Source organism: Haladaptatus sp. AB643, assembly GCF_024136975.1.
Taxonomy (GTDB): Archaea; Halobacteriota; Halobacteria; order Halobacteriales; family Haladaptataceae; genus Haladaptatus.
The window spans coordinates 115,344-337,255 of record NZ_JAMYJW010000005.1; the positions used below are offsets into that span (position 1 = coordinate 115,344).

A 221,912-nucleotide genomic window follows, 5' to 3' on the forward strand; every position below is an offset into this window, starting at 1 on the left:
CCGCGAGTTCGTTGAGCATCACCTCCGCGCTCCGAACGTACGCCCGAGCGACGTCCTTTACGTGTACGTAGTTGCGTGACTGGGTACCTGGTTCGTAGACGGTCAGCTGTTGGTCCGAGAACACCCAATTGACGAAGAGGTTGATCACGGTCCCCTTCGATATAGTCCGTCCATCGATCTCGTGTTCCCCGTACAGGTTGGACTTGAGGAAGAGATGGGCGGGGAACGCATCGGACGCCATGTCTTCGATCGTGTGCTCGCCGATGAGTTTCGTTCGTCCGTACCAATTCATCGGGTCGCGTGGAAGATCGGCGGTGATCGGGAACGATTCGGGGTCGCCGAGGACGGCCATGCTGAACGGGAAGATAAGCCCCGTACCGTTCTTCCGGCAGAACCACGCGACGTTTGCCGTCCCCCGGGTGTTGACGTCGTATGCGAGATCCCGGTCAGAATCACAGTCGTCGACGCCGCTGATCGCCGCGAGATGCATGACGATGTCTGCACCCTCAAGCGTCGATTCCAATCGGTTGCGATTCCGAATGTCGACGTGTTGTACGTCAACGTTACCGATCGTGTGGACGGTGCCCAGGTAGAAGTTGTCCAATGCGATGACGTTCCACTCGGGATGCGTCGCTTGAATTCGATTCACAACACGGCTACCGATGAATCCGGCAGCGCCAGTGACGGCAATCGTTGGAACGTCGGTCGTTTGTTCGCTTTGTCTCATTTTTGTCTTTTTACCGTTGTATTCGTCTCTCGAATTACTTCGGGATGGTCGAAACGTGCGTATCCGTGAACTGCCGCATGAGATCTCTGACGCCGTCTCGAACGGTCCATTCGGGTTCGAAGCCGGTACGGGAAACACGATCGAAGTTCACGTGATACGACGGACCGGGATGTTCGTCTTCGAGATAGGTGATATCGAACGCACCGTCGATCTCGTTGGAGATTATTTCGGCTATTTCGGATATTCGATAGTTCTCCTCATTCGCCCCGACGTTGTACACCACTTCCGACCAGTCGTCGGGGTTACAGGCAGCCTGTTTGAACGCCCGTGCGGCGTCGTTGACGTGGATAAACGGCCGCCAGTTCGTTCCATCACCGTACACGGTGAGGGGGCGGTCCGTCACGGCCCGAAAGACGAACCGATTGATGACGAGATTGAATCGAATCCCGGGTGCATACCCGTAATTGGTACTCATCCGGAGTGCCGTCCCTCGAAAATGTCCGTTCTCGACGTGATCGATGAGCAATTGTTCGCCCTTGTGTTTCGTCTCGGCGTACGGATTCAGGGGATTCGATTCGGTTTCCTCGGTGATTTCCGTATTGGTCGCCCGGCCGTAGTTATTACACGAAGAGGCGAACACGACGTTGCCGACGCCGAATTTTTCGGCCGCAGTCAGCACGTTCGTCGTTCCATCGAGGTTGACGGCGTACGTTTCGTCTCTGCGGTCGTGAGTGCTCGCTGCACCGGTGATTCCGGCCAGATGGATGACGGCATCGACGCCTCGCATTGCGTTTTCGACGTCACCGTACTTGCGGACGTCACCCCGACGAAAGACGATGTTAGTACCGTTATCGACGTAGGTTCCGAGGAGGCTTCTCGGCGACCCTGTAGAGAGGTCATCGAGGATGGAAACGGTGGTGACTGACGTATCTGCTTGGAGCATTGGGACGAGAACGCTGCCGATATATCCACAGCCACCTGTGACGAGAACGTGCATAGTGTCCTCAGTCTAGTTCGGCTGCAACTTTCCCTTCTTTCTCCATCCGTTCTTCGAGGACGCCAGGCAGGAACCGATCTTCGTGCGTCGAGATCACCTCTTCGTATTGACTGAGCGTTTCGAAGATGTCTCGGACACCCTCCTCGAACGATTGATCCTGCTCGTCGATGAGACCCAGATACCGTTCGTTTTCCATCTCCATCTTGTGGGTTTCGTCCTCGTCACGCGGGTTTTCGAAGTGTTCGACCGCAACGTCGTAATCGAACTCCTTGGCGACGTCCGCGATGGTGTTCGCGACTTCGACGATGCTGATCGGCCGCGTCATCTGATTGTACACGACATAGTCGTCCTCCCGGTCGGCGGGATTCATCAAGGCGAGTCGTGCGAGGCCCTCGACGGCGTCTTCGAGGCTGATGAACGGTTTTCTCTGTTCGCCTTTTCCGTAAACCGTCACGGGATAACCGGCGACTGCTTGAGCGGCAAAACGATGCGTAACCGTTCCGAAGTAGTAGTCGAAGTCGAATCGTGTTTTGAGATGGGTATCATCGACACGCGTCTCCTCGGTTTCGGTGCCATAGACGATCGACGTTCGGACGTCACTGATCGGGATTCCGAACTGCTTGTGTGCCAGACGCATGTTGGCTGCGTCGTGAGATTTAGTCAGGTGATACCAACTTCCGGCCATCGCAGGGAACGGAACGTCGTCGCGCTCTCCCTGATTTTCCATCGTGGCACCACCTTCGGGGATGGGGAATTCGGGGGAACCGTACACACCGGTCGTGGTCGTTTCGATGAAGTGGGTGTCGGTGAGTTCGTTTTCTTCCAGACCCCACAGTAAATTGCGTGTCGCCTGTAAGTTGTTGTGCTGCGTGTAATTCGCACGTTCGCCATTGATTTGCGAGTAGGGTGCAGAGGGTTGTGCGGCAGTGTGAACGATAGTATCCGGTTGGTGAACGGTCAGGAGTTGGTCGACGAAGGTTTTGTCCGTCAGGTCCCCTTCGACAAACGAGAGATTTTGGAGACCGAGGCGGGACTCTGCAGCACTTATTCGTTCGTCCACGGCTCGAACGGGAACCGCACTGGTACTACCGATTTCGTTGACCCATTCTCGTCGGCCGAAGTTATCGACGAGGACAACGCGGTCGTGAGTTCTGTCGGCGATTCGTAGTGCAGTCGGCCAACCGATGTATCCATCAGCACCAGTTATTAGTATCACCATGGTGTTCGATTAGATATTACCCACATAGTTAAAGTATTTTTTCCTAATTCTATGATCAATAACAAAATAAAACAGACAAATAATAATTGGTAACTGTCATAAGTTCACTACATTACAGCGGTATCTCGGCGCGGGCATTGGTCGATTAGATGATATAACAAACATCGACGGGCGTATTTAAAAGAGTATCGAGGCGGAAAATTCACTCGCTTTGCTTACTATCGTCTTCACGCTGGTCGGATAGATGTTCCCAAATTTCGACACAACCGATCCCATCCCCGATATCTTCGAGATGGTCATCATCACCATCATCTGTTTCTGTTTCGTTCTGGCTTCCCATTTATTGTTAACCATATACTGAATCTATTATAAGTATTCCGGGTAGAATCAAAGTATGTCGCAAGGCTCCGGCGGGAAACCATTATCCGGTGGCCGCGAGACCTGCCTGGTATGGGACTCTTCCAGGACGTACTATGCATCACGGGCATCAGACACGACTACGGCGACGTGCACGGAGGGATGAAGCGCTGTCGGAACTGCGGCAACGTCGAGGAGACCGAGTAGCCTGCAGAACGGCCAAGGCGACCATACACGTGACGCCATCGTGATCGTAGTCAACGTCGTCACCTCCTCGCGGTCGTCTGTCTCGTCGGCGAAAAGGGACGCGTTATTCGGTTGGAACTCATCCCGCTCGTCTACTACGCTGTCTTTACCGGCATCCTGAGTTTACTGTTCGTCTACCTCCTCTTCCCGGGAGTGTTCTGACACGGCCATTATATCATCGCACGTCCATATTTCATATATTCTAATTTGATACTTCGAAAAATATTTCAGTAGCTTTAATTTTATGATGTAGTCGCCGCGTTGGTTCCTTACGGTGGCAAACTGTCGTCCCAGTACGATATCAGACACGTAGCGGCAGTCATACTGGTCGTCTTTGGTGTCGGAACCCTGTTAACGACCATCAACTGGGAGAGAATCATCCCCCCTCGTCGGCTGATCGTTCGTCGAAGGAATCGTAGTCGTCGGATCCATCGTCGGTAGATCGAAGACGACCTCCGCCAGTTGGCGGTAGGCTTCGCGCTCCAGATCGGTATCGTGGCGGTGACTCACTTCTTCGTCCGGTTCGTCGGCGTCGCCATTCTCGAGAGGGTCGAGTTGATCGGTTCGATCCACGATCGTCTTCAGGTAGAACAGTTCGGTTCCGACGCGATAGACAACCACGTCCCCCCAGTTGCCGCTGCCGAAAATGAGACGATCCTCGCATCGATCTCGACATCGAAAACGTCGCAGTATTTTCGACGGGTGTGACGGACCGGGAAATGACAGCATTAAAACGTCTGATCACGTTCTGGTATCCAATTCACGGAGGGGAGAACGTGAGTTTGGAGGAGAGGATGTCACGGATTGGTGATAAGCGTGGGATGCAGTTATTGGGTGGCGGTTCGACTCAGTGGGATCGTTCACAAACCATGTGATGTGTTACTAATTGTCCCCCAAAGCCTATTAGCACACCCTTCATGTCCAGAGGACATGGAAAACTCGTCGTCGTTGCAACCGGAGCCATCGATACGAACGACAATCGCGGACACGGGGTCGATCACCGCTGCCGTGATAACGGCAGTTACTGAAGCGAACGGGAGGAAGCCTGCGACACCCCTCTACGAGGCGATCGACACCGATGCGCTCGAAGATCTGTATCAACATGGCTCACCGGAGGTGAGTTTCGAGTACATCGGCCAGCGCGTTACGATTCATTCCGATCGCACGGTTTCCGTTTCCGATTTGAGTACGTAAATCGGCCCAGTTACTGCAGACACGAGAAGCGGTACGTAGCTGCTGTTTTCCGACAAGCGAATGCAGACACACAGTCGGTACTAAAACACGATAGGATGTTCCCGTACCGGATTTTGTCTACACCCAGTCAATTGAATCAAACTGGCACATTCGACATGACACCGATTCCCTGACCATATGAGAAGAAGTAAATGTGATCAGTTCACCGCTTTCGATGGGTCATCCTCCTCGGCCTCGTCGTGTTCGGGTACATCGTCATCAGTCGTATTCTCGAAATTCTTCCCAAAGGGATGTTCTAAGTGGACTCGTGGTAGAACGTTCCGATGGTCGTGGTCACCGGTTTCGCTGCTATCGTCGTTCACCATCCCGTTGAGCGGGCACCCCTCCCATCATCGTCGGGTCGTGAATCGTGGACTTTCCCTCGAATGCACCCGGGGATAACGAGACGGATTATGGACCACAATACCGTCTTACGACGCCAAGGAAATCGATAGCGAGAGGTACTGTTTCGTGGAATTTCCCTTATACCACGGTCGACTCTCCGACAATAACATTACACAATTAGGACTGTAACACTATATCGGGACCTCCGATATCGAGTTGACGATGATGCAAATGACAGACAGTATTGTATAAATTTCTTCACACACACATATTTAGACAAATAACAGACATCTAATCCCCCAGACCTGAATTTCCAAGAATATGGCCGTAAAACACAAGATATCGGTCAGAGGTGAAAGGAATAAATCGTCACAATCGCGGTTCGAATGAGACATACAAATTATACATTTCGTTTAATGTATAATTTCCGTCTTATGACGTCTGTCCCCCGTTAACCCTGACTTCTATCTGTTGGGAGGTGATGCCGGATGACTAAATTAATATAATAAAGCTACCGCTATGAAGTATAGAAATATCTTATTACTATTAGTTCTTTCGGTCGATGTCCGGGAGCGTGTTGGACACCGAACACGTGTCACGAGCACATGACCCATTTCAGCTACGTGTTACATCCCGATATCGTTCCGACCTCCTCTCGGTAGAGAGGGCGATACCGGCCCTGTTCGATGCCGAACGAGATTTCGTTGCCTCACCAACTCGTCGTACGTACGGGGTTCCATCGAAATCGGACCGGACGGGAACAACTGTATCCCTACCGTCGTCCACGACCGTTTGGAGACGATGGAACATTCGGGAACTGGGCCAGAGGTGCCAACCAGTGTAGACGGGATCAGATCCCGACTGAAGATGGTTTTCGTGAACACCACGTTCGGGAAGACGATACGGACGGGACGTTTCGAGTGGCCGCCCTATCATACCCCGAGTCCCTTCGACTGACTCGATAAGGGAAAAACGGAGCGCGGTACAGACGGGACGATTTCGACTCTCCCGCCATAATCGGAGGCGTTTTAAATAGGGGAGAGTGACCTCTCAATGGACCTTTGAGATACGATGAGTGATCGAATTCACAGCATAGATACGCTGCGAGCAGTCGCTATATTTTTTATCGTCATCGCACACGTTCAGCCGTTTCGAGGCTTTGGAACGTACGGAAATTACGTTTACTTCGTGATGGACACGATCGGTCAGTTCGACGTTCCGTTCTTTTTCGTAACGTCCGGATACTTCTTCGCGGAGACGGTGAGCATCGACAACGTCAAATCTACCGTGAGTAGCTCCGTCCGGAAACTCGGTTCGATCTATCTGTTCGGGAGGCTACTCTCCGTAGCGGCGGTGATCGGTCTCGCGTTGTTCCGAGGCGTTCCCGTAGCGAACGCCCTCATCGCTCGCGGCATCGACGAGATTTCCACGGTCGATCTACTGTACTACGGAAACGCACTTTCCATTCCGCTCTGGTTTCTGACGGCACTGATCTTCTCCCTCGTACTCGTCGGTTGCTTCGTCGAGTTCGGAAAAACCCGCTATCTGCTGCCCGTCGCTGCGCTCGTTCACATCGTCGGTCTCGTCGGAACGAATTACCAAATGATCGTGGACGTACCGTTTCGAACACGGGATGCCCTCTTCTTCGGATTCTTCTACGTCGCTCTCGGATATCAAATCAGTTCGATCGACTGGACGCCGGACGAGAATCGTCGTCACATCTATCTCGGAATCGTCGCCCTCCTCGCCGGAGTCCAACTCATCGAGCAGTACGCTATCGGCTACGTCATTCGTGACAACGTTCTTCGCCAAGAGATATACTCCACGGAGTACACCCTTTCGACGATATTCTTCGTCCTCGCGCTCTTTGCATACGTACTCTCGAACCCACAGTGGGGGAAGAACACGATTCTCCCGAGAGTGGGGCGGCATGCCCTCGGGATATATCTCCTTCACGTTCCACTGCTCCGTCTCTTCCGGACCATGAACAGGGTTTGGGGTCCGATGATCGAGGTCAACCTCACGTCGACGCTTCTATGGCATCTGGCGATACCACTGGTGGTATACGTTCTTTCGCTGGTGATCTATCTCCTCATGGCGAAGATGCACGTCATAGAACTCGGGGGAAGCCATACTCCGTGGCTAAACCGTATCCTCTCACGTGGCCGAATTTCGGTGCGAAATAGGAGTCCGGACGACAATTGACGCCATGTCGGCGAACCAAGGAAACTCATTTCGTTCGGCAGTTCCTTCCGGCCTGTCTTATGCGTAACCAGCACGGGAACCACCGAGTCCGTCAGCGTCGTTCTATACCACATCTTCAGTCCCAGACGCTACCGATATGGCGGGATAGAACCGGATTCGAACAGATACAGGGAACTCGGTAGCAGTGGACACCAAATATAGACGGTATGCTGTTTATACAACTTACTACAAACTATCTTTCCGTACCCCACCATGAGTAATGACACACCGCTGGACCACGAGAATGGGGAGATGGTGACCACAGACACCTACTCTACGGAGTTCGACCCCATTACGGATCGCGCCAGTGAGGAACTGATCAGGGCTGTCGCAACACTCAACGACGTAGACCCTATCGAACTACCGTGCCTCGCGAATTATATCGATCCAGAAGCGCTCGATACACTGTTTAGGCCGCTATTGGACGGCACATCGCGTGGAACCAGCGGTAAGATGGAGTTCTCCTACGACTCGTATCACGTCACGGTTGAGAGCCGTGGGGTAATCAATCTCTCTTCCCACGGGACGGAGACGAACAGCTAAACCCGGTGACACGAGTGTGGTACAGAAGGGCGGAGTAGTTACACGTCGGTTGCGACCCTATCAGCGTCATAGTTCCCATCAATCGGCAAAATTCCGTGAGCGGTGCTTCGGAGCACGGTAGTCGAGACAGGGACGGTTCACTTCGAAGGGGTCGATAGGTCGGGGGACGAAAGATGGGCGTGATAAGAGCGTCACGGTTCGAGGTCATTCGACTATAATCTGTTCTACCAATCATCGAATCGACATTGTGTGTCCGGGGAAAATTGCCGAAAATTATTCGACACGCAATTAAACCTTCACTGAGCGTGTTATTAGTATGGCCCGCCCACGACTTCGATTTAACCGACGCACCCTCGTCGCGCTCTTGATTCTCGGCATCCTGCTTCCCATGGTCCTCTGGGCCGCAGGGGGAACGATAGGGAACGGTAACGGGAACGGGAACCCCTCGGTCGACGCCAACGTGACCGAGCGCTACAACTCCATCGACGCGTTAACCGGAACGCAAACGGTCGCTATACGGACCAACGGGACCGTCACATCCCGGAACTTCGCCACCGTCACGCTCGTCCCGGGAACCAACCGGAAACGGATCCGCTTCCGGAACGCATCGGATCGACGGTACGAACTGGAGGTCTCGAACGGATCGACGCTCTGGCTCCACGATACCGACCAAAACATGGTGACCACGATCAACTTGACTGGACCACCGACCGGTTCGCAAACGGCTATCCGACTCCAACAGCTCGTTGCGGCCGCGGGACTGACCGACGGCGAAGGTCGTCCGCAATCCGTCGGAGTGTCGCCGTTACCCGTCTTGCCGCGACGCACCGGCACTGCCCCCAAAATGGACGCGAACCGTAGTTACACCGTCGAGTTCGTCGAGACCGATACCGTTGGCGGGCAAGACGCGTACGTACTCGACATCACCCCGGAAACCAATTCGAGCGTGGCTCACTACCGACAACGGCTGTGGGTCGACACCGAACGGTTCTACCCCCTGCGCAAGCAAACCGCATGGACCGCTAACGGCACCCGGCGGTCGGTGACGACGACGTACACGAACGTGACGTTCAACCCACAGATACCGGCGGACACGTTCCGGCCCGACTTGGGTACCAACACGACAGTAGAGCGGAAGGACACCCCACAGACGGAGTGGTACCAAAGCAGGGCCGACTTGGAGGCGCGAAGTTCGATTTCGGTGCCGGATCCGACCGTACCGCCCGCGTTCGAACTGGTCTACGCGACACGGACAAGCGGGCGCATCGACGGGGTTGGACTCCGCTACGCCGCCGAGGGGCGCGAACTCACGGTTGCGAAGTTCAACTTCACCCTCGGTATCGACCCCGACGAGCGCGACTTGACGATCGGCGGTCGACCGGCGAGTCTCGATCACGGGCCAACCAACTCGCTCTCGTGGGACTGTAACGGCTACGGTTACACCGTCCGCGGAACCAATGTCGAAACGAAGCGCATGATCGAAGTCGCCCGATCGGTGGGCTGTCACGCCTGAGAGCGCACGAATTTCTGGGTCAGAAACTCGCCCCCCTTTTATAATATCCGACGGCACGTCCATCAAAATGCGATGGGATCAGACGAACTAACAACGTGCACTCTCGCCTGTAGTAAGGTGAGTTGGCCTCTGACAGCACGATGCTCCCCATCGCGGTCACCGTTGACGCAACAGCCCCTCCACAGTAGCTGTACTGCTTCAACAGCCCCGCCATACTCCTGGAACCGGTCGCCGCGACTGTCCGGGGCCAAAACCCATGGGCCTATTAATCCGAGAGACAGTCATTCGACCGAAACGTGAGTGAGGATCCTGCGCTGGGTGAGCTTCTCGACGTCCTCAGCGACGAGTACGCCCGGAAAATCCTCGCAGCGACGAGTATCAAACCAATGTCCGCACAAGAGCTTGCTGACGAATGCGATATGTCCAAACCGACGGTTTACCGTCGAGTGGAACGATTACAAGTCCACGGGCTCCTCGAAGAGCAGACCAAGATTCGGACCAGCAACAACCACTACAGCGTCTATACGGCTACGCTATCTGAGGTCTCCATCGAGTTGGACACGGGGTCCTTCGAGGCGGCCGTGACGCGCACCGACGAATCGTTCCCCGGAGAACGGGAGAGCGACACAGCCGACCGCTTCAAGAAGATGTGGGAGGACCTCTGAGATGACTTCCGTGGCCGCCATCATCGACTGGATCATCGTCGCGCTTGCCCTCGGGTCGACGCTCGTCGGTAGCTACGTGGGATACCAGGCCTATCGCGGGTATCGTCGCCACGACAGCCGAACGATGCAAGCGCTCTCGATGGGCCTGTTTTTCCTCACGGCCGTCGCGTTCGGCATCGCCTTCGTCGGTTCGCTGTTACTCCGGCAAGGCTATCTCGGTCTGCAGTATCAGCAACCGCTAACGCTCATCACACGGGTGTTTCAGTTCCTCGGAGTCCTGTTGATCGCCTACTCGTTGCATTCGCGGGGGTAGTACCGAGCCGATGGTCCGATTCGATTACTTCCATTTCCATTACTTTCATTCCCGGTAGTATTTTCAACGGCCGTGAATAACTGGGAAGTATGGCGACACGTACTGAGTCTCGGATCGACCGACCCAATGGCGAGCGTCCCGACACACTCTACGCGTTCGTCGCCGGTCTCTACGTCGCCATCCTCCTCACGCCGATACCCGTTCTGGGTGTTTCGACCGTTACTGCGGATGGTGGAATCCTGTACGTCAGTTATCTCTGTTCCATTACCGTCTTCGCGGCGATTGCTGGGTGGCTTATTTCCCACACTGACGGACTTGCAGTTCGGCTTGGGCGCCACGACATGATTTGGTTACTTGGGACCGTTCCATTTCTCCCATTCCTCGGCGTCTTCGCAGTGGCGGCAGGAATCGGTGCTACACCACCGGGTATCGCGGTCGTGCTCGCGATAGTTACGATGGCCGGTGGGATATTTACGGGCCTCCCGCTGGTCACGATGAGCCGGAACAGATACTCCACAGCCGCGCTCGCGGATTCCACTGAAATCATCGAGTGGGAAGCACGATGGCCAAAACGGTGGCGATGGTTCTCGGTCGGCGCGATGGGTATCGCGATAATCGGCGGTACCGCTGGTATCATCGCGCAAGTCGTGTTCGGCGTCGATTGGGGCGGTGATCTATATTTGCTACTGGCGGTATGGGCACCGCTTGCGGGTATGACGAATCCGCGGACGTTCCGAATCACCGACGTCGGTCTCGCCGTCGAGCGACCGTTACAGCACCGTGTCCGGCCGTGGACGGCGTACGCTAGCTACACGATTACCGACGAGGCGTTGGTGATACATCCGACTACATGGTGGCGTTCGAAGCTCCGTTGTGATCGATCCGATATCGACGATATCAATGGAGCCATCGCAGCGCTCGACGCCGTGTTGGCCGACCGCGCCGGTTCTGTATCTGAGAACTCATAATCATCTTATTGTCGAAATGACTCGAACGGACCGAACAGTCTCCCTCGTCATTCGCGAGTATCGTCGTTCATCCGTTCGTCGTCGTTCATCCGTCGTATAATATTGAGGTGCATGATGTGAAGATGGGTCCCGATTCCAAACAGGAGCAGACCGAGTCCGACGAAGAGGGCTGGCATAGTGAGCACCCCGATAGCTGGAACGGTCTCGTCGATAGTCGGAATCAACACGGCACCGACCAGGACGGCAAACGTGAGTACGATAACCCCGAGTCCCGCCTGCAAGTATCGGTAACAGGTTTTCGTATTCGGTAGCAGGTCGAAGCGGTACTTCTCGATCATACTGAAACGTTCTTTTGCGACGATATTGAACCCCGTCCTCGACGGACGTTCTCGGGTGCTATCGTGTGGGATCGATCACTCAAGAAACCATTTCATCCAATTTTCTGTCACTTTTGAACCCAATGGATTTATCTTCTTTTAGGCTAGCCTAAAAACTGATGCGCGATAGTAACTCGCGGGATCCACCGGCAAACCACCCTCCCGAAACCAGCGATGTTCGCTGGAAACCCTCGGATGGGGTCTTTCACGGTCCCACAGTCGACCGACTCACCGAACACGCTCCCGGCGCTCGTTTCGACCACCGGGACGAGACGACCACGATACTCGAACACGACCGATGATAATCGAAGATTTCGATCGTCCGACGGATGAACAGGTGAACGCACTCGGCGACGTCGATCCGAACGAACTCGGCCATTACAGGCATTTCGGGCACTCGTCACCCCAGATAGAATTCATGGGGACGGCTGCGTCCGCGAAAATCGTCGGGTCGGCATTGACCGTCCGAATTCCACCGGAAGACGGAACGATGGTGCACAAAGCGACGGAACTGGCACGGCCGGGCGACGTGATCGTTATCGACATGGGTGGACACACGACGAACGCGCCGTGGGGGGATATCACCACACACGCAGCAGTCGCGAGTGGTGTCGAGGGAGTCGTCATCGACGGATCCGTGACCGATACTGCGGAGATCAGGGAGATCGACTTCCCGGTCTTTGCCCGGTCCCGATGCAACAGAACGGTACAACGGTTGTCCGAGAGTTTAGGTGGCGATGTCAACGTCCCAGTCCAGGTGGGCGGTGCAGTCGTGCGGCCCGGAGACGTAGCGATCGGGAACGAAGACGGTGTGATCTTCGTCCCGCAGGACGAGATCGAACGGACGATCGAACGCAATACGGGTGACGAGGGAAGCGAGGAGGAACTGATCGAACTGCTTTACGACGGCGAATCGCTGGCCGAAATTTCGGGCGCTAACGATCGTATCGCCGATCTCGAAGACGGATAAGTCGAGGTAGCGACACGGAAGTCCCTAATTTGGAGGAACTATTCGCCGATTTCGTGGAGTGGATTCGGAACCGTTCCGTGGCCCTGGACCTTCGGACGGGTACTGTAGTCCTCGTATCCGTGGTCCAAGATGCGGTTTCGATTGAGACAGTGTTTCGCAAATTCGGGTTTGAACAAGTCGAACAGTTCGAATCGATCCTCGAGTTCGGGGTGCTGGCGGTGATATCCTTCGATAGTATCCCCGACCCGCCGCCAAAATTCGGCCTCGTCGAGATACTGATCACGTTCTAGCAGGTCGCTGACGTATCGGAAGACTCCGACGAATAGCGTCCCGAAGATGTGTTGACAGAGCGGTTCCGGCGGGAGTTGATGAAGGATGTGATGTTTGTATCGTTCGTCGTCACGGAGTTCGTCGGGAAGTGCGGTGTTCAATTCGGGCAGTTGCCGATCTGTAATCGCGACTTCGTCCACGAAGTCCTTGATAGCAACACGGACGGGTACCCCATCTTCGTGAACGAGAATCACGTTCGTTCCGTGCGGCATGAACACGGTACCGTACTTGTAAAGGAAGTGGAGCAGCGGTTCGAGCAACGTTTCGAGGAATCGATCGAGCCACGCCTCCAGTTCCATCCCCGACCGTTCGACGAGGCTCGTGATGACCGGCGTCCCGTCGAAATCCTCGTGCAGAAGCGCGGCGAGCGTGAGTGGCTCTTCCCCCTCGTCTATCAACGAGAGGACGCTCTCACGCCAGACGCATCCGAGTAGTTCGTGATACTGATACGGAGCATCGTCGATCTGTGACAGCTTCGGGTGTTCGTAGTTGACGCTCGCTATCTCACCGGGCAGGAGCAGTTCGTGCTCGTCTCGGAGGAACGGGTCGTCGTCCCGTACCGATTTGATGAACGACGTCACTCGCGGTGCGGCCTCCGCCTGTTCGCCGAGGAGTCCCCTGTAGACGTTCGTATTGAGTACACGAATCGGGAGTTTGACGTGGTGCTTTTCGGGATTCGATACGTTCGAAAACGTACGGATCGACTGTTGAGCGAGATATTCGTCGGGACCCTCCCCGAGCGGGACGATTCTGTCGGTCGCTATCTCCTCCGCAAACACCTGGACGATGCTGTCGTTCCACTGCCACTCGTGGACCGGCATGAAAAAGTAGTCGTCCGGGTCGAGTCCGTCAGCGGCGAGTTTCTCCCGAAACGTCCCGTAGCTTCCGTTTAATTCGTCGGAGAGGAGCGTCGTGTGGTCGATACCTTCGATCGCCGAAAAGACGCTTCGTTCCCCGTGGACGGCGATCCACGACAGGTGTTGTGGTTCCTTCGCTTCGGGCGTAAATTCGAGATAATCGTCGTACCCAAATCCGACTCGACCTTTGTTGTACGTGAACCACGGATGGCCCTCCATTTCGCCTTCTATTTCGGCGTAGGGAAGGTCGAGTATCGATTCGTTCTCACGGTTTCGTTTCCAGGTCCGCTGATGGGAGTCCGCGACGAGCGTGTTGTTGAATTCCCGTATGAGGTGTGCCGTCGTCGTCGGATCGATGCCGACGTGCTCTCGCACATCGATGATGAACTGCACGGGGTCGGTAGCAGGGGACCACGAGCCATCATCGGTGCATCGCTGAACGGTCCCCGACCGTACTCGATAGCTGTCGAGTAGTCGGCTCTGCCCATCGAACCGGTACGCTACGCCGTCACTCAGTTCCAATCGATATCGGTTCCACGTATCGCCCGGTTCGCTCCCGTCGGCAGGGACCGTCCCTTCCCGAGTCGGCACGAGAATATCCTCGTACAGAAACTCCTGTAGGATCTTCTGGAGCAACTCGGCGTTGACGTCTTCCCACGTTTCTTCCCGGAGTGCCGACCGGAGGGTATCGAGGTTTTCCATTATCGATCACCAGTAGTTGAGGGGAGACTGGTAGTTCGAACGATCACGGCCGTCTGTGTCGAATCGACTTTCATCGAGAATTTTTAGGTCCACCTAAAACAAAAACCTTTCCTCTCTCAGGGCTTTTATTGTTGTGACATTACAGATAGTATCTTGTTATCTCGAAGGACAAAACTTTTAGGTTGGCCTAAACACGATGAGTGGTAGAGACCGATGACAGGCGATTCGACGATTTCCGAGCGGTGTCGAGAAGAAAATGTCGACCTGATTCGATTGTTGTTCGTCACACAAAGTGGTGCGATTCGTTCGCACGCGGTCGACGTGTCGAAAGTCGAGACGGCCGTCGAAAACGGCGTGACGCTTTCACAGCTCGTCCAGACGTACAACGCCCTCGGGGTACGGGATAAGAGCGGCCGGTTCGATGCTGCGGGGGAAGTACGTCTTCGCCCTGATATCGATACGTTTCGCGTACTTCCATACGCCGACCGAACCGGAGCGATGCTTTGTGATATCGAGACGTTGACGGGAGAGCGGTGGTCGATCGACCCCCGTTCGTCGTTGCTCGAATTCACATCGAAGATGGACACGGCAGGATTCGAAATAGAATCCGCGTTCGAGAGCGAATTTCACTTGTTCGAACGGACGGACGACGGGATACGACGAGTCGATGAGCGCGGTGCGTATTCGACCGAAAGCACGCGGGAAACGCACGGAACGATACTCGACATCATCGATGCACTCAAAGCCCAGGATATCGACGTGGAGAAGTACTACCCCGAATACGCGGCCGGTAAACACGAAATCGTTACGGGTCACAAATCGGGCGTACGAGCGGTCGACGAATTCGTTCTCCTCAGAGAGACGGTCAACAGCGTCGTCCGAGACCACGGATATCGGGCCACGTTTCTGCCGAAGCCGTTCGATCACTCGACGAACGGTTGTCACATAAACCTCTCCCTTTGGAACGGTAAAAACGCCTTCTACGACGAGGAATCTGGCGAGTTAAGCCAAATCGGACGTCAGTTCGTCGCGGGAATCATCGACCACGCTCCAGCGCTCACCGCACTCGCCGCGCCAACCGCGAATTCCTACTGCAGGTTGCAACCGCAGATCGGGGCGGCCGCCTACGTCTGCTGGGGGCGGGGGAATCGTGAAGCACTCGTCCGCGTGCCCGCGCCCGAACCGGGAGATAACGGGACGTCGACCCGTATCGAGTTTCGCGCAGCCGATAACACTGCGAACCCATATCTCGCCTTGCTCGGCCTCCTCGCTTCGGGAATGGACGGTATCGAACGTGAACTCACGCCACCCGCGCCGATATCCGTCGATCCCGGAAACCTCTCCGAGGCGGAATTGGCCGAGAGGGGGATCGAACGGCTTCCACGGACGCTCGGACAAGCCCTCGACGCGTTGGAGGAGGATTCGATGATGAGGGAAGCGCTCGGTGCGGAACTGTTCGAGACGTACGTGGAGGTAAAGCGGAGTCACTGGAAGGCGTTTACGGACAGTGCCGTATCGTGGGAGCGCGACCGTCTACGAACGGTTTACTGACCAGCCATGTACGGCAATCCGCTCAAAGTACGGGTTCCATCCTCCGCAGTTCTGGCGGTCGTGGTCAGCACGTTCTTCCTCGGATTTGGAGGTGGGGTCGTCTTTCCGATATTACCCGATCTCGGCACGATTATCGGGATTACTCCCCTCGTCGTCGGTCTCATCCTCAGCGTCAACCGCATCGTCCGGCTAATCGCGAACGCTCCAGCAGGAGTACTGGTGGATCGGATCGGAACGAGAAAACCGTTCATCGCCGGGGTCGTGCTCGAAACGGCCGCGACGTTCGGCTACGTAATCGCCATGTATGCGCCGACACCGGCCGCGTGGTTTTTCGGCACCCGCGTACTGTGGGGACTCGGGAGCGCGTTCGTGCTGGCAACCGCGTATACGATCGCAGCGAACGTTAGCGAACACGAATCGCGCGGTAGTACGATGGGTCTCGTGCGCGGAGCGACTTCACTCGGATTTCCGGCGGGGATGGCGCTCGGTGGGGTCGTCAGTGAGTTTTACGGAACCGTTATCGCGTTCGAGGCCGCCGCTGGGCTCTCGGTAGCCGCGACGCTCATAGCAATCGTGGCGATTCCGGAGACGCACGCTGACCATCGTTCGGAGCGAGCGAGCATCTTGGACATCAACGTGACGACTTCGACCCTGGTCATCGGAGGCACCAATTTCGGCTTACTGTTCACCTACAGCGGTGTCGTGTTCGCGACGCTCGTTTCCTTTCTAAAGACGACCGATGCCGCAGCGGTCGTCGTCGGCCCACAGGGGACCTACGGTGTGTTGATCGGAATGAGTGTCCTCATCGGCTCCATCTGCTCGATTGCGGGCGGAAAACTGAGCGATACGCTATCTCGCCGTATGCCGGTCATCGTTAGCTGTTTGATCGTGCTCGCGCTCGGCGTGCTCGTCCTGGCGTCCGCGAACACGTTCCTTTCGTTGTTTCTCGCGATGGCGCTACTCGGCGTCGGTCAGGGTGGGGTGGGCGGTCCTTTACTCTCGCTCTTAGGGGACCAGACGAACCGGGAACAGTTGGGACGCGCCACTGGAACCTACAACGTCCTCGGCGACTTGGGAGCGGCCGTTGGACTTCTGGTGTCCCCCTCGGTCGCAGAGTTGATCGGATTCCGATCGCTGTATGCAGTGACGGTTTCAGTCCCGCTGATCGCAGTGGGATTGATACTCGTGTATCTGCTGTCCGAGCGAGAGAGCGTTCAGAAAGGGCATCTTGCGGAGTAAGGTTCGAACGGGAGAACGACGTCTCACCGGTCACCGAACGATCACCTAACGGCCGAGAAGTGGACGGGGACATCCGACGACCCTTAGTCGGATTTCGGAGCGACGATTTCCTTCGATACGAGCCAGTCACGTACCTCGGGAATGACGACGGGACTGCCGACAAGGCGAGTCATGTCTTGCTCGTCGACCACGGTAATCATAAATTGGCGTTCGAGCTCGTCGCGGTACCCATCCAGCACACCGTTCGGCAACACGATTTCTGTCGCATCACGAAACCAACTGGCATCGGACACACTCCGAGCAACGAGAATCACAAAGAAAACGCTGCCGTTTCATACTTCGATACAGGAGCAACTGCGTCCCGAACAGACCATTCACTCCAAAAGTCCGCGTTTCGGAGAGCACGATACATGTCTGTCAGAAATGCGTCGAAACATGTGATGCCGAAATCCCACTATGAGACGTCGAAGACGACGATTTCGGTCGACCCACAGATCGGGCAACGTTGATCGGTAGCCTCCAGTGTCGTTCCACAGTTACGGCATTCATAGACGAGGCCATCCTCGTCAGTTAACCACCGCCGCACTGCAGCGGAAATTGACATGACCTCTGTCCTTAGCCATCCAACATAATAAGAGTTTGGCCGTCTACCCGCCCCGGTATAAATGACGGTGCCACGAAAACGCAAGTAGAGCACTCAGATTTGCAAGGTTTTCAAACAGTACAACGGCAGTCCACCGTCACCATGGGAAAATCCTCCACGTCCTCACCATTTCGGTTCGGATTTTCGAAGTCGATCACTGGTAAGACGAAGCATTGAACGAAGTTACGTCACCATATTTCCGATGAAACAGAAGATCAATGATCGGTAAATCGGAGTTTCCCTTCGACTTCGTAGAGATGACCCTTGTTATACAGTTGTTCGACGATATCTTCGGCAGCAGGTCGCTCAAGATCCGCTTCCTCCGCGAGTACCGCATACGCACGCTCGTAGGGGAATTCTTCTCGAAGTGGGATTGCAGTCGTGAGTGCATCGAGGGCCTCTTGCTCAAGTGGTGTGTGTGGGGTCTTCTCGTTTGAGACCATTCGTACTATCAAAATAGGGGACACGACAGGTAAATCCTCGGACAAGGTTCGTTTGTGACACTATTACAGTCGCAAGGAGAGGAATAGGAGAACGTTTCATCACTTTAACTACACCGGGAACCGGACTGATGAGGTGAACACTCAGGAGTTAGCGGATACGAAACCACACTTTCCCTCGAATGAACGGGGAAATGTCCAGTTCTTAGACTTCGGTTGCGGTTCAGGACGGTTTTTACTAGTCCGCAATTAGAGTTAGTAAACTAGCTTTCTTCGAGTAGATAGACTTCGAGATAGGTAATATTTTTATGCGTCCTCTTATTGGCATTGGACATGGTAGATGATGGCAAGGAGATCCCCGATGACTCGCTCTCGGATATCTCCGAGGAGACGGCGACCGATCCACCGGTAGACGGCGGATCAAATCAGAAAACGATCCGTGAACTGCTCGAAGAGGATTCCGGAAAATCGGTCTTCGTGAACCGGAACCTCGTCGAACCGGATACCATCATCGACGAGGAACGCATCGTTGGCCGTGACGACCAACTCCAAGCGGTCGTTGCCTATCTCAAACCCGCCCTTCGTGATGAACGGCCGCCCAATATGCTCCTCTACGGTCCGTCCGGGACTGGAAAATCCCTGATCGTCAACGCCGTCTGTGGGCAAATCGTCGAACTCTGTGAGTCACAGGATATCAACTTCGGTGTCGTCAGCCTCAATTGCCAGCCGATCACCACCCTCGACCGTGCGGTGTACAAACTCGTCGAAACAGTCGCAAAAGACGTCGGTGTCGAAACCGGCGTTCCAGCAACGGGAGTCTCTACCGAGCAAAAGTACGAGCGACTGTACGACCTGATCAACACGTACTACGACTCGGTTATTTTCATCCTCGACGAAATCGACCTCCTGGTCGGTCGCGAGGACGAGCCCGCGTACTCGAAACTCCTGTATCAACTCTCACGGGCCGGGAAGACCGACACTATCCACGGGACGGTCTCGGTCGCTGCCCTGACGAACGACCCGAAATTCATGGAGAACGTCGACGGGCGCTCGGAAAGTTCGTTCAACCCCGAAGATATCCCTTTCTCCGACTACGACGCGAATCAACTCCGAGAAATCCTCGAACATCGTCGCGACGCATTCCGGGCCGGAGCTCTTAGCGACGATGTCATCCCGTTGGTCGCCGCATTCGCTGCTCAGAGTCACGGCGATGCTCGCAAAGGAATCGACCTCTTCCGGAAAGCAGGCGACCTCGCCGACCGGCAAAACAACGACATCGTTACGGAAACACACGTCCGGAATTCACAAGAAGAGGTCGACAAGGATCGAATGTTGACCCAAATCGAAGGGCTCTCGACACAAAAGAAAATCTCACTCTACGCGACGGCCGCCGTCGCAGTTCATACCGCACACGCCACCATCGCCGTGCCGAGTCCCGTCGGCTACCAGGTCTACAAGTGGATCACCGAACTGCTAGACGCCGACCAGATGACGCGTGAAACCTACATCAAATACGTCAAGGAGCTCAACACCTATGGAATCGTAAATGCCGAACGAAAGAGCCGTGGGCGCGGTCAGGGAATGCACATGGAGTTTTCCTTCTCGGATAACCCGAGACCGATTCTGGATCTGCTCGCGGAGGATTCCCGACTCACTGCGATCGCCGACGAGACGGAACATCTCAAGACCATCGCACAGACGAGGATGAAGAAATTCGAGAGTTCATAAAAATCGGACGCTCGTGGAAATCGGACGCTCGTGGAAATCGGACATCAAGTCGAAAGCATCCTCCGATGACCGCTAGAATTGCTCGTCGCATCCTTACCCTCACCGAAAAGAGATCGGTCGAGAACCCCGTTATCGAAGTGTATCGTCGGAAGTATCGAGGAAGCTGAGGTCACGACCCCGTTATCGAAGTGTATCGTCGGAAGTATCGAGGAAGTTGAGGTCACAACCCCGTCATCGAAGTGTATCGTCGAAAGTAACGAGGAAGTTGAGGTCACAACCCCGTCATCGAAGTGTAAATCAGGACTGAAATCGATAGCAGTCGTCTACTTTTGATCTGAATAGGACCCCCTTGTCGAAGTGTATTTCAGTACTTGTGAATTCACTGTTGCACATTCTGTTCATGCATTTAACGATGATATAGATCGGTTTGGGACACGGTTGCATAGTCACCCCGTCATCGAAGTGTAAAAGCCCATTTTCGGGTCAGTTACGATGAAAGACGCTCGATCGGTCCCGAAAACAACTCGCGTGCCGTTGAACTGTTCACGTAACCTTCCCTGTCGACCGTTACAGTCGGAAAAGTAGTGAACGAGAACCGAGATACGTTTCGGATCGACGTGAAGAGTGAGGAATTAGTGTCGGTTGATGACACCCCCACCCCGTTGTCGAAGTGTAACTCGGTACTGGAGTGGAAGGGGATGTAGTGGACTGGAGTGGACTTTTATTTCCCCTTTGCTCTCCCTCTTTTAATCACATAGAACTGCAGTACGGGTATTATTGAATGCGTATTGACTTATAGATTTCGATAATAGTAAACAATCGTCTACTACGCCGATTTCGGTAGGTTGAGGTGCTAAAACCTTCGATTTGTATCATCTGCCGACTTTCCCGCGCTTCTATGACTTCGTCACTCGCGAGTTTACACTTCGATAACGGGGGGAGGGGGTTCACTAAGAAACGGACAACTGGATAACATTTTCACGAACACGTTTTCACGAGAGCGAACTTCTCACGAGAGCGGACCATCGTACGCCCAACTAGCCGATTCGTTCCGACGACACCGTCGAAACAGATGTACCCTGCCGAGGCGGCTGATGGAGTGAGTATGCCATAGAGTACCCCCGTGGAGTAAGGAGCGTCCGAGGATGGGAGTATGTGTGAGTATTATTATCTCACTCCGTGTAGTCGGGACTCGTGACCAACTCCCGATATCCTGACCGGTGGACACGACGACTGTTCCAGAACCACGATCGCCGACATACATATACGGGACAGACATCGGCAGCGTTGTGTTCGTGGCGCGATGAATTTCGGACCGACCTACGGTCACTGTTCGGTTTTCCCGTTATCGAGAATAACGGCCTCTCCGACCGGAGACCATTCTGCCTTGGCACGACGAAGGAAGGAAACCACGAACGGCAGGATTGGCGAATCCGTACGGAAGTCGGCTTTCAACTACCGTTCTATTTATTACTTCCTGACGAACCGAACCCACCGTACCCGGTTGCGGTCACACTTCACGGGCATGGAGCAGGCGGTCGCGATGTGTGTGTCGGTCGGCCGGAAACTACGGAGCAGCGTACTCAAATCACGGACGAACGGCGTGATATCGCACTCCAGGCCGTCGAACGAGGCTATGCGGTCGTCGTCCCCGCCATGCGTGGGCTAGCCGAACTAGCGAACCACTCAGACGAGACGCTCGGCTACCGACCCTGTCACACGCTCCAACTACATGCACAACTCTTCGGCCGGTCGCTCATGGGTGACAGGGTTTGGGATGTCGCTCGTCTGCTCGATTTCATCGAAGATCGGTCGGATTTCGACGATGAGCGTATCCTCGTCACTGGACACTCTAGCGGTGGAGCAGTTGCACTGTTCACTGCAGCTATCGACGAGCGAATCGACGTGGCCGCGGTATCATCATATTTCTGTACGTTCGAAGAGTCGATAGCCGCGGTCGATCACTGCGAATGTAATTACGTTCCGGGTATTACGAAGTTGGGTGAACAGTACGACATCGCCGGACTCATTGCACCACGTCCGTTCGTCGCCGTCAATGGCGTCGAAGACGATATCTTTCCGATCGAAGGTACGAAAAGCGCCTTCGAACGCTTGAAACCGATATACACAGCAGCCGATGCGCCGGAGCAATGTACGTTATCTATCGGCGATGGCGGTCACCGGTATCATCCGGATGGCGTCTGGCCATTCGTCGATGACCGTCTGTAATCGATGAGCGGATACGTTCCACGGAGACGATCCGTTCCCTCGTCCACGGAGACGATTCGTTCCCCCGTCCACCGAGCACCGGAACGATACTCGCCCAAAACTTATTATCATATTCCATCTAATATTCGGTATGAGCTACTTCTGTATTTTGCTAATTATGATAGTGGGCACTTTAGCGAGGGGGTGACGTCCCCGAAACCCGATCGGAACTATATTATCACACTCAGAGTAATTATATTTATGGTGCCTCGGAGGATTTTATTACCTGACGATGAGAGATGTTATCACTCGCCGTCAGCTAGTGGCAATGACAGGAACGGGAATCACGGGATCGATCATGGGTTCTTCCGACGTCAGTGGAATCCTGAACTCGACCGACGTAACCGATTCCGAAACAAACAGTGATACGATGACCACAACACCCGACAGAAAACGGAACGAGGCCGATATCGTCGTCGCAAAGGATGGGAGCGGAGAGTATGAGAAAGTCCAGGACGCCATCGACGCGATTCCGACGGGAGTTCGGTCGGAGACGCGCGTCTACATCAAAAACGGACGATACAAGGAGAAGTTGAGACTGCCTCCCGACAAGACGAACGTCACTTTCGTCGGTGAGAGCGCTCAAGACACGGTACTCACGTACGACGACAATGCGGATACGAAAGATGAGTCCGGGGAGCCGATCGGAACGTCGGGTTCATCGAGTTTCTTCGTCAACGGGGACGATTTTACGGCGAGAAATATCACGTTCGCGAACGGCTCGGAACCGGTCGCGCAGGCGGTTGCTATCCGTATCAATGGGGATCGAGCGGTTTTCGAGAACTGCCTCTTCCTCGGAAATCAGGACACACTCTATACCCACGGCCACGACAGTCGGCAGTACTACAAGGAGTGTTACATCGAGGGCGACGTGGACTTCATATTCGGTTGGGCGACGTGTTTGTTCGAGAATTGCCACATTCGTTGTAAATCCGACGGCGGCTACGTGACCGCTGCCTCGACCGAAGCGGAGAAAGATTTCGGCTACGTCTTCAAGGAATGCGATATTACGAGCGACGCGCCCGAAAATTCCTACTACCTGGGCCGACCGTGGCGTCCGTACGCGCAAGTCGTGTTCATGCACACCTTCCTCGGCGATCACATCAGACCCGTCGGCTGGAAGCACTGGAACGACGAGCGGAATCCCGAGAGCGCGTTCTACGCGGAATACGACAATTCGGGCCCCGGTTTCACGCCGGAACGTCGAGCCGATTGGTCACACCAGTTGACCCGAGCGCAGGCACGGCGATACACGGCCGAAAACATCTTCGATGGCTGGAACCCGAGGCGACGGCTCTGTAACGGGCACCACTGACCTCCACAACTTGTACTGACCTCCACAACTTGTACTGACCCGTCGAATTACGACTGGAATTATCCGCCGATCTCCTTATTTTGGGCCGCCTCGTCCGTTCGTCGTCCTATTGTCGTATTCGAGTCGGGAAATCACGTGCGATGGCCAGTGACGAGTAATCGGCCGTGCTCGTCCAAAAAATCGATTCCGTTTGGAGTGTTGATGACCCCACTCGTTACAGCGGTACGACTGTTCATCCGCTCGTCGGGAATCCACACTACCTGTCTCACATCGAAGTCGTTTCACCGCCCGTGGCGGACGAATTCACGGTGGACTCTCGTCCGGGTCCTCGACGGCGAGTGCCCACTGTTCGAGCCAGTCCCGCAGTCCACTGCTCGGGACGTCCAGGGTGTGGGTGTTTTCCGGCAGGCTTGGATAGCCGCCGACATCGTCCAGATCCGCGATCCAATAGTCGTACGGCGAATCGAGGCTGTCATTTCCGGCCCGATTTCGAATTTCGTTCACGATACGCTGATCGTTGCCCACTCGCTCGGCCGGGCGTGCACCGGCGTTCGAAAGGTTGTGAGACTCGACTTCACTCGACGACATGGCCGACAGACCACGCGGCCACAGCGGTTTTTCGTCTACCGTGCTCGGTTCGACGAAGGAGACGTCCGAATCGAGTTGCGGGTCCGCCGTCGTGTTGTCCTCGGAATACACGGTTCCACTCCCCTCCACGATGGATTCACCGGGGGCCATGAGACCGGTGTATCGGTTCCCGACCCACGTCGTCTCGGCGGAACTATCCGTGGTCGAGGCTTCGTCGAAGAAGTACGTGAAGTTGTTGACGACGACCGACCGTGTCTCGCTTTTGAGTCTCGGGATCCGGTTTCGGGCCTTGGACCAGACGTTGCCGAGTAACGCGACGTGGTCCGCCCCATCGCCGACGAGCGTGCAGTAGTTGTGGTCCGATCCATCGCCGTAGGGATCGTACAATCCTTCGTAGATCAGGTTGTTCGTGTAGGTCGTGTTGTCCGTGTCGTATCCGACCGACATGCACTCGTCGACGCCCCACGAGGCGCTCACGTGGTCGACGACGTTGTTGGTCGTCCCGTCTTGTGTGTTCAGCGAGTCGTTGCCCTGGATGTCGCCGTCGGGACCGGGTCCGACGCGCGAGCGAACGTGTTGAACGACACAGTTGTCGGCGTCGATCTGTACCGCGCCTTTGATGAACGTAATGCCGGGTGACGGGGCAGTCTGCCCCGCGACCCAACAGTGGTCGTTCGTGATTTTCAGCGTCTCCCCGCCGAGATCGATGGTCCCGCTCGTCTCGAAGACGACCACGCGTGGCCCACTCGCGGTGAACGCGCTCTCGACGGCGCTTCGGGTCGCCTCCGTGACCGTGATGACCTGTGCGTCGTCATCGAACCAGTCGGTCGAGGCGAACCCGTCGTCGAGGTCGAACGCCGGCCCGTCGCTAGCCCTCGCCCTCACGTCGGTTGTCGTTGCTGTGACAGCGTTCGTTGCAATCGCTGCCGTACCGATACTACCCGCTCCGAGCGCACGGAGGAACGTGCGCCTGTCTGGCGTCATTGTTGTAACACCAGATCTGTATTCACAATATGACTTAATAAAATTTTTCTAGAAAATAATCTAATTTATCTATGCTACACATGTAATTCGAGTTGCCCTAAGAGGTTCGACGCCCCGCACCCGACGCGTCTTTCAGCTGATGACTCACCATCGAGTTCGGGCTACTCCCGTCGAATTGGGCGACCCAAGATCGTTATTCCGCTTCGAGGTTCCCCTTCGTGTCCCAGATTCGCATCATCATGTCGGCGAACACGGACGTTCGAAGCGGATAGCCGTCGTCGTCCGTCTCGTCGAGTGGGACGGAACTGACGTTCGCGACGAACTCCTTGTCGTAACTCAACTCGGACAGCGTTTCCGGGACGTCGAACGTGAACGTCCCATCCTCGTCGGCACCGGACCAATCCGCCGCTCGCTGGCGTTCGTCGTACTCGATACTGTACATCTCTCCGCCGACGAGTTCGCAAATGTCGTCCATCGACCCGACTTCCATCCAACCGTCGCCGGTTTCGATGTGGAGCGTGCGATTTCGAACGTCCGTCTGATATCGCTTCATGGTAGCACCTTCCGAGGCTATTGTCTTAATCGCTACGGGAGTCGAAGGGTCTTCGTTCAATCGATTACCAGTTAGAATGCGACGACGGCCGACTGCGGCCACGACTACGACCGTCTTTACCGTCTCATCGCCAATGCTGAACGAAAACTCGTTCGCGAGAAGGGAACGTTTTCCCGATGAGATCTATCTGCGCCCCGAGTAAACCCTCGGGATCTCACCGACGAGTGGAGAACTCGAACGATACGATTACCGACGTAGGCTCACGCTTAGCGTCTCTTACACGAAAGATTGACCCTCTCATCGGGAAGAATCGATCCGAAGTATCGTCACCGTCGATTTGCCATTACACAACTATCTATGTAACAGCAATAGCGTTCCACGGCTCGTTTGCCTTTAGAGAACGGTAGACATCCGTGTGACAACGAGGATAATTGTTCATTCTCCCGTTTGAATCCCTCATTAACTGAAGAACATAATGACGTGTGGGGACGATACGAAAAGACACGTTCGTTTTCGACCGCATCTCCGTTCCCCTCTGGGGAACGATAATCCGAAAATCGGTCCACTCATGGCGGTTCTATTCGGGTGAAAGGGTTCATCGTAATTCGATGGTCTCGGGTATAGGTTGGTACATAAATGGTATTCAACTGAAAAAATATTTATAAACTATTGTGATTAGAAATATTCGGCGTTCGAATAATGATGCCAAATAGAAGAACGTTTCTCCGCGTTATCGGAGCTGGTAGTATCGGTGCGACGACAACAATGCTAACGAGTGGGGTGGCAGCGGCGGCGACCACCATCACCATCGAAGGAGGTGGTGCAGACATTTGGGACACGGCGGACGCGTTCCATTTCTACTACGACTCGACGAACGGCGATTTCGACGTAACGGTTCACAACACAGAACTGGAATGGACCGACGCCAACGCGAAGACGGGTCTCATGGTCCGTCCGACGCTCGATCCGGACGCGAAAAACGTGATGCTCCGCCGGACACCAAACGGCGACGCGTCGTTGCAGTGGCGTCCGGAATCCGGTGTCGAAACCCTCAGTACGACCTCGGGCGGGGAGGACAAAAGCGAAGTCGACGGCGGAAGCATTTCGGCCGAGTGGTTGCGACTGACACGGACGGGTGAGACGATTTCGGCCTATGGATCCTCCGACGGCAGTGATTGGACACGTATCGCCCAACTTACCGCGGACGATGTCGATCTTCCCACGCAGGCGTACGTCGGGATTCCGGTGACGAGCCATAGCCCGGGAACGCTCTGTACTGCGCGGCTTCGGGATCTGTCGGGAATTTCTCCGGACGCTCATCGGGACGTGGGTTCCGTGGAGGTCTCGGGGAGCGTCTCGGTCGAGGAGGGCGTCCCCTACGTCTCGACCGAACCGGTAACTGACGTACGAGCGACGTCGGCGACCCTCAATGCTGAGCTAACTGACTTGGGTGGAGCGGAGTCGGCTACCTGTTACTTCGAGTATCGTGAGGTACCGACCGAACGGTGGAAACGGACCGACTCCCGACAGCTTTCTTCGTCCGGGTCGTTCAGTATCGAGTTGTCGCGACTCACGAGTCGCCGCTACTATCAGGTTCGCGCGGTCGTCAACACGAGCGACGGCGATTCGTTCACTTCCCCGCCGTTCACGTTCGGAACACCGAGCTTTTCCCGTGGCGATGGCGGCCAATGGGATGGTCCGAGAAGCAAATCCCACTTCGAACCGGACGACGGGTTCGCTGATCCCGCTCCATGGCTGAACGACGACACACCCATCATCAAGATAACGAAGCCGACGCGTCGACAGTTGGAGACCGCACTCAACGTGGACGGACCGCGCGTGGTCGTCTTCGAGACGAGTGGGACCATCGACCTACACGCCGAGCGACTGACAGTCTCCAACGACCAACTGTATCTCGCGGGACAGACTGCCCCGTCCCCTGGGGTCACGCTCATTCGTGGCGACCTTTGGGTCGTCGCGAACGATTGTGTGATTCAACATCTCCGCGTCCGCCCGGGGGACGCGGGACAGGACGTCGGCTGGGAGCCTGACGGCATCAACACCGGCGACGGCACCGAGAACAACGTGATAGACCACTGTACGACGACGTGGTCGGTGGACGAGAACCTCTCGGTGGGCTACGACACGAACGATACGACCATGTCCAACTGTCTGGTCGCGGAGGCGCTCCGCGACGCCACCCACCACAAGGGCGAACACAACTACGGCTCTTTGATCGGCAACGGGGCCGAGAACGTGGCGATGATGGGTAATCTCTGGGCGGACAACATCGACCGCAACCCTCGCCTGAAGGAGGGAACGAGAAGCGTGGTCGTGAACAACCTCGTCTTCCACTTCAAGGACGGCGCATGGCTCGATCCGGATACGAAAGCGAGTATCGAGGGGAACGTCTACCGACACCCCATCAACGACAAGCCGAAAATCTTCGGCGATGGGGAGGCGTACATCCACGACAACGACTTGAAATCCGATGCACCGGGCGAACTCGTCGGGGACGGTATCACGGTGCTCGACGAGCGACCCCTCTGGCCCGACGGCCTCGGCCCGTTATCGTCCGACGACACCGTTCGGCACAACTTCCGGAACGTCGGTGCGCGACCGGGTGACCGAACCGAACACGACGAGCGCATCCTCCGAAAGGTCGCTCGCGGCGAAGGGCAGTACATCGACAGCCAGGAGGAAGTCGGCGGCTATCCCGAGTTACCCGAGAACACGCATCACGTATGGGTTCCGCAGTGTAACACCCGTGCGTGGCTTCGAATGTGGGCATGGTTGGTCGAGTGACGGGTTGCACGCTAGCCGAACGGTAACCTAGCTTTCCACGGTTGACGGAAGACGACGGTCCGAATCGACGCAACGTTTATTCCCCTCGTCCGAATCCGTCCGAGTGATGCAAGACTTGGAATCCTCCCGCTTCGACGTTCGGGAGTACGATGCCGTCGGCGACGGAACCGAACTCGACACCGAACCGATCCAGACAGCGCTCGACGCGTGTGCCGAGACGGGCGGAACGGTACACGTGCCGCCGGGCGAGTATCGAACGGGACCGCTTCGAGTCGGTGACGACACCACGCTCCACATCGATGCCGGGGCGACGCTTCTATTCGTCCGCGATTACGAGGCGTTTCCCACCGTCGAAAGCCGATGGGAAGGGTGGAACCAGTTCGGATTCCACCCCTGCCTGCTCGTCCGGGACGCGCGGAACGTCGAAATCACGGGAAGAGGAACCATCGACGGGCAGGGTGACTATTGGTGGTCGTTCTACGACACCCCGGAATCGGAGTATCCGGACGGCCTACGGACGCGACTCGCCGAATTCGACGAGCGGAACGACAAGAAAGACGACGTCAGCAGTTTCACTTTACGCCCGCCGCTGTTCCAAGTCACCGAATCCGAGAACGTCTCCGTCTCCGGAGTTACCCTTCGGAATTCGCCGTTCTGGAACACCCACATCGTCTACTCGGAAAACGTCACCGTCCACGACGTGAACATCGAGAACCCCGCCGATGCTCCGAACGGCGACGGTATCGATATCGACTCCTCACGGCACGTGAGAATAAGCGACACCTACGTCAACGCTGGTGATGACGCCATCTGCATCAAGTCCGGCAAGGACGAGGAGGGGCGGACGGTCGGCGAACCGGCGTCACAGATCACGATCACCAACTGCACCGTCGAGGCTGGTCACGGCGGCGTCGTCATCGGAAGCGAGATGTCGGGTGACGTGCGCGATGTCACGGTCTCGAACTGCACGTTCACGGGAACCGACCGTGGCATCCGTATCAAGACCCAGCGCGGTCGCGGCGGCGTCGTGGAGGACCTGCGCTTCGACACCATCGTCATGCGCAGCGTCGTCTGCCCGTTCGTCATCAACGGCTACTACTTTACCGACATCGACAGCGACCCGATTTCGGTGGACGAATCGACGCCGATGGTCAGAAACGTCCATTTCCATAATGTGACCGCGCGTGACGTCTCCTTTGCCGGGTTCTTCGCAGGGATTCCCGAGCAACCCTTCGAAGGGATTTCGTTCTCGAACGTCCGCATCGACGCTACCCGTCCCCTCGACGCCACCGACATCTCCCCCGCGATGGCCGAGAATTACGAGGCCTCTCACACGTTCTTCTGCAAGTCGCTCGCGGACGTCTCCTTCTCCGACGTGGAAATCCGAACGGCCGGAGTCCCCGCGATGGAATTCGAGGAAACCGACCTCGTTTCGATAGACGGTCTTCGTTTCCGGGGAGATGTACCGTCACCGGCGGTTGCCGTCACGGACGTCGGCCGGACCCGAATCAGCGGTTGTGCCGCTCATCCGTCCGAACGGCCGTTCTTGGAAGTGAACGGACCTGGAACTCGAACCGTCTCGCTTCACGGAAATCACGGCCCGATATCCGATCGTGTCGATATCGACGAAACGGCGACGAACGTGACGGTCGATTCGTCGTAACATCACGGTATCGGCTGATGCCACAACGGTGGTTGCCGCGAGTCGTTCCTCGTAGGGGAACATACTCCGGAACCCACGGCGTGTCGAGGTGTGCGGAATCGGTAGAAACCCATCACGGACGTGGTTTGAGAAACCGGTGGACAACACTCTTATACTCGTTTCGCAAACGTCCACCAGTAGACGATGGTTGAATCAACGAATTCTGGAGATGTACTCCGTGTGGGGCTTGTCGGCCTCGGTAGTCTCGGCATTCGTCTCGGTCGTGAGTTTCACTCGCATCCGGACGCAGAACTCGTCGCACTCGCGGACGTGAACGAGGAGAACCTCGTCGCTGCGGGCCGCGAGCTCGACGTTCCGACGGAGGCACAGTACGCACGCTACCGAACGATGCTAACTCAGGAGTCCCTGGACGCGGTCGGAATCGCGACGCCAAACGGCCTTCACTTCGATCAGGCGACGACCGCCCTCGACCACGACCTGCACGTCCTCTGTGAAAAGCCGCTCGCGACGACGATAGAGGATGCACGCGACCTGTTGGAACGAGTCGAGGAGAGCAACCGAGTGACGATGCTCGGCTATCAACGTCACCTCAACCCGGCCTTCATCGCCGGACGGGAACGATGGGCGCTCGGTGACCTCGAACCCACGTTCATTACGGGTGAAATCACTCACGACTGGCGGGACTACTACGAGGAGATGACCGACTGGCGAATGGATCCCGAACTGAGCGGCGGTGGTCATCTGTTGAACGTCGGAACTCACATCATCGATGCCATCCTCTGGACGACGGGACTGACCCCGACGCACGTAACGGCGACCGTCGAGTTCCACGACGACGAACAACTGTTCGACAAGCAGTCGTCCATCATCGTCGAGTTCGAGGGCGGAGCGGTGGCGAACATCGCGGATACGGGAATCGTCCCCCGAACACGCGAACATATCCATATCTGGGACGACGATGGTGCGGTGTACTTCGAAGGACGCGAATGGGACGAACGGACGTCGTACACTATCGACGCGGAGGGAGTCGAACACGACCCGCGCCACAGCGACGGAAAGAGCAAAGCCGACGCGTTCATCGAATCGATCGTCGACGATACCGAACCCCCTTCGACCGCCCGTGATGCGTTCTGGGCGACCGTCGTCACGTTGGCGGCCTACGAATCCGGCCGTCGAAACGAACGACTCGCGCTCACTGATTTGTATCCGTTTCTCGCCGATATGCCGCGGTAGCGAGGACGGAATATCACTCTTGCTCGCTGGGCCGAAGGATAAAAGGACGTTTTCGTGAGGAATAAATATATATAGGTTGATTCATATGGTATTGCCATGCCAGACTCTAACAACTGGCGAAGAGGCATCAGTACGAGGCGAAACTTCATTAAATCGGGTGCAGTCGGTGGAGCGGCGTTGCTCGCCGGTTGTTCCGGTGGTGGAGACGAACCGACGCCGGGCACCGATGGTGGAAACGGTGGCAACGGTGGCAACACGAACGGAAAGCGATTCCGGGTATTCGATCCACTGACCAGCGGTGCCACGCCGTCGGAACGTCACTTCAACCCGTGGAACCCGACACAGACCGGCTGTTGGCACCCGGGAGCATGTATCTTCGATCGGCTCGCGGTGTACAGCCCGACGCAGAACGAGGCGTACCCGTTGATGGCCGAATCGTGGAAAATGCCGGACGACAAGACCCTCGAAGCCACCTTCAGCGACAAGTGGACGTGGCACAACGGGGATAAGTTCGTCGCCCAGGATTGGGTCATGCAACAGGAGATCGAACTGGCGCTCCAGAAAGCTTCGGACGAAGGTGGTAAACCGCTCGTCAAGTCGGTCAAAGCGGTCGACGACCACCACGTGCGGATCAATCTGAACGACCCGCTCTCCGAAATCTTCGCCGTCCAAAATACGATCGGAATTTACAACGGTAACTTGGCGCGTGGCGTCTTCACCAAACACGACGACCCGAAGTGGAGCAAATGGCACAAGAAGCTCACGACCGGCTCTGAAAGTGAGAAGAAAGCAGCCATCGAAGAGATCACGACGGCGAAATATCCGATGATCACCGACGACCCGATCGGTCACGGACCGTTCAAAATCAAGGACGTCGGCGACGATATCATCGTCATGGAGAAGTACGAGGATCACCCCAACGCCGACAACATCAACTTCGACGAGTTCGCGCTCAAACTGTTTTCGACCAATCAACCCATCCAGCCGTACTCGGCCGGGAAGATCGATGCAACACACAAGGGGTTCCCGGTTCAGGACGACCTCAAAAGCAAGCTTCCGAAGGAAAACAAATTGTTCCGGGAAGGTCGGTCAAGCAACAAACTGTTCTCGTTCAACTGCGGGCACGGCGTCGACTACGACTCGCCGGTCAACAACGTCAACGTTCGCAAAGCGGTTTGCCACGTCTACAGTCGGAAACAGACCGAATCGCTGCTCCAAGGCGTGAACCGGACGTTCGATTGGGCACCGTGCCGCGTCCCGGGAAAGGTGTTGAGCAGGGGCAAAGACGAGACCGCCGAGTGGGTCAAGGACTTCACGAAGTACGGCGAGAACGATACGAAGCGTGCTGCTGAACTCCTTCGCCAAGAGGGATACACGAAGAGCAACGGCAAATGGATGACCCCCGATGGAAAGCGGTTCAAACTCTCCATCATGAACGGATCCGACCGACAGGACATCCAAGTGCTCAAGCAGAACCTGAAAGACTTCGGCATCGACACGAAACAGGAGCAGGTCGACGACGCGACGTTCGACGACCGCCGCAACAAAGGGAAGTATGATATCATGCCCGACGGGTCGTCCTCGAACGGGATCACTGCGATGTGGGCGACCGATCTGGTCATCGATTGGCTCCAATCCATCCTTCACTTCGCCCCCGAGAGCGAGATTCCGATGCCGATCGGCGACCCCAAAGGTTCGAGCGGGACGAAGACCATCAACATCGAACAACACATTCGGAAGTGGCAGTCGACGGGCGACTCGAAATACCATCACGAACTGATGTGGTGGTGGAACCAAACGCTCCCCGAGGCGGAGATGTTGTACCAACCCGACGCCGGTGCGTACAACGGTGCACACTGGGGACTCGACGTCAAACCCGGCATCAAAAACGGTGTCGACGACGCGCTCTATATCGCACCCAAGATGGCCGACGGTACGCTGAAGTACAAAGGATAGCGGTGAGAGTTGGGCACCAACCAACCCGTTCCCATATCAACCCGGGTTCCCAACCCAACGGACGTTTCGGAACTCGTAGCGATGAGAACTGAATGTTTAATACAACGGATTCATACATACAGCTATGGGACTACTTCGAACGGCATCGAGAACGGTGCTCGGCATCGACATCCTCTTTCTCCTGTTGTTGGGGTTCTCGTTTCTCTATCTCGAACCGGGGACCGGACCATACGTGACTGCGACGGTGACGCTCATCCCCATCGTTTTCACGTTCGTCATGAGCGTGGTGGTACTCTACACCGGGTGGGAACCCTTCGAATGAACCGACCGCCGAGGGACCGTGCACGAAGCGACTCATTCATATATTAATATATACATAATTATAGTAACAATATGGGATAAATTGATTATGAAGCTCTCGAAACGGCTTGCATACGTGTAACATGGTAAAGATAGACTGGCGTGTACGAAGAGTAGGACAAGCGCTGTTCACGGCGTGGGCGGTCACTACCCTGTCGTTCGTCCTCGTGCGGCTATTGCCGGGGAACCCGATGGGAGCGATGGTGCGAAAGTTGCAGCGGCAAGGCGTCAACCCGGCTCGCGCTCGGGATATCGTCGAGCTTCGAATGAGCGTCAATCCGAGCGAACCGATACCGATCGCGTACGTCCACTACATGGCGAACATGATACAGGGCAATCTCGGCGTGTCGACGTACTATTCCGACCCCGTTGCCCAGATCATCGCGAACACGCTGCCGTGGACGCTGTTCGTCTTGAGTTGGTCGCTGTTCATCAGCTTCTTCATCGGCGTCATGGTGGGCGCATTGATGGCGTACTGGGAAGGCGGAAAGCTGGACGTCGGACTGACTTCGTGGGCAATCCTCATGGGTTCGGTTCCGTTCTACGTGTTGGCGTTTCTGCTCTTGATGGCGTTCTCGTATCGGCTCGGATGGTTCCCGACTGGTGGCAAGCAACCGACGGGCGTCCCGGTCGGGTTCAACTGGCTGTACATCAAAGGGATAATACGCCACGCCGCGTTGCCGGTTATGTCCATGCTCGTTGCCTCGGGCATCGCTTCGCTGGGAATGCGCGGGAACTCCATTCGCGTTCTCGGGTCCGACTACCTCCGTGTGGCCCGTCTTCGCGGACTCTCCGATATAACCATCTCGACGCAATACGTCGCGCGAAACGCCGTCCTCCCGATGTACACGACGCTGATGATCAGCATCGGGGAGATGTTCGGCGGTTCCGTCGTCCTGGAGAAGGTGTTCCAATACCGGGGCATCGGCTACTACACGCTGTCGGCGTTCTATCAGCGCGACTATCCGCTGATGATGGGCGGGTTCGTTCTCATCACGGTGGCGGTCGTACTCGCACTGCTGTTCGCCGATCTGACGTATTCGTTGATCGATCCGCGCGCGGGAGGGCAGAACAGTGAATCGTACTGAATATGACACACAAACGAACGATGAGAATCTACAAACGAAATTACCGACTGTACCGACAGAGGAGGGTCAACGATGACTGACCCGCTGAGAGAGGCAGTGTCGTCTAGTGACGACCAACGAAACGAGAGCGCCGTTCGCACGGACGGCGGGAACGTTAACTCTCCATTCGAGGTGGTCTCACAGTACGAGGAGACCCGACGCGACCGATATCGAAAGCTGTACGATGCCTACATTCACGCACCGTTCGAGATCATCAAGCGTGACCGCAGGGCACAGATCGGATTCACCATCCTGTTGGTCTACGTGCTGATGGGGACACTCGGAACGGTCTTTATCGAGCCGACGAAGGTGGCGGAGGGACCGGCGCTCGTCAAACCCTTCCAGAACTGGCAGTACCCTCTCGGGACCGACAAGATGGGACGCGACCTGCTCTCGCAAGTGGTCAACGCGACCCAGACGATGCTGAAGATGATTACGTCCGGAGCGCTCTTCACCGTCGTCGTCGGAACCGTCGTCGGCGGCATTGCGGGCTACAAGGGTGGCCGGGCCGACACGATTCTCAGTTCGATTACGGACATCTTCATCAACATCCCCGCGTTCCCGCTCGTGATGGCGCTGGCTCTCTTGCTCGACATCAGCGGTAACCCGTACGTGATCGGCATCCTGCTGTGTATCGCGTCCTGGGGCGGTCTCGCGCGTGCCATCAGGTCACAGGTACTCACGCTCCGAGGGGAAGCGTTCGTCGAGGCGGCGCGAGCGATGGGAATTTCGACGCCAACTATCGTCTTCAAGGAAATCATTCCACATCTGATGCCGTACGTCGTGATCAACCTGACCAACGCGGCGCGGCGGGTCATCTTCGAGGCGGTGGCGTTGTACTATCTCGGTGTCCTCCCGTACGAGGACTTGAACTGGGGGACTACGCTGAAACAGGCTTACGACGCGAAGGCCCACATCAGACCCGAGGCGCTGCACTGGTTCCTCGTGCCGATGGCGGCGATCGTGTTCATCTCCATCGGACTGATCCTTCTAGGGCAGTCGCTCGACAGGGTGTTCAATCCGCGCGTCCGTGCACGTCACGAGAAGACGACCGCTGAGGCGGAAGCGCACGTGGGCGAAGAAGACGAATCGGCTGGTAGCATGACCAACGGAGGACTATAGACGATGACCGTTTCACAATCGAGCTATGAACTCGACACGGCGGAAGAATCGATCCTAGAGGTACGAAACGCGTCCGTCACGTTCGACATGGAACGTGGCGATTCGAACGTCCTGGACTCGGTGGACCTCGACGTACAGCGGAACGAGGTCCTCGGGGTCGTCGGGGAGAGCGGAAGCGGAAAGTCGATGCTCGCCTCGGCGCTCCTCGACGCCGTCGTCGACCCCGGGGTGCTCACGGGCGATATCACGTACCAGCCGAAACAAGGCGAACCAGTCGAGGTCCTCGATCTCGAAGGGCGCGATCTGAAGGAGTTTCGTTGGGAGCAGGTGTCCATGGTGTTCCAGGGGGCGATGAGTTCGTTCAACCCCGTTCGCTCGATTCGAACCCACTTCGTCGAGACGTTGAACGCTCACGATTACGACATCGACGAGGGAATGCAACGTGCACACCAACTCCTCGAAGACCTCTATCTCGACCCCGACCGCGTGCTGGATTCCTATCCGCACGAACTGTCCGGTGGGATGAAACAGCGGGCGCTCATCGCGCTGTCGCTCATTCTCGAACCGGAAGTGTTGGTGATGGACGAACCGACCGCGGCGCTCGACCTGCTCATGCAGCGGTCGATCATTTCGCTGCTCCAGAACCTCAAGGACCAGTACGACCTCACGATCGTCTTCATCACCCACGACCTGCCGCTGATCGCGGACTTGGTCGACCGTATCGCGGTGATGTACGCGTTCGAAATCGTCGAACTGGGGCCGATGAAGGAGGTATTGGAGGAACCGACCCACCCGTACACGCGACTCCTGTTGAAATCGACGCCGAACCTCGAATCGTCCATCGACGAGATGCGACCGGTCGAAGGAAGCGCTCCCGACCCCGTGAACGTTCCTTCCGGATGTTCCTTCCACCCCCGCTGTCCGCTCGCGGACGAGTACTGTGAGAAGGACGACCCGGAGGCATATCGGGTCAACGGCGACCATCACGTCAACTGTCACCACTGGGAAGACGCCGCCGAAACCATCCCGATGACGGAGGATTCGTCGTCGCTCGCCGGATTCGGCGAAAGCTCCGTCAGCGCGAGCGCCGGAACGGTCAGTTCCGACGGCGAACCGGTGGTGTCGATGCGAGACGTCGAAGTCCACTTCGAGAAGGAAAAGGGGTTCTTCGACATCTTCTCCGATGCGGACACCGTCAAGGCGGTCGACGGCATCTCGCTCGACATCTACGAGAACGACGCCATCGTTCTCGTCGGCGAGTCCGGGTGCGGCAAGACGACGCTCGGGAAGACGGCCGTCGGACTGCAGCGACCGACCGGTGGGAGCATCGAATACCGCGGACACGATATCTGGGACGTACGGGATTCGGGCGGGAGCGCCACCATCGCCTGGGAGGACGTCCGACGCTCGCTTCAGATCGTTCACCAAGACCCCGGTAGCTCACTGAACCCACACCGCCGAGTCAAAGCGGCCCTCGAAATGCCCCTCAAGCGGTGGAACGATGATCTAGACGGAAACGACCGGAAACAACGTATTCTGGGGCTGCTGGAACACGTCGGGATGTCCCCCGCCGAGGACTACTTCGAACGCTATCCTCACCAACTGTCCGGCGGCGAACAGCAACGCGTCGCCATCATCCGGTCGATGCTGATGAACCCCGACCTCATTCTCGCCGACGAACCGGTGAGCGCGCTCGACGTCTCGCTGCGCGTCGAGATGATGGACCTGATGATACAGCTTCAGGACATGTTCGACACGTCGTATCTGTTCGTTTCGCACGACCTCTCGAACGCGCGATACATCGCGGAAAAAACGGGCGGCCGTATCGGGGTCGTCTACCTCGGCGAACTCGTCGAGATCGGTCCGCCGGAGCAGATCATCCACAACCCGCAACACCCCTACACGCAAGCCCTTCGATGGGCGACGCCCGAACTCACCCACAACGAGGAGGAGACGGTCATCGAGGAGTCGCCGATCAGGGAGATCGACATCCCGGATCCCACCAACCCGCCGAGCGGCTGTCACTACCACACCCGGTGTCCCGAGGCGCGCGAAGTGTGCCGGACGACGGTCCCGGACTCGTACGATTCGGAGGACGACGAACGCCACCAAACGGCGTGCTTCCGCGTGCAAGACGATCACGAGTACTGGCACAGCGACTCCATCGTCGACGGGGACGACTGACCGCCGATCGATGGCGGATTGACGACGACCCGCTCTTCTCGGCTTTCTTTCCCACCATAGCTGTGCCGCGATCGGTACCGAACGACCTCGAACCAACCGAACGCTTAACCGCGGTTCGTCCGTGTAGTTAGTACCTCGCGATGCAGATCCACGACATCGAAACGATCCGATTCACGTACCGTTCGAGAAAGAGTCACGACGAAAGGGGTCACGCCCATCCCGGTGATCCATCCAAGCGGACTGGGACCATCACGCGCATACTCGTGGACGGCGGCCCGGACGGCTACTGTCCCGGTGGGACCGAGGAGGCGAACGACCTCGCGAGCACGTATCTCGTCGGCGAGGACCCACTCGAACGGGAGCGAATTTGGCGACGGCTCAACCGATCACAACGGCTTCACCGAGGCACGCTCACGGATTCGAACGTCGCTCGAATCGATTGTGCGCTGTGGGACGTCGCCGGAAAGCACTTCGACGTCCCCGTCTATCGGCTACTGGGTGGCCACCGGGAGCGGATTCCGGCCTACGCCAGCACGATGGTCGGTGACGACGACCCGGACGGACTCGGAACGCCGCAGGCGTACGCCGATTTCGCCGTCGAACTGCTCGACCAGGGGTATCGTGCCGTCAAACTCCACACCTGGATGCCGCCGTACGACGCGGACCCGGACCGCGTCATCGAGGCGTGTCGTGCGGTTCGGGAGGCGGTCGGCCCCGACGTCGGTCTCATGCTCGATTCGCACCACTACTACAGTCGAACCGAGGCACAGCGGATCGGACGTGCCCTTTCGGACCTCGATTTCAAATGGTTCGAGGAACCGATGGACGAACACTCGATGTCCTCCTACGAGTGGCTGACGGAGACCGTCGACGTTCCCGTCGTCGGACCGGAGACCGCGGAAGGGCAGATGTACACTCGTGCGGAGTGGATAAAACGCGACGTCGCCGACATCAGCCGTGTCGGCGTCAACGACGTCGGTGGGCTTACGCCCGCGATAAAGGTCGTTCACCTCTGTCAGTCGTTCAACGTCGCCTGCGAAGTCCACGGCGGAAACGCTCCGAACTTACACCTCCTGGGAGCGATGACGACGCCGGGCGAGTACTACGAACGAGGGTTGTTACATCCGAAGTTCGACTACGAGGCGGCGACGCCGTGGTTGACCGATATCGTCGACCCGTTGGACGACGACGGACACGTTCCCGTGCCCGACGATCCCGGACTGGGATACTCCTTCGACTGGGAGTTTCTCGAAGCGAACCGCATCGACGATTGAATCCGCCTCCCGTTCGCGTTACGTCTGGCAGATCAATCGGTGGTCTCTTCGAAACCCGCGTCGCGCCACGCCAATCCCTTTCCGACCGCCCCGACGCCGCCATCGACGGGAAGGTTGGTTGCCGTGATGAACGACGACTCCTCGGACGCAAGAAAGAGGATGGCGTCGGCGATTTCGCGCGGTGTCGCCGCACGTTTGAGGACACCGGGACCGTCGGCGTGCGGCGTCGTCTTCTCCGCGAAGAACCGGCGTGCCTCCGCTTCGTCGTCGGGGAGATGGTACTCCGTGATGACCCACCCCGGAGAGACGGCATTTACCCGGATTCCGTCGGCGGAGTGGTCACAGGCCATGTCTCGAGTCATCGAAACGAGTGCCCCTTTCGTCGCATCGTACTGCGACCACTCGGGCCGAGCGACCGACGCGCCGTTCGACGCGACGTTGACTATCGACCCGCCCGTCTCCATCAACGGAATCACGTGCTTCGCGCAGAACGCGACGCCTTTGAGGTTCACCGCGAGGATGCGGTCCCAACTCGTTTCGTCGGCCGACGTTACCGGTCCCGGAGCGGCGCGGACCGCGGCGTTGTTCACCAGGACGTCGACGTGTCCGAACCGATTCGATACTGTCTCTGCCATCTCCATCACCTGTTCCTCGTCGCCGACGTCGGCCGTTATGCCGACCGCTTCCCGACCAGTTCGGTCCTTCACCTTCGATGCCGTCGCCTCGGCGGCATCCGAATCCCAGTCGACTGCGACAACCGACGCGCCCGCTTCGGCGAGTCGAACGCACGTTGCCGCACCGATTCCGTTTCCGCCGCCCGTGACGACGGCGACAGCCCCTGCTAATCGTTCGCACATGACTGTTCGTTGGCCGTCGCGCGCATAACTACTTCGGTCGTTCGACGCGAAGCTACCGACCCCCCAACACACGGAAGCATCTCGTGGAAACCCACATATCCGTGCGGCGTGACGGGGGAGTATGGTCGATTCACGATCGGTGATGCTCGTGTGTTCATCGCCGGGTGATGGGACGGACAGCGTCGTTAGCTATCGGTTCGATGCCTCAAATGGGTCGGTGACGAAATCGGGAAGTTCACCCGCCGAAAACCCATACTATCTCGCGATCCACCCGACTGGGGAGTACGTGTACACGGTCGACCGGACTGCTGGTGGCCTCGTTTCCGCGTATCGGATCGACGACCCGGATGCGACCCTGACGCGACTCAATAGACGGCCGAGCGGCGGAGCAGGTCCCTGCTACGTGTCCATCGACAGTTACGGAAACTACGTCTACGTCGCGAACTACGGCGGTGGGACCGTCTCCTCCTTCCCGGTCGGTTCCGACGGCCGACTGGGGGTCGGCACGACTCTCGAATTCGGGGCTGAAGGACAGGATACTGCTTCACATCCCCACTCCATCGCGCCGGGGCCGACCGGTGGCGTCGTCTACGTTCCCGACTTAGGGCGTGATCGCATCGCCACCCTCTTTCACCGATCTGATGGGAATCTGGATTCGGCGTCGATTCCCGACGTGACGCTTCCGCCGGGAACCGGTCCGCGACACTTCGAGCGTCACCCGAACGGGCGTCTCCTCTACGTCGTCAACGAGATCGAATCGACGCTGACCGTGTTCGACGTACGGCCGGGGACGGGAGCGCTCCGAAACGTCGAAACGGTGAGCACGCTGCCGTCGTCGTTCGACGGCGAAAACCGGGCCGCTGACCTCCGTGTTCACCCGTCGGGACGGTGGGTGTACGGATCCAATCGCGGCCACGACAGCATCGCGTTCTTCGAAGTCGATCCGACGTCTGGCCGACTCGATGTGCAGAGCCACGTCTCCTCGGGTGGACGGACGCCCCGCACCATCGCGCTCGACCCGACCGGTCGATACCTCTTCGCCGCAAACAAGGACGGTGGCGGGGTGGCGGTGTTCGAACTGCATCCGGAAACGGGGCGACCACAGCCGAGGGATTCCGTAGCGGTGCCGAAACCCATGTGCGTTCGTTTCGTCCCGATTCGAGGGTGAAGACTTATCCCACCGCTACACGCAGTCAGCACTGTAGGTCCATGGAAACGTTCGAATCCGACGGACACGTCATCGTCCGTCTCGACCGCGGTGACTTGGCACTCGAATCGATCATCGACGCCTGTGAAACACACGACGTGGACACGGGCGTCCTCGTCTCGGGTATCGGAACGTTCAGCAACCTGAACATCCACTACGTGAACCGAACCGACCTTCCGGAGGACAAGACCGACCGGAACGTACACCTCTCGCTCGACGGTTCGTGGGAGGTGACGAACGTCGGTGGCCTCATCGCGGATGGTGAACCTCACCTGCACGTCACGGCGTTCAACGGCGACAGAACGGTGGGCGGACACCTCGAATCGGGGTGTGAAGTGAACATTCTCGGCGAATTCACCATCAGAAAAGTAGCCGACCTCTCGTTACATCGGCGACCGGGAGAGAACGCCGTCTCGCAACTGAAGCGCCGATGACCACGGTTTCGAGGTAGTGGGAAGTCTCCCGGTAGCATGCGGGTAGCCGAATCGCGACGAGAAGTAGTTCGAAACGTTCCGGGAACGCGAAATAGTTCGAGACGTCCCGGAATCGCCGCCACGCGTGGGCGGATGGTTCGTCGGTCGCTTACCGACGTTGCCACCAAATGAACGTGTACCCAACTACGCCGACGAGGAAAAGCGCCGCCCCCCAGGTGGCGCACATCGCCGCCCAGATTCCGGTGTTGATGAGGAACCCGATGACGAAGATGATGATTCCCAGCGTCGCGAGGGAGAGCGTGACCGAGTTTCTGATCGTCGAAAACAATTCCATCGAACGGCTAGTTCCGTCGTTGGTCTCGCCAGTTTTCTGAACTGAACTCATTGGTAGCGTGGTACGTAGTAACAGTATAAATCGGTTGGGGTGGGTCTCTTCGCTTTTCATCTCGGTGGATATCCTCCTCATTTCGTTTGTCATCACCAAAACCTTAGTATAGTGTCCGTCCGTTGCTGTCTCTGAGGATGTCGACAGACTACGGTAATTATATCGACGGAGACTGGACAGAATCAGCGTCGGGTGACACGTTTGCGGTACGTAATCCGGCGAACGAAACCAAAATCGTGGCGACGTACCAACAATCGACGGGTGACGACGCAAGAAGCGCGGTCGAGGCAGCAGTTGCGGCGCAGGACGAATGGGCTTCGACGCCCGCACCGGAGCGCGGTCGTATCCTGAAACGGACGGCAGACGCACTCGATACGCGCAAGGACGAACTGACCGAGACGCTCACCACGGAAGAGGGAAAGACCCTCGCGGAGGCCGGTGGCGAAGTACAACGCGCCATCGATATCTTCGATTACTACGCGGAGAAGACCCGTGACCTCGGCGGTACGATGAAAGCGGCGAGCGCCGCGAACAAGCAACTGTACACGAAACGCGAACCGCTCGGAACCGTCTCGCTCATCACGCCGTGGAACTATCCCATCGCCATTCCGGCGTGGAAGCTCGCTCCGGCCCTCGCGGCGGGGAACACGGTCGTTCTCAAACCCGCGTCCGCCGCACCCGGCGTCTCGTTGAAACTCGTCGAATGCCTGGAGGAGGCCGGATTGCCCGCCGGGGTGGTCAACTACGTGACCGGGTCGGGTAGCGACGTCGGAGGCCCCCTTACGGAACACGGTGCGGTCGACGCCGTGTCGTTCACTGGGAGTACGGCCATCGGGACGATGGTCGCCCAGACCGCGACCGAGGACCTGAAACGCGTGCAGTGTGAGATGGGCGGAAAGAACCCGACCGCCGTGATGCCGAGTGCCGACCTCGACGAGGCCGTAGACATCGTCGGTTCGGGCGCGTTCGGGGTCACCGGACAGGCGTGTACCGCCTGTTCCCGCGCCATCGTCCACGAGGACGTGTACGACGAATTCGTCGCGGGCATCGTGGACTACGCCGAATCGATCGAAATCGGGGACGGAGCCACGGACGTCGACATGGGACCACACGTGACCGAGAGCGAACTCGAAGGCACGCTCGAATACGTCGATATCGGCCTCGAAGACGGTGCGACCCTCGAAACCGGCGGCGACCGTCTCACCGGTGACGAATACGACAACGGACACTTCGTCGAACCGACCGTCTTCTCCGACGTCCGCGCCGACATGCGAATCGCCCAGGAGGAGGTGTTCGGACCGGTACTCGCAGTCATCTCGGTGTCGGACTTCGAGGAGGCGGTGGCCGTCGCGAACGGCGTGGAGTTCGGCCTGTCGGCCAGTATCGTCACGGACGACCTCTCGGAGGGACATCAGTTCATCGAGGACGTCGAGGCGGGCGTCGCGAAGGTGAACGAGAAGACGACCGGCTTGGAACTTCACGTGCCGTTCGGCGGCTACAAAGGGTCGTCGACGAACACGTACCGGGAACAGGGTGACGCCGGTCTCGACTTCTTTAGTTCCATCAAGACGGCGTATCTGAACTACTGAGGTTCGAACGAGTACGGTCGGGGAACACGGAATCCTATTCCGGGGGCGCGTCCCACTCCTCGCCGTCGTCCTGTGGGTTGTATCCGATCTTCGCGCGCGCGTGTTCGAGGTCGTACCACCGTCGTCGATTGTCGCTCACGCCGCTGAAGATATCGAATTCGACGGACTCGTCCTGTAGACAACAGTCGATCTGATGGGCGAAATCCCGCCGCGACTGCCACGTCGCTTTCATTCGCGCCACCTGTTCGTCGTACTCGGCGCTGTTTCGTTCCCACTCGCCCTCCTCGACGCCGATTTCCGCGTCACCGTAGGGATGGTCGTACTCCGGCATCCGCACGCTACAGATGCGAAGCGCGTAGAATCGCTTCGGGTACTCGTAGTTCTCGACGTAGTAGCGGCCGAGGTCCTCGCCGAAACTCTTGGATGCTCCGTAGTACGAATCGGGACGGACCGGATCGGTGTCGTCGATGACGAGGTCGTACGTGGGGGCGTACAACTCGGGTTTGTGCGCCTGTTCGTACATCCCCATGACGTGGTTCGTCGATCCGAAGACGAACGATTCGACCTCCGCTTCTCTGGCGGCTTCGAGCGCGTTGTACATGCCGATGATGTTCGGTTCGAGGATCTCCCCCCAGTCGCCGTCGGTGTACGGGTAGGCGGCGAGGTGGACGACGGCGTCCTGTCCCTCGAAGGCGTCTCGAACTTTTTCGTACTCGGCGATGTCGCCGACGACCGTGTCGTACTCGCCGTACGGGTGGTCGCTCGGTCTATCGGACCGGTTGAAGTACGTGAAGTCGTATTCGGGTCGGTCGTGAAGGTTATCGATGATGGCGGTTCCACAGCGTCCGTAGACACCGGTCACTACAACGTCCATGCTGGTACGATTGCGTGTTTGGCTATTAAATCAACTGGAACCGGCGGTCGTTCCAGCGACCGCCGATTGGTCTCAATCTCCGCCGACGATCATTCCAGTGACCACTGACGGACCTCGACCACCGTTGACGATCATTCCATCGCGGTCGTCACGAACCCGTCGAAGTTGAGGATAACCCGTTGTGTGACGTCGCCGAACAGGGCTTTCCCCGTGGGAGACCGTTTCTGTCCGGCGACGAACGCGTGATCACAGCCGTGTTTCTCCGCCACTTCGAGTACCGTACTCCCGAGTTCGTCCTTCTCCGTCACTTCGCCGACGACGTCGTAGCTCACGTCCTCGGATAGCGTCCCCAGCGTTTCCTCGGCAAACCGACGGCCGAAGCGCACGGCGGCCTCCTGTGCCGTGAACTCGCGATAGTTCGTCCGTTCAGTCTCCTCCACCGATTCGAGCGCATCGAGTTGCTCTTCGAACTGCTCCGGCGTTATCCAGGAAAACAGTATCAACTCGGCGTCGGAGTTGGCTGCGAACCGACCGGCCTCTTCGAGCAAGCGTCTGTGCATCTCGGTGTCGTCTAAAACGACGAGTCCTCGTTGCATGCTCACTGATGGAGTGGCATCGTAAATAAAACTATGTAGGGCCGAAAGATGGCCGTCTTCACTCAGTTCGATAGCGCTCGACCGTGTCTCGGTCGACCGAGATACCCAGTCCGGGACCCTGCGGGACGTCGAGGACTCCGCCGGACGGATCGAACGGCGTTTCGAGAATCTCGCTCCGAAGCGGGTTCTCGCTCCTGTCGAACTCCACCATCATCGGTTCCGGGATGTTTCGGGTGTGCGGGTAGGACGAGACGCTCGCGGCGAACTGCACCGCCGCGGCCATTCCGACCCCGCTGTTCCAGATGTGCGGTCGAACGGCGACGTTCTCCGTCGTGGCCATGTCCGCGATCAGTCGCGCCTCAGAAAACCCACCACATCGTCCGAGGTTGGGTTGAACGATGTCGACGGCCCGGTCGTCGATGAGGCGCTTGAACGCGAATCGTCCGTAGTGGGCTTCGCCTGCCGCTATCGGCGTGTCGATCCGGGATTTCACCTCGCGGTATCCGGTCTGGTTCTCCGGCGGTACGGGTTCTTCGATCCACGTGATATCGTACTTCTCGATGGCCCTCGCCGTCTTGACGGCTTGTTGCGGGCGATAGTTCCCGTTCATATCGACCATCAAGCGCGCATCGTCGCCGAGGAGTTGTCGTGCGATGCGGACCCGTTCGACGTCGTTGTCGAACCCACTTCCGATCTTTATCTTCGCGGCGGTGAACCCTTCATCGACGGCTTCCTGAATGGGTCGTTCGAGTGGCCGGTCCGCTTCGGTAAAGTACATCGTCGACGCGTACGGCGTCAGTGTCCGACACTCCGTGCCGCCGAGAAGCCGATGAACGGGTCGTCCGACCGTTTTCCCGATGATGTCCCAGAGGGCAACGTCGATGGCGCTGACGCAACTCTGCACGAACACGCTTCCGCCGAAGTGGTACGGGTCCGTGTACGACCGGTCGGCGAGCGACTCGACGTCGAACGGGTCCATCCTGACGACTTGGTCCCGAAACAGTTCGTCGATCGTTGCCGCCACGATGGGACCCGGAGCGAACGCTTCGCCCCACCCGATCGTTCCTTCGTCCGTTTCGATCCGGAGTAACGTCGTCGCACGCGTTCGTCCGAAGCCGCGAGCATCACCCACTCCCTCCCCTTCGGGAAGGCTCGTAGAGATGGGAATCGTCTCGACGTTCGTAACTTCCATGTGCTACCCTCCGAGTCGGGTAAGTTATAATTTATGTCACGCAGCGGTCGACGGCGGAACTCGTGGGAGGGAACATCCCATACAGACGGAGAATCAGAGGTCCTCGTCGTACCGGAACTCGGTCCACGGACCGTCGATGAACGGATACTCCTCGATGACATCGAGATCGACTTCCACGCCAAGTCCGGGGCCATCGGGGACCGTCAGAACGCCGTCCGTAACCGATGGCGTTCCGGTGATGATGTCGAACGCGAGGTCGAACGGGTACATTCCGGGGTCGACGTCCCCCCCGAGCAACGGGTCGCGCTCGAAGACGGGATATTCGAGCAGGTCTACCTCCGGGGCGGCGGCGACGAGGTGCGCGTTGGCGACGAGACCGAGCCACGTGCCGAAGTTGTGTGGGACGAATTCGACATCGCGGCCGCGACAGAACTCGACAGCCGACACACAGCCCGTGTACCCCTCGTGATGCCGGACGTCCCCCTGGAGGAAATCGACGGCCTCGGTTCGCCCGAGTTCGATGAGCCCGGCCGATGTCTCCTCGCTCTCACCGCCCGCGAGCGGTGCACCCGTGGCCGAGAGCTCGATGTATCCCGCCCTGTCGTCCGGTTCGACGGGTTCCTCTATCCAGTACGCCCCGCGCTCGCTCGCGTACTCGACCAGTTCCGAAACCGCCGCTTCCCCATACGCGTCACGGAGCTTCCACCACGTATGCGTGTCGAGCATGAACTCCATGTCGTCGACCGTTTCGGCGAGGCGGTCGATCGTCTCCCGATCACCGTCGACTCCGATTCCCGGTCGGTACTTGTACCCCATGAACCCGGATGCTTCGAGGGCCCGTGCCTGCTCGGCATATCCGGCCGGGTCCATGTACATACCCGCGCTCGCGTACATCGGTATCTCCGTCGTAGGGTCGCTTCCGAACTCCTCGGCCAGGAGTTCGTAGATCGGTGCGCCCAGTTCTTTCCCACGGAGGTCGTACAGCGCCACGTCGATCGCTGAGATCGCCTCGTATCGAAGCCGATCCGGGAGTCCGGTTTCGTGCAACAGTTCGTGCGCATCGGTGACCGCCTCGATGGATTCGCCGACGAGTGACTCGGACACGGCACCGTTAACGACGTCGGCGAACGTCGCCTGTGAATCTCCTTCGAAGTACTCCCGCATCGCGGAACTGCTCGCACCGGCGGTCGCGACGCCCCGTTCTCCGGTCTCGGTTTCGAGGACGACGAGAACGACATCGCGTTTGCGCAAGCGTCTGACTCCGCCGGAAAAACGACGGTCTTGTGGCGGGTCTATCGGGGACGAGAGTGCGTAGCCGCTAACGTTCGTAAGCCGCATGTACACCACTGCCGACCGCAGGACGATAAACCTCGGGGAATTTCTCGTTCGCACGCATCGGGGGATGGATGCCGAGTCGAATTATGAATGTCGGGTAAATTCTATTTTCAATCCGGACAGTCTACCCACTCATATGTCAAATTTGATTTTCATAGACGAAGATTTTATGCTGACGCGCTTAGATTCTCGAGTATGCCACTTTCCAACGATGAGGTGCGTCAGCACCTGCGTGGTGTCGCCGCTGGACTCCTTACACCGTTCGACGACGACCTCGAGGTGGAACACGAAAAGCTCCAAGAGAACGCGAGAAGTCTCTATGACGGCGGGATTCGGACGTTTTTGGCGTCCGCTAATATCAGCGAGTACCACTCCCTCTCACGGGACGAGCGGGTCGAAGTAACACGATCCAGCGTGGACGCGCTCCCTTCGGACGCCTGCATTCTCGCCGGTGTCGGCGGGAGTACGGAGGAAGCGAAGGATACCATCCGTAGTTACGACCGCGTCGGAGTCGACGCGATGATGATAATGCCCCCGGATCACTCGTACATCCACGAACAGGGGCTCATCCGATACTACGAGAAACTCGATGCCGTCGCCGATGCCCCCTTGGTCCCGTACGTCAAGGGGTTCGACCCCTCGGTCGAATACCTGCGGGATCTGACGAACGTCGATGGTGTTGTCGGGATCAAGTACGCCCTTGAGGACGCAGTCAAACTCGGAAGGGGCGTCGAAGCGGGTGCCGACGACGTCGTCTGGGTGGACGGTCTCGCCGAGCCGTTTGCCCTACCGTTCTGGAACGAGGGTATCGAAGGGTTCTCGGCGGGCGTCAGCAACTTCCGCCCGGAAATCGGACTCGCGTTATTCGATGCGCTTACTGCGGGCGACTGGGAGCGCGCGAGACGCATCCGCAACATCTGTGTGCCCTATCAAAACTTCCGCGAAGAGACCGGGAAGAACAACACGATAGCCGGAGCGATCAGCGTTTCAGCGGTGAAGAAGGGACTCGACCTCGCCGGATTACATGGCGGGAAGGTTCGTGAGCCGATCGAACCGCTGTCGCCCGCGGACGAGCGGACGGCGGAGGAGCTGTACGGTCAACTCGAAGACGACATCGAACGCCTCATCGCGGAATGACGGTCCGGTCGCAGTCGGCGAGAGTCATCTCTAGAACGATCACCGACTTCGACACGCGGACCTCCCCGCTGGCGGGATATCGAAGCGATCCCGATAGTGAACACGTTGGTGCGGGCTCCCATGCTTTCGGACCTTTGGTCCCTCGGGAGCCTCGCCGCGGAGTTCAAATCCCCAAAAGAGAGCAGCGCGACTAGGAATATCTCGTATTGAGCTCGATGACGTTTGCCGCGCGGAGGACGTGATCCGCGAGTTCGTTGTGAAGTCGGTCGTCCGTGAACCGACTCGTCGGGCCGGAAATGCTGATGGCGCCCAGTATCGAATCCCCGCTTTGTATGGGCGCGGAAACGCACCGAAGCCCGTGGATGTTCTCCTCGTTGTCGATCCCGTATCCTTGTTCGATGATCGTCTCCAGTTCGTCGCGAAGTTCCTCGGAGCTCGTAATCGTTTTCTCCGTCTGCCGTTCGAAACTGCAGTCCGCGATTATCCGATCCTGTCGCTCGGCAGGCAAGTGTGCGAGGATCGTCTTTCCCAACGAAGTCGCGTACATCGGCTGTTGCGTTCCGACCCTCGACGCCGTCTCGACTGCCTTCGGCCCTCTCGATTTACAGAGGTACGATACCCGACCGTACTCCTCGATTCCGAACTGCGCGATTTCGTTCGTATTCATCGCCAACTCCTCGACTTCCTTCTCGATCACTTCGTAGTTCCCAACCTGGTCCCGAACGTGACTCGCGATGTCCAGAATTCGGAGACTCAGACGGTATCTGTCGTCTTTGGGAACCACGATTTCCCGGTCGACGAGCGTCTGCAGGTGGCTGTGAATGGTGCTCTTCGAATGTCCCAGTTCGTTCGATAACTCGGTCACACCGACGTTCTGACGCTCCTGGATTACGTCGATGATGTTGAACGCTATCTTCACCGATTGGATCGTTCGTCCGGTGTTTTCCTCGGCCTGTCTTGTCATACCACACAAACGGTACTCCCCTAATATAAATTTGTTCCCCTGTAGGGAACCAGCGGCTCCCGTACCGTTGACGACTTGCGATCCTTCGACCGTAGCGGTCACCGATGAGCGTTGAAACGCCACGCGGCGGAACTGCGACCGCCATCAGTATCTAACCGCTTCGCAGCGAACGCCGGTTGATCGATGGCCCGTTCGCCTCTTGGGAATCCTCGATCCCATCCGAAAACACCGCATCGCACCCGTTCGATCGGCACCATCGGCGATAGCAGTGACAGTTCTTTTTCCGGAATCCGCCTTTCCGGTCGTTTTCACTGAGGGCTGATCGGTCGTTGCCCGTCCGTAACTGGATACGTATGCTATCGTGCAACACTGCCCATTACATCTCTATCTCTGTAACGTTACTGTTCGGCAGAAGGGAACAATATGAGGGTTCTTCCTTCCTCATCCTCCGTCCGGATGGGCCGGGTCGTCACAATCGTTCCCCTGCTGACGCCTCGGCGTACGACACCGTCGAGTCGAACCGAACACTTATGGTTCGTTTTCGAGAGCACACAACGTATGACCGTTCGAGTAACCGTTTGGAACGAGAACGTCCACGAACGTGAAGAACCGTCAGTCGCGAAACGCTATCCGGAGGGTATCCACGGTGCCATCGCGTCGAGTCTGGAAGCCGACGGCCACTCCGTCGAAACGGCGACATTAGAGGAACCGGAGCACGGTCTCACCGAATCCGTCCTCGCCGAAACGGACGTTCTCGTCTGGTGGTCACACTGCGCGAACGACGAGGTACGCGACGATGTCGCGACCCGCGTCGTCGATGCGGTTCACGATGGGATGGGATTCGTCCCGTTGCACTCGGGGAAGAACTCGAAGCCGTTTACGCGCCTCATGGGAACGACCTGCAACATCAAGTATCGGCACGGCGGCGAAACCGAACGCGTCTGGGTGGCGGACCCCGGTCACCCCATCGCCGACGGCCTCGACGAGCACTTCGAGATTCCATCGACCGAGATGTACGGCGAACCGTACGACGTGCCCGAACCCGACCGAACCGTGTTCATCTCGTGGTTCGAGGGCGGCGAGGTGTTCCGCTCCGGCGTCTGCTATCGCCGTGGCCGAGGTCGAATCTTCGCGTTTCGTCCCGGCCACGAGGAGTATCCGATCTTCCATCAACCCGAGGTCCAACGGGTCATCGGCAACGCCGTCGTCTGGGCATCCCCGAACGAGGGGGCGACGGTCAACTGGGGGAACACCGACCCCATCGAATCGCTTGAGGAGCGATAAGGCGCGGTATCGAACGATCTTTATATACTCGATTTCCCGGACCCAAATATTGATTACGTGGGCGCTTCCCGTAGAAGCTATGGCCTCGTTCGAAGCGACGAAATCGTATACGAAGCCGCCCGCTTGGGCGACGAATCAACGACGACTGTTCGACGTAACCCGCGATGCGGTCGATTCGTTCATCGATCGATATCTCGATGACGAGGGCCGTCCGCTGTGGCCACCGGACGGCCACGTCGGCATCGATGGCTCCGACGACCTCGTCGAGGGATTCTACAACTGGCCGCTCGTGTACGCGATGGGCGGCGACCGTTTGTTCCTCGATGCGGCGACGGAGACGTATCGGGCCGTCATCGACCGCCTCTCCGAGGTGGAAACGCCCTACGGTCACCCGATGTACGTGGACGAGTTCGACCAGGGCCGCGACTGGTTCCACCTCGGCGAGGGGAACCTGTACACCTACAATATGGGCCTCGCGGACCCGACCGACGACGCTGTCGTCGACCGCGCGGAACGGTTCGCCGGGTTGTATCTCGGCGACTCGGAGACCGGGAACTACGACGCCGAAAAGCGACTCGTCCGAAGCCCCCAGACCGGTAGTATGGGTCCCGATCACGCGGACTTTTCGGAGTACGTTTCCCACGGCTACGGAGCAGACTATCGTTGGTGGCGTCACGGACTCCCGTGGCGCGACGTCCGCGAATTCGACGAGGCCGCCGACCTTCACGACCCCGAAAACGAGGAGCGACTGTTCGAAGTGCTCAACGAACGATGTACGAAGGGCGACATCCCGCTGAATCTCAACGTCACGAGTCTGATGACGAACGCGTACCTCCACACGGGCGACGACCGATACCGCGAATGGGTGTTCGACTATCTCGATGCCTGGCGCGAACGGACGGCGGAGAACGGCGGCATCATCCCCGACAACGTGGGACGATCGGGCGAGATCGGCGAGTACACGAACGGAAAGTGGTACGGCGGCTACTACGGATGGTCGTGGGGCGGGTGGCACTACGTCGGTATCGGCCCGACCGTCGCCGCCGAGAACGCCGTCCTCCTCGACGGTACCCGCGAACATCTGGACTTCCCTCGGTCGCAACTCGATCACCTGATGGACCGCGGCATCGAGGTGAGCGCCGACGCCGTCAACGATACCCTCTACATCCCCCACAAGTTCGGTGAACCGGGGAACTATCACTACAACGCCTCGGGCGTCCTCAAGGAGAACGACGGCGAAATTCGCTACGAGGACGGTTGGTTCGAGTTCAGACCGCACAAGGACGACCCGTACGCCGTCCACCTCTGGTACATGTCGATGCGGGACGACGACCGACAGCGCGTCCGTGATCTGCGCAACCACCACAAACAGGACTGGCGACGCGTCGATCCGCGCGCCAAGACGAAACACGCCGACGGTCACGAATACGCGTGGCTCTCCTACCTCGACGGCGAATTTCCCGACTACCCGAAACGCATCATGGAGGCCAACCACGCAAACGTTCTGGATCGCACGAAACTCATGCGAGAGGAGGGGTACAGTCCCGACGATATCGACGAGGATTACCTCCGAAATCGAAACCCCGTTTCGGAGAAGGGGTTGCTTCAGCTCACGATGGGTGCGCCACAACCCATCTACTACGGCGGCCTCGTCATGGCCCAGGTGCGTCACTTCGACCTCGGACGGGGAAGACCGGGACTCCCCGACGGCGTCGCGGCCCTCGTCGACGAAATCACCACGGACGGCATCGGCTTGACGCTCGCCAACGTGGGCGGTCAGGACCGTGAGATGCTCGTCCAGGCCGGTGCGTACGGCGAACACGAGTTCACGACTGTCAGCGCCGACGGACGGGAGCGGACCGCGGAATCGAACCGCATTCGGGTGGCGCTCCCCGGCGGCACGTCCCTCTCCCTCGAAGCAGGGATGAACCGGTTCGTCAACGACCCGACGTACGACCTTCCGGCGGAACTGGGCCGGTAAGGTCGCTCGGAACGGGAGACGGACCGACGAAAGGTTTTTGCGATGGGTACACGGCGGTAGAACCGTGACGTTTCGTATTGGAATCGTCGGCATCGGCTCCGTCGCCGACACGCATGCGCGGGGAATCGAGGAGATAGCTACCGCCGAACTGGTCGCTGGGTCGTGTCGTACCCGCAGCAAAGGGGAGGCGTTCGCCACGAAGTACGGGTGTGCGTGGTACGAGGACTACGAAGCGATGTTCGCGGAGGCGGACCTCGACATCGCTCTCGTTTGCACCCCGAGCGGGAACCACCTCCAACCGGCGACGGCCGCAGCGGAGTGGGGCGTGCACGTCCTCTGTGAGAAACCGCTCGAAATAACGACCGAACGGATAGACGAGATGATTACGGCCTGCGAGCACGCCGATGCTCGTCTCGGCGGTATCTTCCAGAATCGGTACCACCCGGCGGCCCGGACGGTTCACGAGGCCGCCGTCTCGGGTCGTTTCGGCGACCTCGCCGCGGTAAGCGTGTCGGTACCCTGGTGGCGACCGGACGAGTATTACGAGGACGCCTGGCAGGGAACGCAAGCCCTCGACGGCGGCGGTGCGCTGATCAACCAGTCCATCCACGGCGTCGATATGGCACAGTGGCTCGCCGGAGCGGCGCTCGATGTCGATCACGAGGAGAACCCGGTCGCCGAAGTGTTCGCGTACACCGATACGCTGGGCCACGACGGTCCAGAAATCGAGGTCGAGGACACCGCCGTTCTCTCGCTGCGATACCGGGATGGCACGCTCGGACAGGTCCTCGCTACGACGTCGATGTATCCCGGCCTCGAAAAACGAATTCAGATCGGTGGGCGAGACGGGTCGGCGGAAATCGTCGCCGAAGAACACGGCGAGTGGCAGTTCCGCCACGAGCGAGGGAACGCAACCGAGACGCTGGCCTCCTCTCCGCCCGCCGACGACCGTTCGGAGTACGGTCGGAACGTCGAGGCGTTCCTCGACGCAGTGGAGTCAGACGAACCGTACGAACTCGACGGCTACGAGGCACGCAAGGCGGTTGCCATCGTTCGGGCGGCGTACGAGTCCGCCGAAGTCGGACGCCCCATCGTGCCGAACTAGCGAGTCGGTCTTCCCGCCAGTGTCCGTATCCGAAATCGTTCGGTCGTAGGGAACGGCTCTTCATCGTATCCCACCCACAAGCGACGTTTTTTCCGGTCCGTATGGTGAAAACGTGAGGAACGTATTTGATGGGTGCTTGCGAAGGAGTTGTCGTGAAACGCGACTCGCTTCAATTCCACAACGTCGCAGCGACCCGATCGATCGACGGCCACGACGGGGTACTCCTTCAACGCGTCCCCGAAGACGTCCGCCTCGGTTTGAACGAGGGGGCGCAAAACCGGATGTGTCATCCGGCAGGGGCGGAGATACGGTTCGTTCCCGACGGACCGGTGAGCGTGACCCTTTCGACGCGCGTGCGTGAAAGCGTCGTTCGGCCGTTCTGGGGACCGTTCCAAGGAACCGAGGAGTTCGTCGTCGGGGCCGAACCACGGACCATCGAGGTGACGTTCCCCGAGAAACTGGGTCGAATCGAATCCGACCGGGTCGATGAACTCGATTTTCACCCCCGAGTGTGTCGCTTACGCCTCCCGGGCGAACACCGTGGCGGCCACGTCTTCTACCACGGCGTCGAGGGGAACGTTCGACCGCCACGGGCGGACGAACTGCCCTCCCTGCGCTATCTCGCCTACGGAACGTCCATCACGGAAGGTGAGGCACCACTCGGGGAGCACCTGACCTACGCGTCACAGACGGCCACCGGATTGGGCGCGGACTTGATCAACCTCGGTTCCTGCGGTACGGCGTTCTGCGACGAGGCCATCGCCGACTACATCGCCGACCGGGACGACTGGGACGTCGTGACGCTCGCCGTCTCGGTCAACATGGTCGATCGCTTTTCGGTTTCGGAGTTCCACGAACGCGCACGGAATCTCGTGGAAACCGTCGCCGACGCCCATCCGGAGAAACCGGTCGTTCCCATCACCATCTATCCAAACGCCCGCGACGTTTGTGTGGGAACGGACACGGAGGGACGGTGTGAGCGATTCCGCGAGGCGCTTCGCGACGTCGTCCGGGAGACGGAACGCGATAACGTCTTCCTCGTGGAGGGTCCCGACGTTCTCGACTCCCTCGGCGGCCTCACGACCGACCTCGTCCATCCGGGGGACGATGCCATGATCCGCATGGGTGAAAACTTGGCGGCGAGGCTCGAAACCGTTCTTGCCGGGTCGGACTCGGCGTAGTGAGACGGACTCGGCGTAGTGAAACGGACTCGGTGCAGGTGGCGGCGAAATCGCATCGATCCACGTTGTCGATCCGTACTGGTGGATCGGAAACCGGCGTGAATGGCCGCCGAACGGAAGAACGATGTGTACGAACCGAACCGTAACCGTTCGAACGTCGGTTGATTTTTTACGGTGCGATACGGTGAATCGGTATGGATGATACTCGAACGAACGCCGGAGTGGACCGGGCCGCCGACGTTCGAGTCGGCGTTCGAACGCGTACCCTCTCGGAAGAGCGTCTTCGATACGTTCGCCAGTTAGGCGCGACCGACGTGTTCCTCGATCACGCGGATACGGAGGAGGAACCCGACGATTTCAACGACCGCGACGGGTCGGAAACCGTCGCCGTCGGCCGCGATTCGATCCCGTCGGTCGCGGAACTCGAAGCGGCCCGCGAACGGGTGGAATCCGCGGGACTATCGCTCGCGGGGATCCAATCGCTTCCGTACTCGTTGTACGGGGACATCATGTTCGGCCGGGACGGGAGCGACGCAGCGCTCGAACAGATCACGACGCTCGTCCGTAACCTCGGCAAAGCCGACATCCCCATCCTTGGATACCAGTGGAACCCCCGCGGCGTCGTGCCGATGCGAACGTCGCCGGTGAGAACGCGCGGTCAGGCCAGCACCACTGCGTTCGACCTCTCCGAACTCGACGATCCGGACGCACTCGCACCCGAACTCGACCGACCGTACACAGAATCGGAGTTCTGGGACCACTACAACGAGTTTCTGCGGACGGTCCTCCCCGTCGCGGAGGAAGCAGGGGTCACGCTCGCGCTGCATCCGGTCGATCCCCCTGTGTTGGAGTCGCTCGGCGGAATCCCCCGACTGTTCAGAAACGTCGAGAACTTCGAGCGGGCGATGTCGGAAGTCCCGAGCGATAATCACGGCCTAAAGCTCTGTCTCGGCTGTTTTTCGCAGATGGGCGAGGACGTTCTCGACGTCATCCGACGGTTCGGCGAACGCGACCAGATCGTTTTCATCCACTTTCGGGACGTGGTCGGGACCGTTCCGCGGTTCCACGAAACGTTCGTGGACGCGGGAAATTTCGATACGGTCGACGTCGTTCGAACCCTCCACGATATCGGGTACGACGGGGTCGTCATCCCCGATCACGTTCCGAAGATGGCCGGGGACGACGATTGGCGTCATCGATCCCGCGGGTTCACCGTCGGCTACCTTCGCGGCGTCATCGACGTCGTGCGGTCGGAGTAGCTTCGACGGTGGAATCGTGACGGATCACGGTCGGACGAACGACATGCCGGAACTTCGAATATGACCGCGTTTTTTCCCCTTCGTCCGTAGAATTCGAAAAAAAGACGCTGTCGTGGGTATCCGTGATCGGATTCTACGGCGTCACGGTTCTACGACGGGGTTCGTGAGCGTACCGATCCCCTCGATTTCGGCCTCGCAGACCTGCCCCGGTTCGAGCAGATCGACGGGGTCGCGGAAGATACCGACGCCGCCGGGCGTCCCGGTCGAGATCACGTCGCCGGGCCGCAGTGTCATGTTCTCGCTGATGAACGACATCAGTTCCGGGACGTCGAAGATGAACTGGCGCGTGTTCGACGACTGCTTCGTTTCCCCGTCGACCCGTAATTCGACGTCGACGGTGTTCGGGTCGTAGTCGCTTCCGGCGACGAGCGTCGGCCCCATCGGCGAAAACGTATCGTAGCTCTTCCCGCGGAAGAACTGTCCGTCCGAGAACTGCGCGTCGCGTCCGCTCACGTCGTTGAGCACCGTGTATCCCGCGATGTAGTCGATCACCTCGTCCTCGTCGATATCCTTGGCGAAGCGACCGATGACGGCGGCGAGTTCGACCTCGTAATCGACTTCCTCTCCGTCGGGATGGACGATCGGACTGTTCGGGTTCGTCACGGTCGTCGGGGCTTTCGAGAAGAGGATCGGACGTTCTGGAATCTCTTCGTTCTGTTCCTCGGCGTGATCTCGGTAGTTGAGTCCGGCACAGACGATCTTTCCGGGACGCGGGACCGGTGCGAGCAGATTCACGTCACCCTCGTCCCTGTGGGAGAGCGCCCCGTTCCGAACCCCGTCCCGTACTCGATCGAGATACCGTCGATTGGTGAGGTCTTCGAACGATGGCTCTCCCGCCGGAAGATCGGCGACGGAGTAAATCTTCGACCCTTCCTTGATACCCATGGTGGGACCTGAACCGTCGTTGTAGCGAACGAATTGCATCGATCGGCTATCTTCCTTTCTCCTACTTAAATGTTGAGCTGAATACGACCGTTCGGTGCGATTCCCCCCGATTCGAGTCGTTCGGTGACGTGGGTTATACTTATCAAAAGACCGGCCTAGCGTTACAGTATGGATTCGAATCGAACACGCGGTTCACTCGCCGTCCCGGAACAGTCGATCCTCGAAGCGTGCGGCGAGACACCGCTCCCGGAGATGGGAATCATAGAGCAGGTATGGGAGACGAGCCCCATTCCGGAGGAAGACATCGCCGCACGCGCCGCACGCTCCTTCGCCTCGCTTCCGATCGGTGATCTGCCGGACGGAAGTGAGATCGCACTCGGCGTCGGGAGTCGCGGTATCGCGAACCTTTCCGACATCGTCACCGGCGTCGTCGCCGAAGCGAAGGATCGCGGATACGAACCGTTCGTTTTCCCGGCAATGGGGAGCCACGGTGGCGCGACCGGGGCGGGTCAACGCGAGATGTTGGCCGAACTCGGCGTGACCGAGTCCGTAATCGGCTGTGAGATCCGATCGAGCATGGAGGTCATCGAGGTCGGTCGCACCGACGAGCGGGACGTCTCGGTCGTCGCCGACGCCAACGCGGCGAACGCCGATGCTATCGTCCCGATCAATCGGATCAAACCGCACACGGACTTCAGCGGGGACGTCGAAAGCGGCCTGTCGAAGATGCTCGTCATCGGAATGGGGAAACAACGCGGTGCGAAGATCGCTCACGACTGGGCCGTCAACTGGTCGTTGCGGGACATGATTCCCGAAATCACCTCCCAGTTGCTCGCGAAACTCCCCGTCGTCGGAGGCGTCGCGATTCTGGAAGACCAGCACGACGATACGGCCATGATCGAGGGAATTCCACCGGAAGGTTTCCTCGACCGCGAAGCCGAACTCCTCGAAACGGCGTACGACATCATGCCAACGGTTCCGTTTTCGGAGCTCGACGTTCTGATCCTGGATCAGCAGGGAAAGGACATCAGTGGACAGGGGATGGACACGAACGTCATCGGTCGTCGTCCCTTCGCGATCCAGGAACCGGAACCGGAGACGCCCGATATCAAGCGGATATACACGCGATCGGCGACGGAAACGACTCACGGCAATGCCATGGGTGTCGGTTCGGCCGACTTCATACACGAGGACCTCCTCACGGAGATCGACATGCCGACGACGCTCATCAACGCGTTGACCGCGAGCACCACCCGCGGCGTCCGCCTTCCGCCGGCCGTCGAAACCGATCGGGCCGGACTCGTCGCGGCACTCTCGACGATCGGTGTCGTCGATCCGACGACCGTCCGCGTCCTCCGCGCAACCGATACGATGCGTCTCCATCGGCTCTACGCTTCGACGGCGTTGGTCGAGGAAGCGAGGGATCGGGACGACCTCCGAGTCGTCGAAGAACCCGCCCCCATCCGCTTCGAATCGGGAGAGTTCACCGAGCCGTCGCCACACGAAACATCTGCCCACGGCACGTCGGATCGGGACGAAAAATAGCGGGAGACCGCATCGGCGATCGCGGGTGACGTTCGCGACGTCGTTCGGACGTTCGGTGACCGACCGGCCGCGCTGCGTTCGTCAGATAGTCAGTTCATCCACGGAAACCCGACGACCTTCCTTCCAGGACTGATGGCTCGCTTCGGTCAGTTGGACGCCCTTGACACCCGCGCGGAAGTCCCACGGGAACGGTTCGTCCTCGACGACGTGTCGAATGTACATCTCCCACTGCCGTTTGAATGCGTTCTCGAACGTTTGGTTGTTGGGAACGGACGTCCAGTCGTCGTAGAAGTCGTGTTCGGTCGGTGTATCGGGATTCCACTCCGGTTTGGGCGTGTTGCCGTGGTCCTGTGTCTTACAGTCCCGCAACCCCGCCACTGCGCTTCCGTCCGTTCCGTCGACCTGTATTTCGAGTAAATCGTCCCGATTGACCCGCACCGTCCACGAGGAGTTGAGTTGTGCGACGATGTCGTCCTCCAGTTCCATGATGGCGTATGCCGCGTCCTCGGCCGTCGCTTCGTACTCCTCGCCCGAACCGTCCACACGGCGAGGAACGTGAGTCTTCCCGAGACACATGACCGATTCGACCCGGCCGAAGAGGTTTTCGAGTACGTAGCTCCAGTGGGAGAACATATCGTCGATGATCCCGCCACCGTCTTCCGCACGATAGTTCCAGGATGGGCGCTGTGCCTCCTGGATGTGGCCGGTAAACACCCAGTAGCCGAATTCGACGCGCACGGAGAGTATTTCGCCGAAAAAGTCCTGATCGATCAGCCGTTTCAGTTTCATCAACCCGGGGAGCCAGAGTTTGTCCTGTACGATCCCGTGTTTGCTGTCGCTTTGCTCCGCGGCGCGAGTGACTTCGAGTGCGGTGTCCAGGTCCATCGCGAGCGGTTTCTCACAATACACGTCCTTCCCGGCATCGATGGCCTTGAGGATGGATTCCGGTCGCCGCGGCGTGACCTGTGAATCGAAGTAGATCGCATCGTCCCCGTCCAGACACGTTTCCAGGTCCGGATCGGCGACCCATCGGTCGACGTCGTGTTCCTCGCTCAACTCCCGTAACTTGCGTTCGTTTCGTCCGACGAGTAGGGGGTCGGGAACCACTCGCTCCCCGTTCGACAACTCGACACCGCCCTCATCGCGGAGTGCCAGAATCGACCTGATGAGGTGTTGATTGGTTCCCATTCTACCCGTCACGCCGTTCATCACGATACCAATTTCTTCCATAGCTGTCTCACGTCGTCCAAATCTCGACAGTTGAACTATAATAGTTTATCGATTGGAACATCTGATAACTAATCTGTCACTTACGGTCGTAGGATGCGACGTTTGCCGCCCTGAACTGACCTGGACGGACGGGAATACGGTCGTCGTGACCGATACTTTCATAAGCGATTCCTCAGTTGATTTCAGCGTATGACCGAACGTATTGGCTACGTCGGAGTGGATCATCATCATCGGGACCCGTACTTCGCGATCGCGAGCGGGCTCGGCCTCGACATCACAGCCGTCTGCGAACCGGGCCGAGAGATCGATCTCGCCAACCTCGCGGCGATGGACGAACGCCCCGACGAAATCACGACTGAAGGACAGGAAGTCGCGGACCTCGTGGAAGGGGCGACGGTCTATGCCGACCCCGAGCGGCTCATCGCCGAAGCCGACATCGACGTCGTCTGGATCACCTACCGAAACGACAGGGTCCCGTCGATCGTCGAAACTGCGGTGGATCACGGCGTTCACGTGATCAGCGAGAAACCGATCGGTCGGACGGCGGCGGATTTGGAGCCGATCGTCTCGAAGGCGAACGATAGGGGCGTAACCGTCTCGCCGACGACGTTCTATCGAAGAAACCCCGTCATGTTGGACCTCCGTGAGCGGATTCAGGACGGCTTTTTCGGTGACGTGTGGACCGTCGAGGGACGATTCAACGCGAGCCAACTCTCGTACCGGAACACGGATCACTACATCTACGACCGAGCGACGAGCCGAGGCGGTGCGCTCCAGTGGATCGGTCCACACTGGGTCGACATGATGCCGTGGGTCCTCGACGATCCGATAACGAGGGTGAACGCGCGGTTTCACGACGCTGCGGAGGTCGATGTGGAAGCGGGAAGCGTCCTCCAGTTCGAGACGCAGAGCGGGACGCTGGGGACGTACCACACCGGCTACTATCTGAGCGACCGAGGGAAGGACACACACCTCGGCATTTACGGAACCGATGCGCAGGCTCGGACGCCCGTCCATCACGATTCGCTCCAGCACGAACCGACCGTCCCGCTCGAACTCACCGCGGAACACCCCGGTTGGTCCGGTGCCCCGAAGCGAACCATCGAGTACGAGTTTACGTACGACCGATTCCCAGCGTGGGGTGACTACGTTCAGGACTACTTCGAGGCTTTCTTCGAGGGCTACGAGACCGGAGACGTCCCCGCGACGATCGACGACGCAGTACAGTTGCTCCGCGTCCTCGACGCGGCCTACGAATCGGGTGAGACCGGCGAATGGGTTTCGGTGACGGAATGACGTCGCCAGTTCGGACCGAAGGCAAAACGAATCCAGCACTACCCATCCAACAATGAAGAAAACGGAGACGATGTTCTCCGATATCGATTTCGTCGACGATCCCGACCGGAAGGTGGCGCTCGATTGCATCGCCGCCGGTATCCGCGCATCGGAACCATCGGCCGTCATCGACGAACGTATCACGTTGGATGGAACGGTGATGACCGTCAGCGACGACCGATACGATCTATCGGAGTACGGCGACGTACTCCTCGTCGGTGGTGGGAATGCGGCCGCTACCGCGGCGAAGGAACTCGAAACGGTACTTGGCGACCGGATCGACCGCGGCGTCGTCGTCACCGATACGCCGGTGGAGACCGAACGAATCGACGTTCTCCCTTCCGACCATCCCATCCCGAGCGAGCGGGGTGTAGAAAGTACGCGAACGCTTCTTGAGATGACCGAGTCGGCCGGAGCGGACGACCTCGTTCTCGTCGTCGTCACCGGCGGAGGCAGTGCACTCATGCCCGCACCGGCAGCGGGTATCGACCTTTCGGATCTCCAAACGACGACGGATCGGTTGCTGACCTGTGGGGCGGATATCGGCGAGATCAACGCCGTGCGCAAGCATTGCTCGGACGTCAAGGGTGGCCAACTCGCCGACGTTGCATCGCCAGCGACCGTCGTCGGTCTCGTGTTCAGTGACGTCGTCGGGAACCGTCTCGACGTGATCGCCAGCGGTCCATTGACCGCCGACGGATCGACGTTCCGGAACGCGATCGAGGTTATCGACCGGTACGATATCGACGTTCCCGATTCTATCACTACCCGCCTCCGACGAGGCACCGAGGGACGTTACGATGAGACCCCGTCACCTGGCGATCCATCCTTCGAGTCCGTGAGCCAGTACGTGCTCGCGGACGGCAATACTGCGCTTCGGTCGGCCGCCACAGTGGCCCGTGAAGGTGGATACGAACCGCTGATACTGAGCTCGCGGATTCGGGGAGAATCTCGGGAGGTCGCCAAGACACTGACCGGCATCGCGGAAGAGTGCGCCGATACGGGAATTCCAGTGGAACCTCCCGCGGTGTTGCTCTCCGGCGGTGAGACAACGGTCACCCTCTGTGGGGATGGCACCGGTGGTCCGAATCAGGAGTTCGTACTCGGTGCAGCCCTCGAACTCACGGAACCGAGTATCACCGTCGCCAGCGTCGATACCGACGGTATCGATGGTGTCTCCACTGCCGCGGGTGGTATCGCAACTTCGGAAGCGATCACATCGACGGCCGAGGCACGAGCGGCACTCCGGGAGAACGACGCTGGCGGATATCTGGACCGCTTCGACGGTCGTCTCGTCACGGGAGCGACGGGGACGAACGTCAATGATCTCCGAATATTCGTCATCCCCGAAACGTGAGTCGTGAGGGAAGTTTCTCACATGGTCCGTAATACGAAACGTTCGATTGTCGGGCCACCGTTCACTCGTATTTGGAGACGGAGGCTGTCGCAGAAGTCATCCACCAAGAAGTGCGTGGAGATATGATGGGGGTTAAGCCGGGCGAACCGTACCCTGATGATTACGACGCGATTGTTGCCCAAGTGGACGAGGAAACTGAACCTGGCTATACACCTTCCCTCAAAAGCAAAGTGCATTTTGGACCTCTATTCCGGGTGTAATCTCATCTCCTGGACGAGGATGCTTGATGTATCGGCATGAGATTTATAGATGTCTGAACGGCCATTCTCGCGCAATAGAGGCACTGGACCCTCAAATCGATCTGTTCGTAACTCGTAACTCAAACGAAGCAACTCTCGATAATGGGTAGATATCCTCTAAAATAGACACCTCGTTCTCAAGTTTGCCGCTTATCCTGGAATCCACACTCATTTGGCTCCTCAAGGCGTTCACGCCTTCCGGGTCAAAGCTTCCAAATGGGATCATCGGGAAGACGCCTTGTCGGTGCCTCCTCGTATGTGTTCATCCGTTCCAAGGCTCACTTTGAGACAGTGTCGTAGGTATCGAAGTGGAACAGTGCTTCGTTCGAGACGACACCGTCCGTCTTTCCGACGTCGGCGACGTACTGCACCATCCTTTGGCTTGGCTTGCGATCGCGTGTGGGTTCGAAAGATAGTTCGACGCCTTCGATTTCATCGCTTTGATCGCAAGGTCGTCGCTCACTCCGGAACCGATGACCGAACTCGCGTCTCTCGCCGCCGCGGTCGGGCTATTGCCGATGAAGTTCGTCACATCGATATGCGCGGAAACGGTGCCTCTGCGGTTTCGGTCGCGTCGAGAACTCGTTTCTGGGCGAACATCACTGTGACAGGATGGCCATCGAGGATGTCCCCCGACCACGCGACTTCGCGGAAGCCATCGTTGTTGCTGATAACGGTGGCAAACAGTTCCTAAATCATCGTCGCGTCGATATCTCCTGCCTGCATCGTTTGTGGGGCTTTTGCCGGGGGTATCTTCGACTTCGAGGCTACCGACTCCAACTCGCCGAGGCCTTCTTCGATCCAATACCCGAGCACCACGTCGGGAACGCTCCCATCCGGCGGTGGACCGAATCGTACTTTTCGTACAAGTCAGCGAACGAATCGGTTCCGAGGTCGAAGCGTACGACTGCGACGCCGATTCCTGCGGCATCTCCTCCGACAACAGGATGTCAAACTCGGTCGATCCAGGTGAACCATGGTGAGCCATTCTTAACAACGTCTCCTCCTAGATAATCAGAAATAAATAATCATCGGTCTAGTCTTAATAACGAATATCAGAATAAACGACACCGGTCACGGTACTGTCCGGCAATCTCGGTGCTGCTCGACGACGCAACCTTGACGGACGAAGAGATGGCCGCAGACTGGGAATCATTCGAAGATCGGCCTCGCGGACTAACCATGTCGTCTCGTACGCCATTCCAGACGGTCATGAACAAGAACACATCGCGTGAGGAACGTAATTCGGCCATCGATAGCCTCGACGAACGAAACGAGACGACGCAACTCCACGTAATCATCGTGGGTGCGACAACCTCTAGCACGGGATCGAACCCATACCCTTCAACGAATGATGTAAGAATCTCTATTGTTATCAATTTTGAAATTGGAAGACACAATTCTTATTAATTAGGGCCGTATATTTGCTAACACATGATGGACAATCGAACTCGTCGTGAAGTTCTCGCGGCTACTGGAACGGCAACGATCGGTGCGATAGGACTTGCTGGATGTACCAGTAATTCTCGATCGGGGAACTCAGGGAACGGTAGTTTAACTTCCAACAACGGTTCCGGCACCAGTAGTGGTTCCGAGAAACTCGATCACCTCACGATTGCCAACGCCACACACTTCGGCAATATGCAACACTACGTGATGCAGGAACACGGTGCATACGACGACATCACGAACGATCTCACGATCAAGAATTTCACGAGCGGTCCGAAGATCGTCAAGGCCTTCGTTAGCGGGTCGGTCGACATCGCCTACTTCGGAATCAGTCCGACGTTCGTCATCCACGACAAGGCGAACAAGGGAACCATTCCGGTCGCGAGCACGCGAAACGGCTTGCGAGTCATGTCGATCGATAGCTTCGCCGACCTCTACAAACAGAAGAAAGGGAACGCGTTTTCGGCATTCGAAACAAAGCACGGTCGGAAGCTCCGTGTTGCGAGCGCTCCGGAGGGCAGCGTTCCCGACGTGATCCTCCGCTACTGGATCGAAAAGGACCTCGGACTCGGCGACACCGACTCGGTGATTCAGAAAAAACGCGTCCCGCCGGAAAAGACCGCCCAAGCGATGGAGGCCGGCGAGGTCGACGCCACCATGATCCACGAGCCGTTCGCAACGGTCTTGAACAACACCTCCGGGTTTACGCAGGCGGAGTTGTCGGGTAACATCCTCGACGGTCACCCGGTCAAGGTCGTCTTCGTCAACGACAAGGTATTCTCGAACAAGCCCGCCGTTACGAACCTCGTCAAATCACACGTCGAGGCCACGAAGTTTATCCAAGACAACCCAAAGAAAGCCGCGATGGCCGCCGTCGAACACATGGGCACCGACATCGAGAAATCGCTCGCCATCAAAGCGATGAAATCGCCCGCGATGAACTTCGTCTCCGACCCCAGGGCCGTGAAAAGCCAATCCCTCGCGATGGCGAAATACGTCGCCTCGGTCGGAAAGACGAGTTCGGTCATCGAACCCGACGAGGTGTTCGACACGAGCATCTACGATTCGGTGGCGACCCAAACGACGAGCACACAATGAGCATCGGCGTCGACACGAGGACCGAGCAGTCGAACGCCGAATGCGAACAGGTCTCGAACGGTTGGGACCTCCACCGCGTGGGTCGCGGAGTGGCCGGTGTCATCGGGTTCGTTATCGTCTGGTGGATCGGTTCGTTGAGCGTCGGCGCTTCGTATCTGCTCCCGAGTCCACCCGCGGTTCTCGCCGCTTTCGTCGAGCAGCTCACCACCACGACGACGTTCACGATACCGGTCGTCGGCACCGACGTGCAGTTTTCACGAATGATCGTCAAGCTGCTCCAGAGCCTCATGCACTACGTTCCCGGTCTCGTCGTCGGGACGGTGCTTGGGATCACCGTCGGCCTCGCACTCGGGTGGAGCAGTCTGCTCGACGACGTGTTTGCACCCGTCGTGAGACTTCTCCGCCCGGTCCCGCCGCTGGCATGGATCGCGTTTGCGATCGTCTGGTTCGGTATCGGTCACACCGGGGCAGCGTTCATCGTAGCGATCGGAGCGTTCTGGATCAATTTCTATGGTGCCTACGGCGGGGTTGGAAGTGCTCCGACGGCGCTGCGGGAAGTCGCTGCGAGCCTCGGCGTGACCACGAACCTCGGGATGATTCGGGAGGTAGTGTTACCGAGCGCCACACCACAGATCATCACGGGATTTCGGACGAGCGTTGGACGATGTTGGATGATCGTCGTCGCGGCGGAACTGTTCGGCGCGCCGGGCGCGGGTTACGAGATTATCAACTCCTCGAACAACCTCGAAATGGCGACCGCAGTCGCGTATATGCTGGCTATCAGCCTCGTCTACCTCGTCATTGACGGGGCAGTCGGACGGTTCGAACGGAGGGTACTTGCATGGAGAGAGTAAGCGCTCCGGAAGCACGAACGGATTCCATGACGGATACTACCGACACGAAGATCGCGGTGCAAGGCGTGAGCAAACGTTTCGAGTCGGGACGCGGGACGGTGACTGCACTCGACGGCGTGGACTTCGAGGCGACGGATGGAGAGTTCCTCTGTATCGTGGGACCGTCGGGATGTGGAAAGACGACGCTGTTTCGGCTCATCGCGGGATTCGAAGCACCGACCGAGGGCGAGGTGTTCGTCAACGATGAGCGCGTGACGGGTCCGGGCACCGACAGGGGCATCGTGTTTCAGGATTACCGGCTGTTCCCGTGGCGGACCGTCAGCGAGAACGTGAAGTTCGGTCTCGAACAGCAGGACGACGGCGATCGAAGCGCGCGCGAGAACCGCGTGACCGAGATGCTCGACCTCGTGGGTCTCGATGGCACCGGCGATGCGTACCCCAAAGAACTTTCGGGTGGGATGAAACAGCGGGTCGGCCTCGCACGCGCACTCGCGGTGGACCCCGAGATACTTATGATGGACGAACCGTTCGGGAGCGTCGATGCACAGACCCGCGAGACGCTACATACGAGGTTCATCGACATCTGGCAGGCGACCCAAAAGACGGTGCTGTTCACGACCCACGAAGTCGATGAGGCGGTGCATCTCGCCGACCGAGTGCTCGTCATGGACGCCAATCCGGGGCGGGTGCAAGAAATCGTCGAGATCGATCTCGACCGGCCTCGGTCCCGGACGGATGACTCTTTTGCGGAGTACGCAGAGCACGTCCGAACGCTGATCGGATAGCGAGCGGTGTCCAAGCACTCGTAACGAGGCGGGAGCGTAGCGGGATCAGCCGGACCTCATTTTCGACAATCGCAGTGCGTTCGTTGTCACCCCACTCGGTCGCGACGGTGTCGTGATAATGACCGAGATCGAAGCCGAGACCCTCGAAGAGGTCCGGACTGCCGACGTAGTACCGTTCGTCGTCGAGACGAACACAGATGCTCTCATTGACTGCACGAACCGTTTCTACGAACTTAGAGACGGTTTCGGATTTTGCTCGAGAACGAAGGTTTCAACGCAACCGGCATTGTCGGTCAGACAATTATGAGAGTTTGACTGGATACCCGTTTCGAATGCATGCCTAATCGCCATCATTTGACACTCGATCTCCTGTTCGTCGTATCCGAATACTGCAGTTACTGTTCCAATTACATCGCGTCCCTCAAAATCGATTGACTGGGATTCTTCGAGAAGTGATTGACATGCCCCTCTAATGAGTTCACTCCGTCCATCGTACCCGTGGTCTGTAACGAATTGATCCAATTCGTCACGGAGCGAGTCCGACGTGGCAGTGCTGACGATCGGTGTATGTTAAAACCTGACCATAGGATAATAGTTCTTCTGCTACACTGACTCTCTTTTTATTAATATTTCTTAATGCTGCGGAATTGTTCTGTTTATTAATTTCAATTATGATAATAATATATAAAAATAAATAATAAGAGAATATTAGGTGGTGAGGGGACTAACTCCGTCAACAGGCATGACGGAGTAATCTACATTGAGCGTGTCCTTTGTGGCACGGATTTTTCCAACAAACGCTGAAATATTTTCGAGTGAGCCCTCAAGTACAAACAGTTCCATGCAGTAGTGTGATCCAACGTGGCTGTGGAAGTTCGATGCGACGAGATCTTCGTGTTCGTGCCGGAGACGCATCATCTTCTCTTCCACAGACGTCGTTTCGTAATCGAACATCACCGTAACAATCCCCATCAATTCTCGTTCTTCGAGACGCTTGTCCTCGAATTCGCCAAGGAGATTACGGGATGCCTCTCGAAGTACCTCACTTCGGCCAGTGTATCCGTGATCGTCTGCAAACTCATCGATTCGATTGAGGAGTTCTTCCGGCATCGAGATACTCGCAACAGTCATATAATAACGAAGGGGATAATCTTGTTAAAGATTCTGCTGTTTGGTCGACGACGAACCTGCTGTCGCAGCGACGGAGTTTGCGCCAGATAGCTACGAATTGCGATTACTTCGTGCACTACTCGATACAGGTCGCTATCCATCGACGGCCGACGCTGCTCTGCCGGATATTCGGTGGTTCACAACAGGTGATTTTTCGATCCACTACATCGAAACACACGACAGCAAAAACTGGGACTGTCGGTGGGATTGCCACCTCAACTCGCACAATGAGCGTCTCCACTTTCACGAGCCACCAGTGTCACCTGAAGGGATTATCTCCCTTGACCTCCGAGAGGATGTATATGCAGTGGTGCGACCAGCCAACGAGACCAGCAGGGAGTGAGAATCTGAGGGCACGGGACCGAATCTCGAAGGGGGAAGTGACGTGACAGACGACCGCCTCCCGGCCGAACACCTCTCGTCGCTCGCCACGCTCGTCGACGAAGTACTCGCCCGCGTCGGCTACGATGTGGCGGCCGCCACTGACGCCATCAACGACGCTGTCCCCGGCTATGGCGGTTTATTCGACCCCGCGACCACCCCGGCCGAGTTGCGTCGCGCGCTCGAAAGCCTGCTGGCGTCGGGACTCACCCGGCCACCCGTCCCCGAACCGACGAGCGACACATTCGTTCTCTACGTCGACGGAAGCTCACGCGGCAACCCCGGCCCCGCAGGGGCAGGCGCTGTCATTATGGACGCTTCGGAGGACCAACTCGCCCGTCTCGGTCGACCCGTCGGTTCCCGGACGGGGAACAACACTGCCGAGTACATCGCCCTCCAACTCGGACTCTCCGAACTGTTGGTTCGCTACGAGCCACGCAAGCTGGAAGTGCGCATCGATTCGATGACGGTCATCCGAGACGTCTGGGGTGGCAACGACCCGACGGAACCGGGCGTCAAGACATACAGCGAGGCCGTCGCGACGTCGCTGGCGAGCATCTCGGAACACCAGTATACGCATCTGGCCGACAGCGATCCGAACCCCGCCGACGCGCTGGCGACAGTGGGAGCCGATATCGCGGCCTTGGGACCTGGATGATCGAGAAGTCCCGCTTGAAATCCGGTCCCGACTCCGTTGAAATCCTCAGAAGCGAATAGAAACCACGTACTGACTCTCCTTTCTGCATTCAGCAACAAATCTGCTCGACGGGAAGATTGTTGGCCCGAGTCCGATATGTGACTTTGGTATGTTTTCGGGTGAGAGAGGATCACATTTCGATCCCTTGGGCATCGGTTCCGCAATCTCGACGAGCGTGAATTCAGTATCGAGGAATGACCGGATGATCTCCGACATCGGCCGGTAATACGACGGGAGTTCTGTAGCTCCCCAATCGACGACCACCTCGACACGTTCGGCGTACTGATCGAGGTCCCAGTGTTGCCGCTGGTACGCCGGGTGGATAGTAGCGACGACGAATGCGCCATCCCTGTGGAGTACTCGCCGAAACGAGTCAAGTACCGGTCGCCATTCGGCGATGTGGCTTAGCACAAGGTTCACGACTGCGACGTCGAACACCTCATCATCGAATGGAAGCCCGTCCGGGACGTCGGCGACCTCGAACTGATAGTTCGGGTGATGGTCACGGGCCTGCGCGATTGCCTCCTCGCTGACGTCTACACCGGTCACGGTCGCGCCGTGATCACTGTAGAACTCGACGTGATCGCCGCGACCACAACCCGCAAGGAGGACCTCCGCGCCGTCGAGGTCAGGGAGGTGCTCACGCAGTCCCGGCCACGAGTAGTACGTCTGGAAGTAACTGTTCCCCACGGGCTCACCGACGCCGAGAGGTCCTCGTCAGCGGCGCGAGTGAGTTCGTCGTACCCCTTGGGACGTGCGTGTGTTGGAGTGATCGGAGCCGACCGATTCAGAGTCGTTTTCCGACGTTACACTACGCTTTCCGATTAAAGAGTGAAATTCATTCTTTGTGTCGGTGATGCGGGAGAGATGTCTGAGGATGTCCAGACCGTCGATCGGTTCTTCGTCACGTTATTGTGGTAGTGAATGAGGATGACGCTTGAGTGATGTGACGCAGATCCTCTACTATTGCAGCTGAAATCCCCGATCGTGTCCGTGAAATCGCAGTATATACCACTGAAAAGGCAATTGTGAATGCAAAGTTCAGAGTTACTTTTCTCACACTTTCAGCCAACAAAACTCCTTTACAAAGCCCGCTCCAATGGGTAGTAACGAGAGCCGAACGCTCTATCCAACACTATGCAAGGACAAAATCAACAGCAGGCGTATGATCGAGGCACGTCAATTTTCTCCCCGGATGGCCGACTCTACCAGGTTGAATACGCTCGCGAAGCGGTCAAACGGGGCAGTGCCTGTGTCGGAATTCGGACGACTGATGGTGTGGTGCTCGCAGCCGAAATCAACACCCGATCACCGCTGATGGAATCATCGTCGGTCGAAAAGCTCCATAAGGCCGACACGCACATCGGGATTGCATCTGCGGGCCATGCTGCTGACGCTCGCCAATTGGTCGACAAAGCACGTCAGCATGCACAAGTCGAGCAAATGCGGTATGATCAACCAATTAGCGCTGATACACTCACCACTGCAATCTGTGATGACATTCAAGAATATACGCAGAAAGGTGGCACACGGCCATTTGGTGTCGGACTTCTCATCGGTGGGATCGACGAGGGAGAACCGAAACTCTTCGAAGTAACCCCGGCAGGAACAGCGTCCGAATGGAGGGCAACTGCAATTGGTGCAAACAGTAATGACCTGCAAGGCACCCTCGAAGAGGAGTATAAGGCCGATCTATCGCTTGATGATGGTATTCAGGCAGTTCTTCGGGCGCTTGAAAGCGTGAAAGACGATGAGTTCTCGGCAAAGGACGTTAGCGTTGCAACCATCGACGCAGATTCAAACCGGTACGCGATGCTGAATGAGGAAACAGTTGCAGAACACCTTCGTGGCCTTTCACCGTCTGATGAGTGAACATCGGTAGTAGATCGATCTGGAAAAACAACTTCCCCCATGCCTTTTCCCCTGGGTTTACGAGGGTCGTCGGTGTCTCGGGGTTTCTACTGAATTAGATTTCAGCAAGCACTCATATCGCTCGACTTCCTCTCTCTTGATGCTATGACATCGGACAGCAGTACGCGATTCGTCGCCGACCGACCGACGACCAACGTGGAGAGTGCTTGAGATGGTGGACGCCGACGCCTTCCGCCGTGTGATGGGCGAGTTCGCAACGGGCGTGACCGTCGTGACGCTTCCCGGCGACCCGCCGCATGGCATCACCGTGAACGCGTTCGCAAGCCTTTCGCTCGCTCCGCCGCTCGTCCTCGTCTCGCTCGACCACGGCACGGAGGCCCACCGCCTCTTCGCGGAGGAGGGTGCCGACAGTTACGCCGTGAACATCCTCACGCACGAGCAGCGACACCTCGCCGAGCACTTTGCCGGCATGACCGACGGCGATACCGACCCCTTCGAGACCGAGGCCACCAAGACTGCGGAGACGGGCGCGCCCATCTTCTCTGACTCGCTCGCCTACGTCGACTGTACGCTCTATGAGGCCATCGAAATCGGCGACCACACCATCTACGCCGGCCACGCCGAACATACGGACTCGCTTGACGCCGACACCGGTCCCCTCACCTTCTACGAGGGCGACTGGGGAACCATTGAGAAGTTCGACGACTGACCGAGCGACCCATTGACGGCCTCACATTCCTGTTTCTGGCCCTCGCCGGTTCCGTACGCGATGAGGATCGAAGTCATGATGACAGATGTACGTCACGAGGGGCAAAATAAGTTTCCTGACTTTCTCTCTGGGCGAACCCAGTACGTCTCGGACCGATTTTCGAGACACGCTTGCTGAACACGCCCCCTGTATTGCAGCGAGGCTTGGACAATCTGTCCCCAATTGTGAATTTCAACAGAGCCAGCGTGTCGAACACATACTTGAGGAGGCCTGGAATGTCGTGAGCCACGATTCGATCGGAGAACGGAGGGCGCTGATTATAGCGTTGTAATAGCTGGTGGATTCGAGAGACATTCTCATGTTCGCCACAGCCGTTCTACCACCCAAATAGCAAAGATGCTGTACGCGAATAATTCCGATACAATGCCTTCATTACTCGAGCGACTCCTCGGCAGTGATACCCCAGACGAACAGGTCGATCTGGAGTCGCGACAAAACAAGGCGGATGAAGCGCTCCACGAGGCCGTTGAGCGTGGTGGCTACGCCGTTGACGATTGCGGTATAACGGGCGTTGCGGTTGTCAACGAAGGACCCGATGGAGAACCAATCGTCGTGCCAATCGCTCGGTTCTCCCTCGGAGAGGATGTCGAAAATCCTGATCGAGATCTCGTGTGGGATCTCGTCGGCGAAGCCGCACTCGCAATGCAGGCCCCCTTTGACGACGTCTTCGTCCGTCACTATGATATTCAATTCACGTTTGATGGCGACAAGCTCTTCGAGGCAGAGGAGTGTCGGCGTGTTCTCTTAACAGACGAACTCGTCGACCGATATGCAACTGACGCTGGCTTTACGCTCGCGGATCTGCGCGACGCTGTATTTGCTGCGGACGATATTGACGACGAAATCGCACCAGTCGCATGGGGCAAGTGTACAAACTATAGCCAGACGAACAATGCAGCGATCATTGTTGCCGGGACAACTGCAGCGGCGAGTGCAAGCGCGAGTGCAGCAAGCTGTGCTGGCGCTGGAGCGATTGGTGGAGCAGGCGGTACGTGCTGACTGGTTGCTTTCTGACCGGTCCACAGGAGCGACTAGGTACCGAAGCCACAACTTGCGACGTAAACGTTTATGCCACATGTAACAGCATGCGTGTAGAGTTGCGCGCCCATCGCCAGACGAGCAGATTCTCAGGTATGATGCAATGGGCGGTATCCTCGAAGTACAACTCAAAATCCGATACAAGAATTCCCAAATCGTGATCTCCAAACACTAACCGGATTCGGCGGACCAAGCGTCTCGAAGGCGTTCACACTGCTTACCGCACATGGGTTGATCACGCGTCGCGACATCGGGCGGAAATCGCTCTATCGAATGCTTTCGTTGGCTGAAGTCTTTATTAATCACGACGAATTCGAGACGAAGGCCTCGTCCTCCAGGGAGAGAATGATGCCGATCAACAGTATGCAACCGTCGACGATAGCACGGAAGGGGTTCCAAAGCACTGTTCAAGTCGTCCGATCGTGATAATTTCGCTTTAATGCGTAGTATGGATCTGTTTTAAGGTCGGTTCTGTAGTCCAGCGGCCATAATTCCTATACTGTCTACTATTCCTTTCCGATACACTAACCCTTCTGTTCAATGAGCCATATCGGAAACGACGATGACGAATCTACGGGAAGTATAGAATATCTCTTCGAAAAAGGGTACGAACTCTTCGCTACGACTCTCTTCAGAGGCGACCGGAAGGTAGTTCTCGTCCTCATGACTGCTGTCTTCACCAGTCTCACCTATCTACTAACACACAGATACCCTGCATACGGTGCCGGACTCTTTCTCAAGATGTCAGAATCCATCATAAAAATGCACTACACATCTCCCGATCGAGTGATAGGCTACACACGTAACGGTGTGCCGTTTGCGTATCCTCCCTTTGCCTTCTATGTCAACGCCGCCCTCCTCGATCTCGGAGTGAGTCCACTCCGACTCTCCCGTGTGCTTCCGGCCATAGTGACTTCCGCCGCCTTCGTTCCTTACTACTATCTCGCGCGCGAATTCCTTCCGTCGTCGGGGAGGGCGGGTATTGCAGCAATTATCGCTGCCGTTACCCCGATGCTTCTTCAGTGGCATCTCTCGGCCGGAGGTATCGTTCGCGCACCTGCGTTTTTTCTCCTTCTGTCCGGATTGTATGTCGGTGTCCGGTTGTTCCGATATCGAACACGTCTTTCACTCGTCGTTGGAACAGTCCTTTTCGGGTTGCTGTTGCTTACACACCCGACATATTCCATGTTTTTCGCCGCCAGTTACGTTCTCTTTTTTATCAAAGAGCAACGGTCACTCGAAGGTCTCGGACGAGGACTCGTCGTCGCCGCAGGTGGACTACTGATCGCTAGCCCATGGATCGTACACATCGTCTCGACGTACGGTATTGATGTTTTTACAGCGGCAGCAGGAACACACGGTGGACTTGGAGCGGGCATAACGGGGTTTTTCGATCGGCTCGGTGATCCGTTCGTCGCCTCCCCCGTTGTCATCGTTTGGTACGTACTCCTCGTCTTTGGTATCTATCACTTCGTCAAGGAGCGGCGGTACTTCCTTCCTCTCTGGTTCGTCGTTTCAGTTTTCTTGATGGACGAGATACGGTTCGCCTTTATTCCGGGTGTCATGATTATCTCGATCGGAATTACCGACGTGATGCCGGCCATTCGTGCTCGTCTCTTTCAGTCGGATCGGACCGCCTCATCACAAATTGCGGTTACCACTCTTGTCCTTTGCTTACTCGTCGGTCTTGGTGGCCTGTTCGTTGCGGGTCATCCGGTCACAAATCAAGACTCGATGCCGTCCTTTATCGATCACGAGGACATGACCGCGATGTCGTGGGTGCAATCGGAGACATCACCCGATGCGGAGTTCGTCGTCATCGGTGACGGTGCGGAGTGGTTCCCATATTTCACCGACCGAACGATTCTGGTCGGTCTGTGGGGTGTCGAATGGAAGTCACCGGAGGCCTATCAACAACAGAAAAGCGCCTTCAAAAGCATTTCAGACTGCGACACTGCTCGTTGTTTGACCAATACTCTCCGCTCGAATCGGCATCATCCGACGTATCTCTACATCCCAAAAGGGCAGTATACGGTGCGGGGTATCTCTAGTGTCCAATCGAATCGTATGCGGGGTTCACTCGTACGAAGTAATCAATACGAAATCGAGTACGAAAATTCGGGTGTGCTGATCGTTCGAGTTCGCCAGGCGAGATGACTCACATTGCTTGTCCCCACCGTTCACGTGTTACCTTTCTTCGTGAATTCCTCGGGGTCAAGCCCGAGGCTTCCCGTGGTTTAATCGGATACTCCCATCCGACCATCGGCCTGATAGCCTCGCGCGGTCGGGTGGGTCACGGTCGGGGCGACCACGGCCCCCGATGTTTACCATCGTCGTCCGAAACAGCGAAGCTATTTCGTGATCACGAGGGACTTCGTCTCTCGAACGACACTTTCCGAACAACGGGATAGTCGGCACAAACAAACGGTGCCAACGACCGAACGTTCACCCAGTATGCAGTTCATATTTATATGAATTCGTGTGCTGCTACAATTATGGATCAGGTGGCTACGTACAACAACATCGAAAACGAGGATAAAATCGCTGAGGATCGGACGTCCGTCCACGAGTACTACTTCGAATACGATGCAGACGGCGAAGCGACGCTCGAACACTGTCTGATCGACGTCCTCGCGTTCGTTCTTGACGGTTCCCGAAACGAGGCGGAGCGAACGTTCAGGCGCGAAACCAGCGTCGACGTCGATGGTCAGTTCTCGATGCTCGATTCGAAGGCGAAATCGACGTTTACACTCTGGATCGGGGAGTTGCAGTTCGACGTTTACGCCAACGGGAAAATCATCGTACGCGAGGTGTAGTCGATCTTTTTTGATACAAATCGACGGGCACGACGTGATGTACCCGATTCAACCCGTGGTTGGTGTTTCTGCGTTCGTACTGGTGTCAATTCCGACGGAGTCGAAACGAGAAAAAGAGGGACATTCGTCGAATCCGAACGACTCGTGTTCGCCATACGACGAACGACGTTAGTTCGTCTTACTCACCAATGCGAGCTTTGACCGAAACCGAAGACCGAAAGCAAGGGCTCAAGCAGAAACGATAGTCGATTAGAATCTTCCTCGTATCTAATCCTTATTGCGAGAACCTCTTAAAGAGATGTGACTCGTCAGCGACCAACGCCGTCCGCTCGGTATTGCTCGTACCGACCAACGTAGCAGCATCAACGACCGGGAGACTTTCGACCGATTTCCGCCACTGATACGTTTATTCATGCAAGACGGAACCTCCGCTTTGGAGTCATCTAGCGGATCGAAAAATAATCGATTACCTGCTGTGTTCAACGGTCAGGCACTACATAACAAAGCATGTGACACTCGTTATTCTTTAGTACATTTCAGGGAGAACAATGAGCAATACCAGCACTGTTAAACAAACGGAAACATCGACCACGGACGAGTACAGTATCGAATGGTATTCCGACACTGACCGCGAGGCGTTCCTCTCGTTGTACGAAACAACGTTCGGAAAAGCGAGCGTGGAGTGGTTCAAATGGAAGTACGAAGCGAACCCGTACGTCGACAGCGTTCCGATGTACGTCGCGAAAAACGGGGATGACCTCGTCGGTGCGAGTCCGTTCTTCGCGCTCGGCCTCGCGTTCGGTGATCGATCACTCCTCGCGCTCCAACCGGCCGATGCAATGGTCCATCCCGATCACAGAAAGAACGGGCTCTTGACACGGATGACGGAACAGGCGATAGATTGGTACTCCGACCACGAACCTGCGATGTTCTTCAACTTCCCCAACCCCCAATCGAAGGGTGTGTTCCTGCGACTCGGATGGGAAGTCGTCGACGAACTGCCGACCCATTACTGGATACGGAACCCGTCCCGGTTGCTCGATGAAACCCGGAGCGGAATCGTCGGATCCGGTGTCGAGATGGCCGGAAAGCGGCTTATGGACGGATACTTCTTGGCGAAGGAACGTCTCGCTGGCTTCCCGAACGACGAAGTCAGTATCACTCGACACGACGAAATTCCGATTGGCGAATTCACCGACCTCTATCGTTCACACATCCCCGAGAAGTTTCACGTCGCCCGCGATGAGGCGTTCTATCAGTGGCGGTTCGACCACCCACATTGGGAGTACACCACTTACCTTGCTCGACAGGAGGAGGTACCTGTCGCCGGAGTCATCGTGGGAACGAAGACGAGCGGTGGCGTGACGATTACGAAAGTGACTGACGTTCTCCCACTCCCTGGACCGAAACAGCAGTCCGGAGCACTCTCCAGTCTCCTGTTCACGGTCATCAGGGAGCACCATGACTCGGACCTTCTGGCGGTTCGGGACGAGACCATCCCTCGGAAGGTTTTACGGGGATGTGGATTCCACCGGGACGACTCGTTCCCCCTTTCTCGGACGACGAATCAAACCGTGTTGGTGGCTCGTTCCTTGGATCACGGCATGGATGTGGCCCTGTCCGATACTTCCAACTGGCATTTCTCGTTCGTCCAGCAGGATAGCAGCTAACGGTAACTCATTTCGTATCGCAGTCGCTGTTTTGTGGTCGTCGAATCGACCGACCGGAAGTCCTCCTATCGAACTCAGCTTCCGTTGCGGACGGTGAATTCGTCGTTCTCGCTATAGACGAGACGTGATGGTCGAAAAGAATTCTCGGTCCTCGGCCTCGATTCCGAGGAGGATCAGAATTCCAGCGAAAATGCAAAATCCGACCGCACTGCCGCCGAGCAACAGCCCATAGCTGGAGAGTACGTCACGCAGTCCGTACATGACGGCTCCCGCCCCGGCAGCGGCGATAATCGGCTTCGAAAACCCCCACGAATACGGAAACAACTGTTCGGTGTACCAGACTTCCACGACACGAGCGACATTGATGAGACCGAGAACGCTGGCTGTTGCGAGCGCCGCTCCGGCGAGGCCGAACTTCTGGATGAAGAAATAGTTGCAGATGACGTTCAAAATTCCAAGCCCCCACCGATTTAACAGGGTGAGATATTGGTGGTCGGTCATCATCAGGAGATATCCGCTCGGACCGACTGCAGCGTTCGCGAGTTGACCGACCGTGAATAGGATGAGGATGGTACTGCCACTGACGTAGCCGTCCCCGAAGATACGAAGGATCGAATCGGAGTAGATGACGGTACAGAGAAAGAAGAACAGCGCCACAGTAAAGATCCAACGGGTGAGAAGGCGATAGATCGATTCTAACTCTTCTTTCTTCCCATTGGAGTGGAGTCGGGACGCGATCGGTGGAAAGATCTGATTGAACGCACTGAGAGGGAGGACGAGCATTCCAGCGATGATGAGTGAGACCTTGTATACCCCGACGGCGGTACTTTGCTGGATGAAAATACCGACCATGAGAACATCGATTCTGTTGGCAAGAATCGACCCTGCTTGTGTAAGCGTGAGCGGAAGCGAGTAATTGTAAAATTCGACGACGTCGTCGCTCGTACCTCGAACCGTCGGTCGAAACGACGTCCGAGTGAGGAACAGCGAGACGGAGACGAAAAAGACGAGAACCGCGGCAGCAACGCTGCTCGCGATAACACCGATGAGTTCGGAACCGAGCAGCAACGCTATCGCTATCAGCAGAAGGCGAAGTAAGGGGGAAAGGACGTTCAGAACGAACACCTGATACTCCGGACGCTCCATCGCTTTGAACGTCGTCAGGATGCAGTTTCCGAGCGCATTGAACGGAATGACGATTGCCAGGATACGTAGCACGTTCGTGAGCAGTGGGTCGTCCAACGTGTGCCCGGATATGAATGGAGCGCCGAGGAACAACGCACTGCCGATGGCGACACTACCGAGGAGTGACGTAAGGAATGAGAGTCCGAGAATCCGATTCTGCTGCATGTGCTGTCCCTCGTACTGGGAAAGATACTTCAGAATCGCGGTGTCCGTTCCGAGGTTCGTAACGGTGCTTAGGAGAGAGAGAACGAGATAGCCGTACGTATAAACGCCGAACAGCGCTTCGCCCAACCCTCGAGTAAGTACTACGTTGATCCCAAATCGGAGCACGTTGTCGATCCCCTTACCGCAAACGAACAGCGTTGCTCCGCGTGAGATGGACGTCAACGAGGCGTTCAACTCACGGCTATCGGACTGTTCGTTTTCGTTCGTGGTAGATTTGTGTTGGTCACTGACTTCCATTTTTTCTCCTTGAGATATTTAATAGCATCCGACCGACGTCTGTCTACAATATCTTCTCTCGTTAAACCTGCTCTAGACTCAAGAAGTGTATGGACGGTTCAGCGGACAGTAAACCGATGACCGCCACGCAATAAACCGGTAGGCACCGCATACTCGTTTTCCGCCATCGAGTGAACGTCCCCGAGAAGTGAGTAAACCCTCGTTACCGAGTTCAGGCGGAGTATAACAAAATGACTAGGGGAGCATATAAAATTTGAAATGAGGGTGAAATTAATGACTTCGATGGAGAAAATAGCACCGTGTCGGGCCGAAATATTGGCCGAACGAGGGGCGACCGGTGACGGGGGGGGAGCGACCATGAGCGACCGGTCACGACGAGCATTCCTGACGTCAGTCGGTGCAGCGAGTGTGATGACGCTTGCTGGATGCGCCGGAACTCACGGGGAAGGTGAAACGTCGAGCGAGACCACCGAGCAGCACGCATCGACCTCGAATACGACGAAGACGACGAGTGACGCCTCACGAGAAAGCCAACGACTGAATCGCGATACGTTCGAAAACCTCGGCGTTTGGTCCGCCACAGGGGATAGCACTCTCAAGAAAGGGAAGAAAGGATACGAGGGGTCACAATCGGCTCACGTCCTCGGGAGTTCCCGGTCGAACGTCGGGGAAATTTTCCGCGCGGACGGACCCGTCGATTTGACTGGGAAAAATATCTCGTTGATGTACAAGTGTACATCCCACCAGTTCTCGAAAATCGCGGTCAATCTGTACGCGCCCGACCGCGGGCACATCGTCGAATTGAAACGTACGCTGTACGGGCCGAAAGACCGGTGGGTTCGCGTCAATCTCGGTGTTACGAACGTCGAGGATCAGAAAAACGTCGACCTCTCACAGGTATTCGAGATACATATCACGGGTCGTCCCGTCGATACTCAATCGACTCGACCGGTCGATTTCTTCGTCGACGACTTGAAAACGGTCTCACCGCCGAAGCGGGGGAAAGTGATGCTCACGTTCGACGATGGCGCCGAGTCCCACTACACGAAAGCGCACTCGACGATGAAAAAGTACGGATTCAGCGGCGTCGAAGCCATCATACCCCCCGCAATCGACACCGATGGCTACCTCACTCAAAACCAAATGCGGGAGATGGTCGGGGACGGGTGGAACATGATCGCACATCCGAACACGCAGGCGATGCCGATGGACAAGCGACCGGCGAAGGAACAGGAGCGGTTGATGATGGAGGCGAAAAACTGGCTCAAAAAGTACGGCTACGACGGCCACAAGTACATGGCCGTGCCGAAGAACGTGGTCGGGGCGGATACGTTCGATCTCGCGATGAAACACTTCGATGTTAGTTTGAGTTTCGGAGCTTCCCCGAACGCGCTTCCAGCAGTCACCGAGAATACGATCCTCTCCCGGGCGTACGGGACCGGGAAGACGAAGACCACGAAGGAGGTGATCGACCACGCCGCTCACTACAACCAACTATCGATCCTCCTGTTCCACGAAATCGGTGGAGACGGCTTCTCCGAGAAGAAGTTCGAGTCGATCCTCGACTACATCGATCGAAGCCGGGTCGACGTCGTCACCATGACTGACCTCGAAGAGAGGGGGTTATTCATATGAATTCGACCGGTGAGGAGCGAATCGGTCAGGCTGTGTCGCTGTGGGCACCTCGTAGAAGATTCGCTCCACCTAGCAGAAGCCCGATGAAAATGGATAATTCGGACAGACCATGAATCACTGGAACTCCTCCATCACGATGCATCGGATACTGGTCATCGTGGGAATTATTCTGTTCAGTGCAGGGATCGGACGTACCCTCATCGGGTTCTGAGACGAGCCGAAGTGCGACCCGGTTTCCGAATCGTCGTCATTCAAAGCACGTATCGCAGAAAGTCATTTTCACCGTAACGCACAGCGTTACGGGAACCCCGACCGCTTTAATCGGACTATTCAATCAGTTCGATGTCCCGACCCGTTTCCCTCGTCAGGGTGATGCCACACCCCGTACAGATTTCGTATCCGTTCACGTTCGCTATCTCACTTCCGCACTTGGTACATTCCGTCGGAGTCATATTTTCTATGTCACACGGATATTTAATAAGTATACGCCGATTACTGGTTTCCGGATCGACGATTCGGAAGTATCCTTCGAGGAACGAAAAGTCCGACCGCTTCTCCCGTCGTCTGTCCGGTACACAGGCTCGTCTCCGCTATACGGAACGTCGATTCATGTACTGACCGAGGGCCGTCGCCAGCTGGCGGGATGCTATCCCGTACTCTACGATAGTTCGACCCTGTATTCACGTGGACGGTCCCATAGTTAGCCCGATTGAATCGTTTCGTTTTGTAAGTTCTACATAACAATATGGGATTCTGTAATAAAATGTAGCACTCCTATGAATTGCCTCGGTCAGGAAGTCACCTCTCACGACCGCTTCCTCCGAATGTCATCTTTGGTCGCTGGAAGACGCTTCTCTCCACTCCCCGGTGATCAGCAGCGAAACTCACATCCGAAATCCCACGGGGGGCGGGCCTGATCATGGGGTCGGTCGTTCTCTCGTTGGACGCGGAACTCGGATGGGGGTTCCACGACCGTCGTGAACTGCCCGAAGCGCACATTCGCTCCGGCCATCGCGCGTGGAACTACCTGTGTGACACGTTCGACCGATTGAACATCCCTGCGACGTGGGCAATTACTGGTCATCTGTTCCTCGATTCGTGCCAATCGAATCATCGAGACCATCCGGCCGGTCGCCGATGTTGTACGCGGGGGAGTTCTTCACTGAACAGTCAGGAAATTTGGTTCGCGTCGGACCTCATCCGCGCCGTCCGGTCAACGGATGTAGATCACGAAATCGCGAGCCATGGCTTTACACACGTTCATTTTGAGCACGAGCGCATGGACGAGGAGTTTGCTGCTCAAGAAATCTCTGCCAGTATTGAAATTGCAGCCGAGCAAAACATCGAACTGTCGTCGTTCGTATTTCCTGTCAACCGGATCGATCATCGACAGTTGCTCGCCGAATCCGGCTTCACGTGCTATCGGGGAACGACCCCGAGAAACTCCGCCGGGGGAATGATCCGTCGCCGATTGGAGAAACTGACGAGTGGCACCGTCGGAAAACCGACTCCCCCTGTCATCGAGCCACGGGTGGACGAGTATGGCCTCGTAAACATACCCGCATCGCTGTATCTCTTCAGTTTCGAGGGCATTGCACGATCAGTGCTCGCGTCCCTCCATCGAGACCCCGTCGTGGAGCAGGCAATAAGCGGCATCGACAAGGCGACTGAAACCGACGGCGTGTTTCATCTCTGGTTTCACCCACACAACCTGCGGACTAGTCGGGATTTCGAACGACTCGAGACGATCCTTGCGTATTTAAACCGTCGACAGAGAGAGGATGGCCTCCGCATCGAGACGATGGCCGACGTCGCAGAGCGAGTGACTTCCCACACCTCGGGCACCTCGGATAGTGAAACCGCCACGCTGACGAATGAAACGACGGGGCGGAACCAGCACTCTTCAGGAGAGTCGGCTTTCCAGCGACGAGGATGATTCATGCCCTCATCGCCACCTGTGACTGACTTCTCCAAACTCGTATCGATCGACAGGCGACCACTCGTTCGCGTCGATCAGTCTGCCGTCTTTGCGCGGTCCCGCTTTGCAAGGTAGACGAACAATCCGAGGATACCAAAGAATCCGTATCCCAGACTCTTCAGCACTGATCGATTTTTACCAGTAACCTATGGTCCTAACTGTGTCCGTCCACACCGAGGACTAGCGAGATAGCTATTTCCGTCCTAGGATCTCGCTAGATCATCCGGCAAAAAGGATGAATAACTGACACACACCGTTATTGCAACGAAATCGCATGGGTAGTATATGAGTAATCAGCAGGGTCGAACGGTTGAAGCAACCAAGACGTCGCTCAAGATACTCGAGGTCATTGCAGAGTTAGGTGGCGAGGCAGAGACAGCCGAAATCGCGTACGAACTCCCTTTTGCCACGAGTACAGTCTATAAGCACCTTCGCACGCTCGACAACGAAGGGTTTATCGCCAAATACGATGGGAAATATCGAATCGGTTCGAAGTGTCTGGAACTCGGGGGACACGTCCGTCGATACGACGATATTTATCGAACTGCAGAGGCCGACATCCAAGAAATGGCGAACGAAACCGGAGAGCTTGCAAATCTCATGGTCGAGGAAAACGGTCTCGGCGTCTACATCCACACTGCGAAGGGGGAAAAAGCGGTCAATATCGATACGTCCTTAGGAAAACGAATGCCGCTCAACATCACTGCACTCGGAAAAGCAATCCTCTCCACCATGCCAGAAGAGCAAGTCGACAGCATCGTCGAGCAGCAAGGGTTGCCCAGGCAAACCTCGCAGACGATTACTGACCGCGAGGAATTCGACTCGGAACTCGAACGGATTCGAAACTCGGGAGTCGCATACGAACGCAATCAGCGTGTCGATGGAATCTGCTGTGTTGCCGCTCCCATCGTCGTAGAAGGAAAACGCCGCGCGGCGATCAGTGTCACCGGCCCCGAACGACGAATGTCCGAGGAGCGATTACAGAACGAATTGAAGGACGTCGTCCAACGAGTCGCAAATGTTATCGAGATCAACCTGACCTATGAGTGAGTCGATGGCACCGTTGCCGCGTTTTTCCTTGTGGACAGCGGTATCGAAGGGAAGACGCTGACGGCCAAAAAATCGTGAGAACTGACGATCTGAGCACGAGACGACCTCCACAACCGTGTCACCCGGGTGGATAACGCATCGGCGTTTCGGTCGTCAGAGCGTGTGTCCTGCCTGCGATCAGTTACCGACGTCTGTCGCCCGGTTCACGACGTCGCTTCCGTACATTTCCTCCAGTTCCTCGTGTTGGTCCGAACGGTGCTCGTAGACGTCCTGGAACAAGGTGACCGGGGTCTGAGCGGCCTGATAGGTAGCTTCGTCCCACATCCTATCCTTCTCGATGGTCACTTCGACATCCCCGATAGCTAGCGTTGTCGACTGCGTCATGGCAATCGCTCCCTGCCCGGCTTCTTTCGCCGCTTCGAACTCCTCCATCGAATCGACGATATCGTTCATGCTGGGCACGTAAGACGTCATATCCAGCAGTTCCTCGTGGAGTTCCTCCTCGTCGAGTTCGCGTTCGTCGGTACCGACGCGCAGGACGTAGCCGTCGCCGGTCTCTTCGAGCGAAATCTCGTCTCCGTCGTAGATCTGCCGACCGTCCTCCTCCCGGAGTTCGACTTCGTCGTCGCCGGTTTCGAGGAGCCAACTCCCAGTCTTTGGCGGGAGTGGTGCCTTGTTCGCTTCGACCACCTGTCCGGGAGTCAACGACCAGATGCCGATCATCCCCTTCGCGCGGTTGTCCTCCATCCGTTCGTGGTAGCCCTCGATATCGCGGATATCGTCGTATGGTCCGTCGACCGCGATGAGCGCAGCGGCACTGGCACCACGGGACGTGTTGTGTCGAAGTTCGGGCCACGGCGGAAGCGATCCGGTCGGGGTCATCGCGCGCATGTCCTTGGTGTAATCGACTTCGCCATCGACGAGCATGAATAGCCGTTCGAGGTTGTTAGATGGCTTTCCGATCTCTTCACGAAGGTCCCCGAGGGCCAATTCGGCTTCGCCGCTCTCGACGATTACCGACATCGAGAGGCTACCCTTTTCGAGTCCGTGCTCATCTTCGATGATGGTGAAGAACTCGTCGGCTTTCTTCCAATCGTCTATATCACCGACTTCCGGGATGACGAAGCCGTCGATGTGTTCGATGGCGCCGTTTTTCGGATCGGCGATTTCCAGCATGTGCTGAAATCCCTGATATCGGGTCGATGAATCCTCACGGTGCCAGACGATCCGCGGGTGTATCTCTCCCGGGAAGTCAGCACCGTACTCGGAAACGACCTCGATGAGGTTCTCGACACCCTCGTCCCGCATGGACGGAGCCGTTGCATCCTCGTTGTCCGGCACCCAGACGTCCGGGGCCTTCATACCCTGGAGCTGGGCAGCGCTTCGGATCATCTTGGCGGAATCGTCCCCGCCCTCCACAGCAGTCGGGGACGTGAAGAACGTTCGGACGAATTCGCGATCGTAATGTCTTTTCATAGCCATAGCTCATGAAAATGTTACCGTACTCTTTATTAAGTGTGTTGGTGACGGATGGAGAATCGATATCCCTCTGATTCATCTCTTGGACTCGGAACGACGGTCCGAGCGTTCGGAAGACGGGCGGAATTCAATCGACGAGCGCCTCGGCGACTTTCGTGATCGGATGCGGCGGTTTCGTCGCGTCGGCACGATCGCCCAGTTGGCTACGGCAGGATGCACCGGGCGCGACGACTGTATCGGTGTCGCTCGCTTCGACCTTGTCGAAGAGGATCCGTCCCATCGCCTTCGAGAGGTCGAAATGTTCGGCTTCGTACCCGAAACTGCCTGCCATGCCACAGCACGCACTGTCGAGGGGGTCGACCGCGTACCCCGCTCGTCGGAGCACGCCGACCGCATGGTGGTCCTTGTTCATCGCTTTCTGATTACAGTGGCCGTGATAGGAGAGCGATTCATCGGACTCCTCGAACAGCATCCGGTCGTCGAGTCGGTGCGTGTCGACGTATTCGAGGACGCTGTAGGCGTTCTCGGAGACGGTTTCGACCGCGGAGCCCTGCATAAGCGAGCGATACTCGTCCTGGAACATCACGGCGTCCGACGGTTCGATGAAGAGCACCGACCAGCCGTCTTCGACGTACGGACGTAAGGCGTTCACGTTGCGGCGCGCTCGCTTCTCGGCGAGATCGAGGAACCCCTTCGAATACGCCGGTCGGCCGCTCGCCCCGACGTCGTCGGGAATCTCGACGTGGACGTTCGCCGCTTCGAGAACCGTCACGGCGGCTTTTCCGGTCAAAGGATGACTGTAGTTCGTGTACGTGTCGGGGAAGAGCAACACCTTGTCGTCGGCCTCTCGAAGGGGAACGCCCGACCCGCGTGACTCGAACCACTCCTCGAAACTTTCCGCCTCGAACGTCGGAAGCTCCCGATCAGCGGCAATCCCGAGAACCTTTTCGAGGGCGAGTCGGGAGCCGGGAAGTTCGGTGAGCCGGTTCGTTATCGGTGCGAGACGGCTTCCGAGCGCGGAGAGCGTATCGATGTTCGCGAAGAGACGGTCACGAATTCCGGGGTCGTGGTGCTGATGAGCCTGGTGTTTGACCTCGGTCTTGAGCTTCGCCATGTCGACACCGGTCGGGCAGTCGTTCATACATCCCTTACAGCCGATGCAGAGGTCGAGAACTTCCTCCTGGAATCGATCGGAGTACAGTTCCTCTTCGGGAAGTTCGCCGCTGATGGCCGCGCGCAATAGATTGGCACGACCGCGTGTCGCCTGTATCTCCTCCTCGGATGCCCGGTAGGTCGGGCACATCACGTCCCGATCCGGTTGCCTGCAGTTCCCACACCCGTTGCAGAGTTCGACGAGTTGGGAGAACCCGCCCTCCTCGTCGAAGTCGAGTTTGGTCGCGGGTTCGATGGAGCTGTATTCGGCGCCGTAGCGGAGGTTTTCGCGCATATCGGTCGGATCGTCGTCACGGTAGACGACCTTTCCGGGGTTCATCCGCCATTCGGGGTCGAATACGTCCTTGACGTCTTTGAACGCCGCCCAGAGGCTTTCACCGTACATCTTCGGATTGAACTCGGTGCGGGCGAGTCCATCGCCGTGCTCCCCGGAGAACGCCCCGTCGTGTTCGAGGACCAGATCAGTCACGTCGTCCGCAATCGACTGCATCATCTGAATTCCGTCGTCGTCTTTCAGGTTGAGAATCGGGCGAATGTGGAGGGTTCCACTCCCGGCGTGTGCGAAGTAGGCCGCCGACGTTCCGTGATCGATGAGTACGTCCTCGAACGACTGAACGTACTCGGCGAGTTCTTCCGGTGGGACCGTTGCGTCCTCGATGAACGGGTAGGGTTTCGGATCACCGTCGAGACTCATGAGGAGCGGGATGGCGGCCTTCCGAAGTTTCCAGAGTTTCGCCTGCTCGTCGTCCGTGTACGCCTCGATGACGTCGAAGGCTTTTCCGGCGTCGTGGAAATGCGCGTTCGTCTCGGCGACGGCGTCCTCGAAGTCATCGACGAGTTCGGAGTCGAACTCGATCATGAGGGACGCTGCGGTCTTCTCGGGGATCGGGTCGGCGTACTGAGCGAACTCGGGGGAGTCGCGGGCGAGACGGAACACCTCGTCGTCCATGAGTTCGACTGCACTGACGTCGAAGTCGAGCGCTTCGGGGACGGCCTCCATGGCATCGACGAGATCCTCGAAGCAGTAGAGTGCGAGGGCAGTTTCCTCCGGCCTCGTCACGAGACTCAGCGTCGCCTCGACGACCACGCCGAGTGTGCTTTCCGCACCGACGAAGAGCTTCGAGAGGTTGATCACCCGTTCGCCGTCGTCGTTCTCGTAGATGACTTTGTGAAGATTGTAGCCGCTGACGCTCCGCTTCAGCTTGGGATACCGGTCCTCGATCTCGTCAGCGTTCCCTTCGACGAGCGTGCGGACGGTCCGATAGATTTCCGCTTCGCGGGTGTCCTTCGCGACGATCTCGTCCCACTCCTCGCCGTCGAGAACGACCTCTCGGGTGTGCAGGAGCGACCCATCAGCGAGGACGACTTTCAGTTCCTCCGTGTAGGCGTCGGTAATTCCGTATCGGACGGAGTGGGCACCCGTCGAGTTGTTTCCGATGCCGCCGCCGACCGTCGCTCGGTTCGAAGACGCCGGGTCGGGTGCGAACTTGAGTCCGTAGCGAGCGAGGTGTTCGTCGAGAACGTCCTGAACGATACCGGGTTGGATCGTCGCCTCGCGGTCGTCCTCGTCGATATCGACGAGGCTGTCCATATGGCGAGACATATCGAGGACGACGCAACCCGGACCGACCGCTTGCCCCCCGAGTGACGATCCTGCTCCGCGCGCGAGAATGGGAACGTCGTAATCGGCAGCGACCCGGACGGCGTCTTGTACATCGGTAGCGTGACGGGGCGTAACGACGCCCGCGGGACGGGCCTGATAGATGCTTCCGTCAGTCGCGTAGAGGATCTGTGAATACTCGTCGAATCGAACCTGTCCGTCGACGGCATCGCGCAAATCGCTCGCGAGCGATGCGTACTCGGCTTCGTCGACGCGAGAGGGACTTTCGGCGTCCTGCTGCGCCATTGACTCGTCGAGACTTGACCTGGATCGGTCGATAGCCATAACGCCTTCCCATTGGGAATCTCGCCTATTAACAATTAGGATAGTGGTGATTCGTGGCGAATATTATCGAACGGCAAGAACGATTCGGTGTGGGCGAAAGCTTACCTGAGCCTTCGTTGAACTTTCGTCAGAACACCCCCGGGAAGAGGACGTAGACGAACAGGAGGCTCAGTATGCCGGTAAAGACGCCGTAGTAGATGAGCGGGATGAGTTCTAATCGAATGACTCGTCCCTCTTCTCCGACGAGACCGACGACCGCGAGCGCGGCGACGACGTTGTGAATGGCGATGAGGTTGCCAATCGCACCACCGACGGCCTGCGCTGCGAGCAGGAGCGTTCGCGAGACGCCGATATCGCGCGCGACGCCGAACTGGAACGTCCCGAAGAGGATGTCGCTTACCGTGTTCGACCCGGCGAGGAACGCGCCGAACGCCCCGACGAACGCGGCGAAGAACGGGTAGGTGCCACCGGCGACCCCTGCCACGGCCTTCGACAACACGATGAGCATGCTATCCCCGCCAGTCGCGGCACCCGACTGGAGCATGATTTGGACGGTGCCCACGGCGAACAGGAGCGCGACGAGCGGCGGGGCGATGCGCTCGAACGTTTCGGCCCACGAGTTCTTGATGTCGGTCGGAATTCGACCGAGATTACCCAACCGGTGAAGCAGGACGGCGGTGAAGTGGACAAAAACGAACACCGCGCCGGGGAGATACAGGACACTGATGGAATTATCGAGCCCCGTTCCGAGGATGTTGTTCCACTGGAGGACGAGTGTCGACTGGAGGAAGTCGGTTAGCGGTGCCCAGACGCGTGTGAGAACGAGCAGGACGGCGAGCAACCCGTACGGGAGCCACGCCATCCAGATCGACATCCCATCGTCGTCGGCGAGGGCCGTGTTACTCGATGTAACCGTCCCGCCGTCAGCAGCGATCTGACCGCCCTGTCCGACGGACTCGCCGGGTTCGATGCCACCGACCCAGTGCGAGGGCCACGTGTCGCGCGGAGCGAACTCCCAGTCGTCGTCCGGGTGGAAGTAACCGGCTTTCAGTGCACCGATGGTCAAGACCATCGCGACCATCGAACCGAGGAGCGCGGGGAACTCCGGACCGAGGTAGTAGGCGGTGAGCCAGTAGGGAATCACGAACGTTACCCACGAGAACAGCGCGAGCGGGAGGACCGCGAACGCGGGACGTATCGAACGTTCCTCGCCGAAGAATCGCGTCATCATCATCACGCCCATGATGGGGACGGCGATGCCGACGATGGCGTGATAGGTCGCGGCCCAGACGGCGATCTGATCCACCCAGAGGGAGATACTGCCGAACGGTCCGTTGACGACGACCTGCGTCTTCACCATCGAGACGGACTCGAGCGTATCTTGCATGCCGATGACGAGCGGCGTCCCGACCGCGCCGAAGGTGATGGCCATGAGGTTCCCGGTGAGTGCGATGACGACGGCGGCCAGCGGCGGGAACCCGAGACCGACGAGGAGCGGCCCAACGACTGCCGCGGGCGTCCCGAAGCCAGCAGCACCTTCCATGAACGAACACATCAGGAAGACGAGTACGACGACCTGAACGCGTCGGTCGTCGCTGATGGACGCGAATCCCCTGTTTATCACGTCGAACGCGCCCGTTTCCTTGAGCGTGTACAACAGGAGAATGGCCCCGAAGACGATCCAGAGGATCGATAGCGCGGTGATGAAGCCGTTGATGGTCGCACCGGCGAGCCACCGTGGGCTCATACCCCAGCCCAGGTATCCGACGGCGAGTGCGACCACCCATGCGACCGGCATTGCCCGTGTCGCTGGCCAGAAGCGAATGACCATCAAATAGGTGATGATCATCAGCGGTACCAACGCGAGTACGATCGATGTGATCGGCGGCATGTTATTTTGCTCCCTGTACCGGTTTGTTGCGTAACGACCCGAAGAAAAGTCCCGGGTTAGTGCTTGTGCCTATTGGTATCATTATCCGTGCCAACTAACCACTGCATCCGCTATCCTAAATAATTATTGATGGTCACAAAATATCAAAGCGAAGTCGGCTAACGTGCGGTGTGTCCCTCTCATAATCAAGACGGGATTGCTATTGGCCAAGGAGAGCAACGATAGGAGGCATTTTATGTTGGCGGCTTTATACAATATTACACGTAGCGTGGAATAGTGAATCCGAAACGGGACGACAATTTCTCCCCTCAAACCTGATCAAATGGACAGAATCCATCTATTCGAAGATAGTATCTGATTCAATTCTCGGTAGATCGATTCGATTATTAACTTCCCTGAGAATGCGCGTCGTAGAATAGGAATGGAAATCAAACGAGCGCCGCCAAATCCGGGATTAGCCAAGTCATGTAAACTGCTGTATGGATCAGATATCTCCACTCTACACCCGTAAGACCGGATATACGAAACGGATACCACGATTCGGTATTCGCTATCACGTGACGGTGGTCGTTACACGAATCGTGGAATACGTAGCGACCACTCCGTTGTCGGAAGTAACGTAGATGTTCGACGACCCGTAACGGGAATCTACTCTCTGTGCCCCCACCTCCGGAAGGCCACTTGACTCCTCTCCGTAACGGTATTTCCATTACAAAACTAAATTTGTAAAGAATATTCTGAAGACGCGACGAGTGACCCCGGATAGAGGCGTGCATCGATTTTCGAACGTCATTCATGACGACTTTGTACGTTGTTTCCATTTACCGTGAGAGAATAACACAAGGTTTTTGTCCCACGACAATAATGTAGGATTCGAAATGATACAGTTACTCCGTTCGCCAAGAATCGAACCCGTTACCAAACACGTCGGAGGCGAATAACTGATGGAACCCCGGACAGTCTCCCTCGGCGGATACATCGTCGTACTCACCACCATAGCGTTACTAGCGATGCTCGGCATCGGGTGGTACTCCTACCGGAAGAGCGTCGGCGCAGATCTCGACGATTTTTTCTCCGCTAGCAAGTCGCTCGGGTTCATCGTCATTTCCCTCTCCATCTTCGCGGACTCGTACAGCGGGAACTCCTTCCTCGGATACTCCGCCGCGACCTACCGTTCCGGGGCGTGGTTTCTCGCGTATCCACAGTTCATGATTGCGGGCATCATCGGTGCGCTCATCATCGCGCCCCCGCTCGTGAATCTCGGTCAGAAGTGGAACTACACCTCACCCATCGACTACCTCGAACATCGCTTCGACAAGCGTGTCGCGCTCGTCGCGCTCCTATTCATGATCTGGGGGACGTTTATCCAATTCACCGAGCAGTTTTTCGCAATGGGGTATCTCGGGAAGGTCGCGTCCGGTGGCATTCTCCCGTATCAGGCCGTCATCGTCATTTTCGGCTTGGTTATCCTCGGGTACGTCGGACTCGGTGGATTCCGTGGGACCGCGCTCTCTGCGGCCGTCCAAGGTGCGCTCATGTTATTCTCGCTGTTCCTGATGCTCGTACTCGTCGGCACGCTCGGTGGGTTCTCGGCGCAGATCGATACGATTTGGCGGACCGCACCTTCGAAACTCACGCTACCGTCGACATCGACGATGGGTAGCTGGTACAGCATCGTCATCCTCGTCCTGCTCGGCCTCCCGACGTACCTCCACATCCAGCAGTTCTACCTCGGCATCGACAACGCGAAGGACCTGAAGACGACGTTCCGACTGCAGGCACCGATCTTTTTCTTCGCAGCGCTTACGCTCTGGGGACTCGGCCTTTACGGCGCTGGTATTTTCCCCGGCTTGGGTGATGTACAGGCGGACAAGCTCGTTCCCTATCTTCTCGGCGGGTACGTGAGTACGGGTGGTGGGAAACTCCTCCCGTCGCTCATCTCGCTCGGCGTAATCATGGCAACGCTGTCGACCGCGGGAGCGGCGGTGATGGTGCTCTCGATGGCCGTCGCGAAAGACACGTACAAACGCTACGTGAACCCTAACGCCTCCGACGAGCGCGTTATCTGGGTGAGTCGTGTATTCCTTGCGGTGTTTCTCGCGCTTGCGCTCGCGATTTCGTTCACGCCGGATAACACGATCTGGAGCTGGACGCAACTGAAGTTCGAATTCCTCCTGCAGGCGACCCCCGTGTTCGTGTTCGGGTTGTACTCCGCGCGGATGAAGAGTACGCCCGCCCTCGTCGGGATGTTCGTCGGCTGTGCAACCGCAGTCAGCATCTACGTGGCTAGTATCTCCATCCCGTTCGGCTTGAATGCCGGTCTCGTTGGGCTTGCCGTCAACTCCGTCGTTCTCATCGGTGGGAGCTACGCAAGCGGGCGCGACGAAGAAACGGAACGTGCGAGCGCGATTCTCGAGTATAACTCGATCGAGTTCCCCAGTGAGCCCCGGGAAGCGGAGTATGTCCTCCCGGCACAGCGGAAGGTGTTTTGGGTTGGGCTTGCGGTCGTACTCGCACTGCTCGTGCCGTGGTATGCACCCGAGAGTTGGAACGCCCAGACCGCGTTCGGTCTCCCTATTTGGGTGTGGGCGACCCTCGGTGCGGTTGTACTCGAAACGCTGTTCGTCGTTTTTGGCACACTCATCTGGCAGAAACAGGAGTCACCAACAAGCACGTCGACGGAACGTGCTGCATCAGTCGATAACGACTGAGTTTGGTTCTCCAACCCGTTGCTTCGCGTATGGCGGAATCGAATCGCAAATTCGGTCTACTCGTGTTCGGCTTGTGGCATTACAGTAATAGTAATGTCATGGTTTACAGTGGCCCGGTGTTCTGGGACCGTTCGACCATGTTCAGGTTCACTTCGATTACGTTTGCCGTGCGCATCACCAATTCCGGAACGTGTTCGTGGTACTGGTCGCCACTGAGCCGCGTTTTCGGGGCCGAAACGCTCAGCGCACCGAGGACCGATCCGTTCCGGTCGTGAATCGGCGCTCCGACGGCGCGAAGTCCCTCCACTTCCTCACCGTCGTTGACCGCGTAGCCCTGTTCCCGAATCTCGTCGAGCGTTTCGTACAGCGTTTCACGGTCGGTAATCGTCGAGTCGGTCATTTTCGATAACCCATACCTGTCGACTATCCATTCGACTCGCTCTTCCGGGAGGAATGCGAGGATAGCCTTCCCGGTCGCCATCGGATGGAGGTAGTTTGCACGTTGCTTTTTCGTGATCTGGTAATCGTTTCCGACCGCTTGTTCACCGCGAATCTTACAGAGGTTGATTCCGAGGCCGTATTGTTCCGTCGTCAGGTGTGCGTACTCCCCCGTTTCGTCCGCCAACTTCTTTATCTCCGGCTTTCCGATCCGAAAGAGCGGGTTCTGATTCCGAACTCGCTCACCTAGGGTCAGGAACTGAAGGCTGAGCCGATAGTCGTTGTCGTCCTTGACGACGTACTGGCGTTCCTTCAACGTGTAGAGGTGCTTGTACACGGCACTCTTCGACAGGTCGAGATGCTCCGCCAGTTCCGTCACACCTGTCCCGCCAAGTTCCTCGAGCGCGTCGATCACGTCGAGAGCTGTCGTTACGGTTTGGAGGCTTTGGGTCGACCCTTCATCGTTGGGCGAATGTGGCATACTCACATGCAATACACCCTGGACCCAAAACCGTTTCTGTATCGTGGAATTTGTAAAATCCTGGATTACGTCGTTTCACATCCCCTATCGTATGAACTGTCCTCGATTCGATCGTACCGATAGTCTCCTCTCGGTTGGAGATGGCTTGTAGTGGTGTTTCTCTCCATTTGAAGGATCGTTTTCCATATGTGGAATTCCCAACACGGGACGAAACGGACGAAGCGAGCCACACGGAGGCTACAATCGACGAAACCTACCCTTCGAGCGTTTCCGAGACGGATAATTCGCAACAACAAGCGAGGGCCAGTCACTGTCGAACAACTGAGAAAAGGGAAGTACTGGAACTATTCGTTCGAAAGTGCGAACAGCGAACCGGCGAGCACCTGGGTACATTCCGCACAGTCCTCCCAATCCGTCCATTCGAGCGGATTGTGGGAAATTCCTCCCTTCGAGGGGGCAAAGAGCAATCCGACGTCGGTGAACGGCTCCAATCGCATCGTATCGTGTGCGGCCCCGGAGTGAAGGTCGACAGCCGAAGTTTCCACTTCCGTCGCGGATTCATGGACTGCCTGACGACACCGGTCGCTCATTCGTCTCGGTTTCCGGTACCGGGGGAGGGAAAACGACGTTTCGACGTCGCGCTCACGTTCCAATTGTTGGAGGCGTTCGCGAACGAACTCTACCAGTTCCATCATCGACTCGTGCGAGATATCCCGAATGTCGACGGTAAAATCGACTCGTCCGGGGACGACGTTCGGTGCGTTCGGTGAGACGTCGAGCGACCCGACCGTCGCGACGGCCGTCGGAGCGTCACTTTCGGTGCGTTCGAATGCCGCCGTCTCGATGTCGGTGACGACGGTACTCGCCGCGGTCAGGGCGTCAGTTCGTTGGGACATCAGCGTCGTGCCCGCGTGGTTCGCCTCGCCGACGATGCTGACGGCACATCGAGCGATTCCCGTAATCGTCGTTACCACACCGACCGGAACGTCCCTGGATTCGAGCCGTGAATCCTGCTCGATGTGCAGTTCGAGCCACGAGTCCCATCCTTCCGGGCGTATTCGACCTTCTCCGAGAAATCCGATCGAATCGAGTGCGTCCTTGAGGGTCGTTCCCTCTTCGTCGGTAAGCGCGTGTGCCTCCTCGATGGAGAGCGATTCCGACGCGACGGCTGATCCCAGCGCACCGACGCCGAACCGTTGGCCCTCCTCTTCGGTGAAACAGACGACTTCGAGCGGTCGACGAACGGGCAGGTCTGCCTCCTGTATCGCGCGAACCGCTTCGAGACCGGCGTAGACACCGAGTGGTCCGTCGAAGATGCCTCCCTCGGGAACGGAGTCGAGGTGGCTGCCCGTCGCAACGGGTCTTGAATCCGGGTCGGCGGTTTCCGGTACCCAACGTCCGACGATGTTTCCGACGGCATCGATTCGAACGTCCATCCCGGCGTCACGGAGACGGCTCACGAAGTACTCGCGGGCACGTCTATCCGCTTCGGTTCCCGTCAGCACGGTTCGAGCGTGTCCGTCGTCGACATCGACCGAACCGAACCGTCCGTTTTTCATCAAGTCGCGCTGGAGGCGCTCCGCATCAATCTGCATGGTCCGAGCGACAGAGGGAGTGTATTTGTGTCTTTCCCATATCATCCGGAGTGGTCTGTAGCCGGGACAGTAAATTTAGATTGATTGTGTTTCTCGGCCACAATTTCACCTTTCTCAAAAAATCGATAAATTTTCCGAATACATGGAAAGTTATAAATACTGCTGGTGAAGCCTATAGCCATAGCAATGCTACGGTCATACATAGCAGGAATTGTAGTTGCATACATCCTCGTGATGCTTGGCATCGGCGTGTACTTCCACAAGAAGGGGATGAAAGACCTCGAGGACTTCTTCCTCGCCGGTAAAGGCGCACCTTGGTACCTCGTCGCGTTGTCGTTCTTCGCGACAGCTATCGGTGCAGGAGGCACCATCGGACTGTCGGCATCGACGTACGATGGGCAAAGTATCACGGCGTTCTGGAGCTTCGGTATCTCGCTTGCGAGCTTCTTCGTCGTCGCGGTACTCCTCGGGCACAAGCTCCCGAAGACGTCGAACATCACGATTCCAGCGATGCTGGAGGACCGGTACGACGGCAAAACGCGGTTCATCGCGCTTCCGTTCTACATCCTCAGGTTTGTGAGTACGCTCGGTGCACAATGGTTGGCGGCAGGAACCATCATCAGCTTCCTCCTCGGAGATATCATCACCATCGAGCAGGCGGCAATCCTCGGTGCGCTCGTCATCACCGCTTACACGATACTGGGCGGAATGGCTGCCGTCATGTGGACCGACTTCGTCCAAGGGATAATCCTCTTCGTCGGGCTATGGATCCTGGCGATTTTCGGCATCTCCGAACTCGGTGGCGTCTCGGCGATGACGTCCCAAGTCACCCAGCGCGCTCCACAGGCGTTCGACCTCTTCGCGATGAAATGGACGCTCATTGCGGGATACATCGTGACGCTCGTTCCGAGCATGCTCGTTCGGCAAGGTTACCTCCAGCGGGTGATGTCGGCGCGGAGTCCTCGTGATGGTTTCGTCGGGACGACGCTGAACGGCATCATCGGGTTCGTCTACATTCCGGTTCCACTGCTCGTCGGTGCGATGGGTATCATCATGTACCCCTCGATTGCGGACTCGCAGCTCTTGATGCCCACGATGGCAGTCGATATCCTGCCGACGTGGCTCGCCGGAATCCTCCTCGCAGCACTCGCGGCCGCAGTCATGAGCAGCGGTGACAGTTTCTTGCTCTCGGGTGCATCGAACTTCGTCGAGGACATCTACATTCGGTACATGAATCCGGACGCGGATAACGAAAAGCAACAGCAAGCATCGCGGGTCGCCGTACTCGGGCTGATGGTGCTCTCGCTCGCACTCGCGCTCGTCGTCCCCGGAATCATCGACCTCATCGTCTTCGGTGCAGTCGCGCTGACCGGTGGCGTTCTCGTTCCGTGGCTCGCCGCATTTTACTGGCCGCGTGGAACGTCCGACGCCGCATTCTGGAGTATCGCTATCGGCGCTGGTCTCACGGTCGCATGGTGGTGGGCTGGATATTTCTCCGACACCGCCGAGTTCATGGGACTCCACCCTATTTTCGTCGGACTTCCGATATCGATCCTCCTGTTCTTCGGGATTTCGCTCGTTCAGGAACCCGAGTACGACAAAGTGTTGGCGGCAGCGGAAAAACACAACCTCGATAGTCTCAAGCAGAAGACCCAGCAGGCGATGAACGAACAACCGTCGAGTGACGGCGTCATCGCGGATTCTGACTGATGTTCGATAATAAGGAAACACACTCACAGACTCACCAATGATGGACTACGACGATTCAGTGTGGAACGGAACGGCTTCGCTCGTGGAGATTCGGCGGGACTTGCACGCACATCCCGAAGCGGGATGGAAGGAGTTCCGAACCACTGCACTCGTCGCGACGGAACTCCGGCGGTTGGGTTTCGACCTTCATCTCGGAGACGAAGCGATGTCCGTGGATGATCGGCTCGGTGTTCCGGACGAGGATGCGCTCATCTCGGCACGTACCCGTGCTCTCGACGAGGGTGTTCCCGAGGAACTGCTGGAACGGATGGGGGACGTCACCGGACTCGTCGCGGAACGTACCTACGGCGACGGAACCGGACCGGTGGTCGGCGTTCGCGTCGACATGGACGCGCTCGAACTGGTGGAAGCGCGTGATGAATCACACGCGCCGGTACGTGAGGGGTTCGTCAGCAAGCATCCCGATGAGATGCACGCATGCGGGCACGACGGACACACGTCCATCGGAATCGGCCTCGCACGCGCGCTGAACGACTCCGCTTTCGACGGGACGATAAAGTTGTTCTTCCAGCCAGCAGAGGAAGGTGGTCGGGGAGCGATTCCAATGGCGAGAAGCGGTCACGCGGACGACATCGACTATTTCGCCGCGTTACATCTCGGCCTTGGTATCCCCACTGGAACGGTCATCGCGGGATACGACCGCCCCCTGTGTAACTGCAAGTTCCGCGTTCGGTTTGCCGGTCAGTCCGCACACGCTGGCAATGCACCGCAAGCAGGTGCGAACGCGCTGCAAGCGGCAACGACCGCGATACAAAACCTCTACGCCATCCCCCGTCACAGCGATGGGGTGTCACGAGTGAACGTCGGAAGGGTATCGTCCCCCAACGGGCAGAACGTCATTTCGGACCGCGCCGAAATGATGATCGAGGTTCGCGGTGAGACGACGGCAATCAACGACTACATGATGGGGAAATCGGAACGGATCGTGACCCATTCCGCCGAGATGCACGATGTGGGTTACGATATAGAGACGTACGGAAAGACGACGACGTTCGAATCGGACGAGGAGATGATGACCGCCGTTGCCGACTCCGCGACGAAGGTCGATACTGTGACCGACGTCTCGAAACGTGAACAGTTTGGTGCGAGCGAGGATGCGTCATATCTCATTCGACGGGTGCAACGACAAGGTGGAAAGGCCACCTACATCGGAATCGGGAGCAACCATCCGGACGGACATCACACACCGCATTTCGATATCGATGAAACGTCGATCCGAATCGCCGTCGATGTCCTCCTCGAAACGGTTTCCACCGTGGGAACCCGGTGATCTTCGACTTGTCGGTGGTATAACCGCTTTCGCAACCAGCGTTCCTTCGAGACGAATACGGTCATGGATGGTATCGCCGCTCTCGACCGGAACCCTTGGGTCCCAACGGTTTTCAGACGATTTGGTGCGATTGACGAACGGTAGTCCAACGAACGTCTGTGATTTCCATACGAGATGTCCTGAAGCCAGGGAGAGATGTGGACGGGAAGTTCCGTCATTGGAAGGTGATTTTGGACCACCGCATCAGTTGCTCCAAATCCATGTGGATTGCCACCTCTTCGAAAAAATACGGAATATATGTCATATTGGTGAATATGTAGAATAAATTTGGTTCGTGGTGAAAGGAGAGTATCATCTAAATGGGATTGTACGAGGGGAGTGCAGTATTATGAACGTTTTACTTGAGAAGTCGTTTGAGAAAATGCTAACGCAGTTTTGAAAAATGAACTTCATTCCGATCCTACGGTGGAAGTAGTAATCTCCACAAATATCGTTCTACTATCGCCCCGAAAACTCCGTCCTTATTATTTTGGGAACCGCAAGATCGCACACGATCTCCCGGAAATTGTACTGGAATTTCCCTATTTGTGGGGTGCACCTCGTCTCTTATTTGGCACTATAATTGATATCTGTCATCACTTTCGGCCATCAGTAGGTAGAATCTCATACATAATTAGATAACAGACACAATTGTGAATTAGTTTCCGGGACGGATGTTCTCGTGTCTGCACAACTATCCATGAGTCAAGAAGGGTCACACTCCTCGACCGTATCCCGCTCCTGTTCCTTCGAACTGAGCGTTCGCGATAGAAACCATTGCGGTACGAGTCGAAAACGCATCTGAATACTTCGTCTGCGAATTTCGAGAACTGTTGACGGATTTGCCAACAACAGTCGATTACAACTCCGATTGCCCCGAACAAACTCGGCGTTTCAGAGCCGATAATTACAGATCCGAGAGAAAGAGTGATCCGCCAATCGTAATACCAATCATTCCAATCAGCATGATAGATAACGCAAAGGCCATTCTCGTCCGTGTGATCACCCCGGTCTGATTTACCACGGACGAAGCCAGTATCCAAATAATCGCGTAGAATAGAAGTACCGTGAAGACACAACCAGCGACGAGGAAAATCGAAAAAATCGAACCGGACTTCGACTGACGATGAGTTCGACTCATTACCGGACATTCTCACGGAGCGATAAACAACATTTCGGTCTGCATATTGAAATTTGAGATATTGAAAGGATATTTGAGAGATTTGGGATACGTGATTATAACCTCAACAGGACGTCGATCAGCGTTTGCGTCGGAACATGCGATGAAATGAGAGAGCGAATTGCCGACATCCGACGGGTTCCCTGGAGAAGAATTAACTCCTCGTATTCGTATCGGTTACATATGTCATCATCATCCAGTCCGGAAGCCTTCGAGGGCGTGTTGTGCCCCCTCGTCACGCCTTACACTGACGGAAATGTGGACGAAACCGTGCTTTCGGGATTGGTCGAACGGCTCGGTAAAGCAGGTATGGACGGCCTCGTCCCGGCCGGAACGACCGGCGAATTCGCGAGTTTATCCGATGAAGAGTACGAAACCGTCCTGCAGACGACGGTCGATGCTGCCGACGACGTACCGGTGCTCGCCGGGACCGCCGATACGACCGTTCCCAACACGCTGGAGCGCATCGAAATGGCGGCGGACGCGGGTGCTGATGCCGCCCTTATCGTCCTCCCGTACTTCCATGGTGCGAACGACCCGGTTGGCAACGAACGATTTCTCTCGGCAGTCGCCGACGACGCGTCGCTTCCGCTATTCCTCTACAACATCCCGTCCTGTACCGGGCAGGAGATTACACCCGCCACCGTCGAAACCGTTGCCCGTCACTCGAACGTCCACGGGCTGAAGGATTCGAGCGGCGATTTCAACTATTTCCTCGAGGTGGCCGATCGTACGCCCGAAGACTTCCGCCTCTTTCAGGGCTTCGACAGCTACGTCGTTCCGGGAATGCTCATGGGCGCTTCGGGGGGAATCAACGCACTATCGAACGCAATCCCCGAAACGTTCGTCGCGGCACGCGATGCGGTCGCCGCGGGGGAGGTCGAGCGGGCGCGGAGAATCGGAGCGGAGCTAATTTCTCCCCTCTTCCAACAGTGTGTGAACCACGGGTTCGCACCGGCGACGAAGGCGGCACTCGAATCGCGAGGGTGGCTCGAAACCGCCGAGGTTCGACCGCCGCTCGTCGAGTTGGATGCAGCGGTAAAAGAGGAGATCACAGCGGGTGTCGAACGCGTGCTCGGTGCCGATTGACACTGGGATTCGGTCGCTTGCTCGGAGAGCATGCTAAGCAGTACGGATGGTTCCATGGATGGGGTAGTTGGTTGGGTATCAGTTGACCCCCGAGTAGTCAGCTTCTGGTTGCCCTTACTTTCGTTTGTCTCCCTCTGATATGCTATTGTCAACTCTACAATCACCTGTCTTGATATCGTATGATAACATATGGCAAGATGACGATGCCCGTTCAAGGTACTGATCAAACAGTATGGGAGGATTCAGACGGTCGAACAATAGAGTCTCGTCTCGCAGATGTGCTTTTTTCTGAGCAAGTGTTGAAAATGTGCTCGTGGTTTTTGATCGGAGGCGTGTTCGAAAGCTTGGCTGCCATTCAATTACTCAGCAAATATCACGTTCCGATTGAGTTGTTATTTTTCTGCTTCCTGGGGCAGGGTCTCTTCGCTATCGGAATCTATTATCTAACGCAAGTATCCGTGCCATCCAAAAAGCTACTCGTCAATCCGGAATAAGAAGCGGAACGGTTCGTTTTTAGCAATCACTAATAAAATTTTTAAATACCCACGGATGCTAATACGTTTTCAAATAGTTCAAAGTGTTTAGATATCGGGCAAAGAGCTTTAGACTGAGTCCTGCCGTGCTATGAGACATGAATTTCACTCCCGAACGGAACCGTGAGCGAGTTGCCTGGTGGTTAATCTTCAGCGCACTAGGAATACTGTTTGCATTTATTCTGTACTCATACGTCGGAACGATCGTTCTTGGGTTGTTTGTCTACTACGCAACACGGCCGATATACCGGCGATTAAGACATCGCGTCCAACCACGCAGTTTGGCTGCGGGACTCTCTCTGGGCACGCTTGCATTTCCTGGGATTCTCCTCCTCGTGTACACTGTATTCGTGAGTATTCAACAGCTTAGAGGGCTCATTGGAGGGAGTTTCGACCAGTATGAATCTGTCCTCGGTCCATATCTGAAACAGATCGCGGGGACACAGAACACACAGGTTGCTATTCACCGCATCCTTTCCGATCCCCAACGCCTCACGCAGTTTCTCGACCCACAAACCGCGAGTGAACTGTTTACTTCGGCTGGGGGGTACGTCGGTGCTGTTGCGACCGGCTTATTGCATGTCTTCATTGCACTCATAATCGCGTTCTATCTGCTCCGTGATGATCAAAAGCTCGCGCACTGGTTTACGTCACAGATCAGCGGCACGGACAGTGCAACCCATGCTTTCTTGGAAGAGGTCGATACCGATCTCGAGACGATTTATTTTGGCAACATTCTGAATGCCTTTGTCGTTGCAATCGTCGCTGCGATCACCTACACGATACTGAATACCATTGCACCGACTGGAGTCGCGATTCCTGCGGCAGTTTTGTTCGGGCTACTAACGGGACTTGCCAGTCTGATTCCGATCGTCGGCATGAAACTCGTCTATGTCCCAGTTGGGCTCTACCTCGCCGCCCGTGCATTGATGTCCAATCCGCAATTTATCTGGTTCCCCTTCGTCTTCCTGTTGATTTCAGCTGTGATCGTAGACGGGTTGACCGAGATATTGTTACGACCGTATATTTCGGGGCGGAATCTCCACGTTGGTCTGGTTTTGTTTGCCTATATTCTTGGCCCGCTGCTATTCGGCTGGTATGGGTTATTTTTCGGACCGCTTCTGTTAGTGCTGTTCGTTCACAGTACACGTATCATTTTGCCGGAGCTCCTGCACGGTCAAGAGTTAACGCCGTTCGCATCCGCAGCAGATCCGATTCCTGACCCGGATGAGAATGTCGCCGACGAGTCGGCGTCATCCGAAACAGCCGATACGAAGTCCGCTGGAGAAGACAGCACCTCTACGTCATCCGAAGAATCTGAGCGGCAAAATGGTGACTCGGACGGTTAGACGTTTTACGTCCGTCTCATCCTTGAGAGGAATTATCCATGCATTGCGGGTTATTCTTCATTTCATCCATGCAATTCTGATCCGTTCGTGGTTTCTCACTGTCCGCGCTGTTGAGCCTCTTGTTAGGGGCAGTCGTGAGTATCCCCTTCCTCGATATCTCGTGATTGATGGGACTGCCGATCGGATGTATCCGTTTCTGTAGACTAAAGCGGTTTGAATTCGATCAACTCCTATCCGATATCGTTGTAGGCGCTGACAGTAGTTCCACAAAAAGCAGTAACTATTGACTCAGGAGCGATGTTCGTATGGTCATTATAGGGTTGGTACTCGTAGTTCCGATTTGTTAGATCGGGAGAGATGGCTCCTGAGGGATTCGTGATGTCGATTCCTTTTTTGGAATACAAAACAGAACTATGTTCGCTAGAGAGAACGGAATAGATGTGGCGCGTAAGACATCCATTGGTTTGGTCACTCAACCACCGTCAGCACACTATGGAACGATACGGAATGTCGGAACTGCGGGAACGTCGGGGAGACTGAATAACCCAGGGAACAGACGACTTAAACGGACCCCTCAAATACGGCATATCCGATCGTCTCCGGCGCGTGTGCTGTCTCAGTATCTGCACTTTGCTCCTCTTCAACTTTCACTTGGACACCAGTTTCGGAGAGGTTTCGATACCGTAGCCCTGCCGCATCGCGTCCGTTGAATGTTTGCATCCCCGCGAGGAACCGAGGTGTATCATACTGCTGTTGGAACTCGATCTGATACCATTCGTCAGTAACGGCCTCTTCCGTTCGCTGTACCTCGAAATTGAGATCATTCATCTGTCCGACCATTTGTTGGAGTGCAATGTAACCGACTGCTTCGTCGATGTGGTCTTCATTGGCATCTTCCTCCTGAACGACCATCGAAAACGAATCGCTGGATACACCAGTCACACGTGTGACGATGGGGTCATTACTATTGTACGTCTGTGATTGCGCGAGGACGACGGGTATCTCACTGTCGGGGAAGTCGCCAAGAAAGACAGTGGTGAAATCAGAGGTACCAACCGCAGTCCCCGCTTCCAACCGATACGGAGTTTCATCGGCCAACTGTAACTCTTGTTCACCCGATTCCACTGCGAGCGAGTGGAATGTCTCACTGATATGGGCACCATCGAGATACTCCCACTCCTCAAGCTTATACTCGAACTCGCCATCGGTACCGGTTTGAAGGCGGGTGTGAACGGGTTGTCCACCGTTATAAGAGAGCGGTTTCGCAACCATGGGACGAGTTTGTTCGACACCGGTTTGGGCGGGATGCCACTCTTCAGCGGATGACTGATCGTCGGTGAACGTGTTCGTTACGAATGGTGCACCCGGATTGTAAGGGAGACCATCGACGGTCCATGTCGCCGGGCCACTCGATGCCGTCGATTCGATACCGCCCGTCACGTAGAATGCGTAGGTTTCTCCTGCCGGTATCCCCCCTGTCGCCTGTCGTGACTCCCCCGGCCGTTCCGGCGATTCGTCTTCCCCCCACGTCATGGTCACGGTTGCTCCGTCATTCCCTGCCGGAAGAACGTCCGTTCCGGCGGTGATTTCGTACGTCGACGGCGATTCGCTACCGCTGTTATCGATACGGACGAGGGTGGCTGATTGGAACGGAACGTCGCCGATTGCTGGCGGAGACGGAAGTGGCGGTGTCGTATCCGGCGGCGTCGGATCACCATGACAGTCATGTGGGTCCGAACGTATTCCGAATCGGTCGGAGCACCGCTGCCACCGATAACGCCCGATACGGTTCCCCACTCGTCCGGAACCTGACCGATCGAAATCGCATATCTCCGGGGATGGTCGTTGGTGACGTGGACGTTCTGAAGTCGGAGATACGCGAGATTGAGCTCCGTACCGTTCGACAGCGTTTTTTCCCGTGTGAAGATCGCATCGTGGCTCTTGTGGGACGCATAGCTCACACGGACGTCTCGAACGTCGATGCGCTCACATGGTGCTGGAGCCATGATCGCCCCGCCGCAACTGGAAGACAGATCACGATGATAGAAGTCGCTATCCGCGATCGTGAGTGTGCCGTCGTAACTGTTGATTCCGTTTTCGACATCCGTCGGTGCGACTGCCTCCGCATTCACACCCCGTTGCAGCGACCCCCCCGACCACGCTTGAATCGGATGCTGGTCGTCCTTGATCGAGACGCAGTTACGTACTTCCGAATCTCCCCCGAGTCGCAAGCCGTTCTGCGAATTACGGAAGAAACTGTTGTAGATCTTTAGCGGACCTTCCGGTTTCTTCGCATAAATCGTGTTCTCAGCCCAACTTTCGAACCAACACCGGTTGAAAACGAGCTCACCTTTGCCCGATTCGACGAGGATCGCCCGTCGATTTCCGGATTCGGTAGAGGAACACGCTCCGTCGTGGAAGTAACAATCCTGTAAGAGACCGCGGGTGTTCTCGGCCGATGAGAGACGAAAGTACGTTCGCGCGTCGCTCGAATCGTTCGATCCCACATTGGTATCGGTGCTGGCGCGCACCGCTCCACGGGTGATGATGCGACGAAGTTCCCAGTCCCCTGCTTTGTAATTCATCCGTACGAATGGTGGAACGAGAACGTTCCGCATGTCCAATTCGAACCCGTCCAGGACGAATCCGTTAGAATAGACATCTATCCACCGTCTGTTATCTCCCGATTGTCCTGGAATGAGACGAGCGCCGTTCGGGGCAATCAATTCCAGATTGTCGGTCCCAGCAGGGACGACGAACTCGTCGAGTTTGTAGATCCCCTGAGGAAAGAGGATCGTCGTGTCGCTCCCAACTAAATCACTCAGGACGCTGTCGATGGCTGTTTCCCCAGTACTATCTGCACCTTGTTCCACGATGTTATACGTCGGCATTCAGGACACCACCCATTCGATATCGTCCGTATAAGTTTGATGAGTCGATCGACGATCGGTTCGGATTCCGTTGCTGTCGCCGTTTCGAGTTATCGATCCTGTGCCACCTTTCCGACCTTCTTTCGGGGCGTCATACGCCATATTCTCTCATTTCCCGTTTAGAATATTGTTATGAGTCTCTTGATTATATTTAGTGTAGATATTGTATCATCTTCTAATTTTCAGGGAACACATAACAATATTTCTCTCGATTATTGGATTCATTTGGAATATGTTAGAAAACACCCGTGCTAACCGAAGAACCATCTTGAAGACAATGGGGAGCGTTATCGCTGCTACTTCCCTCGAGAGTCGAACAATAACCGCAAACGAGTCTAAATCAGGCCGCCAACGATCTTCATGCTGGACAACTCATCGGTCAGATTCAGGACGAACAGGGACGGTTAGAGATTCTGGCCCGCGATTGTATCCGACGACCGACTGGAAAATGGATCTCTCGGGGAGCATGGATGCGATCGAGCCGATCGTTACAAATGAAACGGTGTATCTCGCGGTCACGACGTCGAACAGTCCCACAGAGGGAGACGGATATATTGGGGCATACGATCGTGCGACAGGTGACCAACTTTGGGAAACGAACCGGTTTCCACGACCGAAAACACCGACGGTTTATGATGGTACTCTGTATGTCGCGACGCGGGTCCCGGAATACCCAGGATCCAACGAGGGCGGATTGTACGCGATCGACGCAAAAACCGGTGAGATCGAGTGGAAACGGACGAATCGGCTGAAGTGGCTCATGCCGGTCGTCGAAGACGATCGACTGTACACTGCAACTGCTGATGGCGCTTACGCACTCGACACAGAAAGTGGGGAAACGATTTGGAAGAGAGCTAACGTCGGTGGACTCTCCGATGGGCTCGGTGGTTCGTTGAGTTACGCGGACGGTACTGTGTTTGGTAGCGACGGTACCGCGTTAGATGCGACTGATGGGTCCGTCAGTTGGCAAGCGCCGGAGGAGAAACGCACGTTCGGAAATCACACGGTTAGCAACGGTAGGATATTCTATATTCGGTCGGACTACATTCAGGGGGATGATAGTCGGGTTGTCGTTGAAGCACGCTCAGCGGCGACAGGTGATATCGATTGGACGTATTCTTCATCAGGTCACAATCGATGGGATGGGCGACTCGCAGTCGCAAAGAACTACGTTCTCATTCCTCATTCGAACGCGACGGAAGCGGGCATTGCTGCTCTCGACGTACGGTCGGGAGCAGTGAAGTGGTCGACAGACTTGTATGGAGATTTCTTTAGTAACCCAACTGTTGCTGATGAGACGGTCTATCTCGGTGGGAGATACCTTCCGGAAGACGACCCTAGGAAGGGGTTTGCAGTCGTTTACGCTGTTGCTCTGAGATCTGGTAACATACGATGGGTTTACCGATTAGACAGTAGTAACCTCAAAACAACGTCAGAAAACCCGTCAGCCGCGGGGACGCCGGTCGTATCGGATGGAAACCTCTACACTGCCACCTATCCAGCCGGATCGACGCTTCGGTATCAGTATCTCGAATATTCGAATTTCTTCGCGCTCAAATCCTGGAACGAGTAGTTTGATGGATAGCTATCCAATTCTAATAAGCATCCGCTAGCCTGCTACGTAGCAGCCTTTCCGCAACCGTGATATTCTCCACTATTCCACGGATTAATGCGCGAATCATACGGTCGCCGTAGCCCAAACGCCTACGAAAGACCACCGGTCGATAGTCTGACCAAATCTGTATACTGAAAGGGTGGAAACATATTGCCATGCACCGACGGCACGAACACCCACCAATCGAGGAGTTTTCGGGCACCATCGATGAGTCAGTGCCATCGTCGGCGGTTGGATACTGTTTGTCGGCTTCATCCCCGCCCTGAAGAGCGAGGCTTTCGCCTCGAATTTTCCGTAACATCGCACCATCGACGCGGGCACAGATCCGGGTATTCCATCGGGTGATCGATCCGAGATACTCGATTTCGTTGAATATGGTATCGAGGAAAAGGGAGTTCCCTGGCAAGTCGAAAGTGTCCTGCGGGACGAACTTCTCGTGATTGCAAACGCGGTGCCGATGATTCACGACTAGGTGTCGGGGTTGCGTTTTGAGACGGTAATCCACGTCGAATTATTCTTCAGCATGAACGGTTGCCAGAAGAACAACCATTGTTCGATTTGGCGTCACCAACAACTGCACAAGCGAGGCATCTTGGGGCGAACAGTGCCCGATCAGCAAAACGAACTCCGTTGAAGCGGATTCGTGATCGCAGTCCTACGATTCAAAGGCTTCGACACCCGCTTCAGCGACGGTTCGGTCTTCTTCAACCGCACCGCCACTGACTCCGACAGCGCCAACGACATCGCCATCAACACGAAGGGGATACCCACCTCCAAAGATTACGATACGGTCATCATTCGTCGAATGAATCCCGAATAAGGACTCGTTCGGCTGACTGGCATTTGCTAGTTCGTGGGTCGGCATTTTCAGGCTCACCGCTGAATAGGCCTTATTCTGGGCAATATCGATGCTCGCTAAGAGAGCATCATCCATTCTGCGAAATGCGACCAAATTAGCGCCTTCATCGAAGACGGCGATACACATCGGTACCTCGATCTCCGACGCTTTCTCTTCAGCAGCCCCGAGGATCGATTCTGCGACGTCTGCACTCACATTAGTCATTGTTCATCACAAGCTTGTCATACGATAACATTGGTCGAAATATAAGGTTTGTGCCGAGTATCGTATGAATTACCGTAGTATTCTGCGGTAGTGATTTGTGCGAGGCGAAAAAATGATGAGACCGGATAAAAGACTCTGGCTATGAATGACTCGTCATTAATCGACTCTTTACTCCGATCTGATGTACGAACGTCTATTCTCATTGCGATCGCTAACGACTGTAATTCGACCCAATCGCTGCTAGACTCCGATCTCGCTAGCGAGTCGGGTGTGTACAACACACTAACTCGCTTCCAGGAACAAGGATTGATACATAGCCCGCAAGCGAACCACTGGTCGCTAACTGGACTGGGGAAAGTCGCGGCCAAAATCATCGACAACTGCCAACAAACCGAGTCAGTACTTGCGATTGATTCCGACTTCTGGCAGACTCACGACGTGACTGCAATACCGCCACGTTTCCGGCTTCGTCTTTCAGAGCTTGCTGGTGGCCAGGTAGTAACGGCTACCGAAACGCGACCATCAAATGCTATCTCTGAAATCGAAGAACGATTGATAAATGCGAACGCAATCAGCGCTATCACACCAGTGTACGACGAGCAATTGGCCGATGCAGGCACCACTGGTGAAATAGAGCGACTCATTTTTGATGAAGCCGTTTTCGACGACATCATCCAGGAAACCATCTCGTCACGAATAGAGGCCAAGGAGACAATGCGCGTGACAGACGTTTCTGTTACGGTTACCGTTACTGATGACTGTCTTCTCCTTTCACTACCGACGTTGGACGGGACTTACGACCCTCAGGCAGTATTCATCGCCGAGACGGAGGAAGCTCGATGTTGGGGTCACCGCCTTCTCGATTTCTACTGGGATTCTGCAGAGCCATTGGACCACTACTTATCGGGTCAAAGCTGATTTTCTCACCGTCTAGGGATTGCTGTTTCTCGGCCGTTGCATCCGTACGTTCCGCGAACCTTCGCTGATCAGTGCGGTCCGTGAACGTCATTCGGTGTGCCAGGGAGAAAAAAGCTGAAGCGAGGGTTCGTTATGCTGATTCGAAGAAAACTGGATTCGTGAGCCCAACCATGGTATCGTCCGAATCTCTGATTTCAACACGAACAAATTCGGCGGCTTTCGCATTGGTAGTGTACGAGACCTGTTCCGAATCGCTAGCCAGGGAGACGGCCTTGACAATACTGTCCTGCGTGTGGAACGTAACAGTTGCGTCCTTTACTCCCGTTACAGTCATCTCAACTTCGATAGGCGCATCCTCCGGGCGTCGAAGATATTGCCCCGGAATCACGCTCCGACAACCACTGATCGCTTGCAAATCGACGGAAACGGAGTCTGAACGCGCGAGATAACTGTTCCCGGATGAAATACCGGAGAGAATGGCATCTGTTCCGAGTTCCGATGCGTAGACAATCGTGTGTGGCAAGCCGATTTGGTCGTCGTAATCGTGTGCGTCACTCGCCCCGACAGCCGGAAGATAGTGCCCTTCACGAAGCATTCGGTCCCACGTCTGGAGTGCGGCCTCGTCTTCCCACGTCCACGGTCCGTTCCAAACTTCGATGGCGTCCATTACCTCATAGCCGAATCGCCAATCACAGCCTTTGTAGGGGCAGAATGGATGATTCGCCACAGCGAGTCCTCCGACATCGTGTACCTGCTCGACGTGAGACGACAAATCGTCATCCGTGGGTTTGTACCGCCAATCGATCCATTGGTCCGAATCGAGACCGAGTGCACCGTAGTGGCCCGCACGTGTGGTTACCTCCTCACCGTTGACGATGAGCAGATTTGGACGGGTGTGTTTGCCCCAAATCTGGTTCGCGGTCGTCGTGTTGTGCTCCGTCGAGACGAAGAAATCGAGGCCAGCATCGACGACCCCGGAAACGAGGTCAGCGGGAGTATACGAACCATCGGAATGAACGGTGTGGAGATGTAAGTCACCCCGATACCAGCCTGCGGTTTCGTTGACGGGGGTGCTTGGTGCTGGTTGTGGCTCGAAAGCGGGTCCCGGGGTGGACGACCGCATGGTGACGTCGATCGTGTAATCTATGCCTTCTGCACCGACACGGTACGGACCCAGAATGATGTACCACGTTCCGGCCTGGATTTCACCAGGATAGTATCCCGGTGTCGCCTCCGAACGAGAGAGCATGAACTTGGTTCGTGCACCACCGGACCATCCTCGGAACCCACTCACGTCGTCAGATGCGTGCCCATCGGAGTCGAAAATGCCGATATCGAGCAGGTTCTCGGCCGATTTGTTATACTCATATTCGACGTGTAGTTCGGTAATATCGTCCTCGACATCGAACGGAACGTACACCCAGTTCTGAACATCCGGTTCGAGATGTCCCGTGATTCGTTTTACTTGCTCGCCGGGTTCCCCCTGTGTAAGACCGGTTATTTCAGTGGTAGCGATACCCACGACACCGAGTGAGCCAACTGATCGGAGAACCGTCCGTCGAGACGTCTGCTGGTCGTCTGGTTGCATTATGTCTCTAGATATAGATTATACAACTCCACAATATAATTTTATAATTTATATATGGAGAATACAATCTACAAACTGGCGGATAAGAGAGCTATTGAACAGTAGAATCCCAACGTAGATATCCCTTCAATAATGCACTCGGACGTTGAGCTCACTATCTCAATGGAGTACACGACCGACGCTTCGTGAAGAAGAGAAAGTTGAGTCCGCGGGTTGTTCTCTGGTTGGTACTGAATTGACGGCTACGAAAATAGAGAACACGATACTCGTGGTCAAGTCGCCGACCTTGACAGCGATATGTTCGATCAAGATGGATGTTGGTGTTTCAATTCCTCGCCGATTTGTCCAGGAACTGGCGTTCCACAGTCTTTACACTTCCACGTTGGATAGACATCACCCTGTTCCCTGATGAGGTCCTGTTTGAACTCGAGAGTCGCCCCACAGACACATCGGTAAGACGTGGGTGACATACCTAGTGGTTCGTGACGGTATCCGATAAACTACAGGTGACCGAACCGTATCCGAGATTCATTGAGACATGGTTCACGAACGGGGGTGGAATCGAACCACCGGGGCCACGAAGTGGCCGCCATCGACGTGGTGTCGATGGTGCTTCTACCAACAAGCAACCCGTTCTCGTGAAACGATGCGTGGTCGTGCCAGCACAACCACACAACGGACGTTCGGCATCAGGCGCGGAGTTTGTTCGTTGACGATGCTCAAGCGTCACACGACACGACAACCTGACTGATGTAGTGCGACGCTCGCAATTCTTCTATCGTGCGCTTCGAGTATTGTTATTGAGTGCCTGATGGTAGAGAAAAGCCTTCCACGAAGGAGAGGGTGCAGCTCGGAAGCTCTGATATGATCTCGTGTTTCAGTGACGGAATGGATCTTTAGAGACGAAGAAAATGAGCGGTGAGCGGACCAAATTCGACAGAATCGATGGCCGTGAGGCGCTTATACTCTCAGAATAGACTAGTGAAAAAGGACTCTATCGAATGGAGTACCGAACTAAAGTCGTTCCAAATCTGTCCGAGGACGGATTGTTTGTCGTTCGTACTCTTGGTCGCTTGTTTCACTGTTGTCGTAGCTGTGTTGCTACTCGTTTTTGTTTGGGTTGTTTTGGTCGTCTTGGTTGTTCGGGTCGTTTGCCGTGTTGTCGTCTTCGGCTGGCACGATTTCGACGAGATTGTGACCGGTTTGTTCATATTCAGCTTCGTTCGCGTGGGGTTGTTTATGTCCCCCGAGAGAACTTCCCATCGCTTTATTTCTCCATGGGTGTCATTTGAGAGGACGGCTTTCTGGTTGAACTCGGGATTAATGGTAAACTCAAAATCGTCACCCAGTCCCCGATAGGCCATACCATCTGTGCGTTTTTTACCGTGGGCCCAACTGGCCTCAAGGGTCGCCACTTTCTTTCCGTCCGAATTGCGGTATTTCGAGAGGTCCCACTGGTCGTAATTCGTCTGAAGTGGATACTTATCGTCTTTGACGGCAATCTCTCCATCTGCAGGAAGATTGGTGATTCGGAACGTGACCGCACCCCCCGAGCCAACACCCTTCTTATCGTGAACCGCGACGAGACTCAGCCCTTTCGGTCCCTGGTAAAGAAAGAGGATGCTCGTATTCTTCCGTTGTAGGTTTGTCGTCCCGAAAGAGGCGTACCGGAACGATGACGGATGGGTAAATGGTGTCCGGAAGTCATAAAATTTCTCCACAGGAAGTTCCTTTGAGAGCGGTTCGATAGGAATACATTTTCCGTCCTGTTCGAGGGAATATTGGGAGGGGCCGTGCGATTGACTGGCCGTTGCCGTCGAGATAGTTCCAAGCACGGTGGTCGAAGCAATGGTCGCTTGTAGAAATTGGCGACGGTTAACGGAGGGAGGACTCTGGGACATCCTCAACTCAATGTGTTCCAATCCTCTTCGTTCCATGCCGTCTAATCCGAATCAGTAGGAGTCACACGAAACGGTAGGGACCACGTTCACTGTCAAACCAAACAAAGAAAATACGATCGGCGATTGAAAGACTCCCCAAGTATGGTACAAATATACGGAGAGATACGAGTCCAGATTTGAACCAGCGGCTAAGACGACAATTACATCGAACAGTATAATGATCATAATGGAAACAATCGCTACTGATGAACAACCAGGATTTGGAATCGATATAGCCCTCGTTTGGATCGTTGGAGGAAGATGGTATACGCTCTACAATCGAATTCTGATTGGGCCTCGAATGCAGGCCGCCAGCTTTTCGAAACAGTGCGGCGCTCGGAACAGAATACCGAACTGGTCAACTTTCGCGAGATGCGTGCCGAGAGTCAGCAAGTCGAGGACAAGTACCTCGATGTGCTTGAGCACGCGTAGAACGTCGCCAAGACGAACGACGTAATGGTTGCACGGCTGAGCTATCGCGAAGTCGCGATATATTCTGACTGTGCGTACACGAACGACGACCACCGAACGATGGAGGATGGCTGAACGTGTGCCTGGGGAAAGATACCTATGGTTTCTGGAAACCGCATTCAAATATATCCAATATTATATTGGTTATAGACAATAATTCTGCCATCATAGCTAAGTAAATTCCCGAGTGAATTTCAATCGATTGCATTACCTAATGGAACCCGAGTTACGTTCATCTGAGAAGGCAGGAGAGTTTCGAGGAGGAAACAGCAATACCCCGAGGGAAAATGAGTTCTGATTCCATTTGGGAAGATTCCCACGACGGTCCCGACCTTCCGCTGAATGACTATATCCAGACAGGGACAGCGAACGACCCAGTCGTCGAGACTTCGGAAAGTGCGAGAATCACCATCAACGGTGAAACAGTAACGGTGGAGGAAGGGGGAACGCTTCTCGACGCCATCAAGCAAACTGACGCTGAAGAGAATGTTCCGGCACTTTGCTCCTACGATGGAGACGACCGAATCGGTCCGCGAAGCGAGTGTCGGACATGCATGGTCGAAACAGAAAATCATGGTATCGTTCCATCGTGTAGCTTCCCGGCAGAGGACGGTATGGTCGTTCGAACGGATGCCGAAGTAGCAGCAAACGCACGTGACGTGAATCTCGATCTTCTGCTTTCGGACCATAACCTTCGGTGTACGACCTGCGGAAAGAACGGTCGATGTGAGCTTCAGGATGTTTCTATTGAAAACAACGTCGTCGAGCCACGATACGGTGTCCTCGACGACCGTGATGAGTACGAACCACTGGACGAGTCATCACCATTCATTCAAATCGACCGCAACAAGTGTATCCTCTGCAATCGTTGCGTCGAAGCCTGTAACGATGTGCAGGTGGAAGGGGTGTTGCGGATAGAAGGGAACGGGGACGACACACGAATCGGGTTCCAGAATGGCATGGAGACGATGATGGAATCGACGTGTGTCTCCTGTGGTCATTGTGCGACTGTTTGTCCAACCGGTGCGCTTGTCGAACAAAAAATGACCGACGTTGCGACGATTCCGATTCCTGGGTTCACACAGGAGAACAGCATCGGCAAGACCATTGGCGACGATTATGAGCATCAATCTCGGCAGATGACGCCGATGAAAGAACACCGAAAACAGCGCAAAGGAGGTGCCGAATTCGACGATGACTGATGACGATACTGAAAAGAAAGGCGTCGCAGGCTTCATGTCTAGAGCGAAAGAACAGGCCCAATCCACAACGGAAAAACTCGAAGACGGCAGTGCTTTTGAAGCCCTCGAACACGCTGCCGAAAGCTTCGCCGCGAACACGATGTCCGAGGGGAAGTTGTTCGAGACGGCTGACGCGGTAAGCGACTACCGACTCAAGGATGTCGATGTGACCGACACGACGTGTGGTTACTGCGCTGTCGGCTGTCGGTTCGATATCTATTCGAAGGATGGCGAAGTTCTCGGCGTGCGTCCGAACCCCGAAAAAGCACCGATAAATGGAATTTCGACCTGTGTCAAAGGAAAGTTCAGCTATGAGTACGTCAATAGTGAGGACAGACTTACCCAGCCGCTTATAAAGGAGAACGGTGAGTTCCGGGAAGCCTCATGGGACGAGGCGATCAAACGCATCGTCGCGGAACTCGGGAGGATCAAAGAGCGACACGGGGCTGACGCACTGGGCGTTATCTCTTCGTCTCGGACCTCGAACGAGGCAAACTACTTGATGCAGAAGTTCGCCCGGCAAGTACTCGGAACGAACAACATCGATAACTGCAACCGGCTCTGTCACTCGCCGACCGTCGCGGGACTGTCGCAAACGGTAGGATTCGGGGCTGCCTCGTCAGGAATCGATGCGTTCGAGAATGCCGACTGTTACGTCATGGCGGGGTCGAACACGACGGAAGCTCACCCGGTCCTAGCGACCAAAATCAAACAGAATATCAAGGATAACGGCGCAGACGCGTTCGTCTTTGACCCACGGAAGATCCAGATGGCCCAATTTGCCACGCAATATTCCCGCGTGAAACCCGGCTATGACACTGTTTGGATCAACGGATTGACCCGATACATTATCGAAAACGATCTGCACGACGAAGAGTTCATCGAGGAACGAACGGTCGGCTTCGAGGAGGTGAAAGAAGGTGTTGAGAAGTTCACGCCTGAGTTCGTTGAAGAGAAGACGAACGTTCCACCGGAGGAACTGAAAAACGCTGCGGAAACCATCGCCAAGGCCGACTCGTGTGTGTTCTGCTGGACGCTCGGGCTGACCGAACATAGCCACGGCACCGAGAACGTCATTTCCATGGCGAACCTTGCGCTCGTCACCGGCCACGTTGGAACGGAAAAATCGGGGCTTGCACCGTTCCGTGGTCAGAATAACGTCCAAGGTGGGGGTGGTGACATGGGACCAACACCTGGAAACTTCCCGGGGTATCAGAAAGTAACAACTGACGAAACTCGAGAGAAGTTCGAAGATGCCTACGGCGTTGACCTTCCGGATAAGCGGGGCCTCACTGTCACCGAACAGTTCCTCGCGGCCGACGATGACGAAATACGTGGGATGTTCGTGCAGGGGGAGAATCCCATTTACTCGGAACCCAATCTCAATCACACTGACGAGATCATCACTGGACTGGACTTCCTCGCCGTACAGGATATCTTCCTCACCGACACCGCAAAGCATGCAGATGTCGTCCTCCCTGCAAACGCGTCGGTCGAGACGAACGGGACATTTACGAGTTCCACCCGTCACGTTCAACTCGTTAAACGGGCGGTCGATCCACCTGGCAACGCGAAACCCGACTGGGAGATCACTCAAAAACTCGCTAAACGATTCGGCTACGACTGGGGATTCCGGAACCCGAGCGAGATAATGGACGAGATCAACGAACTCACGCCGATTTACGCTGGCATCACACACGAACGGCTTGAGACCGAAGGGAGTATCCCGTGGCCGTGTTGGGATGAAGACCATCCTGGTACACCGAACCTGTATTTGGACGAGTTCAACACGGACGATGGAAAGGCCCACATGTTCCCGACCGATGTCTCAGGCCCGGTCGAAGCAGACATGGACGACGAGGAATTCCCGCTGGCGTTGACGACGGGTCGCGTCCTTTATCAGTATCACACCGGGACGATGAGCAACCGGGAACCCGGAATTCGATCGTATACGGATGAACTGTTCGCCGAAATCCACCCCGCTACGGCGGAGAAACTCGGTATCTCCGACGAAGAATACGTCAAAGTGACGTCTCGAGCGGATTCGATTACGGTACTGGCACAGGTAACCGAACGGCCAAGCGAAGACGTAATATTTGTGCCGATGCACTATTTCGGCGACGACGGTATTGCCAACAGGTTGACCGATGCAGAACACTTGGATCCACAGGCTCACGTCCCCGAGTACAAAGTTACCGACGTACGTATCACGCCGGTTGAATCGGAGTCGGCACAATCCGCTCCCAACCCCGTCGCTGCCGATGGGAATGGACAAAACGATAACTGATAGTCAGATTATAGCGACGAAACCACCGAGTAGAGATCGTTTAAACGTGTCGAATCTCTAGTGACATTCAGGCATACATTGACGACGGTTTTGACACTCGGCTCCAGCCCCCCTTTCGCAAACTAGGGTAACGCTTGTCCTCCTTTCTGGCTCCCTTGTACGCGGATATAAAGTGCTGATTTATTTGTGTGTCATACCTGTGTCACGACGAGTCACGAACGCTGTCGGTCGATAACGCGACGGGCGTCGGTGGTCATCACATCGAGATGATGTTCGCCCACCTCGACTTAGCCAGGTGGATGCAAGTCCACGAAGCCAACGGGGAAGTAGCGGAGGGAGGACGCTGATTAAAGCGTTGTACTCACGGAGGTTCGCAGAACCCCTTCTTCGGTGACGTCGCCACCCGAGATTCACACCACATTGCCGGTGAAACATGGTAGTGTGTCGGTTACGGTAGAATGCGTCTGATCTTGCGAACACGAGGGGGTCGCAACCGCGACCCCCTCGATTACAATATTACCCTCACCACCGACAATCGAAGTCGGCTTGATTGAAAGAGAACCGAAGTATTCCGAACTGACGAGCCAACGGCTGAATACGATCCCTCGTTGTCCATTCTAATCGGGGTCAAACTGAGTCCGTAGTGGGTTCTCCCCCGTCTTCGGTATCTTTCCGAGACCCGCCTTGGCTGTTCTTTTGCTTGTATTCTCGCCACTCGTACCAGAGGACGAGGAGGGTGAGGCTGATCAACGCGCCTATCCTCTGTCCGTTGACAATACTCCCGACGAGACTGAAAATCAAGAGGAATTTCACTACCCCGCTAGTCGTGATGTTCATACTATCAATTCCAGTTCATCCTCTAAATATGTGATCGTCAGTAAAACGATTTGGAGCTAAGTTCGTCAATCCTCGTGATTCCGCAGTTTGACGAGATTCTTGCGACCGGTATCCCTGCGCTCCCCAAAGGATCGGTTATCTATGCGCTCCTATTTATGGCGTTGATGGTGGTGCAGGTCCACGAACTTCTCCCCCTAATCGATTCAATTATCTACTCACGTCTTTACTCGTGATTCAGAGTGTGGGACCTAGTCTGTCGGCCCCGAAGTGGCGATGGGCCACTCTAACCCGCATACTGAATTTGCCGACGGGAATTGACAAGCTACATCACAGCTTCAATTTTCATGTTGAGAGTGTTCATCCGATTTGCGGACTTCGACAGTTACAGCGTTCGGTTCGTAGGCGTTCGCGGCGTACCCACCTTCGTTCCAAGGGAAGTTGTCCCCATCGAGGCCATCGTGCCACCCATCCGGATCGGAGATGTGTTCGGGTTGCCGTCGGCCGAGTTCATCCGTCGCACGCGACATGAGGACATGTTGTCCTGGTGTGGCGTTCCAATCGTACCGAAATAGCCGCCATGCACCGTCATACGCAGGGCCGAATAGTTCCGCGTCGTTCCACGTCTCGCCATCGTCAGTTGAAACCTCCACGCGTTCGACTGCGTTATCCCCCGCCCAGGTAACACCGCGTACTTCGACCGGCTCGGTTTGTGCTGGGATGTTTGACTCGCCATCCGGTGTCCCGATCACTGACATCACGTTTGTGTCGAACGTATACGGGTATTTGACGCCATTCTCTAGTTGGTCCCACGTGTCCCCTGTATTGGCAACCTCATTCGTGTCGGGCTCGATTCCCTGTGGGTGCAAGCGATAGGCGACTTGTTGCCAAAACGCATGTTCTCCCGGTCTATCGAGAGAACCCTCGACCACCATGGAATCCATGATCTTGAGCTCATCGACCCACTTCACGTTGTTAACGCCATACCAGCCGGGAACGATCAGTCGAACCGGATAGCCGTGTTCTCGTGGGAGCGGTTTGCCGTTCATTTCGTAGGCGAGGATGCAGTCGTCGAACACCTTCGTGAGAGGTATCGAACGAGCGAACACGTCGTCGCCATCCGATGGATCACCTCCGATAGCAGTGAGCCACTTTTCAGCAGGTGATTTTATTCCGTTCGCGTGGAGAATCGAACGGACAGGAGTTCCAGTCCAGACAGCGGTCGCTCCGGCTTCGAAACCCCACTGTACGCTGCCAGTTTCGGGTCGATGTTGGCCGCGACCGTTGCCCGCACATTCCATCGTGTGTGCTACCGCAACCCTCGGAAACTCGTTGATGATGTCGGACAGCGAGAGTTCGGCGTCGACGTGACCAGTGAGGGAGATGGTCCATGTATCAGCATCGATGTCCGGAATATCGTTTCGATGGCAGACGAAGTGTTCTTCGATCGGCGTCAACCAGTTAGCGAAAGTACGTCGGTGAGCGGCACCGACAACCGTGTACTTATCCGCTTCATCTCGGACCTCCGTTACGCCACCATCTTTTGTCTTTAGTATCTCCTCGATCTCCTCGTGACGACTTTCCCGTGGAGTTTCGGTTGCCATGCTAGTCTTTCACAATCGGTTGGTTATTATCATTTTCGCCGGAGCGAATCACCAGTTACTGCGTGGTTTCACTGAATATCGAGACGGTCTAGCGTATGAAGGAGAAACCGGACCGCTTCCCGGGAAACGCACCGGAGTAGCACGTCGGAGACTGTACAAATGAGGAAAAAGCCCAACTATCGAATATCGTTATCGCAGGAATACATCGACTTGCTGAGCCACAACGGTCTTGCAGGAATATAGCGATTGATGTCCCTATAATGAGCGAGACAAACACGGACGAAGAAACGGGAAAAATCGTGGTAGGAACGTTCTTGACACTCGATGGAGTGATGCAGGCACCAGGTGGTCCAGAGGAAGACCGTGACGGTGGCTTCGAGCATGGGGGGTGGTCGGTCAACTACTGGGATGAGAAGATGGGAGAAGTCATGGACGATCAATTCGCGGAGACCGATGCGCTGTTGCTCGGCAGAAAAACGTACGAGATCTTCGCCGCCCATTGGCCCAACGTCGATGCGGAGGGTGACCCCATGACAGAGAAGTTGAATAACATGCCCAAATACGTTGCCTCCAGAACCCTCGATGCGGTGGAATGGAACAACTCGACGCTCCTTTCAGGCGATGTCGCGGAAGCCATCGAGGACCTCAAGGACGAACGCGGGGACGTGATTATGGTGCAGGGGAGCCACGATCTGATCCAGACCCTGCTTGCACACGATCTAGTCGATGAGTTCTGGCTCTGGATCTTCCCCCTAGTTTTGGGAGACGGGAAACGGTTGTTCGAGGGCGGAACGATTCCAGCAGCCCTCGTGCTGACGACTGCCGAGACGTCGAGTACGGGAGTCCAAATGCTCCGATTCGACCGAGCAGGGGAGATCGATTATGGTTCGTTCGCTGTGGATGATGAAACGGAGTAGTTGCCCCAACTTTCGAATCACGGAGTGGAATTGATCATCAGTTACGAAGAAATGACGACCAGCGTCGAAAGGGATATCCGTGGAAGTCTTAACGTATCATCGCACGAGATTCGCGATAAGGGAGTAAACCACGTCGATGTTAGTATTGAATACTAACTTATGACAGTGTAATGACGACGTTCCCTGTTTTGTGCCCCGTATCGACGTATCGGTGAGCGTCCGCGATTTCGTCCAGCGAGTACCGTCTGTCGATCACCGAGTGGATTTCTTCGGCTTCGATAAGTTTCCTCAAGGACTGGAGATGGGCGACCTTCTCTTCCGGTGATTTCAACCCGGTGGCGGTGAAGACTGCCCGTTTACTGCCGGATAGCTTTGTCCACCCCATCTGGAACAGGATCGCCGGTGACGGAACCGTCGTCATATAGATCCCACCTCGCTTGAGCGAGTCTTCACACCGCGAATACGAACTCTTGCCTACCGTGTCGAATATGATGTCGTATTCCTTGCCGAGCGTAGTGAAGTTCGTTTGCGTATAGTCGATGACCGTATCGGCACCGAGCGATTTCACCAGGTCAACGTTTTTCGTACTGCAGACGCCGGTGATCTCGGCTCCGAAGTGGTTGGCGAGCTGGACCGCAAAGGTCCCGATCGATCCGGATGCCCCGTTGATGAGGATCGATTGGCCACGCTGAATATCCGCCGTATCTCGAAGGAATCCCATCGCCGTGAGTGCTCCATCACAAACTGCGGCAGCTTCGCTATCGCTCATATTCGACGGCATTACCGCAAGCGCTCCATCTTCGGGGAGACAGATGTACTCGGCATGCGCACCACTATCGGGAGCAGCGGTTCCAAACACTCGATCGCCTTCACCAAATCGTGTGACGTCGCTACCGACTGCCTCGACCTCTCCGGCGAGCACGTCTCCCAGAATGGAGTTCGGCTTCGTGAGCCCGCTGAAGAATCGCACGACAAACGGTTTGCCTCGCCGAAAGGCAGAATCCGACGGTCCAACCGTCGTTGCGGCGATCCGTATCAGTACCTCGTTATTCTTGGGTGTCGGTTTTGCGACCTCTGTAACACGGAGAACATCTGGGGATCCGTATTTCGTCGCCACGACGGCTTTCATTCGAGGACCTGCCAGAGCCGATCGTTCGGTGGTACTGGTGGACATTTTGACCCCTTATACGGCAGCGAACCTCCTAAACTAGTAGTTATGTCATTTGAATTGCATAACATAACGAGGGTGTGCGGAAGCCGAGATTGCTGCTCTCAACGCACTAGGGAGTGAACGCTCACCACGTTGCTTCGTTTCGATGGACTACCGAGATCAGGCGTTGAGTGGGAAAAATTGTGAGCCAGTGAAGGCAGACGATAGGACGACATCTGCTTCGGGCGTGGACGACAGGCAAACGTCCTGAGTGGTGTTTTTCTAAGTCAATACGACGCATATGCATGTGGCATGCTATCACACTTAACTATTTCTATCAGACAGAGGCTCTTTGAACGAAGAACGAATCACGGCGATGTGAGCTGGATTGGCAGTTCGTTTTCCGACTGCATCGTATCTCTGGCCGAACCGAAACACGGTCTCCAATCATCAGTGCATCGTCCACTCACGACCAATTGGTGTGAATACCAACGTTGCCACAAGCCCTCATCATCGAGCCATCCGAGAAAGACACTGATGACCACATCACGGAGATGTACGGAGAAGAGAATTATATGAACCAATGGTCATCCCCGACGATAGTCCCACATGGTTTGGAAATTCAGTTTTTATATTTTTTACTATAATTGAAATAATCTGGGCATAAAATCTTAAACTCCTCTCTATGGGTATTCTCGTGATGGCTCCAGACCGACAGAAACAGACTAAAACAAACCGTCGTTCGTATCTCAAACTGGCCGGTGTCGCTGTAGGCTCGACTGCAATGGTTGGCGAAAGCGTGGCCGCGACGTCCGGTCTTGAAGACCAGTACGAGACGGTAATCGACGTCACGGATGAAGGAGTAGATCCGACCGGGGACGAATCGATTTCACCGATCATCGAAGAGTTAGCGGGGAGCGATACGCTGTTACAATTCCCGAGTGGGGAGTACTACATCGATAAGCGGATTCGCGTCACCGGTTGCGATAACTTCGCCATGGTCGGAGACGACGCGACCCTAATTCCGGCATCGTTCAGTGAATTCGACGATAACGGCGACTGGGATTACAAATTGTTCCGACTGGGGGTCGAATACGACCCCGTGACGAACCCCCGGGTGGAGAATTTCACGGTCGATATGAGCCGTGAGAATACCGGCGTTCGAGTTATCGAAGCGGCCGCCGACGATGGATTGGTCGTCCGTGACATCGACGTCATCGGCACTCACGATAGCGGCGCCTGGGGACCCGGACGGTTCGTCATTACAGAACCCGACGGCACGGGACTCGTCGAACGGTTTTCGGCACCCGACGGTGCAGTTGCGACGGTGAATGCACCGGGAGACAAACTAGAGTGGGGACCGACTGGAATACTGTGTAATCAGAACGCGGGGACGATGACTTTCCGCGACTGCGTTCTCGGGTCGTTCCCGGACCACGGACTGTATGCGTCCAATGGCACGGGGTCCGTTCACGTCGAAGGCGGCCGCTTCCAGAACAGTCTGGGGGCGAACGTCCGCATCGGTGGGACAGAAAGCACCGTCAAGGACGCGACCATCATCGTCGACCAACAAGACGGGTTCGGGCGTGCCCAACAGGGCCTTCGATTCGATAACGGCGGCTATGTCGTCGCATCAAACCTCGATATCAAATCGAACGTTTCCGAAAGCCCGGCCGTTTGGATCGACGAAAGTACCGACCGAAGCGATCTCAATAATAGCACCATCACGGTACGAACCGACGATGCAGTCTCCGCGATAATGGTTCGCCCGGGGTCGGGAGCAGCCTTCATCCAGCGCTGTGATGTCACACACGAAGCGGGTGGCGGTGCGGCAATAAAAATCAGTGACGGTGAGAAACGAGTGAAACTCTTGGATACCAGCGTCACAGGACAAGCGGCTGCGAACGGTACGTATAGCGCGATCTACAATGATCGCGATAACTCCATCTTCCACGGTCTTACCGTCGATCACGGCGGCGACGCTGGCCGCCATGCACTGACCAACGACGGCACGAACTGTGTGATTCGTGGCGGGCAGTACGTGTCTGAAAGCCATGCGCTCGTCGAAAGCGGCGATGGGACACTGATCGAGGACGTCTCTGCTCGCTCGGAGTCCGGGAAACCAGCCCTACAAATCACCGAGAACGCGGAGGACCTCACGCTCAAGGACAACGATTTCGACGGCGGCGTCGAAGACGACCGATAAGCGGGCACCACCGGAGACGAACGAATCTTCGATCGGTCGTCGAAACGAAGGACGTCAAACACCTCGCAGGAATTATCTTTTTCGGGAACGATACACGAGGAACGGCCAGGGACAACAGTTGTAGCGACGAGCAGTCTCCCCCGCTTTTGGTGAGGACGATACACATCGATCGACGACTGGACACCGCTCCAACGAATCCGGTTAATCTGTATATTCGATGGACTCGATCGTCAATCGCTCCAGTTCGATGTCTTCCACTTGTGGGAGCCACCCACCGATACTGTGAGTGGTTTCCCCATCGTCGACGAATATCGAGACTTGACCTGACACTTCACAGAGTGCCGGGTAGGTGTTGTCGGTCGTCGGTCCCGAGAAAATCAGGTCGGTAACCCGTCCGGAGACGTGTCGTTCTTCCCCCGTCACCCTGTCGTATCCTCGTGCCGTTAGCTGAATCGTCGCCCCTTCGTGGAACAGTGGTGCGATATCGGCCACGCACTGACGGATGTTTACGTAGGTAAGTGGTGGTGAAGCGTCGTGCACCGAGTAGATCGTTTCGAACGAGTCCCACAGTGTCGTCTGAAAGTACCAGTGAAAAACGTAGGTGAGTTGCCGATTATCCGCGATGATGCCGAATTCCGTTCCGCTCCCGCGTTGTGGAGCGAAACAGACTCTCGAATGGTCGACGATGACGACGAACGGTGTGAGGAATTCTCGATAGCACACTTCCGATGTCGTATTCTCGAAGTCGAGGTAGTCATCGGGGGGGAGCGAACCGTCCATCGACGGAGAGAGGGACAGTTTGATGAAAATATCACGGTCGTGAGCTTCGTGGAGCACGGGACGGAGTTCGTGGAACTGTTCGGGTAGTACGGCTAACCGGACCTCGTTTTCGGCGGTTCGGATGTACTGTCTGGCACGTTCGATTACGGTTTCGAGTCGTTTAACGACGGTCAGATCATTCTCGGTGAGTTCGGGTTCGTCCCACAAGTCGTCCAGTTCGTCGGCCGTATCGGCGAACGATTCGGCCCGTTGGCGTAGGTCCGCAATGACCGCATCCGGGTCTAGGACTCGTGCTCGTAGATTGTCCTGTTTATAGATCTCGACGTGACCATCGGATTCGAGATCCCTGAGCACGTCGTAAACACGTGATTTCGGCACATTGCTCGCATTTGCAAGGTCAATTGCCGAGGCGGATCCCCGTTTCAAAATTTCCAAATAAACTTCGGCCTCGTACTGTGTGAAGCCTGCATTCTGTAGTGCTTGTAAGGATACAGTCTGCTCCATTAGCATAGACGGATTACAATTGAGCGGGTAAATGGATTACTACTGCAGTGAGTAGTTGGTCAATTCACCGAAGAAGTGGTTGTTAGTTCTATTCACTAAGTGAGTTATTACACCAGGGAAAAATTAATATAGTATAATGTCGATTTGGATTCTTGTAGTACGACATGCGCAAACAAACCACATCCGAAAGTCTCGATCGGCGAACCGCACTAAAGCTAAGCGCTACGACGGGGTTGAGTGCCTTTCTCGGCAGTGTTGCTGGCTGTCTCGGTGGGAGCGGGTCCGATGGATCCTCCGGGAAGTTGGTGACGAAAGACCACATCGGAGCGAGCGACCCGAAAACGTCGCTCACCTACTGGATGCTCCCTGATGCGTCACACGTTTCTACGGAAAACGAGGAATCGGCAACGGTCATCGAGGGGTTCTTCAAAACGTGGGCGAAGGATCACTCCGACGCCGGTATCGACATCGAATATCAGACGAACCTCGAGCAGATGAAAACGAAACTGCTTCAGGTCGCCGCCAGAGGGAGCGCGCCATCGATGTCGCAGGTCGACTCCTTCTGGGTGCCTAGCTTCTACGATAAACTCCAACCGGTAACTGACGTGATCGACGACCCCGACGACTGGTATCCGTTCGTCAAGGACGTGATGGTCAAGGGAGGTGAATGGAAATCCGTGTGGAAAAACACCGACTGTCGAGCCTTGTACTACCGACAGGATTTGATGGACAAGTACAACGACGGAAACCCACCGGAGACGTGGGACGAACTCATCTCGGTCGGAAAAACCATCAAACAGAAGGAGAACATGAACGGGTACATGTACAACGGGGGCAAGTGGGAGGCGACGACGTTCGATAACTTGGCCATGTTCTGGGCACAGGGCGGTGACCTCGTGAACGACCAGGGGAAACCCGTCCTGGGAGAGGACGCGAACAAGAAAGCGTTGCTCAACGTGTTCGACTTCTTCAAGCGTACCATCGATTCCGGGGTGACGCCGAAACGCGTCGCCAACATCAACGACTACGCGCTCCTCCGACAGGCCGCACTGAACGACGAAACGGCGATGTTCCTCGGCGGCAACTGGCAAATTTCGGTGATCAAGCAAAAGGCCGATAAAAATACGTGGAAGAACTGGAAGGTCGCTAAAATCCCCCAGATGAAGGCGGATATGGCAGCGACGGGAACTGGCGGTTGGACCGAGGGCGTATTCGCCACGGACGAATCGAAGCGAAAAGCCGCCGCCGCGTGGGCAGGGATGTACGCCACGAAAGAAAATATGGCCAAGTACTGCAAGGCGTCGGGTAATCTGCCGACCCGAAAATCGGTCTACGAGGGAACGAAATATTTCTCGGAGGACCCGTACATGCAGGTCTACAAGAAACTGCTGGAGGACGGCCGAGCGCGCCCCGGCTATCCGATCTATCTCACCATCTCTTCGGAGTGGCAGGCCGCCGCCGGGAAGGTCATCACGGGGCAGGCTTCCCCCGAAAAAGCGGTGAACACGATGATCAGCAACGTGAATTCCCAATATAATAGCTAAGAGGATGAAGGACATGACAACGTCGATAACCCTCGTGAGAGCGAGGGATAGATCGGTCGATAATCGATGTACGACCCCTCGGCAAGGAGTAATCTGAGCCATGTCGGTAGAATCGAAGCAGTTCTCAGAGCGGGTCCACAGGCTGTTCATTGATGTTACGGATCGCCTCGAACCGATTCAAAATACGCCACTGACGTGGATAATCCCGGCCGTGCTGTTCCTGCTTACGTTCCGGCTCTACCCGCTTCTCGAAGCCATTCGAATGAGCTTCACGAACATGAACCTCATTCAACCGTCGTATCACTACGTCGGGTTCGAAGCTTTCACCCGGGTTGTCTCGGCACCATCATTTTGGACGATGGCACGGGTGACGGTCATCTTCGTCGCCATTAGCGTCGTTCTCCAGATCGTGTTGGGAATGATTCTCGCCCTCGCGATCAATCACGGGGTGAAAAAACACCTGTATGGAAGCGTCACGACCCGCGTCGCCGTATTGTCCGCGTGGGTTATCCCGGGCATCGTGATCGGCATCCTCTGGAAGATCATGTTAATCGAGACCAACTATGGGATCGTGAACTACTTTCTCGTGCAATCGGGATTCCACGTCGTCTCGTTTCTATCGGATCCGCAGATCGCGCTTCTCTCGACTATCGCTGCCAACACGTGGCGAGGCACCGCATTTTCGATGATCATGTTGTACGCCGGTCTCCAGCAAGTACCACAGCACCTGTACGATGCGGCGCGGGTGGACGGGGCGGGACCACTGGAGCGGTTCCGCTACGTCACCCTGCCACAGATAAAACCCGTCGTGTTCATCAACCTGGTTCTGATCACCATCTATACGCTCAACACGTTCGATATGATCATGAGCCTCACGGGAGGCGGGCCCGGGCACGCGACGGAGGTGCTCGCGCTCTTCATGTACGACGAAGGGTTCAAGCAGTTCAATCTGGGACAGGCCGCCGCAGTAGCCGTGATGATGCTGGCAGTAAACGTCGTGATGACCGTCATCTACATGCGCTTGTTTATCAACGAGGAGGAGTTCTGAGATGAGCACGGGAACCAGTGTACGAACGGTAGCCGATGACATCTCGATCACCACTGCGTTCACCTACCTCGTATTCGCGCTCGGGATGATCCTCTTTCTGTTTCCGGTTTTCTGGGTCATCTCGATGAGCCTTCGACTTCCCGGAGAGGTGCTTACCTATCCGGTGCAGTTGATTCCACATCGAATCACCTTCGAACCGTATCGACAGGTGTTACAGGATTCCTCGATGACGACGTGGATCGTCAACTCGTTGAAGATAGCGATACTGGAAGGGGCCGGTATCATCCTCGTGGCGGTACCCGCAGCGTACGGGTTCTCCCGATTCGAGTTCAGGGGGAAGCGACACGCACTGTTCACCATCCTCCTGTTTCAGATGATCTCGCCGGTTGTCATCGTGATTCCACTGTACAACATGATGGACCAGTTGAACCTCCTCGACACGCACTTCGGACTCATCCTGTTGTACATCGGTCTCCAAGTGCCGTTCTCGATTTGGCTCCTGAAAAGCTACTTCGACACCATCCCGTCGGGACTCGACGAGGCGGCACGTGTCGATGGGTGCAACAGGCTACAAACGTTGATCTACATCCTCCTGCCGTCGATGGGCCCCGGAATCGCCGTGGTCGCCATCTTCAATTTCGTCTTTTCGTGGGCGGAGTTCGTGATGGCGTTTACCGTCCTCGGTGATTCGAGCCTGTACACCGTTTCCATCGGCCTGTTTTCCTTCCAGGGACAGTACTCGACTGACTGGCGGGTGATCTCGGCGGCCAGCGTCATCGCGATGTTACCGCTGCTGGTCATGTTCATCGGGCTCCAGCGGTACTTCGTCAAGGGTCTCGTGGAGGGGTCGGTCAAAGGATGATCACCGAACCGTCCACGACGCACGGCAACGATTCGCGGTACGATTACGAAGCGCGGACAGACACGACGGACAGGACATCATGTCAAGCATAAAAATAGAGCATATGACGAAGCAGTATCGAGACACCAACGACGATGGCATCCTCGCAGTGGACGACCTCAACATCGAACTCGCCGACGGCGAGTTTCTCGTTCTGGTCGGTCCCTCGGGGTGTGGTAAATCGACCACCCTCCGCTGTATGGCAGGGCTCGAATCGATGACGTCCGGGGAGATTTACTTCGGAGGTCGAGACGTCACCGATCAGACTCCTGAGGAGCGAAACATCGCGATGGTATTCCAGAATTACGCACTGTATCCGAAGATGACCGCAGAACAGAACATCGGATTTGGACTGAAGATGACGACCACACTCTCGAAGGACGAACGAACCGAACGGGTACGAAAAACGGCGAAGATGCTCGACATCGAGGATTTGCTGGACGACAAGCCCAAAGAGCTATCGGGCGGACAACAACAACGAGTCGCCTTGGGACGTGCGATCGTTCGTGAACCGGAGGTGTTCCTGATGGACGAACCGCTCTCGAACCTGGACGCCAAACTCAGAACGACGATGCGGACGGAGATCCAACAGCTACAGTCGGAACTGGGGGTCACGACGGTGTACGTCACCCACGATCAGACCGAGGCGATGACGATGGGCGACCGGATCGCCGTCCTGAACGGCGGTCGGTTGCAACAGATCGGCACCCCGCTCGAATGTTACTACGAGCCGAAAAACCTGTTCGTCGCGAACTTCATCGGCGAACCTTCGATGAACCTATACCCATTCGAAGTGGACGGGAACGAGTTGATCGGAAACGAGATCCGGTATCCGCTTTCGGACCGCCTCCGTGAGGCGGTCGGGGATCAACAGCGCGTCACGCTCGGAATCCGACCCGAGGACATCGAGATCGCGGAACGGGACGCCCCAGATTCGTTTGCCGGTACCATTCGAGTGGTCGAACCGATGGGGGACCAGAATTTCTTACACCTCTCCGTCAGCGGGCAGGAGATAACGGCCGCGGTTCCTGGCGAGTACGAGGCCGAAGAAGGTACGAGCGTCCTACTCAGGTTCCCGGAAAACAGCGTCCATCTGTTCGCCACGGATGGTGGGGAGGCATTACTCAATTGTGAACGCCATAGCACACGTCTTCCGACGGTTGCAAACACGGAAGGTGAAGCAGCATGACCGTCAAACTCGCCGCGATCGGACTCGGGCAGCTCTGCATGTACGAATTGGATACCTACGATACCATGGAAGGTGTCGAAATCGTCGCCGGTGCGGACATCGCCCCCGATGGACGCGAGCAGTTCGAGGAGCGGTTTGACGGCCCCGCATACGAGGACTACGAGACGATGTTACGAGAGCACGCATCGACCCTCGATGCAGTTACCATCGTCACCCCACACACGCTCCACTACGAACAGGCGATGGCTTGCTTGAAGAACGACCTCCACGTTTTCCTCGAAAAGCCGCTCGTGACGGATGTCGAGGATGCACACGAACTCGTTGCGACGGCGCAACGACGCGACAGGGTCCTCGTCGTCGGCTACCAACGGCACTACCACCCGGTGTATTCGAAGATCAAGGAGATAATCGACAGCGGTCAAATCGGCGACGTTCACACGGTATCCTGTTATATGGGACAGAACTGGATTAGAAAATTCCCGGATGCGTGGCGCACTGACCCCGCCCTCTCGGGAGGGGGCCAGTTGTACGACTCCGGATCGCATCTCATCGATACTCTCCTCTGGACCACTGGGACGACACCCGTCTCCGTTTCCGCCATGATGGACTACGGCGAGTACAGCGTTGACGTGAACAGTTCGTTGGCGCTCCGTCTCGAACGCGATGGACGTCCGGTAACAGCCGGGGTTACGATTACAGCCGATGGCGTTCAAGACCCGAATACCTACGAAGGGCTCAATATATGGGGAACGGAAGGCCGAGTGACATACGGACAGGACGTCTTGACGGTCACTCCACGCGGAAAATCACCGGAACGGATAGAGATCGATGGCGAGGCAGACTTCCAAACACTGCTGGCGAAGAAGTTAGGGGACTTCATCGAAGCTGTCCGCGGTGAACACCCGCCGACGGTTCCGGGATCATTCGGCCAAATCGTCGTCGCGTTGACTGAAGCCGCATACGAATCCTACGAGACAGAATCCGTCGTCGATGTCCGCCCGTATCTCGACGTGGAGTCCGTCGCAGAAATGTAACGGAACATCTCCCTGTACATTTTTCGCGTCGATGGATTACATTTGAGATCAGCGTTCTCTTTGTTACCGACTCCACTCTAGGAGACAGCACCAAGCCACAGGTTGGTTACTGTGTTCTCGTTAGTTTCAGGCGACGTTTTCGAGCGCATCTCGAAGCGCTTCGACCGCATCGCCGAGTTGATCGCGTGAAATCGTGAGCGGTGGCTGGAAACGCATGACGTTTTTGTAGTATCCACCGACACCCATGACGACATTCGACTCTTCCCGGAGGTATCGACCGATCGCGGAAGCCAGTTCACTGTTCGGGCGAGGGGCGACGTTCTGCGGACCCGTCGTCCCCGGTTCGACGAGTTCGATGCCCTGCATCAACCCGAGGCCGCGCGTTTCACCAACCACATCGTAGTCAGCTTCGAGCGTTTCAAGCGCGGATGCGAGCCACTCGCCGTTCTGGCGTGCATTTTGGATGATTCCACCCTGCAGTTCATCGATAGTCGCCAGCGCTGCTGCGCAGGCGACGGGGTTGCCACCGAATGTCGAAAGATGGTCTCCAGCCTCGAACGCGTTCGCAACCTCCTTGGATGCGGTGAACGCGCCAAGCGGGAGTCCGTTTGCGATTCCTTTCGCCTGTGTCAGGATATCCGGCTCGATATCGAAATGGCTGCTCGCGAAGAGCTTCCCGGTACGACCGTAGCCGGTCTGGACCTCATCTGCGATGAGGAGTGCACCGTGGTCGTGAGCGATCGCTTGGACACGCTTGAGCCATGCATTAGAGGGAACGATAATACCGGCTTCACCCATAACGGGTTCGACGACGACTGCCGCGAGGTCACCGCTCGTGTGCGAACCGATGACTCGTTCGAGCTGGTCGGCGCAGCTAGCGTCACACTGCGCGCCGTCACAACGAGGGCACCGGTACGCGTACGGTGGCGCGGTATGAGAAACGTCGTTGATAGTCGGGGCCATATCCTGTTTGTACGCCTTGTTTCCCGTGAGTGCGAGACTTCCAAGCGTGCGCCCATGGAACCCCATTTCGAGTGCGATGACCTCCTTCGATCCGGTGTACTTTCGCGCAAGTTTGATCGCTCCTTCGACCGCTTCCGTTCCGGAGTTACAGAAGAAGCTCTTTTCCAAGTCACCCGGTGTGATATCAGCAATCGTTTCGGCGAGGTCGGCTACCGGCTCGTTCGGGTGAACGTACGAGCAACCGTGGGTGAACTCTTCAAGCTGGGTTTTCGCGGCCTCGACGACGGCTTCGTTTCCATGCCCGACGTTCGTCACCGAGATTCCCGAAAACACGTCGAGATACTCGTTCCCATCGAAATCTTCGAGCGTACAGCCGGATGCTCGCTTGACCGGAACGTTCAGCGACTTCCAGATGGGCATGACGTGGTCGTCGTAGGAGGATTCGATCGACCGATTTGTCTTCTGTTCCTGCATTACGAGATAATCGAGACTGAATCCTAATAAATTATTCCCAACGGAATTCAGTCCAGAAAATACAGCCATTACTGGTTGGTGAACAACACTCGATAGAGGGAGAATCTTCGTATCCGGAACAAAGCAGAGCGAATCGACCGGAATCCTCGACGATTCACACCGCGACTCCAAACCAGACATGGTTCCAATAGAATCAAAATAATGGGATTCAGTTCTACTATTCTTCGAAAAGTGGAACACTTATCACCGGGTGGCGAGACCGTTGGGCCGTACGGGAGTCACGGCCCGTCCATCCCGAACAGACGAAAATGAGATCGATCAACCCAGCAACCGAAGATATCATCGAAACGTACGACGAACACGACGAACCAACGGTCAGCGCCCGATTGGACGAGGCGTGGAAGGAATTCGAATCGTGGCGAACGAAGCCGATCGAACGTCGCGAGGCGCTGCTGGCGGATGTGGCTGACGTGCTGCGCGAGAACGCCGACGAGTACGCGACTCGGATGACCACCGAAATGGGAAAACCCATCGAACAGGCGGTAGCCGAGGTCGAAAAGTGTGCGTGGGTCTGTGAGTACTACGCTGAGCACGCCGCGGAGTTTCTGCAAAACGATCGGATCGGTACCGTTCCCGGTTCGAAAACGTACGTCTCGTATGAACCGATCGGGCCAGTCCTTGCGGTAATGCCCTGGAACTATCCGTTTTGGCAGGTGTTTCGGTTCGCTGCGCCCCACATCACTGCGGGAAACGTTGCAGTTCTCAAACATGCACCGAACGTCTTTGGCTGTGCACGAGCCATCGAATCGGTCTTCGAACGCGCCGGATACCCCAGCGGCGTTTTCACCTCCCTTCAAATTCCCGCCGAACGAGTATCGACGCTCATCGAAGACGAGCGAATTAAGGGGGTGAGCCTGACGGGCAGTACGCGAGCGGGGCGAGCGGTTGCGGAGAGGAGCGGCCACGAACTCAAACCGACCGTCCTCGAACTCGGTGGGAGCGACCCCTTCATCGTGCTCGATGACGCGCCGATCGAACGTGCTGCCAACCAAGGGGCCAACGCTCGAACACAGAACAACGGACAGTCCTGTATCGCGGCCAAGCGGTTCCTGGTACACGAAGCGGTCTACGATGAATTCCTCGAACGGTTTACCGAGGAGATGAGCGCACTCACAGTCGGAGATCCATCGAAAGCGGAAACCGATATCGGGCCGCAAGCCCGAGCGGATCTGTTGGAGTCGCTCCACGAGCAGGTTACGCAGTCCGTCGAGGCCGGTGCGACGCTCCACCTCGGAGGTAAACCGCTCGATCAGCCCGGTCACTATTATCCACCGACGATCCTCACCGATGTGCCGGATGATGCACCGGCAGCGACCGAGGAACTGTTCGGCCCGGTCGCCACCGTCCTCAAAGTCGAAACCGAACAGGAGGCAATTCGTGTGGCGAACGATACCCCGTACGGACTCGGTGCAAGTATCTGGACGAAAGATACCGAGCGCGGCGAAGCACTCACACGGAAGATCACCGCTGGCAACGTTTTCGTCAACCAAGTCGTCGCATCGGACCCACGAGTTCCATTCAGTGGGACGAAGGCCTCGGGCTACGGAACGGAGCTCTCACACCATGGTATCCAAGAGTTCGTCACGAAGAAAACGGTCTGGATCGACGAGGCGTCGGACAGCGTCTAGGTATCGAACTACGCCCTTCCGATCGCCTGTTTTAGCCCACTACATCGGGAGAGAATCCACGGACATCGAGAGTAATCAATTGACTAAGGTTCCCCAGTGACCTACAATATTGGACTGTGTTTATGAATTTCAACGAAAATTGAACACAGAAAGATATATAGTGAGAAAGTTTGACTATGTGAGTGTCGCACATAACCATGACAGATGAACTCTCACGCGTCCTCTCGAAACGCGATGTGTTCGTACTCGCACTCGGCGCAATGATCGGCTGGGGTTGGATCGTTCAGACAGGATATTTCATCGACAAAAGCGGTGTTAACGGAGCGATATCGGCATTCGTTCTCGGCGGGTTCATGGTGGGTGTCGTCTCACTCATCTATGGTGAACTCGCATCGGCGATGCCCGTTGTCGGCGGAGAACACGCCTATAGCATGCGCGCCTTAGGGCCAGCAGGCTCGTTTGCCTGCACGTGGGCGATTATTTTCGGCTACGTTAGCGTCGTCGCATTCGAAGCAGTTGCACTCCCGAGCGCACTTGCATACATCGTCCCCGGGTTCAACGTCTTCCAACTGTGGACGGTCGCTGGTCAACCCGTCTACGCAACGTGGGTTCTCACGGGAGTCATTGGCTCGATGGTTGTTACCTACCTCAATTATCGAGGCGTCCGCCCAGCGGCGCAGTTCCAAGCGATCCTCGCGCTCGTAATCACGCTTTCCGGTGTAACGCTCTTACTCGGGGCGCTGTTCAACGGGACCTCGCCATCGTCACCGCCCTTCGCGAATGCCGGAATCGAGGGCGTGTTTACCGTGGCAATAATGACGCCATTCATGTTCGTCGGATTCGACGTAATCCCGCAGGCAGCGGGCGAAGCCGACGTTTCCCCGAAAACGCTCGGAGGACTTATCGTCATCTCCGTCGCCTGTGCTGCCACGTTCTACATTGCAGTGATTTGGGCAGCAGGTCAGGTTGCTTCAGGGACGACGCTCGTCGAGAGTTCCCTCCCTGCTGCAACCGCGATGGAAATCGCGTTCAACAGCAAAATCATCGGACGAATCATGGCACTCGCCGGTCTCGCCGGTATCCTCACGAGTTGGAACGGCTTCGTGCTCGGTGCTAGCAGAGCGATTTATGCGCTCGCCGAGTCGAACATGCTGCCCGACTCGCTCGGGACGATTCACTCCGAATACAGTACCCCATCGACTGCAATCGTACTCGTCGGAGCGCTCGCTGCACTCGCACCGCTGTTCGGCAAGCAGATGCTGGTGTGGATCGTGAACGCGGGTGGACTCGGGATGGTCACGGCGTGGTTCCTCGTCGTCGTCTCCTTCCTGATCCTTCGATATCGCAACCCCGAACTCGACAGACCCTTCAAGCTCCCAGGTGGATACGTCGTCGGTGGACTGGGATTGGTGTTGACCGTCTTCTTTATCGGTCTCTACCTTCCTGGGTCACCCTCGGCACTCTCGTGGCCCTACGAATGGGCTATCGTCGCCATCTGGTGTCTGCTCGGCGCTGTTCTACTCGCCATCGCTGGTGGGCTTCCCACGCAAAGCGAAGCAAAGGCCCACATGAGTGTTCGCGACTTGGACAAATAGCGTCCCGTCGAATGTAGTTTTCTTCAGTGGCCTTCGAGGTACGTGCTCGCTACGAAAGATCCGGAAGAAGCGCGTCCTTCAGTCCCTCGATGTCGTAGTCGTTGAGCGGATTTGATTCGTCCTTGATCGTCGTGATAACGAACTTCGAACTCGTCCTCGAAATTTCGTCTACATCTTCGAATTCCGAGATGAGTTCTTCGACCATTCCACGGGACGCAAGGTGCGAAATCAGAATGAAATCAGTGTCACCGAGGGTGAAATACACCTGGTTAACGCCGTTTATGTCACCGAGCTTGTCACCGACTTGTCTGTGATACCCGGAGTCGTATTCGGCCCAGACTTCTGTGATGAGGGTGAGGTTGAGTCCTGCTTGTTCGAAGTCGATATCGAAGATTTCGTTCTTGATGATCCCTTCTTCCTGTAACTTTTCGAGACGATAGTGGACAGTCGACTTCGGAATCCCAGTCTCGTCGGCTATTTTGTCAGGGCTCCCCGATTCGAGCGTCCCAATCGCTTTGAGGATTCGAAGATCCTTATCGTCCATAGAACTCAATCAGAAGGGAATCGATATTATTGTTTTGTGTCCAACTACGTCGCTACATCTCGGAGCAGTTGATTTCTTTAACCATCTGGTCATGAAGGGGCCAAATGCAACACCACTAGCTGTATCCTGTCAACGGGACGGTCGTGAATTGCGATACACAAACGTGCTGGCCCCGAATGTTCTCACGCACGCCAGGAAAAATCAGTGAAAGAGTGGATGGCGGGGTGTCCAAAGTGCAACTCACAGACAGCCCGAATATGAATGATTTTTCTGGGTGATGGCACCAGACAACGTGTCCCTGTTGTGGGCTGTGTGAGTGCAGTTACACTGATGGACGAGAACCTAAAGGAGCTACCGTAAGCACAAAATTCGATTTTAGTTTTCGATTGATGGTAGCAGTTCCACACAACTCGACATTGGAACACATACAAAGTAATATACGTCCCCTTGAACGGAATAAACGACAGAAAGTACTTAATAGATCGTCTTCGATATCGAATTTATCCCGGGTATCATAATGGCCCCAGAAACAACCAATTGGTTCGGAAGTGCCACTGAATCATCGAATTCACGTGCCTCAGCACAACAGTATTCGTTGTCCACTACAATCTCTATTACTCCAGATAAATCAGTGGCCGTAGGAATCGTTGAGGCAGTCGTTGAGACGTTAGAACCACAGGGAGGACAGGCATCGCTCAGTCTGTATGAACATGTGAACCCCGATGCACTCAAGGAAATCATCGATACAAGTGCAACCAAGAAGAGCGATGTCGAAGTACGATTTACCTTCGAAGAGCATTTGATCGTCGTCCGAAGTAACGATACGGTTCTCGTCTACGAACCGCTCGAAAAACAACACGAGGAGAGCCGACAACTCGCCCCAAATCCTTGAGAAAGGCAAAGGTTAGGTAAGAACGATCACTTCTAGGACTTTGATTACCTTCCTCTAGGAGACAGCCTCACGCTTCAGCCTCGTAATCGGTGAGTCGAAGCTTGCCCTCAACCTCATAGAGATGACCGTTCTTGTGGAGCCGTTCGACGAGATCCTCGGCAGCAGGCCGTTCAAGATTTTCTTCCTCTTTCAGAATCGTATACGTTTGCTCGTATGTGAGCTTTCCCTCGTCCGGAAGTGCGGTTGCGAGTGCATCGAGTGCTTCTTGGGCAAGTGGGGAGAGTGGCGACGTCCCATTTGAGACCATTCGTACGAAAGGATTCGAGGACACGATAGGTAAACCCTCGGACAGTGTTTACTCGTTACACTCTCTGGCAGAATGTAATAGGGAAAACGAGCAGACGGCGTGGGAGGATGGATGGATGAGTACGAGAACCCACGTCATCTGCTGAGTTCCGCTGATCGCAATTTACGATTAGTACCCGATAGATAAAGAGTTCAGCCAATCAGGGTGGAAGTAAAATACACGATATTACTTGGAAGGGCGTTTGAGGGGACATGGAGGTACTTTTGACGAATCCTCACACCCCTCGTTTTCAGTGAAAACAAAAGTCGATCCTACTTTCATCGAGTTCGACCATCTCCCGATAGAGAGACCCCTCATTTTCAGTGAAAACGGAACCACTAGTCGATTCTCAACTACTCTACTAGTTTACCTAGAACGTATAGTAAGTAAGTTAGGGTGGAGGCAACTTAGACGACACAGATTTGAAGGCAAAAATCGTCTGCAGCCTTTGTGTTTTTCACTGAAAATCTGGTGTCTATCTTGAGAACGACACTCAGTTCTTTAAATACCTCTATCCAGATCGGATCGAGTAGCTACTCACTCGACTGGTTTCACTGAAAACGAGGGGTGTGTCCCGTCACTTTTGGTCCACTCATCATTCGTACTCATACTCTCTCGATACTCGTTCTGCGTTTTTCACTGAAAACAGGGGGGCGGTAGAACTAAGATGCTCCTTCTCGAAATGTTGGAATAACGTGCCAAACGATCCAATCCCCACGCCGGATCCAGAAGACCTCGCTGACGATCCACTTACCAAGCGCAACGATTCTATTTTCGCGCGTCGTGAGCTACTTCGAATTGGTCATGTTCCGGATAGTGACCGTATCGTCGGTCGCGACGCAGAAATCAAAGATATAGAAGAGTTACTCCAACCCGGTGTTTTTGGCGATCCGCCCGGAAATGCGATCGTATACGGTAAAACAGGATCTGGTAAATCACTAGTCTCCCGACACGTCACGGGGCGTGTTCGAGCAATCGCCCAAACTAACGACGTCTCTCTCATTTCTGCCTATATTGATTGCGATCAAGCTAACACCATTACTCGTGTCGCTCGGTCTCTCTCCCAACAAGCTGAATTCCAATCTAGTCGCTCACTTACTATTCCGGATAAGGGGATCGGCTCTAGTGAGTACATGGATTATCTCTATACGGTCCTCGACGATACGGATGTCCTTATCGCCATTATCGACGAGATTGACAAGCTTGGTGACGATGAAATATTATTTAAACTCTCGAGAGCCGAAGAGAGTGGTAAAACCGATTGCTATATCGGCGTCGTTGCAATCAGCAACAAAATCGAGTATTACGAGAATCTTGACGAACGTGTGAAGTCCAGTTTCCAAGACGATGAACTCGTCTTCCATCCATATGATGCCGGCCAAATTCGTGATATTCTGAGCAAACGGCGAGATGCATTCCAACCGAATGTTCTCGAAGATGGTGTTATCCCACGCGTCGCAGCGCTTGCCGCGCGTGAGCATGGTGACGCACGGAAAGCGATTGAAATCCTTTCGAGCGCAGGGAAGTTGGCTGCGCGGAATGGAAATTCCAGTGTTACGGAGGAGCATGTCGATGCAGCACAGGATTATGCGGAAATGTCTCGATTCCAAGAGCTAATTCGAGGATCAACTCCTCATTCGAAATATGTCCTATTTGCGCTCGCCTATCTCCAAAAATCCTCCTTGAAGCAAGCATTTAGCACAGGCGAGATTTACCGTGTGTACGAAGACGTCTGTAAGAGTGAAGGAACAGATCCCCTCAGTCACCAGCGAGTGCTGGAATTATTGAAGGAATGGGCCTTTAGTGACGTCACGGAAAATCGGCATACTGGTGGTGGAAAGAGCGAAGGAAGTTATCGGGAACACTCTCTCTTGCGCGACTCGGATATGGTGCTCGATACTGTATTTGAACAGCCAAAAACCAAACAGAATATCGTGTCGGATCTTCAAAACAGTTAATTGGTGGTTGAGCAACTGACGATCTCATTGATAATCGTCTATTTTGCACCAATTGTCGTTGATCTATTTTTTAAGAAGTGAGTGCTATCACGAGTGATACTGGAAGCTTAGCCATTGATAGTGGCGTACCAACGCCGTCAAACGCTTCTGGGTGACTTTCTTCTATCGTGTTCGGTGGTGGTCTACTGTGTCGACCGAATTAGCGACCTACTGATCGCACTAAAACGTCCATAGTTATCTGGATACATTCACGGCACAAAGAATTTGTCTGACATACTTTTATCCCATCTTAGAAGGCATAACTAGAGTAGAGAAGTATGACGACTAAGATCGCTGTAAGTAATCAAAAGGGCGGCGCTGGGAAAACGACGACCTCGATTAACGTCGCAGGAGCGCTCAACCAGCTAGGATACGACGTTCTTCTAATTGACTTGGACCCCCAGGGACATGCAACCGAAGGGGTCGGTTTAGAGGATGAATACGATGCAGACGTCATAAGCTTCTATGATGTCTTACCTGATTTAGACGTCATAGACGAAACAGCGCAACTGATTTACGAGCATTCCGAGATGGATGTCATTCCAAGTCATCAGGATATGATCAACATCGAAGATGCGCTGGCTGGCGTGCCCAACCGTGAGAATCGCCTCAATATGGCGCTTAACAAGCTCGACGAGTACGAGTATATCGTTGTCGACTGTCCACCAAACCTGGGTGTCCTGACCGACAATGCGCTTCTCGCATGCGAAAACGTGCTCATCCCAGCGCAAACGAAGACGACGAGCATCCGTGCGCTTGAATTGTTGTTCAAACAAATCAATGCCCTCGAAGCCGCTTTTGACACGGGGATCCAAGAAGTGGGGCTCGTCGCGAACGAAGTCGGGACGGACAACGAAGCAGACGAGATGATGGAGTGGTTCGAAGATGTTTTCGAGGAAAGGGCACCAGTGTGGGAAATCCGAAAGCGAGTTGCATTACAGCGCGCGTGGAACGCGGGGGGTTCGATTTTTGAACACGAGGAAGACTGCGACATGGAAGAGGTTTATCTGCAGATTGCCGAATCGTTGGAGGGAATCGATGGCGAGAGATAAAACACAGAACCGCGATCCATTTGGAAGTCGATACGCTCAGAAAGAAGAGCCATCTGAGACAGAAGCTCGTGAAACTTCGTCTAAGACGGATAAACCAGATAGTCTCTCGAAGACAGCTGAGACCGACAGTATGTCTAAGACTTCTAAGAGCGATAAACCAGAACAGACTGAAAAGACAAATGAGAAAGAAAAGACGTCTGTGAAGGACCTGCCGTCAGTGCTGATGTATCTCCCCGAAGAGCAGCACACCGAACTGGATATTCGATTCGACGAGCTCAACGCGAAATACAAACGTGAACACGGCGAGTCGCTTCAGAAAAACCGTGACTACTACCCAATTCTCATTGAACTCGCGATGGAAAAGACCCAAGAGATGGATGAGGATGAATTACTGACTCGTCTAAACCAGAGCTAATTGTCTTAGATAGAATAGCCGTCTAAGCGATCTTAGAATGACCTCGGAATCATTCATACTTTCTACTCATCCATTGAGCAGGGTTTCAGACAGCTTCTAAGACGATTATGATGGAATAGATGGAATAGATTAGATTCGAAGATCGAGAACAATGCTATCTGATAGAGCGCAGATCTAATTCCTCTTAGATGGCTTAGATAGATATGATAAACATGCCCCTCGCGTGTGTTTCCTTCTTCTTCCGATACGATACATATCGGAGGAAAGCTGAAGAACGGCTCTCGCGGAAATACACTCCAGGTCCGTGGATGAAAACAACAGTGTGTTCACCTCATGACTTTGCTCTTCTCGACAGTCCTACTCACGTGATTCTAATTCGTCGAAGAACTCACTAACCCGATCTTCGATTTCGTCTCGTATTTTGCGTACCTCCTCGATCGATTTCCCATCCGGATCGTCGAGTCCCCAATCACGATTGTCACCACTCCACGTCGCGGGACAGACGTCCTGTGCTGAACACCCCATCGTGATCACATACTCGGACGCTTGAAGTTCCCCGACGGTAATGTCACGCGGCGTGTTCTCGGAGAGGTCGATACCGATTTTTTCCATCACAGTCACGACTTCTGGATGCACATGGTCGGCGGGTTGCGTGCCACCAGTCAGGATGTGGATCTCATCGGTTAAGTTTCGGCGGTCTCGCTCACGCTTGGCAAAGGCAGTCGCCATTTGGGAGCGGCCAGCGTTCTGGACACAAACGAATGCGACGGTGGTTTCTGACGTGCTCATAGGGTTGTAATTCGGCTGTGTGGTAATGAAGCGATGCGTCGAACTCTGCTTCTCTGTTTGAGGGTGGCTTTGTACGAGGCCAGCCGCTCGATCTCAGTCTGAGTAGCTAACATCGCTGGTTCCTGTCGCGCCGGGGAAGAGGTTCTCCTTTGTCGCCAGTGCCACTCGAACGAGTGCAAGCATAACGGGAACTTCGATCAATGGTCCGACGACTGTCGCAAGTGCGACATTGCTGCCGACACCAAAGACGGCGACTGCCACGGCAATTGCGAGTTCGAAGTTATTCGACGCGGCTGTGAACGCTACACTGATCCCTTCGGTGTAGCTAAAGCCGAGCAGGGCACTCGCGCCGTATGCGAGCCCCCACATTGCGGCGAAGAAAATGAACAGTGGCGTTGCGATCAGAACGATCTGTTCGGGATGGTTGACGATGTACTCACCTTTCAACGCGAACATGACCACGACCGTAAACAGTAGTCCAAGGAGTCCGAACGGACTAATGCGAGGAATGACTCGTTCGTAGTAGGTCCGTTCACCGACCGTTTGGAACGCAATTTTTTGCGTGAGAAACCCGAGGAGCAACGGCAATCCAAGGAAGACGCCGACCATCTGTGCGATGAGACCGATGTCGACGCTCACCGTTGTCTCACGAAGAACAGTGAGAAAGAGGAAGGCGTAGGGGACGAACAACACGATTTGCAGAAGGCTGTTGACGCCGACACAGACCGCACACATCTCTTGATTCCCACTCGCGAGTTCATTCCAGACGAGTACCATCGCGATACACGGCGCAATCCCGACGATAATGAGCCCGGTGACGAACTCGGGGTAGTCACTCAAGAAGAGGACTGCGAGTCCGTACATAACGAACGGGGCGATAAGCCAGTTGAACGTGAGCGTCAGCGCGATTTCTCGCCGTGCAGTTCGCGTGACACGTGGAATTCGCTCATAATCGATTTCGGCCATAATCGGGAAGATCATGACGAACAGTCCGACAGCAATTGGAAGGCTCGTTCCATGCCATGTAACGGCGTTCAGCATGTCCGCGATACCGGGAACGAAGTGTCCCAGTGCGACACCGAGCACCATCGCCAAACCGATCCAGACTGTGAGATAACGATCGAGGACGCCGAGGTCGTCACTCATTTCGGTCACCCTCCATTTTTTGATTTGGGACTTTGCTGTTGCTACCTGATTCTTTCTCAATCGATAGAAATCGTATTCGTCTTTCTCGCTTCATCAACAAGACAATTGTATAGTCGCTCAATTAAAGTTTTGGAATAAGACTGCTACGACCCTCTCTATAGCCATCACTAGTGATCTTATGGTTGAGCAATTATTCATTCATCTAGTGAAATACTGGATCGAACGAGTTCCTCGGTACGACGTGAATTGGACCGGTAAGAATCGTTGATTGGCTACGGGAAGCACTCTTACAAGACAGGACTCCCGTTCACGGAGAGCTATCTTCCCGAAACTGACGATGGATCGTCCTCAACCATGAATCGGTTGCAACCCAAATGCGCCAGTGTCTCGAGAACCTCAGATGAGCCTAAGTGCTTCGTACCGGGTGTCGTTCGCCCTTCATCTGAACATACTCCCATATGAGTGTTTTCTCATATACTCGTTGCGGTGAGTATGCTCGATCGACTATTGTGGATTACTCTCGCGTAGTTCTCACTTTGCACTACAATTTGACCGAAGAAGAGAGGAACCGACGACTATCCGTTAGGCTGTCTGCGTGCCGTCGAGTGCAACGAGCAGGGCGGTTGCACGTCCTGTCGCTCGATACTTTCGCCACTTTCCATCCTTGCGTCTCGTAACGAGTCCAGCTTTCGTCAAATCCGACAGTGCATGACTGATCGCACTCTCACTGACGTCGAGCAGTGGTGAGAATTCACAGACACAGAGCTCACCATCAGTCGCGTGCAACAGTCGAACGATCTTGTAGCGCGTTTCATTGGCAAGTGCAGAAAGAACTTGCACGTCGGATTTGAGTGCCGTCTCGTCCGTCTGTGCACCGAGTTCTTCGAGTTCGTCGACGCGTTGTTCGACGTCTTCATCGCAGCATTCTCCCAATTCATCGGTGAGATAGCGTCGAAGCCGATCGTTGGTCGCCATTACCATACACTTGAGCAAACACTTCAATAAGGGTTCTGGAGTCCAAAAGCCCGCGGTAGGCCTTTTGAATCGTCTTCTTACGGACTTTTGTCTTTTGGTTGTTTCCTGTCTCCTTCCTGACCCGAACGATACTGCAAATCTTCCAAGATTGGCCTCGTCTCTCGTTTGAACCCGCTTTCTACAACTATAGTGAGCTACAGTGACATTGTCGTGAGCATCGTCCCCTCAGTGCCTCTCCGTCTCGAATATAGCCTCGATCTCCGAAATTTTAATAGAAGAGTTGTTCAATTATTCATCTATGAGCCAACGGATGCCCAGCCAGACGACCCGGGTCGCATTTATGTGCATGCAAAACGCTGGTCGAAGTCAGATTTTGACGGCATTTGCGGAACGGGAGCGTGAGCGACGCGGACTTGAAGACGAAGTGGAGATTGTGACCGGAGGGACACACCCTGCAGATCACGTTCACGAGATCGTTGTCGAAGCCATGGATGAAGAAGGATTCGACCTCGCAGGTCGGTCGCCACAAGCCATTACGACTGATGAACTCGAATCGTGCGACTACGTCGCGACGATGGGGTGTTCGACGCTCGAACTCGATACGTCGGCAGATGTCGATGTTCGTGATTGGGCGCTTGCTGACCCTGATGGACAAGATATCGATCGTGTTCGCGAGATTCGCGATGAAATCGAAGAGCAGGTGAAGATGGTGCCGGGGCAACGGTAGTGGGTCTCTATGGCAGTGTTGGAAATCTCATTTCGGCTGTATATCCCTATCCCGGTGGGACATTCTCGGATCGAATCGGATCCCGGATTGCACTGACCGCTTTTGGAACAATATCGACGATCGGATTTCTCCTTTGGTTTGTCGTGCCACTAGTCCCTGCCGTAGAGGTTGGGCCATTGTCTGTGGAGCCGTGGATCTGGATTTTCGTTGGCCTGTTCCTCACGCAGGCGTGGAATCGTTCGAGGGTTTCGATCAGATCGTTGATGACCTTCGGTCGCTTCCAGCAACGCTCAAACCGTTGCTCATTGCGGATACGCTCATCCGGTTCGGAAATGGAATGGTGTACGTCTTTTGGATTCTCGTCGTCACCGACCTTCTCAACGTTGGATTTCAGGGCTTTGGCGTTTCACTTCGGCCTGCCGCCTTTTTCGGAATCTTGCTGGGCGTCGAGATGGCCGTTGCAATCCTGACGAAAGTGCCGGTGTCGAAGCTCGCCGAATCGACGGGCCTCAAACCGGTTGTTGGACTCGGATTCTTTGTTATGCAGTGTTTCCGATTCTGCTCATTCATGCACCAGCGAATCAGTGGATTCTCATCCTCCTGTTTGCATTTTCGGGCCTACGCTTTGCTGGCCTTCCCGCTCATAAGGCACTCATCGTCGGGCCAGCTGAGAAGGACGCTGGTGGTCGTGTGACGGGAACATACTATCTGATTCGAAATACAATCGTTATCCCGAGTGCAGCTATCGGTGGATGGCTCTATGCGCAGAGTCCACAGCTGGCGTTTACAATCGCTACGATTGTTGGCCTTCTCGGGGTTACATTCTTTGCTGTCTTTGGGCGTGAATTCAGTGCGTACGCCGAGAACATCTCCTCGACATCCAATTCATGATTGGAACTCTGACAGATGGGTCAGAGTGGAACGTATCCGCCGGCCACGAAGTGCAGATAAAGAAGCACGAAAATCGCGCCTGCCCACCGAGGCACCCGCTTTCGGAGCATGACAAGCGAAAGGAAGAGTACCGTGACGAGCGTCACCGGCAGGTAGAACTGAAGCACCTGACTCGACACGTGAACGGGACTAGCGAGGGCGATGATCCCGTCGTTGAATAAGAAGAATTCCATAATCGATCCGACGACGTTGCCGAAGCTAATCTCTGCTCTGCCACGTAACGCAGCAGGCAATTTCCCAAAGAAGGATCGGGTGACGGTTAATCTTGATTCACCGGTTCGTCGCTGGAACTCTTCCCCGTCGTTGATCGCCGTCGGCGGATATACCACCCTGCTTCAAACCCGCCCCAGATGAGGGCGAAGAGGGCACCAAATACGGTCGCAAATACTTCGGGAACTCCCATCCAGACGGGTGTAATATACATCAGTCCATTCAGGTATTTCCCAGGGATGAGACGCTTTACCCCGATCCAGAACTGATCACCAAGGTTCCCGGACCGGGAGGCGATATGGGCTGACTGTGCACTCGGCCCGTTTGCGGACTCGTCACCGGTACCGAGTCGTTCGGCTTCGTACGGGAAGGCGATGTTGAGTTTCCAGACGATATTGCCGTTCTTATCGAGTTCGAAGACGCGGTTGCCGTTCGAGTCGGAGACTAATGTGTGGCCGTTCGGCAGGCGGTCGGCGTCTCTTGGCCACTGCATTCGCCCATCCTGCCAGACCCACGTCTGTTTCCAGTCGTTATTCGTTCGTTGGTACTCGACGAGCCGATTGTTCTCGCTGTCCGCAACGACTGCTGCCGGGCCGCCGTTCGACGTATTGATGTAGTCGGGGTTGTGCTGCTCGTAGAGAGTATCGTAGTTGTCCTCCTCGCCGAGTGTTTGCTGACCCACAACCTTGTGCGTCTTCGGGGAGAGGAACACGACCCGGTCGAGGTTCCGAACGCTCACCATGATGCGGCCATCGTCTAGGACCTCGACGTCGTTGATGTGCGACCTGTCTTTGGGGTAGGGACCGCCAGTGTTCGAGTGGTTGAACGTGTCGGAGGCGTTCCAGCGCCACTCGATCCGATCCGTCTTGGTATTCACGACGAACACTCCATCGAGGTAGATGTCCGCGACGACGATGTGGTTCTCGTCGATCCGATCGACGTCGTGGTATCGCGTTGCCTCCTTTCCAGGCGTGAGTTGTCCCCAGATTTTCGTGACTTTCCCGGTCGTGAGATTCACGCGCTCGACGCCGTCGTAGGTACAGGCACTGACCTTGCCGTGGGTCTTATAGTACCTGTCCCACATTTTCTGACTCACGCCATACTTACTCGCGTTCCACTCGTCGGCACTCGGACACTCATTTGCGCTGTGGTGATCCGCGTAGGAGTACTCGACAGTCGTCTTCGTCCCCTTCACGGGGTCGACGTCCCAATAGCGGGTATGCGTATCGTTGTAGTAGCGGGCTGTCCCGTTTGGATTGAGCGCGACAAGTTCGGCCCGTGCTCGCGGTCCTTCGTTATCACCGCCTCGCCAGGAATTCGAGTCGGTGGCAATAACCGTGATGCCATCGGCTTTCGGTGCAATCTGTGCGTTTCTATCCACGTTGTTTCCGTGGAGATAGGATTCGAACGTCGAGTCCGATCGTGATGATGCGAACCCATAGCCCACAGAGACGACCGAGAGCACGAGGAGGGCGCCGAAGAATACTCGAATTCGGCGTTTGGTAAGTGAGATCATAAGTACGATGTGTTGGGGGGGATGCTAGTTCTCTTACTAGGGGTCTGTGCAGTGCCTTTCGGTGGTGTTCGTTTTTGCCTTGTGCTTATTGCCGAAGGATGGACTGGTTTCATCCATTCCCGACCAACAGATATGGGAGGGGTGGAGGGAGCGGGATTACCGACCATATCCTACCATTGCCGAACTATCCTAAATAGATTCTCAATAGTGGTATAGCCCAAAACTATTTACGCCAACTCTGATCTCAAACTCTCTCTACTTCGAATGCTTCCGCTCGACAACGTTTTTCATTCGTTCGAGTGCGGTTGCAGCCTCCTGACGATTTGTCGCGAGCGGGTTGGTAACATCCTCGGCCATCACTAGATCATCTGCAAGCGCTAAGAGCCGATCAAGGAGCGTGATTTCGAGGCGTTCGTTAATCATACCGATTCCGAGCGTATCGATGTCCCGTAACTCAGCAGGTTCGACCTCACCTACAAATTCGTCTTTTTCGGCGAGCAATCCCTCCATAATCGGGCTGCCTCGCTCCGTAGGCTCTTCGCCGAGATACTCGAAAATCCCTTCAATCCGATGGATTTGAGCAACGGTATCGTCTTTATGTCCGGTAAAAATCTCGCTGACCTCGCTACTTCCCGCCGCGTCGGATAAATCGCCATGTAAATCGAGAATTTCGAGTTCCGCGTGGTACAGTTTCTGTAGCTCCCGATCGAACATCTCGCGCTTCGTTGTGATCGTCATTGGTGTCTGTTTCTCCAGCCGTATTTGCTGGTTGACCGCATCCTAGTACTTCGTTGCATCCATCGCGTGAGGTCGTTCGATTTCACGTTAGTTCTCCTGTGAAAGTGAGTTCTCAGCTGGTGAACCGTCGTCGAACACTACCGATCGCAACTGTTCTTGAATTGTAGCGGTGTCGACTTGCTCACTTTCCAGTAACACTCGTAATGCTGCGGGTGAGAGTTCATTGCCCGCTTCGAGATCGGCAAGGATGTCTTCGAATGGTAGTTGTATTGCTTCGACGTCAAGATCGACCTGATCGACGAGGAGATCTGCTTTCATCCCGGCGCGATAGAAGGCTTCGATCAGCAACTCTTCTGCAACTGTTGCTTCCTCGTGCGCTTCATCGTCGGTTCGCATCGTGGCAGCGGCATCGACGTTATAGAGGAGAAATGCGAGTGCATCACTTACTCCCTCAATGAACGGTTTGTCATCTACATCCCAGTGACGGCCATTCGCTGTGACCTCGCCGAAGAGCTTCTTTCGTTCGGCTTCTTCGAGATGCTCGAAGAGGATTGTGAAATCTAAGATCGAATTATAAACTCGCTCTCGGATGTCGTTTCGCCGCTGGTAGCGCTGTTGTTTGGCGTGTTCACCGTCATAGGTCTTTTCACCGGTGAGCCAGCGGCGGTCCTCAGTCGTCAACATTGCATTCTTGCGGCTGGCCATATTCTACTCTCACCGATGTTCCCCCACCGGATAAAGGCAGACGTGTCGAGTCGACTCCGTACCCACGACGCAGAGAGAAGCCGAGGTCCGGGAAGTCGCCGGACCGTTGGCGGATAATTGAACGCTACGGAGAGGCGGTTGGCCTAGTTCCCGGGGGAGCGAGTAGACAGGGTGATAGCGTGAGGATTCGATGGTCGATACACACGAGCATGACCGACGACTACCACAGAGATCTGAGCCACCTCACCTGGGACGAAGTGTACGATCGGCAGGTTGCACGCGACGAGTACGTTTCCAGGTGGCTCGACGAGATCACGGTTGAAACCGGTGACGCGGTCCTCGAGGTCGGGAGCGGTCCCGGTTACACAGCGCTCCGCGCGGCTCGGCAAGTTGGGCCGTCGGGTGCCGTGTACGCCGTTGAGAGAAATCGCGACGCCCTCCGCTACCTCCAGAGGAGGATGGGTGAGGCGGACGTCGGAAACGTGGAGCCGATTCACGCCGACGCAGAGGCGCTCCCTGTCCGGTTCGACCGGCCAGTCGTCGCATTCCTCACGTACGTCCTCCACCACGCCGACCACCCGAAACGCCTGCTCGCCGAACTATCCCAGGCACTGCCCACCGAGTCTCGTCTCTTCGTCTGCGAGCACCACCCCGACGGCCCCGGTGAGGAGGGCCCACCCGTCGATCACCGACTCGCGCCGAATCGACTCCGCGACTGGCTCGAGGACACCGGATTCGAAGTCGAACGCTCGGTCGACTTCGAGAACGAGAGCTACGCCTTCATTTGTCGGCGCACCGCGGACGATTCCGGACCGTAACGCTCCATTTGAGGGCGAGGGATATCTCGCGCGGAGGCGGCCGACATCGACTTGGGTAGCGCAAGTGGAGCGATGAAGATCCGGCTGATGGTATCCACGACGAACTCGTCGTCCAACGCGGCGAACTCGTGCCAGTCAGTGACGACGAGCGCGTCGACTGAGTCATCGAGCACCTTGGATGCGATACGCGGGTTGCCCGGACAAGAGACGAATCAGTCCGGTATCCATACCTTTTCGTGGGGACTAATCATAGCGCTACCCATGCGAGTCACCGTCATCGGAGCTACCGGACACATTGGCACCTACTTGGTACCGCGACTGGTGCGGGCAGGCCACGAGGTCGTCGCAGTCAGCCGGGGAGAGCGTGACCCCTACCAAGACGATAGCGCGTGGACCGACGTCGAGTCGGTCGAGCTCGACCGCGAAACTGCCGAGGAACGCGGTGAGTTCGGTGAGGCGATCGCGGCCACCGACCCGGACGCCGTTGTCGACCTGATCTGCTTCGAGCCAGAAAGCGCCGAAGCGCTCGTTGCGTCGCTTCGCGGGGAGGTTCAACACCTACTCCACTGTGGAACGATCTGGGTCCACGGTCCCAGCGACGTCGTCCCCACGACCGAGGACGCCCCGCGCACGCGCCGCCCGCTCGGCGAGTACGGACGAAAGAAAGCCGAGATTGAGGCGTATCTGCTTGACGAGGCGCGACGGAACGACTTCCCGGCGACCGTCCTCCACCCCGGACACATCGTGGGCCCCGGCTGGGATCCCGTCAATCCGGCGGGCAACTTCGACCCCGACGTGTTCTCTCGACTCGCTCGGGGTGAAGAAGTCGTGCTCCCCAACTTCGGGCTCGAAACCGTTCATCACGTCCACGCCGACGACGTCGCACAGGGCTTCCAGCGTGCGCTAGAGAACTGGTCAGCGGCTATTGGCGAGAGCTTCCACGTCGTCTCACCGCGGGCGCTCACCCTCCGCGGCTATGCTGAGGCCGTCGCCGGGTGGTTCGGACGAGACGCCGACCTTACGTACCTGCCGTTCAACGAGTGGGCCGATCGACCCGAATACGACGAGGAGGACGTCGAGATGACCGAGGAACACATCAGCTACAGCCCAAACGCGAGTATCGAGAAGGCGCGCGAGAAACTCGGATACGAACCGCGATACACCTCGCTCGAAGCGACCCGCGAGGCGGTTGAGGGCCTGATCGAGGCTGGCAAAGTCGACTCGAGCGAGTAGCACACCCGCGCCGGAGAATCCTAGACTAGAAAGCGGTCACGACTTCTCAGGCCTCTCGTCGTCACCAACACGCACCTGAAATCCATACTATGTACTCTTGGATCGATCGTAATCATTTCGTGTCGGTCGCAACTTAACAGCCTGCCCGTGACTGTCGCGAGTTAGGTGTAAAAACCGAGACTGTCGTCAACGAGTTCGGTGGCGAGCCATGCTTCTGCGCGCTGGAGACGGTAGCGGAACGTGGATCGGGGAACGCCGAGTTGGTCGGACAGTTCCGCGAAGTGGACGGATTCGGAATCGTCGTAGTATCCCATTTCGACTGCCGTTTCGAGCGCCTTTCGCTGTTCGTACGGGAGATCGACGCCGATCGGATCGGTGTGCTCGGCATCTGCGGGTCTGGCGGTTACGCCCCCTACGCTGCGCAGACCGACCACCGAATGAATGCCGTGGCAACCGTCAGCGCGGTAGATATTCCGAGCACCGTCCGCGATCCCGACCCCGAGGCGTTCCAGGAGATGGTCGAACGGTCGGGAGAACTGCGCAGCGAGGAAGCGAACGGCTTCCCGGCCGAACTCTTCAACCAGTTACCGGATCCGGAAGAGGTCGACGAGTCAACGCCGCAGGCCACCCGCGAGTTCGTCGACTACTACAAGACATCCCGTGGCCAGCACCCGCGCGCGCCGAACAAGTGGGTAGTCCGGAGCGCGGACCTGCTCGACCAGTTCGACTCGTTCGCCGATGTCGACAAGATTTCCCCGCGACCCCTACTGATGGTCGCCGGCACTGAGGCGTCCTCGTTGCCGTACAGCGAGAATGCGGTCGAGGGAGCCGGCGAGAACGCTGAGCTAATCACGATTGAGGGCGACGCACGTTGACCTCTATGACAGGGACGAGTACGTCACACCGGCTGTGGACAAGCTGACCGAATTTTTCGACCAGCATCTGGCCGGCTCATAACGCACCGAGCGCGGAGGACCGACTTGTGACTACATGGCTTAGTACCCTCGAATCTGCTTGACCTGAACACGCTATCAGTGTAGGCGTCTCCGTCTGCTTCAGCACTCGACGGCGGTTAATTCTCGATGGGATATTACGTCGGATTCGTCACGATTGACGCAGACAGGAATCAGGTAGGCACACGTTCTCGAACCGGTGTTAATGAGAGGTGATGAGCGGCAGCGCTGGGCTGGCTTCTTTAAATATAAAATTCGAGTTGGAATACTAACTGGAGTGGGTGTCCCGACCCGAGTTTGAATTGTGGGGTGTTCGTTGGTTGGGCTGAAATCGTGTATCCTGGCTACGCTATTACCTGTGTAGTCTCACTTTCCAGGCGAGATTTTTGATATAGCGTTATGGGATTTATATATGTCTGAGGGGCCAATATCGTACGATAGAGCCATTGTATCCTCCATGCATACTCGATGTGGTGGTGTGTGGTATACTACCGCTTTCTATACTAAGCGGAAGTGGGATTACCCCGGTACCTTCGAGCCAATCCATGCGCAGCGAGATTCGGTTCGCCGACGAATCGGACTGCTAGCCCCCTCTCGTTGATCCTTATTAAAGAACCCAACCTATTTATGTACCTATAATAATCGGCATTGCCGGAACGATGTATATTACAGGTATAGGGATGTAATGAGGGTCCGTGATCGTAGTTCTGTCGATGTGGGGCTCTTGAAGCGAATACGGACCAGAGACGTACTTGAAACTCTACCAAACGCTTTCGATTACTCTGGACTGAGACGAACGAGTACGAAGAATCGTCCCCATTAATCTACTATCTTTGTTGGGTAATACCGGACGAAGTGTACCGTATCGATCGGCATACTGACTGCGAGATCGAACGACTAGCGAACCTATCCGGCTACTCGCAACACTAGCAATCTCTCGAAACGAGGCCCTACGAAACCAAATCAGGCAGTATCAAATTAGAATGTGAGCTCGACGCTCTATTTATCGGCGTATTCTCATTGGAGAAACCCGTCGAAAGGGCTTCGCACGGATCCGGGATTACCAGACGGATGGACGCATTCCCGGCTGGGAAACTGTTTTCAACGGGCTCTACGAACACTGAGGTGATGCGATTCATACGCTATTCCGAAGGTAGCACGCAGCATTGGGGTGTCGTCGTCGAAGATATGGTTTACTCGCTCGCTGACGTCCCATTTGGTGAACCCACATACGAGGATATCGCAACGCCCGGCTTTCGAGAGAAGGTTCAGCAGGCAGTGGCTACGGACGCACTGACCGGTATCCCGAGGGCTGATATACGGGAACTAGCCCCAGTTCCCAACCCGGGAAAGATCGCCTGTGTCGGGCTCAACTATCACGATCACGCGGAAGAACAGGATGAAGAGATACCCGAAAAGCCGATACTGTTCGCAAAGTCCTCCACATCCGTTACGAACCCGGATGCGGCGATTATCCATCCGGAAGACGTCGAGCAGGTGGATTACGAAGTCGAACTCGGGATCGTCATGGGACGAACCGCGAAAAACGTGACCGCTACCGACGCTTCGGACTACATCGCTGGGTACACGGTGGTAAACGACGTGAGTGCTCGGGACGCACAGTTCGAGGATGGCCAGTTCTTCCGGGGGAAGTCCTACGACACCTTTGCCCCGATGGGACCCGAGCTAGTGACCGAGGATGCCATCGACCCGAACGCGCTTGGTGTCCGAACGCGGGTTAACGGGGACCTCAAACAATCTTCCAATACGGAAGAGTTCATATTCGACACGTACGAGATCGTCGAATATCTCTCCCGGGTAATGACGCTCGAACCGGGCGACGTGATTTCAACGGGAACGCCCGGTGGCGTCGGTGTGTTTCGTGAGCCACCCGAGCTTCTCGAACCGAGCGACGAAGTCGAAGTCGAGATAGAGAATATCGGCGTCCTGAGAAACCACGTCATCGCGGAATAGGCCTCGATTCTTCCCGCAAGAGTCGATCCAATATTTGAGTATCAGACGACCACTGCGATCAGAACGGCTCCTACCAAACCGAGGGCAGAGAGAACGGCTTCTCCGAGGGTATACGTTTTGAGGCCCCCAGTGACTTCCAGGCCGGTCAACTCGGTCACGACCCAGAACCCACTATCGTTGATATGTCCGATACTCATGCCACCTGATAGCGCTGCAAGCGCGATTGCCGACCCCGTGACGGTCGTTCCGACGCCAGCCATAATGTTCATCGCGGTAATTCCCGCCACTGTGCCGGATCCCTGGGCGACTCGCATGACCAATCCGAGGAAGAACGCGAGAAACACTATCGCGAGACCTTGGCCGTCGATGCCGATCAGATTTACAAACGCACTTGCCGCTTCCGTTTGTTGAATTACGTATCCAAACGCACCTCCAGCACCGGTGATGGCGAGCACCAATCCTGCCGGTCGAGTTGCCTCTGAAAGCGTCTCTGAGAGCTCATCTCGTCCTACTACCGAGATGAAGACCGCGATCGCAATCAGAAGTCCGGCAAGCATCGCCACGATTCGGCTCCCGAGAAACTTGACGAATGGACTCACGCTACCAGTCAGGGCTTCCGACGTGGTAGTAAGAAGGATGAGTACGATCGGGGTGAGAATCGGAAGAAGTGATGCAAAGAAAGACGGACTCCGTGTGGATCCGTCTTCGGCTTCTTCAAACGGAATATCTTCTATATCATTCTCGCTGGTCCATAGATGCCTAACGAGAGGCATATAAATCGCCGTTGCCACGAGAATGGCCGGAATACCGACCACCAACCCAGTAACCATCATACTGCCGAGCGAAAACTCGAGAATCTCCGGTGCGGCAAGTGGATTCGGTGTTGGCGGGATAAATGTGTGTGCGCCTGCTGCTCCGATAACGAGGGCTCCGATGACGACCGGATATTCGAGGTCCGTCTCCCGCCAGAGTGCGATGACCATCGGCGTGAGGACGAGGAATGCGACGTCGAAAAACACGGGGATTGCCACGATCGCCCCGGATAAAGCAAGCGCGTATGGTATGTGTCGCTGGGGGACCGCACCCGTTAGTGTGACAGCGATCTTTTTCGCGGCTCCACATTGGGCGAGCAACGTTCCGATCATGATCCCGAAGATGATCGGAATACCGATACCAGCCATCAGGTCTCCGAATCCGGTTCCGATGGCCGTGACGGTCGTATCCAGCCCTAAACCCGATGCGATTCCCATGTACAACGCTCCGATGATGAGCGAAATGGAGGGATCGAGGTCGAAGTGGATTATCAATAATAACGTGATCGATACGGCGATACCTATGTTTGCAGCTAACAGGGTGGAACCCACCATGTGATGGAATTTGAACCCGCCCTGATAAAGATTTTGTATTAAATTGAAGTAGACCAAATGGAAATTCTTTCATATAGTCGCATATCAACAACTACCTCTCCCCCAAATATCATATATTTTTCACCATTGTCAAGATTTAAAACCTAAGGAATGATTCCTATGATTATGGTCGATAGCCATAGATTTGAGCTGGCGGACAGGCGTAGCTTCTTGAAAGGTACACTAGGGACGGCTGGCATGTTCGGTCTCGGTGGTTGTAGTTCGCTCAGTGACTCGTCCGGTACGTATCCAAGCGAGGATATCGATATGATAGTACCCTGGTCCGCAGGTGGTGGGACTGATCGAACGGCCCGTCAACTCGCACAGGTCGGAAAACACCATACGGATACGTCGATATACGTTACGAACAAGACCGGCGGTGGCGGTGTCATCGGCTTCAACGCGATCAAAAACTCCTCGTCGGACGGATATACAGTCGGGGTTATCGCGAGCACGCTGATGGTTCTCAACCAATACGGCCGAACGAACATCTCGTACGAGGATTTCGATCCGATCATGCAGTACAATGCGGATCCCGCTTCCATCACGGTCCGCAAGGACGCACCGTACCAAAATCTCGAGGAGTTCGTCGAGCACGCGAAAAACAACAAGGTTTCCGTCGGGACTGCAGGTCCGGGAGATATCTGGCATCTCGCCGCGGTCGGATTCGCACAGAAGTCCGGGGTAGAGTTCGAGCACGTGACCTACGATGGATCCGCACCGGCGGTTACCGCCGTCGTGAATGGAGAAGTCGATGTGACGACGACGAGCATTCCCGAAGCGGCGCCACAGGTCGAAGGCGGCCCGCTCGAATTCCTCGCCACGATGGGAGAAAAGCGCCACTACCAATTCCCGAACGTACCGACGCTCCAGGAAAAGGGATACGATTGGAATCTGAGTGCGTGGAGGGCACTCGTCACGCCGACCGGTGTCGATAAGAGCAAACTCACGTCGTTGAACGAGTTGTACACGAAAACGTACAAGGACGATTCGTTCAAGTCGTTCATGAAGAAGAACGGATTCAATCTCGCGTACAAGGACCGGAAAGAGTTGGGTGATTTCATGAAAAGTCAGCACCAGAGCATCGGTGAGGTTATCAAAAAAGCAGGTGGAAAGAAGTGATGAAGTACCCTATTCTCCAGAGAGGATCGTAACGATGACGATCAGCTCTCGATACCGATATGATCAAAACGACCAGAACGGGTCCCAATTCGTTCGAATATCGGAACTCCAGCTCTAACAACCCAGGTGGTTAAGAATGTCAATTGAGATCAAAAAATCGGATTCGTACTCAGGAGTACTGTTCTTGGCAATTGCCATAGCAATATACGTCATCAGCGGGGGGTTTCCAACCCCTGCCACCAACGGTCCCGACCCAGCATTTTTCCCGCGAGTTATCGCACTCTGTATTGCGATACTCGCGGTCGTCCAGATAGCACAGAGTTGGCTGAGGAGTACCGATACCGTTCACGAGGTGAAGCGGAAGGAAATAAAACGCGTTCTCGTACCCATTTTCTTGATGGTGGTGTACGTCGCGACGCTCCCACTCCTCGGATTCATCGCTGGAACTATCTTCTTTCTCTCGTCACTTCTCCTGTACTCCGGTGTGGAATCGGCTGGATTCGTCGCGGCGTTTTCGTGTGTCTTCGTCCTCGTTCTGCAATTCGTATTCGGGTCGTTTCTCCATATCCCACTTCCGGACGGGGTCCTGCCCATCTTCCGGTCGTTACCCGACCTTCTGTTTCTGTCCGGGGTGACTCTCTGAGATGAGCTTTCTCGCAAATCTCCTCCAAGGAATCGCGTTAGTTCTCCAACCGTCCGTTCTCCTCCTCATGGTCATCGGTCTGTTGATCGGTATCACGATGGGGTCGATACCGGGGATGACTGCGACGATGACGGTCGCCGTCCTCGTATCGTTCACCTTCGGCATGCAACCGATAGAGGGGATGACGTTGTTGCTCGGCATCTATGGCGGCGCACTGTACGCCGGCTCAATTCCCGCAATACTCATTCGTACACCCGGCACCCCGAGCGCTGCGGCAACGGTGTTCGACGGCTATCCGCTTGCGAAACAAGGGAAGGCCGGACAGGCGATCAGTATTGCCACCATCGCATCCGTCATCGGCGGTATCATTAGCGTAATTTTCCTAACGATTCTCTCTCCCCAGGTCGCGAAAATAGCCCTCGAATTTGGATCTCCAGAGTACTTCGCGCTCGCGTTCTTCGGTCTCACTATTATCGCGAACGTTAGCGGCGATTCCCTCGTGAAAGGACTACTGACGGGTCTCCTCGGAATGTTCCTCGCAACGGTCGGACTGGATCCGATCGCGGGCGTCCCCCGATTCACGTTCGGATCGGTCGAATTGACCGGTGGTATCGAATTCATTGCCGTGATGATCGGCCTCTTTGGTATCGCCGAGGGACTCAATCGCTACGCTGAAGGGATCGGCCGTGAGGCCTTCGATCGCCGCGTCGCACGCGTTACTCCGACAGTAAGCGACATACGAGCGATCACACCAACTGCCGTTCTTTCAGGTATCGCCGGGACGTTCATCGGCGCGATACCGGGTGCTGGCGGCGATATCGCTTCGTTCGTAACGTACAACGAGGCGACTAGGTGGCTCAGCGAGCAGACGCCTTCGTTCGGCGACGGAAACCCGCTCGGCGTCGCCGCTGCCGAATCCGGAAACAATTCGAGCACCGGCGGTGCCCTAATCCCGACCCTCACGCTCGGGATTCCCGGGGACTCCGTGACCGCCATCCTCATCGGTGCGTTGATGGTACACGGAATCCGACCCGGACCAAACCTGCTGGAGAAGGAGCCACAACTCGTTTACGCGATTTTCGTCGCCTTTTTCCTCATCTACGTTCTGATCCTCGTCTTCGGGTTGCTCGGCGCGCATCTCTGGGTGATCCTCATCGATTTCCCCGCGAAATATCTCTGGCCCGCCATCTTCGTTCTGTGTGCAGTGGGAGCGATCGCGCTTCGTGGAAACCTGATCGACATCTGGGTCATGCTTGGTGCAGGTCTGCTAGGGCTATTACTGCGTGCCGATGGATATCCGCTCGCTCCGATGGTGCTCGGGATGATCCTCGGTCCGATCGCCGAGTCGAACCTTCGCCGCTCGCTCACCATCTCCGGCGGATCTCTCGACGTTTTCGTTCATAGTCCGATCGCGTTCGGAATCTTGGCTCTCACAGCGGTATCACTTCTCATCCCGATCGTCCGGGCCAACGTCGACCGGTCGCCGTTCACGACGAACCGCTCTTGACCTCGCCATTCCAAATGCAGTATACAAATTACTTAGATTTATATTCTCCACCGAGAACCGTATGATCGCTCCCGTTCTAACGGAGCAAACCATGACTACGTCCAATCCTGACATCGTCGTTCTCCGCGGGAAAGCGCACGGAATTCCCACGGAACGCTACGGTGCTGCACTACGAGAACGGTTGCCCGAATACGACGTCAGAGTCGCTTCGACGCCCAAATCGGAACGGGAACTCGTCGAGCGCGCTCCCGTCGTCACGGGTATCGGTATCGACGAAGAGACGCTAGCTGGCGCGGACGAAATGCGATATTTTGCCTGCGGCGCTGCCGGGACCGACCATTTACCGAAGGACGAATTCCGTACGCGAGGAATCACAGTAACGAACGCGGCTGGAACACACGTTCCAAACATCGCGGAACACGTTCTCGGTAACCTCTTGCTTATCGCACGTCGCCTCGATCACGGCATTCGTCAGCAGGATCGCCGCGAATGGCGCCAGTACAAGGCGTTCGGCGAGTTACGGGGAACCACCGTTACGGTAGTCGGACTCGGTGAAATCGGTCGCTCGATAGTCAAACGGTTGGACGCATTCGATGTCCATACTATCGGCGTGCGGTACACTCCCGAGAAGGGTGGCCCGACGGGCGAGGTCGTCGGTTTCGAACCCGCTGACTTTCACGAGGTTCTTTCACGGACGAACTATCTCGTTCTCGCTTGTCCTCTCACGGAGTGTACTCGGTATCTCATCGGCGATGCGGAATTCAGGACACTCCCGTCGGATGCAGTCGTGGTCAACATCGCGAGAGGGGAAGTGATAGACACTACGGCGCTCGTATCTGCCCTTCGTAGCAACAAGATTCACGCAGCAGCGCTCGACGTGACGGACCCCGAGCCACTCCCCGAATCTCACCCCCTTTGGAATCTCCGTAACGTCTTCATCACCCCTCACGTCTCCGGACATACCGAGGAATACTGGTCTCGTACTGCCGATGTCGTTGCGAGGAACATCCGTCGGATCGATGAAAGGGGGAGCTACCGCGACCTCGAGAATCAGGTATTGGATCCGAACGAATAGGTTCGTATGGTTGGTACCTGACTGCAAAGGCCGATAGGGGGAAGAACTAACACCGCCCGACCCCGAGCAATAATTGTGACTACGAGTGCCATAGAATCGTTTGTCGATTCGTTGACTACCCAGTCAGTGCCACTGACGCGTGTCGTATCGGCGGATGCAACGGACGAACTCGTTGAACTGATCGAGCCGCCCGCAGTCGGTGTCGAGCTTCCGTTCGAGAGCGTGGACCTCCCCGAGACGGTCGTCCAACACCCCTCACCGAGCGACTTGGCCGCTGCGAAGACCGGTATCACGACGGTCGATTCCTGTGTCGGCGGCTACGGTTCCGTCGTGATCAACGACCGTGGTAACGGGGCGGAACCGATCAGTTTGTTCGCGGAAAAACACGTCGCTGTGGTCGCCGCGAGTGATGTCGTCCGGTCGATGAACGATGCGCTGATCGACATCGGCGACCGCGTCCGGAACGGTCTGTCGAGTTCGGTTATCGCTACCGGTCCCTCGGCGACCGCAGATATGGGAGAGCTCGTTCAGGGAGTACACGGCCCGGCGTCCGTACACGTCCTTCTCGTAACCGACCGATGAGTGACCGACAGCAAACGGCCGCTCACATTCGTCAACTGATGGCCACCGAAGGAGCTGCAGTCGAGCAGAATACACGGGGATTCAATGCGGGTCGATACGACTCGGTGTCCGACCTCGAGAATTATGAGGGGCTGAAGGACGAGGCTCGGAGCATCAAAGCGGACGCCATCGAGCGCCTATCCGAACTCATCGATAGGGTGACCGAGACGGTCGAGCAGAACGGCGGAACGGTCTATCTCGCCGATGATGCTGCGGATGCGAACCGCTATGTTCACGAAGTCGTTCGGAGCGTAGACGGTGAATCCGTGGTCAAATCGAAGTCGATGACGACCGAGGAGATAGAGCTCAACGAAACACTCGTGAACAACGATATCGATGTCTGGGAGACCGATCTGGGGGAGTTCGTCTTGCAGGTCGCCGACGAAGCACCGAGTCATCTCGTCGCTCCAGCCATCCACAAGTCCCGTGAGGACATCGCACATCTGTTCAACGAATACTTCGACCTCGACGAGCCGTTGGAAACGGCGGAAGAACTGACACGGTTCGCCCGGGATTATCTCGGTGACCGTGTGCGTGAGGCAGATGTCGGAATCACGGGGGCGAATTTTATCGCGGCAGACACGGGCACGCTCGCGTTGGTGACGAGCGAAGGAAACGCCCGGAAATGCGTCACCGCAACTGACACGCACGTCGCTGTCGCGGGTATCGAGAAGTTGATTCCCTCGTTCGAGGACTTACAGCCGTTCATCGAACTTATCGGGCGGTCGGGAACCGGACAGGACATCACATCCTACATTTCGCTGTTCACGCCACCGGTGGATACACCGACCCTCGACTTTTCGTCCGATGAGTTCGGCTCAGCGGCGGACCGCGAATTCCATCTCGTCTTGGTGGATAACGGACGGTCCTCGATGCGTGAGGACGATCAGTTGCGGGAAACCCTGTACTGCATTCGATGCTCGGCCTGTGCGAACTCGTGTGCGAATTTCCAGCACGTCGGGGGTCACGCCTTCGGCGGTGAAACGTACACGGGCGGTATCGCCACCGGTTGGGAAGCCGGTCTCGGTGGTGAGGACGCAGCAGCGGAGTTCAACGACCTCTGTACAGGTTGTTCTCGCTGTGTCAACGCTTGCCCGGTGAAGATCGACATTCCGTGGATAAATACGGTCGTTCGGGATCGGCTCAACAACGGCGAGGAGTCCTCGAAATTTGATCACCTCGTCGAGGGGCTCCTCCCGGATGACGAGGGGGGCCTCGACCTTCAAAAACGCCTATTCGGAAACTTCGAGTTGCTCGCGAGGTGTGGCAGTTTGACGGCCCCGGTCTCGAATTGGATCGCGAGTACCGCCCCAGCACGTACGCTCTTGGAACGGGTCGCCGGTGTCGACCCTCGTCGCGACCTCCCCTCGTTCCAGCGTGAGACCCTCGTCGACTGGTTCAGGGCACGTGGCGGCTCCCACGTGCCGAAATCGAGTGCCGACCGCGAGGCAGTTCTCTACGCCGACCTCTACACGAATCACGTGCTCGTAGAGCGCGGAAAAGCAACCGTCAGGGTCCTCGAATCCCTCGACATCCACGTATCCGTTCCCTCCGTGTCTGGGAGCGGCCGCGCCCCGCTTTCACAGGGGATGATTTCGACGGCCGAATCCCAGGCGGGTCGTGTTCGTGACCGACTTCGGCCGTTCGTGGACGATGGTGTCGATATCGTTGTGATCGAACCGTCGGACTTCGCCATGTTCGATCGCGAGTACGAGAAACTGCTCCCACAAGAGGACTACGAATCACTCGCCGAGAACAGCTACGAAGTGATGGAGTACATCTACGGCTTGCTTTCGAACGATGCAGACGTCTCCTCGCTCCGATCGGTCGACGGCACGGCCGTCGACTATCACAGCCACTGCCAACAGCGTACATCGGGGTTGGAACCGTACTCGACTGTTGTGCTTTCCCGATGTGGGTTCGATGTCACGACGTCCGACGTGGAATGTTGCGGAATGGCGGGGAGCTTCGGCTACAAGAGCCAGTATTACGAACTCTCGATGGACGTCGGCCGAGAACTGGAAACGCAGTTCACACGGGAGGATGCGCTTGGAGGAAATGCGCTCGTCGCAGCGAGCGGAACCTCTTGTGTGGAACAGTTGAGTGACCTCCTGCCACGGGATGTCGTCCATCCAGTTGAGCTGATCGCACCACCACGGTAGGAATGCTCCAATCCATCGGTTCTCGGCAGATATCGTTCCGACTTCCCCCCGAATCCGAGCGGTGCTATGGATCCACGTGCCGACGGAACGCTCGCTCGGTCAACCATTCCCGATCCGTGTCCGAGAGCCCCTCGACGTGTTCTACCCAGGAAACCGCCTCATCGTACGTCGCCTCGTCGCTGACGTTCGGATAGTCCGACCCCCAAATCACTCGTTCGCGGCCAAATTCATCGAGCATCCAGCGAACGTGGTCGTGAACGTCGGCATACGGAAACCCCTCTTCCGACCGATGAACGATTTCCGATACTTTCACGGCGACGCTTTCGTGTTCGGCGAGTTCGGAAAACTGTGAGAATGCGGATTCCCGTGGCGGTACCGACGGGTCCGTGTGGGCGAAATGGTCGAAGAGATACGGTAGCTCCGGATAGGTTTCGACGAGTTCGATGGCCTGATCGAGTTGCGTTTCGTCCGCGAGGATTTGGACGATGGCACCCGTTTCGCGGGCGGCGTTCCAGAACTCGGTCTCTTCGATCGCGTCGCGGAGCCACGTGACCGAGGCATCGAACGATTCCCACATGGCATCGTACGGGCATGCTGCTCCCAGTCGAAAGCCGAGCACTCGTTCGGTATCCATCGCGTTCCGGAGCGTATCGGCCGCTCCATCCGCAAACGGATCGACCATGACGACGCCGTAGAGGCGCTCCGACTGGGCGACGCAGTCGACCGTGTACGAGTTATCCGTCCAGTCACAGATGGGATAGCCGACGACGACGGCCTCGTCCACACCGACCGTGTCCATGTCGGCGAGGAGGCGTTCTGAAGTGAAGGCCGTGTGGACGTCGAAGCCATCGACTAGGTCGATTATCGGCCCGTTCGACCAGGGACGCTCGGGACTGGGATATCCCCACGCGTGTGTATGAGTGTCTATCATACGTCACTGTTCGTTTTCTTCCTATTAAAAACATCCATTGAAAAATCGGTCCGACGACATCGGGTGTCTCCATCAGGAAAACTGGGGAATCACCTCGTCGGCGAACAACTCCATGCCTTCCAAGTCAGGGAAATCGACGAACCAGCCCTGGAACTTCGTCACACCGGTATCGATTCGATCTTGGATCGCCTCGGCACACTCCTCGGGCGTTCCCATCACGAAGTATTCACGCGCGTCCGCTTCCGTCGTGATGTCCGGCTGATCCTGGTACTCCTCCTCGAACTGGATGGGGAGCATTCGGTCGAGCATCCGATCGAGCTTTTCTTCGTCGCGTGTACAGATGACGTGGCCGTCCCACGAGTACGTAAGTTCGTCCGGATCACGTCCCACAGTGCTACAGTGGTCCTCGATGACGCCGATTTTGTGCCGGAGCGTCCCGACGTCACCGTTGAACACGTCGGTGTTCCAGACGTCCGCGTGCTTCGCGACGAGCTTCAGCGTCACCTGTTCGCCCTGGCCGCCGACGAGAATCGGTGGATGTGGGTCTTGTACGGGACCTGGTGTGCAGTACGCGTCCTCGATTTGGTAGTGGTCGCCGTCGAAACTGACGCCGCTCCCATCGTCCGCCCACAACCGTTTCATGAGGCGAATACTTTCGTCGAGGCGCATCAGGCGTTCGAATCCGTCCCGATACTTCCAGCCGTATGCATCGTACTCGGGTTCGTGCCAACCAGCTCCGAGCCCGAGTTCGAGGCGGCCATCGGAGACGACGTCGAGCGTGGCGGCCATCTTCGCGACGAGCGCGGGATTCCGATAATCGTTACAGAGGACGAGTGATCCCATACGGATATCGTCAGTCATCCCGGCGATGGCACTCAGGAGCGTCCAGCACTCGTACTCCGCGTGATCACGGCCGAGCATGAGGTGATCGGGCGCCCAAACCGCATCGAAACCCAACGCTTCGGCTTTCAGAATTCCCTTTTTCGTCGCCTTCCAGTCCAACTCTTCGTACATCGGCGTGTCGCGGTGGACCGGGTCGTCACCCTCGTCAGGTGCGCCCGCGAACACCGGAACGTTGTACTCGAAGGAGATGTCGGACATGATTACTCGATGCTGAAGTGTTCAAGCGCTTCGCGGTTCAATTCGGAACTGGTTCCGGTGCCGTCCGGGAGGGGTATCGTTCCGTTCTCGGCGTTCGGCGGGTTCGCGTAAATCGCATCAGCGTACGTCGAATCACGGTCTTCGGCTTCCCGTTGGCGTTCTTTGTACCACTCCGGAATCGGGAAATACTCCGCCATCGGAGCGTTCGTCGACGCCGCGATGAAGTGAAGGTGCGGGTTCGTCCCGCTGTGGGGAATCACTGGAACATCGTGAGCGCTCGCCATACTGTCTATCTTCAGGAGCTCGGTGAGGCCACCACAGCGGTGTACGTCAGGCTGGAGGATGTCGACGGCTCCCCGTTCGAGGAGCTCCTTGTGACCCCAGCGAGTGAACTCGTGTTCGCCGCCGGAAATCGGCATCGGTGCGGACTCCCGAACCTCGGCGTAGCCGTCGATATCGTCGGGAATGACCGGTTCCTCGACCCACTCCATATCGTACGGTTCGAGGCGGTCGAGCATCTTTTTCGCGTACCGGACGGTCCATCCCATGTACGCGTCGCCAGCGATCGCGATCTCGTCTCCGACGGCATCGCGAACGGTTTTGATGATCGCTTCGTTCTCCTTCATACCGGCTCGACCGGCTTCGGGACCGTAGCGGAAACGGAGCTTCATCGCTTCGAAGCCCTCCTCGGCGTACTGAATCGCTTCTTCGGCGAGTTTCTCGTGATCGACAGGGTGGAGATTGCTCGCGTACGCGGGAATTTCGTCCTTCGTCGGTCCTCCGAGCAGTTCGTAGACCGGCTTTTCTACCTCTTTACCAGCGATGTCCCAGAGTGCGAGGTCGACGGCACTGATCGCTTCGATGGCGGCCCCTTTTCGCCCGAACGGGATCGTCGCCCGATACATCATGTCCCAAAGGCGCTCGCGCTCCGTCGGATCCTCGCCGACGATGAGCTTCGCAAGCGTCTCTTCGACGATGGTCGAGATGGCCCCCGTCGCCCAATTGCCTGCGCCGACCCCGGTGATCCCGGCATCCGTTTCGATTTCGACGACGACGTCACCGACCGGACCCATCCATTTGCGGCGGGCCTGCGGGTTGTCCCCATCGGCATTGTTGTACTCGTCGAATTTACTCATCACGGTGACGAGCGGGAATTCGACGAACTCGCCCCACGAATCCGTGCTTACGTTCGTCGACCTGACACTAGTGATCTCCATTGGATACCTCCGTCTGCGTTATCGCTTTCTGTGCCATACCATCTCTAGGATGGTACAACATTGTCTTAAAGGTACCTAGGTAATCGATGGTTGGAACTTTACCCGGAAGTATAAGTATTATGCGGAATTAGCAATAGACAACGCCGTCGGCTGTAGTTTGTCGACAAGGTACCCAAAAATGCAAGCAATTGTTCAAACAGGAGCGGAAACTGTCGAAGTACAGGATCGTGAAAAACCGAGTCCGAATGCAGATGAAGTGCTTATCCGCGTTCATACCGCCGGTATCTGTGGAAGCGACGCCCATGCGTACAAGTACGATGGAGGGTACGAGTGGATTCCCATTCCCCGGATTATGGGTCACGAATACTCGGGCACCGTTGAGGCGGTCGGTGCTGACGTTACCTCGTTCTCACAGGGCGATAAGATAGTCGAGGAACCGATCCACCACTGTGGGAAGTGTTTTCAGTGCAAGAACGGACAGACGAACGTCTGTCAGGATTTCTCGATCACCGGGATGCACCGCGATGGCGCGTATAGAAATTACGTGACCGTCGAGCCACAACACCTCCACCGCGTTCCGGATGGCGTTCCGCTCGATGAAGCTGCGCTCACGGAGCCGACTAGTATCGCCGCGCGGGCGGTCCTCACACAGTCGGATCTCCGACCGGGGGAGTCAGTTCTCGTCCAAGGTCCCGGCCCAATCGGCGTGTTGACGGCGGCGGTTGCCGACTCGATCGGCGCGGATGTCGTCGTCTCCGGTCTCGACAAGGACACCCAGTATCGGCTGCCGTTGGTCGAAGAGCTCGGAATCGATACGGTCAATGCGCAGAATACTGACGTAGAGTCCCTCGTCGATGAACGAACGATCGGCGGCGGATTCGACGTGATCTTTGATGCGACAGGTCATCATTCCGGCGTCGAGACCGGAGTCGAACTCGTTCGGAAAGGTGGTCAAATCGTGATGGTCGGAATCCCGAACGGGCCGAGTACCGTCGCGTTTACCGATTCGGTCCGCGGTGAAGTCGACGTCAACACATCCTACGGTTCGACGTGGCGCAACTTCGAACAGGCGCTCCGCCTCATTGAGAACGGATCGGTGGATGCATCGACGATCATGGACACGTCGTTTTCCACGTCCGACCCGTCCCGTGCCTTCGAAGCCTTCCTCCACTCGGAAACCTGCAAGCCCGTCTTCTCTTTCGCCAACTGACCGTTTTTCGTTCGCGTTTCCGACCTGAGTCGTGAGGATATTTTCGTGGAAGGTGCGAAAGAGAGGGACATCCCGTATCCAATACTTACTCGGTTTGCTTCGATGCTACTGATAAACACCGGTCAGTCTATTCTACTCCTCTTCGCGGCGCGTCGATCTACTCTCGCACTCTCAACGGACAGTTAGAAAGCATGGGGGAGTGGCAAAACGGAAATATTCATCGACAATTTGTCCTTTTTCGGCATCGCCGGAAATGATGTTGTATTGCCGTTACATCAATAGTCATGTAATGGTGTTCTGGGAGGGGGTGTACGCCGTCAGACCGATTCCGCTACCGATTGAAGGCTGATCGGTACGTTGTACTCCTGTTTTGGGTTTCTCATGAGAGGGAGGATTCGATCGTTGCTATTCCGTACGGCGAGTTCAAGAAACAGAGAATTGATGCATCGAATTATCGGATATCGGTCGATACCCCGCCCCATTGGAGCGATTTCCGCTTATTCCGAATACTTCAAGTTCACCTCGATGACGTTCGCCGCGCTTTTCACGCGCTGTGGGAGGTCGTTTTCCATTCGATCACCCTGCATTCGACTCATCGGTCCGGAAACGCTCACAGCTGCGATGACTTCTCCACCGTCTCCGATGATTGGAACTGCCACGCACCGCATCCTGTCTACCCGCTCCCCATTGTCGGTGGCGTACCCTCGATCTCTGATCGTTTCCAACTCCTCGAACAGGGTTTCACGGTCGGTTATCGTGTTTTCGTTCACCTGGACGAGTCCATGTTCGTCGATGATCCGCTCGATTTCCCTTCTCGGTCGGTTCGCCATGATCACCTTTCCCATCGCAGTCGTGTGAAGGGGAACTCTCATTCCGGGATGCGTATCGATGGTAACGGCGTTTTCACCTTTCGCCTTGTAGAGGAAGACGGCTAACCCGTGCTCTTCGATCCCCAAATTGGCGTGTTCGCCGGTCTCAGTGGCTAGATTTTCGACGACTGGACGTGCCACCCGGTATACTCGCATGCTCTTGCGAGCGTATCCTCCGTATTCCAAGAATCGAGCACCGAGGCGATATCCGTCCGGTGTATCCACGATGAGTTGTAGCTTCGTGAGCGTCGTCAGGTGATCGTGAGCCGTGCTCTTGGGGACGCCAACGTGTTCGGCAATCCCGGAAAGTGTTGGCTCGTCCAATTCTTTGATCGCATCGACGATCTGAATCATCGTTCCAGCGGATTTGACGCGGAGATCTCGTTGCACCATGTCAATTGTATACATACAAGAGCTCAGTATTAATCGTTCGGTATTACCCAACGCTTCGTCCGGGAGTTCGACCAGTACCCGTCTCATTCACTCCTTGAATCCGGCTTCGTGGATAAAAGATAACCACAATGCTTTTGTAACGTTAGAAAATTAGGTGAGGTATGGGATCATCCCTCACGGATAGTGGTGAACTTACTCGTGAACATTGGCGTTGGGTAATCCTCGCATCGATGGCGGATTATATCGATGCAGGGTCGATCGTTGCCGGGGCAGCGGCACTTTCGATTTGGGCCAACGCGTTTCACATGAACGATTCACTCGTCGGATTGTTAGGCGCGTTTAGTTCGAATGCCATCTCGGCCGGTGTCGGAGCATTGATCGGTGGACGGCTTGGCGATAAAGTCGGCCGAAAGAAGTTGTATCAGTACGACTTACTGGTGTACATCGTCGGCGCGGCGATACTCATGCTCGCGAACTCACAATGGGTTCTGATCCTCGGATACTTGATCCTAGGACTCGCCGTCGGTGCGGACATCCCGACCTCGTGGGCCTTGGTTTCGGAAATCTCGCCGTCGGGCTCGCGAGCGAAACTAATGGGTCTCGGGAACATATTCTGGTACATCGGTCCGCTCGTTACACTCGGTCTCGCGTTGTTAGTTAGCGACATGGGCATGCTGGGAGTACGGATCCTCTTCGCCCATCTCATCGTTGTCGCAGCCGTCACCTGGTATCTTCGCCGTGGTCTCGTCGAGTCGGAACGATGGAAAAAAGCCCATTCGGAAGAAGAGTCCTCGGGTTCGGATCGCGACGGGACGACTATGGGAACGAGTTCGAAGATCCACCAACTGTTTTCCGATGCCAATCTCCGCTCCTTGGTGTTCGTCACCAGCGTGTACGGCCTCTGGAATCTGGTTGCGGGAACGTACGGGTTCTTCCTCCCGTATATCCTCCACTCGGTCGGTGGGTCGAGCCCTGCCGAGGGTGACGCGCTTCAGGCGCTCTGGTTCATCTCCGCGATCATCTCGGTCGCATTCGTCTTCATGCGATACGGTGATCGACCGAACCGTAAACCGCTGTACATCGTGAGTGCGGGAATGCAGACGCTCGCTTTCGTTCTGTTCATCTTCTTCCCGGTGTCGAACACGATGGTAGCCATTGCGAACGTCGTTCTCTTTGGCTTCGGACAGGGAATCGCGGCGTGGCCGCTCTATCGACTCTGGTCGGTCGAACTCTTTCCCACCCTATTACGGGGCACTGCTCAGGGAGTTATCACCGGGATTCTACGTATCGGCCTCGGGTTTTGGAGCTTGTTCCTTCCGATACTCACGAGGAATACCGGTTTCAAGACGGTCGCGACGATAATGACCGCGTTTCTGCTATTTACATTGATAGTCGGAACGCTCTTCCTGCCGAATACGGGCGGGAAATCCTTGGAGGAGATTCAGCGCGAGCTTCAGTCCACTACTACGGTCTCGACCTCGACCGAAGTGACTGAAGACTAACGGGAAGATACGATTCGACAGACGACTCGTCGGCTTCTTTTTTCTTCACTCGCTAGTGACGCCCAACGATTTTGAGAAAAATCTTTACTGACTCCCAACGTACGAACTGAATATGGAGCGAGTAGCGTTTCATTTAAAGATAGTGCAAGGAAAACGGGATGCGTATCGTGAAGCCCATCAGAACGTCTCCGATGCTCTGGAGGAAGCGTACCTCACTTCGGGCGCGGGGATCGAATCCTACAGCGTTTTCGAAGGAGACGGGCACGTATTCGGGTATCTGGAGGTCGAAAATCCGGATACCATACGCCGCGTGATGGAGACGAGCGAAGCCCAATCGGAGTGGGACGAGATAATGGAACCGATTCTCGAAGACGACGACGAAGAAATCTGGCTGGATGAAGTGTATCGAATGAAATAGATGCAGTGAATAGCGAGGGTCGAGACCAAATATTCCAAAACTATTTACCCAAAATTGTGGCTACCTCTAACAATGGCCAATTTGGATAATATATGGCGAATATTATTCAGGATATATTCAATGATATGGGAATTATTTGCCAATCTCGCAGACTGTGGTTGTAACAGCGTACAAGCAGGGTATTCTATACGCGGACTGGGATGGTCCTCCCTCAAGGGTGTCTACAATCGGCTTCAGTGATTCGAGGAAGAGTGATTTTTGATCAGATAGTGGTACACCCGTCCCGATCGACGTTCACAACCCTCGTACGAATATAACCGGGATGAACAACCACCTTGGACGATCACCGTAAAATTTCGGATTCAATACGGATGAATGGGCCACTTCGATTTTACGGCGTCGATACCAGAGAAGTTTGACGTCGAATACTCCTGTACGAGTGCCTACCGTGTTTCCAAACTTCGTGTGTAACTATTTTTGGATTTATGTACGCGTTCTTCGTTTCTCGAATCGTATCCGTGACCGAGCGATCGATCGACAAAGAAACGAGTATCTCGAAACTCTCACTTGCTATCGTCTTCGAATACTCCCTGCCCAAAATAAGTAGATCTACCGTTGACCGTTTTTGGGGTTGTTAGCGGTTTGAACTCCACCGACAGATCCAGATTGGTGACTCCTAACTCGATCGGGGTGGCCAGTACACTCTCCGGACCGGCTGTGGTCTGTACTGTTACTCCGCGATCAACCCTATTCACCTGTTCGTAGCGTTATTGGACCGAATCTTCGGGGCCGACGACGTCCATGTCCTCGTAGAGCTTGTTGTATCCTTTCGCTTCATAGAGGTACGTACCACCTTCCACGAGTTCGCGCGTGTCTCCCTCGGCGGCGAATTTCTCACGGGCGGCTTCGAGCACCTCCTCCGCGTTTTCACCGGGAACAACAGTCACACCGTCATCGTCACCGACCAGGATATCGCCCGGATCGACCGCGACTTCGCCACACGTCACAGTGACGTTGATCGATCCAGGGCTCTGCTTCAGCGGACCCTGTGGGTGGATCCCCCGAGCGTATACGGGGAACTCCATCTCCTCGATATCTGCACTATCGCGGATCGCACCGTCGATGATGATGCCGGCGAGGTCGTTCGCCTTACAGGAGGCACACATGAGTTCGCCGAGGTGGGCAGTTTCGACGTAGCCATTTGCATCGATGACGAGCACGTCGCCCGGTTCGGCCATCGTGATAGCTTTGTGGATGATGAGGTTATCACCTGGCTCGGCTTTCACAGTCACCGCAGTTCCCACGAGGGTCGCTCCGTCGTATACCGGCTTGATCCCGGAGTCCATCGCGAAGCGCACATTTCCCGTCACATCCGACGCAACGGAACTGGGGATCCCTTCGAATCCTTCAACGACTGTACTATCAGGTCGTTCTATCTCTGGCTCTACAGTATGCACACTTCTCAAAATGTAATTACCGTACCTTAAACTATCGGTCCCGTAATCCATCATTCGTATCTGACCCTGCGGGGAGCGTCTCCTCGAATGCCCAGAAAGCCTTCGAGGCGTTGCTGAATGGGAAGTTGTGCGATGTCGTTTTCGATATCGCAGAAATCGAAGAAGCGAAACAAAACGATCAGTGATCAGTACCGATTATCGGAACGAGAACATGGGCTTGCAGGTTTGTCCGGCGAGGAAGTCCTCAAACGCTGACGTAGGATCGTCGCTATCGTATCGGGTATCGATGATCGTATCCACGTTGACAGCGCCGACTTCGAGCACGTTCACCGCCTGCTTGTAGTTCTCCCGCGTTGCCCCGTAGGAGGTTTTGACGTCGCGCTCACCGCGGACGATCGGTGAGAAGAACAGTTCACTCGCCTCACCGGGTAGGCCAACGACGATTACCTCACCGCCTTTTCGTACATACTCGACGGCTGTCTCAACGCCGCTTTTGTGACCGGTCGTGTCGAATACCGTGTCGACACCGATCCCATCGGTTACCTCCTCTACGTACTCGTTGAGATTCGTCTCGCTGATGTCGACGGTTTCTATCCCGAGTTCCTCGGCGAGCGGCAGACGGTACTCCGTGTCTTTTCCGAGTCCAGAGACGATGACGTGTGCGCCAAGTGAGTCGAGCAATGCGGCGATCAGCATACCGATCGGTCCCGGTCCTTGAACGAGGGCTGTATCTCCGGGGGTCACGTCTGCCCGCTCGTAGGACGCTCGTGCTGCAATCGCGAGCGGCTCCGTGACCGCAGCGTGGCGTGTCTCGATCTTATCGGGAATCACGATTAGCTGGTTCGCGTCGACAGTCGTGTACTCCGAGTAAGCACCGTCGGTCTCCATTCCCACGAGCGTCGTATTTTGACAGACGTTCTCCTCGCCGATTTCGCACTGGTGACACTCTCCACAGGGATGGATCGGGATTTCGACCACCGTCTCACCGACCGAGACACGGGAGACGTTCTCGCCGATTTCAACGACTGTGCCTACGTATTCGTGACCCATCACGCGTGGCATCTTTACCCATTCGAACCCATCCATTTGCAAGTATGCGTGGACGTCGCTGCCACAGACGCCAGCGTACTCGACTCGAACCAGAACCTCGTCGGCGCTTGGACTCGGCTGACTCACTTCCTGCACTTCGACTTCTTCACGACCAGTTTGAACGATGGCTTTCATCGTCTTGCCTACCGGTTTGTTGGATTGGCGCGCCATTTAGTTGGGGGTCTGAAGTGTGTTCGGCGGGCTGTCCCATTCGGATGCATCGTCCTGTGGTTCGTAGCCGAGGACAGCCTTCGCATGTTCAGTGTCGAACCAGCGGGCGGCGTTGTCACTGACTGCGTAGAACGCGTCGTACGTCACTGTGTCGTCCTGTAGGCAGCATTCGAGTAGGTGTGCGAAATCACGCTGCGAGGTCCAAGTCGCTTTCAGTCGCTTCACCATCCGCTCGTACTCCTCGCTCCCGCGCTCCCAAGAGCCAGTCTGAGACTGGTCCCAGACCTCGCCTTCCTCGACTGTATCCTCGTCACCGCGTTCGACACCGCGTTCGGCGTCCCCGTATGGATGGTCGTAAGCTTCTGTACGGACACTGGAAATCCGGAGTGCGTATACCTGTTCAGGTGCGCCGTCCCGACGGGCGTGAACCTGACAGATATGTTCGCCGAAGACCTTCGATGCACCGTAGTAACCGTCCGGCTTTGGGAGGGTTTCGTGGGTGAGTCGAAGTGGATCGTACTCGCTTGGATACTCCTCTTCGTAGAGTTCGGGTTCGTGTTCCTCTTCGTAGAGACCCATCGCACGCTGTGAAGAGGCGAAGACGAGTTTCGGGACGTCCGCTTCTTTCATCGCTCGCAAGACGTTGTAGGTGCCGACGATATTCGGTTCGATGATTCCTTCAAAGTCGGCGCCGGCGTCTGACTGGGCCGCAAGATGGATTACGGCATTTTGACCGTCGAACGCGGGTCGGATTGCTTCGTAGTCAGAGATGTCTGCGACGTGCGTCTCGTACTCAGGGTGGTCGTTCCGGTCGAGGAAGGTGAACTCGTAGTCCCCCTTCTCAAGGAGATGGTTCATGATCGCCTCTCCGGCCTCACCGTACGGTCCGGTGACCAGAACTCTTTGCTTGCTCATCGATAGGGAAATGCGCAACTATCGTTATATATCTTTTTGTCGACCTTCTAGAGCTGCGTCTCACAACCCGGGTATACTCGACGCTAACAGCCGATCCGCGTCTATTCGACAGATCCGATTCCTGAGATGGATCGATCTGGAGCTTCAATATTATTGAACCACGCTGTCGAGAGATCCTTCCCGTGACAGTGATATCAGTGTAAAGACAGGGTCGGGCATCCATTACACTACTATGCTTGTAATTCAGATGGGTGGTGAGCTAATACTGCTTGAGTTTTAGCTCGATTATGTTCTTTTTATCGAACAGTTCGGGGGCAATCTCGTCTTCAATTCGCTCGTCGCTCATTCGGCTAATCGGCCCACTGAGGCTGATTGCACCGAGCACCGAGTGATTCTTCGACATTATTGGAACAGCGGCAGCACAGACGCCGCCGAAGTGCTCACCGCGATTGATGGAGTATCCTCGTTCGCGAATCGTTTCAAGGTCGCTCATCAACTCCTCGTAGTCGTCGATAGTACCCTCCGTTGACCGCGGGAGTCCACGACGTTCGAGAATATCTTCACACTTCTCCTTCGGGAGATGAGCAAGCATCGACTTACCCGTCGCCGTCGTGTGCATGTAGAAGTGATCACCGAGCGGAGCGTTGTCGTCGATCGACTCTGCGTTCTCGGACTTGTACAGTTGCACCATATATCCGTTCTCGATCGTCGCGAGGTTGGCGATTTCGCCGAGTTGCTCCTGGAGATCGTCAACTTCGTTTTTCGCCGCCCGGAAGAGGGGCATCTCATCGCGGAGTTCCCCTCCGGTCCGGAGAAAGAGGAGACTACAGTGGTACTCACCATCCGATTTCACCACATAACCGCTATCCACGAGGGTTGCTAAGTGAATGTGAGTCGTGCTCATCGGCATATCCAGCGCCTGCGCCACGGCCGAGAGCGTCGCCGGCCCATCCGTCCGCAGGTATTCGATCATATCGAAGGCCTGCTTGACGCTTTTTAGCGTCCGACGCCCGTCTTCGTTCTCCTGTGTCATAGTTTCTCAAAGGAATAAGGGCGTGATAAGACCTCCGAAAACTTCGACTATGTTGAAATCCAGTCTCGGCATCGATTGGATAGTTTCGTGTGCGCACTCGACCGCCTGGATAGGCGTTGTACCCCGTTTTTCGGTAGATTTATCCAATACGCTGCTCGACTATTCCACCGGAATGACTGCCGAAGAGGTAACAGACGGTATCTACAAGGTACAGTTCGAACATGTCCGAGTGTACATCCTTGAGGACGTCCCCGAGGGTAAGACGACTCTCATCGACACTGGGTTCGACGAGAATGGCGAGGAACTCGTCGAGACGATTCGTGAGGAGTTTGGAACGATAGATCGAGTGATCCTCACTCACGGTGACCACGGGCACCACGGTGGCCTCCCGTTCGTCATGGAGGCGTTCGAACCGGAGTTCCTCGCGGCCGATGACGAAACCAAACTCTACGAAGCAATCGACTACGAACCGGACCATCGTTTCACGGATGGCGATGTCCTCGACGGAAATATCGAGGTCATTCAAATACCTGGCCACACGAAGGCGACGTCTGCACTGCTCCTCCGCGACCGCGACATCCTCATCTCGGGGGATGCGCTCGACGGCGCCGACCGCGCCGGATTACCTGCGGGCTATCTCCTCCCGCCGCCGGCCCTGTTCAACGATGACCACAAGGCCGCGGAAATCAATCTTTACGACCTGCTCCAGTACGACTTCGATACCGTCCTCGTCTTCCACGGGTCGAACGTCTTCGAGAACCCGAAGGGGAAACTTGACGATTTTCTCGTCGAGCGGGAGTGGGATCCGCGGCCGGATAACTGACCCGTTCGGCGCGTCGTTGTTAATTGTTCATCACAATCTTTATTATAGATGGGTCGGGTCGGATTAGTATGGTGCATGACCAGACAGCGCAGTCTCGGCGGAGCCTATTAAAAAAGAGCGGTGCGGCACTCAGTATCGGGATGGCCGGCCTCGCAGGTTGTTCCACTAACAGTGATTCGAACTCACAATCGGGCGGCGATACGCAGACGATTACGCTCGCGACGACTCAGCCGCCGAAGAATATCTCGGTGAAGGCCGCGAAGAAGCACTTCATCCAGCCTCTCGAAGAGAAATCCGACGGAGAGATTTCAGTCAACCTGAAAGCTGGATCACTCGGTGGAACGGAGGACAATCTCGATGCCCTCGAAAGCGGGACGGTCGACATCCTTCACGAGAGCCCGACCGCCCTCGCACAGCGGTGGGCGTCCAAGTACTCCTTCGCTGGTGACCCGTTCGTTATCAAAGACATGGACCACTATCAAGCGGTCACGGACAAGTACCTGAAGCCGGACGACGGTCTGAACGGGATTCTCAAGAAGAACGGTGTCCAACTGGGTGATGCGTTCTATGTCGGCAATCGTGGTTTCACTAGTAATTCCACAGTAAAGACCCCCAAAGACGTACAAGGCATGAAACTCCGTCTCCCACAGTACGATACGTGGACCAAAGTCTGGGGAGAAATCGGAGCGGATGTCACTCCGGTTGCGTATGACGAACTCTACTCGGCACTCCAAACAGGCGTCGTCGATGCCTCCGAAGGCCCCATCTCGCAGTTCCTTTCGGTCAGCCTCTACGAGGTTCAGTCACACTTCAGCGTCACAAATCATTTGCTTGGCACGAAGCACTTCCTCTACAATCAGAAGTTCATGAAGGGGCTCAGTGACGACAATCGTGACCTCATCACGTCGACCGCGAGTGATGCCGTGAAAAAGATGACCGACCAGATCAAGAACAACGAGTCGAGTCTCTACGAGGAAGCGAAACAGAAAGGAACAACCGTCGTTCCAGCGGATAAGGTGGACCGTAAGGCTTTCGTGAACGCCGGAATGCCAGCGCTCAAGCAGCTCTCGAAGAACAAGTGGGCAGTCAACATCAACGACATCCTCAACCTTGGATAGATTCCCAGCTCCCATAGATGATCAGCGGTAGGACACACCACGGTCGAGTCCGTATCGCACCACGTTGATCGAGGCATCTATCCTGATCATTCAACGAAGAACCAAAATGTTTTTAGTGAACGGGCGGGGTTTCCCACTATGGCGCAGAACTGGTTAGACCGGATCACCACCTCATTAGGGGTGGTCTTACTAAATGTAATGCTGGTAGTAGGACTCCTTCAGGTGGTCAGTCGCTACATTACTTTCCCCATCGACCTCAACTGGACCTACGTAGTCGCGAGAACTGTCTTGGCAATAATGACGATTATCGCACTTCCATATCTATTCCAGAACGAGGCGGACATCTCGTTCCTCCCCGTTCTAAAACGTGTCATCACCAGGACCGACCAGGTGTTGTTCGTCCGGAACATCCTTATGGCGTTCTTCTCCGCCACGCTCGTGTTGTCCGCGTATCGAGCGACCGGGGTCTCCGGGGACACCGCGCTTCCGATGATTGAGTGGTTCAAGGTCGGCTGGGCGTACGACCTAATCGCGCTGAGTGCCGCCTGTCTCCTCATCGTGGTACTTCTCGATACGCGTACGCGCGTTGCCGAATTCTTGGGGGAGGCCAATGCCTGAGATACTCCTGCTCGTCGCGTTCATCGCCATTCTCATGGCGCTATACGCCGTTGGCGTGCCAGCAGCCTACTCGCTCGGTCTGACTGTCCTCCTCATCATGTTGTTGCCGATTGGCCCGCCTCTGAATCTCGTCGTGATCACGCAACGGTTCTGGGCTGGGATGACTTCGTGGGTCCTCCTCGCCGTTCCGTTCTTCCTCATGGCCGGGCGAATCATGAACATTACCGGAATCACCGACGACATGTTTAATTTCGCCACCGAACTAGTCGGTCCCCTTCCCGGTGGTCTCGCGCAGGTCAACGTCTTCGTTAGTCTGATCTTCTCCGGAATGAGCGGCTCTGCCGTCGCAGACGCTGCAGGTATTGGGAGTGTCGAATACGAGGCGATGACGTCGAATGGCTACGACGGTGATGACGCCGTCGGCATCACCGGCGCATCCGCAATTATCGGACCGATCATCCCGCCAAGCATCCCCGTCGTCGTCTACGCCGTACTCGCGCAACGATCGATCGGGACGCTCTTCGTCGCCGGTATCGTCCCGGGTCTTCTCATGGCCCTCGCGATGGCAGTTACGGCATTCTACCTCGCAAAGCGCGACGGATGGCCGAAGGAAGACAGCCACGACCTCTCGAACCTATTCGAGTCCTTTCTTCGGGCCTTGCCCGGGCTTATCACGCCGCTCATAATCGTCGGCGGGATCCTCGGCGGCGTGTTCACTGCGACGGAAGCCGCGTTGATCGCCGTCGTGTATGCGATACTCCTCGGTGTGTTTTACTATCGCTCGATCGGGCTGACCGACCTGATAGAGGTCAGTAAGAACACGTTCGAGGACACCGCGAGCATCGTCGTCATCTTCGGCTTCGCGAACCTCTACGCGTATTGGTTAACGCTCGCTGGTATCCCTGACTTGATCGGACAGATTCTCGTTGGAATCTCTGCAAGTCCCCCCGTGACGATGCTAATCCTCACTTTCATTTTGTTGATCCTGGGGACGTTCATGGAGGGCACGGCAGTTCTCCTGATCATGGTTCCAATGCTGGTTCCACTCTATCCCACGCTGGGCATCAACGCAGTCCAGTTCGGAATCGTCATGGTAGTCGCCCTCATGTACGGACTTATCACGCCACCCTTCGGCCTGATTCTCTTCGTACTGGAGCGCGTTACTGACGAGTCCCTCGACGATGTCATGCGGTCGATGCTCCCCTACTATCTACCACTGGCGCTCGTCCTCCTCCTGATCATCCTCGTTCCGCCATTAACGCTGGCGGTTCCCCGGGCGTTCGGGCTTTTCTGAGGGACCCGGACTCACCCGTCTTCTCACTGTCCACTATTCGTAGCCTTATCTCGGCGATACTACCGTAACGGGTCAGACGACGATTTCTGTCTTTAGGATCGGGACAACGATCGAGAGGACGGGAATGGATACGAGCGTCGTCGTGACCCTGTTTACCGAGACGTGCTCAGGCAGGGCTACACCACGGACAGCCGTATCACTCGCGAACTCCACGGCGAAAATGACTGGTGGTACAGCAATCGGCATCGCGGTGAGCAAAATAAATACCCAAGCGACTGGTACGTTCCCCAACCCGAGCGCAAGCGCGACGGCGAGACCGATGGGGGAAGCCAACGGGACCGCAGGAACCCACCCGTAGTCACCAACAACTAATAGTGGTGGCTCCATATGGAATCTATGGTCATCGTTGCAGCCATCGACCGTACGGAACGAGCGACAGATGTACTCGCGCAAGCCACTATCCTGGCAGAGAAGTTCGAAGAGGAACTCCACGTCCTGCACGTGATGAAGCGCTCAGAGGCCATCGAAATCGAAGAGGACGGTGCAAATACTGACGAAGCAGTCAGCACGGCCGAGTTGCGAGAGCAAGCCGCACAGCCAGCAAAATCACTCGTGGATACGAACCCAACGGGGGTCGAAACGACGACTGTTGGCCGCATTGGTGATCCGGCGAACGAGATCGTTGAGTACGCGGACGACCTGCAGGCACGTTACGTGGTGATCAGTCCACGACAACGTTCACAGACGGGGAAGTTACTTTTCGGAAGCGTCGCACAAACCGTTCTGCTAAACGCCTCCTGCCCCGTCGTCTCGCTCGCCGACCGATCCTAATACCGCACCGTAGTATGACGAATGTCGGGAGAAATCTACCCTGAGATGGGACGTGGGCAGCCACGACTTTCAGTCGATAGAGCAAGTCGAGACGCAGTATTCGGCGGGAGTAATTACTGTCGTTGAGATCGATGATTAGCTTTTCTGAAACTGGCGTCTATCTCAGCTATTCACGTTAAAATATCTATAGAAACATCTATGGAAGATATTTCCTTCCGTTGGTATAGTAGTTTTGAAATCAGGCTGCGAAAGGAGAATGAGCAGTATGGGACTAGGCCGTCACTCCAAACGACGGATGTCGGCCATGATGGAGACTGCCGTTGCCGATCCGCCGGCACCGTGACCCGAGACACTCAGCAGTCCAGCGTTCTCGGTTGCGAGTTGGACGATGTTCTCGGTACCAGAAACGACGAGTGGGGATTGTTGTGGGATGATCCGTGGTCCGACGCGAATTTCGTCGTCCACGATTTCGCCAACGAGACGGACCGTCCGCCCGTCGGCATTTGCGAGCGACAGCGCACTGCCGGAAGTCCCGACGATTCCGTCAACGGACGCGTCATCGAGCGTGTATTCACGCTCCCCTTGCGCGAGTACGTTCGCGGCGATCACGCACTTGAGTGCGGTATCCGTTCCTTCGACATCGAAAGACGGGTCGGCCTCCGCAACGCCGAGGTCTTGTGCTTCTACGAGCACGTGCTCGTAATCGAGTCCCTCGGCCGCCATCCTCGAGAGGATGAAATTTGCAGTCCCGTTCAGGACACCGCGAAGGGCAGTCACGTGTTCGGGTCCGTAGTCCTCGATTGTTGAAATAACTGGCATCGCCCCTCCGACTGTCGCCTCGAAACGGAGTTCACCTTCGCTCTCCCGTTCAAGCGCCCGAACATCTGCGTATCGTTGTGCGACGGGTCCTTTGTTCGCAAGCACGACGTCCCGGTCTCGTTCAAATGCCGCCCGAATGTGGTCGTAGGCAGGTTGCGCGGTATCGAGCGTCGTGGGAGTCGCTTCAACGAGGACATCGTACTCGCTCGACAGCGCGTCTTCGACGGAATCTATTCCGATATCGTTCGTGTCTCGCTTTTGTGAGAGGGTAGCCTCGACATCGATCCCGTCCGGGTTGACCGACGCACTCGTCGAGTCAGTCAACGCGGTCACGGTGTGACCGTAGTTAGCGGCCATTTCCGCGACTGATGTACCCACGGTGCCTGCACCGATGATCGCGAGTTTCATGCAAATCCACCCGAAAGCGGTTCGATGACGCGGATGTCCTTTTCCGAGGCAATCTCTCGAACCCTTGAGAGGGTGTGCTCCGTCTTGCCCTCTTCGATACCGAGACGGAGTCGCCCACTCGAAATATCGTCGGACCCTTGCGGTGCGGACAACTCGAAATCGGCGATCGTTACGTTCGTGGTATCGCGAATTCGTGTTAGCGTATCAGAAAGTCCGGTGTCGACGAGGTCACCTGAGAGCAGTACGGTTAATGACTCGCTGTATCGCTCCGTTCCCGCCTGAATGACGTTGATTCCCTCTTCGCGGAGTTTGTCAACGATCGTCTCGTACCGCTTCGGCGTCGCTTCGAGGTCTATTTCCACGGGAATGTGGCCACGAGGTGTAATATGCCCTCGTTCGTGATATATCGACAGTAGGTTCCCACCGTTCGCACCGATTGGATGGAGTGCTCGAAGCAACTCTCCGGGTTCGTCGACCAATTCGAGGCGAATCGTGTAGGCGTTCGCCTCGCTTTGTGGTTCGTTCATGTGTAATTCATCCTCCGATAGAGGTTGGTGCACTCTCTCATTGTGAATCACTCACCAGATGCAGTCATATGAATCCCGGCGGTTTGCGTGTAACTGTTCGGGCCAGTGTTGCGGGAATTTGTCAAAGAAGCGAATTTAGGATGGAATTATGCGAACGTCTCTCGCTCAACGAGCTTCTCGCTCAACGATTCGAGTTCGTCGATGTCCTCGCTCGCCGTCTGGAGGATCTCAACGAGCACGGACAGTTTCTTCAGTGGGATCTGTCCTGGAGCGTACTCGTTGGTATCCGAAGCGAGGGGTGCATATCCAAGTTTCGAGCCATAGAGCGGTGCAACGGCGCGGCTGTGACTCCCAATACCGCCCATTGAGATCCCTGCTACGTTCATCCCGTCGTTCGTCGCCGTATTGATGGCCTTCAGAAGACGGAGTACGTCATCGTTGTTCTGCGGATAGGTTGCAACTTTGGCGACATCTCCGTATTGCGCACACTGTTCAAAGATTGCGTTGAGCACGTTTTGCTCCGGTGTCTCGTTGAAGTCGTGGTGAGAAATGATGAGATTGACGTTGTTCTCTCTGAATTCATTGAGAATCCATCCCATCGCACGGGCAGTCTCCAACTCGATATCCACGAGTTCGACTGCGTCGAAGCGAGACGCCGCCGCGAGACGATCGAGTCGTCCAGTGTCGTTCGCTTCGCCGCCGAACCATTTCGTGCGGTTCGTCGCAATTATCGGGAGTGAGCCGTCGTAATCACGAAGTTGACCAATCGGGTCTTGTGCGCTGTCCATCCGGAATTCGAGGACGTCCGCTGCCTCACGCGCCTCCGGTTCTCGTGTGAGGTCGTTTGTTGTTGCAGCCAGTGCGAAGCCATCCAGTTTCATGCGGTAGTGTCTCTCAATCCAAGGTATAAATCTTCGCCGGACAAAATCAATACTCCTTATACATACTAGAGGAGATCCTGGCCCGTCGATCGTACGCTCACTCGGAGACTGCTGGGAAGTTGTCCTTGAGAACGTCCATTAATTCTACGTCATCGCCACCGTGCGCTACCGACTCGATTAGGGAAGCTAATTCTTCCAGCACGATTTGACCCGGTTCGGCTATCTTCTCGTCAAGTGGGGCGTATCCGATCCGAGAGCCATAGAATGGCCCGATGATCCGGGTATGTAGACCTGCTTCACCCATTGCAACCCCGATGATATCAACACCATTCTCGTTAGCCCCGTGAATTACTTGGAGAACATCTAATGCGTCACTTCTAGATTCGGCGAAAACAGAGAATTTAGCGAAATCACCAATTGCACTGCACTCATCTATGATCTGATTGAGCTCCCCAATATTCGGTGTCTTATACTCGTTGTGATAGGAAACGATCGTTTGTGTCTCGATTCCTGAAGCCATCTGCTTGTTCTCTTTCGCGTCTGAAAGGTCAATGTCCACGATTTTGACTGGGTCAAGCTGTGACGCTTGAACTAACGCATCGATGCGATCGACACTATCAATCTCGGTATCTCTCGGTTTCGGATGGTTGGTAACAATGAGTGGCAACTCCCCCTCGTATTCCTGTAATGCGGTAAGTGGATCTTCAACTGAGGACATCGGAAACTCGACATAGTCACCGCACGAACGTGCTCGCGACTCCTGAGACAGAGTAGAGGTGATCGCCGCGAGTGTAAAGTCATCGATCGACATAGGAAAATATAGTTCTTAAAGGCACAAAAGTGTATTCGTGACCCTGGACGGGTTATACGGATACTGGCAATAACCAAGCCGGAGAATCGTTTCTGTTAGATTCCGAGATGGTTCAGAACTCCAGTGTGAAGATACCTTACGCAGATTCTCTGCGATAAGTCAGAACAGAGTATATGTAACCCAGATTGAACAAATCGTGTGATGGAAATCATCGAACAAGACTGTGGAAGACTAGTTATGCGATGTTCGTTTCTTCTGAGATAGAGATTGGTCTCCAATTGTTGACGCATTTGTAATCACTATCACTTTTCATTTCTATAATATTAATATGAATTTAAAATATGTGGTGTAGTTCTGTATGACATGATACGTGGAAGCGAGGCCCCCACGGTATCCTCGATACGATCTATGCGCTACCCTCCTCAACGACGTCCGCGAGGTTTCCAAGCGAATCATTCCATCCTTCGTTGGCGTCCTGGGGCGGGATGTTCTCGGGGATGCCTGCCTGGTGAGCAGTGACTTCGGTCCCACCGGCGATTTTCTTGAAGGTGACTGTGGTCGTCATCTCGCCGGCCATTCCCGGGTCGTTGGACTCGAATTCCTCGGTGTAGACGATCCGCTCGCCAGGGGACAGTTCCTCGTACGTCCCGTGGAACGTGTGGGCGTATGGCTCCAACTCCTTGATGTCAGCAGTGAACGACATGCGGAAGGTGCCGCCCTCCGTGGCGTTAAACTCGTGAACTTCGCAGGAGAAGCCCTCTGGCGGGAGCCACGCGGCGAGTTCGTCGGCATCGACGAAGGCTTCATAGACTCTCTCTGGTGTGGCCTCGATCACGCGGTTGACGGTAATACTTCGATCTTCATCTTTGGTGGCCTCTTCCCGTGATTCTCTTCCGTCATCAGTGTTGTCTCTCATTGGTCTTCTTGCTCCAGATGGTCGGCCAACGCGTCGAAGCGGTCCTCCCAGAGCACGCGGTACCGGGTTAGCCATCCAAAGGCTTCACTCAGCGGCGCGGCATCAAGGTGACATCGTCGAACCCGACCGTCCTTCTCGATATCAAGCAAGCCCGCATCTTCCAACACATGCAAGTGCTTGGAGACTGCCGCCAACGAGACGTCGTGTGGTTCGGCGAGATCGCCGACGCTTTCGGGGCCATCGGCGAGTTGTTCGAGGATCTCTCGGCGAATCGGATGGGCTAATGCCTTGAAAATCGCGTCGAGTTCCTGGTCGTTCAGCTGTTGTTCAACCATCCAGTTGAATGTTCGGCATATACGATATTAAACCTATAGGTTAAACAAATTGCCTTCGACGATTCGGGCGGAGAGAGCGTATCTCGACAACAATAAGAACAATTACGCTCTCTCTATACAGGATGGAGCGTATCTTCTACCAGCTAAATCCATAAGCGAAAGTGAACACACCCGGGGACCGCCAACGAAATCTGTGCGCAGTTCATAGGGAAGGGATCACGCCTGAGCAATGGCAAGTATATATCCCAAAAAATCAGCCGCCATCCGCTCACTACGAAGTGCACCAATAGTTTCCTTGATCGCATCACGATGTTCGTCAGAAATTCGTTAAAGTCATCACGTCGCTGTGAAATGATACTCTCTAGCCCGGTTCTGTCTCGATAGTAAGTACCGTTTCTTTGGGCAGGTGTTCTAGTTCAGCAGCACGAAACATATGCATCGGTGGGCCTGTTGAATCTCTGTCGAACGCATTTAGTAACTCAGTATCGTAGTCACCGGTTCGGACAAGCCACGGAAGTAGCTCCGTTTCGACCTCTTCTGTTGGTAACTGACAGGGTCCTGCTGGTCATTTGTGGTCTGCGTGGAGAAATAATCTCATCGCCTATAGATATATCGTCTGTCATATGTCCGATTATGTTTCAATTCATCACATACGAGAGCGAATTTATTTCGCATTTATCCGCTGCTGTTCTCTTCAGAAGGCTAAATCGAGTTAAGACCGCCAGTACGCCGGTGTCAGCAAAACCAACACTGGTAAAATCTCCAGCCGACCGATCCACATCAGGAAGACCATGAACAACTTCGTCGTCGCTGGAAACGGTAAGTAATTGTTCATCGGGCCGATGATGTCAAAGCCGGGTCCGACATTCCCAAGTGTGGAGGCGACTGCACTCATCGCTTCTGTTGTGTTCATCTGGAGTCCGACACGAGTGCTATCGAGGAACACAAGCAGGGTAGCGCCGAAGAAAAGGAGGAGATACAATAAGGTGAATGTATAGATGCCCCGGACAGCACGTTCGTCCAGTGCTTGACCATTGAGCCTAACAGGTCGGATCGCCTCAGGGTGAATGGTCGTGAACAGTTCTCGCTTGAGCAACTTCAGGACAACCAACCACCGTACGATCTTGATAGCTCCCCCAGTCGATCCAGCCGAACCACCGATGAACATCGCCGCAAGCAGGAGATACTGGGCGGAGCTTCCCCATGTATTGAAGTCCATACTCGCGTAACCTGTGGTCGTGACGATAGAGACCAGTTGAAATGTACTGTGACGGAGGGATGATTCGAAGTTCCCGATGATTGGGGCGACCAATGGATCATTTGAGAACCCGATTCCAGTAAATAGAAGAATAGTCAATAGTGCCGATAAGGCACCGAGAACACCGAGATAGAACCTGAACTCGTTGTCTTCGATAAAGATCTTAGGTTCGCCGTTCAGTGCATGCCAGTACAGAGCGAAGTTCGTCCCTGCCGCTATCATGAACGGAATGATAAGCCACTGCACTGCGGCGGAAAAGAACTCAATACTCCGGGCTGCAGGGGAGAATCCACCTGTTGCCATGGTTGTAAAACCATGCGCAACAGCCTGATAGAGAGTCATGTTCGGTGCGAGGCCTATGAGATGAAGGCCGTATAAAAGAAACACTTCCAATGCGGTGATACCCAAATACGCCTTCCAGAGTGCGCTGGCAGTCTCGGCGATACGAGGCGTGAGCTTCTGGATACCGGGTCCGGGGGCTTCGGCATCCATCAATTGCGCGCCACCAACCGAAAGCTCAGGTAGGATGGCGACTGCTAACACCACGATGCCCATCCCGCCGAGCCACTGAGTCAGTTGACGCCACATGAGCAATGCCCGCGAGTGACTCTCAAAGCCAATCGATCCCATTACGGTTGCTCCAGTTGTCGTGAACCCGCTCATCGATTCAAATAAGGCATTCACTGGGTGAGCAACTGTTCCTTCTCCAGCGATGACGTACGGAAGTGCACCGACGACAGAAACTGCGAGCCACGTCAATGCAACCATCAGAAATCCCTCGCGAGCACCCAAATCGGGATCGTCGTCCAGTTGTTCGAGGGCCCACCCAACCGCAATTGCAATCACAATCGTTGCGAGAAATGTCGTGGTACCTTCTCCGTAGAATATCGCGAGTGCCAGCGGGAACAGCAACGCTACTGCTAGCCATTTGACAACCGTTCCGACGAGGCTACAGCTTGATCGCCAGTCTACTCGAAGATTCATCGGTGGTTTTCTACGTAGCTCATAGTTGACTGCTGACGGCATTCAGTGCACTTCGTTCCACGAACGCGACTACATGGTCTCCTGGCTCGATTACGGTATCGCCTCGAGGAACCACGAATCGCCCGTCGCGCGTAATAGCTCCAATGACGAATCCATCCGGTAAATCCATGACCGCGTCACGGATTGGTCTGTCAGCGAGAACACTTTCATGGCTGACCTCGATTTCGAGCACTTCCGCCTTATCATCCTCAATGAGTGCCACGTTTTCAGTGTGGAGTTCGCGGGTGAATCGCGTGATTTCCTCGGCAGTCACTTCTCGGGGGTGAATCGCTACGTTCACTCCAACGGTTTCGAAAAGGCTGACGTATTCGGTGGTTTCGACGACTGCGACGGTTCGTCGCACGCCGAGTTGGTTAGCGAGAACGGATACTAGTAGATTTCTCTCGTCATTGTCCAACGTGGCGACTACGGCATCGGCCTCGTCAATGTGTTCGCGGGTGAGAAACTCGATATCAGTCGGATCACTCTCCATGACAACTGTGCCAGGTAATTGCTCGGCAAGCTCACGCGCCCGTTCGGGGTCTTGCTCGATAAGCCGCGGGTGAAGGCCTCGATTTTCGAGCAGTCGAGCGGTATGATAGCCGATTTCACTCCCACCGATTATCACGAGATCTTCATTTTTCGACGGTGTTTCGCTCGGCGCGATTTCTCGGGCAAATTCCTGTACACTTTCAGGAACACCGATGACAATCACCTTGTCGCCCGATTGGATGCGTGTTTCCCCGCGGGGTATCTCGACGTCACCATTTCGAAGGATGGCCGCAAATGTTAGCGAGTCAAACCGGTCAGCCTCACTAATGGTCTGATCAGTGATTGGGCTTCCTTTATCGATTGCAAACTCGGCCATTTGAACACTCCCATCGGCGAAGGGGTTCACGTCGCGGGCTGCTGGAAGGCTAACGACCCGGACGATGTCTTCGGCAGTGAGCAAGTTCGAACAAACCATGAAATCGACACCGAACGCCTGCTGTTCGACAGAATATTGCCATGTTTTGAGGTAATCAACATTCTTGACCCGTGCGATGGTGAATGCGTCATTGACGGTTTTTGCTGTGCCGCAGGTCACCAAATTCGTCTCATCGTCGTCAGTGCTGGCGATAATCATGTCTGCAGTATCGATGCCTGCATCTCGAAGTACCGAGAGCGATGCCCCATCGCCCTCAATGGCAAGAACGTCAAGAGAGTAGGTCAGTGCCTCTACCTGCTCGGAGTCGGTATCTACCACAACAATCTCGTGGGTGTCCGAGAGGCTCCTTGCAATGGATGATCCAACTTCACCTGCACCGACGATGATAATACGCATCCAGAACCTCCTTGATCATTCTTGGTGAGTCTTGCATTCCTGCCATTATGGTCATTTCCTTTCTTGGATGTAATATTCGGTTCCCCTTCTTTTTCTGCGAACCGCATGATCGTCGCTGCATAAGTAAACCTAGACCATGTCTGTGAAGTGCGCGCTCGAGAAGTCAAGACAAGGTTGAGTAGAATTGCGTGTTAGAAGTGATACGCGGTATTAAATCCATGAGCGGAAGTGAAACTCCCACGGGATGTCACCTCGATCGATGCGCGCCGATGTGGAATCGTTTCCAACCGCTTCTCGACTCGCTGGTCACGCTCGCCGAATTCGTAGTACCGTCACGCGTGAACGAATCAACCGTCATCGCGCTGTCGACAGCGGTCCATTCGTTCCCCCATTGCCAGATCGGATCGATCAGAGCGCTCGCTCCACTTCCTGTAAACCGAAGAGAAGAAACCGTTCGTGGGAAGGCATGGTTCGGACGGTCATCCGATGTGGCGTGACGAAACGCATCGCTTCCCCGTCGAAACTGCCAGATCGAACGTGGTTGCTCGACGTATCTTCGCCTCGTAGGTCTGATTCCAGACCGGATGATATGTTCGGAAATCTCGTCGTCGGCTGCCCGTGAAGACGAGGACGGACCCGCGAGAAGCGGTCAGACGGAACTAGTCGATTGCTGTTAGTTCGGCGCAGCTGACTGAAAATAGTCACATTTCAGGGTCACCGGCGTTCTACCGACTACCGTGACGGCTACGGTCGACCGATGGAGCCACGTAAACCGTTCTGTACCGAGAACGGCGATCGATTCGACCACTGAACGAATTAAAGAGAGAGCATTCACGAGTCGATACCGAGCCATCTGACCGGGAAACGGTGCGAAGTCAATATGATGATAATCCCCCTTATCCACCATCGGAGCCAGCCTCCACATAGGAGACGTGGTCTTATGACAGATCGAGCATCCCAGGACGACCAGACCCTCCCTCGTGTGAGTCGACGTTCCTTCGTCGGCGGATCGATGGCAGTGACCGGACTCGGCTTGCCCGTGTTTCGGTAGGGATCGGTGTTCGACCGATTGGACGAGTTCGTCGGTGGTCAGGCCGACCTAGGACAGATACAAAGGACAACTGCACAGCCATTCGCACAGGCGTTTCTTCTAGATACGAACGGGAATCGGAGATTCGAGAACAGAATGGAGTACGCCGCCGACCCCAGCGGAGGGGGTAGGGACGACGTATTCACATCACGTCGCGAGGCCGACCGACGAGCGATTACGTCTGTCAGACGATGGCCGCCAGAGGGGTCGACCTCGGTGCCGTCTCATCGACGATGAGGGTTCGGTTTGACTATTTCATCGGGTTTGCGGAACGGACCGCAAAGCCACACGAGGTATTGTTGCACCTTCAGCATACGGACGGAACGGCCCACATCGTACAACGGGCGTTCGCGCAGGACGTTTCCCCCGGACGATGGTTGGCGAACGACGTTTCGTCCACACTCCGGCGTGGTGAGTGGCGAGAGACCGCCGTGCGACCCGTGTCTCCGGACCTGGATGTTTTCGAGGCGCCCATGGTTGGTGCGAACATCAGAGAAGTGGCCTCCGGGCTCGATGCACTGAGAGCCATCGACCCATTTGAAGACTTGTTCGACCGGTTCGACTCCAAGACGAAACTCATGGGGGTCAGCATCGGCCACGGTCGAGCGAGCATCGCCGAAGTGGATCCGGGGGACGCCGACGGTGTGACGGCCCAGCGAGCGGCACTCGTCTACGGCGGTTTCACCGGCGAGCAGCAGCCCGCGCAGTTCGTCGCAAACCCGATTCGCGTTGGTTCGTGACACGAATGACCACCTCCACCGTCGTCTCACGGCGTTCCCGTCGCCGCGTCGTCGGTCTCCGATAGCGTCGGGCACTCGGTGACGCCGAGGTAGTCTCGGAATGTTCGCAGATCCGTGGGATTGCGGTCGACCGATACGTCATCATTTTCCGTCATCGGGTTGCCGAACTGCAGCGATCGATACTAGTCCGCTCCATCGGAGGGACCGAAAGCGGATCCGTGACCGTCTTCTACCGGATTAATTCAATGATATGAGCTTTCGCTACTCCATAACTGCTACTGACGCCGGTAAACTGGAGCTACTTGTAATTACTATTTGGGCTGAATTGAGCAGATCACATGCATTGAACGCACCACTCTTATCATCTACGACGCTCATTTTGTCCACCCATCGAATAGTCCCTGCCCGAACACGACCTCCTCGCCGAAACGGACGAGGGACGCAAGCCACAGTCCGGGCGACGCGAACCAAACGAGCTATGTCTCCCTCTTCTTGTCTGACTCATTGCGATCTTGGAGCTGGCGACTACGCACACAGTTCGATCACGGGAGGACGAGAATCTTTCCGAAAACGTCCCGGTTTTGCATGTCCGCGAACGCTCGGTCGGTTTCGGAGAGGTCGTACGTACTATCGATCACCGGTTCGAACGCACCATCAGCGAGCAACTGAACGAGCGTTTCCAGATCTCCCTGTGTTCCCAACGTGCACCCGATGATATGTTTGTGTCCCAAAAACAGCTCTGGGATATCTATCTCCGATCGGTTGCCGGTGTGGCGACCACAGATCACCATCCGCCCGCCGCGTTTGAGCGCATCCAAACCCATCTCGGTGTACTCACCGCCGAGGTGATTGAGCACCGCATCGGGGGCACCGATCTCGGCAACCGCGTCCCCGATGGTTTCCGGATCGTCAGCTTGGATGGTGTAATCGGCCCCGATTTCGGCGAGACGGTCGACTTTTCGCTGGGATGTCGAGGTGCCGATCGACCGCGCACCCATGACGTCGATGAGTTGGATTGCTGCGACACCGACGCCACCGGTCGCACCGGGGACGAGAACGAGGTCCCCCGGACCCACATCAGCGCGGCGGAGCATCTGTAGCGTCGTCATGTACGCAGTAGGGAGGGCAGCGGCGGCGGTCGTTCCGACGTTTTCCGGGAGAGGGATAAGTCGGTCCGCGTGCACGACAGCCCTCTCGGCGAGACCGCCGTGGAACAGGCTGAACTGCTCACACAGGATTTCGGGACCCTCCCGGCAGAATTGACACGAATCGCACGTTTGATTCGGACACAACACGACGCGGTCGCCGGGCGAAACCGACTCAACGCCAGACCCGACCTCATCGACGACGCCAGCGACGTCGAGTCCTGAAACAAACGGCATGGCCTCCGAGTCCACTACCACGGATCCGCCCTCGAGTATCCAGAGATCGTGGTAGTTGATCGCGCACGCGTCTACCTCGATTACTGCCTCCCCATCCCCGGATTCGGGATTGCTCCTCTCTTGTATCGCCACGTCTTCCGGTCCGCCGGATCCAGTGAACACCGCGACATTCATGTTAACACATAGCATTCAATACAGCTTAAGAATTCTCCTCGCATTAGTATGATACAACCCACGTCCGCGTACACGCGGAGATTGTGGATTGACGGAATCGATGGCTTCATTTCATCTACCCGGAATTGAACTCCTTGGTTCTCGATGAAGGGGACCTACTTGACCAGCCCTTGATTCCATTCAGTGGGTTGGCCCCTTCGGTACGCGGATGACGTCGTACTCTGCGTTCTCCGGGTCTGAAATTCCGTATCGGCCGTTCACCGCGTAGAGAGCACTCTCAAACTCCGCGATCGTCGTCGGCACATCGAAATCCGGATCGGTGATCCGAACCGGAACCGGCCAACGTGGCTCTCTCGGTGCACTCTGTCGATATCCGCGCACTGATTGTCGTCTCGTTCGCCGTCGGTACCGTCGCAATCGTATACATGTCATCGATGGAGGCGACGCACGGATTGGCTTCGGAACGTTCGTGATCTCAGTAGTGCCGTCGATGAGTCCGAACCACGTGGCCTCAGAGTCTGTCGGTCCACCCGTAAGAGCTGTGTCCCGCGTGGCCGCTATCGCAAAGAGTACAGAGAGACTCTGGCGTCGGCTGGTTGGTGGGTCCAAATCAACCTGTTATTTAAACTATAACCGAGGTAGAACTATCCCGGTTCTCCTCTCACAATCTATGTGCGGTTCGTGGTGCGCACTGCGCGTACCGAGAATTTGTGGGTTCGTGACTGATTCACTGAGCATCTTTCGCGCCGCCAGTCTTATTGTCTTAGCGTGTCTGTTGTACATCGGATCGAGAGATTGCACACTGTGCGTCCACTGCCCAATGCGGTAGTGGTATTCCAGCAGTGGCCTATCATTCGTGTAGGCAATTGTCTTCACACGGGGCGCATCACAGAGTCTATACTTGCTCCGCGCCACACTATGACCGACCACTACACCGACAAACAACGCGACTTGTTCAGCGATCCCGAGACAGGGCCACAAACGAGAGCAGAACTTAACGATGCACTGGGTGTCCTTCTCACGAAGGCTTATACCAACGGCGTTGACCCTGGTGATGATGCGTACGAAATCCGTCACACTCAACCTGAAATCTCAGACTGGGAAGTCCATATCACACGGACGACGAAGAAGAAGCTGTGAATCGGTAGATAGATACTCAATATTCAGCACGGTATTTTTGATAGCCGCTGGGGAGACACTGAGTCGATCAGCCCAGTAATGGCGTGACATCCACAAGGTACGAGCAGTGAAATTCATATTCCGGATGTTAATTCGTTGAGTAATAATGCCATCGCTGGGAAATAGGCGATTCCTCTGCTTACGGGCAGTGAAACCAATAGATCTACGCTCAGTAGATAGTAATACAAATCACCCGATAACTGTGCTTCACTCGAGATTGAGTGTCCACGTCTGCTTGGTGCAAAATGTGGGTGTATGGGTCACCGTATCATTGTAAGCAAGGTTGGCTGATATTTAGTGCATATGCGCCAGTGCAACCACCCCGGGATCCTCCACTTGTTCTATGCAAAGGTCGTAGTCCATGTTGAGCACCTACTGTCAATGGAATCCGAAGTTCTACTTGCGGATGCGATGGCTTATATGGTCTTCTGGAGACCTGTCGAAGACTCCTGGATTAGGGTATCTTAAATAACAAAACAGACGATCGAATATTCGTCGGTCACTGATCTGCTCCGGCCGTCTCTGTACGTGACGAATTGGCTCCGAGCGATTCGAGATGACGAAGCAGCGACCTCAATGATGACTGGTCATTGCCGAATGTAGCTATGATCGGAAGGAGGAACGTTCAATTCGTCATATATGAATTCGAGATTGCAACTAGCTCTCTAACCCGTACCGACCTTTTTCGACCCATTCGTTCTTTTTCCACCCGCAGTGAGGACACTCTGTCTGCTGCGAATCAAACTCCTGATCGCAGTTCTGACAGAGAGTCGTGTCGGGTGATGTGCTCTCCGAGAGACGCGGTTGAGAATTTTCCGTCCCTGTCGGTCGACGGGATTGAATAGGGCATCTCAATGTGTGCCCAACATCAGGTTGAAGCAACGATAAGTGACCATCAATTATTTGCTATAGACAAATTCTTCATAAATTCCGAGATATGCCGTCGCAAATCGCTGACATCCAACGCTCTGTGCTAGTGAAACGGACCATGGTCATTCATCTAAGGTTTGGTATTGAGCAAGAAAACTGGATGAGAGTGCATGTTCAGTTGCTCGTTAAGCAACTGGCTGGCCATACCCTTCACCCAATTAGTTTGGTTGTTTCAGTGGAGAACGCAATTCCCGCCACAACGGCATTTGTCGCACGTCGTAATCGCTGGGACACTGCCTGCTCACTCACTTTGAAATATTCTGCGAGTTCGGTCAGAGTACACTCACGTGGAACGTCATAGTAGCCTAACTCGTACGCCAAGACCAGTGTTTCCCATTGAGTCGATGTCAGTTGGTCCTGGATCGACGGGACATGCGGGTTATAGATACTCTTGATATCGACTGTTATCCCCTCTTCAACGCAGTACTGGTTGAATTGGCTCAATTGTTCGTGACTCGGAAACCGCAACCGGAACTCCCACTGGTTCCCAACACTCTGGCCTTCCAGAATCACACCCTGGGTGCCTAGCAATGCGTCGATGACGCCATCGACTTCACTGGTCCAGGTGACTTGATACAGGTACCGATCCTCCACAGTCGTGAGTAGTTCGACCGATTCGACGATTCGCTGGGCTTCGAGCACGGATTCGATGTGTGCTGCCGATCCGTCGGTCACCCAGAAGAACGGGAGAATCCGATCATCAAGCGGCACTAAGCGCTCGAGTTCGATATGCATATCGGGGTGTTCTGTGAGTAGACGTCCTAGTGGGAACGAATCACCCGGTAGCGTAACATCTGCAACAGTGGTCATGGATGTGGAACCTCCGTACTGTAACGCGCGAGCATCGTGTAAACCGGATCTAACTCCAGTTGGTCAACTCCGTTTTCTCTGGCCATTGCACTCATCGTCTCGCTGCTCCCCTCCTGACGACTGGCGTTTCCGGGGGCAGATCTCGATTTCATACTTAAAAAAAGGGGATAGCAGGGGATAGGTCCTGTTTCAACACCCGTTGACCAATGAAGCCTTTATCACCACAGTTGTTGTCTCGGCTACACTGACGAAGGGAGATTCTCGGTGAAGATCCTTGAAAGCAACTTGCGTTCTGCTTGGCGGAGGTGATTGTTGAACGTCGATTGCGTGATGTTGAGGGATTTTGCGACTTCCTCGCCAGTCCGGTCCCGTGGCCACTCGAAGTAGCCGTTCAGATAGGCCGTCTGTAGAACTTCACGCTGTCGGTCAGTAAGGTCCTCTGTTAATATGATTTCGTCCGTCTGAGCAGATTGGTCGCCCCGTTGTGTGTCCCGTCGCGCCCTCAGTTCGATGTTGGGATAGGCATGCTCCAACCGATCGATAAACGTTCCGACAGTCGTTGACCGGGAGAGTTCAATAACGATCGAGATGTCGGCATCCGTCATCTGTATCGTTTTGATGGCTGCACCAAGTTTCGTGAGCGTCGACGGAACCGTCTTGCCGGCCACAAGCAATTCAAATCGGCTCTCCTTGTTTTCCTCGTCGGGATCGTCGAGACAGGAAACGTGTTCGATTTGAGCGAGTTTCCCAGCAGCAGCTTCGAACATCGCGGCGGTAACGCCGTCTACCGTGATGAAGATACGTGTTCTGCCGTCTTGTTGCGGTACAGCGCCCCAGACAGTAAAGTCGCCTCCCGTTTGCGTAGCGAGACGGGCAAGTGGACTATCCGCATCGTGGATGGTCAACTCGAGTTCGACGACGCTGTCGGTGAGCAATGCCTGTCTGGTCTCGACTGCGTTGATCGCGTTTGCAATTGTGTTACCAAGTTCTGCCATGACGTCTCGAGAGAGTGGGTCGAACGCCTCCGATTCGGAAGCATATACTGTTAGGATCCCGTACTGTATCCCGTCGTACTGGATTGGGATACTGATCACCGACTGGAAACCATGGGCGAGAGCAGCTTTGCGCCATGGTTCATCCCGGAAACCCTCAGCGACGTTTTGGACAAGTGTGACAGTCCTTGTGACAGCAGTCGCAATGGCCGGATCTCCGTTCTCGACATCAGTACTCAACGTTATATCGTCGAGATATCCCGGTTCGGTACCGACCCAGGTTTGGGGAGCGAGTACCTCGCCACCGACGTGGCCGATCCAAGCAAAGGTGAAGCGGTCATCACGGGTCAAACGGTTACAGACAGCCTGTTCAATCTCCTCGGTCGTTCGCGCCTGAACAAGCACTTGGTCGATGCCGCGAATGATGTCGTTCACCCGACTGAGGTCTTCGAGGCGGCGGTTTTGCGTGGTTAAGATATTCTTCTGCTCGCGGATGGACTTTTCACGCTCAATTCGATCAAGTGTGGCCTCTCCAGTCGCCACTAGTTGGTCCAGAACTGTCTGTGTCGGTTCCGCCAGCTCATCGGTTTTCTCTGAAATGATAGCAATCACACCGTGGTCACCGAGTGGAATCCAGGCCCCGGTTTGAAAGGACGAGTCAGTATGGTTCACGTTGAGGGAGTTGACCACTCCCTCGTGAGCGATCGTCTCATTGTTGACGAACGTCTGCCATGCCATCGATGATTCATCTGGCCTGAATGTTGGCAACTCATCAAGTATCTCTTCTAACTGTTCAGTGGCTGCCACTGGCTGGAGCGTGTTGTCGGTGTCGTCGAACAAGTAGATAACAGCGCTATCGATGTCGAGGACATTAGTTATCGCATCGATGATTCGGTGACTCGCCTCGAGTTTCGATGTTGCCTGGGTGAGGTCGCGGCTCGTGTCATGCAGAAGCGTTAGTGACCGCTCTAACTGCTTGCCCTTGGTGATATTCAGTGCAGCACAGGTTATCCCCACTACCTCTCCAGAGTCATCGCGGATAGGCTCAACCGTGAGGTCGTAGGTTACCAACCCACTCGGTAACTCGTAGGTACATTCCTCACGGACACTTTTACCGGTCTCCAGGGCGGTCCGTTTCGGTTTCAGGATTATCTCTGCCGCCTCTGGTGGTAATAGTTCGTCGTCACGTAACCCGATCACGGCCTCTGCATCGAAGTCCGGATGAGGGTTGCCGACCCACGTGTACCGAAGGTCTGTGTCCAAGCGAAATGCAGTAAACGGTGAGTTCTCTAGAGCCACTTGAAAGAGTTCTTTTTCGGCCCGGAGCTCTTGTTCCAGACGCTTGCGCTCGATCGAGTCACTGGACGTGGATGTGGTCTCAGCTGTGGCGTCACGCTCGCGTTCACGAAGCGGAACCCACCACACCCGTGCACGAGCACCCGTTTTCTTCGTTTTCAGTTCACCGTATTCGACGAGTTTCTCCAGTCGTTTGTAGACCGTTCGTCTCGCACAGTCAAGTGAGTCGGCAACTTCCGGTGTCGTGAGCGGTTCAGCTGGATCATCACGTTGTTCGAAGATGGCCAACGTTTCAATGTAGACTTCCCCCAATGGCCCCGACGATGGCATACCCTCTATACGAGGGTGGCAGGTATAGCGGTTCCGTCAATGGCACTTCCGCTGTTTCGCAAAAAGAGAATCACACCGTTCACAACGACAGTATTCACATCCTCAGCTAGGCGAGCCAGAAGCAGACGTAATGACGATTGCACTGATAGTGGCCGAGTCCCGAGAGACACCAAAAAGAATGTCTTGAGAAAACTCGGCTTCTTTGTGAACCCAGAAACCTCCAATTCATGAAGTAGCAGCGGAAGGGATTAGCGAATTCGTCTACAATCACTCCGAGCGTCATAGAGTGATATTTCCACTCTCGTCTTCGAGGATGCAGGACTTCGGTGGACTAGTGAAGCCCACCTTCACATATCAACACCGTAACTTTGGCGATACAGATGTGAACAAGAGATATGGCGACTACTGTCCAACAAACCGATGAGTTCTTCGACGTGCTCTCTCACCCGTACCGTCGAGCTATTCTCCAGGTGTTATTGGCTTCAGGGCCACCGTTGACGGTCACAGACCTCGCCAAAAAAATCCAAACGAACAGTCCTTCCGAGCAGACGACTGGTGCCGAACAACTGGACCAACTGCGAATAAAATTGCATCACGTTCATCTTCCTCGAATGGCTGATGCAGGTGTCCTCACCTATAATCCCAACCAAAACCGGATCCCCGCATGCGATTTGGAGTGGACACTCTCCGAAGCAAATAGAGACCTGATTCACTCACTACTTCAAAACTCACCATCTGTTTCACAGGATACTTCTCATCTTGATTAATCAATAATTGTGGAATATATCTCTGAACAGTCAATTTATGAACGAATCCTTCGGCAGTAAAGGCACCTTGATTGATGAAGGTCACCGTTATCCCTTATTCCTGCATATTTTCCCCTAAGAGATTTGATCATGTCGACGATTGCTGATATCACATTGCCCGGCAACTCATTTCCACTCGGACAATTACTGACAGATAACCCAAAAATTCATATCGAAATCGAACGGCTCGTCCCGCTTGGTGACCGGGTCCTGCCTTTCTTCTGGGTGAATGATAGTTCGCCGGAGATCCGGTCAACTCTCGAGAATCAATCTATCGTCGAATCAGTCGAGCACCTCAGTACCGTTGACGATCGAGATCTCTACCAAGTAACGTGGTCGGATGTCGTTAACGGGGTCATCGACGCCCTGATCGACACCAATGCTGCGATTCTCGAAGGCCAAGGACTGGCAGGGCAATGGGAACTCCGACTTCGCTTTCCGGATCACGACCACCTGCAACAATTCTCGCGGATTTGTGAGGAGAACGATATTGAAGTCACTCTTAATAGTATTTACAATCCACACGTTCCCAATGTTGAGGAACAACTCACACAGACTCAACGGCAGACACTTGCAATGGCGTACGAACTTGGATACTTTACTGTTCCCCGCGAGAGTACACTCACTGAACTCGCTGACCACTTCGATATCAGCGAGCAGGCAGCCTCACAACGAATTCGACGAGCAATCAACGTCGTTATCCGGCATCTCGTGTTCGATGAATCATAACTCGACTCTGACTGAGTCAGAGTCGAACCTGGAGTATCTGTCATGAGCGCAGCATCAATCGAGGATTCAAGCCCCACTAGTCAACCATAGTATCGAAGATAAGCGAATTGAGCCCCCGACGCAATCGTTGTGAATAGGCACTATCACTAATCCCGAACTCCGATGATAGCTTCGCCAATGAAGTTGAGCGCGGCACGTCGAAATAGCCGTGTTCGTACGCCGTGATAATTGCCTCGTGCTGTTCAGAGGACATCGGAGTTCCTTTCTCCGGATAATGCGGGTTGTAGAGCCGCCGGAGCATCACCGGAATGCCGCGTTCTTCACAGCGCTCGCGAAAGTCAGACAGTGCTTCATGGCTCGGGAACTGCAGTCGGAAGTCCCATCCTTCCCCGATGCTTTCTCCCTCGAGCATTCGGGCTTGAGTCTCGATCAGAAGTTGGATGATTCCATCGACTTCCGAACTCCAGTGGACTTCATACAAATCGCGCTTCCCATCGGTCGTAAGATATCGTACTTCTTCGGTGAGTGATGATTGCTCGAGTGTGTAAATTATCTCGTCTTGATTGCCGTCAGATACCCAGAAAAGTGGGATAATCTCATCGCGCAGTGGAATGAGTTGTTCCAGTTCAATGTGGATGCTAGGAAGCTCTTCGAGTAACTGGCCAAGTTCGAATGAATTCGCGGGGACTGTGATATCGACAATTGGAATCATTAAGCGTCACCAATGGTTTAATCAGGATCGGCTGAGATGGCTGCATGCGCTGTCGCGGGCATCATCGTCTTCTAATACTTCCTATGTTCTCACACCGTATAGATATACCCTTCATATCTAAACCCCCATGAACCAGCTAAGATGATTTCTCCCCTTTTTGTGATCTATGTGTAGTTGTTTCGTAACGAAATTTCGAATCCTTCGCTAACGAAGGCAGAACATATATCTCTATGACCCGTACCTTTAGATACGAAGTCCACCATGGCAACTGTCGTCGATCTCACGCTGCCCGGAGAATCTTTTCCGTTAGGTCGCCTCCTCAAAGAGCACCCTGACATACAAATCGAGTTGGAACGGTTAGTGCCACTCGATAATCGGATTCTCCCGTTCTTCTGGGTGACTAACGGATCGGCAGAGCACATCGAATCCGTGCTCGAAGCCCAGCGAATCGTCGAATCGGTCGAACTACTCACGACAGTGGAGGATCGGTACCTGTATCAAGTCACCTGGACCAGTGAAGTCGACGGCGTCATCGACGCACTACTGGCCACTCAAGGCGTTATCCTCGAAGGCCAGAGTGTTGGTAGGCTGTGGGAGATCCGGTTGCGGTTTCCGAGTCACGAACAGTTGCGGAAGTTCAACCAGTGCTGCGTTGGAGCGGGGATCACGGTCGATGTCAAGAGTGTGTATAATCCCCACGTCCCGTCGATCCAGGATCAACTGACGACGACTCAATGGGAAACACTGGTCTTGGCGTACGAATGGGGATATTTCGCCGTTCCTCGTGAATGCACTCTGACCGAACTCGCGGAGTATTTCGAGGTGAGTAAACAGGCGGTGTCCCAACGATTACGCCGTGCCACCAATACTGTTATCAAAAGCATCGCGTTCTCCTCTTCTCCCGATTGACGATGTAACCAAAGTATAAAAGATAGCATCTACTTACCTTCATCACCGAAGGCTAGTATTAATTAGGACCTATACGTAGGTCAATTGGGACCAATGTCATCTGACGAGCGACCAGACGACGAAGGGAGATCAGATCTTTCAGAAGATTTCCAAACTCAAGCGGGGGAAACTGACATTGTCAAAACCATTGTTCAGTCAGTTTCTACTGCAAAGAACACCGACCCCGACGAACTCCCACCGCTCTATCATTCGTTGGATGCTGAAGCACTCACCGACCTTTGGCGCTCCAGATCCCGACCCGAGGAGGACAATTCACTATCGATATCATTCGTCTATTCTGGATGTCAAGTAATCTTATCGAACGACATAATAACGGTCAAGAAGTAGCTATCCAATCATTTTGGTAACATACTAACGTTCAGCAAGTACGTATGACCAATCGAACAAGCCGTCTTCGATAGTATCTTCTCTCGAGTTCGACTGTCTGACCTCGAAATGCCACTCAAACACTGTGCCAATATATGACTCGGTTAGCGAGCGGATACTACGGCCACCCCTCGGGCAACTCATCCGGATGATCTAGCATCAACGTGAGTAGAGGCGCAATTTCATCGAAGTTCGGCCCTCGACGAATCGTTTCCGTCTCGGGATCCCAATCGATATACCCTGCGTCTGCCAGTTTGGGCAGGTGTCTGTGTTGCAACTCCATTTTTAACCGTTCGACCTCATCAGTCGTCTCATCTGGCGCGAACGAGTTGGATGCAAACTCATCTTCCTCGCGTGGATTATGATCTAAGACTTCTAGGAGGATGCGGCGGCGGTACGACGAACGTAATGCATCGAACAACGTATCGATCGGTGGGCCAGTGGATGCGTTCATGATGTGTCTTCCGTGTTGTGGAACCTGTCTCCTATATTGCGTTCCACGTGCCAACCACGCGAAGAGAACGGGGAACAGCTGCACGACCGGTAGAACCCGATTCAAGCGGCCCCTTCATCATCAGGGAACAAACGCATTTGAGTATGACTTGGCAGTAACAGATTCGCTCTATAACCAGAAGAGAGTGTGGTTGATATGTGAAGGCCGGATGCCGTCGAAATTGATCCGCGCACCTGCACGAGAGCCACAAAGACCCCGAAAATCCATACCACAGGTTCGACGAGCCGGTCGTAGAGCACCATACACCCACCAAACAGACACTCTCGGCATCTCACGGTACTGTGAACGGTTCATATCGCCGAACTAGCGGACTGCGATTGTAACGGCCTCAGTGGCTTCCCCTGCTGGTCATGCGTGCGAACGGGACGAAAAGAACTGCTGAACTACCCACTGCTTCAGTCTGTTTCACTATGTATTCCTGGTGACATTCTCGGAGATCACCGACCAGCGACCGCTGACGGGAAGTGCGAAAACTGTGACCGACGATACACCTGAGAGAAATACACAACAGCACGCGGCCGCTATCGCTGCCGAGTACTTTTTGGAACGCTTGGGACTTTCACCTTGGAGGCTGAAGAATGACGAACCAAAGGAGTGCGACTATGTGGGTTTCAGCGGTATCTCGGAACCGGTGAGCCGACTTCATTAACAATATTCGACACAGTAATAATGGAGAGTATTATGGTATCTTGGCGATAAAATCTTTGTGTGTAGAGCAAGTGTCTATGCAGTGCCATGGAACTACTACATCGGTTACGCGGTGCCTTTAGTTCAGAAACCCCGTCTCAGCAGACCGAACAGCAGGTACGGGCGACCGGTGATATCTTCGAATGCGAAGAATGCGGAACCACCTTTATTTCGAAACCATCCTGTTGTTCAAAGTGTAACCAGAGCGACTTCCAGAATCTCGGCAGTTGTTAATCTGATCTCTCTCATCGTTCTCTTTGTACTAATCTCGTTTCTAACTATTGGCGTCATTTACAACGCCAGATCTCACTTTTGCACGTGCTGGCAATCCACGGTGGAGTGCTTCCACTGCCCATGAAACAGATGTTCGTTGGCAACGAGGACTGACCTGATCATATTCCAAGAGCCGACGGAGTAGTCGACGATACCATCGAAGGAAATGGGGTTATAATGAGCGCACATCGATCCGTCGCGTCATCGGTGGTCGCTGCTAGAAGCGGATGAAAGCGATCGTGAGTGTTGTGTGGATTTTCGTGCCGGTTCCATCGACACTCTTTCCGTTCCTTCTCCCACTCTTCTACGTAATGGATGTAGAAATTGCCATCGAGCTGTAACTCGATATCGACAGTCTTCAGCGCAGTACGCCGTCGTATATAGATGAGGCGCAAAAACCGTTGATTCGAGCGGTGTGAACGTGATATCGGCCGTCACGTCGGCTACTTCTCGTGTCCGGTCAACCTTGCGATGAGCGCATCGAGATGATCCGCGACCGCGAGCGCGTCGGCTGGTGTGTCGAGTGACAAAGGTGGGACGGTGTGGATCGGCCGATCAGTCATTCCGCTCAGGGTCGTTGGATTTGTCCGCTCGGCGATTGTCTTTCCAGCGTACTCGTTGAGTACCACACCGAGTACTTCGACGTCGCGCCGCTCCAGCGCTTCGATGGACAGCGCAGTGTGGTTGAGCGTCCCTAACCCCGACCGTGCGACAAGTACCACCGGGAGATCGAGGGCTGCGACAAGGTCAATGACTTCCTTATCTCCGGCGAGCGGGACGCGCAGGCCGCCGATACCTTCGAGGACGCCCACCTCGGCATCGGCCAACGCGCGTTCACAGCTTGCTTCTAAGTCATCGTAGGTGAGGTCGACTCCCTCACGATCGGCGGCGACAGCCGGTGCGAGTGGTGGTTCGAGTCGTTCGAGGCAGGTCGCCGCCCGACTCTCGTCGCAGGCTGCACGGACGTATGCTGCGTCGTCGTCAGGGGGATAGCCGGTCTGGACAGGTTTTATCGCACGAGCGTCGGCGCCGTGCTCACGGAGCCCGCCGACGAGCCCGGCGGTGATGACGGTCTTTCCGACACCTGTGCCGGTGCCGACAACCGCAAAAACATCGATGGCGTCGGTCACGACTGCACCCCCTGTCCCGAGGGGTCCGTCGCCGTCCGTTGTGAATCCGGTTCCAGATTCAGGTCTGCATGGGCGGCATCGAACGCCGCCAGACAGCGGTCGATTTCCTCGTCGGTGTGGGTCGCCTGTGGAGCGACGCGCACCCGGCTGGTCCCTTCGCGGACCGTGGGTGGACGGATGGCCGGCGCGATGACTCCACGTTCCTCCAGGTAGTCGGCCAGCGCCAGCGCGTCCGTACCATCGCCGATGAGTACGGGAAGAATCTGTGTCTCCCCGAGAACGCGGTACCCCCGAGTTTCCAGCCCGTCACGGAGTCGGTCGACATGGCTCCACAGCCGTTCGCGCCGGTCGCCGGCCCGTGCGAGTGAGAGTGCCTCGCGAGCTGCTCCGACCGCCGGTGGCGCAAGCCCGGTCGAGAAAACGAACGACCGAGCAGTATTGAGCAGGTGTTCGACGAGTCTCTCACTTCCGGCGATGAATCCACCCTGTGCAGCAAGCGTCTTCGACAGAGTGCCCAATTGAACGTGGACTCGGTCGCCCAATCCTTCGCGCTGGACGATTCCGCCGGCACGTTCGTAGAGCCCTGTCGCATGGGCTTCGTCGACCATCACCCACGCACCGTGGCGCTCCGCGACATCACAAATTCGCCGGAGGGGAGCGATATCCCCGTCCATCGAGAACACGGAGTCGGTAACGACCAACCACCGCTCGTCTGGTGCGGCCTCCCGGGCCCGATGGTCCATCGCCGCGCCGAACGCGTCGGCGTCGCAGTGGTCGTAGACGACCGTCTCGGCGTCTGCGAGCCGACAGCCGTCGACGATACTCGCGTGGTTTAGTTCGTCCGAGAAGATGACGTCGGGGGCGAGCGCGGCGACCGTCCCAACATTCGCCGCGTATCCCGAGGAGAAGACGAGCGCGCGCTCGGTTCCCTTGCTCTCGGCGATGTCGCGTTCGAGTCGGTGGTGGAGACCGGTGTCGCCCGTGATGAGGCGGCTCGCACCCGCACCGGTACCCACCTCGTCGGCGGCACGGGCGGCCGCCCGCTGCACCCGGTCGTCGCTCGCTAACCCGAGGTAGTCGTTTGCGGCGAACACGAGATGCTCTTCACCGTCGAACGCCGGGATGTCGCCGCCTGGGTCTCCTGCGACCCTCGTTCGGGCGGCGACTCGCTCGATGGGTTGTAGGTCGCGGCGCAGTCCCCGTCGCTTGCGGTCGGCTAGCCGCGCCGCCAGGTCGAAGCCGTGGCCGTCGACCATTAGAACCCTGGCATGATTTCGGCCGGGCCGTAGACGCCGTAATCACCGGTCCGGTTACGCCGGACTGCCGCCCTTAGATACCCAAGGGCGGGCCCGTTGACGTTCGCTGCCATGCTCGTCTCGTCGCCGAGTTCGAACGTGTTCGTCCCCCGCTCGCCGTCGAAGGTACGTCCAGTGACGCTGACGGTCGTCTCGTCGGCTTCTCGTCGCTGCGTACGTCGAGTTTGCCGCCGACAGTGACGTCCTCGGCATCACAGATCCCTGCACGTTCGAGTAGAACGTCGTCGGCGTGCTCCATGTCGTGGAATTCGAGGATGCCGTCGTGTTCTTCGATGATCGCCTCGATCTCCTCGTCGGTGAGATCGCGGGCTGTCTCGATGTCATAACCGTCGAGGTGGGCGATGTCCTCGCGGACCGTTCCTCGATTGTCCTGATATCCAGACTTTAGACCGACGCCCCACCAGATATCGACGGATTCGACCTCGACGAACGACTGGGCAGCGAGCGCCGCCGCCCCGGTCAAGAAGCCGGGAGTTGCCCCTGCACCGCAGACGAAGGTGATACCCGCTTCCCGAAGCGTCCCCTCGCGGTCATCGAGCATGCCGATAACCCGCGAGCGCTTGAGTACGTCCACGAGGACACCCTCGTAGCCCGACTCTGCGAAGCGTTCGGCGACGCGTGGGATGAAATCATGTTCGAGGTTTGGCAGCGCGATCAAGACGGCATCGAGTGAATCGCCCTCCGCGATGATGTCGTCGATAGGCGTCTCCGTTGGTCGAGCCTGCGCGGAGGCGGCGACGCCCCGCTGTTCACCGTGTTGTTTGACTACTGCTCCCCCGTCGCTAGCGACGTTTCCTTCCGTCGCCGCGAGCAGTTCATCGACATCGAGTCCGTCGTGGTCGACGGCGACGCCGTGGCGGTCGCAGGCTGCCACGGGGGTGAGCCCCTCTTTTTCGGTCGATACGTCGAGTGTTCGTCGGCCAATTCCTCCAGTTCCCAATACTGCGAATCTAATCTCGTTCATCTGTTGTCGGTATGTCGTGTTCGTGTCCAGCTTCTCGTCTCGGTTGTCAGTCGTTGCGGGCGTTGCTCGTTGCACTCCCTACTGCAGTTGTGTCGGTGCTCGGAGGGACGCCAGTGCCGACCGCCTCTGGGTCGAAGTCGTTGACCGCTGTGTTCGGCTTGAGACCAGCGCGTTCCATGATCTCGATGTCGTCGGCCGGGGACTGGCCCTCGGTAGTGAGGTAGTCTCCCGTGAGAATGCCGTCGGCGCCCGCCTCGAAAGGAAGATGCTGTTCGTCGGTCGAGAGGTTGACCTCGCGGCCGCCGGTCAGCCGCACTCGCGCATGGGGGTGGAGCAGCCGGTAGACGGCAATAGTCTTGATGATCTCTTCGGTGGAGATATCCGCCGACTCCTGGTCTCCGAGGGCAGTCCCTGCGACGGGATTGAGTATGTTGACCGGCAACGAGGAAACCCCGATATCTTGGAGCGCGATAGCGGCCTCAACCCGATCAGTCGGTGTCTCACCCATCCCGAGGATAACACCAGCACAGAGATCCATCCCAGCATCCTTGGCAACCTCCAAGGTTGCCACCCGATCCTCGAAGGAGTGGGTGCCGACGATTTCCGGGAAATACCGGGGAGAGGTCTCTATATTGTGGTTGTAGTGGTTGATACCCTCTTCAGCGAGGATTCGTGCCTCCTCTTCGGTAAGGATACCGAGGCTCGCATCCACCTCTACGCTGGTCTCGTCACGCACTAGTCGGATCGCCCGGAGTACCTCTGCCCACTCGTCGGGACGGCGCTCCTTCGAGACGCCTTTCTCGGCGACGACGATACCGAACCGCTGGGCACCGTCGCGTTCTGCGCGCTTCGCCGCCGCGAGGATTTCCTCGGGGTCGAGAAAGCTGTACGTGTCGATACCGGTGTCGAAGTGGACCGATTGGGCACAGAATCCACAGTCCTCGGCACAGCTCCCTGCTTTGGCGTTGACGATACTACAGGCGTCGACCGTCCCGTCACCGAGGGTCGCACGGACTAAATCGGCGCCAGCCGCGAGCACTTCTACCGGTTGGGCTAACAGCGCCAGCCCGTCGGTTCGGTCGAGGCGCTCACCGTCGAGTACTCGCCCGACCGCGTCGTCTATCGTCCGATTGCCAGTTTCGTGAACCACGATTCTAGACCGGGTTGACGAGGTGATAAAACCATGCCTTTACTGTTGTTGAAATTGATTGATTTCACGCAGAACATACTGGTCGGGCATCGCAACGCCGGTGTCACTTCTCCTCGTTGGACGTCACACCGTAACGAATCGCTACCGGTGAGTGGAAGCGTCAGTGCCACACGAATCGCGTACTAGGTGAATGAGATGGCGATAAGTCCGTTTACTAGTACCACGCCCTCATCCCACGAACGATACCTCCGGCAGAGAGATGCCACAGAAGAAGCATCGGTGTAACGGCAGCGACAATTGCCACAATGCCTGCCCTTCCCGACGACGGGAGGAATTCGCGGGCGAGAAGGAAGTTTCCAGGCTTCTCTGAAGAGAGTCGTAGCGAGAATTCGTACTTTTTCGAAGAGTTATCCTATACTTTCCGTAGATTCGTCATCGTCATTTCCGATATGGCTCATTGATGAGAAGGGTTAGTGTATCGGGAAGGGGTAGTAGACAGTATTGGAATATGGTCGCTGGACTACAGAATCGACCATAGAACGAATCGATACTACTCATTAAAGCGAAGTAATGAATAAAGATTGCAGCTAATCAGAGCAGAAGAGTAACTGAATCCATACGAGAGGGGTTACATTCAATCGCTTAATGATTACTCTGGAAGATATTAATAGGAATTCCACCACTTATTAATTCTATAATTATAATGAATAGGTAGAATTCGCATTATTTTTATCGAGTTTCAGATTATCAATACTTTCTGCCCATACGTTTACAACTCATGCTGTCGTCTTCTAACAACAACTATCGATGGATGTTACACGACGACAATTCATTTGTGCGAGCAGCACCGTAGGAATTGGGCTCACATCGTCTGTTAACGCTGTAGGCACAACTACGAAGACGAACACAGAGGACGAAGCGACTGTCGATATCCGGGGTACCCTTTATCTCCCGAGTCGCGATTTTAATTTCTATCAAATGTGGGATAATTACTCGCCCGAAATTATCGAACGCGACCTAACATATGCTGCTCGTCTCAATTTAAACGCGATTCGAACCTGGGTAAGCTACGAATACTGGCTGAAAAATCCAATAGCACATCGAAAAGCGATCGATCATTTTCTGACGACCGCTTCAAAGAGGAATATCCGTGTACTATTCAGCTTGTTCGAAAATGTTGGTTCGGCACCAAGTCACAAGAATTTAACGAATACAGACCCGAAAACCGCAACAGCAGTTCGCTCACCTTCGCTAAAAGTCATCCAAAACCAGAACCGATGGGCAAAACCACGTGAATTTGTACGGTGGTTCATGGATCTGTATCGAGATGACGAGCGACTGCTAGCCATTGAAGCGATGAACGAACCAGGATGGCGCAACGACGTCAAGCGGTTTGCGAAGAATATGTTCCAGATACTCCTTCAGAATCGTGGGACAATCCCATTAACAGTAGGCGCAACCAGTTTAATCAATAGCATAGATTATCTCGATTGGGGAAGCGATATTTTACAGTTCCATTATAATTACCCATCAAGTAAGAAAGTATTTGAAGATTTGCTGCAAGATTATCGGGAGATATCATCAAAGATAGACGAGCCGGTTTGGTTAACTGAGTGGCAGAAAGTCGCATCATTCGGATGGAGTAATTCAACTAAAGTGATTAAGGATTGGTATCCAAACTATGGCTCACTCGCTCCACTGATGCGAGAATACAACGTCGATAACTTCTTTTGGTCACTTATGCTACAACCAGCATACACAGTACCGATGCGTCAAAAGGGTGTTCTTAACGGGATTTTTCATGAGGATGGTTCTGTCTGGAGCCAAACGGATGCAAGAGCAATCAAAGCGATGTCAGGCGATGGTACGTTCATCGGTGAGGAACGCAAAACATGGCCGAACTGGGCCAGTTCGGCGCAACATCCACTCAGATAACGAGAGTGATATCCTCGCCCAATTGGTATCGGTTGGGGATCGGATTAGATGCGATCCTTACACCTTGTCGACTTTATTATTGGAAAACTCGTTTCCTATCAAATGGATGGCAATCGTGTCATCACCAACCTTCATTCCAATCAAATTATTCTCTACCGTATTATCACGGGTCACTACGAGTTGAGATTTCTCAATAGAGATGCCGTACACGTTCGACGAAGCCTGTATATTTCGAATTTGACCGATCTCACCTTGCCGAAACGCGACACCTTTGTGCCAGTTGGTGACCTTCACATTTTTAACCTCCACACTTTCATCATTTTTGGGAGAGTTAACCTCGATTGCAACGGTGTGACTATTGCCACGGCCATCAATAGAGTGGCCCTTCCCGTCGAAAATGACATCACCGGTCCGTATCTTGATGCAACTTTTGGAGATTTGTGTCCCCCCACCGTTCGTGATATTTTTCGTTAGTTCGTACGTACCTGGCTTGTCGATTGTCGTACAAGAATTGATCTGACGTGTGTTCTCAGTATTTGGAGAGAAGACTGTAGTAGGAAATGCAACGCAGGCAGATAACATTATGACTACTATTACTAAGACGGATGCCCGTCTCGGGTCCATTTCCATAGGGGGACTAACGAAGTTGTTACAGTTGAAGGTTATTGGCACCTGTGTATATTCTAATCAAATTTTTGCTTTGAGTCGTGTTTTTTGATATTTCTAGTAGTATTTACTATATTTCACCGCCTATTTTAAGTGATTGGTCAAGAGAGAACCATTACCGTTGTATTTCGAGAAGGGAGGCCTGAAGGAAGTAATAGGAATAGAGGATGATCAAATTATTCGACCTGGCTTCTTCCATCTATTTCTATCCAATGAAAGGAACAGTGAGAAAAATTCGCGGTGTTCTTTCTCTATTCGTTTGCGCACGTGGCCAGCGCGGGAAGCCACCGAGGCAGTCGTCAGTCGCAGTTCCGAGATGAGATGTTATAAGATGGAGGAAGGGTTACTTCAGTATGTCTACTATGCAATCGCGTCGTTTCTATCTCAAATCGATTTTTACAGGTTTGGGAGCAAGTAGTTGTCTTGCGGGTTGTTCTAGTCTTCGAGAAAACAATCGGACATCAACATCTACAGAAAAAAGACAAACTCAACCGACATCACTTGACATTCTGCATTCGTGGTCAACCTCTCTCGAAAAGGATGCTGCTCACGCTCTTTTTGATGGCTTTCAGCAGCGTCATCCGGATCTGAAGGTGGATGATCTGACCATTGGTGGACGGGTAGGTGGCGATTTGCAAACGACGGTTAAAAAGCGGATCATAGAGGAGAAATCACCCAGTTCGTGGCAGACATGGGGTGGTGAAAATCTCCAGACGTATGGTGATGCAGGGGCGCTTACAGAGATTCGTGATGATTTTTGGTCTGGCAAGACGGGATGGGAGTCGTTTTCACCGATCGTAAGGCGACTGTCGAAAGTAAATCGATCGTATGTTGCGATTCCATTCAATATACACCGGCTCAACGATCTGTTTTATAATATCAACATTTTGGAAGACGTTGGTATCGACCCAGAATCGATCGATGACCCGCAAAGTTTGTTGGACGCCGTGAAAATTGTCAAAGAGGATAGCGAGGCAGACGGGGTCGTGCATGCGACGAACACCTTCTGGTCAACCCTGGAATTGTGGGAATCGATGCTGTTAGGCGAGTTCGGATTCCAAACCCATCGATCCATCGTGGATGGAAACGTTCGATCCAATGAGGATGCGATACGGAGTTCGCTGGAATCGGTCAAACAGTATTGTAACCAGTCCCCCGAGACTGTTATTTCACCCAGCAGGGATCAAACAGTAAAACGGTTTCAAAACGGAAACTCTGCATTTTTCTATCAGGGTGATTGGGTCGCCAAGGAACTCATGACCGACGACGAGTTCCGCTACGGGACAGATTGGGGCCATATGGCGTTTCCCGGTACCGAAGACGATTTCCTCCTCAGTCTGACTCTGTTCCCATTCCCGGAGAACAGTCCCTCACACGAGAGTACAGCCAAATTTTTACGGTATATCGGGTCCCGCAACACGCAAAAAAGGTTCACACTGTCGAGGGGTGCTATTCCGGCGAGAAACGACGTGTCACAGGAAGCGTTCGGTCCATTCTTCCGTCAGCAAATCGCTCGGTTTCGAGGCCCCGAAACGAATGTACCGTCGATGAGCCATGGGTTAGTGATCGCTCCAGAAGCGTGGACAAAACTAACGGGTGCAATGAAAAGTTTCACCTCCACATGGGATGTCGATCGGACGACCCAGCATCTCATGGGGATGTTCGAATAGGAGAAATCCGCCACCATCTAACTGGATGAGTTCGTCGTCCGTTCGAAGATGACGACTCCGCGATTTCGGTATATACGTCGATATTCGTCCGAACGATATAATTCCGTCATGAGGGACTGCCGTTGATGATACTCCCGTCCATATACGGTGTATGTCCCCCTTGGAACATAGATATAGTCCGGAGCAGTGGACGTCAAGGCTATTTTCTGATTTAAATCCGTAATTGATCGTGTCGTCGAAAGTCGTTGATAGGCTGTATACTGCCATTGATACGCTACTGGACTTCGTTCCCACTCTACCCCCCATGGTCCGACAACATTTGTACGGTTTGCCAGATACGGGAACCATTCTGCCGCATCCCCAATGACGAGAAATTCCGACGACTGATCGACATTCTGTCGTGTCCATTGCATCGCTGTGTAGTCCTGTTTATCGATGAACGACGGCATCGAATTACTACCTCCATAGTCCGTAACTGCGCTGGAGGCATACAGTGTCATGATGTTTCCGCCGAGAACAGCGAGTATCAATAATACCGCGGTAAGCGCATGTTGACGCGACAGAGACGGTTGTATTTGCCGTGTGATCCACGGAATGAGCCCATCGAGTATAAATACGGTTGTCACTAGCGCCCCGATCGTGAAAATAAATCGGAGCTCCCCAGTGAGTATACCGACGAGAAGGAGCCATCCCGGGAGAAAAAGACGACGGGACCTGATGAGATAAATAATACCCACGACCGGAATAGCGTACCATAGGGAGGTCAATACGATGCCGTACAGATGTGGTTGTGCTGAGGCTGTTGTAGAGGGATAAGAAGGGGTAAGAATGATACCTGATAGAATATTAACCCCTCCTCCAAGACCACCATGAGTACTCGATGCTGAGATTATATTGTCGATACTATAGATCGAAATGATTCTTCCCCACCAAGGAGCGGTCAGGAAGAATCCACAAATCGCAATGAGAGCACTGTATGTAAAACCGCGAATCGTCCGAGAATACACGCTAGTAAAGACAATAATGCTCACACTAAGAAAGAGGGTATATTCTGGATGGGTAAGGGCGGTTAATGTGAAAAATAAGACTGTTGGTGTGATCCACCGCCACGACGTCGTTTTACACAGACGCAATGCTGTGTACAACCCAGCAAGCGAAAACAGGAAGGCAGGTGCTCGAACCACACCGCCAGCGGAAAAGTGCCACCGTACAAACACTGGTGTGGCTGCAAGGACGAAACTTGCCATTCCCGCCCGTTGAGTAGATTGGAGCAGTTCTTTGCTAAATAGGTAAAACGGGAGTAAGCTTGCGATAGTAATCACTCCTGGGAGATAGCGAGTGAGTGTGAAGAGGTCCACATGGAATATGCCATGAAGAACGGCAAGACAGTAGAACATCAACGGTGGATACGCAAACGGGACTCCGTTTGCTGTATACTGAGGTACTATTTGAGGGAACTGGTATCCGTGCTTTGCAATCAGCTCTGCCATCGAAAGGAATAAGCCGCCACCAAATGCCGGATATCGGTGCGTAGCTAGATAACTACAATACGTTAGAATTGCAATGAAGAGAGCGGGAGCTAACCATAAATACTCATAGAACCATTCCCTTAGAACATCTGTTTTAAAGTTAGAGGGCAACAATTGTGTGTACATTTTAGGACTACGAATGACCTAACTAGCAGTCTCTAATGGACTCGCCTTCTATGTTTTGGGTCCTACGATTGTAGTATGTTTTTTCAAACCATTCCGATGGGTATGGTGTGGGAACGTGTAGGCCATCAGTTCGTCAGTCACATCGTCGATGGACACGGTATACCCTGGATTATGGGCGTCTCGTGGGACTTGTTGGTGACTTCTACGAGTCCGCGGCTTCGAAGACGAAGGAGAGTTATTCGGCCAGCATACCAATCTCCTCCCAACCATGGACTTCGAATAAGGTTGGGCGTCGATGACCCCAACAATGATGCCATGGCCGAGCGTTAGTCTAGAAGTTATGCTCAAAGATTCGCTTGAGGAGGCATTGAACGAACAGATCAACGCTGAACTCTACTCCGAGTACTTGTACCTCTCGATGGCGGCCTACTACGAGGATGAAGGTCTGCCCGGGTTCGCGTCGTGGATGCGGGCCCAGGCCGACGAGGAGAGTGCTCACGCGATGCGAATTTATGACTTCGTCATTGAGCGCGACGGACGGGTTACTCTGGATACTATTGACAGTCCGCCAAAGGAGTGGTCCGGTCCGTCTGATGCCTTCGAGGCAGCCTACGAACACGAGGTCGAAATAACCGAGATGATCAACGACCTCGTCGCACTCGCCCGTGAAGAGAACGACAACGCTACCGAGAACATGCTCCAGTGGTTCGTTGCGGAGCAGGTCGAGGAGGAGGCGACAGCACAGGCCGTTCTGGATAAACTCAAGCACGTCGGTGACGACGGTCCCGGCCTCCTGATGGTTGATCAGGAACTCGGCCAGCGCGGTGGTGCCGGAGGGGACTCGGGTGGAAACGGAGATTCCACACCTGAGTCAATGGGTGAGTAGCCAAAGACAGTGGCGTCGAATTTCCTATCGTCAGATAATGAATAAGCACTCTCAATTCAGTACGAAGCTGATCTTACTCTTCCAACTGATAATTACTCAACTTGCTCGGATCGACGGTATGGCTATCTGGGTCGTAGTCCACCAAGCCTGCATCGTCGAGGCGGGGCAAATGGTTGTGGTGAAGCCCGATTGTTACGCGGTCTATGACGTCCTCATCGGTGGTGTCAATCCCGTCTTCTCGCTCCACAACTTCCACGACTAATTCCTTGAGTTCGACAGTGGTGACGCCCTCTGTAAGGATATCGAGAATCAGACGGCGTCGCTCCACCGCAAGCAAGCTGTGAAGATCGCTTGCAGTCAATTCGTCTGTACTCGATTTTTCATCAATCATGTTGTTTGAGTTGTGGAACATTGGGGTCACTCCGATTCGGTCGATATCAGTGAGCGTATCTTTGATGAATGAACTTGATCCCTGTAAGGAGACGCTAGAAGTGATTAGGTTCTTCTCACTGGCCTGGTTGAACTGGTTCTGATCCAATAATATAAATTTTATTGATGGATCTGTTTGGGGATGTACATCCGACCATATTGATACTGTCTCGCCAGAATGGCTCCATCGACGGAAGCTTGATGGACCGGCAATCCAGTATACAGGATGATGAAATCGGGATCGCTAACCAACAGTCTTCGAGAAACACTCGCCATCTTCGACGAGTCTGAGGAACCGTGGACGACGCCTGAAGTGGCTGAGTCCCTTGACCTCGGTCGACGGAGCACCTACGCCCGGCTGGAGCGGCTTGTCGAGCACAACAAGATCAAAACGAAAAAGGTTGGCGCGAATGCCCGTGTATGGTGGCGTTCGCCAACAAACGCTGACAAAGCTACTCCTGACTGGTCGGCTGCTGCGGAGTCCCTTATCGACGACGTCCTCGGGGACGTCGAAGTCGGCATCTTCGTCCTCGACGAGAACTTTGACATCGCCTGGATCAACGGCGCGACGGAACGATACTTTGGGCTTGATCGCGAGCAGGTCATTGGCAGAGACAAACGCGAACTGATCGACGAGCACATCGTATGGGCCATCGAGAATTCGGAGGTGTTTGCGGAGACGGTTCTGGCGACGTACGACGACAACACATATACTGAACATTTCGAATGCCACGTGATGGCGGGTGACGAGCACGAAGAGCGCTGGCTCGAACACCGAAGTAAACCCATTCAGTCTGGAGAGTACGCAGGTGGCCGGGTCGAACTCTACTACGACGTTACCGACCTCAAACAAAAGGAGCAGCAGCTCGAAAACCAGCGGACCAAGTTGCGATCTGAACTTAACGAGGTGTTCGACCGCATTAATGACGCTGTTTGCGGACTAGATGCGGACTGGAGGTTCACGTACCTCAACGACCACGCCGAGGAGCTTATCGGGAGGACGGAAGAAGAACTTCTGGGCAAAAATGTCTGGGACGCTTTCTCCGGCGACCTCCATCATTCATTCAGGGATTACTACGAACGGGCAATGGAAACCCAGAACCCTGTCACCTTCGAGGAGTACTCGGATACAGCTGAGGCGTGGCTCGAGGTCACGGCTTATCCTTCCGAGAGTGGCCTCTCGGTCTACTTCCGTGACATCACTGAACGCAAAGAGGCCGAGGAAGCGCTGCGCGAAAGCGAAGAGCGATTGCGACTTGCGCTTGAAGCCGCAGACCTGGGAACGTGGGAACTCGATCTCCGGACCAGCGAGTCACCCGTCCACTCTCCAATTCACGACCGCATTTTCGGTTACGAGGAACCTGTTGAAGATTGGTGTCTCGAACGGTTCATTGATCACGTCCACCCGGATGATCGTGATACTGTAGAGCAGCGATTCGAAGATGCGTTCGAGACGGGCGATTGGACCTTCGAGTGTCGAATCATCGCGCGGACAATAGACAAGGCTGGATCATCGTTCACGGCGAACTACACACTAATGACGAAGGTGAGTTCAGTCGGGCGATCGGCGTCGTTCAAGACATCACTGAACGCAAAGAACGTGAACGGGCACTCGAAGAATCTGAGCAGCGCTACCGAACGCTTGTAGAGAACTTCCCAAACGGAGCAGTCGCTCTCCTAAACGACGATCTACAACATACGGTTGTCGGAGGACAGGGCTTTGAAAAACTGGATTTCAGCGCTAATGACCTCCAAGACAAACGGATGCAAGAGGTGTATTCTGAGGACGTCTTGGAACTCATCGAACCAAACTACCGTGCTGCACTCAATGGTACGGCGAACTCGTTCGATCTGGAGGTCCAGGGACGAACGTTCGAATTTCGAACGGTCCCATTGACTACCGACGATGATGACGTGTTCGCTGCTATGGTAATGTCACAGGACGTAACCGAACGTAAACAATACGAAGAGCGACTCCAAGCGCTCTACACATCGTCACGCGGATTCCTCACAGCGGACACGACACCAGAAATCAGCCAAATACTCATCGAGACAGCGAGCGATGTCCTCGACCTTCCTGGTGTCGTCTTCTATGACTACGACGCCGAACGTGACCGCCTCGTCCCCGAGAAAACGTCTCGCGAGGCTGACTTCATGCGTAAGGAGTTTCCAGAAGTCCCATCCGACGATAGTAGCATCACAGGCAGCGTGTTCAGTGGTGGCGACCCCCAGTACTACGAGAACGTACTTGAGGCACCAAACCTCCAGATGTCCCCAGATGCGACCGAAATGCGTGCCGGTCTGTTCGTCCCACTGAGTACCAAAGGAATTCTCGTTGCTGGGTCACGTGATGTCGATGGATTTGATGCGAGTACCCGTCAATTGCTGAGGTTGTTGGCGACGAACGCCGAAATTGCGTACAAACGCGTGGCTAGCAAACAGGAACTCGTCCACCGGAACGAGCAACTCGCGGCGCTGAACAGTCTCAACGAAGTAATCAGAAAGATGATAGATGCTGTCATCAACCAATCCACGCGCGAGGAGATTGAGGCGACCGTCTGTAAGCACCTTGCCGACTCCGATTCGTACCTATTTGCCTGGATTGGCGATGTCGATGCCGCTACTCAAACAGTGAACATGCGGGCTAAAGCTGGCATTGAGGGTGATCTCGACGGGATCACGATCTCTGTCGATCCCGACGATGATCGGAGCAAGGGTCCGATCGGCAGAGCGTTCCGAACAGGCGAGATACAAACGACACAGGATTTCGACTCTGACCCCCGGTATGACCCCTGGCGGGACGAAATCGAATCGTATGGCTTCCGATCGTCTGTAGCAATCCCGATCGTCCATGAGGATACTGTTTATGGTGTATTGAGTGTCTATGCGGAGCGGCTACTCGCGTTTGAGGGGCACGAAGGCGAGCTGGTCGCGCAACTCGGTGAGATCATCGGCCACACCATCGCTGCTGCTGAGCGAAAACAGGCGCTGATGAGCGACGAACTCGTCGAACTGAAGTTCCAGTCTCAGGACATCTTTGCGGACCTTGACGTTCCAGTCGAGATGGAGGGGACAATCACACTCGATAACGCTGTCCCTGTCGGTGATGACGAGTTCCTCGTGTATGGCACCGCAACTCCGGTCGCTATCGACGCCTTGACCGGCCTCGTCGAGACGCTCCCTCACTGGGAAACGGTTACTTTACACTCGGAAGGGAATCCCACCAGCTTCGAACTCAGGCTAACTGAGCCGCCCGTACTCTCGGTTATCGCCTCGATCGGTGGCCATGTCAAGCAAACCGTCATCGAAGATGGTCAGTACCAGATGACGATCCACCTCGCACCGAGCGTCGATATTCACCGAGTCATCGACGCCGTTGAAGAGGCATATCCACAGACCGAGATGATTCGCCGCCAGCAGATTACGCGGTCACACGACGATTCCCAGCGCATTTTGCGGCATCTTGTATCGGATCTCACCGATCGACAACACGCCACCCTGGATGCTGCCTACCATGCGGGTTTTTTTGAGTGGCCTCGTGAGACATCTGGTGAGAATGTTGCCGAATCAATGGGTGTGGCCCCACCGACTTTCCATCAGCATCTCCGGAAGGCTGAACGGAAAGTGTTTGACGTAGTATTTTCATCTTTGACACAAGGTACCGGATAAGATTCTCGATGAATCGGAAAGCGTTCACGAAGGTGACCGCATCGCCGTACCCGTGCGATGCAAGTACTGTTTCGGCATCCTCCCCTGCAGCAATGTCGGTCGTGGAAACGTATGCCTGTGTAGTCGGTCCTGTGCTGAGATGTTGTGCTGCGAGTGCGGCAAGCGCAGCATCTGCACGTTCGATGTCATCAGCGGGTCGGTCATCAGCATTCGCGATGTATCGCTAGGGAGGCACTATTCGCGCTGTCTGGCCTCGAAATATGCCTCTGAGATGCGGTCACGTTGGTTATCGGTAAGTGTGCAGGTAACGGCCTGTAGGTTTTCTTCGATCTGCTCACGAGTTCGTGCACCAAGGATGGGGGTAGTGACTCTGTTGTGATCTGCAAGCCAGCGGAGTGCCACGACGGCAGGATCAGTATCACACTCCTCGGCTACTGCTTTCACCGTGTCAAGTACAGCCCATTGACGCTTCTCGAACCCGTCCCACTCAGAGATTGCACCGCGTGATCCTTCCGGTGCGTCTTGATCGCGGTCATATTTCCCGGTGAGGAACCCCCCTTCGAGGGGTGAGTATGGAACCACTGCGAGGTTTTGGTCGACCGTTACGTCAAGATAGCTTTGGACGTCCTCTCGATACGCTGCGTTGAACTTCGGTTGTGTCACCTCGAAGCGCTCAAGCCCTTCAACGTCGCTCGTCCAGAGGGCTTTCGTGAGTTTCCACGCCGCCGCAGTCGAGATACCGAGATAGTTGACTTTCCCTTCGTGTACGAAGTCATCCAGTGTCGAGAGGGTTTCTGCAATAGGCGTGTCGTCGTCCCAGCGATGGATGTAATAGATATCGAGATACGACGTATCGAGTCGGTCGAGCGTCCCCTCAAGTTCAGTTCGGAGTGCGGGTCGGGAGAGATTCTCGTTCAGTGGGCTGATCTGGTTCCAGTATGCTTTCGATGCTATGACGAACTCTTCGCGGTCTCGTTCGTTGAGCCATTCACCAATGATCTCCTCACTTCGCCCATCTGCATACGTATTCGCCGTATCGATGAAATTCCCGCCAGCATTGGCGAATGCATCCAGAATCGTATGTGATTCCTCGGGTGTCGCAGCGAGATGATCGCCCATCTCCCGGCCGAACATCGCGGTTCCCAAGCAAAACTCAGACACACGGAGCCCTGTGGATCCCAATCGGACGCTGTCCATCTCCATAGTATATTCATATGCTCTGCGTGTAAAATATTCACGGGCACTTAGGGAACTTCTGCTCAATCGATGGAGACTCTGATGGCCACCAACGCCCATTGCGTCGTCGATCGTGTTCGGATCGAAGATAGACTCAATAAACACTACTCGTTCGGAACATCGGAACTACCCTGCACAAGCAGTACTTTTCGATCAGTCTATCGAACCCGATTCTGGCTGCCAGTAGTTTGATGCCATTCACTGGGCTAGCAGGCAGTATGCCACGACAATTCAGTTGTGTGGTCGAGGGATGTGACTTCACCGCGGAAGGAGTCACTGAAGAAGAGGTGCTTGAGCAAGTCCAAGAACATGCGAATGCTGAACATCCGGACGTCGACGTGGAAGAAAGCATGGTTCGAGAAAACATAGAGTAGTCATAGAACCGTCGTCCGCTAAACAATACCTGTTGTACTGCTTCGGGCCAAAATTCCGACCCTGGAAGTCTACTCCGTGAGTACGGTGACGGCACTCACGATTGGGGCGGAATTCGAGATGATGCGGGTTAAATGCCAAGCGGGTAGCCGATGGTGAACTGATTTCACCGTTTAGGGTCCTGTCGAGTCGTGCCTCTGACTTCACTTAGACAGGCGTGGTGGCCGAGTTTCCCCGAGCCAACTCAACCAACGAGCGTATCGGAAAAAGAAATTCTGACCAGTTTCTCAAAACCAAATCACAACGGCAATTCACTACGACACCAATCGATTCGCTCATCCCCCATCTCCGACAGCATGGGTCACTAACAAATGTAGTTACGTTCTGTTTGTTCTTTCTCTACCGTCAGGCACCCTCGGGTACCGATTGCTCCGTCCGAAGTGGATGAGTGATTCTACGGTCGGTTCTCGATTGACTGGTTGTTAGAACTTTCCTACCGGAAAATTGAGTAACAGACCCTCACATTAGAATTTAATAAACTGAAAGAAACCAACATTAGATATTAATTTACTGAATATCACGCACCCCTTAGTTGAATAATATAATAAAATCAGACTATGTCTGCCGAACTTATTTCCTCGTTCGGATCATTAGAGGAGATACGCTCTTACAACCCGGTACGACGCCATCGTTTGGCGCCATCAGCTGACAATGTCGCCGTGTCTGGTTGTGAGAGCACTTTCTTTCTCTCTCGATAGACAGGGACTAGAGCGTGGCGTACAACATCCTCGTTCGCAGTCTAAAGAAAGTAAGAGCGGGATGCTCCGAATCAACGTCACCAGAAATCAAAGAATTCTGGTTGGCGAACGAGACGCTTTGTGTCTCGTCAACGTCCTCAGAAACACGTTGTGTTTCTGATGTGCGGACGAGAGCTTTGCTCTCGTCAACGTCTGTGGAGGCTGCGCTCCCTACGGGAAGCACGTCGGTTCCTGCAAAGAGCGTAGGGCGAGGTAGTTCACATTTCCCATTGTGGTTCAGCTTCATCCACCCACCCCGGTTGGGTGAATCGCTTCATCATGCATCACGTATCATCGAAACATGGCTTTCATAAATTATGTTTTTCTTATATTCTGTTCAAATGTCCCTGTGAGATTATTTTTCACTTTAAAAACCCAATGACGAAATACTGTTTATACCGTTCATGAAGTTTTAAACAGTGGAAAAACGAGGGAAATAGAACTAAGCACCAGATAATTAATAAGGGGTGGTGAGACTGGACTTTTGATGGTGTCAGACAGGCAAAATCAAAATATCGCAAACCGTAGAACATATCTCAAACTAACTGGAGCAGTCATAGCATCGTCTGCAATCATGGGAACCGCCTCTTCATCCCAATCAGACTACAGTGATCAGTACGACAACGTCATTGATGTGACTGAGGCCGGAGCGGACAACGATGGAAACGAATCCATCACACCGGTACTCCAAGACAACGCGGGCGACGATACGCTCCTTTACTTCCCTGAAGGAGAGTATTATATGGATTCGCAGTTCCGCTTTACTGGCTTCACAAACTTCGGGATGGTTGGCCAGAACGCGACGCTCATCCCGGCGAACTACAGCGACTTCGACGGTGGCGGTGACAATAACTACCGTCTCTTCCGACTCGGTGTCGTGGATCAGCCCGGGAAAGACCTACGAGTCGAGAATTTCACCGTCGATCAGACCGCAGAAAACACTGGTATTCGTGTCATCGAGGCCGAGGTAACAGACGGGTTGACCATCCGCGATATCGAGGTCAAAGGCACACACGACAGTGGAACGTGGGGGCCGCTCCGAGCCGTCGTGCACAACTCGGACGGTAGCGGTCTCGTCGAACGATTCGAGGCACCTGACGGAGCCGTAGTGGAACAACACGCGCCGAGCGATTCCCTGTGGCGTGGACCGACCGGTATCCTCTGCAACGAAGCGAACAAGGGGAAGATGACATTCCGCAACTGTGTGCTCGGAAGCTACCCGGACAACGGACTGTACGCCTCCAACGGGACCGGCGCCATCCAGGTCGAAGGTGGTCACTTCGAGAACAGTCTGAGTTCGAACGTCCGTATCGGTGGCAAGAACAGTTACGTCGAGGACGCCACTATCATCGTCGACAAAGAAAGCAACAACGACATCGCCCAGCGTGGTCTCCGCATGGAGAAAGGCGCCAGTATCGTCGCACGGAACGTCGATATACGGACGAACATCGATAATAGTCCCGCAATTTGGGTTACGAGCGATGCGGACGACGTAACGGTTGTCGACTCCACTATCACGGTTCGAACCGATGGCCCAACGAATGCAATTTATATTCAGGAATCCTCGGGCCGGACGAGTATCAAGCGAACGACCGTCGACCACGAGACTGGCGGTTCGGAGGCTATCAAAATCAAGGAGGGTGAACAGCCAGTTTCCCTCGAAAACGTCACCGTTACCGGGAACGCAGCGACCAATGGCAGTCGGAGCGCCATCCAGAACAACCGCGACGGTAGCGAGTTCCGCAATCTGAAAGTCCACCACGGCGGGGAAGAGGGTCGACGGGCACTGACGAACACGGGGAATAACGTCGTAATCTACGAAGGCGACTACGTCTCCGAAGAAAACGCGCTCGTGGAGAGCGGTACCGGAACGATGATAGAAAGCGTCTCGGCACTCGCACATAGCGGGAACGAGGCACTTCGCATCACGAGCGACGCCGAAGGAGTCACCGTCATGGATTCCCACATCGAGAACGGCATCGACGACTACAGCCCGGACGGATACGAGGGCAGCAATAATAGCTGGGAGTATGACGGCGGCGACAAGGACGACGGCGACTCCGGTGGCGATTCTGGCGGAGACTCCGGCGGAGACTCAGGAGGCAGTTCCGGTGGAGACTCCGGTGGTGACTCCGGTGGCGATTCTGGCGGAGACTCCGGCGGAGACTCAGGAGGCAGTTCCG

The 221,912-nt window shown here is 55.4% G+C and carries 179 protein-coding genes and 3 pseudogenes (1 of these 182 only partly in view); 102 read left to right on the forward strand and 80 right to left on the reverse strand.

Translation table 11 applies throughout. The features are described 5' to 3' along the window. The 5 genes from NKF25_RS11995 to NKF25_RS12015 all read right to left on the reverse strand — a co-directional run. Positions 1-727, reverse strand: the 5' portion of a protein-coding gene (locus NKF25_RS11995) for an NAD(P)-dependent oxidoreductase (RefSeq protein ID WP_253226901.1). It extends 263 nt beyond the left edge of the window; the window shows 727 of its 990 coding nt (coding positions 1-727); the start codon lies at positions 725-727; its stop codon lies off the left edge, out of view. 34 nt (positions 728-761) lie between these two features. Next, entirely contained in the window at positions 762-1,724 is a 963-nt protein-coding gene (locus NKF25_RS12000) for an NAD(P)-dependent oxidoreductase (RefSeq protein ID WP_253226902.1), read from the reverse strand. A 7-nt stretch (positions 1,725-1,731) separates the two neighbouring features. Next, positions 1,732-2,943, reverse strand: a complete 1,212-nt coding sequence (locus tag NKF25_RS12005) for an NAD-dependent epimerase/dehydratase family protein (RefSeq protein ID WP_253226903.1) — start codon at positions 2,941-2,943, stop codon at positions 1,732-1,734. A 202-nt stretch (positions 2,944-3,145) separates the two neighbouring features. Further along, on the reverse strand, positions 3,146-3,283 hold the full coding sequence (locus NKF25_RS12010; RefSeq protein ID WP_253226904.1) for a hypothetical protein: 138 nt from the start codon (positions 3,281-3,283) through the stop codon (positions 3,146-3,148). A 614-nt stretch (positions 3,284-3,897) separates the two neighbouring features. Continuing rightward, complete coding sequence (locus NKF25_RS12015; protein WP_253226905.1) at positions 3,898-4,167, reverse strand: hypothetical protein; 270 nt, start codon at positions 4,165-4,167, stop codon at positions 3,898-3,900. Positions 4,168-4,476: 309 nt separating this feature from the next. Between NKF25_RS12015 and NKF25_RS12020 the strand changes: the two genes are divergently transcribed. The 7 genes from NKF25_RS12020 (at position 4,477) to NKF25_RS12050 (ending at position 11,370) form a co-directional block, all read left to right on the forward strand. Then, complete coding sequence (locus tag NKF25_RS12020) at positions 4,477-4,740, forward strand: HalOD1 output domain-containing protein (protein ID WP_253226906.1); 264 nt, start codon at positions 4,477-4,479, stop codon at positions 4,738-4,740. A gap of 1,455 nt (positions 4,741-6,195) precedes the next feature. Next, a complete protein-coding gene (locus NKF25_RS12025; RefSeq protein ID WP_253226907.1) occupies positions 6,196-7,329 on the forward strand; it encodes an acyltransferase in 1,134 nt (377 codons plus the stop codon). A 252-nt stretch (positions 7,330-7,581) separates the two neighbouring features. Beyond that, on the forward strand, positions 7,582-7,911 hold the full coding sequence (locus NKF25_RS12030; RefSeq protein ID WP_253226908.1) for a HalOD1 output domain-containing protein: 330 nt from the start codon (positions 7,582-7,584) through the stop codon (positions 7,909-7,911). A 316-nt stretch (positions 7,912-8,227) separates the two neighbouring features. Further along, positions 8,228-9,424 carry an outer membrane lipoprotein-sorting protein gene (locus tag NKF25_RS12035; protein ID WP_253226909.1) on the forward strand — a complete coding sequence of 399 codons (1,197 nt, stop codon included), beginning with the start codon at positions 8,228-8,230 and terminating at the stop codon, positions 9,422-9,424. 296 nt (positions 9,425-9,720) lie between these two features. Beyond that, complete coding sequence (locus NKF25_RS12040) at positions 9,721-10,089, forward strand: helix-turn-helix domain-containing protein (RefSeq protein ID WP_253226910.1); 369 nt, start codon at positions 9,721-9,723, stop codon at positions 10,087-10,089. A 1-nt stretch (position 10,090) separates the two neighbouring features. Beyond that, entirely contained in the window at positions 10,091-10,402 is a 312-nt protein-coding gene (locus NKF25_RS12045) for a hypothetical protein (protein WP_253226911.1), read from the forward strand. An 89-nt stretch (positions 10,403-10,491) separates the two neighbouring features. Next, the gene (locus NKF25_RS12050) at positions 10,492-11,370 is read left to right on the forward strand and encodes a hypothetical protein (RefSeq protein ID WP_253226912.1); all 879 of its coding nucleotides are present in this window, start codon (positions 10,492-10,494) and stop codon (positions 11,368-11,370) included. A gap of 47 nt (positions 11,371-11,417) precedes the next feature. Here NKF25_RS12050 and NKF25_RS12055 read toward each other — a convergent pair whose 3' ends face one another. Continuing rightward, on the reverse strand, positions 11,418-11,708 hold the full coding sequence (locus tag NKF25_RS12055; RefSeq protein ID WP_253226913.1) for a hypothetical protein: 291 nt from the start codon (positions 11,706-11,708) through the stop codon (positions 11,418-11,420). Between the two features lie 158 nt (positions 11,709-11,866). Here NKF25_RS12055 and NKF25_RS12060 point away from each other — a divergent pair, with 158 nt between their 5' ends. Together NKF25_RS12060 and NKF25_RS12065 are read left to right on the forward strand one after the other, a co-directional pair. Continuing rightward, on the forward strand, positions 11,867-12,049 hold the full coding sequence (locus NKF25_RS12060) for a hypothetical protein (protein WP_253226914.1): 183 nt from the start codon (positions 11,867-11,869) through the stop codon (positions 12,047-12,049). After that, a complete protein-coding gene (locus tag NKF25_RS12065; RefSeq protein WP_253226915.1) occupies positions 12,046-12,717 on the forward strand; it encodes a hypothetical protein in 672 nt (223 codons plus the stop codon). Before NKF25_RS12060 ends, NKF25_RS12065 begins: the two co-directional genes overlap by 4 nt. Positions 12,718-12,755: 38 nt before the next feature. On the opposite strand, the gene NKF25_RS12070 is transcribed toward NKF25_RS12065, so the two are convergent. Further along, on the reverse strand, positions 12,756-14,606 hold the full coding sequence (locus tag NKF25_RS12070) for an IucA/IucC family siderophore biosynthesis protein (protein ID WP_253226916.1): 1,851 nt from the start codon (positions 14,604-14,606) through the stop codon (positions 12,756-12,758). Between the two features lie 213 nt (positions 14,607-14,819). On the opposite strand from NKF25_RS12070, the gene glnA2 reads away from it, so the two are divergent. Then, positions 14,820-16,157, forward strand: coding sequence for a gamma-glutamylputrescine synthetase (glnA2, locus tag NKF25_RS12075; protein WP_253226917.1), 1,338 nt, complete (start codon positions 14,820-14,822; stop codon positions 16,155-16,157). Positions 16,158-16,163: 6 nt separating this feature from the next. Next, complete coding sequence (locus NKF25_RS12080) at positions 16,164-17,396, forward strand: MFS transporter (RefSeq protein ID WP_253226918.1); 1,233 nt, start codon at positions 16,164-16,166, stop codon at positions 17,394-17,396. Positions 17,397-18,254: 858 nt separating this feature from the next. Here NKF25_RS12080 and NKF25_RS12085 read toward each other — a convergent pair. After that, entirely contained in the window at positions 18,255-18,482 is a 228-nt protein-coding gene (locus NKF25_RS12085; protein ID WP_253226919.1) for a hypothetical protein, read from the reverse strand. 330 nt (positions 18,483-18,812) lie between these two features. Between NKF25_RS12085 and NKF25_RS12090 the strand changes: the two genes are divergently transcribed. From NKF25_RS12090 to NKF25_RS12100, 3 genes are all read left to right on the forward strand, one after another. Further along, positions 18,813-20,207 (forward strand): orc1/cdc6 family replication initiation protein, encoded by a 1,395-nt coding sequence (locus NKF25_RS12090; protein WP_253226920.1) that lies wholly within the window; start codon positions 18,813-18,815, stop codon positions 20,205-20,207. Between the two features lie 1,194 nt (positions 20,208-21,401). After that, positions 21,402-22,436 (forward strand): alpha/beta hydrolase family protein, encoded by a 1,035-nt coding sequence (locus NKF25_RS12095; RefSeq protein WP_253226921.1) that lies wholly within the window; start codon positions 21,402-21,404, stop codon positions 22,434-22,436. Positions 22,437-22,743: 307 nt separating this feature from the next. Further along, on the forward strand, positions 22,744-23,790 hold the full coding sequence (locus NKF25_RS12100) for a pectinesterase family protein (RefSeq protein WP_253226922.1): 1,047 nt from the start codon (positions 22,744-22,746) through the stop codon (positions 23,788-23,790). Between the two features lie 303 nt (positions 23,791-24,093). Here NKF25_RS12100 and NKF25_RS12105 read toward each other — a convergent pair whose 3' ends face one another. Then, positions 24,094-25,362, reverse strand: a complete 1,269-nt coding sequence (locus tag NKF25_RS12105; protein WP_253226923.1) for a hypothetical protein — start codon at positions 25,360-25,362, stop codon at positions 24,094-24,096. A gap of 193 nt (positions 25,363-25,555) precedes the next feature. Then, on the reverse strand, positions 25,556-25,915 hold the full coding sequence (locus tag NKF25_RS12110) for a hypothetical protein (protein WP_253226924.1): 360 nt from the start codon (positions 25,913-25,915) through the stop codon (positions 25,556-25,558). 765 nt (positions 25,916-26,680) lie between these two features. On the opposite strand from NKF25_RS12110, the gene NKF25_RS12115 reads away from it, so the two are divergent. From NKF25_RS12115 to NKF25_RS12155, 9 genes are all read left to right on the forward strand, one after another. Then, positions 26,681-28,720 carry a pectate lyase gene (locus NKF25_RS12115; RefSeq protein WP_253226925.1) on the forward strand — a complete coding sequence of 680 codons (2,040 nt, stop codon included), beginning with the start codon at positions 26,681-26,683 and terminating at the stop codon, positions 28,718-28,720. 106 nt (positions 28,721-28,826) lie between these two features. After that, positions 28,827-30,383, forward strand: coding sequence for a glycoside hydrolase family 28 protein (locus NKF25_RS12120; protein ID WP_253226926.1), 1,557 nt, complete (start codon positions 28,827-28,829; stop codon positions 30,381-30,383). A gap of 219 nt (positions 30,384-30,602) precedes the next feature. Then, positions 30,603-31,616, forward strand: a complete 1,014-nt coding sequence (locus NKF25_RS12125) for a Gfo/Idh/MocA family oxidoreductase (RefSeq protein ID WP_253226927.1) — start codon at positions 30,603-30,605, stop codon at positions 31,614-31,616. Positions 31,617-31,712: 96 nt separating this feature from the next. Then, a complete protein-coding gene (locus NKF25_RS12130) occupies positions 31,713-33,572 on the forward strand; it encodes an ABC transporter substrate-binding protein (RefSeq protein WP_253226928.1) in 1,860 nt (619 codons plus the stop codon). Between the two features lie 124 nt (positions 33,573-33,696). Continuing rightward, positions 33,697-33,894 carry a hypothetical protein gene (locus NKF25_RS12135; protein ID WP_253226929.1) on the forward strand — a complete coding sequence of 66 codons (198 nt, stop codon included), beginning with the start codon at positions 33,697-33,699 and terminating at the stop codon, positions 33,892-33,894. A 121-nt stretch (positions 33,895-34,015) separates the two neighbouring features. Continuing rightward, entirely contained in the window at positions 34,016-35,020 is a 1,005-nt protein-coding gene (locus NKF25_RS12140; RefSeq protein WP_253226930.1) for an ABC transporter permease, read from the forward strand. 72 nt (positions 35,021-35,092) lie between these two features. Then, complete coding sequence (locus NKF25_RS12145; RefSeq protein ID WP_253226931.1) at positions 35,093-36,181, forward strand: ABC transporter permease; 1,089 nt, start codon at positions 35,093-35,095, stop codon at positions 36,179-36,181. Positions 36,182-36,184: 3 nt separating this feature from the next. Then, the gene (locus NKF25_RS12150; protein ID WP_253226932.1) at positions 36,185-38,365 is read left to right on the forward strand and encodes an ABC transporter ATP-binding protein; all 2,181 of its coding nucleotides are present in this window, start codon (positions 36,185-36,187) and stop codon (positions 38,363-38,365) included. A 140-nt stretch (positions 38,366-38,505) separates the two neighbouring features. Then, positions 38,506-39,639: an enolase C-terminal domain-like protein gene (locus NKF25_RS12155; RefSeq protein WP_253226933.1), complete on the forward strand. Its 1,134-nt coding sequence runs from the start codon at positions 38,506-38,508 to the stop codon at positions 39,637-39,639. A 32-nt stretch (positions 39,640-39,671) separates the two neighbouring features. Here NKF25_RS12155 and NKF25_RS12160 read toward each other — a convergent pair whose 3' ends face one another. Next, positions 39,672-40,496, reverse strand: coding sequence for a glucose 1-dehydrogenase (locus NKF25_RS12160; RefSeq protein ID WP_253226934.1), 825 nt, complete (start codon positions 40,494-40,496; stop codon positions 39,672-39,674). Between the two features lie 121 nt (positions 40,497-40,617). Here NKF25_RS12160 and NKF25_RS12165 point away from each other — a divergent pair, with 121 nt between their 5' ends. Together NKF25_RS12165 and NKF25_RS12170 are read left to right on the forward strand one after the other, a co-directional pair. Then, positions 40,618-41,664, forward strand: coding sequence for a lactonase family protein (locus NKF25_RS12165; RefSeq protein ID WP_253226935.1), 1,047 nt, complete (start codon positions 40,618-40,620; stop codon positions 41,662-41,664). A gap of 41 nt (positions 41,665-41,705) precedes the next feature. Further along, entirely contained in the window at positions 41,706-42,137 is a 432-nt protein-coding gene (locus NKF25_RS12170) for a PPC domain-containing DNA-binding protein (RefSeq protein WP_253226936.1), read from the forward strand. A gap of 148 nt (positions 42,138-42,285) precedes the next feature. Here NKF25_RS12170 and NKF25_RS12175 read toward each other — a convergent pair whose 3' ends face one another. Next, complete coding sequence (locus NKF25_RS12175; protein ID WP_253226937.1) at positions 42,286-42,522, reverse strand: hypothetical protein; 237 nt, start codon at positions 42,520-42,522, stop codon at positions 42,286-42,288. 137 nt (positions 42,523-42,659) lie between these two features. On the opposite strand from NKF25_RS12175, the gene NKF25_RS12180 reads away from it, so the two are divergent. Continuing rightward, positions 42,660-44,111 (forward strand): aldehyde dehydrogenase family protein, encoded by a 1,452-nt coding sequence (locus NKF25_RS12180; RefSeq protein WP_253226938.1) that lies wholly within the window; start codon positions 42,660-42,662, stop codon positions 44,109-44,111. A gap of 34 nt (positions 44,112-44,145) precedes the next feature. Here NKF25_RS12180 and NKF25_RS12185 read toward each other — a convergent pair whose 3' ends face one another. From NKF25_RS12185 to NKF25_RS12200, 4 genes are all read right to left on the reverse strand, one after another. Then, complete coding sequence (locus NKF25_RS12185; protein ID WP_253226939.1) at positions 44,146-44,985, reverse strand: NAD(P)-dependent oxidoreductase; 840 nt, start codon at positions 44,983-44,985, stop codon at positions 44,146-44,148. Positions 44,986-45,116: 131 nt separating this feature from the next. Continuing rightward, a complete protein-coding gene (locus NKF25_RS12190; protein WP_253226940.1) occupies positions 45,117-45,581 on the reverse strand; it encodes a universal stress protein in 465 nt (154 codons plus the stop codon). Between the two features lie 58 nt (positions 45,582-45,639). Continuing rightward, a complete protein-coding gene (locus NKF25_RS12195; RefSeq protein WP_253226941.1) occupies positions 45,640-46,773 on the reverse strand; it encodes a mandelate racemase/muconate lactonizing enzyme family protein in 1,134 nt (377 codons plus the stop codon). A gap of 93 nt (positions 46,774-46,866) precedes the next feature. Further along, positions 46,867-48,111 carry a mandelate racemase/muconate lactonizing enzyme family protein gene (locus tag NKF25_RS12200; RefSeq protein ID WP_253226942.1) on the reverse strand — a complete coding sequence of 415 codons (1,245 nt, stop codon included), beginning with the start codon at positions 48,109-48,111 and terminating at the stop codon, positions 46,867-46,869. A 192-nt stretch (positions 48,112-48,303) separates the two neighbouring features. Here NKF25_RS12200 and NKF25_RS12205 point away from each other — a divergent pair, with 192 nt between their 5' ends. Beyond that, positions 48,304-49,245 (forward strand): dihydrodipicolinate synthase family protein, encoded by a 942-nt coding sequence (locus NKF25_RS12205; protein WP_253226943.1) that lies wholly within the window; start codon positions 48,304-48,306, stop codon positions 49,243-49,245. A 190-nt stretch (positions 49,246-49,435) separates the two neighbouring features. Here NKF25_RS12205 and NKF25_RS12210 read toward each other — a convergent pair whose 3' ends face one another. Then, on the reverse strand, positions 49,436-50,209 hold the full coding sequence (locus tag NKF25_RS12210) for an IclR family transcriptional regulator (RefSeq protein WP_253226944.1): 774 nt from the start codon (positions 50,207-50,209) through the stop codon (positions 49,436-49,438). 558 nt (positions 50,210-50,767) lie between these two features. Here NKF25_RS12210 and NKF25_RS12215 point away from each other — a divergent pair. The 5 genes from NKF25_RS12215 to NKF25_RS12235 all read left to right on the forward strand — a co-directional run bounded on the left by NKF25_RS12215 (position 50,768) and on the right by NKF25_RS12235 (position 57,019). After that, a complete protein-coding gene (locus NKF25_RS12215) occupies positions 50,768-51,493 on the forward strand; it encodes a ThuA domain-containing protein (RefSeq protein WP_253226945.1) in 726 nt (241 codons plus the stop codon). Positions 51,494-51,572: 79 nt separating this feature from the next. Then, positions 51,573-53,474 carry a hypothetical protein gene (locus NKF25_RS12220; protein ID WP_253226946.1) on the forward strand — a complete coding sequence of 634 codons (1,902 nt, stop codon included), beginning with the start codon at positions 51,573-51,575 and terminating at the stop codon, positions 53,472-53,474. Between the two features lie 64 nt (positions 53,475-53,538). After that, on the forward strand, positions 53,539-54,579 hold the full coding sequence (locus NKF25_RS12225) for a Gfo/Idh/MocA family oxidoreductase (protein ID WP_253226947.1): 1,041 nt from the start codon (positions 53,539-53,541) through the stop codon (positions 54,577-54,579). Between the two features lie 152 nt (positions 54,580-54,731). Continuing rightward, entirely contained in the window at positions 54,732-55,760 is a 1,029-nt protein-coding gene (locus NKF25_RS12230) for an SGNH/GDSL hydrolase family protein (RefSeq protein ID WP_253226948.1), read from the forward strand. A gap of 194 nt (positions 55,761-55,954) precedes the next feature. Then, entirely contained in the window at positions 55,955-57,019 is a 1,065-nt protein-coding gene (locus tag NKF25_RS12235; RefSeq protein ID WP_253226949.1) for a mannonate dehydratase, read from the forward strand. Between the two features lie 141 nt (positions 57,020-57,160). Here the strand turns inward: NKF25_RS12235 and NKF25_RS12240 are convergent, their stop codons facing one another. Next, entirely contained in the window at positions 57,161-58,003 is an 843-nt protein-coding gene (locus NKF25_RS12240) for a fumarylacetoacetate hydrolase family protein (protein WP_253226950.1), read from the reverse strand. Between the two features lie 129 nt (positions 58,004-58,132). Between NKF25_RS12240 and NKF25_RS12245 the strand changes: the two genes are divergently transcribed. Then, entirely contained in the window at positions 58,133-59,509 is a 1,377-nt protein-coding gene (locus NKF25_RS12245; RefSeq protein ID WP_253226951.1) for a DUF362 domain-containing protein, read from the forward strand. Positions 59,510-59,590: 81 nt separating this feature from the next. Here the strand turns inward: NKF25_RS12245 and NKF25_RS12250 are convergent, their stop codons facing one another. Beyond that, complete coding sequence (locus NKF25_RS12250) at positions 59,591-60,739, reverse strand: Gfo/Idh/MocA family oxidoreductase (protein ID WP_253226952.1); 1,149 nt, start codon at positions 60,737-60,739, stop codon at positions 59,591-59,593. A gap of 189 nt (positions 60,740-60,928) precedes the next feature. Here NKF25_RS12250 and NKF25_RS12255 point away from each other — a divergent pair, with 189 nt between their 5' ends. Together NKF25_RS12255 and NKF25_RS12260 are read left to right on the forward strand one after the other, a co-directional pair. Next, on the forward strand, positions 60,929-62,035 hold the full coding sequence (locus tag NKF25_RS12255; RefSeq protein WP_253226953.1) for a Gfo/Idh/MocA family oxidoreductase: 1,107 nt from the start codon (positions 60,929-60,931) through the stop codon (positions 62,033-62,035). Between the two features lie 52 nt (positions 62,036-62,087). After that, positions 62,088-63,431 (forward strand): DUF4147 domain-containing protein, encoded by a 1,344-nt coding sequence (locus tag NKF25_RS12260; RefSeq protein WP_253226954.1) that lies wholly within the window; start codon positions 62,088-62,090, stop codon positions 63,429-63,431. Positions 63,432-64,420: 989 nt separating this feature from the next. Here the strand turns inward: NKF25_RS12260 and NKF25_RS12265 are convergent. Then, positions 64,421-64,549 (reverse strand): ABC transporter substrate-binding protein, encoded by a 129-nt coding sequence (locus tag NKF25_RS12265; protein WP_253226955.1) that lies wholly within the window; start codon positions 64,547-64,549, stop codon positions 64,421-64,423. Between the two features lie 618 nt (positions 64,550-65,167). Between NKF25_RS12265 and NKF25_RS12270 the strand changes: the two genes are divergently transcribed. The 4 genes from NKF25_RS12270 (at position 65,168) to NKF25_RS12285 (ending at position 68,223) form a co-directional block, all read left to right on the forward strand. Then, a complete protein-coding gene (locus NKF25_RS12270; RefSeq protein ID WP_256490526.1) occupies positions 65,168-66,277 on the forward strand; it encodes an ABC transporter substrate-binding protein in 1,110 nt (369 codons plus the stop codon). Then, a complete protein-coding gene (locus tag NKF25_RS12275) occupies positions 66,274-67,131 on the forward strand; it encodes an ABC transporter permease (RefSeq protein ID WP_253226957.1) in 858 nt (285 codons plus the stop codon). The genes NKF25_RS12270 and NKF25_RS12275 overlap by 4 nt, the downstream gene beginning before the upstream one ends. 26 nt (positions 67,132-67,157) lie before the next feature. Further along, positions 67,158-67,916, forward strand: coding sequence for an ABC transporter ATP-binding protein (locus tag NKF25_RS12280; protein ID WP_253226958.1), 759 nt, complete (start codon positions 67,158-67,160; stop codon positions 67,914-67,916). Positions 67,917-68,034: 118 nt separating this feature from the next. Then, positions 68,035-68,223: a hypothetical protein gene (locus NKF25_RS12285; RefSeq protein ID WP_253227079.1), complete on the forward strand. Its 189-nt coding sequence runs from the start codon at positions 68,035-68,037 to the stop codon at positions 68,221-68,223. Positions 68,224-68,624: 401 nt separating this feature from the next. Here the strand turns inward: NKF25_RS12285 and NKF25_RS12290 are convergent, their stop codons facing one another. Beyond that, positions 68,625-69,047 (reverse strand): CopG family ribbon-helix-helix protein, encoded by a 423-nt coding sequence (locus NKF25_RS12290; RefSeq protein WP_253226959.1) that lies wholly within the window; start codon positions 69,045-69,047, stop codon positions 68,625-68,627. Between the two features lie 424 nt (positions 69,048-69,471). Here NKF25_RS12290 and NKF25_RS12295 point away from each other — a divergent pair, with 424 nt between their 5' ends. Then, positions 69,472-70,125, forward strand: a complete 654-nt coding sequence (locus NKF25_RS12295; RefSeq protein ID WP_253226960.1) for a reverse transcriptase-like protein — start codon at positions 69,472-69,474, stop codon at positions 70,123-70,125. A gap of 45 nt (positions 70,126-70,170) precedes the next feature. Here the strand turns inward: NKF25_RS12295 and NKF25_RS12300 are convergent, their stop codons facing one another. Continuing rightward, the gene (locus NKF25_RS12300; protein WP_253226961.1) at positions 70,171-70,854 is read right to left on the reverse strand and encodes a methyltransferase domain-containing protein; all 684 of its coding nucleotides are present in this window, start codon (positions 70,852-70,854) and stop codon (positions 70,171-70,173) included. A 447-nt stretch (positions 70,855-71,301) separates the two neighbouring features. Between NKF25_RS12300 and psmA the strand changes: the two genes are divergently transcribed. The 6 genes from psmA to NKF25_RS12330 all read left to right on the forward strand — a co-directional run bounded on the left by psmA (position 71,302) and on the right by NKF25_RS12330 (position 78,329). Then, entirely contained in the window at positions 71,302-72,036 is a 735-nt protein-coding gene (psmA, locus tag NKF25_RS12305) for an archaeal proteasome endopeptidase complex subunit alpha (protein ID WP_253226962.1), read from the forward strand. A 211-nt stretch (positions 72,037-72,247) separates the two neighbouring features. Continuing rightward, a complete protein-coding gene (locus tag NKF25_RS12310; protein WP_253226963.1) occupies positions 72,248-72,745 on the forward strand; it encodes a flavin reductase family protein in 498 nt (165 codons plus the stop codon). Between the two features lie 423 nt (positions 72,746-73,168). Then, a complete protein-coding gene (locus tag NKF25_RS12315) occupies positions 73,169-73,804 on the forward strand; it encodes a hypothetical protein (RefSeq protein ID WP_253226964.1) in 636 nt (211 codons plus the stop codon). Positions 73,805-74,584: 780 nt separating this feature from the next. Beyond that, positions 74,585-76,000, forward strand: coding sequence for a glycosyltransferase family 39 protein (locus NKF25_RS12320; protein ID WP_253226965.1), 1,416 nt, complete (start codon positions 74,585-74,587; stop codon positions 75,998-76,000). A 338-nt stretch (positions 76,001-76,338) separates the two neighbouring features. After that, positions 76,339-76,659 carry a hypothetical protein gene (locus NKF25_RS12325; RefSeq protein ID WP_253226966.1) on the forward strand — a complete coding sequence of 107 codons (321 nt, stop codon included), beginning with the start codon at positions 76,339-76,341 and terminating at the stop codon, positions 76,657-76,659. Between the two features lie 548 nt (positions 76,660-77,207). After that, on the forward strand, positions 77,208-78,329 hold the full coding sequence (locus tag NKF25_RS12330; RefSeq protein WP_253226967.1) for a GNAT family N-acetyltransferase: 1,122 nt from the start codon (positions 77,208-77,210) through the stop codon (positions 78,327-78,329). A 111-nt stretch (positions 78,330-78,440) separates the two neighbouring features. On the opposite strand, the gene NKF25_RS12335 is transcribed toward NKF25_RS12330, so the two are convergent. Then, positions 78,441-79,976 (reverse strand): flippase, encoded by a 1,536-nt coding sequence (locus NKF25_RS12335; protein ID WP_253226968.1) that lies wholly within the window; start codon positions 79,974-79,976, stop codon positions 78,441-78,443. A 357-nt stretch (positions 79,977-80,333) separates the two neighbouring features. Here NKF25_RS12335 and NKF25_RS12340 point away from each other — a divergent pair, with 357 nt between their 5' ends. From NKF25_RS12340 to NKF25_RS12350, 3 genes are all read left to right on the forward strand, one after another. Then, positions 80,334-81,611: a polysaccharide deacetylase family protein gene (locus NKF25_RS12340; RefSeq protein WP_253226969.1), complete on the forward strand. Its 1,278-nt coding sequence runs from the start codon at positions 80,334-80,336 to the stop codon at positions 81,609-81,611. Positions 81,612-82,530: 919 nt separating this feature from the next. Further along, positions 82,531-83,547 carry a DUF2334 domain-containing protein gene (locus NKF25_RS12345; protein ID WP_253226970.1) on the forward strand — a complete coding sequence of 339 codons (1,017 nt, stop codon included), beginning with the start codon at positions 82,531-82,533 and terminating at the stop codon, positions 83,545-83,547. Positions 83,548-83,874: 327 nt separating this feature from the next. Next, on the forward strand, positions 83,875-84,639 hold the full coding sequence (locus tag NKF25_RS12350; protein WP_253226971.1) for an IclR family transcriptional regulator: 765 nt from the start codon (positions 83,875-83,877) through the stop codon (positions 84,637-84,639). A 177-nt stretch (positions 84,640-84,816) separates the two neighbouring features. Here the strand turns inward: NKF25_RS12350 and aceB are convergent, their stop codons facing one another. From aceB to NKF25_RS12365, 3 genes are all read right to left on the reverse strand, one after another. Continuing rightward, positions 84,817-86,121 carry a malate synthase AceB gene (gene aceB / locus NKF25_RS12355; RefSeq protein ID WP_253226972.1) on the reverse strand — a complete coding sequence of 435 codons (1,305 nt, stop codon included), beginning with the start codon at positions 86,119-86,121 and terminating at the stop codon, positions 84,817-84,819. A gap of 124 nt (positions 86,122-86,245) precedes the next feature. Continuing rightward, complete coding sequence (locus NKF25_RS12360) at positions 86,246-89,197, reverse strand: FAD-binding and (Fe-S)-binding domain-containing protein (RefSeq protein WP_253226973.1); 2,952 nt, start codon at positions 89,195-89,197, stop codon at positions 86,246-86,248. 166 nt (positions 89,198-89,363) lie between these two features. Then, positions 89,364-91,127, reverse strand: coding sequence for an L-lactate permease (locus NKF25_RS12365; protein ID WP_253226974.1), 1,764 nt, complete (start codon positions 91,125-91,127; stop codon positions 89,364-89,366). Positions 91,128-92,071: 944 nt separating this feature from the next. On the opposite strand from NKF25_RS12365, the gene NKF25_RS12370 reads away from it, so the two are divergent. Then, complete coding sequence (locus tag NKF25_RS12370; protein WP_253226975.1) at positions 92,072-93,838, forward strand: sodium:solute symporter family protein; 1,767 nt, start codon at positions 92,072-92,074, stop codon at positions 93,836-93,838. 103 nt (positions 93,839-93,941) lie between these two features. Here NKF25_RS12370 and NKF25_RS12375 read toward each other — a convergent pair whose 3' ends face one another. Both NKF25_RS12375 and NKF25_RS12380 read right to left on the reverse strand, forming a co-directional pair. Next, entirely contained in the window at positions 93,942-94,757 is an 816-nt protein-coding gene (locus tag NKF25_RS12375) for an IclR family transcriptional regulator (RefSeq protein WP_253226976.1), read from the reverse strand. A gap of 344 nt (positions 94,758-95,101) precedes the next feature. Then, positions 95,102-96,352, reverse strand: coding sequence for a Zn-dependent hydrolase (locus NKF25_RS12380; protein ID WP_253226977.1), 1,251 nt, complete (start codon positions 96,350-96,352; stop codon positions 95,102-95,104). A 186-nt stretch (positions 96,353-96,538) separates the two neighbouring features. Between NKF25_RS12380 and NKF25_RS12385 the strand changes: the two genes are divergently transcribed. The 4 genes from NKF25_RS12385 to NKF25_RS12400 all read left to right on the forward strand — a co-directional run bounded on the left by NKF25_RS12385 (position 96,539) and on the right by NKF25_RS12400 (position 103,582). Beyond that, entirely contained in the window at positions 96,539-98,062 is a 1,524-nt protein-coding gene (locus tag NKF25_RS12385) for a sodium:solute symporter family protein (RefSeq protein WP_253226978.1), read from the forward strand. 37 nt (positions 98,063-98,099) lie between these two features. Beyond that, entirely contained in the window at positions 98,100-99,392 is a 1,293-nt protein-coding gene (locus NKF25_RS12390; protein ID WP_253226979.1) for an amidohydrolase, read from the forward strand. 1,402 nt (positions 99,393-100,794) lie between these two features. Further along, on the forward strand, positions 100,795-101,700 hold the full coding sequence (locus NKF25_RS12395) for a dihydrodipicolinate synthase family protein (protein ID WP_253226980.1): 906 nt from the start codon (positions 100,795-100,797) through the stop codon (positions 101,698-101,700). Between the two features lie 631 nt (positions 101,701-102,331). Next, on the forward strand, positions 102,332-103,582 hold the full coding sequence (locus NKF25_RS12400; RefSeq protein ID WP_253226981.1) for an AI-2E family transporter: 1,251 nt from the start codon (positions 102,332-102,334) through the stop codon (positions 103,580-103,582). A gap of 561 nt (positions 103,583-104,143) precedes the next feature. Here the strand turns inward: NKF25_RS12400 and NKF25_RS12405 are convergent. Beyond that, the gene (locus NKF25_RS12405; RefSeq protein WP_253226982.1) at positions 104,144-105,022 is read right to left on the reverse strand and encodes a hypothetical protein; all 879 of its coding nucleotides are present in this window, start codon (positions 105,020-105,022) and stop codon (positions 104,144-104,146) included. Positions 105,023-105,117: 95 nt separating this feature from the next. After that, complete coding sequence (locus NKF25_RS12410; RefSeq protein ID WP_253226983.1) at positions 105,118-106,473, reverse strand: hypothetical protein; 1,356 nt, start codon at positions 106,471-106,473, stop codon at positions 105,118-105,120. Positions 106,474-106,960: 487 nt separating this feature from the next. Between NKF25_RS12410 and NKF25_RS12415 the strand changes: the two genes are divergently transcribed. Further along, complete coding sequence (locus NKF25_RS12415) at positions 106,961-108,085, forward strand: PQQ-binding-like beta-propeller repeat protein (protein WP_253226984.1); 1,125 nt, start codon at positions 106,961-106,963, stop codon at positions 108,083-108,085. A 697-nt stretch (positions 108,086-108,782) separates the two neighbouring features. Here the strand turns inward: NKF25_RS12415 and NKF25_RS12420 are convergent. Further along, positions 108,783-109,190: a heme-binding protein gene (locus NKF25_RS12420; protein ID WP_253226985.1), complete on the reverse strand. Its 408-nt coding sequence runs from the start codon at positions 109,188-109,190 to the stop codon at positions 108,783-108,785. A 270-nt stretch (positions 109,191-109,460) separates the two neighbouring features. On the opposite strand from NKF25_RS12420, the gene NKF25_RS24470 reads away from it, so the two are divergent. Further along, positions 109,461-110,108 (forward strand): transcriptional regulator FilR1 domain-containing protein, encoded by a 648-nt coding sequence (locus tag NKF25_RS24470; RefSeq protein WP_253226986.1) that lies wholly within the window; start codon positions 109,461-109,463, stop codon positions 110,106-110,108. 130 nt (positions 110,109-110,238) lie between these two features. On the opposite strand, the gene NKF25_RS12430 is transcribed toward NKF25_RS24470, so the two are convergent. Beyond that, positions 110,239-111,696 (reverse strand): CehA/McbA family metallohydrolase, encoded by a 1,458-nt coding sequence (locus tag NKF25_RS12430; RefSeq protein WP_253226987.1) that lies wholly within the window; start codon positions 111,694-111,696, stop codon positions 110,239-110,241. 968 nt (positions 111,697-112,664) lie between these two features. Further along, positions 112,665-113,633: a hypothetical protein gene (locus NKF25_RS12435; RefSeq protein ID WP_253226988.1), complete on the reverse strand. Its 969-nt coding sequence runs from the start codon at positions 113,631-113,633 to the stop codon at positions 112,665-112,667. Positions 113,634-114,394: 761 nt separating this feature from the next. Between NKF25_RS12435 and NKF25_RS12440 the strand changes: the two genes are divergently transcribed. From NKF25_RS12440 to NKF25_RS12450, 3 genes are all read left to right on the forward strand, one after another. Then, positions 114,395-115,309: a 2Fe-2S iron-sulfur cluster-binding protein gene (locus NKF25_RS12440; RefSeq protein WP_253226989.1), complete on the forward strand. Its 915-nt coding sequence runs from the start codon at positions 114,395-114,397 to the stop codon at positions 115,307-115,309. Continuing rightward, complete coding sequence (fdhF, locus tag NKF25_RS12445; RefSeq protein WP_253226990.1) at positions 115,302-117,635, forward strand: formate dehydrogenase subunit alpha; 2,334 nt, start codon at positions 115,302-115,304, stop codon at positions 117,633-117,635. Before NKF25_RS12440 ends, fdhF begins: the two co-directional genes overlap by 8 nt. 188 nt (positions 117,636-117,823) lie before the next feature. Continuing rightward, positions 117,824-117,982 carry a hypothetical protein gene (locus NKF25_RS12450; RefSeq protein WP_253226991.1) on the forward strand — a complete coding sequence of 53 codons (159 nt, stop codon included), beginning with the start codon at positions 117,824-117,826 and terminating at the stop codon, positions 117,980-117,982. Positions 117,983-118,262: 280 nt separating this feature from the next. Here NKF25_RS12450 and NKF25_RS12455 read toward each other — a convergent pair whose 3' ends face one another. Continuing rightward, entirely contained in the window at positions 118,263-118,472 is a 210-nt protein-coding gene (locus tag NKF25_RS12455) for a hypothetical protein (protein WP_253226992.1), read from the reverse strand. Positions 118,473-118,807: 335 nt separating this feature from the next. Continuing rightward, positions 118,808-120,073 carry a sulfite oxidase gene (locus NKF25_RS12460; RefSeq protein WP_253226993.1) on the reverse strand — a complete coding sequence of 422 codons (1,266 nt, stop codon included), beginning with the start codon at positions 120,071-120,073 and terminating at the stop codon, positions 118,808-118,810. 260 nt (positions 120,074-120,333) lie between these two features. Here NKF25_RS12460 and NKF25_RS12465 point away from each other — a divergent pair, with 260 nt between their 5' ends. After that, positions 120,334-120,990 carry a dihydrofolate reductase family protein gene (locus tag NKF25_RS12465; RefSeq protein ID WP_253226994.1) on the forward strand — a complete coding sequence of 219 codons (657 nt, stop codon included), beginning with the start codon at positions 120,334-120,336 and terminating at the stop codon, positions 120,988-120,990. Positions 120,991-121,147: 157 nt separating this feature from the next. Here NKF25_RS12465 and NKF25_RS12470 read toward each other — a convergent pair whose 3' ends face one another. Further along, positions 121,148-122,164, reverse strand: coding sequence for an NAD(P)-dependent alcohol dehydrogenase (locus tag NKF25_RS12470; RefSeq protein WP_342766324.1), 1,017 nt, complete (start codon positions 122,162-122,164; stop codon positions 121,148-121,150). A gap of 760 nt (positions 122,165-122,924) precedes the next feature. On the opposite strand from NKF25_RS12470, the gene NKF25_RS12475 reads away from it, so the two are divergent. Continuing rightward, positions 122,925-124,346 carry a right-handed parallel beta-helix repeat-containing protein gene (locus tag NKF25_RS12475; RefSeq protein WP_253226996.1) on the forward strand — a complete coding sequence of 474 codons (1,422 nt, stop codon included), beginning with the start codon at positions 122,925-122,927 and terminating at the stop codon, positions 124,344-124,346. A 201-nt stretch (positions 124,347-124,547) separates the two neighbouring features. Here NKF25_RS12475 and NKF25_RS12480 read toward each other — a convergent pair whose 3' ends face one another. Next, positions 124,548-125,636: a TrmB family transcriptional regulator gene (locus tag NKF25_RS12480; RefSeq protein ID WP_342766325.1), complete on the reverse strand. Its 1,089-nt coding sequence runs from the start codon at positions 125,634-125,636 to the stop codon at positions 124,548-124,550. Positions 125,637-125,794: 158 nt separating this feature from the next. Here NKF25_RS12480 and NKF25_RS12485 point away from each other — a divergent pair, with 158 nt between their 5' ends. The 5 genes from NKF25_RS12485 to NKF25_RS12505 all read left to right on the forward strand — a co-directional run bounded on the left by NKF25_RS12485 (position 125,795) and on the right by NKF25_RS12505 (position 131,346). Next, a complete protein-coding gene (locus NKF25_RS12485) occupies positions 125,795-127,174 on the forward strand; it encodes an extracellular solute-binding protein (RefSeq protein WP_253226998.1) in 1,380 nt (459 codons plus the stop codon). 100 nt (positions 127,175-127,274) lie between these two features. Then, positions 127,275-128,222 carry a sugar ABC transporter permease gene (locus NKF25_RS12490; protein WP_253226999.1) on the forward strand — a complete coding sequence of 316 codons (948 nt, stop codon included), beginning with the start codon at positions 127,275-127,277 and terminating at the stop codon, positions 128,220-128,222. 1 nt (position 128,223) lies between these two features. Continuing rightward, positions 128,224-129,084, forward strand: coding sequence for a carbohydrate ABC transporter permease (locus NKF25_RS12495; protein ID WP_253227000.1), 861 nt, complete (start codon positions 128,224-128,226; stop codon positions 129,082-129,084). Positions 129,085-129,163: 79 nt separating this feature from the next. Next, positions 129,164-130,312: an ABC transporter ATP-binding protein gene (locus NKF25_RS12500; protein ID WP_253227001.1), complete on the forward strand. Its 1,149-nt coding sequence runs from the start codon at positions 129,164-129,166 to the stop codon at positions 130,310-130,312. Continuing rightward, complete coding sequence (locus NKF25_RS12505; RefSeq protein WP_253227002.1) at positions 130,309-131,346, forward strand: Gfo/Idh/MocA family oxidoreductase; 1,038 nt, start codon at positions 130,309-130,311, stop codon at positions 131,344-131,346. Before NKF25_RS12500 ends, NKF25_RS12505 begins: the two co-directional genes overlap by 4 nt. A gap of 126 nt (positions 131,347-131,472) precedes the next feature. On the opposite strand, the gene NKF25_RS12510 is transcribed toward NKF25_RS12505, so the two are convergent. After that, the gene (locus NKF25_RS12510; RefSeq protein ID WP_253227003.1) at positions 131,473-132,783 is read right to left on the reverse strand and encodes an aspartate aminotransferase family protein; all 1,311 of its coding nucleotides are present in this window, start codon (positions 132,781-132,783) and stop codon (positions 131,473-131,475) included. A gap of 242 nt (positions 132,784-133,025) precedes the next feature. Here NKF25_RS12510 and NKF25_RS12515 point away from each other — a divergent pair, with 242 nt between their 5' ends. Together NKF25_RS12515 and NKF25_RS12520 are read left to right on the forward strand one after the other, a co-directional pair. After that, the gene (locus NKF25_RS12515; RefSeq protein WP_342766330.1) at positions 133,026-134,471 is read left to right on the forward strand and encodes an NAD-dependent succinate-semialdehyde dehydrogenase; all 1,446 of its coding nucleotides are present in this window, start codon (positions 133,026-133,028) and stop codon (positions 134,469-134,471) included. A 197-nt stretch (positions 134,472-134,668) separates the two neighbouring features. Further along, positions 134,669-136,066, forward strand: a complete 1,398-nt coding sequence (locus NKF25_RS12520; protein WP_253227005.1) for an APC family permease — start codon at positions 134,669-134,671, stop codon at positions 136,064-136,066. 49 nt (positions 136,067-136,115) lie between these two features. On the opposite strand, the gene NKF25_RS12525 is transcribed toward NKF25_RS12520, so the two are convergent. Then, positions 136,116-136,610 carry an Lrp/AsnC family transcriptional regulator gene (locus NKF25_RS12525; RefSeq protein WP_253227006.1) on the reverse strand — a complete coding sequence of 165 codons (495 nt, stop codon included), beginning with the start codon at positions 136,608-136,610 and terminating at the stop codon, positions 136,116-136,118. 517 nt (positions 136,611-137,127) lie between these two features. Between NKF25_RS12525 and NKF25_RS12530 the strand changes: the two genes are divergently transcribed. Further along, positions 137,128-137,502, forward strand: a complete 375-nt coding sequence (locus NKF25_RS12530; RefSeq protein ID WP_253227007.1) for a HalOD1 output domain-containing protein — start codon at positions 137,128-137,130, stop codon at positions 137,500-137,502. A gap of 67 nt (positions 137,503-137,569) precedes the next feature. Here the strand turns inward: NKF25_RS12530 and NKF25_RS12535 are convergent, their stop codons facing one another. Beyond that, positions 137,570-137,809 (reverse strand): hypothetical protein, encoded by a 240-nt coding sequence (locus tag NKF25_RS12535; protein WP_253227008.1) that lies wholly within the window; start codon positions 137,807-137,809, stop codon positions 137,570-137,572. Between the two features lie 734 nt (positions 137,810-138,543). On the opposite strand from NKF25_RS12535, the gene NKF25_RS12540 reads away from it, so the two are divergent. The 3 genes from NKF25_RS12540 to NKF25_RS12550 all read left to right on the forward strand — a co-directional run bounded on the left by NKF25_RS12540 (position 138,544) and on the right by NKF25_RS12550 (position 141,312). Then, on the forward strand, positions 138,544-139,806 hold the full coding sequence (locus tag NKF25_RS12540) for an AAA family ATPase (RefSeq protein ID WP_253227009.1): 1,263 nt from the start codon (positions 138,544-138,546) through the stop codon (positions 139,804-139,806). 317 nt (positions 139,807-140,123) lie between these two features. Next, entirely contained in the window at positions 140,124-140,897 is a 774-nt protein-coding gene (locus NKF25_RS12545; RefSeq protein ID WP_253227010.1) for a ParA family protein, read from the forward strand. Continuing rightward, on the forward strand, positions 140,884-141,312 hold the full coding sequence (locus NKF25_RS12550; RefSeq protein ID WP_253227011.1) for a hypothetical protein: 429 nt from the start codon (positions 140,884-140,886) through the stop codon (positions 141,310-141,312). Before NKF25_RS12545 ends, NKF25_RS12550 begins: the two co-directional genes overlap by 14 nt. A gap of 357 nt (positions 141,313-141,669) precedes the next feature. On the opposite strand, the gene NKF25_RS12555 is transcribed toward NKF25_RS12550, so the two are convergent. The 3 genes from NKF25_RS12555 to NKF25_RS12565 form a co-directional block, all read right to left on the reverse strand. Then, on the reverse strand, positions 141,670-142,101 hold the full coding sequence (locus tag NKF25_RS12555) for an arsenate reductase ArsC (protein WP_253227012.1): 432 nt from the start codon (positions 142,099-142,101) through the stop codon (positions 141,670-141,672). 93 nt (positions 142,102-142,194) lie between these two features. Next, positions 142,195-143,247: an ACR3 family arsenite efflux transporter gene (gene arsB / locus NKF25_RS12560; protein WP_253227013.1), complete on the reverse strand. Its 1,053-nt coding sequence runs from the start codon at positions 143,245-143,247 to the stop codon at positions 142,195-142,197. 582 nt (positions 143,248-143,829) lie between these two features. After that, positions 143,830-144,222: a metalloregulator ArsR/SmtB family transcription factor gene (locus NKF25_RS12565; RefSeq protein ID WP_253227014.1), complete on the reverse strand. Its 393-nt coding sequence runs from the start codon at positions 144,220-144,222 to the stop codon at positions 143,830-143,832. A gap of 310 nt (positions 144,223-144,532) precedes the next feature. Between NKF25_RS12565 and NKF25_RS12570 the strand changes: the two genes are divergently transcribed. Continuing rightward, positions 144,533-144,949, forward strand: coding sequence for a low molecular weight phosphatase family protein (locus NKF25_RS12570; protein WP_253227015.1), 417 nt, complete (start codon positions 144,533-144,535; stop codon positions 144,947-144,949). Then, positions 144,931-145,840, forward strand: a pseudogene (locus NKF25_RS12575) (MFS transporter); the annotation flags it as partial. The gene NKF25_RS12570 and the pseudogene NKF25_RS12575, both read left to right, overlap by 19 nt. Positions 145,841-145,860: 20 nt before the next feature. Here NKF25_RS12575 and NKF25_RS12580 read toward each other — a convergent pair. From NKF25_RS12580 to NKF25_RS12595, 4 genes are all read right to left on the reverse strand, one after another. After that, positions 145,861-146,229: a hypothetical protein gene (locus tag NKF25_RS12580; protein ID WP_342766326.1), complete on the reverse strand. Its 369-nt coding sequence runs from the start codon at positions 146,227-146,229 to the stop codon at positions 145,861-145,863. After that, positions 146,160-147,491 (reverse strand): arylsulfotransferase family protein, encoded by a 1,332-nt coding sequence (locus NKF25_RS12585; protein ID WP_253227017.1) that lies wholly within the window; start codon positions 147,489-147,491, stop codon positions 146,160-146,162. Before NKF25_RS12585 ends, NKF25_RS12580 begins: the two co-directional genes overlap by 70 nt. Before the next feature lie 390 nt (positions 147,492-147,881). Then, entirely contained in the window at positions 147,882-148,364 is a 483-nt protein-coding gene (locus tag NKF25_RS12590; protein ID WP_253227018.1) for a DUF892 family protein, read from the reverse strand. A gap of 87 nt (positions 148,365-148,451) precedes the next feature. Then, the gene (locus NKF25_RS12595; protein WP_253227019.1) at positions 148,452-149,069 is read right to left on the reverse strand and encodes a hypothetical protein; all 618 of its coding nucleotides are present in this window, start codon (positions 149,067-149,069) and stop codon (positions 148,452-148,454) included. A 209-nt stretch (positions 149,070-149,278) separates the two neighbouring features. Here NKF25_RS12595 and NKF25_RS12600 point away from each other — a divergent pair, with 209 nt between their 5' ends. Both NKF25_RS12600 and NKF25_RS12605 read left to right on the forward strand, forming a co-directional pair. Beyond that, a complete protein-coding gene (locus NKF25_RS12600) occupies positions 149,279-149,887 on the forward strand; it encodes a class I SAM-dependent methyltransferase (RefSeq protein WP_253227020.1) in 609 nt (202 codons plus the stop codon). A 261-nt stretch (positions 149,888-150,148) separates the two neighbouring features. Continuing rightward, the gene (locus NKF25_RS12605) at positions 150,149-151,120 is read left to right on the forward strand and encodes an NAD-dependent epimerase/dehydratase family protein (RefSeq protein ID WP_253227021.1); all 972 of its coding nucleotides are present in this window, start codon (positions 150,149-150,151) and stop codon (positions 151,118-151,120) included. A 161-nt stretch (positions 151,121-151,281) separates the two neighbouring features. On the opposite strand, the gene NKF25_RS12610 is transcribed toward NKF25_RS12605, so the two are convergent. Beyond that, positions 151,282-151,554 (reverse strand): helix-turn-helix domain-containing protein, encoded by a 273-nt coding sequence (locus NKF25_RS12610; protein WP_253227022.1) that lies wholly within the window; start codon positions 151,552-151,554, stop codon positions 151,282-151,284. A 12-nt stretch (positions 151,555-151,566) separates the two neighbouring features. On the opposite strand from NKF25_RS12610, the gene NKF25_RS12615 reads away from it, so the two are divergent. After that, entirely contained in the window at positions 151,567-151,995 is a 429-nt protein-coding gene (locus NKF25_RS12615; RefSeq protein ID WP_253227023.1) for an alpha/beta hydrolase, read from the forward strand. A 1,098-nt stretch (positions 151,996-153,093) separates the two neighbouring features. Beyond that, positions 153,094-154,047, forward strand: a complete 954-nt coding sequence (locus tag NKF25_RS12620; protein ID WP_303647138.1) for a fumarylacetoacetate hydrolase family protein — start codon at positions 153,094-153,096, stop codon at positions 154,045-154,047. Positions 154,048-154,088: 41 nt separating this feature from the next. Here the strand turns inward: NKF25_RS12620 and NKF25_RS12625 are convergent, their stop codons facing one another. Continuing rightward, on the reverse strand, positions 154,089-155,414 hold the full coding sequence (locus NKF25_RS12625; protein WP_253227024.1) for a GntP family permease: 1,326 nt from the start codon (positions 155,412-155,414) through the stop codon (positions 154,089-154,091). Between the two features lie 306 nt (positions 155,415-155,720). Between NKF25_RS12625 and NKF25_RS12630 the strand changes: the two genes are divergently transcribed. The 6 genes from NKF25_RS12630 to NKF25_RS12655 all read left to right on the forward strand — a co-directional run bounded on the left by NKF25_RS12630 (position 155,721) and on the right by NKF25_RS12655 (position 162,583). Beyond that, positions 155,721-156,575, forward strand: coding sequence for a tripartite tricarboxylate transporter substrate binding protein (locus tag NKF25_RS12630; protein ID WP_253227025.1), 855 nt, complete (start codon positions 155,721-155,723; stop codon positions 156,573-156,575). 136 nt (positions 156,576-156,711) lie between these two features. Next, positions 156,712-157,218, forward strand: a complete 507-nt coding sequence (locus NKF25_RS12635) for a tripartite tricarboxylate transporter TctB family protein (protein WP_253227026.1) — start codon at positions 156,712-156,714, stop codon at positions 157,216-157,218. 1 nt (position 157,219) lies between these two features. After that, entirely contained in the window at positions 157,220-158,725 is a 1,506-nt protein-coding gene (locus tag NKF25_RS12640) for a tripartite tricarboxylate transporter permease (RefSeq protein WP_253227027.1), read from the forward strand. Between the two features lie 91 nt (positions 158,726-158,816). Then, entirely contained in the window at positions 158,817-159,800 is a 984-nt protein-coding gene (locus tag NKF25_RS12645) for a D-2-hydroxyacid dehydrogenase (RefSeq protein WP_253227028.1), read from the forward strand. 126 nt (positions 159,801-159,926) lie between these two features. Continuing rightward, the gene (locus NKF25_RS12650; RefSeq protein ID WP_253227029.1) at positions 159,927-160,382 is read left to right on the forward strand and encodes an LUD domain-containing protein; all 456 of its coding nucleotides are present in this window, start codon (positions 159,927-159,929) and stop codon (positions 160,380-160,382) included. Continuing rightward, positions 160,379-162,583: an LUD domain-containing protein gene (locus NKF25_RS12655; protein WP_253227030.1), complete on the forward strand. Its 2,205-nt coding sequence runs from the start codon at positions 160,379-160,381 to the stop codon at positions 162,581-162,583. Before NKF25_RS12650 ends, NKF25_RS12655 begins: the two co-directional genes overlap by 4 nt. Positions 162,584-162,647: 64 nt before the next feature. Here NKF25_RS12655 and NKF25_RS12660 read toward each other — a convergent pair whose 3' ends face one another. The 3 genes from NKF25_RS12660 to NKF25_RS12670 form a co-directional block, all read right to left on the reverse strand. Beyond that, complete coding sequence (locus NKF25_RS12660) at positions 162,648-163,514, reverse strand: amidohydrolase family protein (protein WP_253227031.1); 867 nt, start codon at positions 163,512-163,514, stop codon at positions 162,648-162,650. Between the two features lie 72 nt (positions 163,515-163,586). Beyond that, positions 163,587-164,615, reverse strand: a complete 1,029-nt coding sequence (locus NKF25_RS12665; protein WP_253227032.1) for an LLM class flavin-dependent oxidoreductase — start codon at positions 164,613-164,615, stop codon at positions 163,587-163,589. Between the two features lie 2 nt (positions 164,616-164,617). Next, on the reverse strand, positions 164,618-165,832 hold the full coding sequence (locus tag NKF25_RS12670) for an enolase C-terminal domain-like protein (protein ID WP_253227033.1): 1,215 nt from the start codon (positions 165,830-165,832) through the stop codon (positions 164,618-164,620). A 178-nt stretch (positions 165,833-166,010) separates the two neighbouring features. Between NKF25_RS12670 and NKF25_RS12675 the strand changes: the two genes are divergently transcribed. Beyond that, positions 166,011-167,042 (forward strand): alcohol dehydrogenase catalytic domain-containing protein, encoded by a 1,032-nt coding sequence (locus NKF25_RS12675; protein ID WP_253227034.1) that lies wholly within the window; start codon positions 166,011-166,013, stop codon positions 167,040-167,042. Positions 167,043-167,539: 497 nt separating this feature from the next. On the opposite strand, the gene NKF25_RS12680 is transcribed toward NKF25_RS12675, so the two are convergent. Beyond that, positions 167,540-168,304 carry an IclR family transcriptional regulator gene (locus NKF25_RS12680; RefSeq protein WP_253227035.1) on the reverse strand — a complete coding sequence of 255 codons (765 nt, stop codon included), beginning with the start codon at positions 168,302-168,304 and terminating at the stop codon, positions 167,540-167,542. A gap of 161 nt (positions 168,305-168,465) precedes the next feature. Between NKF25_RS12680 and NKF25_RS12685 the strand changes: the two genes are divergently transcribed. Then, positions 168,466-169,806, forward strand: a complete 1,341-nt coding sequence (locus tag NKF25_RS12685; RefSeq protein WP_253227036.1) for an MFS transporter — start codon at positions 168,466-168,468, stop codon at positions 169,804-169,806. A gap of 112 nt (positions 169,807-169,918) precedes the next feature. Then, on the forward strand, positions 169,919-170,224 hold the full coding sequence (locus tag NKF25_RS12690; RefSeq protein ID WP_253227037.1) for an L-rhamnose mutarotase: 306 nt from the start codon (positions 169,919-169,921) through the stop codon (positions 170,222-170,224). 767 nt (positions 170,225-170,991) lie between these two features. On the opposite strand, the gene NKF25_RS12695 is transcribed toward NKF25_RS12690, so the two are convergent. From NKF25_RS12695 to NKF25_RS12710, 4 genes are all read right to left on the reverse strand, one after another. Next, positions 170,992-171,735 (reverse strand): 4-carboxy-4-hydroxy-2-oxoadipate aldolase/oxaloacetate decarboxylase, encoded by a 744-nt coding sequence (locus NKF25_RS12695; RefSeq protein ID WP_342766327.1) that lies wholly within the window; start codon positions 171,733-171,735, stop codon positions 170,992-170,994. A gap of 141 nt (positions 171,736-171,876) precedes the next feature. Next, a complete protein-coding gene (locus NKF25_RS12700) occupies positions 171,877-172,941 on the reverse strand; it encodes an alcohol dehydrogenase catalytic domain-containing protein (RefSeq protein ID WP_303647139.1) in 1,065 nt (354 codons plus the stop codon). Continuing rightward, on the reverse strand, positions 172,942-173,856 hold the full coding sequence (locus NKF25_RS12705; protein WP_253227038.1) for an NAD(P)-dependent oxidoreductase: 915 nt from the start codon (positions 173,854-173,856) through the stop codon (positions 172,942-172,944). Positions 173,857-174,115: 259 nt separating this feature from the next. Further along, on the reverse strand, positions 174,116-174,889 hold the full coding sequence (locus NKF25_RS12710; protein WP_253227039.1) for an IclR family transcriptional regulator: 774 nt from the start codon (positions 174,887-174,889) through the stop codon (positions 174,116-174,118). Positions 174,890-175,061: 172 nt separating this feature from the next. On the opposite strand from NKF25_RS12710, the gene NKF25_RS12715 reads away from it, so the two are divergent. The 4 genes from NKF25_RS12715 to NKF25_RS12730 all read left to right on the forward strand — a co-directional run bounded on the left by NKF25_RS12715 (position 175,062) and on the right by NKF25_RS12730 (position 178,742). Then, on the forward strand, positions 175,062-175,712 hold the full coding sequence (locus NKF25_RS12715) for an MBL fold metallo-hydrolase (RefSeq protein ID WP_253227040.1): 651 nt from the start codon (positions 175,062-175,064) through the stop codon (positions 175,710-175,712). Between the two features lie 140 nt (positions 175,713-175,852). Further along, entirely contained in the window at positions 175,853-176,830 is a 978-nt protein-coding gene (locus NKF25_RS12720; protein ID WP_253227041.1) for a TRAP transporter substrate-binding protein, read from the forward strand. A 138-nt stretch (positions 176,831-176,968) separates the two neighbouring features. Further along, entirely contained in the window at positions 176,969-177,448 is a 480-nt protein-coding gene (locus NKF25_RS12725) for a TRAP transporter small permease subunit (RefSeq protein WP_253227042.1), read from the forward strand. Next, positions 177,441-178,742, forward strand: a complete 1,302-nt coding sequence (locus NKF25_RS12730; protein WP_253227043.1) for a TRAP transporter large permease — start codon at positions 177,441-177,443, stop codon at positions 178,740-178,742. The genes NKF25_RS12725 and NKF25_RS12730 overlap by 8 nt, the downstream gene beginning before the upstream one ends. Before the next feature lie 72 nt (positions 178,743-178,814). Here NKF25_RS12730 and NKF25_RS12735 read toward each other — a convergent pair whose 3' ends face one another. After that, positions 178,815-179,129, reverse strand: a complete 315-nt coding sequence (locus tag NKF25_RS12735) for a hypothetical protein (protein ID WP_253227044.1) — start codon at positions 179,127-179,129, stop codon at positions 178,815-178,817. A 9-nt stretch (positions 179,130-179,138) separates the two neighbouring features. Between NKF25_RS12735 and NKF25_RS12740 the strand changes: the two genes are divergently transcribed. Beyond that, the gene (locus tag NKF25_RS12740; protein ID WP_253227045.1) at positions 179,139-179,573 is read left to right on the forward strand and encodes a universal stress protein; all 435 of its coding nucleotides are present in this window, start codon (positions 179,139-179,141) and stop codon (positions 179,571-179,573) included. Between the two features lie 279 nt (positions 179,574-179,852). Here the strand turns inward: NKF25_RS12740 and NKF25_RS12745 are convergent, their stop codons facing one another. The 8 genes from NKF25_RS12745 to trkA form a co-directional block, all read right to left on the reverse strand. Beyond that, positions 179,853-180,800 carry a 3-hydroxyacyl-CoA dehydrogenase NAD-binding domain-containing protein gene (locus NKF25_RS12745; RefSeq protein WP_253227046.1) on the reverse strand — a complete coding sequence of 316 codons (948 nt, stop codon included), beginning with the start codon at positions 180,798-180,800 and terminating at the stop codon, positions 179,853-179,855. After that, positions 180,797-181,327: an amino acid-binding protein gene (locus tag NKF25_RS12750; RefSeq protein ID WP_253227047.1), complete on the reverse strand. Its 531-nt coding sequence runs from the start codon at positions 181,325-181,327 to the stop codon at positions 180,797-180,799. Before NKF25_RS12750 ends, NKF25_RS12745 begins: the two co-directional genes overlap by 4 nt. Positions 181,328-181,473: 146 nt before the next feature. Then, positions 181,474-182,208 carry a type I 3-dehydroquinate dehydratase gene (locus tag NKF25_RS12755; RefSeq protein ID WP_253227048.1) on the reverse strand — a complete coding sequence of 245 codons (735 nt, stop codon included), beginning with the start codon at positions 182,206-182,208 and terminating at the stop codon, positions 181,474-181,476. Positions 182,209-182,305: 97 nt separating this feature from the next. After that, positions 182,306-183,019, reverse strand: coding sequence for a type I 3-dehydroquinate dehydratase (locus tag NKF25_RS12760; RefSeq protein WP_256490525.1), 714 nt, complete (start codon positions 183,017-183,019; stop codon positions 182,306-182,308). A 406-nt stretch (positions 183,020-183,425) separates the two neighbouring features. Further along, the gene (locus NKF25_RS12765) at positions 183,426-183,935 is read right to left on the reverse strand and encodes an SRPBCC domain-containing protein (RefSeq protein ID WP_253227050.1); all 510 of its coding nucleotides are present in this window, start codon (positions 183,933-183,935) and stop codon (positions 183,426-183,428) included. Next, positions 183,932-184,270: a metalloregulator ArsR/SmtB family transcription factor gene (locus NKF25_RS12770; RefSeq protein ID WP_253227051.1), complete on the reverse strand. Its 339-nt coding sequence runs from the start codon at positions 184,268-184,270 to the stop codon at positions 183,932-183,934. The genes NKF25_RS12765 and NKF25_RS12770 overlap by 4 nt, the downstream gene beginning before the upstream one ends. Before the next feature lie 712 nt (positions 184,271-184,982). Next, positions 184,983-186,512: a TrkH family potassium uptake protein gene (locus NKF25_RS12775; protein ID WP_253227052.1), complete on the reverse strand. Its 1,530-nt coding sequence runs from the start codon at positions 186,510-186,512 to the stop codon at positions 184,983-184,985. A 19-nt stretch (positions 186,513-186,531) separates the two neighbouring features. After that, complete coding sequence (gene trkA / locus NKF25_RS12780) at positions 186,532-187,875, reverse strand: Trk system potassium transporter TrkA (protein WP_253227053.1); 1,344 nt, start codon at positions 187,873-187,875, stop codon at positions 186,532-186,534. A 1,563-nt stretch (positions 187,876-189,438) separates the two neighbouring features. Between trkA and NKF25_RS12785 the strand changes: the two genes are divergently transcribed. Beyond that, positions 189,439-189,705, forward strand: coding sequence for a hypothetical protein (locus tag NKF25_RS12785; RefSeq protein WP_253227054.1), 267 nt, complete (start codon positions 189,439-189,441; stop codon positions 189,703-189,705). Between the two features lie 26 nt (positions 189,706-189,731). Here the strand turns inward: NKF25_RS12785 and NKF25_RS24230 are convergent, their stop codons facing one another. From NKF25_RS24230 to NKF25_RS12800, 4 genes are all read right to left on the reverse strand, one after another. After that, positions 189,732-189,860 carry a hypothetical protein gene (locus NKF25_RS24230; protein ID WP_256487703.1) on the reverse strand — a complete coding sequence of 43 codons (129 nt, stop codon included), beginning with the start codon at positions 189,858-189,860 and terminating at the stop codon, positions 189,732-189,734. A 387-nt stretch (positions 189,861-190,247) separates the two neighbouring features. Beyond that, positions 190,248-191,261 carry a zinc-binding dehydrogenase gene (locus tag NKF25_RS12790; RefSeq protein ID WP_253227055.1) on the reverse strand — a complete coding sequence of 338 codons (1,014 nt, stop codon included), beginning with the start codon at positions 191,259-191,261 and terminating at the stop codon, positions 190,248-190,250. A 2,259-nt stretch (positions 191,262-193,520) separates the two neighbouring features. Further along, the gene (locus tag NKF25_RS12795) at positions 193,521-194,180 is read right to left on the reverse strand and encodes a helix-turn-helix domain-containing protein (protein WP_253227056.1); all 660 of its coding nucleotides are present in this window, start codon (positions 194,178-194,180) and stop codon (positions 193,521-193,523) included. Between the two features lie 239 nt (positions 194,181-194,419). Next, positions 194,420-196,798 (reverse strand): bacterio-opsin activator domain-containing protein, encoded by a 2,379-nt coding sequence (locus NKF25_RS12800; RefSeq protein WP_253227057.1) that lies wholly within the window; start codon positions 196,796-196,798, stop codon positions 194,420-194,422. 896 nt (positions 196,799-197,694) lie between these two features. On the opposite strand from NKF25_RS12800, the gene NKF25_RS12805 reads away from it, so the two are divergent. Further along, a complete protein-coding gene (locus tag NKF25_RS12805) occupies positions 197,695-198,333 on the forward strand; it encodes a helix-turn-helix domain-containing protein (RefSeq protein ID WP_253227058.1) in 639 nt (212 codons plus the stop codon). A 76-nt stretch (positions 198,334-198,409) separates the two neighbouring features. On the opposite strand, the gene NKF25_RS12810 is transcribed toward NKF25_RS12805, so the two are convergent. Then, positions 198,410-199,045, reverse strand: a complete 636-nt coding sequence (locus NKF25_RS12810) for a helix-turn-helix domain-containing protein (protein ID WP_253227059.1) — start codon at positions 199,043-199,045, stop codon at positions 198,410-198,412. A 261-nt stretch (positions 199,046-199,306) separates the two neighbouring features. Here NKF25_RS12810 and NKF25_RS12815 point away from each other — a divergent pair, with 261 nt between their 5' ends. Then, positions 199,307-199,954: a helix-turn-helix domain-containing protein gene (locus NKF25_RS12815; RefSeq protein WP_253227060.1), complete on the forward strand. Its 648-nt coding sequence runs from the start codon at positions 199,307-199,309 to the stop codon at positions 199,952-199,954. Between the two features lie 544 nt (positions 199,955-200,498). Here the strand turns inward: NKF25_RS12815 and NKF25_RS12820 are convergent. From NKF25_RS12820 to bioB, 5 genes and pseudogenes are all read right to left on the reverse strand, one after another. Beyond that, positions 200,499-200,834: a transcriptional regulator gene (locus NKF25_RS12820; protein WP_253227061.1), complete on the reverse strand. Its 336-nt coding sequence runs from the start codon at positions 200,832-200,834 to the stop codon at positions 200,499-200,501. Positions 200,835-202,297: 1,463 nt separating this feature from the next. Further along, positions 202,298-202,984 carry a dethiobiotin synthase gene (gene bioD / locus NKF25_RS12825; protein ID WP_253227062.1) on the reverse strand — a complete coding sequence of 229 codons (687 nt, stop codon included), beginning with the start codon at positions 202,982-202,984 and terminating at the stop codon, positions 202,298-202,300. Next, entirely contained in the window at positions 202,981-204,240 is a 1,260-nt protein-coding gene (locus NKF25_RS12830; RefSeq protein WP_253227063.1) for an 8-amino-7-oxononanoate synthase, read from the reverse strand. Before NKF25_RS12830 ends, bioD begins: the two co-directional genes overlap by 4 nt. After that, positions 204,240-205,264, reverse strand: a pseudogene (locus tag NKF25_RS12835) (transcriptional regulator). Before NKF25_RS12835 ends, NKF25_RS12830 begins: the two are co-directional and overlap by 1 nt. 46 nt (positions 205,265-205,310) lie before the next feature. Beyond that, positions 205,311-206,414, reverse strand: coding sequence for a biotin synthase BioB (gene bioB / locus NKF25_RS12840; RefSeq protein ID WP_253227064.1), 1,104 nt, complete (start codon positions 206,412-206,414; stop codon positions 205,311-205,313). A 978-nt stretch (positions 206,415-207,392) separates the two neighbouring features. Between bioB and NKF25_RS12845 the strand changes: the two genes are divergently transcribed. Continuing rightward, positions 207,393-208,349 (forward strand): glycoside hydrolase family 5 protein, encoded by a 957-nt coding sequence (locus NKF25_RS12845; RefSeq protein WP_253227065.1) that lies wholly within the window; start codon positions 207,393-207,395, stop codon positions 208,347-208,349. A gap of 57 nt (positions 208,350-208,406) precedes the next feature. Here NKF25_RS12845 and NKF25_RS12850 read toward each other — a convergent pair whose 3' ends face one another. Further along, positions 208,407-208,979, reverse strand: a complete 573-nt coding sequence (locus NKF25_RS12850; protein ID WP_253227066.1) for a hypothetical protein — start codon at positions 208,977-208,979, stop codon at positions 208,407-208,409. Positions 208,980-209,368: 389 nt separating this feature from the next. Between NKF25_RS12850 and NKF25_RS12855 the strand changes: the two genes are divergently transcribed. Further along, positions 209,369-210,685: an ABC transporter substrate-binding protein gene (locus NKF25_RS12855; protein WP_253227067.1), complete on the forward strand. Its 1,317-nt coding sequence runs from the start codon at positions 209,369-209,371 to the stop codon at positions 210,683-210,685. A 1,995-nt stretch (positions 210,686-212,680) separates the two neighbouring features. Continuing rightward, complete coding sequence (locus tag NKF25_RS12860; protein WP_253227068.1) at positions 212,681-213,226, forward strand: ferritin; 546 nt, start codon at positions 212,681-212,683, stop codon at positions 213,224-213,226. Positions 213,227-213,299: 73 nt separating this feature from the next. On the opposite strand, the gene NKF25_RS12865 is transcribed toward NKF25_RS12860, so the two are convergent. Continuing rightward, positions 213,300-213,764, reverse strand: a complete 465-nt coding sequence (locus NKF25_RS12865; protein WP_253227069.1) for a hypothetical protein — start codon at positions 213,762-213,764, stop codon at positions 213,300-213,302. Between the two features lie 120 nt (positions 213,765-213,884). Here NKF25_RS12865 and NKF25_RS12870 point away from each other — a divergent pair, with 120 nt between their 5' ends. After that, entirely contained in the window at positions 213,885-215,303 is a 1,419-nt protein-coding gene (locus NKF25_RS12870; RefSeq protein WP_253227070.1) for a PAS domain S-box protein, read from the forward strand. Continuing rightward, the gene (locus tag NKF25_RS24475) at positions 215,237-217,324 is read left to right on the forward strand and encodes a bacterio-opsin activator domain-containing protein (RefSeq protein WP_253227077.1); all 2,088 of its coding nucleotides are present in this window, start codon (positions 215,237-215,239) and stop codon (positions 217,322-217,324) included. Before NKF25_RS12870 ends, NKF25_RS24475 begins: the two co-directional genes overlap by 67 nt. On the opposite strand, the pseudogene NKF25_RS12880 reads toward NKF25_RS24475, so the two are convergent. Then, positions 217,320-217,547 (reverse strand): annotated as a pseudogene (locus tag NKF25_RS12880) (hypothetical protein); the annotation flags it as partial. The gene NKF25_RS24475 and the pseudogene NKF25_RS12880 sit on opposite strands and share 5 nt — an antisense overlap. An 11-nt stretch (positions 217,548-217,558) precedes the next feature. Beyond that, positions 217,559-218,521, reverse strand: coding sequence for an aldo/keto reductase (locus NKF25_RS12885; protein WP_253227078.1), 963 nt, complete (start codon positions 218,519-218,521; stop codon positions 217,559-217,561). Positions 218,522-218,778: 257 nt separating this feature from the next. Between NKF25_RS12885 and NKF25_RS12890 the strand changes: the two genes are divergently transcribed. Further along, positions 218,779-218,934 (forward strand): DUF1059 domain-containing protein, encoded by a 156-nt coding sequence (locus NKF25_RS12890; RefSeq protein ID WP_190303831.1) that lies wholly within the window; start codon positions 218,779-218,781, stop codon positions 218,932-218,934. Positions 218,935-220,363: 1,429 nt separating this feature from the next. Continuing rightward, positions 220,364-221,912: hypothetical protein (locus NKF25_RS12895; RefSeq protein ID WP_253227071.1), on the forward strand; the 1,549-nt coding region annotated here is incomplete at its 3' end.

Bases quoted from the DNA above. Each gene is read 5' to 3' on its own strand.
- NKF25_RS12715 (WP_253227040.1), top strand. From the start codon at position 175,062: ATGACTGCCGAAGAGGTAACAGACGGTATCTACAAGGTACAGTTCGAA.
- NKF25_RS12890 (WP_190303831.1), top strand. From the start codon at position 218,779: ATGCCACGACAATTCAGTTGTGTGGTCGAGGGATGTGACTTCACCGCG.
- NKF25_RS12400 (WP_253226981.1), top strand. From the start codon at position 102,332: ATGAATTTCACTCCCGAACGGAACCGTGAGCGAGTTGCCTGGTGGTTA.
- NKF25_RS12120 (WP_253226926.1), top strand. From the start codon at position 28,827: ATGCAAGACTTGGAATCCTCCCGCTTCGACGTTCGGGAGTACGATGCC.
- NKF25_RS12490 (WP_253226999.1), top strand. From the start codon at position 127,275: ATGTCGGTAGAATCGAAGCAGTTCTCAGAGCGGGTCCACAGGCTGTTC.
- NKF25_RS12090 (WP_253226920.1), top strand. From the start codon at position 18,813: ATGGTAGATGATGGCAAGGAGATCCCCGATGACTCGCTCTCGGATATC.
- NKF25_RS12360 (WP_253226973.1), bottom strand. From the start codon at position 89,197: ATGGCGCAGCAGGACGCCGAAAGTCCCTCTCGCGTCGACGAAGCCGAG.
- NKF25_RS12855 (WP_253227067.1), top strand. From the start codon at position 209,369: ATGTCTACTATGCAATCGCGTCGTTTCTATCTCAAATCGATTTTTACA.
- NKF25_RS12720 (WP_253227041.1), top strand. From the start codon at position 175,853: ATGGCCGGCCTCGCAGGTTGTTCCACTAACAGTGATTCGAACTCACAA.
- NKF25_RS12605 (WP_253227021.1), top strand. From the start codon at position 150,149: ATGCGAGTCACCGTCATCGGAGCTACCGGACACATTGGCACCTACTTG.
- NKF25_RS12170 (WP_253226936.1), top strand. From the start codon at position 41,706: ATGGAAACGTTCGAATCCGACGGACACGTCATCGTCCGTCTCGACCGC.
- NKF25_RS12530 (WP_253227007.1), top strand. From the start codon at position 137,128: ATGGCCCCAGAAACAACCAATTGGTTCGGAAGTGCCACTGAATCATCG.
- NKF25_RS12365 (WP_253226974.1), bottom strand. From the start codon at position 91,127: ATGCCGCCGATCACATCGATCGTACTCGCGTTGGTACCGCTGATGATC.
- NKF25_RS12240 (WP_253226950.1), bottom strand. From the start codon at position 58,003: ATGCAATTCGTTCGCTACAACGACGGTTCAGGTCCCACCATGGGTATC.
- NKF25_RS12035 (WP_253226909.1), top strand. From the start codon at position 8,228: ATGGCCCGCCCACGACTTCGATTTAACCGACGCACCCTCGTCGCGCTC.
- NKF25_RS12520 (WP_253227005.1), top strand. From the start codon at position 134,669: ATGACAGATGAACTCTCACGCGTCCTCTCGAAACGCGATGTGTTCGTA.
- NKF25_RS12325 (WP_253226966.1), top strand. From the start codon at position 76,339: ATGGATCAGGTGGCTACGTACAACAACATCGAAAACGAGGATAAAATC.
- NKF25_RS12740 (WP_253227045.1), top strand. From the start codon at position 179,139: ATGGTCATCGTTGCAGCCATCGACCGTACGGAACGAGCGACAGATGTA.
- NKF25_RS12085 (WP_253226919.1), bottom strand. From the start codon at position 18,482: ATGGTCTCAAACGAGAAGACCCCACACACACCACTTGAGCAAGAGGCC.
- NKF25_RS12700 (WP_303647139.1), bottom strand. From the start codon at position 172,941: ATGGCGCGCCAATCCAACAAACCGGTAGGCAAGACGATGAAAGCCATC.
- NKF25_RS12625 (WP_253227024.1), bottom strand. From the start codon at position 155,414: ATGGTGGGTTCCACCCTGTTAGCTGCAAACATAGGTATCGCCGTATCG.
- NKF25_RS12275 (WP_253226957.1), top strand. From the start codon at position 66,274: ATGAGCATCGGCGTCGACACGAGGACCGAGCAGTCGAACGCCGAATGC.
- NKF25_RS12165 (WP_253226935.1), top strand. From the start codon at position 40,618: ATGGTCGATTCACGATCGGTGATGCTCGTGTGTTCATCGCCGGGTGAT.
- NKF25_RS12415 (WP_253226984.1), top strand. From the start codon at position 106,961: ATGGATCTCTCGGGGAGCATGGATGCGATCGAGCCGATCGTTACAAAT.
- NKF25_RS12010 (WP_253226904.1), bottom strand. From the start codon at position 3,283: ATGGGAAGCCAGAACGAAACAGAAACAGATGATGGTGATGATGACCAT.
- NKF25_RS12550 (WP_253227011.1), top strand. From the start codon at position 140,884: ATGGCGAGAGATAAAACACAGAACCGCGATCCATTTGGAAGTCGATAC.
- NKF25_RS12050 (WP_253226912.1), top strand. From the start codon at position 10,492: ATGGCGACACGTACTGAGTCTCGGATCGACCGACCCAATGGCGAGCGT.
- NKF25_RS12595 (WP_253227019.1), bottom strand. From the start codon at position 149,069: ATGGCCAGCCGCAAGAATGCAATGTTGACGACTGAGGACCGCCGCTGG.
- NKF25_RS12335 (WP_253226968.1), bottom strand. From the start codon at position 79,976: ATGGAAGTCAGTGACCAACACAAATCTACCACGAACGAAAACGAACAG.
- NKF25_RS12280 (WP_253226958.1), top strand. From the start codon at position 67,158: ATGACGGATACTACCGACACGAAGATCGCGGTGCAAGGCGTGAGCAAA.
- NKF25_RS12315 (WP_253226964.1), top strand. From the start codon at position 73,169: ATGCCTTCATTACTCGAGCGACTCCTCGGCAGTGATACCCCAGACGAA.
- NKF25_RS12555 (WP_253227012.1), bottom strand. From the start codon at position 142,101: ATGAGCACGTCAGAAACCACCGTCGCATTCGTTTGTGTCCAGAACGCT.
- NKF25_RS12790 (WP_253227055.1), bottom strand. From the start codon at position 191,261: ATGAATGTCGCGGTGTTCACTGGATCCGGCGGACCGGAAGACGTGGCG.
- NKF25_RS12660 (WP_253227031.1), bottom strand. From the start codon at position 163,514: ATGATAGACACTCATACACACGCGTGGGGATATCCCAGTCCCGAGCGT.
- NKF25_RS12565 (WP_253227014.1), bottom strand. From the start codon at position 144,222: ATGGCGACCAACGATCGGCTTCGACGCTATCTCACCGATGAATTGGGA.
- NKF25_RS12345 (WP_253226970.1), top strand. From the start codon at position 82,531: ATGGGGTCGGTCGTTCTCTCGTTGGACGCGGAACTCGGATGGGGGTTC.
- NKF25_RS12645 (WP_253227028.1), top strand. From the start codon at position 158,817: ATGACTACGTCCAATCCTGACATCGTCGTTCTCCGCGGGAAAGCGCAC.
- NKF25_RS12155 (WP_253226933.1), top strand. From the start codon at position 38,506: ATGCAGATCCACGACATCGAAACGATCCGATTCACGTACCGTTCGAGA.
- NKF25_RS12480 (WP_342766325.1), bottom strand. From the start codon at position 125,636: ATGCTAATGGAGCAGACTGTATCCTTACAAGCACTACAGAATGCAGGC.
- NKF25_RS12670 (WP_253227033.1), bottom strand. From the start codon at position 165,832: ATGGAGATCACTAGTGTCAGGTCGACGAACGTAAGCACGGATTCGTGG.
- NKF25_RS12390 (WP_253226979.1), top strand. From the start codon at position 98,100: ATGATGGACTACGACGATTCAGTGTGGAACGGAACGGCTTCGCTCGTG.
- NKF25_RS12215 (WP_253226945.1), top strand. From the start codon at position 50,768: ATGACCGTTCGAGTAACCGTTTGGAACGAGAACGTCCACGAACGTGAA.
- NKF25_RS12665 (WP_253227032.1), bottom strand. From the start codon at position 164,615: ATGTCCGACATCTCCTTCGAGTACAACGTTCCGGTGTTCGCGGGCGCA.
- NKF25_RS12765 (WP_253227050.1), bottom strand. From the start codon at position 183,935: ATGAGAGACAACACTGATGACGGAAGAGAATCACGGGAAGAGGCCACC.
- NKF25_RS12005 (WP_253226903.1), bottom strand. From the start codon at position 2,943: ATGGTGATACTAATAACTGGTGCTGATGGATACATCGGTTGGCCGACT.
- NKF25_RS12680 (WP_253227035.1), bottom strand. From the start codon at position 168,304: ATGGTGCAACGAGATCTCCGCGTCAAATCCGCTGGAACGATGATTCAG.
- NKF25_RS12030 (WP_253226908.1), top strand. From the start codon at position 7,582: ATGAGTAATGACACACCGCTGGACCACGAGAATGGGGAGATGGTGACC.
- NKF25_RS12785 (WP_253227054.1), top strand. From the start codon at position 189,439: ATGGTTGGTGCGAACATCAGAGAAGTGGCCTCCGGGCTCGATGCACTG.
- NKF25_RS12885 (WP_253227078.1), bottom strand. From the start codon at position 218,521: ATGGACAGCGTCCGATTGGGATCCACAGGGCTCCGTGTGTCTGAGTTT.
- NKF25_RS12080 (WP_253226918.1), top strand. From the start codon at position 16,164: ATGTACGGCAATCCGCTCAAAGTACGGGTTCCATCCTCCGCAGTTCTG.
- NKF25_RS12330 (WP_253226967.1), top strand. From the start codon at position 77,208: ATGAGCAATACCAGCACTGTTAAACAAACGGAAACATCGACCACGGAC.
- NKF25_RS12810 (WP_253227059.1), bottom strand. From the start codon at position 199,045: ATGATTCCAATTGTCGATATCACAGTCCCCGCGAATTCATTCGAACTT.
- NKF25_RS12260 (WP_253226954.1), top strand. From the start codon at position 62,088: ATGAAGAAAACGGAGACGATGTTCTCCGATATCGATTTCGTCGACGAT.
- NKF25_RS12860 (WP_253227068.1), top strand. From the start codon at position 212,681: ATGCTCAAAGATTCGCTTGAGGAGGCATTGAACGAACAGATCAACGCT.
- NKF25_RS12375 (WP_253226976.1), bottom strand. From the start codon at position 94,757: ATGCCACATTCGCCCAACGATGAAGGGTCGACCCAAAGCCTCCAAACC.
- NKF25_RS12465 (WP_253226994.1), top strand. From the start codon at position 120,334: ATGAGCGAGACAAACACGGACGAAGAAACGGGAAAAATCGTGGTAGGA.
- NKF25_RS12475 (WP_253226996.1), top strand. From the start codon at position 122,925: ATGGTTGGCGAAAGCGTGGCCGCGACGTCCGGTCTTGAAGACCAGTAC.
- NKF25_RS12745 (WP_253227046.1), bottom strand. From the start codon at position 180,800: ATGAAACTCGCGATCATCGGTGCAGGCACCGTGGGTACATCAGTCGCG.
- NKF25_RS12510 (WP_253227003.1), bottom strand. From the start codon at position 132,783: ATGCAGGAACAGAAGACAAATCGGTCGATCGAATCCTCCTACGACGAC.
- NKF25_RS12110 (WP_253226924.1), bottom strand. From the start codon at position 25,915: ATGAAGCGATATCAGACGGACGTTCGAAATCGCACGCTCCACATCGAA.
- NKF25_RS12145 (WP_253226931.1), top strand. From the start codon at position 35,093: ATGACTGACCCGCTGAGAGAGGCAGTGTCGTCTAGTGACGACCAACGA.
- NKF25_RS12290 (WP_253226959.1), bottom strand. From the start codon at position 69,047: ATGACTGTTGCGAGTATCTCGATGCCGGAAGAACTCCTCAATCGAATC.
- NKF25_RS12535 (WP_253227008.1), bottom strand. From the start codon at position 137,809: ATGGTCTCAAATGGGACGTCGCCACTCTCCCCACTTGCCCAAGAAGCA.
- NKF25_RS12470 (WP_342766324.1), bottom strand. From the start codon at position 122,164: ATGTCCACCAGTACCACCGAACGATCGGCTCTGGCAGGTCCTCGAATG.
- NKF25_RS12395 (WP_253226980.1), top strand. From the start codon at position 100,795: ATGTCATCATCATCCAGTCCGGAAGCCTTCGAGGGCGTGTTGTGCCCC.
- NKF25_RS12270 (WP_256490526.1), top strand. From the start codon at position 65,168: ATGGACAATCGAACTCGTCGTGAAGTTCTCGCGGCTACTGGAACGGCA.
- NKF25_RS12160 (WP_253226934.1), bottom strand. From the start codon at position 40,496: ATGTGCGAACGATTAGCAGGGGCTGTCGCCGTCGTCACGGGCGGCGGA.
- NKF25_RS12070 (WP_253226916.1), bottom strand. From the start codon at position 14,606: ATGGAAAACCTCGATACCCTCCGGTCGGCACTCCGGGAAGAAACGTGG.
- NKF25_RS12845 (WP_253227065.1), top strand. From the start codon at position 207,393: ATGTGGGATAATTACTCGCCCGAAATTATCGAACGCGACCTAACATAT.
- NKF25_RS12320 (WP_253226965.1), top strand. From the start codon at position 74,585: ATGTCAGAATCCATCATAAAAATGCACTACACATCTCCCGATCGAGTG.
- NKF25_RS12675 (WP_253227034.1), top strand. From the start codon at position 166,011: ATGCAAGCAATTGTTCAAACAGGAGCGGAAACTGTCGAAGTACAGGAT.
- NKF25_RS12570 (WP_253227015.1), top strand. From the start codon at position 144,533: ATGCCCAGCCAGACGACCCGGGTCGCATTTATGTGCATGCAAAACGCT.
- NKF25_RS12460 (WP_253226993.1), bottom strand. From the start codon at position 120,073: ATGGCAACCGAAACTCCACGGGAAAGTCGTCACGAGGAGATCGAGGAG.
- NKF25_RS12505 (WP_253227002.1), top strand. From the start codon at position 130,309: ATGACCGTCAAACTCGCCGCGATCGGACTCGGGCAGCTCTGCATGTAC.
- NKF25_RS12065 (WP_253226915.1), top strand. From the start codon at position 12,046: ATGATAATCGAAGATTTCGATCGTCCGACGGATGAACAGGTGAACGCA.
- arsB (WP_253227013.1), bottom strand. From the start codon at position 143,247: ATGAGTGACGACCTCGGCGTCCTCGATCGTTATCTCACAGTCTGGATC.
- NKF25_RS12000 (WP_253226902.1), bottom strand. From the start codon at position 1,724: ATGCACGTTCTCGTCACAGGTGGCTGTGGATATATCGGCAGCGTTCTC.
- NKF25_RS12115 (WP_253226925.1), top strand. From the start codon at position 26,681: ATGCTAACGAGTGGGGTGGCAGCGGCGGCGACCACCATCACCATCGAA.
- NKF25_RS12205 (WP_253226943.1), top strand. From the start codon at position 48,304: ATGCCACTTTCCAACGATGAGGTGCGTCAGCACCTGCGTGGTGTCGCC.
- NKF25_RS12175 (WP_253226937.1), bottom strand. From the start codon at position 42,522: ATGAGTTCAGTTCAGAAAACTGGCGAGACCAACGACGGAACTAGCCGT.
- NKF25_RS12310 (WP_253226963.1), top strand. From the start codon at position 72,248: ATGGTGGACGCCGACGCCTTCCGCCGTGTGATGGGCGAGTTCGCAACG.
- NKF25_RS12250 (WP_253226952.1), bottom strand. From the start codon at position 60,739: ATGGAAGAAATTGGTATCGTGATGAACGGCGTGACGGGTAGAATGGGA.
- NKF25_RS12730 (WP_253227043.1), top strand. From the start codon at position 177,441: ATGCCTGAGATACTCCTGCTCGTCGCGTTCATCGCCATTCTCATGGCG.
- NKF25_RS12500 (WP_253227001.1), top strand. From the start codon at position 129,164: ATGTCAAGCATAAAAATAGAGCATATGACGAAGCAGTATCGAGACACC.
- NKF25_RS24230 (WP_256487703.1), bottom strand. From the start codon at position 189,860: ATGACGGAAAATGATGACGTATCGGTCGACCGCAATCCCACGGATCTG.
- NKF25_RS12255 (WP_253226953.1), top strand. From the start codon at position 60,929: ATGACCGAACGTATTGGCTACGTCGGAGTGGATCATCATCATCGGGAC.
- NKF25_RS12690 (WP_253227037.1), top strand. From the start codon at position 169,919: ATGGAGCGAGTAGCGTTTCATTTAAAGATAGTGCAAGGAAAACGGGAT.
- NKF25_RS12805 (WP_253227058.1), top strand. From the start codon at position 197,695: ATGTCGACGATTGCTGATATCACATTGCCCGGCAACTCATTTCCACTC.
- NKF25_RS12455 (WP_253226992.1), bottom strand. From the start codon at position 118,472: ATGAACATCACGACTAGCGGGGTAGTGAAATTCCTCTTGATTTTCAGT.
- NKF25_RS12340 (WP_253226969.1), top strand. From the start codon at position 80,334: ATGAGCGACCGGTCACGACGAGCATTCCTGACGTCAGTCGGTGCAGCG.
- glnA2 (WP_253226917.1), top strand. From the start codon at position 14,820: ATGACAGGCGATTCGACGATTTCCGAGCGGTGTCGAGAAGAAAATGTC.
- NKF25_RS12710 (WP_253227039.1), bottom strand. From the start codon at position 174,889: ATGACACAGGAGAACGAAGACGGGCGTCGGACGCTAAAAAGCGTCAAG.
- NKF25_RS12105 (WP_253226923.1), bottom strand. From the start codon at position 25,362: ATGACGCCAGACAGGCGCACGTTCCTCCGTGCGCTCGGAGCGGGTAGT.
- NKF25_RS12815 (WP_253227060.1), top strand. From the start codon at position 199,307: ATGGCAACTGTCGTCGATCTCACGCTGCCCGGAGAATCTTTTCCGTTA.
- NKF25_RS12755 (WP_253227048.1), bottom strand. From the start codon at position 182,208: ATGAAACTGGATGGCTTCGCACTGGCTGCAACAACAAACGACCTCACA.
- NKF25_RS12870 (WP_253227070.1), top strand. From the start codon at position 213,885: ATGAAATCGGGATCGCTAACCAACAGTCTTCGAGAAACACTCGCCATC.
- NKF25_RS12045 (WP_253226911.1), top strand. From the start codon at position 10,091: ATGACTTCCGTGGCCGCCATCATCGACTGGATCATCGTCGCGCTTGCC.
- NKF25_RS12025 (WP_253226907.1), top strand. From the start codon at position 6,196: ATGAGTGATCGAATTCACAGCATAGATACGCTGCGAGCAGTCGCTATA.
- fdhF (WP_253226990.1), top strand. From the start codon at position 115,302: ATGACTGATGACGATACTGAAAAGAAAGGCGTCGCAGGCTTCATGTCT.
- NKF25_RS12420 (WP_253226985.1), bottom strand. From the start codon at position 109,190: ATGACTAATGTGAGTGCAGACGTCGCAGAATCGATCCTCGGGGCTGCT.
- NKF25_RS12495 (WP_253227000.1), top strand. From the start codon at position 128,224: ATGAGCACGGGAACCAGTGTACGAACGGTAGCCGATGACATCTCGATC.
- NKF25_RS12695 (WP_342766327.1), bottom strand. From the start codon at position 171,735: ATGATGGATTACGGGACCGATAGTTTAAGGTACGGTAATTACATTTTG.
- psmA (WP_253226962.1), top strand. From the start codon at position 71,302: ATGCAAGGACAAAATCAACAGCAGGCGTATGATCGAGGCACGTCAATT.
- NKF25_RS12800 (WP_253227057.1), bottom strand. From the start codon at position 196,798: ATGCCATCGTCGGGGCCATTGGGGGAAGTCTACATTGAAACGTTGGCC.
- NKF25_RS12525 (WP_253227006.1), bottom strand. From the start codon at position 136,610: ATGGACGATAAGGATCTTCGAATCCTCAAAGCGATTGGGACGCTCGAA.
- NKF25_RS12590 (WP_253227018.1), bottom strand. From the start codon at position 148,364: ATGACGATCACAACGAAGCGCGAGATGTTCGATCGGGAGCTACAGAAA.
- NKF25_RS12130 (WP_253226928.1), top strand. From the start codon at position 31,713: ATGCCAGACTCTAACAACTGGCGAAGAGGCATCAGTACGAGGCGAAAC.
- NKF25_RS12775 (WP_253227052.1), bottom strand. From the start codon at position 186,512: ATGAATCTTCGAGTAGACTGGCGATCAAGCTGTAGCCTCGTCGGAACG.
- NKF25_RS12350 (WP_253226971.1), top strand. From the start codon at position 83,875: ATGAGTAATCAGCAGGGTCGAACGGTTGAAGCAACCAAGACGTCGCTC.
- trkA (WP_253227053.1), bottom strand. From the start codon at position 187,875: ATGCGTATTATCATCGTCGGTGCAGGTGAAGTTGGATCATCCATTGCA.
- NKF25_RS12725 (WP_253227042.1), top strand. From the start codon at position 176,969: ATGGCGCAGAACTGGTTAGACCGGATCACCACCTCATTAGGGGTGGTC.
- NKF25_RS12750 (WP_253227047.1), bottom strand. From the start codon at position 181,327: ATGAACGAACCACAAAGCGAGGCGAACGCCTACACGATTCGCCTCGAA.
- NKF25_RS12440 (WP_253226989.1), top strand. From the start codon at position 114,395: ATGAGTTCTGATTCCATTTGGGAAGATTCCCACGACGGTCCCGACCTT.
- NKF25_RS12060 (WP_253226914.1), top strand. From the start codon at position 11,867: ATGCGCGATAGTAACTCGCGGGATCCACCGGCAAACCACCCTCCCGAA.
- NKF25_RS12685 (WP_253227036.1), top strand. From the start codon at position 168,466: ATGGGATCATCCCTCACGGATAGTGGTGAACTTACTCGTGAACATTGG.
- NKF25_RS12180 (WP_253226938.1), top strand. From the start codon at position 42,660: ATGTCGACAGACTACGGTAATTATATCGACGGAGACTGGACAGAATCA.
- NKF25_RS12635 (WP_253227026.1), top strand. From the start codon at position 156,712: ATGTCAATTGAGATCAAAAAATCGGATTCGTACTCAGGAGTACTGTTC.
- NKF25_RS12820 (WP_253227061.1), bottom strand. From the start codon at position 200,834: ATGAACGCATCCACTGGCCCACCGATCGATACGTTGTTCGATGCATTA.
- aceB (WP_253226972.1), bottom strand. From the start codon at position 86,121: ATGGCTATGAAAAGACATTACGATCGCGAATTCGTCCGAACGTTCTTC.
- NKF25_RS12850 (WP_253227066.1), bottom strand. From the start codon at position 208,979: ATGGAAATGGACCCGAGACGGGCATCCGTCTTAGTAATAGTAGTCATA.
- NKF25_RS12245 (WP_253226951.1), top strand. From the start codon at position 58,133: ATGGATTCGAATCGAACACGCGGTTCACTCGCCGTCCCGGAACAGTCG.
- NKF25_RS12140 (WP_253226930.1), top strand. From the start codon at position 34,016: ATGGTAAAGATAGACTGGCGTGTACGAAGAGTAGGACAAGCGCTGTTC.
- NKF25_RS12285 (WP_253227079.1), top strand. From the start codon at position 68,035: ATGACCGAGATCGAAGCCGAGACCCTCGAAGAGGTCCGGACTGCCGAC.
- NKF25_RS12135 (WP_253226929.1), top strand. From the start codon at position 33,697: ATGGGACTACTTCGAACGGCATCGAGAACGGTGCTCGGCATCGACATC.
- NKF25_RS12410 (WP_253226983.1), bottom strand. From the start codon at position 106,473: ATGCCGACGTATAACATCGTGGAACAAGGTGCAGATAGTACTGGGGAA.
- NKF25_RS12020 (WP_253226906.1), top strand. From the start codon at position 4,477: ATGGAAAACTCGTCGTCGTTGCAACCGGAGCCATCGATACGAACGACA.
- NKF25_RS12760 (WP_256490525.1), bottom strand. From the start codon at position 183,019: ATGTCGATCGATGACTTTACACTCGCGGCGATCACCTCTACTCTGTCT.
- NKF25_RS12655 (WP_253227030.1), top strand. From the start codon at position 160,379: ATGAGTGACCGACAGCAAACGGCCGCTCACATTCGTCAACTGATGGCC.
- NKF25_RS12385 (WP_253226978.1), top strand. From the start codon at position 96,539: ATGCTACGGTCATACATAGCAGGAATTGTAGTTGCATACATCCTCGTG.
- NKF25_RS12630 (WP_253227025.1), top strand. From the start codon at position 155,721: ATGATAGTACCCTGGTCCGCAGGTGGTGGGACTGATCGAACGGCCCGT.
- NKF25_RS12705 (WP_253227038.1), bottom strand. From the start codon at position 173,856: ATGAGCAAGCAAAGAGTTCTGGTCACCGGACCGTACGGTGAGGCCGGA.
- NKF25_RS12055 (WP_253226913.1), bottom strand. From the start codon at position 11,708: ATGATCGAGAAGTACCGCTTCGACCTGCTACCGAATACGAAAACCTGT.
- NKF25_RS12200 (WP_253226942.1), bottom strand. From the start codon at position 48,111: ATGCGGCTTACGAACGTTAGCGGCTACGCACTCTCGTCCCCGATAGAC.
- NKF25_RS12210 (WP_253226944.1), bottom strand. From the start codon at position 50,209: ATGACAAGACAGGCCGAGGAAAACACCGGACGAACGATCCAATCGGTG.
- NKF25_RS12185 (WP_253226939.1), bottom strand. From the start codon at position 44,985: ATGGACGTTGTAGTGACCGGTGTCTACGGACGCTGTGGAACCGCCATC.
- NKF25_RS12235 (WP_253226949.1), top strand. From the start codon at position 55,955: ATGGATGATACTCGAACGAACGCCGGAGTGGACCGGGCCGCCGACGTT.
- NKF25_RS12435 (WP_253226988.1), bottom strand. From the start codon at position 113,633: ATGGAACGAAGAGGATTGGAACACATTGAGTTGAGGATGTCCCAGAGT.
- NKF25_RS12380 (WP_253226977.1), bottom strand. From the start codon at position 96,352: ATGCAGATTGATGCGGAGCGCCTCCAGCGCGACTTGATGAAAAACGGA.
- NKF25_RS12795 (WP_253227056.1), bottom strand. From the start codon at position 194,180: ATGACCACTGTTGCAGATGTTACGCTACCGGGTGATTCGTTCCCACTA.
- NKF25_RS12735 (WP_253227044.1), bottom strand. From the start codon at position 179,129: ATGGAGCCACCACTATTAGTTGTTGGTGACTACGGGTGGGTTCCTGCG.
- NKF25_RS12545 (WP_253227010.1), top strand. From the start codon at position 140,124: ATGACGACTAAGATCGCTGTAAGTAATCAAAAGGGCGGCGCTGGGAAA.
- NKF25_RS12150 (WP_253226932.1), top strand. From the start codon at position 36,185: ATGACCGTTTCACAATCGAGCTATGAACTCGACACGGCGGAAGAATCG.
- NKF25_RS12640 (WP_253227027.1), top strand. From the start codon at position 157,220: ATGAGCTTTCTCGCAAATCTCCTCCAAGGAATCGCGTTAGTTCTCCAA.
- NKF25_RS12195 (WP_253226941.1), bottom strand. From the start codon at position 46,773: ATGGAAGTTACGAACGTCGAGACGATTCCCATCTCTACGAGCCTTCCC.
- NKF25_RS12485 (WP_253226998.1), top strand. From the start codon at position 125,795: ATGCGCAAACAAACCACATCCGAAAGTCTCGATCGGCGAACCGCACTA.
- NKF25_RS12430 (WP_253226987.1), bottom strand. From the start codon at position 111,696: ATGCAACCAGACGACCAGCAGACGTCTCGACGGACGGTTCTCCGATCA.
- NKF25_RS12600 (WP_253227020.1), top strand. From the start codon at position 149,279: ATGACCGACGACTACCACAGAGATCTGAGCCACCTCACCTGGGACGAA.
- NKF25_RS12220 (WP_253226946.1), top strand. From the start codon at position 51,573: ATGGCCTCGTTCGAAGCGACGAAATCGTATACGAAGCCGCCCGCTTGG.
- NKF25_RS12100 (WP_253226922.1), top strand. From the start codon at position 22,744: ATGACAGGAACGGGAATCACGGGATCGATCATGGGTTCTTCCGACGTC.
- NKF25_RS12370 (WP_253226975.1), top strand. From the start codon at position 92,072: ATGGAACCCCGGACAGTCTCCCTCGGCGGATACATCGTCGTACTCACC.
- NKF25_RS12190 (WP_253226940.1), bottom strand. From the start codon at position 45,581: ATGCAACGAGGACTCGTCGTTTTAGACGACACCGAGATGCACAGACGC.
- NKF25_RS12830 (WP_253227063.1), bottom strand. From the start codon at position 204,240: ATGGTCGACGGCCACGGCTTCGACCTGGCGGCGCGGCTAGCCGACCGC.
- NKF25_RS12770 (WP_253227051.1), bottom strand. From the start codon at position 184,270: ATGGTTGAACAACAGCTGAACGACCAGGAACTCGACGCGATTTTCAAG.